A 230686-nucleotide genomic window follows, 5' to 3' on the forward strand; every position below is an offset into this window, starting at 1 on the left:
AGTCGATCGAGGAACTCGAGGCCGAGATGGGCCTGCCCACGGGCGCTCTGCAGACCACGGTCGAGGTCTACAACCGGCACGCCGAGGACAGCGTCGACCCGCTGCTGGGCAAGAAGCCGGAGTGGGTGAAGGCGATCGGCACTCCGCTGGCGGGTTACGACCTGCGCGGCATGACCGCCGGATTCACCCTCGGCGGCCTGCGCACCGACCTCGACTCCCGAGTACTGCACGTCTCCGGCGAACCGATCGCCGGACTGTACGCCGCGGGCCGCTGCACCTCCGGCATCTGCGCCGGCGGCTACGCCAGTGGCGCGTCCCTCGGCGACGGCAGCTTCTACGGCCGCCGCGCGGGACAGGCCGCAGCCACCGGCGAAGCCCCGCACTCCCCTGCGGCGAACTGAAAGGATCACCGGCATGCGATTCGGCATCGTCTTGTTCACCAGCGACCGCGGCATCACCCCCGCCGCGGCCGCGAAGGCCGTCGAGGACCGCGGCTTCGCGTCGTTCTTCGTGCCCGAGCACACCCACATCCCGGTGAAACGCGAAGCGGCACACCCGACGACCGGCGATGCCAGCCTGCCGGACGATCGCTACACCCGCACCCTCGACCCGTGGGTGGCGCTGGCCACGGCGGCCGCGGTGACCGAGCGCATCGAGCTGTCCACCGCCGTCGCGCTGCCCGTCGAGCACGACGTGATCACCCTCGCCAAGACCATCGCCACGCTGGACCACCTGTCCGGCGGGCGGGTCACCCTGGGCGCCGGATTCGGCTGGAACACCGACGAACTCACCGACCACGGGGTGCCGCCCGCCAAGCGGCGCACGGTGCTGCGGGAGTACCTCGAGGCCATGAACGCGCTGTGGACCGAGGACGAGGCCGCCTACGACGGGCAGTTCGTGAAGTTCGGGCCGAGCTGGGCGTGGCCCAAGCCGGCGCAGCAGCACGTCCCGGTGCTGATCGGCACGGCGGGCACCGAACAGGGTTTCCGCTGGATCGCGCAGTCCGCCGACGGCTGGATCACCACGCCCTACGAGAACGACCTGCTGCTGAGCCGCCTCGAGCTGCTGTCGAAGGTGTGGCAGGACGCCGGGCGCGGCGGGCAGCCCCGCGTCGTCGCCCTCGACGGCAAGCCCGACGCCGCGCGCCTGGCCGACTGGGCGGCGGCCGGGGTCACCGACGTGCTGTACGGCCTGCCGGACAAGCCGGAGGCCGACGTGCTCGCCTACCTGGACCGCCTGGCCGGGAAACTCGCCCCGCTCGGCCTGAACGCCTGAATCACTTTCTTCCCCTTCCTGTTTCGACCACCGGAGAGTGAGCCGACACCGTGCGCATAGCCCTGCTGTCCTACCGCAGCAAGACCCACTGTGGCGGACAGGGGGTCTATGTCCGGCACCTCAGCCGCGGCCTGGCCGAACTCGGACACCGGGTCGAGGTGTTCTCCGGGCAGCCGTACCCGGAGCACCTCGACCCGCGCGTGACGCTGACCGAGGTCCCCGGCCTGGATCTGTACCGGGAACCCGACCCCTTCCGCACGCCGCGGCCCGGCGAGATCCGCGACCGGATCGACCTGCTGGAGCTGGGCACCATGTGGACCGCCGGTTTCCCGGAGCCGCGCACGTTCAGCCTGCGCGCGGCGCGGCTGCTGCGCGCGCGGGCCGCCGATTTCGATGTGGTGCACGACAATCAGTGCCTCGGCTCCGGACTGCTCGACATCGCGGCCCGGCTGCCGCTGGTGGCGACCGTGCACCACCCGATCACCCGCGACCGCGCCCTCGACCTGGCCGCCGCGCCGTGGCGGCGCAAACCGTTCGTGCGCCGCTGGTACGGGTTCCTCGGGATGCAGCGGCGGGTGGCCCGGCAGATCCCGGATCTGATCACGGTGTCCGCGTCCTCGGCCGCCGACATCGTCGACGACTTCGGCGTGGCGGTGGAGCAGTTGCACGTGGTGCCGCTGGGCGTGGACACCGAGCTGTTCCGGCCGCGCGAGCGCCGGGTGCCCGGCCGCATCGTCGCGGTCGCCAGCGCGGACAAGCCGCTCAAGGGCATCGGGCACCTGCTGCAGGCCGTCGCGCGGCTGCGGCTCGCCCACGACATCGAGCTGCGGCTGGTGGCGAAGCTGGAACCGAACGGCCCCACCGAGAAGCTGATCGCCGAACTCGGCCTGTCCGACATCGTCAGCGCCACCGCGGGACTGTCCGACACCGAACTCGCCGAACTGCTCGCGTCGGCCGAGATCGCCTGCATCCCTTCGATGTACGAGGGTTTCTCGCTGCCCGCCGTGGAGGCGATGGCCAGCGGCACGCCGCTGGTCGCCAGCCGCGCGGGCGCGCTGCCCGAGGTGGTGGGCGACTGCGCCGAGCTGGTCGAGCCCGGCAATGTCGACGAGCTGACCCACACGATCGGCCGGCTGTTCGACTCGCGGCGGCGGCTGAGTGAGCTGGGCGCCGCCGGACGGCACCGCGCGGTCACCGTGTACAGCTGGGAAGCCGTTGCGGCACAGACGGTTTCCGTGTACGAACGGGCCATCGGCCGGCATCCGGCCGCCACACCGGCGCGGGACGGCGCGGGAATCCAGGCACCAGAGGAGGGCACATGCTGACCGTAGATTTCGACCGGCTGGGTATCGGTCCGGGCACCCGCGTCATCGACGTCGGCTGCGGTCAGGGACGGCACTCGTTCGAGGCGTACCGGCGCGGCGCGGACGTGGTGGCCTTCGACCAGAACGCGAACGACCTGGCCGACGTGAAGGTCATGTTCGGCGCGATGGCCGAGGCCGGCGAGGTGCCGTCCTACGCGAAAGCCGAAGCGGTGCAGGGCGACGCGCTCGCCCTGCCTTACGACAGCGAGGAGTTCGACGTCGTCGTCGCCTCGGAGATCCTCGAGCACATCCCGCAGGACGACCGGGTGATCGCCGAGCTGGTGCGGGTCCTCAAGCCCGGCGGGGCGCTGGCGGTCACGGTGCCGCGCTGGCTACCCGAGCGGATCTGCTGGCTGCTCTCCGACGAGTACCACGCCAACGAGGGCGGCCACGTGCGCATCTACCGCGCCGACGAGCTGCGCGGCAAGATCGCCGGGCAGGGTGTGCGATTCATCCACAGCGCGCACGCCCACGCGCTGCACTCCCCTTACTGGTGGCTCAAATGCCTGGTGGGCGTGGACAAGACCGACAGCCGGGTGGTCTCGGCCTATCACCGGCTGCTGGTGTGGGACATGATGAAACGGCCGTGGTTGACTCGATTCGCCGAGACCGCACTGGATCCGGTCATCGGCAAGAGCGTGGCGCTGTACTTCACCAAGCCGGCGGTGCGCAGTGCCTGACCTACCGGCGGTGCCCGGCGTGCTCACCGCCGCGCAGTGTCGGCGGACCGCCGAATCCATTGCGGCCCAACAGGAACCCGACGGCGCGCTGCCCTGGTTCGCGGGCGGGCACACCGACCCGTGGGATCACGTCGAGAGCGCGATGGCGCTCACCGCGGCCGGGCTGCTGACCGAGGCCCGCGCGGCCTACGCGTGGTCGGCGCGCACGCAGCGGGCCGACGGCTCCTGGCCCGCGCAGTTCCGCGCCGGCGTGGTCGAGAACCCGGACGCCGACACCAACTTCTGCGCCTACCTGGCCACCGGGGTCTGGCACTACTACTGCTGCACCGCGGACCGGGCGTTCGCCGCGTCGCTGTGGCCGGCCGTGCGGGCGGCCATCGGGTACGTGACGTCCATGCAGCAGGGCCGCAACGGCGAGATCGCTTGGCTGCGCAACGCTTCCGGCGGTGTCGCCGACGAGGCGCTGCTGACCGGCTGCGCCAGCATGTTCCACAGCATCCGCTGCGCCCTCGCCTTGGCCGAGCTGTTCGGCGAGCCGCAGCCGGACTGGGAGGTGGCGGCGCTGCGCCTCGGGCACGCCCTGCGCCACCATCCGGAGTCCTTCGCCGAGAAGGACCGCTACTCGATGGACTGGTACTACCCGGTGCTGTGCGGCGCGTTCGACGGCGCGGCCGGTGCGGACCGGATCGCCTCGCGCTGGGGCGATTTCGTGGTCGGGGACATCGGCATCCGCTGCGTCGCGGATCGGCCCTGGGTGACCGGCGCGGAGACCTGCGAGCTGGCATTGGCCTTGGACACCCTCGGCGACCACACCCGCGCCCGGCGCCTGCTGGCCGCCATGCAGCATCTGCGCGAGGACGACGGATCCTATTGGACCGGACTGGTTTTCGCCGACGGCAAACGCTGGCCCGAGGAACGCACCACCTGGACCGGCGCGGCCGTGATCCTCGCCGCCGACGCCCTCTCCCGCGCCACACCCGGCTCGGGCATCTTCCGGGACCTCGCCGCACCGATCGACATCACCACCGGTTGCGCCTGCGACTGCGTGGGCTCGCGGCCGTAGTCGAATCCACCACAGTCCTCGGCGTTCACCGCCAGCCGCCCTCCCGGCATGTCTTCCCCCGTCATCCCGGCAAAGGCATCACCGTCCCGGGAATACCGTGGGGCGACGCTGAGGGCGGGCTAGCCTTGCCCGCCGCAGCCCGCGGTGCGCTCCAGGATCCGCAGCGAGCCCGTCACCGACACCTCGCGGAAATTCCCGCTGTCCAAGGCTTTTCGGTAGATGTGGTACGGGGCCTGGCCGCCGTCGCGGGGATCGGGGAACACGTCGTGGATGGCGAGCGCGCCGCCCGCCGCCACCCAGAGCGCCCAGTTGTCGTAGTCGCGCTGGGCCGCCTCCTCGGTGTGGCCGCCGTCGATGAACAGCAGGCGGATCGGGGTGCGCCAGATGCGCGCCACCGTGGCCGAGGGACCGACGACGCCGACCACCGTGTCGGTGAGCCCGGCCCGCACGATGGCGCGGCGGAACTGGGCGACGGTGTCGAAGCGGCCCGTCTCGGGGTCCACGAGCGAGGTGTCGTGGTACTCCCAGCCCGGCTGGTGTTCCTCGGAGCCCTGGTGGTGGTCGACGGTGTACACGGTCGCGCCGGTGTCGCGGGCGGCCGCGCCCAGATAGATGGACGACTTGCCGCAATAGGTGCCGATTTCCACGATGACGCCGTCGCCGCCGTACCGCAGCGCCGCCTCGTACAGCGCCCGGCCCTCCTCCGGCGGCATGAAACCGGTAGTTTGCTCGGCGAGTTCGAACAATTCCCCGGCCGCCTCGGAAAGCGCGGAATCGGCACGAGTCATGAGGGACGCACCTTTCTGTCGTCGCGTGACACACCGCCGATGACAAAGACCGTGCGAGTTGCCCGTAAGAGGTGTCCATAGTAGCATCCAGACACGTGTCTGATTCTATGCCCGTGAGCCTGGAGGCGACCCGCCGCCGCCTCACCGAGAAGCAGGCCGACACCGTCGACCGGCTGACCCGGGCCGCCCTGGAGGTGCTGTCCCGCGAGGGCTTCGCCGGCCTGACCGTACGCATGGTCGCGTCCGCCGCCGGAGTCGGCACCGCGACCGCCTACACCTATTTCTCCTCCAAGGAACACCTTGTCGCCGAGGTCTTCTGGCGGCGCCTGGCCGCGACCGCCCCGGCCGAACCCGACGGCGATGCCGACAACGTCGCGCGCACGGTCGCGGTGCTGCGTCAGATCGCGATGCTGGTGGCCGACGAACCGGCGCTCGCCGGAGCGGTGACCAGCGCGCTGCTGGGCACCGACCCGGATGTCGCGCACCTGCGCGTGCGCATCGGTAGCGAGATCCGCCGACGCCTGGTCACCGCGCTCGGCGACGGGGCCGATCCCGAGATCGTGGAATCGCTGGAACTGCTCTACGCCGGGGCGCTGGTGCGCGCCGGGATGGGCTACGCCTCCTACGCCGAGATCGCCGACCGGCTGGAGCAGGCCGCGCTGCGGGTGCTGCGGCACTGAGCGCTTAGAGCACCGCTTCGATGGCCTCGACCACGGCCGCGTCCTTCGGCTCGGTGCGCGGCCGGAACCGGGCCACCACCTTGCCGTCGCGGTCGACGAGGAACTTCTCGAAGTTCCACTGGATGTCGCCGGCCTCGCCCTCGGCGTCGGCCGTCCGCACCAGCTCCTGATACAGCGGGTGCCGGTCGTCGCCGTTCACCTCGGACTTCGCGAGCAACGGGAAGTCCACGCCGTAGGTGGTCGAGCAGAACTCCTGGATCTCCTCGGCCGTGCCGGGCTCCTGGCCCATGAACTGATTGCACGGCACGCCGATCACGCTGAAGCCGCGCGGCCCGTAGGTCTGCTGCAACTCCACCAGACCGGTGTACTGCGGCGTCAGGCCGCACTTGGAGGCGACGTTCACGATCAGCAGCGCCTTGTCGCCGGCCAGTTCGCCGAGGGTGGTGGATTCGTCGGTCAGAGTGCGTACGGCAATGTCACGAATAGTCACACCGGCGATGATAGGGCGAACCCGCACCGGACCCCCGGGTGAAATCGTCGAGCGCGGATCGCTACGCGATAACCATGCGCCCGGATTCGAAAAATGAAACGGGTTCTACGATGTACGAACCGCTCTCGCGAGCCTGTTCGCGGGCGCTCGAGCGGCGCATTGATGATCTATCCGGCCACTCCAGTCGACCACCGGCGAGGTAGGCCGAGCCCGCGCATCAGGGTCCGCGTCTTCACCAATATTAGAACTTGTTCTACAGTGATCTCGGGCACGCTCTCCGGCACCGAGCGCGACCGCGACCTGCCGACTACTTCGAGGATGAGGTAAAGCACTATGACCGACTCTCCGCGCACCGCGGGTACCAGCGAAGCCGATTACGTCGTCGTGGGCGCCGGCAGCGCCGGTGCCATCGTCGCGGGCCGGCTGGCCGAGCACGGCGCCAGCGTGATCCTGCTGGAGGCGGGCCGCAAGGACAACACCCGGCTGGTCCGGGTGCCGGGCATGATCACGACGGTGCACACGGTTCCCCAGCTGAAGCACCAGGTCACCTGGAGTCAGTATTCGGTGCCGCAGAAGCACGCCAACGAACGCCGCATCCCGATGACCCGCGGCAAGGTGCTCGGCGGCTCCAGCTCGGTCAACGGCATGCTGTTCGTGCGCGGCAACAAGGCCAACTTCGACTCCTGGGCCGCCGAAGGCTGCGAGGGCTGGAGCTACCAGGACGTGCTGCCCGCCTACAAACGCCTGGAGAACTGGGAAGACGGCCCAAGCGACCTGCGGGGCGCCGGCGGACCCATCCAGGTCACCCGCCAGAAAGAACTCACCCCCATCGCCGAAGGCTTCCTCACCGCCGCCAGCGAAACCCTGGGCGTGCCGCAGATCGCCGACTACAACGGCGAATCCCAGGAAGGCATCAGCGTCTTCCAGCAAAGCGTCCGAAACGGCATCCGCTACAGCTCCGCACGCGGCTTCCTCACCGAACGACCCAACCCCAACCTCCAGGTCGTCACCGGCGCCCACGCCGCCCGCGTCGTCATCGAGAAGGGCCGCGCCACCGGCGTGGAGATCATCGAGAAACGCGGCCGCCGCCGCATCATCCGCGCCGCCAAGGAAGTCATCGTCTCCGGCGGCGTCATGGGCTCGGCCCACACCCTGCTGCTGTCGGGCATCGGCCCCGCCGGACACCTGCGCGACCACGGCATCGACGTCCACGCCGACCTCCCCGTCGGACAGAACCTGCACGACCACCTGTTCGTCCCGATGACCTTCATCTCGAAAAAGGCGCTGCACCGGGGCATTCCGTCGCACTTCGCGGCGGGGATGCTGCGCGAGACGCTGCGGCCGGGCAGTTCGTGGTTCGGGCGCACGGTGTTCGAATGCGTCGGGTTCGTGAAAACCTCGTTCGCCAAGGACATTCCGGATATGCAGATCCACACCCTGCCGTGGAGCTATCCGACGCCGAACCAGGACGAGGACAAGCTGCACATGGTCGACCGCCGGTCGGCGATCACCGTCTTCCCGACGCTGATCTACCCGAAGAGCCGCGGCGACCTGCGGCTGGCGTCGACCGATCCGCTGGAGCAGCCGCTCATCGATCCGGGCTACCTGTCCGATTCCGCCGACGCCGATTTCCTCGTCGAGGCCATCGGCATGATCCGCGACATCATGTCGTCGAAGACGATCGTGGGCGATGTGACCGAGGAGTTCTCGCCGGGCCCGGACTTCCGCGACGAGACCGCGCTGCGCCGGGAACTGCCCAACCGCATCCACTCCGTCTACCACCCCGTCGGCACCTGCCGCATGGGCGTCGACGAACGCGCCGTCGTCGACCCCCAGCTGCGCGTACGCGGCATCGAAGGACTCCGCGTCGCCGACGCCTCCATCATGCCCAGCATCACCGGCGGCAACACCAACGCACCCTCCTACATGATCGGCGAGAAGTGCGCCGAATTCATCACCGCCGGAATGTAATTCGCTGAAGCGGGAGCATTCCCGCCACGCGACCGCACCCGAACGCCCACCGACCGCCTCCACAGGCGTCCGGTGGGCGTCGTGCATCCGCAGCCCGCCCTCCGTCGCGATCCGATCGCACCCAGCGGCGATGAGGTCGGCACGCGGACACTCGCCCGTCCGCAGTTCCCCGGCCGGCACGCGGAGCGGTGCGAAACTTGGGCTCGTGGGCGAACCTTCGGCTCGGCGGGCGGCGGCGGGCACTCGCGTGGCGGGCGTGCGGAATCTCAAGCCCGGGTGGTTCGCCGCCGTGATGGCGACCGGGATCGTGTCGCGGGCGGTCACCGGGGCGGGGTGGGCGTGGGGCGGCGATGTGCTGTTGGTCATCGGGCTGGTGGCGTTCGCGGTGCTGACCGTGGCGACGCTGCTGCGGCTGGCCTTCTTCCCTGCCGAGGCCCTCGCCGACGCCCGCAATCCGGCCGTCGGGTTCACCTATCTGACCTTCGTCGCCGGGTCTGCGGTGCTCGCTGCGGGCCTGGCCAAGCACGATCGGGCGACACCCGCGCTGGTGCTGCTGGGGATCGCGGCCGCGGCGTGGCTGCTGCTGTGCTACGCGATCCCGGCGGCGCTGATGGTGCACCACGCGCCGGACGAGGCGGTCACCGGTGCGGACGGCACCTGGTTCCTGTGGGTGGTCGGCACGCAGTCGCTGGCCGTCGCCGCCACGCTGCTGCCGCAGCCGTGGGGCCACCGTTTCGCGGTGCCGGCGCTGCTGTGCTGGTCGGTGGGTGTCGTGCTGTATCTGGGTGTGGCGGCGCTGGTGCTGGGCACGCTGTTCGGCGGCGCGCTGACGGCGGCGAAACTCGTTCCGGCGTATTGGGTTTTCATGGGCGCGACCGCGATCAGCGTGCTGGCCGGGGCGCAGGTGCTGGAGGACGGGCCGGATCGGCTCGTCACCGAGGTGCGGCCCTTCGTCGCCGGTGCGGCGCTCGCGCTGTGGGCGTTCGGCAGCTGGCTGATCCCGCTGCTGCTGGCCGCCGGGGTGTGGCGGCACCTGGTGCGGCACTTCGCCGTGGCCTACGAGCCCGGCCTGTGGAGCATCGTGTTCCCGATCGGCATGTACGGCGTCGGCACCGCCGAACTCGGGCGCGTGCTCGGCGCGCACTGGATGGTCACCTTCGGGCACGCCGAGGCCTGGGTGGCGCTGGGCGCGTGGCTCGCCACCGCGGCCGCCCTCGTGGTCACTCTGCTCCGGCGACGGCGGCGACCAGCGGCCGAAACGTAACGGCGCGAACCGGAGTAGGAGCCCGCGACCGTCGGCCGGTCACCGTGGACCAGGTCGGCGCGCCCGCTATCGAGGCCCGGAATGAATCGGCACCGTTGCGTGTTGTGGAGGTTGCCGCTACCGTAGGCACTGTCGCAATCGTGTGGATGTAGGTAGACCCGGGCGGTCCCTCCCACAAGATTTCTTCACTCGCTCCGAGCCGAACCTCCGGCGCGCACCGCGCCACCTCTCGTATCCCGGCCGGGGATCTCCACCGCGGCTCCACACCGCGCTCACGGCGCTCGCCGCGATCACGATACATCCCTACCTTCAGGAGAAATACCATGAAAGACAAGACAATTCACAACACCGGCGGTGCCGCGGACGCGACCGCCGCCACACCGGTCACCGGCATCCTGGACATCGCCGACAACCACGCGTCGCTGCGCGTCGACGGCTACCTGGCCGGGCCGAACGACGCCCACGTGTCGCCGCGCCTGGTCCGCGAGTACGGGTTGCGCCGCGGCGACGCCGTCACCGGCGCGTGCGGGCCCAAGCGGGACGGCGTCAAGTTCGCGCCGCTGGTCCGCGTCGACACGGTCAACGGGCTGTCGCCGGAGCAGGCCCGGTCCCGGCCGCACTTCGCCGATCTCGTCCCCATCTATCCACAGGACCGGCTGCGGCTGGAGACCGAGCCGCACGAGATGACCACGCGCATCACGGATTTGGCGATGCCGATCGGGAAAGGCCAACGCGCCCTGGTGGTCGCGCCGCCCAAGGCCGGGAAAACCTCTGTGCTGCAAGCGATCGCGCACGGCATCGCCAAGAACCACCCCGAATGCCAGCTGATGCTGGTGCTGGTGGGCGAGCGCCCGGAGGAGGTCACCGACCTCGCCCGCGCGGTTCCCGCCGACATCGCCGCCGCCACCTTCGACCAGCCGCCGCGCGAGCACGTCGCGGTCGCCGAGCTGGCCATCGAGCACGCCAAGCGGCTGGTCGAGATGGGCCGCGACGTGGTGGTGCTGCTGGATTCGCTCACCCGCCTGGCCCGCGCCTACAACCTGGCCTCGCCGGCCTCCGGGCGCGTGCTGTCCGGCGGCGTGGACGCCGCCGCGCTCGCCCCGCCGAAGAAGTTCCTCGGCGCGGCCCGCAACATCGAGAACGGCGGGTCGCTCACCATCATCGCCAGCGCCCTGGTGGAAACCGGCTCGGTGGCCGACACCGTGATCTTCGAGGAGTACAAGGGCACCGGCAACGCCGAACTCAAGCTCGACCGCCGCACCGCCGAACGGCGCCTGCACCCCGCGGTCGACGTCACCCAGTCCAGCACCCGCAAGGACGACCTGCTGATGACGCCGGACGAGGCGGCCGCCGTGCGGTCGCTGCGCGCCACCCTGGCCGGCCGCGAACCGCAGCAGGCCCTCGAACTCCTGCTCACCGGCCTGCGCCAGACCGACACCAACGCCGAATTCCTCGCCGGCATCCGCGCCGCCGGTAGCTGACACCCGACCCGCCGAAGCGCCCGTATCCGCCGGAGCAGCCGCTGACGTGCGCGCCTGCCTCCCGGTCCCGGCGACCGAACGTTGCGCGGTATTAGCCGGGTCCCGACGCCGGGGTAGCCTGGTTTCCGGTTGGTGATCGTCGCGGGAAGGTCGCGCCGACCTTGCTCGACTGGGAGGTGCCCCCTTGCTGCTGCTGGCCTGTGGTGTGACCGGCGGACGGAGGCCCCGGTGACCCCGCGCGAAGAGATCCTGCGCCGCGTGCGCGACGGCCTGATGGCGCTGCCCGACGACGAGCGCACCGTCACGCTCTCGCGGCATCCGCGCCACGCCGCGGTCGTCTCCCCGGTGGATCGTGCCGCCGCGGTCGAACAGTTTCTCGAACAGGCGAAACACTATGGCGCCGAAGGCGAACGCCTCACCGAGCCGGAGCTCGCGGACCGGGTGAACCTGGCCCTGCGCGCGCACGGCATCACCTCGGTGCTGGCGCCCGACGGCCTGCCCGAGGAGTGGCTCGAGCACTGGTCCGCGCCGGACGAGCACCGCACGGTCGTCGAGCACAGCCAGCAGTCCGCCTCGGAACCGGTGGACGCGATCGTCACCACCTGCACCGGCGCGGTCGCCGACTCGGGCACGCTCGTTCTCGACGGCGGTCCCGGCCAGCTCCGCCGCACCCCCGCCCTGGTGCCGCCCTGCCACGTCTGCGTGGTGCGCGCCGAACAGATCGTGCCCACGCTGCCCGAGGTGCTCGACAAGCTGGACCCGCGCCACCCCATCACCTTCTACGGCGGCCCGTCCGGGGCGGCCGACCTCCGCGCGACCGGGGACAGCCCGCGCCGGCTGATCGTCTTCGTCGTCGAATAGCACCGCAAGCACTCGTTAAGTCCCCGCCAAGCCCGGGGCGGCATCGTCTGTCTCACCACCGGAGCTCACCGGTGCATCCCCGAGCCGGGGTTGGCACAGCGGACGTGACCCGTCTACGAGGGGTGGCGGGTCACGTCCGATGCGACCGCGTGCTCCTGCCGACCGGAGGGGGCGGCAGGAGCATGCGCGGCAGTTTCCGGGCGGCGCGTATCTCGCGACAGGCCGGGGCCGCGGTGGCCGTTGCGGCGTTGTGATCTTGGTCGGCGGCGCGTCCCGCGAACTCGAGGAATGATGGGTGATACACGCGAATGAGGTTGGGAGCGACGATGGAAACCGCAGTCGTCTTCGTGCTGGCCTGCCTGCTCTACTGGTGGGGAATGCTGTAGGCCGGTCGGCCGCCGTCCACGCGCTCCGCCCCGGTCGACGGCCGGGGCGGAGCGGTATTCACGGTGTTCGATTCGTCTCGGGACGGGGTCACGGTGTCGGGGCGACCGCCGCCGTCTCGTCGCTCGCGGCCGTATCCCCTTCGGCGGCAACGTCTTTCACATTGCGCATCAGGAACACCGCCACCACCGAGGCCGCCAGGGCGCTCAGCGCGCCGGCCGTGAAGGTGGCCGACATGGCCGAGCTGAAGGCGTGCCGGGCCAGGCCGATCAGGCCCTCGTCGCCGGTGCCGAGCGCGGCGGCGATGGATTCGCGCACCGCCGCGGGCGTCCACTCCGGCATCTCGTCGGTGTAGGTGCCGGCGAGGATCGCGCCCAGCACCGCGACGCCCATCGAGGCGCCCGCCTGCTGGATGGTGTCGTTCAGCGCGGAACCGACACCGGCGTGCTCGGCCGGGACCGTGCTCATCAGCGCGCCGATGGCCGCGGGCATCGCCAGTCCGGCGCCGGCGCCCAGCAGGGCCGTGGCCAGCGCGACGGGCCAGAAGCCGCTGTCCGCGTCGAGCACGGCCAGCGCGCCGAAGCCCGCCGCGACCACCACCAGCCCGGCCACGGTGACCACCTTCGCGCCGAACCGGCCCACCAGCGTGGCGCCCACTCCGTTGCAGGCCAGGATCGCGACCGCCATGGGTGTGAAGGCCAGCGCCGTGCGCATCGGCGTGTAACCGAGTACGAACTGCAGGTACTGGGTCAGCACCAGGACCAGGCCGCCGTTGGCGAAGGTCACCAGCACCAGCGAGAAACTCGACCCGGTGAAGGTGCGGTTGCGGAACAGGGCCAGCGGCACCATCGGCGAGTCGGTGGTGATCTCGCGAATCACGAAGCCGGTCAAGGCAATAGCGGCGACGGCGAAGGCGGTCAGCACGCCGGTGTCGCTCCAGCCGTCCTGCGGCACCGCGATGATCGCCCACACCAGCGCGACCATGCCCACCGTCGACAGCACCATGCCCGGGAAGTCGGGCCGCCGCCACGGCCCCTTCGACTCCGGCATCAGCACCAGGGCGGCGACGATCGCCAGGCCCGCGATCGGCACGTTCATCACGAAGACCGCACCCCACCAGAAGTGGTCGAGCAGCGCGCCGCCGACCACGGGACCGCCGACCATGCCCAGCGTGGCCACCGAACTCCACGCGGCGATCGCCTTGGGGCGCTCGCGATCGTCGAAGACGGTGATGAGGATCGACAGCGTGCTCGGCATGATCAGCACGCCGCCGAGGCCCATCACCACCCGGCCGGCGATCAGCAGTTCGGGCGTGCTCGCGTAGGCCGCCAGTAGCGAGGCGCCGCCGAACAGCACCAGGCCGAGGACCATCACCAGCCGCCGGCCGAACCGGTCGGACAGGCTGCCCGAGGTGAGCAGCAGCCCGGCGAACACCAGCAGGTAGGCGTCGATGATCCACTGGATCTGCTGGGCGCCGGCGTGCAGGTCGGTCGCGATGTCCGGGATCGCCACGGTCAGCACCATGTTGTCGATCACCAGCACCAGCGAGCTCAGGCACAGCACCACCAGGATCAGCCAGCGGCGCGGGTTGCGGGCGACCGCGTCCCCGGCGGTCGTTTCGAGCGTTTCCATCGTGAACCCTTTCGAGCAGATTCCGCACGGCGTGCGTAATGACGAACACTGTACGTCTCACCGCACAGTGTTCGCAACAGGTACGTCGTTCGCTTTTCCGAACACCGTTCGACACAGGCGCTATGCTGGACCGGGACGACGTTAGGAGCGGAGATGGCCACCGACACACGGCACGGCACGGCAGCGGAGGGGATCCCCTCGGTGTGGACTCGCCCGCAGCGGGCGCGGCGGGAGACGCCCGCGCTGAGCCGCGACCAGATCGTCGCCGAGGCGATCGCCCTGCTGGACACCGAGGGTTTCGAGGCCTTGAGCATGCGCAAGCTCGGCGCGCGGCTGGGCGCGGGCGCGACCTCGCTCTACACCCACGTGTCGAACAAGGAGGAGATCCTCGAGCTGGTGGTCGACGAGGTCTTCGGCGAGGTGCCCGCGCCCGGCGTCGGCGAACCGGCGCGCTGGCGCGAGACCCTGCTGACGTTCGGCCGCGACGTGCGCGCGGTGATGCTGCGCCACCCGTGGGTGGGCGTGGTGCTGAGCAGCGCGGGGCTGGCCTTCCTCGGGCCGCACCTGATGCACCTGACCGAGCAGGTGCTGGCCGTGCTGGAAGCGGCCGGTTTCGACGACGACACGGCCGACCGCGTCACCAACACGATCTTCACCTACATCCTCGGCGCCACCTCGACCGAAGCGGCGATGCTGGCCACCGTCGCCCGCAGCGGGCTCGACGAGCAGCAGTGGATGGAGCGGCTGCTGGTGGCGTACGAGTCGGCGGCGCAGCCGTATCCGCGCAACTACAAGCGCTACGTCGAACACCGCGGCCGCGACTCGGCCGGTTATCGAGAGAGCACGTTCGACGAGGAACTGAACCTCATCATGGACGGCGCCGAACAACGCCGCCGGGGCTGAATGGAGCCGAGCGCTGGACTCAGCGGCCGGTGGCCAGGTTCGCGCCGCCGTTGGCGTCCAGCACGACGCCGGTGATGAAACCGTTGGTCGCCACGGTGTGGATGGCCCGCGCGATGTCCTCGGGGCGGCCGACGCGGCCCACGGGAGTGGTGGCGGAGATGCCGTCGAACAGCACTCGGCGCTGATCCTCCGGAACCCGGTCCCACCACGGCGTGTCGATGACACCGGGCGATACGGCGTTGACCCGCAGCGGCGCCAGCTCCACCGCCAGCGGCGGCACCATGGCGTCGAGCGCCCCGTTGATAGCCGCGAGACCGGACGTGCCGGGGAAGGCCGCGCGCGAGGAACCGGCCGTCACCAGGGTGACGGAACCGGCCGGATCCAGGTGCGGGAGAGCGGCTTTCAGGATCCGGACCTGCGGCCAGAACTTGCCGTCGAAGCCGGCGGCCAATTCGTCGAGGCCGAGTTCGGCGAACGGGCCGCTGCCCGCCGAGCCGCTCACGGAGATCACCAGGTGGTCGATGGTCGCCGAGTGGGCGAAGAACTCGTCGACCGCGGCCTGGTCGGTGGCGTCGACCCGGGCGCCCGTGGTCTTCCCGCCGATGCGGGCCACGGCCGCGTCCAGCTTGTCCCGGTCGCGGCCCGTGACGACCACCTCGGCCCCGGCCGCGGCGAACAGTGCCGCGGTGGCCTCGCCGATGCCGGAGCTGCCGCCCATGACGACGACGTGCGGGACGGCGCTGCCGGAGCTGTGGGGAGCGGTCATTGTGCGCTTCTTTCTGCGAAGGTCTCGCGATGCTCTTGACGAGACTGACAGTCTCGACAACGAGCATAGCGCGTACCGTATTCCCACGCGGGTCGAGGCGAGAGAGGGGATCGGATGGCAGCGCGAGGGCGGGCCGAAGACGCACGCGCGGCCACCGCGCGCGGGGAGGCTGCGGGGCGGCCGCCGGAGACCCGCGCGCACACCGGCCGCCGCCGCAACGAGCAGGTGCACGCGGCGATCCTCGCGGCGGCCCTGGACCTGCTCGCCACCTCGGACGGGTCGCCGATCACCATCGACGCCATCGCCCGCGCGGCCGGGGTGGGCAAGCAGACCATCTATCGCTGGTGGCCGTCGAAGGGCGCGGTGCTGCTGGACGCACTGCTCGCCACCGCCGATCGCGTTGTCCCGCAGCCGGATACGGGGACGATGCGCGGCGACCTGCGCGCGGTCGTCACCGCCACCTTCGCCGGAGCGCAGGAGCCGTCCACCGCCGCCGCGCTGCGCACGCTGGTCCGGGAGTCGGCCCGCGACACGCACCTGGCCGACCTGCTCCGCGAATTCACCGCGGCCCGCCGAAAAGCGGTGCGCGACATCCTGGTTCGCGGCCGCGAGCGCGGCGAACTCGCCGCGGCCACCGACCCCGACCTGATCGTGGACCAGTTCTACGGCCTGTTCTGGTACCGCTTCCTGCTCGGCCACGCCCCCTTGGACCGCGCCACCGCCGAACAGCTGACGGACTCACTGCTGCGATAGGTCGGCGAACGAACAAGGCCCGCACCCGAATCGGTGCGGGCCTTGTCATCCGGGGAGACTCAGCGCTTGCCCTCGAGGCCCGCGCGCACGCCTTCCTCGATGCGCTTGCCGATCTCGGTGTCCACGTTCTTCCAGTACTCGAAGACGCGGCTCAGCACCGGTTCGCGCACGCCGCCGAGGACGTGGCCGACGACGTTGCTCACCAGGCGGTCGCGCTGGGCGTCGTCGAACACCTCGCGGACCAGGATGCCGGGCTGGGTGAAGTCGCCGTCCTCGGCGTGCTGGAGGTAACCGGCGCGCACCTGCTCCGGCTCGAAGGACCAGGCCGCCTCCTCCGGAGCGCGGGAGGCGTCCGCGTGCGGGCCGCCGAAGGAGTTGGGCGCGTAGACCGGAACCTCGGGCGCGTTGAAGTCGTACCGCATCGCGCCTTCCTTGGAGTAGCTGTCGACCTCGGCGGCGCGGGGCCGGTTCGGCGGCAGCTGCGCGTAGTTGGTGCCGATGCGGTACCGGTGCGCGTCGGCATAGGCGAACACGCGGCCCAGCAGCATCTTGTCCGGCGAGTAGCCGATGCCCGGCACGATCGCCGAGGGCTCGAACGCGGCCTGCTCGATCTCGACGAAGTAGTTGCGCGGGTTGCGGTTCAGCGTCCAGCGGCCCACCTCGATCAGCGGGTAGTCCTTCTTGGACCACACCTTGGTCAGATCGAACGGGTTGAAGCGGTAGCCCGCCGCCTCGTCGACCGGCATGACCTGCACGTACAGCGTCCAGCTCGGGTACTCGCCGCGCTCGATGGCCTCCCAGAGGTCCTGGCGGTGGTAGTCGGGGTCGGTGCCGGCCAGCCGGTCGGCCTCGGCCTGGGTCAGGAACTGCTGGCCCTGGTCGGTGCGGAAGTGGTACTTCACCCAGAACCGCTCACCGGCGGCGTTGATCCACTGGTAGGTGTGCGAGCCGTAGCCGTTCATGTGCCGGTAGGTCTTCGGGATGCCGCGGTCGCCCATCAGCCAGGTGACCTGGTGTGCGGTCTCGGGGCGCAGCGTCCAGAAGTCCCACTGCATGTTGTGGTCGCGAAGTCCGTTGCCCGGCAACCGCTTCTGCGAGCGGATGAAGTCGGGGAACTTGATCGGGTCCTTGATGAAGAAGACCGGCGTGTTGTTGCCGACGAGGTCGTAGTTGCCGTCCTCGGTGTAGAACTTCACCGCGAAACCGCGCGGGTCGCGCCAGGTGTCGGGGCTGCCCTGCTCACCGGCCACGGTGGAGAAGCGCGCCAGCGTCTCGGTGCGCGCGCCGGGCTGGAAGAGCTTGGCCTTGGTGAAGCGGCTGACGTCGTTGGTGACGACCAGCTCGCCGAACGCGCCCGCGCCCTTGGCGTGCACGATCCGCTCCGGCACCCGCTCGCGGTTGAACTGGGCGAGCTTCTCGATCAGGTAGTGGTCGTGCAGCAGGATGGGGCCCTGCGCGCCCGCGGTCAGCGACTCGTCGTCGCTGGGCACGGGGGTGCCGGTGTTGGTGGTGGTCGGCTTGGTCATGCGACGCCTCCTTGGCTGACGAGCAACCCCAGGACGGGCTGCCCGGGGTAACGGGATGGGATGGCGCGGTTATCGGGTGGGCGCGGAGCCGGTCCGGCAGGCCGGACACAGTCCCCAGTACACGACCTCGGCCTCGTCGATCACGAAACCGTGCGCGTCCGACGGGTCGAGGCAGGGTGCACCGCCCACGGCACAGTCCACGTCCACGACCGTGCCGCAACTCCTGCACACCAGGTGGTGGTGGTTGTCACCGGTGCGGGCCTCGTAGAGCGCCGCGGACCCGGCCGGCTCGATGCGCCGCAGCAGCCCCGAGTTCACGCAGGCGCGCAACACGTCGTAGACGGCCTGCGTGGACACCGAGCCGATGCGCTCGCGCACCGCGGCGGCCACTCGATCGGCGTCCGAATGCGGCTGCGCGGCCACCGCATCCAGCACCGCGACCCGCGGGGCGGTAACCCGCAGGCCGGCCGCGCGCAGTCGTTCGCGCGGATCGAAGTGTCCGGTGTGCATGACTTCAGTTTCCCGCTTTTCTGGAATAAGTCAAGAAAAGGCTTCCGCGACGCTCCGACCTGGTGGTGTTCGCCGCCAATGCACCCGGCGTCGGGTCCGGCGGGTTAGCCTGAGCCCATGGGGCGCATCCTCGGGTGGGTGACGGGTGTGGCGGTGCTCGCACTGGCGGCAAGTGGCGTAGCCGCGTCTCCGGCGCAGGCGGCGCCGGAACACGACGCGCGCTGCGCCGTGACGTCCGGGCGGGAGTTCGCGCGGGCGACGCCGGAGCAGGCCGGGCTGGACTCGGCACGACTCTCCGCCGCACTGGATTTCGCCGCTCAGCGAAACCGCTTGAACGTCAAGGTCTTCCGGCACAATTGTCTGATCGGCACCGGGCCCCGCAACGCCGAGACCGACGGGGTCGCGTGGAACGTGTGGAGCGTCACCAAGAGCGTGGTCTCGCTGGTCGCCGGAATCGCCTGGGACCGCGGCGAACTCGACCTCGCCGCGCCGATCGACCGGTACCTGCCGCCGGGGCTCGGCGACGCCGCGCATCGGTCGATCACCGTCGAGAACCTGCTGACCGAGACCTCGGGCCTGCACATCGGCTTGATCAACGAGGGCGTCACCGGCGTGGTGCCGGTCGATCCGAACAGCGCGGCGCAGGCGCTCGGGGTGCCGCTGGATCATCCGCCGGGCACCGAATTCGCTTACAGCCAGCGCAATGTCGACCTGCTCAGCTATGTGATCGAGCGGGCGGTGGGCGAGCCGCTGCAACAGTTCGCGCAGCGCGAGCTGTTCGACCCGCTGGGCATCCGACGCGAGGACTACTACTGGGCGCGCGATCGTTCCGGACACACCTACGGCTACGCCCATCTGCTGATCCCGCCCGACGACCTGGCCAAACTGGGCCTGCTGGCGAGCAACGACGGACGCTGGAACGGCACGCGGGTGGTGTCCGAGGACTACCTGCGGAAGGCGCGGCAGCCGTCGTCGGCCAATCCGTGCTACGGGTACCTGTTCTGGGTGGGCGCAGGATGCGTGGAGATGCCCGGGTTTCTGCCGCCCGACACCTACGAGATGTCCGGCCTCGCATTGCAGAACGTCTTCGTGATCCCCAGCCTGGACCTGACCGTGGTGTGGACCGGGGTGTTCGGCAACCACAGCAACCTCGGACCGGCCGGGGCACTACAGAATTCGGACGAACTGGCCCACGAGTTCTTCCGCCGGCTGTTCGCCGCGTTCGACGAGCCACCGGTGCCGGACCCCGGCCCCTACGTGGAGCCGCCGCCGCGCCTGGACCCGCGCGACTACTTCGACCCGAACATCACCCTGGCGATCTTCGGCCTCGGACCGCACGCCTACCCGGGCTGTAATGTGCTGTCCTGCTTGGACACTCCCCTGGCCGCGCCGTTCGCCGACAGTCCGCCGGGCTGCCTGATCCTCGCCTGCCTCGGGCCCGACCCCCGCACACCGGGCATCCGCACGCCCTGACCGCGCGGCTCAGCTCGCCGAGGGTGTCAGGGCGGGCACCCGCAGCTCGGCGCTGACCCGCGCGGCCGCGTGGTTCAGCCAGCTCTGGTAGTAGTCGAGGAACGCCGGACCCAGCGACCAGACGCCGCGTCGATGGCCGAGATACACGACCCGCCCCCGCGCGGGCCCGGCCGCCACCACGCCGACGAAATCGCCGTAACCCACATCGCTGATCAGCAGACACCCGCCCACCGGTGCCGCACCGGGTGCGAGAATGCCCTCCTCCCCCTCCGGAAACGTTCGCGCACAGGCGTTTCCCGCCGACCGCAGCATTCGTTCCCAGCTGATCCCGCAGTACGGCCCCGCACCCACCCCGACCTGGCGGAGAAACGCCCGGAACCCGGGGTCGAGCGTGCCGCCCATCCTCGCCTCGAGTTCCCTCAGCTTCTCCGGTCGCACCGGCCAGGTGAAGTAGGAGTGCAGCTGCCGCGCCGAGGGCGCCTCCGTGTCGAAAGCCCTCGGCACCAACGCATCTTGTTCGCGCAACCACCGCAGCCGCCCCCGCACCCACGCCAGTCGTGCCCGCAGTTCCTCGTCCATCGAACGATCATGACCATCGAACGCCCTTGAGCGCCAACGTCGTTCGATGCGACGAAGCGGAAAAACACCAGGTCGTCAGCGAAGTTACACAGCTTTCACCAACATTGAACATCCCCGAAACGGCTCAGCGCTGGCTCAGCAGCACCTCGGCGATCTGAATGGTGTTGAGGGCGGCGCCCTTTCGGAGGTTGTCGCCCGAGATGAACAGGGCCAGCCCGCGTCCCTCGGGAACGCCCTCGTCCCGGCGGATCCGGCCGACCAGGGACTCGTCGATACCGGCGGCCTGCAGCGGGGTGGGCACGTCGACCAGCTTGACGCCCGGTGCGGCGGCGAGGATCTCCTGGGCCCGCTCGACCGAGAGTGGTTGCGCGAACTCGGCATTCACCGACAGCGAGTGGCCGGTGAAGACCGGGACACGCACGCAGGTGCCGCTCACCGCCAGATCCGGCAGGCCGAGGATCTTGCGACTCTCGTTGCGCAGCTTCTGATCCTCGTCGGTCTCGCCCGAGCCGTCGTCGACCAGCGAGCCGGCCAGCGGCAGCACGTCGAACGCGATCGGCGCGACGTACTTGTTCGGCGCCGGGAATCGCACCGCGGACCCGTCGTGGGTCAGCTTCTCCATCTCCGGGGCGACCGCGCGCACCTGCCCGGCCAGTTCCTCCACACCGGCCAGCCCGCTGCCGGAGACCGCCTGGTAGCTCGAGACGATCAGGCGCCGCAGCCCGGCGGCGTCGTGCAGCGGCTTGAGCACCGGCATCGCGGCCATGGTGGTGCAGTTCGGGTTGGCGATGATGCCCTTGACCAGGTTGCGGGTCTGCTCCGGGTTCACCTCGCTGACGACCAGCGGGACCTCGGGGTCCTTGCGCCACGCCGACGAGTTGTCGATCACGGTCACGCCCGCGGCGGCGAACCGCGGCGCCTGCACCCGCGACATGGTGGCGCCGGCCGAGAACAGCGCGATGTCCAGCCCGCTCGGGTCGGCGGTCTCGGTGTCCTCGACGACGACCTCGCCGCCGCGCCACGGCAGCTTCTTGCCCGCCGACCGCGCGGAGGCGAAGAACCGCACCTCGTCGGCGGGAAAGTCGCGCTCCTCCAGCAGTTTTCGCATGACGGCGCCGACCTGTCCGGTCGCGCCGACGACGCCTACGCGCACGCCCATGCGATCAGCGCCCCGTGCCCGCGTGCACGACCGCGACCTCGTCGCCGCCCAGATCGAAGGCCTTGTGCAGCACCTGCACCGCCCGATCCAGCTCGGTGTCCTTGACCAGCACCGAGATTCGGATCTCCGAGGTGGAGATCAGGTCGATGTTGACCCCGTTCTCCGCCAGCGCCTCGCAGAAGGTGGCGGTGACGCCCGGGTGGCTCTTCATGCCCGCACCGACCAGCGACACCTTGCCGATGTGGTCGTCGAACAAAACCTGGGAGAACCCGATCTCGTTCTGCCGCTTGGTCAGGAACTCGACCGCCCGCGGGCCGTCGGTCTTCGGCAGCGTGAAGGTGATGTCGGTCTTGCCGGTCTCCACCTTGGAGATGTTCTGCAGCACCATGTCGATGTTGATCTCGGCGTCGGCGATGGCGCGGAAGACCTTGGCGGCGTAGCCGGGCTCGTCGGGCAGGCCCACCACGGTCACCTTGGCCTCGCTGCGGTCGTGTGCGACGCCGGTGAGAATTGCTTTCTCCAAGGGGATGTCCTCCATCCATCCGTAAACGTAGGTGCCCTTCTTGTCCGTGTACGAGGAACGCACATGCACGGGCACGTTGAAACTGCGCGCGTACTCGACACAGCGCAGCATGAGCACCTTGGAGCCACAGGCCGCCATCTCCAGCATCTCCTCGAAGGAGACCTGGTCCAGCTTCTGCGCATCCGGCACGATCCGCGGGTCGGCGGTGAAGATGCCGTCCACGTCGGTGTAGATCTCGCAGACGTCGGCCTCCAGGGCCGCCGCCAGCGCGACCGCGGTGGTGTCGGACCCGCCGCGGCCGAGGGTGGTGATGTTCTTGCTGTCCTGCGACACGCCCTGGAAGCCCGCGACCAGGACGATCACGCCCTCGTCGAGCGCCTCGCGCACCCGCGACGGCGTGACGTCGATGATCCGCGCGTTGCCGTGCGCGCCGGTGGTGATGACACCGGCCTGCGAACCGGTGAACGAGCGCGCCTCCGCGCCCAGCGAGTGGATGGCCATCGCCACCAGAGCGTTCGAGATCCGTTCACCCGAGGTCAGCAACATGTCCAGCTCACGAGCCGGCGGGGCGGGCGACACCTGCTGGGCGAGATCCAGCAATTCATCGGTGGTGTCGCCCATCGCGGAGCAGACGACCACCACGTCGTGGCCCTGCTTCTTCGTCTCCACGATCCGCTCAGCGACGCGCCGGATGCGCTCGGCTGATTCGAGCGAGGATCCTCCGTACTTCTGAACGACGAGAGCCACGAGGGGGTCCTCCAAGATCGACTAGCTGCGATTACCAGGAACCAAGAGTACCGATCCGTGACCAACGATTATCGATGCACCTCCAACGGGGGCAGTGTGGAAGGGGCCATCCGGGCATCGAACTTGGTGGTCAGCGGTGCCAGCAGCCAGTGATATCTGGTGTTGTGGAAAGCCGAAATTTCCCATTCTCCGTCCCGCCGGACCAACACGTAGATCTGCACCTTGGTGTTGCGTGCGGTGCGGCGCTGCTTGCCCTTCACCAACGCGCCCTTGCCGTGCACCAGCGCCACGTCCGGCGCGAGGAAACGGATCTGGGTGATCTCCCCGTCCAGGCGCGAGCCCTTCTGGAACCGCTCGAACAGCGGCATGTGGCAGGCCTCGATATCGGCCCGGCCCTTGTGATGGGTGCCGAGGAAGGTCACGTAGTCGGCATCGGGGGCGAACACGGCGGCGTAGGCCGCGGCGTCACCGGCGGCCCAGGCGGCGCTCGCGCGGTCGAGCACGGCACGGACGGCCAGTTCGTCGGCGTGACGGTCGGTCATCGGGAACTCCTTCGATCATCTGCTTTGTTCATCAACTGAATGAAGAAATAGTTGATTGAGTAAGATAGTGACCGAGCGGGCAGATAGTGTCAAGAGTCGGACGACGGAGAGGAGCGAGGCCGCGATGACGAGCACGCACGACCGGTCCGGGCGGGCGACCCCGCCGGACCGGACGGAGCTGGGAGAACGGCTCACCCTGGCCGCGCAGCGCAATGCCACGGACGCGGTGATGATGCACCAGGCCGTGGCCGACCGGCTCGGCCTGCACGTGACCGACCTGCGCTGCCTGAATCTGCTGCGCCTGGGCGGGCCCGCCACGCCCGGCGAACTGGCGGTCCGGACCGGGCTCACCACCGGCGCGGTCACCCGGATGATCGATCGGTTGCTGCGCGGCGGCTACGTCACCCGCGAGCACGACGCCCGGGACCGGCGCCGGGTCATCGTGACCGCCGACGACGACCGGATCGCCGAGATCGCCCCGCACTACGAGCTGCTGGCCCGCGAATTCGGCGAGATCATGCACGACTACTCGACCGAGCAGCTGGAACTGCTGCTGGATCTGTTCGACCGCCTGCACACCACGTCGCTGCGGGTCACCACGATGTTGCGGAGCAACGACGCCGGCTGAGGCCGCCGTCGGGCACGATGGAGGCATGAAGAGCACCGAGATCGAGGTGACCACGGGCCGTTCCGAAGTCGTCCACGACCTCACGCCGCAGTGCACGGCCTTCCTGCGCGAGGCCGCCGCGGGCGGCGACGGCCTGCTGCACGTCTTCGTCCCGCACGCCACCGCGGGCATCGCGCTGATCGAACTCGGCGCGGGCAGCGACGACGACCTGCTGGCCGCGCTGGGTGACCTGCTGCCCGCCGACGACCGCTGGCGGCACGCGCACGGCACGCGCGGGCACGGCCGGTCGCACGTCATGCCCGCGCTGATCGCGCCCTACGCCACCGTGCCCGTGCTGCGCGGCGAGCTGGCGCTGGGCACCTGGCAGTCGGTGGCGTTCGTCGACCTCAACGTCGACAACCCGAACCGCCGGGTGCGCCTCTCCTTCCTTGCCGACCCCAGTTGACCTGGGGCATCGGGCGTACGGGGCGCGTGGCGAAGCGCCGCTGAACGGCGTTGTCGCGGATCGGCTTTCGCATGGGGAACTGCCTTTCTGAAGGGTCGGCTGTCGGGGCTAGGCGCGGGTGAACCAGGTGATCTGCGCGCCGTTGCCGAACTCCCGGCGCTGCGTGGGCCGGAACAGCGCGGGGCGGAAGTCGCCGGCGAGCGCCGAGATGCCGGCGCCCGCGAGCACCGGGTAGCTCTTGATGATCAGCTCGTCGATCTCGTCTACGAGCACCCCGGCGAGCCGGCCGCCGCCGCAGAGCCAGATGTCCTGGCCCGCTTCGCCTTTGAGCCGACGCACCAGCTCGACCGGATCACCGGCGACCACCTCGACGTTCGGATCGTCGACGGGATCCAGCGTCGAGGACACCACGTACTGCTTCAAGTGCGCGTACGGGCTGGCCACCCCGATCGACATCGCCGGCTCGTAGGTGCCGCGGCCCATGATCACCGTGTCCCACTCCTTGTTCGGTTCGTCCACCGCCATCCCGAAGTGCGGGCGCAGGTGAGTGGGGACGACCTCCGGATAACGCTCGCTGGTCCAGGCCGTCATGTCCTCGGCCAGCGGATAGAAGTCGATCTCCCCGGCGGGACCGGCGATGTAGCCGTCCAGGGACACACCGACGTAGTAGACGAGCTTTCGCATCTCAGTACCGCCTTGCTTGTTGTACTCTGTCTGTAGTGATTTGAACTGTAGTACTACGGACGGAGTGGTGTCAACATGAGGACCAATCCCGAACGCCGGCAGACTCTGCTGGACGCGGCGATCGAGGTGCTGGCGCGCGACGGTGCGCGGGGGCTGACCTTCCGCGCCGTCGACAAGGAGGCCGCGGTGCCGGCGGGCACGGCGTCGAACTATTTCGCCAACCGGGACGACCTGCTCACCCAGGTCTGCGCCCGGTACTACGAGCGCTTGCAGCCCAGTGAGGCGACCATGGCGATGCTCACCGACGCGCCCAAGTCTCGGGCCACCATCACCGCACTGATGACCGAGGTGGTCGAGCGCGTCGCCGGTTTCCGCACCGGTTATCTGGCCCAGCTGGAACTGCGGCTGGAGGCGACCCGGCGGCCCGAACTGCGGGAGATCCTCACCGCGCGAGTGCGCGCCGACCTCGAACTCAATGTGCGCAACCATCTCGAGGGCGCCATGCCCGGCGACGCGACCACGGTGTATCTGCTGTATCTGAGCCTGAACTGGCTCATCCTCGAAAGCCTCACGCTGCCCGACATTTTCGGCCCCGAACAGCGGCGTGAACTGGTGCGGGCGGCCGTCGAGCGGGCGATTCCGGCCGACGCGGAATGAGCGCGCCGATTTGGCACTCGACCATCTTGTGATGCTTATCACTGCGGGACGATAATGCCGTCATGCAAGCGCATGTCGGTGATCAACTTCTGCTGCACAGCCGCGTCGTGGGCATGCCGGAACGCACCGGCGAAATCGTCGAGGTGCGCGGGGCCGACGGCAGCCCGCCGTTCGTGGTCCGGTTCGACGACGGGCACGAAAGCCTGATGTTCCCGGGTCCGGAGTGCGAGATCCGGCCGCACTCGTGACCGGTTTCCGCCACTGGCGCTAGTACGCCATTCCGGTCCGGGCCCGCCGCGGCCCCGCGACTTCTACAACCCGAAACACCGTGTCCCGGGCGGGCTGCCGCGCAGACCACCCGGTTGACGCGCGCTGTGGCCCCGGAGACAATCGGGCTCGAAGCATTGCGGGGGGTGGAGGGCACAACATGCGCACGAAGACCGACCACCGATTCGTCATCGACATCGATCCCGAACAAGTCATGGAAGCGCTGCTCGCGATCGATCGGATTCCGGAATGGTCACCGTCGCACAAGGATGTGCGCGTGGCGAGCTACGACGACTACGGACGTCCCAAGAAGGTATACGCCACGGTGACGCCGCTCGGCAATTCCGATCGGCAGGTTCTCGAATACGACTGCACCGATGACCGCGTCGCCTGGGAGGTCGTCGAGAGCGGGGCGGGCGGCGGCGGGCGCGGCTGGTTCGAACTCGACGTGACCGGGGAGGGCACCGAGGTCTGGTACCACTGTGAGCTGTCGCTGCCGATTCCCGTGCCGGGAATCCTGATGAAGCGCAGCATCGCTCGCGTCAACGAGGAAGCGGTGCAGAACCTCATCGAGTTCATCGAGAAATTCCGCTTCGAGAACTACGACGTCGGCTGAGCAGCACGCCGGGTACACCCGCGGCCTGGCACGATGTCGGCATGACCGGTGTGAAACGGCGGATTCAGGTCGTCTCCGAGAACGCCTCGGTGACGCAGCTGGAGCTGTTCTTCGATCTTGTCCTGGTATTCGCGTTCACCCAGGTGACCGATCTGGCGGCCCACGAGACGACGGCCGTGAACATGCTGCGGGCCGTGCTGGTGCTCGCGGTGATGTGGTGGGTGTGGATCGCCTACGCCTGGCTGGGCAATGTGGTGAAGGCCGACGAGGGCATCGCACGGGTCGCGATGTTCGCGGCGATGGGCGCCGCGCTGATCGTCGCGGAGGTGATTCCCGAGGCGTTCCACGACATGCCCGGCGGCTGGTACGGGCCGCTGGTGTTCGCGATCGGCTACCTGGTCATCCGGCTTGTGCACCTGGTGATGTTCTGGCTGGTCAGCGGCGAGGACGCGCAGCTGCGCGGGCAGGTCACCCGGTGGGCGGCCGGCTCGATCACGATCGGCACGACGCTGCTGATCGTCGCGGCGATGAATCACGGGACCGCGCAGATCTGGCTGTGGGTCGCCGCCATCGCCGGCGACATGCTGTGGACCTTCTTCGCCGGTAACCAGTGGCGGCTGAACTCGGCGAGCCACTTCGCCGAGCGGCACGGGCTGATCGTCATCGTGGCCCTCGGCGAGTCGATCGTCTCCATCGGCGTCGGCATGTCGGGGCTGCCGATCTCGTGGCCGATCGCCGTGGGATCGCTGCTGGCGCTGACGGTTTCGGGGCTGCTGTGGTGGGCCTACTTCGACGTGGCGGCGACCGTGGTGGAGCACGCGATGACCCACGCCCGCGGCGAGCGGCGCATCCGGATCGCGCGAAACTGCTACACCTACTGGCACTTTCCGATGATCGCGGGCATCATCGCGCTGTCGCTCGGGCTGAAGAAGGTGCTCAACTACCTCGGCGGCGCGCAGGGCCACACCCTGCACGACGCGCTGCACGGCATTCCGATGGTCGCGCTCTACGGCGGGGTGATGCTGTATCTGATCGCGCTGGTCGGGTTCAAGCAGTACGCCACCGGGCAGGTGTCCTGGGCGCGAGTGGTGACGGCGGTGGTGCTGGCGGCGCTGATCCCGGTCGCGACGCTGCTGCCGGCGATGGCCGCGCTGGGCCTGCTGTGCGGGGTGCTGGTGGTGCTGACCGGGTGGGAGCTGGTGCGTTTCGCGCAGCCGCGCGAGGAGATCCGGCACGGCGAGACCGCGCACTGAGCTACGGGTACACCGGCGGGCGAAACTGCTTGTGGTCCACCGTCTCCGGGACCTCGACGCCCGCGCGGACCGCCTCGCGCATCTGATTCACGTTCTCCCGCAGCACATCTCCGATCAGCTCGTCGGTGCGCGGGTCGGCGAGCGCCTGGAACACGATGCGGAAGCTGATGTCGGCGATGGTCCGGATGATCTCCTCGTGGAACGGCAGGTAGCGGACCCGGCCGATCTGCGGGTCGGTGCGGATCAGCTCGACGATCATGGCGTCGAGTTCGCCGCGGTTCTCCTCCAGCGCGGCGGCGATGTTGCGGGTGTAGTGCCCGGCCCGCAGCACCGTCGCGACCTCCTCGAGTACCGCCATCGTCACCGGGCGCTTGATCGTCTCGACGATGGTGCCGACGAAGCGATTCACCACCGCGGCGGTCACCCGGTCGCCGAAGACCCGGTCGGCGACGCGCGCGAGCCGGACCAGGATCACCACCACGCGCAGCAGCCGGAAACCGCGGAAGAACGGGCTGGTCACCGGGATCATGCCCAGCACCTCGTACCAGTACACGAACGGGAACGTCCAGGACCAGTCGGCGCGGCGCCAGCGCCAGGCGAACTCGACGGCGAAGATCGCGCAAATCGAATAGTCCACGATCACGAACGCGTGGTAGGCGCCCGGCGAGATCGGGAAGAAGGTCACCCAGGCGACCAGCACCACCGAGACCACCGCGAGCGCGAGCATCAGGAAATCCGTCCACAGCGCCGGCGGCTTGCGCGGGTAGTCCGGCGGCGACCCGGGGCGGTACTGCGACACAGCGATCCCTTCCACATCGAACGGTCCCGCCGAGCGTAATCGGTTCCCGCTACCGGCGGGCAGATCTCGCGGCGCGCCCGGGCCGCGCCGCCGTCGACGCGGGCCGGCTCACTTGCCGGCGCGGACGATCGCCTCCAGGTTCCGTTCGGCCAGCGCCGTGATGGTCAGCGACGGGTTCACCGTGCCGGTGCTGCCGGGGATCGCGGCGCCGTCCACCACGTAGAGCCCCGGGTGGCCGTGCACGCGGCCGTTGCCGTCGGTGGCGCGGCCGAGTACCGCGCCGCCCAGCGGGTGCGCGGTGAAGACGGCGTTGGCGTCGTAGCCGAGCGGGGTGACGTAGTCGAAGACGGCACCGGACCGCTCGGCGATGCGGTGGTCCACCGCGCGGCACGCCTCCACCACCTGCTCCTGCGCCTGCCGCGGCCAGGCCAGGGTGGCGGCGTTGCGGCCGGGGTCGAAGCCGATGCGCGCGCGGGTCGGATCGAGGACCATGCCGAGCGAGGCCAGCGCGCCGGTCTCCAGCGGAACGCCCGGGATGAACCAATTCTCCAGGGTCAGCGGCATTCCCGAGGAATCGAAGATGCGGCTGGCGCTGGGCACGCCCTGCCCGGTGCCGGCCAGGGTGTTGTCGACGCGGGCGAGCACCACGTCGCCGTTGGTGCCCCAGCCGTCGCCGATGTGCTCGTTGAGGTGCGGCAGCGCGCCGGTGGCCTGGGCGCGCACCAGCAGTTCGGTGGTGCCGATCGAGCCCGCGCCGAGGAAGAGCCGATCGCAGGTGAGGGTGCGGGTGCCCAGCACCGCGCCGGTCGGGGCCAGCTTGGTGACGGTGACGACGTAGCGGCCGCCGGGCTCCTGGGCGATGGTGTCGACGCGGTGGCCCGGGAAGACCGCCGACCTGCCGGTCTCCTGAGCGTATTTCAGGTAGTTCTGGTTGAGGTCGAACTTCGCGCCGTTGGAGTTGCCCAGGTTGCTGCGCGCGGCGGTCGCGGAAGGTCTTGTCGCACCGGCCAATTCGCCGCGCAGGATGTCCCAGGTGAAGATGGAGTCGTTGGCCTGCGGCTGGTAGCCGGCCAGCCGGGCCTGCTCGTCCCAGCGCCGGGAGTGGCTGAACGGGGACGCGGCGTACAGGTCCGGGGGCAGCGGGTCGAGCCGCAGCTGCTGCCGCACCCGCGGGTAGTACACCCGCTCCATCTCCTCGAAAGCGACTGTGCCGCCGAAGACCTCGTCGAACCAGCGCTTCTCGGGGGCGACCATCGCGCCGGTGAAGACCACCGAGCCGCCGCCCACGGCCGCCGCGCGCCACACGTCGATGCCGGAGAACTCGGTGACGTCCAGGACGCCGCCGAACGGCGAGCACCGCATCGGCACCTTGGTGACGCCGGTGAAGCTGCTGCGGTGCCAGAAACCGCGCCCGTCGGGCAGGTCGTCGCCGGTGAAGATCTCCCGCCACGGATCGTTGGGCCAGCGAGATCCGCGCTCCAGCACGGTATTCGCCACCCCGGCCTCGGCCAGGCGCAGTGCGGCGACCGCGGCCCCGAATCCGGAGCCGACGATGATCGCCGGGGAGTGCTCGGGCGGATCGGGCAGCGGCGCGAAGATCTCCGGCACCCAGCCGCGGAACAGCTCGTCCCAGACCGGGTCGGCCGCCGCCGGACCGGCCCCGTGCGCAGCCCCCGCCGCACCCAGCAACGCCGCCGTACCGGCGGCCTTCAGAAAGGCACGTCTGCGCACCCGAACTCCTTCATCATGCATGGCCGCGCGCGAGATTACCGGCAGACCTCAACGCGCTCAACAGAATCGGGAGTACGACTATCGAGGAAAAATAGCGTTTCGCTATAAAACCTGCTCAGCCCGGCGGGTGCGCCGGGCGGCCGCACCGGCATCACAATCCCCGCGCGGCCGACGCGACTCAGGCGCGCAGGCGCTCGCGACGGAGTTGCTCCACCTCGGGCAGCTCGAGCGGGGCCAGTTCGTCGACGCCGAGGGCGCGGCGGAGCAGGTAGTCGGCGAGTTCGGGGTTGCGGGCCAGGGCGGGGCCGTGCATGTAGGTGCCCATGACCGAGCCCTGGACCACGCCCTCGAGACCGTCGCCGACGCCGTTGCCGACGCCGCGCGTGACGCGGGCCAGACCGGATGCGTCGCTGCCGAGTTTCGTTCCGCCCCGGTGGTTCTCGAAGCCGGTGAGCGGCTGGGTCAGACCCGGGAGCAGCGGCGTGGTGGCCACCTCGCCGATGGCGCGCACGGCCTGCGGCGAGGTGGTGACGTCGAACAGGCCCACGCCGTCGACCCGTTCGCCGCTCGACGTCTCGTACCAGTGGCCGAGCACCTGGATCGCCGCGCAGATCGCCAGCACCGGAACGCCTTTCGCGGCGGCCTGCTGCAGGCCCGGGTAGCGCTGCAGGTGCCGGGTCGCCAGGCGCTGCGCCGAATCCTCCGCGCCACCCAGCAGATAGACATCCAGCGAGTCGGGAACCGGGTCGTTCAAGGTGATTTCGACGATCTCGGCGTCGTAGCCGCGCATCCGCAACCGCTGCCGCAGCACCACCGCGTTGCCGCCGTCGCCGTAGGTGCCCATCACGTCGGGCAGCACCAGCCCGATGCGCACGGTCGATTCGCTCATGCCCGGCCCTCCAGATCGCGGTTCAGGTCGCGGAACGCGGTGTAGTTGGCCAGCACCTCCACCTGGCCCGGCGGGCAGGAAGCGATGGCGCGCAAGGGATTCGGCACCGTGGTGTGTTCGACGCCGGCATAGGTCAGGCGCACCGCGAGGTCGGTGGCGCGCTCACCCGCGGCGACCACCTGGGTGCCCTCGAAGTGCTCGAAGCGCACGTCCCACAGCCACGACAGATCCTCGCCGTCGGGCACCTGGCCGTTGACCGCGATCACCAGACCCGTTGCGGCCGGGTCGATCATGGACAGCGCCTCCTGCCAGCCCGCCGGGTTCTTGGCCAGCAGCAGCCGCACGCTGTGCTCGCCGACCTGCACGCTGCGGTAACGCCCGGCAACCTCGCGGACGGTGCCGGTCGCCTCGGCGGCGGCCTCGGGGCGCACGCCCAGGGCGACCGCCGCCGCGACCGCCTGCGCCGCGTTGCCGCGGTTGGCGCGGCCCGGAAGGGCAAGGTGCAGCGGCAGTTTCACGCCGTCGGGGCCGTAGAGGTGTTCCTCGTCCACCCACCAGTCCGGCTCCGGGCGGTGGAAGTCGGCGCCGGTGCTGCGCCAGTGCGTGCCCTCCCACACGATCGGCTCGCCGCTGCGCGGGCAGCTGGTGGCGTCCACCGACCAGCCGCTGCCGGCGGCCACCCAGACGACGTTCGGGTGGTCGTAGGCGATCGAGGTGATCAGCACGTCGTCGCAGTTGGCGATCAGCACCGCGTCCGGGTGCCGGGCCATGCCCGCGCGCAGCTTGCGCTCGATCATGTTGATCTCGCCGACCCGGTCCAGCTGGTCGCGCGACAGGTTCAGCAGCACCACGGCGGCCGGGTTCAGGGCGTCGGCGACGTGCGGCAGATGCAGCTCGTCGACCTCGATGGCGGCCAGCGGCGCGGTCCGGTCGGTGCTCAGCGCGGACACGATGCCCGCGTCCATGTTGGCGCCGTCGGCCTGGGTCACGACCCGGCCCAGCGCGCCCAGGGCGGCCGCTGTCATCCGGGTGGTGGTCGATTTGCCGTTGGTTCCGGTCACCAGCACCGTGCGCCGGTCGCGACCCAGCCGGGTCATCAGCTTCGGGTCGATCAGCAGCGCGATCAGGCCGCCGATCATCGAACCCTTACCGCGCCCGGCCTTCTGCGAGGCCCACGAGGCGGCTGCCGCCGCGCGCAGCGCGAGCCGTCCACGCACCGAGATGTTTGCCACGCCGCGAGTTTATTGGTGGCGCGGGCGACGTGCGCGGGCGGAGTGGAGTGCGGTGCGCCGCTCGCCTAGGTACCGGTGTTGTACAGCAACTTCTCGTAGTTCTCCGGGGAGTAGCGCTGTTCGAGTTCCTCGACGGTCTCGGTGAGGTTGGTCTGCACCTCCTTGGCCAGGCGGGCCGCGCCGGGCAGGTCGTCCTGCGGCCAGCCCTCCGGCTTCCACAGGCTGCTGCGCAGGAAGGCCTTGGCGCAGTGGAAGAAGATCTGCTCGATGGCCACCTCCACCGCCAGCACCGGGCGGTGGCCCTTGACGATCATGTCGTCGAAGTAGGGCGCGTCGCGCACCAGCCGCGCGCGGCCGTTGATCCGCAGCGTCTCGTTGCGGCCGGGGATGAGGAAGATCACGCCCACGTGCGGGTTGGCGAGGATGTTGAGGTAGCCGTCGGCGCGCCGGTTGCCGGGGCGCTCCGGGATGGCCAGGGTCCGGTCGTCGAGGACCCGCACGAAGCCCGCCGGGTCGCCCTTCGGGGAGGCGTCGCAGTTGCCCTCGGCGTCGCTGGTCGCCAGGACCAGGAACGGCGAGGTGGCGATCCACTGCCGGTCGCGGGGATGCAGTGCGGGCCGGTCCTTGCCGGCGGCGCGGGGATGCGGTTCACCGAGCAGCTCACGCAGCTCGGCGGCGGTCGTGATCTCGCTCATCCTCCGATTGAACTGCCGATCACCCGGCGCGCCAAGGGTTTGTGAGCAATCAGATCGCGACGTCGAACAGGTTGGGCTGCCCGGCGGCGTAGCGGTCGGCGTCCTGGCGGCGCAGCGGCTCCAGTTCCGCGGCGCGGTACAGCGTGAACATCCGGCAGCGTTCGGCGTCGGAGCCCGCCACGTCCAGCAGCGCGTTGACCGCCGCGCGCGCCGCCTCGCACGCGCCCTCCATCGTCGCCAGGTCCACGTTGGTGCGCACGTAATCGCCTGCGAGGAAAAGGTTTTCCAGCGCGCCGTGCGGTTCCGGCCGGGCCGCCCAGGAGCCGGCGGTGTTGATCAGCAGCGGGTCGGCGTTGGTGTTGCGCCGCCGGGCGTCGTCCCAGGCGATGCCCGGATCCAGGAACCAGGAGTGCAGGTCCTCGTCGCGCAGGTCGTCGACGTCCCGCAGGTGCGCGCGCAGCTGCGCCCACACCTCGCGGGCGATCTCGTCGTGGGTGCATTCCTTGGCGGGCTTGCCGAACAGCACGCCCGGGGTGTTCCAGTCGGAGACGTCCACCGACAGGCAGTCCTGCACGGTCCCGTCGCCGCGATCGGAAAACCTTGTGCGCGACCAGAATTGGTTCTGCGCGATCGAGGTGAGCGACCACGGCGAATCGACGTAGGCGACGTGGCCGCGCGCGATCCGCGTCGGGCGCCGCAGGTACAGCTGGATGCCGGCCATCCAGTCCACCACCAACCGGTCCAGCGCCGCCAATTCCGGTCGCACGGCGAGGATTTCGGGTGTCCACAGCGAGCGCGCCACCTCGACCGGGACCGCCAGCACGAAGTGGTCCGCGGTCACGGTGGCGGCCGCGCCGGAGCCATCGACGGTGCGGGCGGCCGCGATCCGGCCGTCACGCACGTCGAGTCCGCGCAGTTCCGCGGTCTCGAAGCGCACGCCCAGCTCGCGCAGCCGGCGCACCCACGGGTCGATCCAGGCCTCGTTGGTCGGTCCGTCGAGCACCCGGTCCAGCGGTCCGTCGTTGCCGATCTCGCGCGGGTTGCCGAGGAACTGCTCGCCCATGGTGCCGATGGTGCGGGTGCTGGCCTGCTCGTCCTTCGCCGCCACCAGCAGCGTGGTGAGGGTGCGCGAGAGCAGCGCGCGGAACTCGCGGGAGCGCGCGGCGGCGCCGACGAAGTCGCGCCAGGGCAGGCGCTCCCACTGCCCGAGCCGCCGTGCGTCGCAACTGGTGTTGAACACCAGCAGGCGGTTGGCGAAGTAGAGGGCGTCGGTCGTCGGCATCCTCGCCGAGGTGGCGATCACCGAGCCGACGGTCTGGCGGAAGTCGTCGGGCGTGGCCCAGCCGCGCGCGCCGCCGCTGCGCATGGGGACGATGGTGTCGTCGCTGCCCTGCCGGGAGAAGCGCGCCTCGGCCGCCGGGACCAGGTTGTCCCACACGCCGTTGGCGTTGCCGGGGAACGGGATTCGCCGCATGGTGTCCGGAATGTGGTGGTAGAAGCCGGGAAAGAAGCGGAACCCGTGCTCGCCGGGCAGGTCCGGGCGGCCGTCGCGGCCCGAGCCCGCGACCGGGATGCTGCGGGCCTTGCCGCCCAGCGCGCGCCGCTCGTGCACGGTCACCTCGAAGCCGCGCTCGGCCAGCTCGTGCGCCGCGGTCAGCCCGGCCACGCCGCCGCCGAACACCGCGACCCGGCGGCCCGGGTCCGCGGTCGCCCGCGTCGGCCGCAGTGCCGCCGCACCCGCCGTCATCACCGCCGTCACAACCCCGGCCGCTCCGCGAAGCATCGTTCTCCGCGAAACGGTCCCCTGCCGTTCTGCCATCTACCGGACCTCCACGCCGCGGCTACTGTAAGCGCTCGCCGTCGGCGGAGGCGAAATTCGTCGCGAACGGAAGCGTTGCCGGTTACTTGCTGAGCACGGGTTCGGCCGTGACGGGGTCCACCCGCTCGGTGCGCGGTCCGGGGCGACGACCGCGCGCGGAGGTTGCGGCGGCCGCGCCGGCGATCACGACCACCGCACCCATCAGTGCCGGTGCGGTCGGTCGTTCGCCCAGGAAGGCCCACGACGCGCCGATCCCCACGATCGGAACCAGCAGCGTCAGCGGGGCGACCGCGCCCGCGGGGTAGCGGCCCATCAGATAGGTCCACAGGCCCGAACCCACCACGGTCGCCAGCACCGCCGTGTAAGCGAGTGCGACCAGCGCGGGCCACCCGCTCGCGGAGAACGACTCCGCCACCGAGCGCAGCCCGGCGGCCGGGCCCTCGACGACGGCCGACAGCGCGAACATCGGCACGGGCGGTATCACCGCCATCCACAACGCCAGGTGCAGCGGGTCCACCTGTGCGCCGCCGGCCGCGGCCAGCCGCGAACCGATATTGCCGAACGCCCAACCCAATCCGGCCGCCAAAGTCAGCAGCACCGGCAGCAGAGTGGCGTGCTGCGCGCGGTCCCAGCCGATCACCGCCATCCCCAGCACCGCGACGGCCAGTCCGGTGAGCTGCACCGGCCGCAGCCGTTCGCCCAGGAACAGCGCACCGAGCACCACCGTGAACGGAGCCGAGGACTGCAGGACCAGCGAGGCCAGCCCGGTCGGCATGCCCGCGCGCATGGCGGTGAACAGGAACGCGAACTGCGCGATGCCGAATCCGGCGCCGTACAGCAGCAGCCACCGCAGCGGCACCCGCGGACGCGGGATCAGGAAGACCACGGGGACCGCCAGCACCGCGAAGCGCAACGCGGCGAAGAAGAACGGCGGAAAGTGCTCGAGGCCCACATGCAGGGCGAGGAAGTTCAGCCCCCACAGCACGACGACGGCCAGGCCGAGCAGGCGATCACGGTAGTTCACGAGGCTAATGATGAGGTCCGCAAATAATAAGGACAAACGAATAATACTGCATTATTGATGTAGTAGAACTGAAGTATGTCGGATGGCGGTAGCGGCTCGTTCATGGGAATCGAACGGCTGCGGATCCTGCGCGAGCTGGCCGATCGCGGGACCGTGGCGGAGGTGTCGCGGGCGTTGTCGATGACGCCGTCGGCGGTCTCGCAGCAGTTGAAGGTGCTGACGCGGGAGGCCGGGGTGGCGCTGCTCGAACCCGACGGGCGGCGGGTGCGGCTGACCGCCGCGGGCCGGGCGCTGGTGGTGCGCGCCGATGACGTGCTGGCCGCCATGGACCGGGCGGTCGCGGAGATGGCGCTGTACCGGCGGTCGCCGCGCGGACAGGTGCGCGTGGCGCTGTTCCCGTCCGGCGCCGCGCTGCTGCTGCCGAAGGTGCTGGCGGCGCTGGCCGACAGCGGCGTCGAGGTGGTCGCCCGCGACGAGGACGTGCCGCCGACCGAGGTGCCGCGGCTGCTCGCCGACTACGACGTCGTGCTCACCCACCGCGACGAACGCGCGCCCTCGCTCGCCGGGCCGCGGGTCGAGGCCGAGGTGCTGATGCGCGAACCGATCGATGTGGTGGTGCCGCCCGGGCATCGGCTCGCCGGGCAGGGGGCGGTGGTGCCCGCCGAACTGGCCGAGGAGACCTGGTTCAGTGTGCGCGGCGGCTTCCCGGTCGACGACGTGCTGCGCTCGATCGCCACGATCACCGGCGTGCAGCCGCGAATCGCCCAGCGGCTCAACGACTTCATGGTCATCGAAGAGCTGGTGGCCGCCGGCTACGGGGTGGCGCTCATCCCGCGCTTCTCGGTCCGCCACCCGGAACTGGGCGTGCTGCGCCTGGCCGGCGTCCGCGCCGCCCGCCTCTACGAGGTGGTCACCCGCCCGCACGCCGAAGACCGCCCGGCGATAGCCGCCGTCCTCACCGCCTTCCGTTCCGCCGCCGCCCTCGTCACCTCCCCCGACGGCCCCCGCCACTGACGCCCCCACGTCACGCCCTACCACTGACGCCCCTCACGTCATCCCGGCATGTTTTCGGCCGGGATCTCCCGCTTACCTGAATGGATCCCGGCCAGAAGCGTGCCGGGATGACGTGGGGAGATGGCGAGGCGGCCCCCGACGTATCGGGGGCCGCCTCGAAATGCGTTGCGGGAACGGCCTACTGGCCCTGGTACCGGTCGTAGCTCGGGTAGGGGTCCTGGCCGGGGTACTGGGTCTGCGCGCCCGGGTATCCGGGCTGGGGGCCGGAGTACTGGGTGTGCGGGCCGGGGAACGGGGGCTGCGGGACGTGGTAGCCGAAATCGTCGGCGACCATCGCGGCCAGTTCCAGCAGGGCGGTGCGGGTCGGCTTGCCGACCAGCTCCAGGTCGATCTCCGCGCCCTCGGCCAGGTGGTCGTCGAACGGGACCACCTGGACCGCGCGGGTGCGGTCGAGGAACAGCTTGCGGAGCTGGTCCAGATCCACCGTGGAGGCGCCGCGGCGCGAGGCGTTGACCACCACCACGGTGCGCTCCACCAGCTTGCGGTAGCCGTGGTGCTCCAGCCAGTCCAGCGTGGCCGAGGCGCTGCGGGCGCCGTCGATGGCCGGCGAGGTCACCAGGATCAGCGAGCTGGCCAGGTCGAGCACGCCCTTCATGGCCGAGTGCATCAGGCCGGTGCCGCAGTCGGTCAGGATGATGTTGTAGAACTGCTGCAGGATGTTGATGGCGCGCCGGTAGTCGGCCTCGCTGAACGCCTCCGACACCGCCGGATCCTGTTCGCTGGCAAGCACTTCCAGCCGGCTCGGCGCCTGCGAGGTGTGCGCCCGCACATCCGAGTAGCGGCTGATGTGCTGGTCTTCCAGCAGGTTGCGGACCGTGGAGCGAGTCTGCCGCGGCACCCGGTGCGCGAGGGTGCCGAGGTCGGGGTTGGCGTCGATGGCGATCACCCGGTCGCCGCGCGAGGACGCGAACGTCGAGCCCAGACCGACCGTGGTGGTGGTCTTTCCGACGCCGCCCTTGAGCGACAGGATGGCGATCCGGTAGTCGCCGCGCACCGGCTGGTTCACCCGCTCGACGAGTTCGCGGTGCACCACGTCGGCCGGCGACTCACCGGGATTGATGGTGCCGCCGGTGACCTTGTGCACGGCCTTGCGCCAGCCGCTGCGCGGCGAGCGGCGGGCCCGCTTGAGCAGATTCAGCTCGTTCATCGACTGGCCGGGCGGGCCCGGCAGCTGCGGCGGCTGCTGGTAGCCCCCGGGCTGATGCTGCTGCACCGACGGCGGCGGGCCGCCCTGCCAGTTGTCCCGGATGGGCTGCTGCTGATACGACGGCTGCGGGGGCGCGGCCTGCGGGGGCAACGGCGGCGGGGCCCAGCTGAACTGCTCGCCGCCCCCCTGCGGTTCCGGCGACGGCTGCGGCGCGGGCGGCTGGTCCTCGTCGAAGACCCGGCGCACCATGCCGTCGGCGCCGATCTCCTGGCGCACCTCGCCGTACGGCGTCTCCTGGCGCACCTCGCCGTAGGACGGCGGGAAGGCGTTCTGCTCGCCCGGCGCGGACGAGAACTTCTCCGTCGCCTCGGCGGACGGGAACTGCCCTGTGGCAGGCGGGAATTGGCCTTGTTCGCCCGGCGGCGGGAAGTAGCCCTGCTCGCCGTGCGGCGGGAACTGGCCCTGCTCACCCGGGGGAGCGAACTGGCCCTGCTCCGGCGGCGGGAACTGGTTGAACCCACCCGGCTGCGGAAAGTGGCCCTGCTCACCGAAATTACCCGGCGGCGGGAACTGTCCCTGCTCGCCGAAACCGCCGGGCGGCGGGAATCGGCCCGGCTCACCGGGCGGGGCGAACTGCCCGGGCTCACCGGGCGGCGGGAATTGGCCCTGCTCACCGGGCGGCGCGAACGGCCCGCCGTGCTCCGGCGGCGGGAAACCACCGGACGGAAAACCTTGGTTCGGCGGATACGGGCTGCCCGGCGCGAACGGTCCGGGCTCGCCGCCGGGCTGCGGCGGCGAGAACGGCCCGAACTGCTCCTGGCCGAATTGCGGTGCGAAAGTGGTCTGCTCGATCGAGTCGGGCACCGGCGGGAAGATGCCCGCCGCCTGCTCGGGCTCGCTCGCGGCATCGGACTCGGCGGGCTCCGCGTCGGCAACGGGCGGTGCGTCGCCCTCGGCGCGGGCCGTGGCGTCGTCCGCCTGTTCGTCGTCGTGCGCCGGCTTCGAGTTCGGGTCGTCCTTCTCGGCGGCTACGTCCACGCCGTGGTTCTGCAACCAGGGTGGTGAGGTCGAGTTGTCGTCAGGTGTCACGTTTCCCCCATCTGCTCGGGCTTTTCGAGCAGAGAGCTCGGCGCTGAATGCACTCCCAAGCTAGCACGCTGGTCGGATGCTCGTGCCGTCGCGGACCTGCCCGTACTCCCGTCAGCGATAAGTTATCCACATGTGGAAAACTTCCCGGATTCGGGGTCGGTAACCCTCGTCCCGGACGGCGGTGAAAGGCCTTGGGCGCGCCCGTCTTCCGCACCGCCCCGGCGAGCGCGGGGCGGTGCGAACGGGCTCAGCGGCCGCGGTGTGCCCGGTTGACGGCCGAGACGACCGCGCGCAGCGAGGCGGTGGTGATGGACGTCGCGATGCCCACGCCCCACGACACCTGGTCGCCGACAGCGCATTCCACGTAGGCCGCCGCCTGCGCGTCGTCGCCGGCGGACATGGCGTGCTCGGAGTAGTCCAGCACCCGCACGTCGTAGCCGATGGTCGCCAGCGCGTCGACGAACGCCGCGAGCGGGCCGTTGCCCTCGCCGGAGATCTCCTGCTCGACGCCGTCCACCTTGACCACCGCGTCGATGTGGTCGGTCCCGCCGTCGGTCTCGGCCGCGGACACCTTCTGCCGCATGCGCTCCAGCGGCAGGATCGGGGTCAGGTACTCCTCGGCGAAGACGTCCCACATGGCCTTCGGCGAGACCTCGCCGCCCTCGCCGTCGGTGATCTTCTGGATCGCCTGGGAGAACTCGATCTGCAGCCGGCGCGGCAGGGCCAGGCCGTGGTCGGTCTTCATGATGTAGGCGACGCCGCCCTTGCCGGACTGCGAGTTCACCCGGATCACGGCCTCGTAGGTGCGGCCGACGTCCTTCGGGTCGATGGGCAGGTACGGGACCTCCCAGGTGAGGTCGTCGACGTCCGAGTCGGCGGCGTCGGCGGCCACCTTCATCGCGTCCAGGCCCTTGTTGATGGCGTCCTGGTGGCTGCCGGAGAAGGCGGTGTAGACCAGATCGCCGCCGTAGGGGTGGCGCTCGTGCACGGGCAGCTGGTTGCAGTATTCGACGGTGCGGCGGATCTCGTCGATGTCGGAGAAGTCGATCTGCGGGTCCACGCCGCGGGAGAACAGGTTCATCCCCAGCGTGACCAGGCACACGTTGCCGGTGCGCTCGCCGTTGCCGAACAGGCAGCCCTCGATGCGGTCCGCCCCGGCCAGATAGCCCAGCTCGGCGGCGGCCACCGCGGTGCCGCGGTCGTTGTGCGGATGCAGCGACAGCACGATCGAGTCGCGGCGGGCCAGGTTGCGGCTCATCCACTCGATCGAGTCGGCGTAGACGTTCGGGGTCGCCATCTCGACCGTCGCGGGCAGGTTGATGATCATCGGCTTGTCGGGGGTCGGCGCGATGATCTCCGAGACCGCGTCGCACACCTCGCGCGCGTAGTCCAGTTCGGTGCCGGTGTAGGACTCCGGGCTGTATTCGTAGCGCCAGTTGGTGTCGGGGTAGCGCTGCTCGATCTGCAGGCACAGCCGCGCGGCGTCGGTGGCGATCTTCTTCACCGCGTCGCGGTCGGCCCGGAAGACGACCCGGCGCTGCAGGATCGAGGTCGAGTTGTAGAAGTGGACGATCACGTTCGGCGCGCCCTGGCAGGCCAGGAAGGTGCGCTCGATCAGCTCCGGGCGGCACTGCGTCAACACCTGGATGGTGACGTCGTCCGGGACCGCGCCGTCCTCGATGATCTCGCGCACGAAGTCGAAATCGGTCTGGCTGGCCGACGGGAAGCCGACCTCGATCTCCTTGTAGCCCATCCGCACCAGCAGGTCGAACATGCGGCGCTTGCGGGCCGGGCTCATCGGGTCGATCAGCGCCTGGTTGCCGTCGCGCAAATCCACGGCACACCAGGCCGGGGCGCGGTCGACCACCTGGTCCGGCCAGGTGCGGTCGGGCAGTGTGACGGGTTCGACCTCCTCGGCGAACGGCCGGTACCGGAACGTCGGCATCGAGGAGTTCTTCTGCTTGTTCCACGCGGGCTGGTCGGCGGGCGCGGGCTTGGACGGCGCGGTGATGGTGCGCGATCCGGATACGAAGGCGTCAGCGGGTGACATGCGATTCTCCGTGAGTGTGGGTTTGGTGTGTCCCAAATGGCTTGGGTCGACCGGCACAGCTGAACCCCGCGACGGGAGCCGGTCCGTATCAGACCCCGTCGCGGCGGCCGAGGAGGAGTGCCCGCTGCATGATGCCCGCGAGTTTACAGGTGCGTGATCTGGCGGCGAAAGCGCGGCCCGGAAAACGCCGGATTCGTCCTACCTATAGCGTCGGCGGCGCAGCCACTCGTCCGCGCTCCGCGGGACGTCGATAGGGAAACCGGTTATGACTCTGCTCGAACTGCTGGCAATTTTCACCGCGGGCATCGCGGCGGGTTGCATCAACACCATCGTCGGCTCGGGCACCCTCATCACCTTCCCGGTCCTGCTGGCCCTCGGCTATCCCCCGGTCACCGCCAACGTCTCGAACACCATCGGCCTCGTCCCCGGCGGACTGAGCGGCGTGCTCGGCTACCGCCGCGAACTCACCGGCCAGCGCGATCGTCTGCTGCGCTTGGGCGCGGCGTCACTGCTCGGCGGGGCGATCGGTGCGGTTCTGCTGCTGCGCCTGCCCGCCGCGGCGTTCAAAGCGATTGTCCCCGTACTGATCATCGCGGCCCTGGTCCTGGTGGTCGTGCAGCCGCGCCTGGCCCGCTGGGTCCGGCAGCGCCGGGCGGCCGACGGGGCGACCCCCGAGCACGGCGGGCTGCTGCTCTGGCTGGCGGTGCTCGCCAGCGGCGTCTACGGCGGCTACTTCGGCGCGGCGCAGGGCGTCCTGCTGATCGGCCTGCTCGGCGTCTTCGTGCACGACGAGTTGCAGCGCCTGAACGCGGTGAAGAACTTCCTGGCGCTGCTGGTGAACGCGCTGTCGGCGCTGATCTTCGTCTGCGTCGCCGAGGTGGCGTGGCAGGTGGTCGCGCTGATCGCGGTCGGTTCGATCATCGGCGGCCAGCTGGGCGCGACGGTCGGCCGCCGGATGCCGCCGACCGTGCTGCGCGGCGTGATCGTGGTGGTCGGCATCGTCGCCGTCGTCCGCCTGCTGACCACCTGACGCCTACAGCACCCCGGTTTCCAGGAAGCCGGCCAGCCGCGCGCGGTACGGGGTGATGTCGATGCCCTGGTCGGCGAGCCAGTCGGCGGAGTAGTACTTGTCGATGTAGCGGTCGCCGGGGTCGCAGAGCAGCCCGACGACGCTGCCTTCGCGCCCGGCCTGCGCCATCTCGGACATGATGTGGAACGCCGCCCACAGACCCGTGCCGGTGGAGGCGCCGGCCTTGCGCCCGATCAGTTCCTCGAGCACCTGGATCGCCGCGATGGCGGCGGCGTCGGGGACGCGCATCATCCGGTCGATGGCGGTGCCGACGAAGCTGGGCTCCACGCGCTGGCGCCCGATGCCCTCGATGCGCGAGCAGATCTCCGTGGTCGCGGCGGGATCGTCGTCGCGCCAGCCGGGGAAGAACGCGGAGTTGTCCGGGTCGGCGACGCACAGCCCGGTGGCGCGGCCGGTGTAGCGGATGTAACGGGCGATCGTCGCGGAGGTGCCGCCGGTGCCCGCGGTGGCGACCACCCAGGCCGGATCGGGATGCCGCTCCTCGGCGAGTTGGTCGAAGATCGACTCGGCGATGTTGTTGTTGCCGCGCCAGTCGGTGGCCCGCTCGGCGAAGGTGAACTGGTCCATGTAGTGGCCGCCGGTCTCGTTCGCCAGCCGCGCCGCGACGTCGTAGACCTCGGTCGCGTTGTCGACGAAATGACAACGGCCACCGTGGAATTCGATCAGTCGCACTTTCTCGCGGCTGGTTCCGCGCGCCATCACCGCGATGAACGGCACGCCGATCAGCCGCGCGAAGTAGGCCTCGGAGACCGCCGTCGACCCGCTGGACGCCTCGATCACCGGCCGCTCGGGCCGGATCCAGCCGCTGCACAGCGCGTGCAGGAACAGCGAGCGGGCCAGCCGGTGTTTGAGCGAACCGGTCGGATGCGTCGACTCGTCCTTCAGATACAGGTCCACACCCGGCAGGACCGGCACCGGCACCCGCAGCAGATGGGTGTCCGACGAGCGGCGCATGTCGGCGCGCACCTTGGCGATCGCCTCGGTCAGCCAGCGGCGGTGGCCGGGGTCGTAGCGGTTGATGTCGAGCACGGCCGGCTCCGTGCCCGCGGGTGTCGCGGCGGCTGTCATGCGCACTCCTCGCCCTAGAGCCCGTTGAGGTAGAACTCGATATTTCCACAGGGGCGGCGTCCGATTGCGGAGGGGTTGCTCCACTCCCCGGAACGACACGCGGCCCGGAGGTTTCGAGGGGGCGCCGCCAGCGTGGTAAGACCGTAGTGCGGACGGTCTCACAGGAGGTCTTCATGCACGCACGGCTCTGTCTATCTTGCGACGCGACGCTCGATCACTGTCACGGCACGCTCATCGTGCATACCGACCGATCGGTGGAATGCACGGAACCCGGCTGCCACGACACCGACCATTCCCGGCACACCTTCGTCGTCGACTGCTTCGACGTGGCCGGCGGCTGCGGGTGCGCCCTGACGGAGACCGGCACCGGGCCACGTAGCCTGGCCGGGTGAGTTACGACCACGTACTGCTGCCCTCCGGCGTCGCCACCACACCCGACGAGGTCGACGCCTACCTGACGGCGCAGCGCGGTCTGCCCGAGGCGGCGGCCGTGGCCGAGATCGCGGCCGCGCTGAACGAGCGCAACGCCGCCCTGCCCGAGCCGGACGGCTTCCTCACCGAGCCACCCGCCGGTGGCGCGGAAACCGGTGCGGCACTGTACGTTTCGAGTCCCTACGACGCGATCGGTCACCTGCGCGGCCTGCTGTTCGAACTCGCGACGCCGCGGTCGTACGCCGTCTACGATCCCCAGCTGACCTGGCTGCTCGACCCCGCGGGCCACATCCCCGTTACCGTCACGCACGGCGGCGCGGGCGAATTCCCCTATCTCACCGAGCCGTTGATCCACGAGTGGATCCCCAACCTCACCGACCCCAACCCCTACCTGATCGTCGAGCGCGAGCCGCAGCGCTACATCCAGACCTTCCGCGACAGCACCGGCGGCTACACCCTCGAATACCGCGACGGCTCGCCCGACCGCCACTTCGGCACCCGAGTGCCCGACTCCCGGCACGTCGCCGACCTGATCTGGGACTGGGCCACCGGCGACCGCACCCGCCTCGACACCCTGGACTGGCAGCCGGTCGAGCTCTGACTACTGGTTCTCGGCGGCCAGCCGACCGGCGAGGGCGAGAAACGACACCCCGAACACCCGACGCAGCCAAGTAGTGACGGCGGGCCGATCTATCACGTGCGTCCGCACCGCGGCCGCGCCCGCACCGTAGGCGGCGAACACCACGAACGTGCACAGCATGAACACCCCGCTGAGGGTCAGCATGCGCGGCAGCGCGCGGGTCTCGTCCGAGCTCACGAACTGCGGCAGGAACGCGAAGAAGAAGATCGTCAGCTTGGGATTGAGCAGGTTCAGCAGCACCGCCGACACGATCACGCGCCACGGGGCGGGCGGCGGGCCCGGCCGCTGCTCCTCGACCACGAGGGTGCCCTTGTCGCGGAAGGTGTTCCACGCCATGTACAGCAGATAGGCGACGCCCAGGGACTTCAGCGTCTGGAAGGCGATCGCGCTGGTGTTCAGCAGGGCGGCGAGCCCGGTGATCGCGGCGACCAGGTGCGGAACGATGCCGAGCGTGCACCCGAACGCGGCCACCACGCTGGCGCGGGCGCCCCGGCTCAGGCCCGCGGCGAGGGTGTACAGCGCGCCCGTACCGGGCGTCGCGACGATGACCAGGGTGGTCAGCAGGAACTCCGGGCTCACCCGCGCGACTGTAATCGGGTGTGCTGCCGCGGCACAGCCCGATTCTCCGAAGCCCCCGGCCGCCTACAGTGCGCGGCGGCCGGAGAGCGCGCGGCCGAGGGTCAGCTCGTCGGCGAATTCCAGGTCGCCGCCCATGGGCAGGCCGGAGGCCAGGCGGGTGACCGACAGGCCCGGGAAGTCGCGCAGCATGCGGACCAGGTAGGTGGCCGTCGCCTCGCCCTCGGTGTTCGGGTCGGTCGCGATGATCACCTCGGTGACGTCGACGCCGTCGTCCTGATTGCCGATGCGCCCCAGCAGCTCTCGGATGCGCAGCTGGTCGGGGCCGATGCCGGACAAGGGATCCAGCGCGCCGCCGAGCACGTGGTAGCGGCCGCGGAACTCCCGGGTGCGCTCGATGGCCTGCACGTCCTTGGGCTCCTCGACCACGCAGATCAGGGTGCGGTCGCGGCGCGGGTCGGCGCAGATGCGGCACAGTTCGCCGTCGGACACGGTGCCGCACACCGCGCAGAACCGGACGCCGTCGCGCACCTTCTGCAGAGCGCCCTGCAACCGGTCGATTTCCGGCGGCTCGACCGACAGCAGGTGGAACGCGATGCGCTGGGCGCTCTTGGGACCGACGCCGGGCAGCTTGCCCAGCTCGTCGATCAGATCCTGAACCGGACCCTCGTACAACGCGGGTGCCCCGCGCTCAGAACGGCAGGCCGGGCATCGAACCCCCGCCGCCCAGTCCGCCCGCCAGGGGACCCAGCTTCTCGGCGGCGAGCTGCTGCGCGTTGGCCGTCGCCGCGTTGATCGCGCCCACCACCAGATCCTGCAGCGTGTCGACGTCCTCGGGGTCGACCACCTTGGGATCGATCGTCAGCGACTGGATCTCGCCGGTCGCCTTCACGGTGACCTTCACCAGGCCGCCGCCGGCCTCGCCCTCGACCTCGGCCTCCGCCAGTTCGGCCTGGGCGGCCATCACCGCCTGCTGCATCTGCTGAGCCTGCGCAAGCAATGCCTGCATGTCGACCTGTCCACCGGGCTCCACGGGTTGTCCTCTCTGCGGGAAGTGGTTGCCCTCCAGCGTAGTCACGATTGGGTCTACCCCCCTATCGACCCGTCGTCGGCGAACTACGATCGGTGGGTGGGGTCAGGGTCACAGGTGGAGGCGGGTTATGCGGGTAGGCCGTGAACCATTTCGACTATCTCTCACGCGGGCGATCGCGCCGGCCTGCCTGGCGGCGCTGCTCGCCGTGGCGCCGGTCGTGACGATGGCGCCCGCCGCGCACGCAGACACCGATTACGGCGGCGGTTGCGTGCTCTATCCCGAGAATCCACAGGCGACCATCGTGGCGCTGCGCGACATCTGCGATCCGCAGCAGCAGGACCAGATCTTCCTCGACGCGGCCCGGGGCAACGTTCCCATCGGCGTGACCAACGGCTGGGTGGCGCGTCCGCCGGTGGTGGAGGCCGCGGCGCCGCCGCTGTGGAGCGGCAAGATCTTCTACACCGGCCCGGACGGTGGAACGCTGACCAATCGCATCTTCGGCGGCGGCACCGAGGGCTTCCCGGCCAACGTCTACAGCGCGCCGTCGATCCTCGACGGCCAACCGGTCTGGGCGCTGGACTACGCCCCGTCCATCACCCCGCAGATCTGGGACGAGATCCGGGAGGTCACCCCGGGCGTCTGGTTCGGCTATTCGTGGTGGCGCGGGCACTTCCAGACGACACCGCTGCTGACCTTCGTACTGACCAATTGACTCTCCCCCCGCTGGAGGGTGTTCGCTGGGGCGCATGACAGCGACAGTCTCCATCGGGGAATTCGCCCGGCTGACGTACCTCAGCGTGAAGACGCTGCGGTACTACGACGAGATCGATCTGCTGGCGCCCGCGACCAGGGACCCGGCGTCGGGGTACCGCCGCTATTCGACCGATCAGGTCGACCGGGCGCACCTCATCCGCCGCCTGCGCGACCTGAACATGCCGCTGCCCGACATCCGGGCCGTGCTGTCCGCCCCCGACCGCGCCGCGCGCGACGCCGCCCTGCGCGCCCACCTGGAACGCATGGAAGCCGAACTGGCCCGCACCCGCGACGTGGTGGCCTCGCTGCGCGCTCTGCTGCTGCCGGGACGGCCGATCGAGGTCGAATATCGTTCCGTGCCCGCGTTCCTCGCGCTGACGTTCGCCGAACACGTTGCCCGGGAAGACATCTCGGACTGGTGCGAGATCACCTTCGGCCGCTTGTACGCCGCGCTGGCCGCGGCGGGCGTGCCGCCGGCCGGCCCGGGCGGAGCCACCTACTCCACCGAATTCTTCGAGGACGACAAGGGCGAGGTGGTCGCGTTCGTACCCGTCACCGCCGCCGACGGCGACCGGCTCGCGACCGCGAAAGACGTTGCGGTGCGGGAACTCCCGGCCCGCCGCTTCGCCGTCGCCGTGCACGCCGGGCCGTTCACCGATTTCGACCGCACCTACGGCGCGCTGGGCAGCCACGTCGCCGAGCACGACACCGCGCTCGCCGAGCCGATCCGCGAGGTGTACGTCGCCGGCCCGCCCGACGTCGCGGACCCCACCGAGTTCCGCACCGAAGTCTGCTGGCCCGTCGGCCGGCTGTGAAGAAAGGGATACCGATGCCACCCAGGCTCGCCAATATCGCCGTGGACTGCACGGACGCCGCCGCCCTCGCGCGGTTCTACGCCGACCTGCTCGAGCAGCCGCTCGACCCGGACGCCAACGAGAACTTCGCGACGGTCGGCCGCGAGACCATGACGCCGACGCTGATGTTCCTGCGGGTGCCGGACAAGAATCCGGGCAAGAACGTCGTGCATCTCGATCTGGTCGCGGCCGACCGGCGCGACCAGATCGAGCGGGCGATCGCCTTGGGCGCCAAGCACATCGCCGACTACGACGAGTACGGCATCAGCTGGTCCACCCTCGCCGACCCCGAAGGCAACCTCTTCGACATCGCCGCGGGCTGACCCCGGCTAGGACAGTTCGCCCTTCAGCTTCTCCAGCACCTCGGCCTGAATCTTCTTCAGGCCCAGGGGCGCGAAGATGCCCTCGAAGAATCCGGCGACGCCGCCGGCGCCCTTCCAGCTGGTCCGGACGGTGACCAGGGAGCCGGTGCCGGACGGCGTCACCGTCCAGGTCGTCACCAGCGTGGAGTTCGAATCCCGCTCGGTCACCATGGAATCGGAGACCGACACCACCGCGTGCACGTTGCGCGACCGCTTCTCGGTGGCCTGCAGCGTCCACTCGGCGACCGTGCCGGCGCCCTTGCCGCCCTCGAGCACCTTGTAGTCCCGGTAGTGCGACGAGAGGATGCGGGGGCGGACCGTCTCGTAGTCCGCGATCGCCTCGAGCGCGCGTTGCGAATCTGCCGGAACGACGATCGAACTGGAGGCGCTGACCTGTCCCACTGTGAGCTCCTTGTTTGAGTCGGCGGTGTGCACGATGCCTGCCGCCGGGCCATGGTACGCCGCCGAATTCCGCCCGGACACCCGAGCACACTCCATTAGACTGGCTAATTACCGCTGTGACCTGGCGCTTCGATGGCGCTCGAGCAGCGGTGCGGATACCCGAACGCCGTGCAACGACTGCGTGAAAATTCCGGGCAACAGGTACCCTCCCGGTGGCCTCTCACTTCGGGGAGATATAGCGTCAGGGTGTGGCAATGAGTCTGTTGGGGAAGGCCGGCCGCGCACCGGCCGCACACGAATCAGGTTTTGCCGCGCATCGGGCGGGGGTGGACCGCCTGCTGGCCAGCTACCGTGCCATCCCCCGGGATGCGAACGTGCGGCTGGCCAAGAAGACGTCGAACCTGTTCCGGGCGCGGGCCAAGAGCACCGCGCCCGGACTCGACGTATCCGGACTCACCAAGGTGATCGCGGTCGACCCGCAGGCCCGCACCGCGGACGTGGCCGGCATGACCACCTACGAGGACCTGGTCGCCGCGACGCTGCCGTACGGGCTGGCGCCGCTCGTGGTGCCGCAGCTGAAGACGATCACGCTCGGCGGCGCGGTCACCGGCCTGGGCATCGAGTCGACCTCGTTCCGCAACGGCCTCCCGCACGAGTCGGTGCTGGAGATCGACGTGCTGACCGGCGCGGGCGAGATCGTCACCGCGACCCCCGACGGCGAGCACGCCGAACTGTTCCGGGCCTTCCCGAACTCCTATGGCACCCTCGGCTATTCGACCCGGCTCAAGATCGAGCTGGAGCGGGTGCAGCCCTACGTGGCGCTGCGGCACGTGCGTTTCCACGATCTGCGCGAGCTGGAAACGGTGATGGCCCGGATCGTCACCGACCGCTCCTACGACGGCGAGCGGGTCGACTACCTCGACGGCGTCGTCTTCACCGCCGACGAGAGCTACCTGATCCTCGGCCGGCAGACCGACGAACCGGGCCCGGTCAGCGACTACACCGGGATGGACATCTTCTACCGCTCCATCCAGCACGACTCGCCGCAGCCGAAACGCGACCGCCTCACCATCCACGACTACCTGTGGCGCTGGGACACCGACTGGTTCTGGTGCTCGCGCGCGTTCGGCACGCAGAACCCCAGGATCCGCCGCTTCTGGCCCAAGCGGTACCGGCGCTCGAGTTTCTACTGGAAACTGATCGCGCTGGACCACAAATACGACATCGGCGACAAGCTCGAGGCCCGCAAGGGCAATCCCCCGCGCGAACGGGTCGTGCAGGACATCGAGGTGCCGATCGAACGCACCGCCGAGTTCATGACGTGGTTCCTCGCCGAGATCCCGATCGAGCCCGTCTGGCTGTGCCCGCTGCGCCTGCGCGACAACGGTTCCACCGCGGACCGGCCCTGGCCGCTGTACCCGCTGGAGCCCGGCCGCACCTACGTGAACGTCGGCTTCTGGTCTGCGGTGCCGACGGTGCCGGGACAGCAGGAGGGCGCCGCCAATCGCGCGATCGAGCGCAAAGTGTCCGAACTGGACGGTCACAAATCTCTGTACTCGGACGCGTATTACGACAAGGATGAATTCGCCGCGTTGTACGGCGGCGACGTCTATCCCGATGTGAAGAAACACTACGACCCTGATCATCGTTTACTGGATTTGTATTCGAAGGCGGTGCAACGCAAGTGACCACGTTCAAAGATCGTTCCGACGTCTTCGCGGAACTGGGAACCAAACTCAGCATCGCCGAGATCTTCGAGACCCTCGTCGAAGGGCCGGTGCCGATCCGGTTCACCGCCTACGACGGGTCGAGCTGCGGCCCGGAGGACTCGAAGTACCGGCTGGACATCCGCACTCCGCGCGGCATCAACTACATCGCCACGGCCCCGGGCGACCTCGGCATGGCCCGCGCCTACATCGCCGGCGACATGACCGCCGAGGGTGTCCACCCGGGCGACCCGTACGCGATCCTGAAGGCGATGAGCGACTTGAAGTTCCGGCGCCCGTCGGCGCTGGCGCTGGTCACCATCGCGCGCTCGCTGGGGTGGGACGCGCTCAAGCCGATCGCCCCGCCGCCGCAGGAGACGCTGCCGCGCTGGCGGCGCATCGCGCTGGAGGGCTTCCGGCACTCCAAAGGCCGTGACGCCGAGGCGATCCACCACCACTACGACGTCTCCAACGAGTTCTACGAGTACGTCCTGGGCCCGTCGATGACCTACACCTGCGCGGTGTACGGCGACGAGAACTGGACCCTCGAACAGGCTCAGGAGAACAAGTACCGCCTGGTGTTCGAGAAGCTGAACCTGAAGGCGGGCGACCGGCTGCTCGACATCGGCTGCGGCTGGGGCGGCATGGTGCGCTACGCGGCCAAGCGCGGCGTCAAGGTGATCGGCGCGACGCTGTCCAAGGAGCAGGCCGAGTGGGCGCAGAAGAAGATCGCCGAGGAGGGCCTGCAGGACCTGGCCGAGGTGCGCCACTCCGACTACCGTGACGTGCCCGAGTCGAATTTCGACGCGGTGTCCTCGATCGGTCTCACCGAACACATCGGCGTGGCCAATTACCCGTCGTATTTCGGCTACATCAAGAGCAAGCTGCGCGACGGCGGGCTGTTCCTCAACCACTGCATCACCCGGCCCGACAACACCCGCACCACCAAGGCCGGCGACTTCATCGACCGCTACGTGTTCCCCGACGGGGAGCTGATCGGTTCCGGCCGCATCATCTCCGACATCCAGAACGTCGGGCTGGAGGTCTTCCACGAGGAGAACCTGCGCCCGCACTACGCGCTCACCCTGCGCGAATGGTGCAAGAACCTGGTCGAGAACTGGGACTCCTGCGTCGCCGCCGCCGACGAGGGCACCGCCAAGGTCTGGGGCCTCTACATGGCCGGCTGCGTCCTCGGCTTCGAACGCAACGTCGTCCAGCTACACCAGGTCCTCGGTATGAAGCTGGGGCCCGACGCGGAATGGACGGCCCCCCTGCGCCCTTGGTGGAACGCCTGAAACACCCCGCATGACTTCACCTCCGTCAGAGCAGGGTGTCGAGGAACTTCCTCGGGATGGCGGGGGGTTCGGCGTGATCGGCGCCGATCAGCATGTCGTTGCGGAAGGTGCTCAGCAGGGACAGGACTCCCGGCCCGGCGTCCAATAGTGGCCGGGGCCAACCCAATTCGGCGCAGCGGGCGACGGCCGGGGTGAGGGTGGCGATGGCCTCGCCGGTCCAGCCCGCGGCGGACAGGCATTCGGCGAGCAGCAGGGCCGTGTCCAATTCCGCACGGGGACGGTGTTGTTCGGACATGCGCGCGTGCAGGGCGCGGGCGCGTTTCACGGCGGAGTCGTCGGTGCCGAGCGGGGCCAGGTCGTCGTTGCCGAAGGCGTCGACGCCGCCGCGGTAGTGGCGGGCGAGCAGGGCGCGGATGGCCGCGATCTCCTCCGCCTCGGCGGTCAGGGCGGCCGTACCGGTGCTGTGCCGGACCGGCCGGAGCGCGGATTCGGGCGACGGCGCGGCGGACTGCTCGACCGGCAGGTCCAGGCGGAACCGTTCGGCGCGGATGTGCGCGGCGAGCCGGGGCAGCTTGCGGTCGGCGGCGATGCGCGCGCCCTCGTCGAGCCGCGCGGCGGCGGTCTCGGCATCGCCGAGCACCGCCTTCACCCGGGCGCCCACCACGAAGGTCGTGATCAGGAAGTCGACCGGACCCACCCGGGCCACCAGCTGGTGGCTCTGATCCAGCAGCACCTCGGCCGCCGGCAGGTCACCGCGCCGGTAGGACACCTCGCCGAGCAGCGCCGCGGCCACCCGCACCGCGTGCGAACGCGGACCCGCGCGGTCCCGGGCGGTCTGCCAGGCCTGCTCGAAACACTCTGTCGCCGTGTCGATGTCGAGCTGCTCGTAGGCCGCGGCCCCCTTGCCCAGCAGCCCCAGCACGATGCCGAGCGGGTCCTTGGAGCGGGCGTGGTACTGCGCCGCCCGGTCCTGCACGGCGCGCGCGCCGTCGAAGTCGAACTCGCACAGGCGCACGAACGACACCAGGTTGGCCGCCGTCGACGCCGTCCACGCCGGGAGATCGTCGGCGAGCTTCAGGCAGTCCGAGATCCGGTCCAGCACACCGTCGGTGCGGTCGCGCGCCACCAGGTCGGCGGCCCCGAGAACCGCGGCCTCGCACCGCTGCCGCATCGCGTCGGCGTCGGTGGGCGAGCTGCGCGCCAGCATGCTCGACAGCCGCCCGAGCGCCGTGCGCGCCGCCCCGGACTGCTGCAGGTTGATGTTCGCCCGCGCCAGCGCCATCAGCAGCTTCGAACGCGAGGCCACCTGCTGCACCGGCAGTTTCGACACCGTGCCCAGCAGCGTGGCCAGCCGCGACGTGTCGATCAGATCCATGCCGCCGGTCTCCAGCAGGTCCAGCGCCAGCTTCAGGTCGGTGGCCGCCAGCGCGTGATCGACCGACCTGCGCACCAGCTGATGCTCGGCGTACCACCGGGAAGCCTTGCGGTGCAGTGATTTCGACTTCCCGGGGTGCACCCGTTCGAGCCGGTTGCGCAGCTGCTCGGCGAACAGCGGCTGGATCCGGAACCATTCGGGGTCGTGCTCGATGCGGCTGACGAACAGCTCCCGCTGCTGCGCCTGTTCCAGCAGCTGCTCGGCCTCGGCCTCACCGCTGAGCGCCGCCGCCAGCGAGCCGCTGACCCGCTCGGTCACCGACACCGACATCAGGAATTCGAGCATGCGCGGCTCGAGGGTGTCGAGCACGTTCTCCGACAGGTACTCCCGGATGGCCTGGTTGCCGCCGGACAGATGCGCGATGAGCTGCGCCGGGTCGACCGTGCGCGCGGGCTCGGCCGGGTCGGCCGGGCGCCCGCCCCGCAGCGACAGGCTGACCAGCTGGATCGCCGCCGGCCACCCGTCGGCGGCGCGGTGGATCTGCTCGACCTGCTCATCGGTGAGCTGGAAACCGTTGCGCTCCACCAGAATCCGCCGCGTCTCCGGCAGCGTCAGGCGCAGCTCCTCGCAGCCGATCTCGACCACCTCGTCGCGCACCCGCAGCCGGCTCAGCGGCAATCCGGTCTGTTCCCGCGTGGTCACCACGAACCGCAGGTGGTGACACGCGTTGTCCAGCAACGTATCCATCGCCCGGTGCGCCCCGGCGTCGGTGACCCGGTGCCAGTCCTCGACCACCACCGCGACCGGGCGCCCGGCGGCGTGGATCTCGTCGATCAGCGTGGAGATCGCGTAGGACACCGCCTCCCCGGACCGCTCCTCGAGCACCTGTTCCAGGCCGGCGCCCAGCTCCGGGCAGGCCCGGCGGATCGCCTGCACCAGGTGCGCCAGGAACCACACCTCGTTGTCGTCGTCGTGGTCGATGCCGAGCCAGGCCACGGCCGTGCCGCCGGCGGCCAGCTCGGCCCGCCACTGCGCCGCGACGGTGCTCTTGCCGAACCCGGCCGGACCGTGGATCACGGCCAGCCGCCGCCGGTCACCCGCCCGCAAAATGTCCAGCAGTCGCGGCCGCGGGATCGGCTGCCGCGCCGGGGTGGGCGGCCGGAACTTCGTCGCGGCCGTGGGCGGCATCGTGACCGGCATGCTCTGGGTCGAGGTGGGCACGGGCCGCGAGCTGTCGCGCGGGCCCAGCGTGGCGGGCGGTCGCAGCGTCGTCGAACCGCGGATGCCGGTCAGCGTCGATCGCGCGCGCAGCGACGGATGCGGCGACGGCCCGGACTCGCCGCGGTCCTCCGAATTCGGGCCGGGCTGCAGCAGCGCCATCTCGTCGGGCAGCTGCCCCTGGTCGTGCTGCACCGCGCGCAGCAGGTTGCCCAGTTCCAGCGCCGACTCCGGACGCTCGGCCGGATCGGCCGCCATGGCCCGCTCGATCACCGCGGCCAGTCCGGGCGGGATGTCCTGCTCGCGCAGATCGGGAATGGGCTGGGTGGTGATCCGCAGGAACTGCGCGACGATCTTCTCCCCCGACTGCCGCTCGAACGCCGCGTGCCCGGTGAGCAGCGCGAACAGGGTCGAGCCCAGGCCGTACACGTCCGAGCGCACCGTCGGCTCCTCGCCCTTGAGCACCTCGGGCGCGGTGAACGCGGGCGAGCCGGTGATCATGCTGGTCGAGGTGCGGAAGCCGCCGGGGATGCGGGCGATGCCGAAATCGGTGAGCTGCGGTTCGCCGTAGCGGCTGAGCAGCACGTTGGCCGGTTTCACGTCGCGGTGCAGGACGTCGACCCGGTGCGCGCTCTCGATCGCCCCGGCCAGTTTCACCCCGACCCGCAGCGAATCCGACCAGTCCAGCGGCCCGTGGTCGCGGATCAGTTGCTCCAGCGAGCCGTGCGTGGCGTAGGGCATCACGATGAACGGGAGGCCGCCGGCGGTCACGTCCACCTGCAGCACGTCGACGATGTTGGGGTGGCCGGACAGCCGGCCCATCGCGTGCTCCTCGCGCAGGAACCGCTCGCGGCTCTCCTCGTCGATCTCCGAGGACAGCACCTTCACCGCGACGATGCGGTCCAGGGCGCGCTGGGCACAGCGATAGACGACCCCGAAGCCGCCGCGGCCGATCTCCTCGGCGTCGAACAGCCCCATCGCCGCGAGCTCGTCGGCGATCCCGATCTGCGGGTAACGCTGGGTGTTCGATTCGGCGGGAGGATCGGTGCTGCGGACCTTGCCCGTGTGTGGGTTCATGCGACCACCTCGAACGTTCCGCTGCCTCCAACGTAGCGCGGACCACAGCCGTGCGGTGGCAATTCCGCCCGCGTGTACGACAGACCGACGGGTACCGGCGAAAGCCCTTCGCGGACAGGACGGCCCGGATCACGAAGCCGTGATCCGGGCCGTACCAGGGACTCGATCCGCTACTTACGCAGCGAGGCGGGCACCTCGAACCGCTTGCCGTACTTGGCGGCGAGCTCGTCCGCGCGGGCCACGAAGGCCTCCTGTCCACCCGGGTACCCGACGATGAACTGGTGCACACCACCGGTCCAGGCCGGGTAGCCGATGCCGAAGATCGAGCCGATGTTCGCGTCGGCCGTCGAGGTCAGCACGCCCTCGTCGAAACACTTCTGGGTCTCGATGGCCTCGATGAACAGCTGCCGGTCGATCAGATCCTGGAACGGAACCTTGTCCTCGGTGCTGGTCTTGAAGTGCTCGCGCAGACCCGGCCACAGGCCCTGGCGCTTGCCGTTCTCGTCGTACTCGTAGAAGCCCGCCTTCTCCAGGCGGCCCGGACGACCCTCGCCGACCATGTAGTCGATGACGTCCTGCGCCGGGTGCCGCTCGGTGCCCAGCCGCGTGTCGCCCGCCTTCGCGGCCTCCAGCGTCTCGGCGGCGATCTTCTGCATGAGCTTCATGTTCAGCTCGTCCGACAGCTGCAGCGGCGCCGCCGGGTAACCGGCCTGCAGACCCGACTGCTCGATGGTCTGCGGGTCGATGCCCTCCTTCAGCATGGCGATCGCCTCGTTGACGAAGGTGCCGATCACGCGCGAGGTGAAGAAACCGCGGCTGTCGTTGACCACGATCGGGGTCTTGCGGATCGCGAGGGTGTAGTCGAACACCCGGGCCAGCGCCTCGTCGGAGGTCTTCTCGCCGCGGATGATCTCCACCAGCGGCATCTTGTCGACCGGCGAGAAGAAGTGGATGCCGATGAAGTCGCTCTCCCGCTTCACGCCGGTCGCCAGGCCGGTGATCGGCAGCGTCGAGGTGTTGGAGCCGAGCAGCGCGTCGGGGGTGACGATGTCCTCGATCTCCTGGAACACCTTCTGCTTCAGCTCGGTGTTCTCGAAGACGGCCTCGATGACGAAGTCGACGCCGTCGAAGTCCTTCGCGTCGGCGGTCGGGTGGATGCGATCCAGCAGCGCCTTGGACTTCTCCTCGGTGGTGCGACCCTTCGAGAGGGCCTTCTGCTCGATCTTCTCCGAGTAGTTCTTGCCGCGCTCGGCCGCCTCCAGCGAGACGTCCTTCAGCACGACCTCGTACCCGGCCTTGGCCGAGACGTAGGCGATGCCCGCGCCCATCATGCCGGCGCCGAGCACGCCGACCTTCTTGATCTCGCGCTTCGGCACGTCCTTCGGCCGCGAACCACCGTTGTTGATGGTCTGCAGGTCGAAGAAGAACGCCTGGATCATGTTCTTCGCGACCGGCCCGGTGAGCAGGTTGACGAAGTAGCGCGACTCGATCAGCGACGCGTTGTCGAAATCGACCTGCGCGCCCTCGATGGCGGCGGACATGATGTTCTTCGGGGCCGGCATGTTGGCGCCCTTGAGCTGCTTGCGCAGGTTCGCGGGGAAGGCCGGGAGGTTCGCGGCCAGCGCCGGGCTGGACGGGGTGCCGCCGGGGATCTTGTAGCCCTTGACGTCCCAGGGCTGCACGCCCTTGTCGGGGTTGGCCTTGATCCACGCCTTCGCGGCCGGGACCAGCTCCTCGACCGAACCGACGACCTCGTCGACCAGGCCGATGCCCTTGGCCTTGTTGGCGTCGAACTCGTTGCCCTGCAGCAGGATCTGCAGCAGCGCGGTCTGCAGGCCGAACATCCGCACGGTGCGGGTGACACCGCCGCCGGCGGGCAGCAGGCCCAGCTTCACCTCGGGCAGGCCGATCTTCAGGCCCTTGACGTCGGCGGCGATGCGGTGGTGGGTGGCCAGCGCGATCTCCAGGCCGCCGCCGAGCGCGGCGCCGTTGATGGCGGCGACGACCGGCTTGCCCAGCTGCTCCAGGCGGCGCAGCGCGCCCTTGATGACGGTCAGCTCCTCCATGATGGCCGCGGCGTCGTCCGGCCCGGTCTGCATCATGTTCTTGAGGTCGCCGCCCGCGAAGAAGGTCTTCTTCGCCGAGGTGATGACGACGCCGGAGATGTCGTCCTTCTCGGCCTCGAGGCGGTCGACGGTGGCCTGCATCGAGCTCTTGTACAGCTCGTTCATCGTGTTGGCGCCCTGGTTGGGGTCGTCCATGGTCAACACGACGATGCCGTCGGCGTCCTTCTCCCAGGCGATCATGTTGTCGGTCATGTGTTTTCGTCTCTCCTGTGAGGTAGGGGCGTCAGACGCGCTCGATGATGGTGGCCACACCCATGCCGCCGCCGATGCACAGGGTCACCAGGGCGTAGCGGGCGTTGCGGCGCTCCAGCTCGTCGACCATGGTGCCGGTGATCATCGCGCCGGTGGCGCCCAGCGGGTGGCCCATGGCGATGGCGCCGCCGTTGACGTTCAGCTTCTCGTCCGGGATGTTCAGGTCCTTCTGGAACTTCAGGACCACCGAGGCGAAGGCCTCGTTCAGCTCGAACAGGTCGATGTCGTCGACGCTCAGGCCGGCCTTGGCCAGCGCCTTCTGCGCGGCCGGGGTGGGGCCGGTCAGCATGATGGTGGCGTCGGCGCCGCTGATGCCGGTGGCGACGATGCGGGCGCGCGGGGTCAGGCCCGAGGCCTTGCCGGCCTCCTCGTTGCCGATCAGCAGGATGGCCGCGCCGTCCACGATGCCGGAGCTGTTGCCGCCGTGGTGGACGTGGTTGATCTTCTCCACGAAGTGGTACTTCTGGGTCGCCACCGCGTCGAAGCCGCCCATCTCACCGACCACCGCGAACGACGGGTTGAGCTTGGCCAGGTCCTCCAGGGTGGTGCCGGGGCGCATGTGCTCGTCGCGCTCCAGCACGGGCAGGCCGTTGATGTCGCGCACCGGCACGACCGACTTGGCGAAGTAGCCGCCGTCCCACGCCGCCGCGGCGCGCTCCTGCGACCGCACCGCGTAGGCGTCGACGTCCTCGCGGCTGAAGCCCTCGATGGTGGCGATCAGGTCGGCCGAGACGCCCTGCGGGACGATGTAGTTCTGGTAGCTGGTCCACGGGTCCATGAACATGGCGCCGCCGTCGGAACCCATCGGCACGCGCGACATCGACTCGACGCCACCGGCGATGACCAGGTCCTCGAAGCCGGAGCGGACCTTCTGGGCGGCGAGGTTGACGGCCTCCAGGCCGGACGCACAGAAGCGGTTGATCTGGGTGCCGCCGACGGTGTCGGGCAGGCCGGCGGCCAGCACGGTGGTGCGGGCGATGTCGGCGCCCTGATCGCCCACGGGAGACACCACGCCGAGCACGACGTCGGAGATGCGGTCCTCGTCCAGATCCGGGAAGCGGGTGCGCAGTTCCTTGACCAGACCGGTCGTCAGATCGATCGGCTTGACCGAGTGCAGCGAGCCCTTCTTGTTCCGGCCACGCGGAGTGCGAATGGCCTCGTAGATGTAGGCCTCTGTGGTCATATCGGAGTGTTTCCTTCCTTAGGCTGCGCCGACACCGCAGTGCCCGATATCGCCGCAGGTAACCTCGCCGACCGGCCGTGGGGCCGACCGTCTGGACGCTGTACAAACGTCGGCCCGCAGCGGCCCACGCGTGCTCCGGTCGCCCGTACGCCCGGGCCAACCATAGAGCCTCGTAGCACCGCTGCTGACGACCACCCGTTCATAGTACAGCGGGATGCGAACTCCGGTTAACTTAAGGCCGTCCGGCGGGTGTCTGTCAAGCCTCCAGACGTGTGGCGCCCAGCTCACTCGCCAGCAACTCCAAGGCCACCTCATCGGGGTCGCGGCGGTCTCCCGGGGGTGCCGGGCGGGCCGACTCGGCGAGCATCTCCTGCTCCTCCTCCGGCGTCGACGCAGGTGGGACACCGTCATAACCTACCGACGAGTAGTCCCCCGGCCCCGGGTCGTCGGGGAGGTCCGGCCCGTCGGGCAGCGGAATGTCGTCGTCGGGGGGCGGCGGCGGGGTGCTGGATTCGGCGCTCGCCGGGCCGGATTCGCGGCCGCGCGCACCGGACGCGGAGCCGGTGGCCTCCGGGCTCGCGGCCCGCGACTGGCTCGGGCGGGTGTACCGGGGGGCCTCCGGCTGCGCGGGACGCTGCGCCGCACCGGTCTGCCCCGCGCCGGGCTGTCCCGCACCGGTCTGCCCCGCGCCGGGCTGTCCCGCCCCCGCGCGACGCGCCGGTGCCGCTCCCCTGCCCGGGCCGCTCTGCCCACGACCGCCGCCTGCCGGAGCGGATCCGGAATTCCCCGCGGGTGCCGCCCCGGAACCGACCTCCCACCGCACGGCGTAGGCGCGCCCCAGCACCGCCTGCACGGCGCCCTGTACGGCCTCCACGTACTTCGGGTTCGACAGCCGCTGCGCCAGCGGCGCGTGCTGATGCGCGAAGACGATGGTGTCCCCCTCCACCCGCGCCACCGCGGCCCCGGACAGCAGCGCGTGCACCGCGGCTCCGAACTCCCGCACCTTCCCCCGGATCTCCCCCCACTTCGCCTCGACCTCCCGCACCACATCCCCGCCGGGTGCGTCCGCCCCGGCCATCGCACCGGGAGCGGCTACCGGCTCGGACGCCTCGGCAGCGTCGGACGAATCGGGGCCGTCTGCCGGTCCGGGCGCATCGGCAGCGTGGGCCACCGAACCGGCCGCAGCCGCGACGTCGCGGCGGTCGGCCGACTCCGGCGCACCGGCTGCCTGCGGCAGGCCATCCGCGTCGGCGCCTGCTGGACCTGCGGGGAAATCATCTGCCGACCGCTCAGGCTCATGCGAAACATCCTGCGGCACAGCGCTTTCCGCCGGAACACCGGCGTCTCCATCCGCCGCGACCTCGGTATCCGAGTGGGCCACAGCAGCTTCGGTGCCCGCCCGGCCAGTCGAAATCGCATCGCTCGACGAGTCGTGCGGCACCGCGCCGGAGGTCTCGACCACTTCGGAACCATGCTGCGCGGACGGTTCGGCATCGACGGGGCCGGTGTCACCCGGCGCGGTCTCGCCACGGCCCGAGGAAACCCGCACGTCCGGTGAGTCTCCTTGTACCGCCGCAGTTTCCACCTCTTCGCCGGTCGGCGCTGCCGCCTTCTCAGCTTCCGTCGACCCCGCCTGCGGCGCACCGGAGGCCTCGGGTCCGTGCGGGGCCTGCGCCCGCTGGGCGGGGTGCGGGCGCTGTTCGGCGGCCACCCGGGCGACATCTCGCGTCTGCGACGACGACGCCTCCGGACTCACCGCCCCGGCCGAAGCCGCACCGTCGACCTCCCGCGAAAGCAGCTCTCCCGCCTCGGGATTCGACGGCGCGGATGCGGAGGGCACAGGCCGCGAAGCGGAGGGCTCCGCGCCCTCCACCGACTGCGTGGCCGGGACCACCGCGCTTTCCGCGGACCGCACGGCAGGAGCGGCTGCGCCTTCAGCGGAATGCGGGGCTTGGGCGACTGCGGCTTCCGCTGGGTTCGGCTCGGCGGCGGAGGGGGCAGGCTGCGAACGTGAGGGGTCCGCGCCCGCCACCGACTGCGCGGCCGGGACCACCGCGCTTTCCGCGGACCGCGCGGCAGGAGCGGCCGCGTCGTCCCCGGACCGCGCGGCGGGAGTGGCCGCGCCTTCCGCAGCTTGCCGCGCCGGGGGCGCTGCCGGTTCCGCCGGAGGCGGGCCGGAGGTCGGTGTGCGGGTGCCGGAGTCCGCGGCGGAATGGGTTGGCGGGCCGGTCTTCTCGGCTCGGATGGCGGCCAATGCCTCGGCGCCGCGGCGGCGGGAGCCACCGGCGGACGGGGGTGCGGGCGGTGTCTCGGGGCCGGCGGCCGGAGGAGTCGCGGGGCGGGCGGGTGCACCGGCGGCGGGGTTCGGGGCAGCGGGCAGGCTGCCGCTCGCCATGCCGCGCTCGAGGCGTTCCAGGCGCTGGAGGGTGGCGGATTCGGCGTCGGAGACGGCGGGCAGGAGCATGCGGGCGCAGACGACCTCGAGCAGGAGGCGGGGGGCGGTGGCGCCGCGCATCTCGCCGAGGCCCTCGTGCAGGAGTTCGGCGTAGCGGGTGAGGGTGGCGGGGCCGATGCGCTCGGCCTGGTCGCGCATGCGGTCCAGGACGTCGGCGGGGCCGGTGACGAGGTTGCGGTCCACGGCGTCGGGCACGGCGCGCAGCAGGATCAGGTCGCGCATGCGTTCCAGCAGGTCGGTGCCGAAGCGGCGCGGGTCGTGCCCGGCCTCGACCACCCGATCCACGGTGCCGAACAGCGCGGCGCCGTCGCCGGCGGCCAGCGCCGCCACCGCCTCGTCGATCAGGGCGATGTCGGTGACGCCCAGCAGCGCGAGCGCGCGCTGGTAGGTGACGCCCTCCGACCCGGCGCCCGCGAGCAACTGGTCCAGCACGCTCAGACTGTCGCGCGGGGAGCCGCCGCCGGCCCGGATCACCAGCGGGTAGACCGCCTCCTCGACCTGCACGCCCTCCTGCTCGCAGATCTTGCCGAGCAGGCCGCGCATGGTCGCGGGCGGCAGCAGCCGGAACGGGTAGTGGTGGGTGCGCGAGCGGATGGTGGGCAGCACCTTGTCCGGCTCGGTGGTGGCGAAGACGAAGATCAGGTGGGCGGGCGGCTCCTCGACGATCTTGAGCAGCGCGTTGAAGCCCGCGGTGGTGACCATGTGCGCCTCGTCGACGATGAACACCCGGTAGCGCGATTCGGCCGGCGCGTAGAAGGCGCGGTCGCGCAGCTCGCGAGTGTCGTCGACGCCGCCGTGGCTCGCGGCGTCCAGCTCGATGACATCCAGGTTGCCGGGCCCGCCGGGCGCCAGCGCCACACACGAGGAACACACCCCGCACGGGCGCGACGTCGGGCCCTCGACGCAGTTCAGCGAGCGGGCCAGGATGCGCGCCGAGGAGGTCTTGCCGCACCCGCGCGGGCCGGAGAACAGGTAGGCATGACTGATCCGCCCCGTGTCCAGTGCGGTGCTCAGCGGATCGGTGACGTGCTCCTGCCCAACCACCTCTGCGAATGTTGCCGGTCGGTACTTCCGGTACAGAGCCACGGCCCGAGGGTACCGGCGCGCACCGACACCGTTCATGGCAACCGGCCGGGCCGGACGCGGCCGCCGCGCAACCATTCCCGCGTCCGGTTGGAGCGCCGCGCAACAGACCGATAAGTCCGGCCACCCCGGAAAGAATTAGGAAATGCGACCAAAAACCACGTTACGCGGAACCGGTCCGGTACGCCGGCGAAAGTTCCGAACCGGCTCCCCGTTTGCCGGGCCAATTACTGACATAACGATCCAGTAACCCGGTTGGCATTCCAGGCAATCGAATGGCTAACGTGGGTTTCGGCAACTTCGGTAGCCAAACCTTCATCAGGTTGGTCGCCCCGGTCGGTCCCTCATCCCGACCGGGGCACAACTAAATCCGGGGAGGAATGTCGACCGTGCCGTCGTGCAACGACATCGCCAGCGCGCTGCTCTCACACACCGAATTCGCCGACGACCGGGCGGCCACCGCTCTGCTGAGCCGCGCGATCGGGCCCCAGGAGTTCGCCCTCGACCGCGACTCGTTACCGGTGGCGGCCGCCGCCGACCCGACCACGTCGGCCGCGATCCTGGAGCTGCTCGAACGCGGCCAGGTGCCGACCATGCCGGCCATCCGCACCCTGATCGCGCAGAACGAGATGCGCGCCGAGGCGGAACGAATCGAACGGCTGGGCAAGCGCGCCCAGCGCAGTATCGACGAATTCGGTCGCATTTTGGCAACGGCCACCCAGAAATATCGCGAAGAACACGGAATCGGGCCGACGCGCCGCGACATTCTGCTCACCGATCCGGTGTCGGCGCTGATTCGCGAGCGGGTCGGCGACATCGCGCCGAACGCGATCAAACACCTCTGGCTGATCGAGCGCGCACAGCGGGCGGGCTGGATCGCCTACAACGCCGCGCCGCGCTCGCTGTGCGCCGGCCGGCGTTTCCACGCCGCGCAATTCGGCAATCGGGTGTCGCTGCGGCCGGTGAACGTCATCGGCACCCTCGTCGCGGGCTTCCTGGACGGCTACGAGCGCGAACACGGCCGGCCGCCGCGCTGGTCGGTGCTGGCCCACGACGTGCGCGACGACCGCGGCCGCCGCGTCTTCAACGACACCGCCGACGCCCGTGCCCAGCAGCAGTGGCTGGTCACCGCCGAATGGCTCGCCGTCCGCGACGAGCTGCCGGTCCCGGGTCCGCGCGGGCTGCGCGCCCTGGCGCGCAAGGCCCGTAGACAATAGGGCGGTAGGCGCCGCGATTCGGGCGGTCCGGCCGCCGGGTCGCGACCCGCGCGGTGCGGGTTCGGTAATTTCCTTGCGACGCGCAAGCGCGCCGGAAGGAGTTGCCATGCCCCCGACGATCGACCCCGCGGCCACCGCCTGGCTGCTGGCCAGCACCGCCTTGGTGCTGCTCATGACGCCCGGACTGGCCATCTTCTACGGCGGGATGTTCCGGTCCACCGGCGTGCTCAACATGCTGATGATGAGCTTCATCGCCATCCCGCTGGTGACGGTGACGTGGCTGCTGGTCGGCTACGCGCTGGCCTTCGGCGACGATGCCGGCGGCGGGCTGATCGGCAACCTCACCCACGCCGGCATGGTCGGCATCGATCCGTCGACGGTGCACGGCTCGGTGCCGGAGCTGCTGTACGCGACCTTCCAGCTCACCTTCGCGATCCTGACCGCGGCCCTGGTCAGCGGCGCGATCGCGGATCGAGCGAAATTCTCCGCCTGGATCGCGTTCGTCCCGCTGTGGACGCTGCTGGTGTACGCGCCGGTCGCGCACTGGGTGTGGGGGCCGGACGGCTGGCTGGCCTCCTTCGGCGCGCTGGACTTCGCGGGCGGGCTGGTGGTCGAGATCGCCTCGGGCGCTTCGGCTCTCGCGCTGGCGCTGGTGCTCGGCCCGCGGGTCGGGTTCAAGGTGGACGCGATGCGCCCGCACAATCTGCCGTTCGTGCTGCTGGGCGCGGGCCTGCTGTGGTTCGGCTGGTTCGGTTTCAATGCCGGTTCGGCGCTGGCGGCCGACGGCGTCGCGGCCGCCGTCTTCCTGAACACGCTCGTCGCCGGCTGTCTCGGCATGCTGGGCTGGCTGCTGGTGGAGCAGCTGCGCGACGGCCGGCCGACCACCTTCGGCGCGGCCTCGGGCGTGGTGGCCGGTCTGGTGGCGATCACGCCGTCGTGCGGGTCGGTGAACACGCTCGGCGCGGTGGTCGTGGGTCTCGTCGCGGGCGTGGTGTGTTCGTACGCGGTGGCCTGGAAGTTCAAGGCCGGCTACGACGATTCGCTGGACGTGGTGGGCGTGCACTTCATGGGCGGCATCGTCGGCACGCTGCTCATCGGGCTGCTCGCCAACCAGGTGATGACCGGGGGCGCGCGCGGCCTGCTCTACGGCGGCGGGCTCGCCCAGCTGGGCAAGCAGGTCGTCGGCGTGCTGGTGGTCGCGCTGTGGGCGTTCGGCGTCTCCTTCGCGCTGGGCAAGCTGATCGACCGCACGATGGGCTTCCGGGTGAGCCGGGAGGACGAGGTGGCCGGGATCGACTTCGCCCTGCACGCCGAGACCGCCTACGCCGAGGGCGTGCACGGTCACGCACCCCGCGGCATCTTCGGTCACCAGAGCAACCAGCACCCCAAGCCCGACCAGGGCTGATCGCTCGGACGTGAGCGGGATCACGGCGTTCCGGTAGGGGCCGGGGCTTGCGGACCGTAGGGCTAACGACGTTACGCTAACGCCGTTACCTTACGGTCCGACCGAGGAGCGCCCATGCTGACCCGAATCGCTCGGCTCGTCACGCGGTACCCGAAACACGTGCTGCTGGCGGCACTCCTGCTCGCCGTGCTGTGCGCGGGCTTCGGCGCCTCGGTCACCGATCGGCTGAAGGGTGGCGGCTTCACGTCCGACAACGCCGAATCCTCGCAGGTCACCCGCCTGCTCGCGGACAACTTCGGCGGCGCGGAACCCAATCTGGTGCTGCTGGTCCACGCCGACCACGGCGTCGACGACCGGGCCGCCCGCGCGGTCGCCACCGACCTCACCGAGCGATTGCGGAGCCGCGGCGACGCGGTCGGCGTGCGGTCCTACTGGGACAGCCCGCCCCAGCTCGCCTCCGCGCTGCGCAGCACGGACGGCAAGAGCGCCCTGGTGCTCGCCTATCTGACCGGCGGCGACGACGCCGCGCAGAAGACCGCCGCGGCGGTGACCGCCGATCTCGGCGCCACGCCGGACGGCGTCACCGTCCGCGCGGGCGGTCTGGCGGCGCTGTACCACGAGGTGAACACCCAGGTCACCAAGGACCTCACGCTCGCCGAGGGGGTGGCGGTCCCGCTCACCGCGATCGTGCTGATGCTGGTGTTCGGCAGCGTGATCGCCGCCGCGCTGCCGCTGTTGATCGGTTTGTTCGCGATCGCCGGCACGCTCGCGATCCTGCGCGCGCTCACGTCGTTCTCCGACGTCTCGATCTACGCGCTGAACATGACCACGGCCCTGGGCCTGGCGCTCGCCATCGACTACAGCCTGTTCATCGTCAGCCGCTACCGCGAGGAGCTGGCGGGCGGGCGCGCCCACCGCGACGCCGCGATCCGCGCGGTGCAGACCGCCGGGCGCACGGTGCTGTACTCGACGCTCACGGTGGTGCTGGCGCTGGCCACGCTGGCCGTGTTCGACCTGTACTTCCTGCGCTCGGTCGCGTTCGCCGGGGTGGCCGTGGTGGCGGCCGCGGCGGCGGCATCGATCGTGGTCCTGCCCGCCGCGCTGGTGCTGCTCGGCGACCGCGTGAACGCCTGGGACCTGCGGGTGCCGCTGCGCCGCCTGCTGCGCCGCCCCGCACCCGTCGCACGCCCGCTGGAGCGGTCCGGCTGGTACCGCACGGTCACCTGGGTGATGCGGCGCGCCGTGCCGGTGACGGTGGTGCTCGCGGCGGTGCTGCTGGCGATCGGATCCCCGTTCCTGGGCGTGAGATTCGGCTATCCCGACGACCGGGTGCTGCCGCCGGGCGCGGAAACCCGGGCCGTCGGGGACGTGCTGCGCAGCGACTTCCCGGCCGTCAACGCGGGCTCCGGCACCACCGTCGTGCTGAACGGCTACCGCGGCGACGCGGCGGCGATCGGCGGTTACGCCACCGCGCTGTCGAAGGTGAACGGGGTGTCGGCGGTGCTGTCGAGTTCGGGCGTGTACGTCTCGGGCGCCCGGGTCGCGCCCACCCCGCCCGGCATGGCCAACGAGACCGGCGAATACCTCACCGTCACTTCGCGTTTCAATCCCTACTCCGAGGACGGCCAGGACCAGTTCCGGCAGTTGCGCGACGTCCCCGCGCCCGCGCCGGCGCTGTTCGGCGGCGGGGCGGCGATCAACGCCGACACCCTGCACGCGCTGGGCGCGCGGCTCCCGCTGGCCGTGGCGCTGATCGCGCTGTCCACGTTCGTGGTGCTGTTCCTGTTCACCGGCAGTGTGGTACTCCCGCTGAAAGCTCTGGTGCTGAACTCGCTTTCGCTCAGTGCGATGTTCGGGATGATGGTGTGGATCTTCCAGGAGGGCCACCTGTCCGGGCTGCTCGGCTTCACCCCGACCGGCTACCTGGTGGCCACGATGCCGATCCTGATGTTCTGCCTGGCGTTCGGGATGTCGATGGACTACGAGGTGTTCCTGCTGTCGCGGATCCGGGAGGCGTGGCTGGCGTCCGGCCGCACGGCCGCCGACAACGAACGCTCGGTGGCGGTCGGTGTCGCGCGCACCGGGCGCATCGTCACCGCGGCCGCCCTGCTGATGGCTATCGTGTTGGGCGCCATGGTTACCGCGAAGGTCTCGTTCATGCAGATGTTCGGCCTGGGACTGACCCTCACCGTCCTCGCCGACGCCACCGTCATCCGCGGCCTGCTGGTGCCCGCCCTGATGAAACTGATGGGCCGCGCCAACTGGTGGGCGCCCGCCCCGCTGGCCCGGCTGCACGAGCGGTTCGGTCTCGCGGAGGAGGCGCCCGAGCCGCGTGCCGCGGCGCCCGCACCCGAGCCGGCCCGGTCGTGATGTGCCCGCGCCGCCCGCGCTCGGCCCGCGGCACCGGCGACCGACTACGCGCGGAGATCCTCGAGGCCACCCGGGACCTGCTGGCGCGCACCGGGAATGCCGACGCGGTGTCGATCCGCGAGGTGAGCAGGCTGGTCGGGGTGAGCGCGCCGTCGATCTACCGGCACTTCGCCGACAAGGACGCGCTCATCGACGCGGCCGTGGCGCAGGTGTTCGAGAACCTGGACGCCGCGGTGGCGGCCGCCACCGATCCCGCACAGTCGCCGATCACCCGGATGCGCGAGCAGGGCATGGCCTACGTGCGTTTCGCGCTCCAGCATCCGGGCCAGTACCGGGTGGCCACCGCCGGCTCGTCCGGCGACGGCCCGCGCGCGGTCGACCAGGTGCTGGGCAGCGGTGCGTTCCAACGGTTCTCGGACACGGTCCGCGAGGCCATGGACGCCGGCACCATCGCGCCCGGCGACCCGCTGCCGGTGGTGCTGGAGCTGTGGGCGGCCGCGCACGGCATCGCCTCGCTGCTGATCGCCAAGCCCTACCTGCCGTGGGGCGACGCCGAGGCCATCGCCGACCGGGTGCTCGGCGCGGCCTGCGTCGGGCACGCGGTGCTCGACATCATGGGCGGCGAATTCCCCGAACCCGACGAGACCGCGCGCTGGCTCGCGGGGTTGCGGCAGCGCGACTAGCTGACGTCGGACGCGTCGGCCAGCCAGGTGTTGCACTTCTGGGTGCGGTTGTTGATGTAGCCGTGCTCGTACCAGGAGCCGTAATGCTGTTTGCTGCCATGGTCTCTGGTGTCGCCCTGGCCGTCGCCGCGGGAGTAGTTGTCCTGGATCGTGCGCTGCGCCTGGTCCACGCTCACCGTCCCGACGTGGTTCGACGAGCCGATGAACATCCCGCCGAAGCACTGCGCCTGCAACTCGGTGCGCCGCGAGAGTTCCAGTCCCTTGGCCGAAGTCGCGCCCGCGTCGTAGCGGTCGCGGTGCGCCTTGTCCAGGATGCCGGTGATCGCCTCGACGTGGTGGCCGTACTCGTGGGCGAAGACGGCCAGGTAGATCACCGAGTCGTCGCCGTAGTCCTCGATCTGGATGGTGTCCAGCGGCATGTAGATGGTGTGGTTGGTCGAGCAGTAGAACGCGGCGAAGCTGCCGCCGGAACTGCTGCACGGCGAACTGGCGTTGGCCGAGCGCGCCGGGACGGAGATGGTCGGGCTGGAGAACGGCAGGCCCGCCGCCTGCAGCACCGGCTTCCACATGTTGTCCAGGCAGGTGCGCGCCGCCTCGAAGAACGCCTGCGCCGCGGCCTGCACCGAGCCCCAGCGGGGATAGCCGCACTCGATGTTGATCAGTCCGGCGTCGGGGTCGCGGAACAGCGGGTTGTCGCCGGTCGCGTTGACCGGTTGCGGCCCTGCGGGTTTCGTCGACGTGGCGGTGCGGGTGGTGGTGGCCGAGCGGGAGGTGGTCGCGGCGCTCGTCGGTGCCGTGGTGGTGGTCGCCGCGGCCGAGGCGGTGGTGTAGCTCGGCGGCGCGTAGGTGTAGCTCGGGGTGTCGTAGGAGTACTTCGAGGGATGGCTGCCGGTGGCGCCGACGGTGGCGAACACGACCAGCGCGCCGACCACGCCGAAGACCAGCAGCACCGCGAAGATCACGCCGATCACGCCGCCGCCGCCCGAACGCGGCGGCGGATAGGGCCGGCCGTAATACCCCGGCGGCGGCAGCGGCGGACCGTACGGCGGACGCGGGCCGGCGGCGGGCGGCGGGCCGTACGGGGGACGCTGGCCGTAACCGGGCGGTCCGTATCCCGGGGGCGGACCGTAGCCGGGCGGCGGGCCGTAGCCGGGGGGCGGACCGTACGGCGGGCGGCCGGGCGGCGGCGAGCCGGGCGGCGGCGGGTATCCGGGAGGCTGGTTCATGGCCGCATCAACTCACCTGGTTCGCGGGGGCTTCGAAGGTGTTGCACTGTGAGGTCTGGTTCTTCTCGAAACCCGTGGTCCACCAGTCGCCCATGTGCTGGGCCGAACCGTGGTCGCGCATGTCGCCGGGGGCGTCGCCGCGGCCGTACGCGTCGTCGCGGGTGTTGCCGGTCTGGGTCGAGGTCAGCGAGCCGCCGCCCGCCGTGGCCGCGAGGAACATGCCGTCGAAGCAGTTGGCCTGCAACTCGACTCGGCGCGACAGCTCCAAACCCCGCGCGCTGCTGGTCCCGGCCTCGCGGCGTTGTTTGTTGGCCTCCAGCAGGATTCCGGACTGGGCCTGCACGTGGTGGCCGTACTCGTGGGCGAACACCGACAGGTAGATCTCCCAGTGGTCCTTGAACATGGCGGTCTGCAATTGGCTGATCGGCATGTAAATGGTCTGGTTCGCGCCGCAGTAGAAGGCCGCGAAGTTGCTGCTGCTGCCCGTGCACGGCGTGCTGATTCCCGCGGTGGAGGCGGTGACGCTGAGCTTGGGCGGCGTGAACGACAGCTTCGCCGCCGAAAGCACCGGCTGCCAGGCCTTTTCGAGACACCCGGCCGCGCTCTCGAAGAACTTGCGGGCGGCGTCGACCTGGGTGCTCCACGGCGCGTAGTCGCACCGGGCCGGGCTCAGCGGCGAACCCGGGTCCGCCACCAGCGGATTGGCGTCGGTGGCCGCGACGCCCGAACTCCCCGAACCGGATTTACCAGTGGTGGGAGCATAGGTGTAACTCGGCTGATCGCCGGAATGGGCGGCCACGTGCACGCCGGTGCGGATCGCGGTGCGCACCAGTCCGCTGGTCACGATCAGGATGAGAACGATCAGGAAGACGCCCCAGCCGCCCCCGCGCTTGCGCTGCGGCGGGCGGCCCGGCGGCCCGTACGGCGCGGGCGGCGGCATCGGCGGCCGATGGCCTGGAACAGGCGGCGGCGCAGCGTATCCCGGCGGCGGATAGCCCGGTGGCGGACCGTAATTCGGCGCGTATCCGGGCGGCGGCGGGTAGTGCGGTGGCGGCGGATAGCCAGGTCGGCCGTAGGGCGGCGGGACCGGCCGGCCGCCGGGCGGGACCGGCCCGTATCCGTAGGGTGGTTGACTCACTCCCCCGCTCCCCCTGGTTCTTCCCGGTACTCGACAGCCGCTGACGCAGGATAGCAAGCTGTCTAAGCTATGGCCCCATGCTGATCTTTCGGGGGGGCGCGCTGGGCGCTCTGTTGCTGGTTCTGGCGGGAGCTTTCGCCGCCGCGCCCGCGGCCCAGGCGCAGGAGCCGGCCGCCGGGGTGACGATCACCGCCGACATCAAACTGAGCGAGGAGGGTCTGCTCGAGGTCGCCGAGACCGTTCAGGTGCCGCCGGGCGGCGAGTTCCACATGGCGGTTCCGCTGCGGGTCGCGCTGAAGGACAAGGGGGAACGGCGTTTCAGCGTCTCCGACATCTCCGCCACCGGTTCCGGCACGGCGAAGGTCGAGGGCGACCGGTTCAGCATCGACGCCCGGCCGGGTGAGTCGTCCTACCGCTACATCGTGCACAACACGGTCAACGACGCGGCGGGCACGCAGATCTTCCGGTGGAGCGGGGTGCTCAACACCGAGGTCGCCTCGATCACCGCGTCGGTGATCAGCCCGAGCTATCAGATGGGCATCGTCGACTGCAAGATCGGCCCCGCTGGGAGCCCGCAGCCGTGCGCGGACGTGCGGGTGGAGCCGGACGGTGTGCTGACGCTCTACAAGGAGGGGCTGAAGAAGGGCGACCTGATCGACCTCACCCTCCAGATGCCGCCCGGCACCGTGCCCGCCAACGCCGACATCACCGGCGACGAGCCGAGCGCGTTCGCCGTCACCACGCCGGTGCTCGTCGCGTTCGGGGTGCTGCTGCTGGCGCTCGCCGCGGCCGGCGGGTACGTGGCGTGGGCGCGGCGGCAGGACGCGGCCGCGCTCGGCGGCCACGACACGCTGGACCCGGTGCAGCACAACGGGAATCAGGTGCAGTTCACCTCGCCGGAGGGCGTGCTGCCGGGCGAGGCGGGACTGCTGCTGGACGGGTCCGCCGATCCGAGCGACCTGGCCGCGACCGTCGTGGACCTGGCGGTGCGCCGCTATCTGTGGGTGACCCCGGTCAGCGATTCGGACTGGCGGATCAACCGCGTCAACCCGGCCGACGACCAACTGCGCGACTACGAGCAGGCCGTGTACCGGGCACTGCTACCCGAGGGCACCGACTCGGTGCTGGTCTCGGAGCTGCGCGGCGGGCGGATCGGCGGCGCGCCGGTGCGCGCGGCGCTGCGCGACGACGCTCTCGCGCGCGGCACCCTGATCGATCGCGAGCGCCGGGGCCCGGCCTTCTGGCTGGGCGTGGCGCTGGTGGCGGCGGGCGTGGTGACCACGATCGCGCTGGCGATCACCGGCGGGCACGCCCTGGTCGGCGTCGCCATCGCGCTCGGCGGCGGCGCCGCGCTGCTGCTGCCGCGCTATCTGCCCGCGCGCACCGCCGCGGGCCGCGAACTCGCCGGCCGGGTGCGCGCGCTGCAACGCGGACTGGACGCGCTCACCGCCGACCGCGTGCCGCCCGCCGACCGCGAACTGGTCTTCTCCCGCGCGCTGCCGTTCACCATCGTCGGCGGCCGCGCCGACAACTGGATCCGCACCTTCCGCGAGCTGAATCCCGCCGCCGACCGCCAGCCCGGCCTCTACTGGTTCGGCGGCCTCGACCGCGACACCGACCTGCACCGGTTCGCCGGGCACTTCCCGTACTTCATCACCGCGCTGGAAGGGTTGTTCGCCGCGAGCAGGTAGAGCGCGGCCGGCCTCGGCGCGTGGTCACGGGTTCAATTGTGCTGCTACGTATTTCGCTACGTCGGCGATCATGGCGTAGGGCGGGGTGGCGTCGCGGGCCGCGCGGTCGGTCATGACCGCGAGGACGAGCGGGGCGGCCGACGGGGGCCAGAGGACGGCGACGTCGTTGGCGCGCCCGTAGTCGCCGTGGCCGGTCTTGTTGGCGACGGTCCAGCCGGACGGCACTCCGGCGCGGATGGTGTAGGCGCCGGTGGTGCTGCGCTGCAACCAATCCCGCAGCAGGGCCCGCTTGTCCGCGGGCAGGGCGTCGCGCAGCACGAGCTGCTGGTAGACGCCCGCCAGGGCGCGCGGGGAGGTGGTGTCGCGCGGATCGCCGGGCGGGTCGCTGTTCAGCTCCGGCTCGTACCGGTCCATCCGCCCGACCGTGTCGCCGAGGCTGCGCAGGTAGCCGGTGAGCTGGGCGGGACCGCCGATGTCGCGCAGCAGCAGATTGCCGGCCGTGCCGTCGCTGAAACGGATCGCGGCGTCGCAGAGTTCGCGGATCGTCATGCCGGTGTCGACGCGGTCCTGCGCGATGGGGGAGATCGAGTTCACGTCCGCCCGGGTGAAGCGGACGACCGTGTCCAAGTAGGACAGCGCGCGCTGCTGCAGCACCGCCGCCGCGGCCGGCGCCTTGAACGTGGAGCAGAACGCGAACCGGTCCTCGGCGCGGTACGCCAGCGCGACGGCGGTCCCGGTGGCCAGCGCGTAAACACCCAGTCGCGCATCGTATTTCCGCTCGAGCCCGGCGAAGTACTCCTCGGCCGCCGCCGGGTCCACCCGCGTGCTCGACACCGGATCGGCGCGGGTCGGCGCGGTGGTGTGCGCGCCGGTTCCCGCGCACGCCGCCGCGGGCAACCCCAGCGCGCCCAGCAGCAGAGCGCGGCGGCCGACACCGGGACGCCCGGAACGCGGCGCTTTCCGTTCATCGGTCACCGCCGCACACTACCGGGCTCGCAGGCCGTCCAGCACGATGTCCATCGTGCGCCGGACGGCCTGCTCGTAGGACTCGTCGGGGCGGACGTAGATCTGCAACGTCATCAGTCGGGCCACGTCCTGCGCGTCCACGTCGGTGCGCAGTTCGCCGTCGACCTGGGCCTGCGCGGTGAGGCGGGCCACCTGCTCGGCGACGCCGGCGCGAATGCCGCTCAGCTGCGGGTCGGCCCGGATGTCGGCGTGCAGGGCCGGTTCGATCGCCGCGGCCGTCGCACCCAGGCGCAGCTCGGCGCATTCGCGCAGGAAGCGCCGCAGCGCCGGCCACGCCCCGGCCTCCTCGCGCGCGGCGGTGGCGGCGAGGTCGGCCAACGCCTGCAGATACGCCTGGGCCGCCGCCGAGATCAGCGCGCCGCGGTCCGGGAAGCGCCGGTACAGCGTGCCGACGCCGACCCCCGCCTGGTCGGCGATCTCCTTCATCGGCACGTCGACGCCCTGTTCCCGGAACACGATCTGGGCCGCCGCCAGGATCTGGTCGCGGTTGCTGCGCGCGTCCGCTCGCAGTTGATCGGCCATCGACGGCACCTCCCGAATTAGAACTGGACGAATTTCTTCCACTTAGTGTAGCGTGGCGATGTGGACGAAATTCGTCCGCTTAGTCTGAGTACTTCGCCGGAGGCGACATCATGAGCAAGAGCGTGCTGATTTCCGGAGCCGGGGTGGCCGGGTCGACGACGGCGTATTGGCTGGCGCGGAACGGTTTTCGCGTCACGGTCGTGGAGCGGGCCGCCGGTGAGCGGTCCAGCGGCAATCCCGTCGACGTGCGCGGTCCGGCCGTGGACGTGGTCGAGCGGATGGGGATCATGCCGCGGCTGCGCGAGGTCGCCTCGGCCGTGGACCGGCTCTCCTTCGTCGACGCGGCGGGCAAGCGGCGAGCCGGGTTGAGCCTGAAGACCTTTCAGGGTTCGGGCGGCGATCGTGAGGTGGAGGTGGCCCGCGCCGACCTGGCGGCCACCCTGCTGTCGGCGGCCCGCGACGAAGCCGAGATCCGCTGGGGCGACACCATCACCGCGCTGACCCCGACGGCAGACGGCGTCGACGTGCGCTTCGAGCACGCCGCGGACGCGCACTTCGACCTGGTGATCGGCGCCGACGGCGTGCACTCGACGGTGCGCCGACTGGCCTTCGGCCCGGAATCGCGCTTCGTCCGGCACCTGGGCATGTACGTGGCCACCCTGCCCGCGCACCGCGCGATCGGCGGCGAGCGCGAGGTCGTGATGCTGAACGCGCCGGGCCGGGCGTTCAGCGTCCACCCGAACCGGGGAAAGCCGTTGGCCGCCTTCATGTTCCGCCGGTCGGCCGCGCCCGGGTTCGACCATCGCGACACCGAGTCGCACAAGCGCCTGGTGATCGAGGCGTTCGCCGGGACGCTGGGCACGTTCGAGGACCACCTCGAGCAGGTGCGCGCCGCCGACGACCTGTTCTTCGACGCGGTCAGCCGGGTTGCCCTGCCGCGCTGGACCGTCGGCCGCATCACCCTGGCCGGTGACGCCGGCTCGAGCCTGTCCCTGTTCGGGGACGGCTCCACCCTCGCCATCGCCGGTGGACACACCCTCGCCACCGAATTGGCGGCCACTCCGCACGATCTTTCCGCCGCCCTGTACCGCTACGAGCAGCGGCACCGGAAGTTGGTGCGTCCCAAGCAACGCGGCTTCCTGGCGGCCTCTACCCTCATCGTCCCCGGCTCCCGCGCGGCCATCGCTCTGCGCAACACCGCCGCCCGCGCTCTCGGTCGCTGACCACGCCCGACCGCGCCCCGGCGGCGGACCGCGGGGGCGCGAGGACCGCCTATTCGGCGACGAGTCGGCGGATGACCATCGGCTCGGCCAGGATCGTCTCCAGCACACCGGCGACGTGCCGGAAGTGCGCGGTGGCGAAGTGTTCCGCGAGCGCGTCGGCGTCCCGCCACTCCTCCACCACCACCGCGTGGCCGGGGTCGTTCGGGTCGGCGAAGGGCTGGTAGGACAGGCAGCCGGATTCGCTCAGGGAGGGCTCGATCATGGCTTCCAGTGCGGTGCGCAGGCGGTCCTCCTGGCCGGTGGCTGCGCGCATCTCGGCGACGACGTGCAGGGTCATGGTGTTTCCTTCGGTGGTCGTTCGGGTTTCGGCGGTGCTCAGTGCGGGATCGGACCCTCGCCCGCGCCCGTGCCGCGCAATGCCGCTGCGATGGCGTCCAGGTCGGCGTCGGTCAGTTCCAGTGCGGCCGCGCCGATCCACCCGTCGACCTGGTCGGGGCGCCGGGCGCCGACGATCGCGCCGGTGACGCCGGGCCGGGTCAGGGTCCAGGCGATGGCCACGGACCCGACCGTGGTGTCGTGTGCCGCGGCGATCGGGCGCAGCGCGTCCACCAGCGCGAGGTTGCGCTCGAGGTCGGTGGTGAACTCCGGGAAGTCGCGGCGCCAGTCGTCCTTCGGCAGGTTCGCGACCCGCTCGGCCGAGAAGGTTCCGGTGAGCAGGCCGGAGTGCTGCGGCTGGTAGACGATGCCACCGGTGTGATGTGCCGCCGCCCAGGCCAATTCGTCGGCCGCGCCGCGCTTGATGAGGGAGAACTGCGGCTGGATCGCGTCCACGTGGGCGAGGGATTCGGCGATCTCCAGTTGCGGCACCGCGTGATTGGACAGGCCGATGGCGCGGACCTTGCCTTCCCGCATCAGGTCGGCCATGGTCTGCCAGTACTCCTCCAGCGGCGTGGGTGTCACGGCCGCCGCCGCGGCGGGGTCCGAGAAGTCCAGCGCCGCACCGGTGTCCGGCCAGTGCACCTGATACAGGTCGATGCGCTCCACGTTCAGCCGCCGCAGCGAAGCCTCGACCTCACGGCGGACGCTCGCCGCCGCCATCGTCCGGATGGGCGATGCGCCGCGGTCGTTCTCGTCCCACACCAGTCCGACTTTGGTGAAGAGGTAGGGCCGGTCGGCCTCCGGCAGGCCGGCCAGGGCCTTGGCGACCACCTCCTCGGAGTGGCCCAGGCCGTAGACGGCCGCGGTGTCGATCCAGTTCACGCCCGCCTCGACCGCGCGGCGGATGGTGGCGATCGATTCGGCGTCGTCCTGGCCGCCCCAGGCGTAGCGCCAGCCCGCGCCGCCGACGGCCCAGGCCCCGAATCCGAGGCGGCTGATGTGCATGTCGGTGCTGCCGAGCCGGCGGGTGGGAAGGGTTGTCATGGTGTGCTCCTCGGGTCTGTCGCGCCGTCCGTCGCGGCGCTGAGCACTACTTTCGTCCGGCGCGCGATGCGCCGACAGTGCGGCGGCTGCCTGGGCACCGCATGACCAGGAAGGGATTCGGCGGGCCCGGCGTTACCGATGACATGACCTTGGACCGTCGCGCCGAACTCGGTGAATTCCTGCGCTCGCGCCGGGCGCGGCTCAGCCCCGGGGAGGTGGGCCTGGTGGATCACGGTGCCCGCCGCCGGGTCCCGGGCCTGCGCCGCGAGGAACTGGCTCTGCTAGCGGGCGTCAGCGTGGATCACTATGTGCGCCTGGAGCAGGGACGCAGCCTGCAATTCTCGGAATCCGTGCTGGACGCGGTGGCGCGGGCGCTGCGACTGAATCCGGTGGAACGCGATCATCTCTACCGTCTGGCCCGCCCGTGGTCGGGCGACGAGCCGCCCGCCGCGCAGGAGGTGCGCCCCGGTTTGCGGCGGCTGCTCGACGCCGCCCACGACGTGCCCGCCTACATCGTGGGTCGCGGGGTCCGCGTGCTGGCGTGGAACCGCTTGGCGGCGGCCCTGATAGCCGACTTCGGCGCGCTCCCGCCCGCGCAGCGCGACTTCCTGCACCTGGTCTTCCTGGACGAGAGCGCGCGGGATCTCTACGAGGACTGGGACGACAAGGCCGCCGACACCGTCGCCTACCTACGCCTGGACGCGGCCCGCAATCCCGGTGACACCCACATCACCGCCCTGATCGACGAAATGAACTTGCGCAGTCCAGAATTCGCCGAACTCTGGCAGCGCCACGAGCTCAAGGACAAGACCCACGGCACCCACATCTACCGCCACCCCATCGTGGGCCGCCTCGAACTCGGCTACGAAACCTTCCGTCTCCCGGACGATCCCGACCAAGCCTTGGTAGCCCACCACGTGGAGCCCCACTCCCCCGCCGCCGACGCCCTGCAATTGCTGGCGACCTTGGCCGCCGAACAATCCCGGGCGCGCTGAACTGGCGAGTACTCAGCGGGCGGCGCGGATGCTGCGGCGCATGGCGGAGAGGGGGTCGGCGTAGAAGACGCTCAGGGCGGTGACCGCGGCGGCGTGCTCCTGGACGCGGCCGCCGAAACGGCTGATCCGGAGATCGGCCGGGGGCAGGGTGGTGCCCTGGGTGAAAGCGCGCACGACGTGGTCGATTCCGGGGCGGTAGCCCGTGAATGCCTGGCCGCCCAGCACCACTCGGTCCGGGTTGAACATGTCCCGCACCAGAGCGGCGGTGTGCCCGAGGATTTCGGCCCGCTCGATCAGCAGCTCGCGCGCCGGGACCGACCCGGACTCGGCGGCCCGGTACAGATCGGCGATCACCGGCCGCCGCGGGGCCTCGCGCTTGGGCACGATGCCCGCGCGCTCGGCCCGGCCCAGCAGCGCCGCCTCGCCGACCGTCGCCTCCAAGCAGCCGCGCCGGCCGCACTGGCATTCCACATCGGAGCCGGTGGGCAGGTGGGCGATGGACCCGGGGCCATTGGCGGGGGTGTGCACGCGATCGTGCAGCGTGACCGCGACACCCGCGGTCTCGCGGGCGTACACGTACAGGCTGGATCCGGGCCGCTGCTCCTCGCCGGGCGCCAGCAGCAGCTCCGCCGCGGCCATCGCCTCCACGTGCGCGGACACCGAAACCGGCAGGTCCAGAACGGAACTGAAGACCGCCGCCACCGGCGCGGCGCGCCAGGCCAGGCGCGGATGGTCGACGACCCCGGCGGCGGGATCGACCCGCCCGGCCAGCGCGACACCGGTCCACAGCGGACGGCGGCGCGGCAGCCGATCGAGGAAGGCCTTGGCGCTGCGGGCGATGATGGTGAGCGCGGCGTCCTGCCCGGCCTGCGGGGTGGCGATCTCCAGGCCGCCGAGGATGCGCCCGGACAGGTCGGCGGCGATGATGCGGGTCACCGTGGCGCCGATGTGCACGCCGAGCGTGGCGTAGGTGTCGGTGTCCACCTCGAACGGCACGCGGGGGCGGCCGACGGCGCCGGAGGCGGTGAGGTCGGCCCGCTCGCGCAGCAGCCCGACCGAAAGCAGCGCGGACACTTGGCGATTGACCGTCGCGATGCTCAAACCCGTTGCCTGCGCGGCGGTATCGCGGAAGATCGGACCGCGGGTGGCGGCGCGCAGCACGGCGGCCGCCGGGTTGTCGGCGATCCGCAGTTCCGGCGGGACCGCCGGTCGCGGGGCGGCTACCCGGGTGGCAGCCGAAGCCGGAGAGGACTGTCGCTCGAGGGTGGGGCTCGTCATGTCGGAATCCTTGTTGTGGTCCCGGCGCGGCCGGGACAGGTCGAACGTGATCAGCAACAAGGCAGCGAGAAGGGCCCGGCTCGGGATACGAGAGCGGCGGTTCTCAGCTGCGCGGCCGGGAGCAACACAGCTCCCGCTGCCGCGGCAGCCGCACACCGAGCGCGATGGTCATATACGTGACCCGCGTGGCATTCGGTCGGCTGGAGGACATGGCATCAAAGCTAACATCCCATGTATCGAGGATGCCAGACCAGGTGGTCTGCATCCATTTGGCTCAGCCTGATTCCAATCTCCTCCGCAGGTGGCCCGGGTGGCGTAATGGCATGAATCACCGTGATTCGAGCAGGACGCCGCGCTCCCGAGGCGGCGGATAACCCGCACCACCACTACCGCCCGGAAGCGTTCACCGAGGCCCGCCCGCACCCGCCGTTACAGTCGTTATCGCAGGTCAACGGCGGAAGGAGATGAGGTGACGCAGCAACCGGCACGCTCCCCGCGCCGCGCCGACCGCGCCCGCGGGGTGGCCGACGTGCTGCGCCAGCAGATCCACTCCGGCACCTTCGACCGCGCGCTGCCCGCCGAGGCCGACCTCGCGACCGAATTCGACGTCTCGCGCAACACCGTGCGCGACGCCCTCGCGCGGTTGAAGGACGAGGGCCTGATCGAACGCGCGCCCAAGGTGGGAACCCATGTGGCGCAACGCAAGTACGACCACGGCCTGGACGCGCTGCGCGGCCTGAAGGAGACGCTGCGCGAACACGGCGAGGTCCGCAACGAGGTGCGCGCCGCCCGGCGGCTCACCCCGCCGCCCGCGGTCGCGCGGCGGCTGCGGCTCGAGCCCGGCGAGCCGGCCGTCTATCTGGAGCGGCTGCGCTACCTGGGCGACCTGCCGCTGAGCCTGGACCTCACCTACCTCGTCCCCGACCTGGGCGACCGCATCCTGGCCCGCGACCTGGAGACCAACGACGTCTTCGCGCTGATCGAGGAACTCGACGGCCGCCCGCTGGGTTCGGCGGACCTGGTCCTGGAGGCCATCACCGCCGACTCCCATTCCGCGGCGACCCTGCAGGTGCCCGAGGGCAGCGCGCTGCTGCTGCTCGAACGACTCACCAGACTCGAGGACGGCCGGCCCGTCGACCTCGAGTACATCCGGCTGCGCGGTGACCGCATCACCATGCGCGGCAGCCTTGTCCGCCCGATCGACAGCCCCGATTGGAGGTTGACCTGAATGGCCCTGGTCAATCAGCGCGCCGATGTCCCCGTGACGATCGATGAATCGCTGTGCATCGAGGGATGCACGCTGTGTGTGGAGATCTGCCCGCTCGACTCGCTGGCGATCAATCCGGACAACGGCAAGGCGTTCATGCACGTCGACGAGTGCTGGTACTGCGGGCCCTGCGCGGCCCGCTGCCCCACCGGCGCGGTCACCGTGAACATGCCCTACCTGCTGCGCTGAGACGCGCACACCGCATTCTTCCGTTCGAGGAAAACCCATGAAGTATCGTCGTGCCCGTTTCGCCGCGGCGGCCGCCGTCGTGGCGCTCACCGCCGCCGGCTGCTCGCTCGAGCAGGCCGCGTCCGGCGACACCGTCAAGGTCGTCGTCGGTTATCAGTCGAAGACCATCAACACCGTCACCGCCGGAACGCTGCTGCGGGCGAAAGGCTTTCTGGAGCAGCGCCTGTCGAAGATCACCGCGGGCGGCGGGAAGAAGTATCAGGTGGAGTGGCAGGACTACGACACCGGCGCCCCGATCACCGCGCAGATGGTGGCGGAGAAGATCGATATCGGTTCGATGGGCGACTATCCGTTGCTCATCAACGGTTCCCGCACCCAGGCCAACGAGCGGTCCCGCACCGAATTCGTCTCGGTGACCGGGTACCAGCCGCGCGGATCGCTGAACATGATTGTGGTGCACCGGGATTCGCCGGTGCGGTCGCTGCACGAGCTGGCGGGCAGGAAGGTGTCGTCGAGCGTCGGTTCGGCCAGCGACGGCCTGCTGCGACAGGCGTTGAGCCGCGACGGGATCGATCCGAAAGCCGGCGTGGAGGTGCTGAACCAGCAGCCGCAGATCGGCGCGTCGGCGCTGGAATCCGGGCAGGTGCAGGCGCTGTCGCAGTTCGTGGCGTGGCCGGGTCTGCTGGTCTTCCAGGACAAGGCGAAGCTGCTGTTCGACGGCGCGGAGCTGAACGTGCCCACCTTCCACGGCGTCGTCGCCCGGCGCGACTACTCGAAGCAGCACCCGGAGGTGCTCGACGCCTTCCTGCAGGCACAGCTGGACGCCACGGACTTCCTGCACCAGCAGCCGCTGGCGGCGGCGAAACTGGTGGCCGACGGCTCCGGGCTGCCGCAGGAAGTGGTGTACCTCTACAACGGCCCCGGCGGAACGTCTTTCGACACACCGCTCAAGCCGCAGTTGATCCAGGCGTTCAAAGGCGATGTGCCGTACCTGAAGTCGATCGGCGACTTCGCCGACCTCGACATCGACGGGTTCGTGAACGACGCGCCGCTGCGCAAGGCGTTCGCCGACCGCGGCGTCGACTACACCGCGGCGGTAGGCAATTTCGCCAACCCCGCCCCCATCACCGGCACCGATCCGGTGGCCGGTCGCCCGGCGTCCGACCCGGCCCTCGCGAGTGAGCTGTGGCTCGACGGCCGGACCGCGACCCAGGCCGCCGCCGATCCCACCAGCCTCCTGCGCGCGGTGAAACAGGCTCGCGCACAAGGCGAGAAGGTGCGCGCCGCCTACGTCCCGGACGCCGAACTGGGCACGCGCTGGTACGCCGACAAGGCCCTGTGGGTCCGCTCCGGCGACACCTATCTGCCGTTCACCACCCCCGCCGGCGCGCAGCGCTACCTCGCGGCCCACCCCGGCAGCACCCAGCTGTCCTACGAACAAGCCGTCGGCGAGGTGCGGTCATGAGCGCCACGGCCGTCCGGCTCGAGGCTCCGACCGCGGTCGCGGTGGACCCGGTCGTGGCGCCCGCGCCCGGCGGGCGCGCGCGGTGGCGGGCTCGACTGGTGCGGGTGGCGTCGGTGGTGGCCGCCGTCGCGGTGTGGCAGCTGTTGACCGCCAACGATATTCGGCTGTGGGTCCGGTTCGACACGCTGCCGACGGTGACGCAGATCGTGGCCGCGCTGCAGCGGCAGCTGGGCACCGACACCTACTGGCTGGACCTGGGGCAGTCGCTGGTCCGCATTCTCAGCGGCTTCCTGCTGGCGGCCGTGCTGGGTGTGGGAACCGGTGTGGCGCTGGGGCGTTCGCAGGTGTTCGCGAACATCGTCGGCCCGCTGACCGAACTGGCCCGGCCGATCCCGGCCATCGCCGTCGTGCCGGTGGCGATCCTGCTGTTCCCCACCGACGAGGCCGGGATCGTGTTCATCACCTTCCTCGCGGCCGTCTTCCCCATCCTGGTCAGTACCCGGCACGCGGTGCGGGCGCTGCCGACGATCTGGGAGGAATCCATCCGCACCCAGGGCGGCACCCGCTGGGACGTGCTGGCGCGGGTGGTGCTGCCGGGCGCCCTGCCCGGCGTGTTCAGCGGATTGTCGGTCGGCATCGGCGTGGCGTGGATCTGCGTGGTGTCGGCCGAGATGATCTCGGGCCGGCTGGGTGTCGGCTACCGCACCTGGCAGGCGTACACCATCGTGGACTACCCGGCCGTATTCGTCGGCATCATCACCATCGGGGTGCTGGGCTTCGGCACCTCGGCCGCGGTGGAACTGCTCGGCCGGCGGTGCACCCGCTGGCTGCCCCGGGTCGCGGAGGGAACGAGATGAGCGGCGACACGGTCCGCGCGGACGCGGCGACGAGCCTGGCGCTGGAGCGCGCCGAATTGGGTTATGCCGGTGCGCCGGTCGTGCGGGACCTGAGCCTGGCGATCCGCGCGGGCGAGATTCTCGCCCTCACCGGTCCCTCCGGCTGCGGCAAGTCGACGGTGCTGCGCGCGCTGGCCGGGCTGCTGCCGCCGCTGTCCGGCCGCCTGCTCTCCGACGGCGCGGAGATCACCGGGCCGTCCCGCGACCGGGCGATGGTCTTCCAGGACGACGCCCTGCTGCCCTGGCGCACCGTCCGCTCCAATATCGAACTGGCCCTGAAGCTTCGGGGCGAGCCGCGGCCGGGCCGCCGTGCGCGGGCCGAACGCTGGATCGACGAGGTCGGCCTCACCGGCTTCGGCGACTATCTGCCCAAGAGCCTGTCCGGCGGCATGCGGCAGCGGGTGCAGCTGGCGCGCGGGCTGGCCGGCGCGCCGCGCGCGGTGCTGATGGACGAGCCGTTCGGCGCGCTCGACGCGCCGACCCGCGCGACCATGCAGCGCCTGCTCGTCGACACCTGGCAGGCCCATCCCGCGACGGTCGTCTTCGTCACCCACGACGTGGACGAGGCGCTGCTGCTCGGCGACCGCGTCGCCGTGCTCGGCCGCGCCACCCAGCCCCTGCGCGCGCTGTTCGACGTGCCCCGGCCGCGCGAGGCCGCCGTCGACCGATCGGCTGTGCGCGCCGAAATCCTTGCCGCCCTGGACTATTCGGGCGATTTCACCGCGTCCGCGCGCTGACCGGCGGCCGCCCGGTCCGCGCCGACCACTTCCTCCCGGAGCGTTGTGCTGATGAACATTCCCGACCTGTCCGAAACCACCCGCATCGACTGCGACGTGCTGGTCATCGGCGGCGGCACGGCCGGCACCATGGCCGCGCTGACCGCCGCCGAGCACGGCGCGAACGTGCTGCTGCTGGAGAAGGCGCACGTGCGGCACTCCGGCGCGCTGGCGATGGGCATGGACGGGGTCAACAACGCCGTCATTCCGGGCAAGGCCGAACCCGAGGACTACGTCGCCGAGATCACCCGCGCCAACGACGGAATCGTCAACCAGCGCACCGTGTATCAGACCGCCACCCGCGGTTTCGCGATGGTGCAGCGGCTGGAGCGCTACGGGGTGAAGTTCGAGAAGGACGCCTACGGCGAGTACGCGGTGCGCCGGGTGCACCGCTCCGGCTCGTACGTGCTGCCGATGCCTGAGGGCAAGGACGTCAAGAAGGCGCTGTATCGCGTGCTGCGGCAACGGAAGATGCGCGAGCGGATCCGGATCGAGAACCGGCTCATGCCGGTGCGGGTGCTCACCGACGGCGGCCGCGCGGTCGGCGCGGCCGCGTTGCACACGCGCACCGGCGAATTCGTCGCCGTGGGCGCGAAGGCGGTGATCCTCGCGACGGGGGCCTGCGGTCGGCTCGGGCTGCCGGCCTCCGGCTACCTCTACGGCACCTACGAGAATCCGACGAACGCGGGCGACGGCTACGCCATGGCCTACCACGCGGGCGCGGAACTGTCGGGTATCGAGTGCTTCCAGATCAATCCGCTGATCAAGGACTACAACGGTCCGGCCTGCGCCTATGTGGCCAACCCGTTCGGCGGGTACCAGGTGAACGCGCAGGGTGAGCGCTTCGTCGACTCCGACTACTGGTCGGGCCAGATGATGGCGGAGGTGAAGCGGGAGATCGAGTCCGCGCGCGGGCCGATCTACCTGAAGGTCTCGCACCTGCCGGACGAGACGCTGACCGCGCTCGAGGGCATCCTGCACACCACCGAGCGCCCCACCCGCGGCACCTTCCACGCCAATCGCGGGCACGACTACCGCACCCACGACATCGAGATGCACATCTCCGAAATCGGTTTGTGCAGCGGCCATTCCGCTTCCGGGGTGTGGGTGGACGAGCACGCGCGCACCACCGTTCCCGGCCTCTACGCGGCCGGCGACCTGGCCTGCGTGCCGCACAACTACATGATCGGCGCGTTCGTGTACGGCGACCTGGCCGGTGAGCACGCCGCCGCCACCCTCGCGGAAGTCGCCGCCCCGCAGGCACTTCCGGCCGACCAGCTCGCGGACGCGCACGAACTGATCTACCGCCCGCTGCGCCGCCCGGACGGGCCGCCGCAGCCCCAGGTGGAGTACAAGCTGCGCCGTTTCGTCAACGACTATGTGGCGCCGCCGAAGACCGCGACCAAGCTGTCGCTCGCGGTCGAGACGTTCGAGCGGATGCACGAGGACCTCGCGGAGATGGGCGCGACCACCCCGCACGAGCTGATGCGCTGCGCCGAGGTGAGTTTCATCCGCGACTGCGCCGAGATGGCGGCGCGCTCCTCGCTGACCCGCACCGAATCCCGCTGGGGCCTCTACCACGAGCGCGCCGACCTGCCGCAGCGCGACGACACGGACTGGCGCTACCACCTGAACCTGCGCAAGGGCGCGACGGGCATGGAGTTCCTGAAGCGTCCGGTGGCACCGTATTTCGTGCCGGTGCCGGAATTCGCCGCGGTGCCCTCCACCGGCGACGTCACGACGGTCGCCCAGCCGGCCGTGGTCACCGGCCCGCCGCAGGTGCACACGTCCGCGCCGCGGGTGACCCACCGTGAGGAATCCGCCGCGGCGGACGCGCAGGACGGGGCCGCGCCACGCATCGCCGAGCTGCTGGCGCTGGACGCCCCGACGGTGGCCGACCTGGTCTCCTATCTGGACGACCCGGAGCCGCGGGTGCGCGCCACCGCGCTGTCGGTGCTGACCGAGGAGACGCCCGACGGCTTCGCCGACCGGTTGATCGCCGCGCTCGGCGACCCGGACGCGGCGGTCCGCGCGGCGGCGGTCTCCGGCCTGCGCGAGCTGGTCGAAATCCTGCCCGCGGCAAACGGTTTGGCCGAGTTCGCGGACGCGTCCGATCCCCTCGTCCGCGCGGCGGTGGTGGATCTGCTGCGCGCCTTGCGATCCGGCGACCCGGAGCTGTTCGGCAAGGCCGTGGTCGACCCCGACCACCGGGTGCGGATCGAAGGGGTGCACGCCCTGGTGTCGCTGGACGACTGGACCGCGCTGACCACCGCGGCCCACGACGAGAATCGCGAGGTGCGGGTCGCCGCGGCGCGCGGCCTGGCCACCGTCGGCCGCGGCGGCGCGGACACCGTGCGGGCGCTCACCGGCGACCGCGATCCCCTGGTGCGCGCCGCCGCGCTGGCGGCATTGGCCGCCTTGGGCAGCGCCGAAGACACCGCGACTCTCACTGCGGCACTGAACGATTCGGCGTGGCAGGTGCGCGAGGGCGCGGCGCGCGGCTGGGCCGGACTCGACCCGGAGCAGGCGGCGGAGGCGCTGGCGCCCGCCCTGCGCGATCCGCATCCGGACGTCCGCAAGGCGGCCGTACTCACCCTCAGCACCTGGCCGCGCCACGCCCGAGCCCGGGACACCTTGCACGCGGCCCTGTCCGATTCCGACGCCGACGTCCGCGCGTATGCCCGACGTGCGCTGGATTGATCCGAAAATTGTGTGTCGAAGGTTTTGCCCGCGTCGACCCGGGTAGGCGTGCTCATGCCAGGAAATTGCCACAGTTTCTACTGCTCCACATGATCGACTGATCGAGAAGGAGAGGATTCACATGGCAAGATCCAAGAAAATCGCTGTGATCTCCGCGGCGGCCGCTGCCCTGGCTGCGCCGCTGCTGGCCTTCCAGCCCGCCTCGGCCGAACCGCTCGGCGGTTGGTGTCCGGGCGGCGACATGGGATTCCAGACCAATCCGCTGGGCATGAACACCGTGCCGGTGCAGGGCGCTTTCGGTGCCGACCTGCACGGCTGCGTGGGCACGCCGGCCGCCGACGTCACCCTGCAGGCCGACTTCAACGGCAACGGCAGCTGCAACGACGCCCTCGGCTTCCTCGACGGCGTGCTGCGCTGGGGCAACGGCGAAGTCAGCCGCATCGCCGGTCAGTGGCACGTGCCCGGCGGCAATCCCGCCGCGGCGGTGACCAACACCCTGAACATCACCGACGGACCCGGTGCGGGCGGCGAATTGCACGTCGACCAGGCCCCCGTGGACAGCCAGCCCTTGGTGAACGCGTGCATGAACGGCACGGCCACCAACGGCCGCATCCCGATCAACACCCTGCATTTCAACTGACCACACGAGCACACAGCCGCGCCCGCGATACCGTCGAGGTATCGCGGGCGCCGCGCGCGCGGCCCCGGGGCGTGTAGCGTTGGCGGCAAAGGAGAAAGGACAGCCGCCGACGTGACGACCGGCCCGGTCACCATCCACTATCCGACCGACGAAGCGATCCGCGATCTCACGCACTGGATGCTCGATCAGCATCGGGAATGGGATTCGGCGCCGATGTTCTTCGGTTTCGCCGCCGCTGCCGACGGCGAGACGACCGTCACCGCGGGCCCGCTGGAGAATGCCGAGACCGCCGCCTCGGCAATGCATCCGGTGCATTTGCGGGCGGCGCAGCTGAAACACAAGGGCATGCCGCTGTGGGGTTTCGGTCTGGTTTTCGAAGGTTATTGCGAGGAATTCACCCCGGAGGAAACCGCGTCCGGCGAGATGCGCCGGATCATGCTGGAAGGCCGCCTGCCCGACCGTCCCACCGCCGAGGAAATGGCGAACGCGGTCATCTACGACGCCCGCGGCAACGAGTGGGTCGCGCTCACCTACCGTTATCTCCCCGAACGGGGCGTCTCCGAATTGTTCACTCCCGCAGCCGATTTCACCAAGCCTCCGCTGGGGCTCGCCGGCTATCTCTGGTCGGCCGCGCTGCTGCTCGACCCCGCGAACCGGCTGCACGTCCTGGAAATGATCGCGGCCGACCAGGACGAGTAGACGCGCCCACGGTTGCGAATTCGGGTCAAGCGGCGTTAACGATCCGACGGTGGCAATAGATTTGCACTACGACAGCTACCGAAGGGAACTATCAATGAGCAAATCACTCACCGCCACCCGCCTCGCGGCCGCCGCCGCGACGGCCCTGGGGTGCGTCGCCGTCTTCGGTGTCGGCACCGCGAACGCCGCGCCCGAGGACTGCACCGTCACCCGCGACCTCGTCGGCGCGACCGCGACCTGCCACGACGTCGATTTCCCGCCGGGCCGCGAATACAGCCTGGTGGTCGAGTGCTTCGGAGTGGCCCCCGTGCCCTTCGCCTTCCCGCTGGTCCAGGTCGGCCCGTACCGCGGATCCTGGAGCGGTTCGTTCAGCCCGTCCGGCGGCGGCTCGGCGTCCTGCCTGGGCCCCATGAGCATCGGCACGGCGACCAACGCGTACGTGCGGGTCTATCGCGAGTGATCGGGCCGGGTCGTCCGGTCGACGATGTCCAAGGCGATGCGGGTCGCGGCGAGGTAGCTCTCCTCGTCGTCGAGTTCCAGGTCGCCCATCATCGACAGACTCCAGCTGATGGCGAGCAGCGCCTGGCGGGCGTGGAAGGTGGCCAGCGGGGTGCGGTCGGGGGCGGTGATCAGGTCGGCCAGCACCCGGAACTGGTAGCGCAGGCTGCTGCCGATGCCGAGGTCACGGAAGGCGGACTGGTTCTCGGCCCAGAACCGGATCATGTCCTTCCCCAGGCTGTGCAGGAGCGCGCCGTAGCGGGTGACGATCTCCGCCGCGCGCTCCCGGCCGGGCGGCGTGGACTCCGCCCACGCCACGATCTCGTCGACGCCGCCGCGCAGGTCCTCCGACAGGCTGACCACGATGTCTTCCTTGGTCCGGAAGTGGTAGTACAGCGCGGCTTTGGTGACTCCCAGGCGCTCGGCGATCTCCCGCAGCGAGGTCTTGTCGTACCCGCGCTCGGCGAACAGCTCCATGGCCGTGGCGCGGATCCGCTCCCGGGTGTCGCTGCGACGCCTGTCCATCGCATCCCTTCGCTCTGCTTGACGACCGGCAAGGAGAACTCTAGCGTGACCCTCGGGCCGATTACCTAGCCGGTCGGCAAGTCAATAGCGTGGGGAGTCGCGGCGCACGAGGGGTTCGCCGCGTCCTCCGCCGCTGACGCCGCGCGGGCGTCAGGCGGCGCGGATGTGCGACAGACCCCACTCGCGGGCCAGCAGCCGGTGGGAGGTGAGGCGGTCCTCGTGCTTGTGCGTCACCGAGGTGACGACGAGTTCGTTTGCGCCGGTGAGCTGTTGGAGCGCGGTCAGGCGCTGCGCGACGTGGGCGGGGGTCCCGACGAACTGGGTGGTGACGCGGTCGTGGACGAGGCGCTGCTGCTGTTCGGTCAGCGGCGCGGCGGTGTCGGGGTCCTGGTACTCGGCCGCGCCGGAACCGCTGCGGATGCTGTAGACCCAGTGCCCGAAGGTGGCGGCGAGGTGCTTGGCGGTCGACTCCTCCTCGGCGACCACCACATCCGCGGACACCACCAGGTACGGCTCGGGGTAGCGCGCCGACGGCCGGAACGAATCACGATAGGCCGCAACGGTTTCCAGGATCGTTCCCGGCGACACGTGGTAGTTCGCCGCGAACGGCAGGCCCAGCCGCCCGGCCAGCTGGGCGCTCTCGCCGCCGCTGGAGCCGAACAGCCACAGGTCGACGTCCGCGCCCTCGCCCGGAACCGCGTGCAGCGCAACGCCGCCCGCGGTCCGGTAGTCACCGGCCAGCAGCGCCCGGATCTGCTCGACCTGCTCGGTGTAGCCGACGGCCTGCGCGCCGGGCAGCAGCAGCGCCTCGAAGGAAGCCGCCAGCCGGGAGGTGTCGAGCTGCTGGCCCGGGGTGAACGGCGGCGGGATCACCACACCGTCGCGCACCCGGGTCGGGCGCGCGGGCGCCCGCACCGGCGGCACGCCCGCCGACCGCAGCTGCGCCACGCGGTGCGCCGAGCGGCCCAGACCGAGATCGAGCCGCCCCGGGTACAGCGCGTCGACGGTCCCGAACGACTCCACCACCGAGGCCGCGGTGTGGTGCCCGAGCTGCACGGCGGCCGAGCCCACCCGAATCGTGCTGGTGGCGGCCGCGACCAGGCCGATCAGCGTGGCGGTGGCGGAGCTGGCGACCTGCACGAAGTGGTGTTCGGCCAGCCAGAAGCGCCGGTATCCCCAGGCTTCGGCGTGCCGGGCCAGGTCCACGGTGTTGCGGAGGGCTTGCTGCGGCGTGGACCCGGCGCTGACCGGGGACAGGTCCAGCACCGATAGTGGGACGCTCGACTGGGTCATGACGCCCGGACTCCTTCGCTGTTCTCGTGGGGGTGGCGCAGACCGAGGTGGTCGCGCAATGTCGTGCCGGTGTACTCGGTGCGGAAACTGCCGAGCTCCTGGAGTTGCGGGACCACCTTGTCGACGAATTCGTCCAGCCCGCCCGGGGTGAGGTGGGGCACCAGGATGAAGCCGTCGGCGGCGTCGTGCTGCACGTAGCGGTCGATCTCGGCGGCCACCTCGCGCGGCGAGCCGACGAACTGCTGCCGCGCGGTCACCTCGATGATGAGCTCGCGAATGCTGAGGTTGCCGGCCTCCGCCCGCGCCCGCCACGCCTCGGCGACCGCGCGCGGGTCCTTGGCGTGCCGCACCCGGCCGCGGGTGATGTCGACGTTGTCCGCCGGTTCGATCTCCGGCAGCGGGCCGTCCGGGTCGTAGCCGGAAAGGTCACGGCCCCAGACCTGTTCGAGGAAGGCGATCGCTGTCTGCGGCCCGACCTGCTGGAGCCGGATGTGGCGGGCCCGCTCCTCGGCGTCGGCACGGCTGTCGCCGAGTACGAAGGTGGCGGCGGGCAGGATCTTCAGGTCGTCGCGGGCCCGGCCGTACTTCGCCAGCCTGCCCTTCACATCGGCGTAGAACCGCTGACCGTCCTCGAGTTCGCCGTGGCGGCTGAAGATGGCGTCGGCCTTGGCGGCGCCGAATTCGCGGCCCTCGTCGGAGTCGCCCGCCTGTATCTGCACGGGGTAGCCCTGCGGGCTGCGCGGCAGCACGAACCGTCCCTCGATGTCGAACTGCGTGCTGTCGACGCGCACGCTGGGCGCGGGGCGCGCGAAGACGCCGCGTTCACGGTCCACCACCAGCGCGTCCGCCGGCCAGCTGTCCCACAGCGCGCGGGTCGCGTCGACGACCTCGGCGGCGCGGACGTACCGCTCGGCGTGCGGCAGGTAGCCGCCGCGGCGGAAGTTCTCGCCGGTGAACGCGTCGGAGGAGGTGACGGCGTTCCACGCGGCGCGGCCGCCGGACAGGTGGTCGAGTGTCGCGAACTGCTTGGCCAGCTCGAACGGTTCGTTGAAGGTGGTGTTGATCGTTCCGGCCAGCCCGAGCCGGGTGGTGACTCCGGCCAGGGCGTTGAGCACGGTGAAGGTGTCGGGGCGGCCCACCACGTCCAAGTCGAAGATGCGGCCCCGGTGCTCGCGCAGCCGCAGGCCCTCGGCCAGGAAGAAGAAGTCGAACAGGCCGCGCTCGGCGGTGCGCGCCAGGTGCGTGAACGAGTCGAACTCGACCTGGCTGTGCGAGTCCGGGTCGCTCCAGACCGTGGTGTTGTTGACGCCGGGGAAATGGGCGGCCAGGTGAATCTGCTTGCGTACCTGTTGTTTCGCCATGTCGTCCTCAGGAGGTGGTCGCGTAGCGGTTGGCGGGGCGCGGCAGCCCGAGCCGTTCCCGCAGGGTCGGGGCGAGGCGGGGCAGTTGCGTGGCGAACGCGGCCAGGGCCAGCGGCCGCAACACGACCCCGTCGCCGGCGCATTCCGCGCGCACCCGCGTGAGCAACGCACGCAGCGTCGCGGGAGTTCCGGTGTGGCGCAGCGAGTTCGGCGGCGTAGTGGGTGTCCATGCCTCCAGTTGGGCGATATCGACCGCGGCCTGTTCCTCGGTCGCGGCGACGTGGACGTCGATATCCACCAGTACCCGAATTCGATCGGCGTCGCGCCCGGCCGCGACGGCGGCGGCGCGGAGCCGGCTGCGGGCCGCGGCGGCCGCCGCGAGATCCGGTGCGGCGATGCGGAGCAGGTCGGCGCGGTGGATCGCGACCCGGGTGCTGTGCGGGTCGGCGGCGCGCACCGCGATCAGCGGCTGGGCCTGCGGCGAGCGCGGCGTGATCGAGGGGCCCTTCACCGCGAAGTTGTCCCCGGCGAAGTCGATGTAGTGCAGTTTGTCGCGGTCGATGAAGCGGCCGGTGGCGCGGTCGCGAATCTCGGCGTCGTCCTCCCAGCTGTCCCACAGCCGGGTCACCACCTCGATCGCCTCGTCCGCCTCGTGCCAGAGCGCGGCCTCGTCCTGTTCTGCCTTGCGCCCGAACAACTTCGACTGCCCGCGCGACACCGCGACCTCCCAGCCGGCCCGGCCGTAGGTCGCGAAGTCCAGGCTGGCAACGGCTTTCGAGACGTGGAACGGCTCGGTGTGAGTGACCGGCGCCTGGGGAATCAGGCCGATGCGGCGGGTGGCCGCGGCGGCCCGCGCGGCGATGCCCACCGCCTCCAGCCGTCCCGTCGCGCCCTCGGATTGCAGCGCGAAGGAATCGGGCAGGAACGCGAAGTCGATCCCCGCGGCGTCGGCGGCCGCGATCGCCTCCACCCAGTAGTCGGCGGTGAAGATGTCTTCCGCGCGGGAGTCGGTGCGCCGCCACGACGCGGGGTGGATCCCGGTGCCGGACAACTCGACACCGATCAGCAACGGATTCGGCACGGTCATTCAGGCGGTCCTTTCGATGGATGCGGGCCCCGCGGCGGTCGTGCGCACGGTGCCCGGTATCGCGCCGAGCAGTTCGCGGGTGTACTCGTGGGCGGGTGCGGCGAAGAGCTTCGCGGTGGCGGCGGTTTCGACGATCTCGCCGGATCGCATGACCGCCACGCGATCGGCGATGCGGCGGACCACGGCCAGGTCGTGGGTGATGAACAGGTAGCTCAGGTCGAGTTCGCGCTGGAGTTCTTCCAGCAGGTCGAGGATCTGCGCCTGCACCGAGACGTCCAGCGCCGACACCGGTTCGTCGAGCACCACCAGATCCGGGCGCAGCGCCAGCGCGCGGGCGATCGCGACGCGCTGGCGCTGCCCGCCGGACAGCGAGCCGGGGCGGCGATTCAGGTAGTCGGCGGGCAGCGCCACCTGGTCGAGCAGTTCGGCGACGCGGGCACGGCGGTCGCCGATGCCGAACGCGCGCAACGGTTCCGCGACGGCCTGGCCGACGGTGAGCTTGGGATTCAGCGAGGCGTACGGGTTCTGGTAGACCACCTGGACGCGGCGGCGCAACTCGCGCAGCCGAGCGCCGCGCAGCGCGCCGATGTCCTGTCCGTCGAAGGTCACCGAGCCCGCGTCGGGTCGTTCCAGGCGCGCGACGAGGCGGGCCGTGGTGGTCTTGCCGGACCCGGATTCGCCGACCAGCGCCAGGGTTTCGCCGCGATCGACGTGCAGCGACACGTCGGCGACCGCGGTGAGCGTGGCGCCGGGACCGACGCGGAAGGTCCGGCGCAGGCCCGCGGCCGCCAGCAGCGGCGTGCTCGCCGCGGGCCGTTCCGGCCGGGTCGCGCTGTCCAGGGCGGGTACCGCGGCCAGCAGCCGCCGGGTGTAGTCGTGCTGCGGATCGGTCAATACCGCTGCGGTGGGCCCGGTTTCGACGATCTCGCCGTGGCGCATGACCGCGATCCGGTCGGCCCGGTCGGCCGCCACGCCCAGGTCGTGGGTGATCAGCAGCACCGCGGTGCCCGACTCGGCGGCGCGGCGGGCCAGGTGGTCGAGGATGTGGCGCTGGACGGTGACGTCGAGGGCGCTGGTCGGCTCGTCGGCGATCAACAGGTCGGGTCCGCAGGCCAGCGCCGCGCCGATGAGCACGCGCTGCCGCTGCCCGCCGGAGAGGTCCTGCGGATATTGCCGCGCCCGCAGTTCGGGGCGATCCAGCCCCGCTTCGGTGAGGATCCGCACGGCCTCCACCCACCCGGTCCGACGGGTGGCGCGGCCGTGGATGCGCAGGGCCTCGGCCACCTGATCGCCGATGCGCAGCACCGGGTTCAGCGAGGTGCCGGGATCCTGCGGCACCAAACCGATGCGCGCGCCGCGCAACCGGCGCAACCGGCGCGGAGTGGCGTCGTCGATGCGTTCGCCGTCGAAGTGGACGCGGCCGCCGGTGATCTCGCCGCCGTGCAGCAGACCGATGACCGCGTGCGCGAGAGTCGACTTGCCCGAACCGGATTCGCCGACCAGCGCCACGGTCTCCCCCGCCGCGACGGTCAGCGACGCGCCCGCCACGGCCGTCGTCGCCGCGTCTCCCGTGCCGTAGCGCACGCGCAGATCCTCGATGCGCAGCAGCGGCTCGGGCCGCCGGTCCACCGCCGCGCTCATCGGTCGCCGTCCCGGGCGAGAGTGCGGCCGAGGTGCTGGGCCGACAGCACCACCGCGACGATCACCAGGCCGGGCAGCGTCGTCATCCACCACGACGTGGCGAGGTAGTTGCGGCCCTCGGAGATGAGCGAGCCCCACTCCGGGGTGGGCGGCGTGGCACCGTAGCCGAGGAAGCTCAGCGAGGAGACCGCCAGCACGGCGACCCCGAATTCGACGGCCGCCAGCGCCGCGACGGGCGCGTAGGCGTTGCGCAGCACGTGCCGCACCAGCACGGCCGGCCACCGCACGCCGGACGCCAGGGCGGCCTCCACGTATTGGGCCCGCCGGACCCGCAGCACCTCGGTGCGCATCACCCGCGCGAACCGCGCGACCAGCGCGACGCCCACCGCGATCGCGACATTGCGGGTGCCGAAGCCGAGCACGGTGACCAGCGCCAGCGAGGTCAGCAGCTCCGGGATGGACAGCAGCACATCGACCACGCGCATCGTCACCGAGTCCACGACCCCGCCGACCGCCCCGGCGACCAGGCCGATCAGCGTGCCGCAGACCAGGCCGATGAGCACCGCGAAAACGGTGGCGGTCAACGACAATTCGGCCGCGTGCACCACGCGCGTGTACACGTCGCGCCCGAGGTTGTCGGTGCCGAACCAGTGCTCCGCGCTGGGCCCGCGCAGCTTCTGCGCCGGAACCCCGACCAGCGGGTCGCGCGCGGTGAACAGCGTCGGCGCCACCGCCCAGCCCAATACCAGCAGCAGCACCAGCCCGGCGAGCACCGCGAAGACGTTCTCGCGCAGGAACTTCAGCACGGCCGCCGGACCCGGCACCGCGATCCGAGGCGCGGCGAACCGTTCCACCACAGCGGATTCGGTCACTTCCGCACTCCTCTCCACAACTTGTCCACAGGCGTCCACACCTGCTCCACACGGTTACGCACGCGCCGGCTCCCGCACTCGAAAGGTCTGGGCCACACGGGGATCCAGCACCGGGTACACCAGGTCGACGGCCAGATTGACCAGGACGAAGGCCAGGGCCGTGAGCATGACGATGCCTTGCACCACGGGGATGTCCTGGTTCAACACGGCGGTCTGGGTGAGGCGGCCCAGGCCGGCTCGGGAGAAGACCGTTTCGACGATGACCGACCCGGCGAGCACCGTGCCGACCCACACGCCCGCGACCGTGAGCGCGGGGGCGACGGCGGGACGCAGGACGTGCCGCAGTTGCACCCACCACCGCGAGGCGCCCTTGGCGAGAGCGACTTCCACGAACGGTTGCCGCCAGGTCTGCGCGAGGCTGCTGTGGAGCACCTGCGCGATGACCGCGCCGACCGGGACGGCCAGGGTGACCGCGGGCAGCACCGTGCCTTGCAGCCCCGTGCCGCCGAACGCGGGCACCAGCCGCAGCCGGAACGAGAACAGTTGCAGCAGTAGCAATCCCACCCAGAAGGTCGGTGCGGAGGCGCCGATCGGCGGCAGGGCCGTCAACACCCCGCGCAGCCACCGGCGTTCGGTGTAGGTGGCCGCGAGCGCGAGCGCGGTGCCGAACACCAGGGCGAGGGCGAGCGCGAACGAGGCCAGCGCGAGCGTGGCGGGCAGCGCGTCGGCGAGTGCGCCGGTCACGGTCTGCCCGGTACTCAGCGAGCGGCCGAGATCGCCCCGCACGGCGTGGGTGAGCGCGGTCCAGTACTGCTGCCACACCGGCTGGTCCAGGCCGTATCGCGCGCGCATCTCCGCGATGGCCGCGGGATCGACCGGCGTGCCCGGCGTCGACCCGGCCGCCAGCTCGACCGGATCCCCGGGTAGCAGGTACAGCACGGCGAACGACACCGTGAAGGCCGCCCACAGCACCGCGACCGCTTGCAGCACACGCAGACTCACGTACCGGGTCATCGGGCCGCCACCCCGTCGTAGCGCCGCGCGCCCAGTTCGCGAGCCGGAACGCGTTCGCGCAGTGCGGGAGCCACCTCGGCCTGGAACAGTGCGAGGCTGTCGCGATGCTGCCGGGCGGTGAGCCCGTCGCCGTCGGCGGACAGGTGCACGACCTCGTGCCCGAACTGCTCGTGGTAGCGCAGCACCTTGTCCAGCACCTGCTGCGGGCTGCCGATCAACGCCGAGCTGCGCTCGACGAAGTCCTCCAGCGTCTCGAAAACGATGGGCAGGCCGTGTTTTCGGGCCGCCGCCTGCCGGGCCTCGAAGATCGGCCGGTACGCCCGCAGCGCGTCCTGCGAGTCGCGAGTCACGTGGAAACCGGCGGTGCCCGCGCCGACCAGCGCGTCCGCCGGGTCGTGGCCGTAGGCGGCCCAGCGTTCCCGATAGTGCCGCACCAGTTCGGCATACGGCTCGATCGGGTAGGTGACGTTGGCGGAGAACAGCGGATCGCCGTGGCGCGCGGCCAGTTCCACCGACTCCCGGCTGGTCGCGCTGCCGTGCCAGATCCGCAGGCGCGGCTGGAGCGGCCGGGGCAGCGCCTTGGCGTCGGTCAGCGACGGCCGGAATCGGCCCTGCCAGGTGACGCTCTCGCTCTCCCACAGCCGCCGGAACAGTTCGTAGCCTTCGCGATTGCGATCCCATTGGTCGTCGGGCGTGACGTGGAACAGTTTCGCCTGGGCCGCGCCGTTGCCCTTGCCGATGATCAGTTCCAGCCGGCCGCCGGACAAGTTGTCCAGCGTCGAGTAGTCCTCGAAGGCGCGCACGGGATCCAGCAGGCTCAGCGTGGTGACCCCGGTGAACAGCGCGATGCGTGACGTCACCGCCGCGATGTGGCTCAGCACCACCGGCGGCGCGGAGGAGAGGAACGGATCCTCGTGCCGCTCACCGACGGCGAACCCGTCGTACCCGAATTCCTCGGCCAGCAGCGCACTCTCGACCACCCGCCGCAAGCGCTGCGCGGGACTCTCCACCGCGCCCGTCACGGGATCCGGTTGGTGCGTGATCAGCGTCAGCAGCAGAAATCTCATACCGCGAACACCTCCTCGGTAGCTCTCGTCCGACGATCGGAATTCGCGTGGTCAGAGCACATGCGCCAGGAACTCTCGCGTGCGCGGGTGCGCCGGGTCGTCGAAGACCCGCGCCGGCGTCCCCTGCTCCACGATCTCCCCGGAGTCCATCAGCACCACGGTGTCGGCGATCTCCCGGGCGAAACCGATCTCGTGGGTGACGATGACCAGGGTCGCGCCGTCGCGGGCCAGCCCGCGGATCACCGCCAGGACCTCGCCGACCAGCTCCGGGTCCAGGGCCGAGGTGGGCTCGTCGAACAGCACCACCGCGGGCCGCAGCGCCAGCGCCCGCGCGATCGCCACCCGCTGCTGCTGCCCGCCCGACAGCCGCCGCGGATACTCCTCCGCCTTGTCGGCCAGGCCGACCCGCTCCAGCAGTCGTCGCGCCTCGGCCGTCACCTCGGCGCGCGAGCGGCGTTGCGCGGCAACAGGTCCCAGCACCACGTTTTCCAACACGGTGAGATGCGGGAACAGATTGAAGCTCTGGAAGACGAAGCCGATCCGCGAGCGCTGCCGCAGAATCTCGCGCTCGCTCAGCTCGTGCAGCTTGCCGCCCTTGCGGCGGTAGCCGACCAGTTCGCCGCCCACCCGGACGCTGCCGGCGTCCACCTTCTCCAGGTGGTTGATGGTGCGCAGCAGTGTCGACTTGCCGGACCCGGAGGGACCCACGATGACGGTCACCTCGCCCGGCCGCACCGCCAGATCTATCCCGCGCAGCACCTCGTTGGCGCCGAAATGCTTTCGCACGCCCCGCAATTCGACGGCGTACTCGCTGGTCGCGGTGGGCGCGCTCATCGGCGTTCCGCGGTGATCTCGGCGAGCTTGCCCCGCACCCGCTGCCAGGGCGTGGGCGGCAGCGCGCGCTGGCTGCCCTTGGCGAAGTGGCGCTCGATGTAGTACTGCGCGACGGTCAGCACGGTGGTGAGCACGATGTACCAGACGGTGGCCACCATCAGCAGCGGCACCACCCGGCCGGTCCGGCCGAAGATCACCTGCACCTGGTAGAACAGCTCCGCGATCGCCATCACCGACACGATCGAGGTGCCCTTGAACAGGCTGATCACCTCGTTGGCGGCATTGGGCAGGATGCCGCGCATGGCCTGCGGCGCGACGATGGTGAAGAACTGCCGCCGCCAGGGCAGGCCGAGCGATTTGGCCGCCTCCAGCTGTCCGGGATCCACCGAGATGATGCCGGCCCGGATGATCTCGGCCGAATACGCCGCCTGGTGCAGCGCGAGTCCGATGACGGCCGCGGTGAACCCGCTGAGCACGCCGTTGACATCGAAGGTGAGGAAGGCCGGGCCGAACGGGATGCCGATCGACATGCGCTTGTAGAGATAGGCGATGTTGAACCAGAACAGCAGCTGCACGATCAGCGGAATGGATCGGAAAGCCCACACGTAGACCCACGCGATCACTTGCAGCACAGGGATTTTCGACAGTCGCGCCACGGCCAGCCAGATCCCGAGCAGGAAGCCGAACAGGGTGCCCCAGAAGGTCAGCTCCACGGTCACCCGCACGGCCGCGAGAATCGAGCGCGCGGTGAAGTACCGGGTGAACGTCGGCCAGTCCCAGCCGGGGTTGGTGACCAGGCCGTGCACGAACTGCGCGACGACCACCAGCGCCGCCGCACCCACCAGCCACCGCCACGGATGCCGGGCGCGCGCGACGGGCAGCGCGCCCTCCTCGGCCGCCGGCACCACGCCGGACGACTCTGCGGCAGCCAGTGTGCTCATGGGATCGCGATCCTCCATCGGTCCTGGCTGTCGACGGTAAAGAAGCCTCGACCCGATGTCGCCCGTCGCGATCACCGTGAATGCAATTGTTGGCAAACGGTTTTCCCCGGCGGACCCGGGAAACCCGGCACGGCGGGCATCCTCTGTGTACAGTGCTGTTCGCAATACTCTAGTGTGAAACATCGTTGTTCTTGAATCCGCTAGGAGATCGATCATGAAAGACCTGACCGGCCGGAAATGCCTGATCACCGGTGCGGCCAGCGGCATCGGCCGGGCCACCGCCCGAGCCGCCGCGCGCGCGGGCGCGCAGCTGTTCCTGACCGATATCGCCGAGGCGGGACTCCACGAGACGGTGCGGCTGGTCGAGGCCGACGGCGGGCGGGTCGCGGCGGTGCAGCCGCTCGACGTCGCCGACTACGACGCCGTCACCGCGTGGGCCGAGCGGGTGCACGCCGAACACGGCAGCCTGGACGTCGTCATGAACATCGCCGGCATCGCCACCTGGGGCACCGTGGAGAATCTCGAGCACCGGCACTGGCGGTCGATCATCGATGTGAATCTGATGGGCCCGATTCACATCATCGAGAACTTCGTGCCGCCGATGGTGCGGGCCGGGCGCGGCGGGCACCTGGTCAACGTGTCCTCGGCCGCCGGGCTGCTCGCGCTGCCCTGGCACGCGGCCTACAGCGGCAGCAAGTTCGGGCTGCGGGGCATCTCGGAGGTGCTGCGGTTCGATCTCGAGCGGCACGGCATCGGGGTCAGCCTGGTCGTGCCGGGTGCGGTGCGGACGCCGCTGGTCGGCACCGTGCAGATCGTCGGGGTCCAGCGCGACGACCCCCGGGTGCGGAAGATGACCGGGCTGTTCGAGGGCCACGCGGTGACGCCGGAGAAGGTCGCCGACCGGATCCTCGCGGGTATCCGCCACAACCGGTACCTGGTGCACACCTCGTTCGACATCCGGATCGGGTACTGGTTCGCGCGGAAATTCGCGCTGCCCTACGAGATCGCCATGCGACTGGCGAACCGGCAGTTCAGCAGGCTGCTGCCGGAGCCGGAGCGGGCGGCCACGCCGCGGTGAGCCGCGCCGACCCGCCGGGTTCGCGAACCGAATGCCCCGCTTTTGCTTGCGCGGCTGCGGTATTCATGGCTCAATCCGAGTGGATGTGCCAGTCGTACCGAGCGGGGACCACCGATGATCACGAGGAATTCGCATCGCTGGACGCCGACCGGCGAGGCGGACATGGTGGAGCTGCAGGACCTGGTCTCGGGCCGGGCCGTGCAGCTGGTGCGGCCCGCCGAGGACGAACTGCCCGGCGAATTCCTCGCCGACACCGAGGAACTGGTGTTCCGCTGGGCGAATCTGGGCACCCACGCCCAGGCCGAGGCCGAACTGAACAGCCTGGACTGCACCGCGACGCTGCACGCCCTGAGCTGGATGTGCGCGCTGTGGGCGGTGGTCTGCGAGACGCGGCTGGGCAAGTCGGCCGGCGACATCCTGCGCGACCTGGACTATCGCGGCGGCTGGCGCAAAATCCGCACCGAGGAGGAGGCGCACCTGTGGAACGGCCTCACCCAGCGGGTGCGCCTGGGCGCCCTGGCCGCGCTGACCGAGGACCCGCGCGCCGTCGAGTCCTACTATCGCGCGTGCGGTGATCCGCCGGACATCGGCCCGACGCTGGTGCGGCACACACTGATTCACCTCGACGCCTTCAGTCAGGACATGGAACGGCACGACCTGCGGGCGCAGGGCCTGGCGCTCGCGGTGGTGTCGCACACCGACCCGCTACCCGGCCCGCGCCGCCGGTTGTGCTTCCGGCCGTCGCATCCGCTGTGACGTTCGACGCCGCGCTCCGGTCCCGTGATGCCTTGCCCCTCATCAAGTTCCAGGCATTACGGGAGCGAGCGAGCCGCGGCGACTACAGCGGCGCGAGGCCGACGACCACCCCGATCCAGTCGAGATTCACCCAGCCCCAACCGCGTTGGACCGGATCGCCCACCGGCACGGACGCGTCCTCGACCAACTCGCGCAGCAGGCGCGGCGCGCGCGGCAGGGTGAAGGTGACCTCGCCCGGGTCAATGGGCGACGCCATTGCGCACCTCCTCCTCCGGATGCAGGCGACGGAAGCGGCTGCCGTGGAAGACGAGTGGGTCGACCTCCGCGCGCGTCGCCAGCCGCCGCACCCGCAGGATCACCACGTGATGGTCGCCGGCCGGCACCTGCGTCTCGATCACGCCCTCGAGCCACGCCGACGCCCCGTCGACGAAGACCGAATGCCCCGCGCCGCGATGCAGTTCCAGATCCCGGAAGCGATCGCCGTTCTTCGAGCTGAGCGACCGGGCCGCGCCGTGCTGCTCGGTGCCCAGCAGGCTCAGGCCCAGATAGCTGGCCGCCGACAGGCGCGGCCAGGTGGTGGAGCTGTTCTGCACACAGAACGACACCAGCGGCGGATCCAGCGACACCGGCACGAACGTGCTCACCGCCAAACCGTATGGCACACCCCCGATTTCGGCGCAGACCGCGACAACTCCACTCGGGAACGCGGCGAAGGCGCGGCGTAAACCGGCACCGTCGGCGGGAATTTCGTGCAGTTCAGCCATAACTCACCAGCCCGGTCGCGGAGACAACGGGTCCACTACACCACCGCCACCCTGGGGAATGCGAGGGTTTCGATCGCCACGATCACAAGATGGCGGGTCCGGCCGGAACGTATCCTCGGCGCACCCCTACGGCCGAACGGAACCGATGCCTGCACACGCGAGCGACAACCCACGCGACTACACCGCCGAGATCGAGGCGCTCCAGAACGAACTGGAGACCCTGCGGTTCAGCATCGACGACGCGCACGCCCGCGACCACCGGGATACGCGCACCCGCAGCATCCTCAACGCGCGGGAGGTCCGTGCCCAGCAGCTCGTCGGTCGCATCCAGGAGTTGTCGCACGAGCGGGACGTGCGGCAGATCAAGGCCGAACTGGAGAAGCGGGTCGGCGACGTCGCGCTCCGGCAGGAGTTGACCACGACCCTCACCGAGATCCTGGACAAACGAATCAACGAACTCCGCGACGCCGCCCAGGACCCCGAGACGCTCGCGCACCAGCGGCTGGCACTGCGCGAGCGGACGTGGGAGATGCGCAAATCGCTGCTCGAACGCGAGCCCGCGGCGGTCCTCATCGGCGGCCTGCTCCTGATGATCATGGCCACCGGCCTGCTCGTCGGCATGTTCACGCACACCAGCACGCCGGAGATCATCTCCAGCGCGTTTCTGCTCATCCTCGGCTTCTTCTTCGGGCAGAGCACCAATCGCGGCGCGACGACCGCGGAGCGGAACGAATAGTGTTGCAGGACAATGGTTTCTGATATGGACCGAGCCCGTCCGGCACGGCTTCCGGACGGGCTCGGCGTCCCCCCGGCGGCGCTGCGCCGGGTCTTCCCACCTACTTCGGCGCCGGCGTGAACGGCTGGTTGATGGTGGTGAAGTACTGCGCGGCCGCCAGGATCGCCACCGGGGCGGTGACCAGCAGCTGACCCGCGAGGGTGCCCAACGCGCCGACGGCGACGATGCCGCCGAAGCAGCCGATCACGGCGGCGGGCAGGAACGCGCCGAACAGGCCGACGATCGCGGCGGCGGCCACGGTCGCGCCCGCGATGCCGCCCAGGACGCAGCCGATGGCACCGCCGGTGAGGCCGCCGACCAGGGTTCCGATGGTGGCGCCCGCGCTGATCGTGCTGGTCAGGCGGTTCCAGGCGGCCAGCTCACGGTCGTAGGGCGTCTTGAACGGGGCCTGGTCCTCGAACGGCAGCGCCACCGGCCGATAGGTGGCGTGGGCGAGGTCGAACTGCGGGGTCAGGGTCGCGGTGCGGTCCTGGATCCGCGCCGCGATCGGGAAGACGAAATCGTCCACCCGGAACGACAATTCGGTGCCCGCGACGGTGGTGCCGTCCGCCGCCTTGATCTTGAATACGCCGTTCTCCACATCCAGCGAGCCGGCGTCGGTCGAGATCACGGTCGCCGTCTCGGTGGTTCTGGCCTGGTAGTTCACCACCTCGTCGGGTTCCGGCGCCGCGTACGCCGTCCCGGTGGCAATGCCCGTTGCCGCGGTCACCAAAGTGGCGACAGCGGTGAATTTCCTCATCTTCACCAGCTTGTTCCTCATCATCAGGCTGCGGCGGATCCGCTGCAGTGGGATTCTTCGAGTGGCGGATTCGCCGGAAGGTCGCTGCGGGTCCGGTAAGCCGCGGCGACTGGGGCCAAGTCTCAGCGAGTTCCCAGGGTCCTGTCAGGTCTAAGAACCAGGCAGATTTCAACCGGTGACGCGGCGGGGGGTCACGGGCACCATCTGATACTGGGCTGACGACCGTTCGGCGCGGTCCGCGGTTCTGCGTTGTCGTCACTAGGGAGCAGCACGAATGTCCTTATCGTTCCACTGGTTTCTGCCGACCTACGGTGATTCCCGCAACCTGATCGCGGGCGGGCACGGCACCGCGATGGCCGGCGACCGCCCGGCGTCGCTGCGCTACCTGAACCAGATCGCCGGCGCCGCGGAGGAGAACGGGTTCGAGGCCGTTCTCACCCCGACCGGCCTGTGGTGCGAGGACGCCTGGCTGACGACGGCCATGCTGGTGGAGACCACGGAAACCCTGAAATTCCTGGTGGCGTTCCGGCCGGGCATCGTCAGTCCCACGCTGGCCGCGCAGATGTCGGGCACCTTCCAGCGGCATTCGCGCGGGCGGCTGCTGCTGAACGTGGTGACCGGCGGCGAACCGCACGAGCAGCGCGCCTTCGGCGACTTTCTGGACAAGGAACAGCGCTACCAGCGCACCGGCGAGTTCCTGCACGTGGTGCGGGAGCTGTGGCGCAACTACGAGCCGTTCAGCTTCGAGGGCGAGCACATTCGCGTGCAGGACGCGCTGCTGAACAACCATCCCGACCCGCTGCCGCCGATCTTCTTCGGCGGCTCCTCGGAGGCGGCCGGTCCGGTGGCGGCGCAGTACGCCGACACGTACCTGACCTGGGGCGAGCCGCTGTTCGCGGTGAGCAAGAAGCTGGAGTGGATCCGCCGGCTGGCCGTGGACCGCGGCCGCAAACTGGACTACGGCCTGCGCATCCACGTCATTTCTCGCGACACCTCCGAGCAGGCGTGGGCCGAGGCCGACCGGCTACTCGAGGCGGTCGACCCCGCCGAGATCGAACGGGTGCAGGCGAGTCTGGCCCGCAGCGAATCCGAGGGTCAGCGGCGGATGCTGGACCTGCACGGCGGTTCCACCGAGCGCCTGGAGATCGCGCCGAACCTGTGGGCGGGCGTCGGCCTGGTCCGCGGCGGCGCCGGCACGGCCCTGGTCGGCTCGCACGAGGAGGTCGCCGAGCGGCTGATCGAATACTCGCGCCTCGGCATCAACCACTTCATCCTCTCCGGCTACCCGCACGTCGAGGAGGCGTACTGGTTCGGCGAGGGCGTGCTCCCGATCCTGCAGCGCCGGGGGCTGTGGAAGCCGCCCGCTCAGCGCGAAACCCGGGTCACCGGAACGCCTTTCGCGTCCACGGCGGCGGCCAGCAGCAGTTAGGACGGTAGGCTGTCGCGCGAGAACGTGCGCGCGACAGCCACTTCGGCCTACTTCTTCGCGGCGGCCTTGGCCTGCTTCTTGAATTCCCTTACCTGGGAGAGGGATTCGGCGTCGGTGACGTCGGCGACCGAGCGGTGCGAGCCTTCCTCGCCGTATGCTCCGGCCGCCTCGCGCCAGCCGACGGGCTCGACGCCGCGTTGCTTGCCCAGCAGGGACAGGAAGATGCGGGCCTTCTGGTCGCCGAAACCCGGCAGGGCCTTGAGGCGCTTCAGCACCTCTCTGCCGTCGGGGTCGCCTTCGGTCCAGAGGTTCGCGGCCTTGCCGTCGTAGTGCTCCACGATGTAGCGGGCCAGCTCCTGCACGCGCCGCGCCATCGAGCGGCCGTAGCGGTGGATGGCGGGCGGCGTAGCGGCCAGCTCCTCGAACTCCTCCGGGTCGGCCTCGGCGATCCGGCGGATATCGAACCCGCCCATGCGGTCGGCGAGCTTCTGCGGTCCCCGGAACGCGTGCTCCATCGGGAACTGCTGATCGAGCAGCATGCCGGTCAGCAGCGCGAAGTCGTCGGTCGACAGCAGCTCGTCCGCCTGCGGTTCCTGCGCGAGACACAGTTTGCGGTTCGCCATCCCCCGATCATCGCACCCCCGCAGCCCGACACGGCGGCGAACCCACACCCGCCATCCCCGCGACCACGAATCCACACTTCTCGTCATCCCGGGATGAGCACTCACGGCACACGTCACGTTCGTACCGGCCCGTAGCTTTCTATCGCGCGTAGGGTGTCGACATGCCTGACACTATGGCTACATCCACAGTGGCAACGGTGCCGAGAGATAGAACGGCTGGACACATGGCGCCTACCCATAGCACCTCCCCCGGCCTGCGGCCCGACCGTTTCGATCGAGACGGACGGGAGCAGCTCATCGACGTCGGCGACGTGCGCGCGGCGCTGCCCGGCATCCGGCGGCTACGGCAGTGGGCGCACGACGCCCTGGCCGCGCGGCCCGGCGAGAGCGCGGTCGACATCGGGTCCGGCAACGGGTCGGAGGTGCTCGCCTTCGCCCAGGCGGTCGGGCCCACGGGCACCGCGGTCGGCGTGGAGCCCGATCCGGACCTGCTCGCCACCGCCGAGCGCCGGGCCGAATCCGCCGGATCCGCCGCCCGATTCGTGCCCGGCGACGCCTACAACCTGCCGCTCGGCAGCGACAGCTTCGACGTCGCGCTGTGCGAACGGGTGTTCCAGCACCTGACCAACCCGGCCCGCGCGGCCGGTGAGATCGCGCGCGTACTGCGCCCGGGCGGTCGCGTGGTGGTGATGGACAGCGACTGGGGCACCGCCCTGGTGCACCCCGGCGACCGCCACGTCGTGCACGAGGTGATCGAGACCCTGATCAGCAACACCACCGAGCCCTTCGCCGGCCGCCGCCTCCCCGGCCTCCTCACCGGCGCGGGCCTGGTGATCGACGACGTCGGCTCACACGCCTTGGTCCAGGACTCCACCGCCGGCGCAGGCGCCCTGGTAGGCCGAGTCTCCGCCATGGCAGTCGCCCGCGGCGCGATCACCGAACAACAACGCACCCAACTACTCACCGACCTCGACGCAGGCGCCCGAACCGGAGACATCCACCTCTCCGTAACCATCTTCGCCGTCCTAGCCCACAAGCCGGAATAGGCCGACGACCCGAGGCCCGTCCCGTGGCGCACCGCTAAAGGACCTTCCCTGGTACGCCACGGACGGCCCAGCCGCAAGAGCCCGCCCCGCGGAGGGTCCCCCACCCGCTAGCTAGCGATTCCAGCCTCCACGAGGAACTCGGCCATGGCGTGCCCCGTCCCAAAGCGCCACGGGAGCTTTGTCTTGGCGCACCACTGTGACCCACTATTCCGGCGAGCCACCATCCCCGTCGTTCCGGCGCCCTCGGCGCCGGAACGACGGGGTCACTGCTACTTCCCGAGGTACTTCTCCGTGGCCGCCAGGAGCACACACGTGGCCAGGCCGTTCATCGCCGCCTCCAGGTCCGCCAGGGACGGGAAGCTCGGGGCGATGCGAATGTTCTTGTCCTCCGGGTCTTTTCCGTACGGGAAGGCCGAACCCGCGGGGGTGAGGGCGATACCGGCCTCCTTGGCGAGCTTCACGACGCGGGCGGCGGTGCCCTCCAGGACGTCGAGGCTCACGAAGTAGCCGCCCTTGGGCTCGGTCCAGGACGCCACCTTGGAGGCGCCCAGCCGCTCCTCCAGAATGCGCAGCACCAGTTTGAATTTGGGCTCCAGCACGGCGCGGTGCTTCTGCATGTGCGTCCGCACGCCCTCGGCGTCGCCGAAGAAGCGGAGGTGGCGCAGCTGGTTGATCTTGTCGGGGCCGATGCTCTTCTTCGACAGGTGCTTCAGATACCAGTCCAGGTTGGCCGTCGACCCGCCGATGAAGCTGACCCCCGACCCGGCGAAGGTGATCTTCGACGTGGAGGCGAACACGAAGGGCCGGTTCGGGTTTCCGGCGGCCGCGGCCATGCCGAGCACGTCCAGCACCGGCGCGGCGGTGTCGGTCAGCGGGTGCACGGCGTAGGCGTTGTCCCAGAACAGCCGGAAGTCGGGCGCCGCGGCGGGCATCGAAACCAGTTCGCGGACAACGTCTTCGGAGAAGGTGACGCCGGTCGGGTTGGAGTAGTTGGGCACCGCCCACAGGCCCTTGATCTGCGGGTCGGCCGCCACCAGCTCGGCGATGGCGCGCACGTCCGGGCCGTCGTGGTGCATGGCGACGGGAATCATCTCGATGCCGAGGGATTCGGTGATCGCGAAGTGCCGGTCGTAACCGGGCGCGGGGCACACGAACTTGATCGGCTCGTCCGCCCAGCGGCGCGCGGAGTCGACCGTGCCGTGCAGCATCGCGTACACGATGACGTCGTGCATCAGCTCGAGGCTGGCGTTGTTGCCGGCCAGCAGGTTGTCCACCGGGATCCCGAGCAGCTCGCCGAAGATGGCGCGCAGCTCCGGAAGGCCGTGCAGCCCACCGTAATTGCGGCAGTCGGTGCCCGAGCCGTCGCGGAAGTCGCCGGGACCGGGCAGCGTGAGCAGTTCCGCGGAGAGGTCCAGTTGTTCCGGCGACGGCTTGCCTCGGGTGATGTCCAGCGTGAGCTTCTCGGTCTCGAGCTTCGCGTAGTTCGCGGTCTGCGTCTCGTGTTCGGACACGAGTTCCGCGTGGCTCATCAAACCGATCTGCGTTTGCCGGGGCATCCTGAGCAGCCTTTCAAGCAGCGAGGTACAGGGTTGCGGACCGAGTGCTTCTGGCGCCGGTCCAGCCGACCACGTTACCCGCCGCGGGCGCTGTGCTGCAGAGGAGTTTCGGATCTCCGGACAACCCCCGGCCCCGAGAAGATAAGGGGACCCCGCGCACCCGGCAGAGCCCGTTGACCCTTGCTGCCTTCCGGCCCTGGGGGAGTTCACAGGATGCGCGCCGCGCGGGATCCATCGGCAAGTGTAGCGACTGTGCGCCCCGACACCGAAACGGCCCCTCGGCACCGCTCTCACCAGGGCGGACGGTTCGCGCGCGGGCGGCGGGCCGGTGCCCCCACAACTGGGCCCACGACGTGAGTCGCCCGAATCGCTACGATCTGTGCGACATTTCGAGGGGGCTTCCGCGCCACGACCGGAGGATTTGACAGTGACAGGCACCAACCCACCGCACGACCGGGATCAGCCGGCGCAGAGCGGGCAATCCAGTGAAACGCAGTGGTGGTCGACGCCTATGTCGAGCCCGGAGAACCCGGTCACGGGCACGGATCCGACGGTGTACGGCGGCGGGCAGGGCCCGGTGACGGGCACCGACCCGACCGTGTACGGCGGCGGGCAGGGCCCGGTCACCGGCACCGACCCGACCGTGCTGGGCGCGGGCTTCGACAACTATCTCGGCGCGTCGCAGCCGCAGTATCCGCAGCAGAGCCAGCCGCAGTACCCGCAGCAGCAGGCGCAGCCGGGCTACCCCGCGCCGCCCTACGGCGGCGCGCCCTACGGACAGCAGCCGTATCGGCCGCCGTACCCGCCCAAGAAGTCCAGTGCCGCACCCTGGATCATCGGCGGCGTGGTCGGCCTGGTGGTGCTCGTGGGCGTCGTGATCGGCATCGTGGCGATCGCGGCCGACGACAAGGGCGGCGGCAGCGGCGGGCTGTCCGGCAACGACAAGAAGCCCGACGGCAACTACGCGATGACCAACATCACCGACGCGTGCACGCTGGTCGACCCCACGGTGCTGCGCAAGTGGGCGCCCACCCCGAGCGGCGCCAACGAGCACACCGAACGCCAGCCCGACAGCAGCTACGGCGGCGGCTCGCTGGAGTGCCGGGCCTCCTACACCGGGGCCGGCAAGTACGGCGACGACGGCTCGGATCTGGACTTCGAGGCCGATTTCCAGTCCAAGTACGGCACACCGTCGTTCAACAGCTGGAAGGACTACGACACCAAGACCACCGGCAGCGGCCGCACCTCGGGCACCATCGCCGGCCTGGGCCAGGACGCCTACTACTCGATCTACGAGCAGAGCTACTCCAGCTTCGTCACCATGGACTACACCTGCGCGGTGCTGGACTCCAACCTCTCCGCCAAGGTGAAGATCTCGATCGACTCCTCGTCCGCCACCAACAAGGAGGACGTGGGCACGGTCTGCAAAGAGCAGCTCAAGAAGGCCCTCACCGCCCTGCACAAGTGACCGCGAACGCGAAAGCCGCCGGTAGCTCACTACCGGCGGCTTTTCCGCGGAGGATGCGGGATTCGAACCCGCGAGGGCTGTTAACCCAACCCGCGTTCCAGGCGAGCGCCATAGGCCACTAGGCGAATCCTCCGCGGAGCAGCATACCGGCCTGGCAGCGCGTGTGTAAAAACGGGTTCCGCCGGTCGGGCTCGAGCTGGTCCGATGATCATCGAGTCCGGGTGGCGACGGGGGCGGGGACCCAGTGCGGGTTCCGTCCGGTGATCGCGACGATGCGGTCGATGAGCGAGGCGTCAGCGGGCACCTGGACCGGCGACCCCCACAGGGCGGGGACGGGGGCGCTGGGCACGAAGGCGGTGACGTGGTCGAGGCAGGCGCGCAGGATCGGCTCCGGCAGGCGGAACGGCCGGCCGAGCGCCGCGGCGAGATCCCAGCCGTGCACCACCATCTCGGTGCACGCGATCCGGCCCCACAGTTCGTTCGACAGCTCGAGGCCGCCGGCCGTCGTGGTGCCGATCCACGCGGCGGGGTTGTCCCACGCCGTCCCCAGGGCGCGCACCTGGGCAGCGACCGCGCGCAGGTCGTCGGTGGACGACAGGTCGGCGGGGCCGCCCGCGAGGCCGGTCGCGCCCCGCGCGGTCTCCGCGATGTGGTCGACCAGCCCGCGCACGGTGTATTCGACGCAGGGCGTGGGGTTGCAGAGCTGAAAGCCGGAGATGCCCTCGAGCAGGTCGCTCATGGTGTGGCAGGCCGGTTTCAGGTCGATCATGACGTTCTCCTCCTGGTTCGGCACGATCGGGGGCGCGAGGGCCCCGGGAAGGTAGACCGCCGAGCGGACGCGAATTCATCGGTAGCGGAGACGTATTCGCGCAGCGCGCCTGTTTCTGACGACCGCGGGCTCGAGGGCGCAGGGGAGCCTAGCTCGTGGGCGCCGGGAGCGCAGCGGACTCAGGACGCGGCGGCGCGCAGCGCGGCGACCGCTTCCGTCAGCGCACCGGCCAGGAGGGACGCGTAATCGTCGAGGTCGGGGACGGCGGCGGGGTCGGCGTGCACCGACACCGTCACCGTGTCGCCGAGGCCGTGGACGCCGTGAGTGAGATGCATGACCGCTCCCAAGGCCGGGAAGCCGCCCGTGAAGCGGACCGCACCGCCGCCGAGAACGAGGTCCGCCGGGCCGCGGTGCACGCTCGAGACCACGGTGTGGCCGGAGAGGGCGTCGGGGACGAGATCCATTGGGTACCCGGCGATGTCGCGGCGCAGCACGGCCGCGGGTAGCGCCTCGGTCACGCGGTCCCGCACCGCGAGCAGCGGATGCGCGGCGCGGGCACGACGCGCGGCGAGATCGGCGGCGATGCGCCGGGCGCGCCGGACCGGATCCGGTTCCGTGCCGTGCAGTGCGGTGCCGACGTCGCGATAGTTGTTGCGGGAACGCCGGTTCCGTTCCGGCCGCGCCATCGACACCTGTGCCCCGAGTTCGGCGGCCGGTGCGCCGCGCGACGCGAGATAGCGGGTCAGCGCCGCGCCGATCGCGGTCAGCACCACGACGGTGACGGTGCTGCCGGGTACCCGCAGATCGTCCCGGACCAGCATGCGCACCACATGTGCCGAGGGCGCCGGGAGCCGATTGAGCGGCGTGGGCGCAAAACTCGGCGCGGGCGGCGCCACTTCCCCGCGCTCGGTGAGTACCGCGAGTTCGCGCCGCGCCCGCTCGGCGGCAAGCCCCCGTATCACGGTGCGCGCCAGCCGGACCGGATAGGCCATCAGCGAGCCGACCTCTCCCGCAGTCTCTTTCACCCCGCCGAGCGCACGCGGGGCCGAATCTTTCACCCCGCCGAGCTTCACCCGACCGAGCTTCACCCCGCCGAGCGCACGCCGGGCCGACCCGCCCCGCACTCGATGCGCGGTGTCCCGCTCGGCAGCGGCCCGCGGCTTCGGCTCGACGCGCGAACTGTCCACAGCCGTCCCCAACCCGTCGCCGGGAGTGGCGATCTCGGTGAACAGGGCGCGGGCGACGGCGGCGGCGCGGCGGCCGTCCGCCAGCGCGTGGGACAACTGGAGCACCGCGACGAGCGCGGGTTCGTCGCCGCCGGGCGCGCCGGTCACGGACCGGAACAGGTGCAGACGCCACGGGCAGCGCGCGGCGTCCACCCCCTGGCCGAGTATTTCGCCCAGTGCCGCAACGACATTCGCCCACGCCCGAGCCGCGACCGGGTGCTCGACGATCGGCTCGCCGCCGAACTCGGCCGCCACCCACCGCGGGTAGCCGAAGCGCCGTTCCCGTACCCGCACCGACAGATCGGCGATGCCCGCGCTCCGCCGCGCCAACTCGGCCCGCAATTCGTCCGATGGGCGTCCGGCGTCGGTGAAGCAGTACAGCAGGAACAGGTCGTTGCGGGTGCGGCGGGACAGCCAGAACCGGGTCGCGTCCTCGGGCGTCAGCGCGTCCATGCCGCCGACCATATCCGCCGAACCCCTCGATCGGCTGCGACGGAAGTGCTACCGTCTGTAGTAGAAGATCAGTTCTCTCCCTGGGTGGGGTGACTGCCATGGCAGTACGAGAAGGTGCCCTCGGTCGCAGGATCGCCGCACAAGCCGATTCCGCCGATCAACGATATTCCGCGGCCGCGTTCGTCAAACGGTCCGTCAACAAGGTCTTTCCGACGCACTGGTCGTTCCTGCTCGGTGAGATCGCCCTGTACAGCTTCCTCATCCTGCTGCTGTCCGGGGTGTATCTGACCCTGTTCTTCGACCCGTCGATGACCGAGGTGATCTACGACGGCACGTACCAGCCGCTGCGCGGGGTCACCATGTCGCGCGCCTACGAATCCGCGCTCGAGATCTCCTTCGACGTGCGCGGCGGCCTGTTCGTGCGGCAGGTACACCATTGGGCCGCACTGCTTTTCGCCGCGTCGATGATCGTGCACCTGTGCCGGGTCTTCTTCACCGGCGCCTTCCGCCGGCCGCGCGAGGCCAACTGGGTGCTCGGCGCGATCCTGTTGATCATCGCGATGTTCGAGGGCTTCTTCGGCTACTCGCTGCCCGACGACCTGCTCTCGGGCACCGGCCTGCGCGCCGCCTTCGCGGGAATCACCATGGGAATACCGGTGATCGGCACCTGGACGCACTGGCTGATGTTCGGCGGCGACTTCCCCGGCGAGATCATCATCCCCCGGCTGTTCATCGCGCACGTGCTGCTGTTTCCCGGCATCATGCTGGCGCTGATCGCCGCGCACATCGCGCTGGTCTGGTATCAGAAGCACACGCAGTACCCGGGTCCGGCGCGCACCGAGAAGAACGTGGTCGGCACCCGCATCGTGCCGGTGTTCTCGCTGGACCAGGGTGCGTTCTTCATGTTCACCCTGGGCGTGCTCGCGCTCATGGGCGGCCTGCTGCAGATCAATCCGATCTGGAATTTGGGCCCCTACAACCCTTCTCAGGTGTCGGCGGGCACGCAGCCGGACTTCTACCTGATGTGGACCGACGGCTTCCTGCGCCTGTTCCCGGCCTGGGAGCTGTACCTGTTCGGGCACACCGTGCCGGGCGCGTTCTCGGTGGCGATCGTGATGCCGCTGATCTTCGGGGCGCTGATCGCCTACCCCTGGATCGAGAAGCGCCTCACCAAGGACTACGCGCACCACAACCTGCTGCAACGCCCGCGCGACGTCCCGGTGCGCACCGCGATCGGCGCCATGTCGCTGGCCTTCTACGTGGTGCTGACGCTGGCCTGCGTCAACGACATCATCGCGTTCCGCTTCGACATCTCGCTCAACGCGACCACGTGGTTCTTCCGCATCGCCCTGCTGCTGGCGCCGCCGCTGGCCTACTTCGCTGCCTACCGGCTGTGCCTGGCCCTGCAACGCGGCGACCGATCGGTGCTCGAGCACGGCATCGAGACCGGGGTGGTGCGGCGGCTGCCGCACGGCGAGTACATCGAGATCCACCAGCCGCTCGGCCCGGTCGACGAGCACGGCCACCCGGTGCCGCTGCCCTACCAGGGCGCGCCGGTGCCGAAGAAAATGAATCGGCTGGGCCTGTCCGGCAAACCCGGCAGCGGCAGCTTCTTCCGCGCCGACCCGAGCACCGAGATCGAGCAGCTGCGGGCCACCGAGCACGAGCAGGAGCGCGAGCAGCTCGCGGTGCTGCGGCGGCGTCAAGACGACGGGGACTGACCGCGCCGTCGCGAAGGCCCCGAGTCGTGTCGACCCGGGGCCCTGTTCTCCCTCGTTCGAGGACCGCCGATCAGGCGCGCCCGAACTCCCCCGCGCTCACCTCCGTGACGAAGTCCGCCCACGCGCCGGGAGTGAATGCCAACACCGGACCATGTCCGCGGTCCTTGGTGTCGCGAACTGCAACATTGCCGTCGGCGAGAAATGCGACCTCCACGCAGTTTCCGTCGGGGCCGCTGTACGTGCTCTTGCGCCACACGGCACCGGTCGAATCAATCTGCACGGCACTGCTCCTTTGCTGCATCGAGAACGAGATAACCCTGGCATCGTATTTCTGGTACCGAGATCCCACTTTTTCGCGGAATCCCGCGATGCGCCTGGCAGAAGCGCGCAACATTGCACTTTGCTTCTTCGATAGTGCGTGCCCACGTCGCGGGCACCGCGGGGGACCTGCCCCCGGAGTGCACATTAGCAGTACACGCAATGAGCGGATGTATTCTTTTCGTTTTCAATCGGGCGTATTTCACTTTTTCGCCGACGGGATCCGGATAGCCGAACAATTGCCCCGACCGTTCGACGGGAGCGGTACAAACCCGGCAATGGGAGACCGTTTGCGTACGCCCGTACAACCCCGGCCGACCCGATAATCACCGCGTCGACGAAACCGTGGATCATGGGCAGGTGGTCGAACGTGATCGAGACGAGGGCGGACGTGCCCGAAATGCCCGACCCCGAGACCGATTCGGGCGCCCACTGCCGCCCGGCAGCGTCGGCGTCGAACGCGTGCCCGACGATCTGGACCTGTCGCCGGAGCAGACGCTCGACTACGCGCAGCGGCTGCTGGACGACGGGCTCGCCTTCAACGCCCACGAGGTGCTGGAGGCGGCGTGGAAGAACGGACCGTTCGCGGAGCGGATGCTGTGGCAGGGCCTGGCCCAGTTCGCGGTGGGCCTCACCCACATCCAGCGCGGCAATCCCAAGGGCGCTCGCACCCTGCTCGAGCGCGCGGCGGGCCGTCTGGACGCCTTCGGACCGGCCCCCTATCGCATCGACAGCGCGGGTCTGGTGGCCCATGCCGAGAGTCTGCTGGCGGATCTGGCCGCCGGCCGCGCCATCGGCAACGACCGGTTGCGGCCGCGTCTACGGGGCTGAACACAACCTGCGCGCCACCCCTACGATGGACCGACGTGGCCACCGATGAGCAGGAACCGCCGCGCGGGCGGGCCGGGGCGGGGCGATTCGCGCCCAGCCCCTCCGGCGACCTGCATCTGGGGAACCTGCGCACGGCCCTGCTGGCGTGGCTGTTCGCCCGGTCGACCGGGCGCGCCTTCCGCTTGCGCGTGGAGGATCTGGACCGGGTGCGCCCCGGCGCCGCCGAGCGGCAGCTGGCCGACCTGGCCGCACTGGGCCTGGACTGGGACCCGCCGGTGTGGCGGCAATCCGAACGGCTGGACCGCCACCACGCGGCCATCGACACCCTCACCGCCGCCGGACTGACCTACGAATGCTATTGCACGCGAAGGGAAATCCAGCAGGCCGTGACCGCGCCGCACGGCCCGATGGGCGCGTACCCAGGCACCTGCCGCGACCTCACCGCCGCCGCACGCGCCGCCCGCCGGGCCGAGGGACGCCCCGCCGCGCTGCGATTGCGCTCGCGGACAACCGAATACGAGATCGTCGACGAAATCCACGGGGCTTACCGCGGTGTCGTGGACGATTTCGTGCTGCGCCGCGGCGACGGCACCCCCGCCTACAACCTCGCGGTCGTGGTCGACGACGCCGAACAGGGAATCGATCAGGTGGTGCGCGGCGACGACCTGCTGCCCTCCACCCCGCGCCAGGCCTACCTCGCCACCCTGCTCGGCCTCGCGGTGCCGCGCTACGCTCACGTCCCGCTGGTGCTCAATCGCGAGGGGAAACGACTGGCCAAACGCGACGGCGCGGTCACGCTGGCCGACCGCGTGGCGCTGGGCGACACGCCGGAACAGGTGGTCGCACTGCTGGCGAACTCGCTCGGCTACACCGGATCCACCCCGGGTGCGCTGCTGTCCGAATTCCGGAGCGCGACGCTGCCGCGCGAGCCGTGGACACTCGACCCTCGGAACATGGTGAAATTCAGCCGGAATCCGTAACCTACGCAGAAGCCCGAAGCCACAACCATTCACAAGGACATTTGATGACGAGCGGTGGGTACGACCCCAACCAGTATCCGCAAGGCGGACAACCGCAAGGCCAGCCGTATCCCCAGGGCGGTGGCCAGCAGTATCCGCAAGGCGGCCAGCAGTTCCCGGGTCAGGAGCCCTACGGGCAGCAGCAGCCGTACGGCCAGCAGTACCCGCAGGGCGGACAGCCACAGTACGGCCAGCAGTATCCCCAGGGCGGCCAGCCGCAGTACGGGCAGCAGGAGCCGTACCCGCAGCAGCCCTACGGCCAGCAGCCGTACGGGCAGCAGCCGCCTCCGGGCCAGCCGTACGGCCAGCAGCCCTACGGCCAGCCGCAGTACGGCGCGCCGGGCGGTGCGGTCCCGGGTGACCTGGGCATCCGATTCGGCGCCCGCGTGATCGACGGCCTGATCATCGGCATCCCGATCGCGATCATCTTCTTCTTCATCGGCAACAGCCTCGGCGTGCAGATCATCGAGGGCATCGTCGCCGCGCTGGTCTACGTCGGCTACTACGTCGCGCTGGAGTCCTCGCAGGGCGCCACGCTGGGTAAGAAGATCCTCGGCCTGCGGGTGATCGCGCCCGGCGGCGGCAATGTCGACGCCGCCACCTCCTTCAAGCGCAACGCCTGGTACCTGGCCGGGGTCATCCCGTGCCTGGGTTCGCTGATCGAGATCGGCCTGATCATCTACATCGCCGTGACGATCTCCCAGGACCCGAACAAGCAGGGCTGGCACGACAAGTTCGCCGGCGGCACCCAGGTCCTCAAGGGCTGACCGGACCGAAACGCCAAGGGGCGCACCCGATTCCGGGTGCGCCCCTTGTTCGTATCCGAAAGCCTCAGTTGGAGATCGCGATATTCACCACGACCCAGACGATCTGCAGCACGATGGCGGCCGCACCGACCCAGATGCCCGACAGGGCCAGGCCGCGCCCCTCGCCGCCGCGCTCCTTGATCTGGTTCAGCGCGATGATGCCCAGCACGATCCCGACGATCGCGCCGATACAGGTGCACAGGCCGAGCACGGAGGCGATCAGCGAACCGATCGCGAGGCCGTTGGTGCCCTGCGCCTGCTGCTGGGGATAACCGTAGGGCTGGTAGGCGCCGCCGGCCGGGTAACCGTAGGCGGGCTGGCCGTAGGGCTGTCCACCCGGCTGACCGTACTGCTGGGCCCCCTGCTGGCCGTACTGCTGCGCGCCCGGCTGGCCGTAGGGTTGCGCACCCGGCTGAGCGTAGGGCTGCGAAGGCTGGGACGGCTGCTGCGGATAGCTCGGGTACTGCTGCTGCGGCGGCGGGGTGGCCGGCGGCTGCGGCTGCTGGTGCGGGCTGGAGGAGTAGCCCGCGGGCGGTGCGGACGGAGGCGGCGGCACCGCCGCGTGGCCCCCGGACTCCGACGACACGCCCTCGCCGCCGTATTGCTTCCACCACTCGTCGGAATCGCCGGGATTCGTCATTGCCACAGCCTATTCCACTCGCGGGCCGGTATCGTCGTCACCTCGTGAGGGATACCAGCCACACCACAGAAACCGACGGGTCTGGACGCCCCGCCACCGCGCACGCGGCATTCGCGCAGGCGGCGGGGGGTCCGTTCACGCTGATCGTGACGTTGTTCACGACCACCCTGATCATCTCCAACATCTGCGCCACCAAGGGCGTGCAGTTCTTCACCGACCACCACGTGTCCGTGGGGCCGCTGGAGGTGCTGCCGATCACCACCGACGGCGCCTTCTTCCTGTTCCCACTGGCTTACGTCATCGGCGATGTGCTCAGTGAGGTATACGGCTTCCGGGCCATGCGCCGCACCGTCTACTACGGCTTCGCCATGCTGCTGCTGATGGTGCTGTGCTTCTGGATCGCCATCGGGCTGCCCGCGGCCGGCTTCTACGAGAACCAGGACGCCTTCCGGACGGTCGTCGGCACCACCCCGCAACTGGTCGCCGCCGGACTGGCCGGTTTCGTGGTGGGCCAGTTCCTCAATTCCGTGACGCTGGTGCTGATCAAGGAGCGCACCAAGGAGAAGCACCTGTGGGCCCGGCTGCTCGGCTCCACCGTCGCCGGCGAATTCGGTGACACCCTGGTGTTCTGCTCCATCGCCGCGACCGCGATCGGCATCGACTCCTGGGGCGCGTTCGTCAACTACGTGATCGTCGGCTTCCTGTGGAAGACGCTGGTCGAGGTCTTCATCCTGCCGATCAGCTACCGCTGCATCGCGGCATTGAAGAAGCGTGAGCCCACCTACCAGCCGCTGGACCGCCCGGCGATCTACAGCTGATCCGCCGCCGTCATCCCGGCATACATAACGTCATCCCATAACGCCATCCCGGCATGCTTTTGGCCGGGATCCATCCTCGTGCGCAGGTGGATCCCGGCCAAAAGCGTGCCGGGATGACGGGGGGCCTTGCAGGGCTGACGGGGGACGTGCCGGGATGACGGAGGGGCGCACGAATGGCGCTGTGGCCCTAAGGGTTCCGGATGCGGCCCTGCCAGCGGCCCAGCGCCTCCGCCTTGTACTCGGGGAAGTAGCCGCCGTCGATGCTGGCGCGGATGCGGTCCACCAGGCGGACGGTGAACCGTTCGTTGTGGATGGTGCACAGGGTGGCCGCCAGCATTTCCTTCGCCTTGAACAGGTGGTGCAGGTAGGCGCGGGTGTAGTGCGCGCAGGTGTAGCAGTCGCAGGTCTCGTCGATGGGGGTGAAGTCGCGGCGGAAGCGGCTGGTGTTGATGTTGAAGCGACCGGTGTCGGCGTAGACGGCGGCATTGCGGGCGACCCGCGACGGGTTGACGCAGTCGAAGGTGTCCGCGCCGTTCTCGACCGCGACGAAGAGGTCCTCGGGCTCGCTGATGCCCAGCAGATGCCGCGGCTTGTCCTCGGGCAGTTCGTCGCAGCACCAGCCGACGATGGTGCCGAGGTTCTGCTTCTCCAGCGCGCCGCCGATGCCGTAGCCGTCGAACGCGCTGCCGCCGGCGCCCCGCATCGCGTCCAGCTCGCGACATGCCTTGCGGCGCAGGTCCTCGTACTGCGCGCCCTGGATCACGGCGAACAGCGCCTGATAGGGCCGGTGGGTGCGGGCCGCGGTCAGCCGCTCGTGCTCGTCGAGGCAGCGCTGCGCCCACTCGTGCGTGCGCCGCAGCGACTTCTCTTGGTAGGCACGGGTATTGAGCAAGGTGGTCAGCTCGTCGAAGGCGAACATGACGTCGGCGCCGAGCCGGTGCTGGATGCCCATCGACACCTCCGGCGTGAACCGGTGCTTCGAGCCGTCGAGGTGGGAGCGGAAGGTGACCCCGTCGTCGTCGACGGTCGCCAGCCGCTCCTTGCCCTTCGCGATGACATCGTCGTTCTGTACACCGACGGCGTCCATCGCCAGCACCTTCTTGAATCCGACGCCCAGCGACATCACCTGGAATCCGCCGCTGTCGGTGAAGGTAGGGCCCGGCCAGTTCATGAACCGGCCGAGCCCGCCGGCCTCGTCCACGATGTCGGAGCCGGGCTGCAGGTAGAGGTGGTAAGCGTTGGCCAGCAGCGCCTGCGCCCCGAGTGCGGCCATGGCCTCCGGCAGCACCGCCTTCACCGTCGCCTTGGTGCCCACGGGGATGAAGGCGGGGGTCGCGATGGTGCCGTGCGGCGTCGCGATCACGCCGGTGCGCGCGTGCCGTCCCGGCACCCGGGTACCGACGGTGAACGAGAACGACGCGGGATCGGGCACGCAGTCATAGTGCCAGGAGGCCGCGCGGCGGCGCGGCCTGCCCACCCGGTCGGCCGATCAGTCGAGGCAGAACTCGTTGCCCTCGGGATCGGCCATCACGATGTGCCCGTAGCCGAGCGGGGGCGCGGGTTCGTGGCGTTCGAGCCGGGTCGCACCGAAACCGACGAGCCGGTCGGCCTCCTTCTCCAGCGCCGCCATCCGTTCGTCGCCGCGCAGTTCCGGGGCGGCGCGCACGTCCAGGTGCACGCGGTTCTTCGCCTGCTTGCCCTCCGGCACCCGCTGGAAGAACAGCTGCGGGCCGACGCCCTCGGGATCGACCAGGCCCGACGCGTCGTTGCGGCGCTCGGGCGGCACGCCCATCGCGTCCAGGGCCTGGTCCCAGGTCTCGAAGCCGGGCGGCGGCGCCTGCAGCCGGTAGCCCATCGCCTCGGCCCAGAACGCGGCCAGTGCGGCCGGATCGGCGCAATCGAAGGTGATCTGCACATTGCGTGCCATGTCAGTTCGTCTCCTGTCGGTGGTGGGTGTGCAGGTACAGGTCGCGCAGCAGGCACACCTCGGCCAGATGGTGGATCAGTTCGCGGTGGATGTGCATGACCAGCGTGGCCATCGAGTATTCGGCGTACTCCCCCTCGGCCTCCCCGCAGGGCCGCGCGAGGCCGTCCTCGCCGAGGGCTTCGACCCCGGCCAGCCAGGTCTCGTACTCCGTGTCGAGCTGGTCCAGCGCCGCGGCGGCCGTCGCCGCGTAGTCGAAGGAGTAGTAGTCGGTGGGCGGGCGGCCGAAGTGCGCGGCGTTGCGCATCGCGAGCACGCCGACGATCACGTGGCCGAGCCGCCAGGCGATCGTGGTGAACGGCGGCGGGTCGGGCGGCGGGAACGCGAAATCGATGGTCACCGCGCCGGATCCGCCCTGCACGGGCGCGGTGGCGGTGCCGCGCGGCCGCACGTTCCAGCAGTCGGGCACGGGCTCCCAGAAGTATTCGTCGTCGGTCAGGCCCGCCAGGCGCGGACGCAGCTGGTGCGACCAGTGCCAGGTGAGCTGTTCGCGGAGTAGGGGGTTCCAGGTCCGGTCGGTCATGGACCCAGCCTGCACCGAATAGCGGACAGGATCGTTCCGTGATTCGTGCGACGATGATCGCGTGACAGTCGAGGCGACCACCGAGCGCGTACTGCGACTGCTGGCCCTGTTGCAGCGCCGGCCGTCCTGGACCGCCACCGAATTGGCCGCCGAGCTGGGCGTCACCGACCGCTCGGTGCGCCGCGACGTGGAACGGCTACGCGCGCTGGGCTATCCGGTGCTGGCCACGGCCGGCGTCGGGGGCGGCTACCAGCTCGGCGCGGGAACGCGGCTGCCGCCGTTGCTGTTCGACGACGACGAGGCGATCGCGACCGCGGTGTCACTGCGCCTGGCGGCGGGTGGCACGGTCGCCGGGGCGGGCGAGGCGGCGCTGCGCGCGCTCGCGAAACTCGACCAGGTGATGCCGCCGCGACTGCGCGCCGAGGTCCGCGCGGTACACGGCGCGACCGAGACGCTGGCCGATCCGGGCGTGGAGATCGACGCGGACCTGCTGGTGAAGCTGGCACGGGCGCGCCGCGACGCGGTGCGGGTGCGGTTCCACTACACCCGGCCCGGCCGCGAGGCGCGCGAGCGCACGGTGGAGCCGGTGCGCATGGTCACCACCGGCCGACGCTGGTATCTGATGGCCTGGGACATCGACCGCGCGGACTGGCGTACCTTCCGCCTGGACCGGATCCGCGACCTGGAGACGACCACCTGGCGCTTCCGGCCCCGGGAGCATCCGGACCCGGTGGCCTACGTGCAGCAGGCCGTCGCCGAGTCGCCGTACCGCTACCTCGCCCGAATCCGCTTGCGCGCCAAGCCCGAACAGGTGCGGGAGCTGATCCCGCCGCAGGTCGGCCGGGTCGAGGACGACACCGACGGCTGGTGCGTGCTCGTCGTCGCGGGCGAGAGCCTGGATCAGCTCGCCGTGCGTACCGTGCGGCTCGGGTTCGAGGCGCAGGTCCTGGAACCGCCCGAACTGCGCACGGCCGCAGCCGAACTCGCCGATCGGCTGGCCGCGATGGTCGCGCCGGATCGAACCGGCTAGACGACGTCGACCGACTCCTCGTCGACCAGGTCCTGGTCGACCGCGGCACCGGCGAACTGGGCCTGGTACAGCTTGTAGTACGCGCCGCGGCGGGCCAGCAGCTCGTCGTGGGTGCCGTGCTCGACGATGTGGCCCTTCTCCATCACCACGATCGTGTCGGCGTCGCGAATCGTCGAGAGCCGGTGCGCGATGACGAAACTGGTGCGGTCGCGGCGCAGCGCGGCCATGGCCTGCTGCACCAGCAGTTCGGTGCGGGTGTCGACCGAGCTGGTGGCCTCGTCCAGGATCAGGATCGACGGCTTGGCCAGGAAGGCGCGGGCGATGGTGATGAGCTGCTTCTCGCCCGCGCTGACGCCCGAGCCCTCCTCATCGATCACCGTGTCGTAGCCCTCGGGCAGCGAGTGCACGAACCGGTCGACGTAGGCGGCGCGCGCGGCGGCCACGATCTCGTCCTCGCTCGCGGTGGTGTTGCCGTAGGCGATGTTCTCGCGGATGGTGCCGCCGAACAGCCAGGTGTCCTGCAACACCATGCCGATGCGCGAGCGCAGCCGGTCGCGGGAGATGCGGGTGATGTCGACGCCGTCGATGGTGATCGCGCCGGAATCCAGCTCGTAGAACCGCTCCAGCAGATTCACCAGCGTGGTCTTGCCCGCGCCGGTCGGCCCGACGATGGCGACCACGTGCCCCGGCTCGGCGACCAGCGACAGCTCCTCGATCACCGGCTTGTCCGGCTCGTAGCGGAACGACACCGCGTCGAACTCCACCCGGCCGCGCTCGACCGGGCGGGAATCCTCCTGCTCCGGATCCGGGACCTGCTCCTCGGCGTCCAGGATCTCGAAGATCCGCTCGGCCGAGGCGACCCCGGACTGCAACAGGTTGACCATCGAGCCGATCTGGGTGAGCGGCTGGCTGAACTGGCGCGAGTACTGGATGAACGCCTGCACCTCGCCGAGCGACAGCCCGCCCGAGGCCACCCGCAGCCCGCCGACCACCGCGATCAGCACGTAGTTCAGGTTTCCGATGAACATGATCACCGGCATGATCAGGCCCGAGATGAACTGCGCCCGGAAGCTGGACTCGTAGAGCTTGTCGTTGCGCTTGTCGAACTCCGCGCCGACCTCGCGCACCCGGCCGAAGGCGGTGACCACCTCGTGCCCGGTGAAGGCCTCCTCGACCTGTGCGTTCACCAGGCCGGTGTACTTCCACTGCGCGACGAAGTGCGGTTTGGAGCGCTTGGCGATCTGCGCGGTGACGATCACCGCCGCCGGCACCGTGAGCAGCGCGATCAGCGCCAGCAGCGGCGAAATCCAGAACATCATCACCAGGATGCCGAGCACCGACAGGACCGAGATGAGCAGCTGGCTCATCGTCTGGTTCAGGCTCTGGGCGATGTTGTCGACGTCGTTGGTGACGCGGGAGAGCAGATCGCCGCGCGGCGTGGTGTCGAAGTAGCTCAGCGGCAACCGGTGGATCTTGTCCTCGATATCGCTGCGCAGCCGCTTCACCGTGCGGTTGATCACCAGGTTGAGCAGGAACGCCTGCAACCAGGTGAAGACCGCGGCGCACAGGTACAGCACGAGCACCAGCAGCAGCACGTCGCCGACCGCGCCGAAATCGACTCCGGCGCCGGGGATCACGTGCATCCCGGCGAGCATGTCGGCCAGCCGGTCCTGCCCTTGGGCGCGCAGGCCCTCGATGGCCTGTTCCTTGCTCACCCCGGCCGGCAGCTGCTTGCCCACCACGCCGTCGAAGATCAGGTTGGTGGCCTTGCCGAGCAGCTGCGGGCCGAGCGTGTTCAGCACGACCGCGGTGACCGCGAGGACGAGGATCGCGATCAGGTACGCCCGTTCCGGAGCGAGCCTGCGCAGCAACCGTTTCAGCGAGGGACCGAACGACCTGGCCCGGGTGTCCGGCGCGCCCGGCGTGGGCATACCCGGCCTCATCGCACCTCCTCCGCGCTGAGCTGGGACTCCACGATCTCGCGGTATTCCGCGCAGTCGCGCAGTAGCCGGTCGTGTCTGCCGAGGCCGACCATCCGGCCGTCCTCCAGCACCACGATCTGGTCGGCGTCGCGCACGGTCGAGATGCGTTGCGCCACCGTGATCACCGCGGCCTCGGCCGTCTCCGGGCGCAGCGCCTCGCGCACCCGCGCATCGGTGGCGACGTCGAGCGCGGAGAAGCAGTCGTCGAACAGGTAGATCTTCGGCTTCTTCACCACCGCCCGGGCGATCGCCAGCCGCTGCCGCTGACCGCCGGACACGGTGGTACCGCCCTGCGCCACAGGCGTTTCCAGCCCCTGCGGCATCTCCCGCACGAAGTCGGCGGCCTGCGCGACCTCCAGGGCGTGCCACAGGTCGGCGTCGGTGGCGTCGGGGTTGCCGTAGCGCAGGTTCGAGGCGATGGTGCCGGAGAACAGGTACGCCTTCTGCGGCACCAGGCCGATCTGCGCGCGCAGCAGGTCCAGATCGATGTGGCGGACGTCGGTGCCGCCGACGTACACCGCGCCGTCGGTCACGTCGATCAGCCGGGGAATCAGATTGATCAGCGTGGTCTTGCCGGATCCGGTGGAGCCCACGACCGCGGTGGTCTGCCCGGGCTCGACCTGAAATCTTATGGCGCGCAGCACCGGTTCCTCGGCGCCCGGGAACTTGAACTCCGCGAAGGCCAGCTCCACCTTGCCCGGATCGGTCGCGAACGGCTGCGGCAGCGGCGGCGGCGTCACCGAGGACTCGGTGTTCAGCACCTCCGCGATGCGCTCGGCCGACACCGCCGCGCGCGGGGCCATCATGGCCAGGAACGAGGCCATCATGACCGCCATCAGGATCTGCATGATGTAGGAGAGCATCGCGGTCAGCGAGCCGATCTGCATCTCCCCCGAGTCGATGGCGTGCCCGCCGAACCAGATCACCGCGACGGTGGTGAGGTTGCTGATCAGCATCACGGTCGGGAACATCAGCGCCATCAGCCGACCGACGTACAGCGACGCCTCCGTCAGCTCGGTGTTGGCGACGCCGAAGCGCCACGTCTCCTGCCGCTCCCGGACGAACGCCCGCACCACGCGGATGCCCGTGATCTGTTCGCGCAGCACGCGATTCACCGCGTCGATGCGCTCCTGCATGCGGCGGAAGCCGGGCACCATGCGCGTGATGATCACGGCCATGGTGAGCGCCAGGGCCGGCACCGCGATCAGCAGCAGCCACGACAGGCCCAGGTCCTGGCGCACCGCCATGATGATGCCGCCGACGCACATGATCGGCGCCATCACCAGGATGGTCGCGCTCATCACGATCAGCAGCTGCACCTGCTGGACGTCGTTGGTGTTGCGGGTGATCAGCGAGGGCGCGCCGAAGACGCCGACCTCGCGGGCGGAGAACGTGCCGACCCGGTGCAGCAGCGCCGCGCGCACGTCGCGGCCCGCGCCCATCGCCGCCTGCGCGCCGAGATACACCGAGCAGGCCGAGGCGACGATCTGCACCCCGGTGACCAGCAGCATCCACAGGCCGGTGTTCCAGATGTAGCCGATATCGCCCTTGGTGACGCCGTTGTCGATGATGTCGGCGTTCAGGCTCGGCAGGTACAGCATCGCGATGACCGAGATCAACTGCAGCACCACGACCCCCGCCAGCTGGGTGCGGTAGGGGCTCATGAAGCTGCGCAGCAGTCGGATCAACATGATGCGTGCAGGCTACCGCCTCGGACCGACACCCGCCGCCACCATTTCCGGGGGACACGGTGGCCGATCGGTTGCTCGGCGGAACCCTCAGCCGGCGGGGCCGGGCCGCCGCGCCCAGGCGCCGGGATCGCTGGTCAGCTCGCCGACGAAGGGCGGCAGCTCACCGGCCGCGAGCTGGGCGATCGAGACCTGTTCCAGCACCGCGCGGATGTTGACCCGCAACGCGATCCACACGTGCTGCAACGCCTCGGCGGCGCCCGGGTAGCTGACGTCCTCGGGCCGCTGGCCGCGCACCGAGGCGAGCGGGCCCTCCACCGCGCGGATCACGTCGGCCACGCTGATCTCGGCGGCGGGGCGCGCCAGCCGATAGCCGCCGTCGGGGCCGCGGCGGCTGGTGACCAGCCCGGCGCGCCGCAGCTCGGCCGCGGTGGACTCGAGAATCTTGGGCGGGATCTGCTGCGCCGCGGACAGCGTGTCGGCCTTCACCGAATCCGCTTGCGCGCGAGCGATTTCCAGCAGAATCCGGACCGCGTAGTCGACCCTAGCGCTGATGTGCACGGCCGCTCCCCGCGCCGGGGCCGCCGACCGCGACCACGTCCCCGCCGCCCTGCTCGTAATGGGTGACCGGACCGGACATGTCCGGCGGGTGCGTGCCGCCCGCGACGCCCAGCACCCCGAACGCGGCATCCAGCAACACCCGTTCGATGAGTTCGTCCTCGGTGTCCGGGCTCAGCTCCTTGGACCACAGGGCGGCGCCGAGCACCTCGAGCGCCGCACTGGCCCGCAGCTTCTGTTCCGGTGTGGGGTCGGTCCCGGACAGCCAGTCGGACAACCGGCGGTGCATGTCGATCATGTCCGGGTACCGGTCGCCGATCGCGTTGATGATGGCGACCGTGTCGCGCACGCACATGGCGCCGGCGGTGCGGTGCCGCAGCAGCGCGTGCAACTGCCTGGTGAGCACCTCGCGCACGGTCTCGGGACCGTAGGGCACCTCGTCCAGACCGGCGACGACCGCGTTCAGGTCGTCGAAGATCGGCTCGATGATGGCAAGCAGCAGATCCTTCTTCGAGGCGTAGTGATAGTAGAGCGACGCTTTTGTGATTCCTACCGCATCCGCGACCTCGCGCAGGCTCGCGTGATCGAATCCCTTGCTCGAGAAAAGCCGGATCGCAGCGTCCCGGATCGCCTCTTTGGTGCCTCCACCTGCGGCTACGTTCCCGGAAGTGCTACGGGCTCTCATAGGATGATCCTCTCATCACGCTCCGGTCCTGCGGGCGAAGCCCCGAATATTGAGGTTGTTCCTCCGCTTACGGCTGGGTAGTCTACCTACCGCACGGTAGGCAAGGCGTCAGGTGGAGACGGTTCGCGTGCAGGGCGGCCGCGACAGCGTTGTCGATACGCCTGAACTCAGCACCCAACCCGGCTAGCGCTAGGAGAACCCCCTCGTGTCCGTATACCTCTACCGGTGGGGCAAATTCGCCTTCCGCCGGAAATGGATCGTATTGCCGGTCTGGCTCTTGATATTCCTCCTGCTCGGCGGGCTGGGGGTGACCCTGAAGAAGCAGAGCCAGGACGATTTCAACATGCCGAACCTGCCGTCGCAGCGGGCCACCGACATCCTGGAGGCCCAATTCCCCGGCGCCTCGGCGCAATTCAAGTTCGACGCGGTCACCGGCACCTACGTGATCGGCGCGCCCGCGGGCCAGAAGCTCACCGATTCGAACAACCACGCCGCGATCACCGCCCTGATCCAGCGCCTGCGCGACCTCGACATCGTCGACGCCGCCAAGTTCGACACCCCGCAGAGCCCCGCGGACCCGATCGCCACCACCTCCGCCATCGGCTGTCTCACCGGCGATCGCAACGACCCCGCGTTCATCTCGAAATGCGGTCTCGCGCCGCTGAACGTGCTGGGCGAGGGCAATGCCGACACGGTCGCCTACATCCAGGTGCCGTTCTCGATCAAGTCCTTCTCCGACATCACCGCGGCCGACCGCGAGGCCGCGTACAACGTGGCCACCGAGGCGCGCACCGTGGGGCTGACCGTCGAACTGAGCGGCAGCATCGCGCAGGAGGGCATGACCTCGAGCGGCAAGGCCGAGATGATCGGCTACGCGGTCGCTTTCATCGTGATGATGGTCGCCTTCGGGGCGCTCATCGCGGCCTTCGTGCCGATCCTCACCGGCATCGTCGGCGTCGGCTCGGCGTCCGCGCTGATCATGGCGGGCACCTCGGTGGTGAACATCCCGAACTTCACCATGATCCTGGCCTCGATGATCGGTATCGCGCTGTCGATCGACTACGCGCTGTTCATCGTCTCCCGCTACAAGAGCGAACTGACGGTACAGGATTCGCCGGAGGAGGCCGCCGGCATCGCGATCGGCACGGCCGGCTCCGCGGTCGTGTTCGCCGGCCTCACGGTGATCATCGCGCTGTGCGGGCTGAGCATCGTCGGCGTCAGCTTCCTGACCTGGATGGGCCTGGGCGGCGCGCTCGCGGCGGGCTTCGCCATCCTGGTCGCGCTGACCCTGCTGCCGGCGCTGATGGGCGCGTTCGGCCGGTTCCTGTTCAAGCCGAAGCTGCCCGTCGTCGCCAAGCACAACCCCGAGGACGACAGCTCGGTCACCAACGGCAAGCGGTTCGCCCGGCTGATCGGCAGGGCGCCGGCCGTGACCCTCGCGCTGAGCGTCGTGGTGCTCGGCCTGCTCGCCGCCCCGGCGGTGAACTTGAGCCTCGGCCTGCCCGGCGAGGACAGCCAGCCCAAGACCAGCACCATCCGCAAGGCCTACGACCTGCGCACCGAGGGCTTCGGCGAGGGCAGCAACGGCATCCTGACCGTGGTCGCCGACCTCACCGACGTGGCGCCGGCGCAGCGGCAGGCGGCGGTGACCGCGCTGCGCGACAAGCTGGCCGGCTACGAGGGCATGGACTTCGTCACCGCGCCGACGGCCAGCGCGTTCGGCCCGAACCAAGCGCCCGACTGGGAGCACAGCAACGGCGCCCGGCTGATGGCCGTCCCGCAGACGGGGCCGAACGACGAGGCCACGCAGGATCTGGTGAAGCACGCCCGCGAGGCCGAGTCCGACTTCAAGACGCGGTACGGCATGGAGTACGGCATCACCGGCACCACGGCCATCTACGCCGACGTGTCCAACGCCCTGCTCGGCAAGATCCTGCCGTACATGACGATCGTGGCGGTGGCGGCGTTCATCCTGCTGGTGCTGGTGTTCCGGTCGATCCTGGTGCCGCTGACCGCCGCGCTGGGCTTCCTGCTCTCGATGGCGGCCACCTTCGGCGCGACCGTGCTGGTGTTCCAGCAGGACAAGCTCGGCCTGATCGGTGAGCAGCACCCGATCATCAGCTTCCTGCCGATCGTGTTGATCGGCTTGGTGTTCGGGCTCGCGATGGACTACCAGGTCTTCCTGGTGACCCGCATGCGCGAGGAGTACGTGCACGGCAAGTCGCCGAAGGAGGCCATGATCGCCGGGTACCACCACGGCGCGCGGGTGGTGGCCTCGGCCGCGATCATCATGATCTCGGTGTTCGGCGGCTTCATCCTGGAATCCGACGTGACCGCGAAGTCGATGGGCTTCGCGCTGGCCGCGGGCGTGCTGTTCGACGCCTTCATCGTCCGGATGGTGCTGATCCCGTCGCTGCTGGTGCTCATGGGCAAGTGGGCCTGGTGGATGCCGAAGTGGCTGGACCGCATCCTGCCGAACGTCGACGTCGAGGGCACCAAGCTGCGTGAGCTGCAGCAGCGCGACCGCGACGCCGCGGCGGACAAGGAGCCCGTGCCGGTCGGCTGATCCGGCGCACCCGCTCGCTCGAACGTCGGCCCCCGCCTCCTCGCGAGGCGGGGGCCGACGGCGTTCCGGGCCCTACGCTTGATCTTGCAGCAACAACACAGCAGACTCGAACCCGATTGTTCTCCAGCTATCGCCCCGCATTCCTTCCGAACAAGCGAACAGCACGGCCTACAGACCGCAAGGAGACGCTCGTGTCCGTATATCTGTACCGGTGGGGAAGATTCGCGTTCCGCCGCAAGTGGATCGTCCTGCCCGTGTGGATCGTGCTGTTCCTCGTGATCGGCGGCCTCGGCGGTCAGCTCAGCAAACCCATGAGCAACGACTTCAACATCCCGAACCTGCCGTCGGAACGCGCCACGCACATCCTCGACGAGCACTTCCCGGGCATGTCGCAGGCGTTCCAGTTCGACGCCGTCACCGGCACCTACGTCGTCGCGGCGCCCGAGGGACAGAAGCTGACCGATCCGAACAACCACGCCGCGATCCAGCAGCTGCTCACCAAGCTGGGCACGCTCGGCATCGTCGATCACAACACGCCGCTCACCGACCCGATCGCCGCCACCGAACAGCTCGGTTGCCTGGCGCCCGAACGGGATTCGGGCGCATTCTCTTCCAAGTGCAGTGCCGCGCCGCTGAACGTGCTGAACAAGGAGAACCCGGATTCCGTTGCCATCGTGACGGTTCCGTTCACCATCAAGCAGTTCACCGACGTCACCGCCGACGATCGCAAGGCCGCCTACGACATCGCCGACGAGACCCGCGCCGCGGGCCTCACCGTCGAACTCGACGGCACCATCGCGATGGAGCAGCAGCAGCCCAGCGGCAAATCCGAGATGATCGGCATGGCGTTCGCGCTGATCGTGATGATCGTGGCGTTCGGGGCGATCGTCGCGGCGTTCGTGCCGATCATCACCGCGATCGTCGGGCTGGGCGTGACCATGTCGGTGATCATGCTGGGCACCTCGATCGTGGAGATACCCAGCTTCACCACCTTCCTCGCCTCGATGATCGGCATCGCGCTGTCCATCGACTACGCGCTGTTCATCGTGTCCCGCTACAAACACGAACTGGCCGTGCAGGATTCGCCCGAGTCGGCGGCGGGCACGGCGCTGGGCACCGCCGGGGCGGCGGTCGTGTTCGCGGGCGGGACGGTGATCATCGCGCTGGTCGGGCTCGCGATCGTGGGCATCCGCTTCCTGACCTTCATGGGTCTGGGCGGCGCGCTGGCGGCGGCGTTCGCGGTGCTCACCGCCGTCACGCTGATGCCGGCGCTGCTCGGTGCGTTCGGCCGGTTCCTGTTCAAGCCGAAGCTGCCCGTGGTCGCCCAGCACGATCCGGAGGACGACGACTCGGTCACCAACGGCATGCGAGCGGCGCGGCTGATCGGCAAGGCGCCGGCCCTCACACTGGTGCTCAGCATCGTCGTGCTGGCACTGGCCGCCGGGCCCGCCACCCACCTGCAGCTGGGCCTGCCCGGCGAGGACAGCATGCCCAAGGACACCACCATCCGGAAGGCCTACGACCTGCGCACCGAGGGCTTCGGCGAGGGCAGCAACGGCAAGCTGATGGTGGTCGCCGAACTCGGCAAGGTGGCCCCGGAGCAGCGGCCCGCCGCGGTGCAGGCCCTGCGCGACAAGCTCGCCGGCTATTCGGACATGGACTACGTCACCGAGCCGCAGCTCAGCCGGGACGGCGCGGGCGCGCTGCTCAACGCCGTGCCGAAGACCGGTCCGAACAATCAGGACACCAAGGATCTGGTGCGCGAGGCCCGCGACGCCGAGGCGGGACTGCGCGAGCAGTACGGCATCGAATACGGCATCACGGGGACCACGGCGATCTACGCCGACGTCGACCACGCGCTGCTCAGCAAGATCGTGCCGTATCTGGCGATCGTCGCCGGGGCCGCGTTCCTGCTGCTGATCGCGGTGTTCCGGTCGGTGCTGGTGCCGCTGACCGCCGCGCTGGGCTTCCTGCTCTCGATGGCGGCCACCTTCGGCGCGACCGTGCTGATCTTCCAGGACGGCGCGCTGGGGCTGGTCGACGAGCCCAGACCGATCGTGAGCTTCCTGCCGATCATGTTGATCGGCTTGGTGTTCGGGCTCGCGATGGACTACCAGGTGTTCCTGGTGACCCGCATGCGCGAGGAATTCGTGCACGGCCGGCCGCCCACCGAGGCGGTGATCCGGGGGTATCACCACGGGGCCCGGGTGGTCACCTCCGCCGCGATCATCATGATCTTCGTGTTCGGCTCGTTCATCCTGGAGTCCGACACCACCGCGAAGTCGATGGGCTTCGCACTGGCCGCGGGCGTGCTGTTCGACGCCTTCATCGTCCGGATGGTGCTCATCCCGTCACTGCTCATCCTGATGGGCAAGTGGGCGTGGTGGATCCCCGACTGGCTCAGCAAGATCGTGCCCGACATCGATGTCGAGGGCGCGCGGCTGCACGAGCTGAACCGGGAGCACGAGACGAAAGCCGGTGTGCCGGTGCGGTAACCGGCTCGCAGACGACGAAAGCCGCGGGCTCCGGTCGCAGTCGGAGCCCGCGGCTCTTTCGTGTCGTGGCGGGACGGCCGCTCAGCCGAGCTGCGGGGCGACCTCCGCGGCCACCAGCTCCAGATGGTCCAGATCCGAGAGGTCCAGGGTTTGCAGGTAGAGCCGGGTGATGCCGGTGGCCTCGCGGTAGCGGCCGATCTTGTCGACCACCTCCGCCGGGGTGCCGGCCAGGCCGTTGCGCTTCAACTCCTCGACCTCGCGGCCGATGGCGGCGGCACGGCGGGACACCTCGGCGTCGTCGCGGCCCACGCACAGCACCTGCGCGGCCGATCTGGTGATCTCGCCGGGATCGCGGCCGATCTCCCGGGCAGCCGCGGCCACCCGCTCGAATTGCGCTGTGGCCGTGGCGGGATCGGCGAACGGCAGGTTGAACTCACTGGCGAACCGCGCGGCGAGTTCCGGGGTGCGCTTCTTGCCCATGCCGCCGATGATCACCGGCGGGCCGGGCCGCTGCGCGGGCTTGGGGAGCGCCGGGGACCGCTCGAGCGCGTAGTGCTTGCCGAGGTAGTCGAAGGTCTCGCCCTCGACGGTCGCCCACAGGCCCGTGATCACCTCGAGCTGCTCGGAGTACCGGTCGAACCGCTCCGCGACGTCCGGCAGCGGAATGCCGTAGGCGCGGTGCTCGTCCTCGAACCAGCCCGCGCCGAAACCGAATTCGACGCGGCCGCCGGACATCCGGTCCACCTGCGCCACCGAGATCGCCAGCACCGACGGGTGCCGGAAGGTGGCCGCGGTGACCAGGGTGCCCAGCCGGATCCGGGAGGTCTCGCGCGCCAGCCCGGCCAGCGTGATCCAGGCGTCGGTGGGGCCCGGCAGGCCGGAGACGCCGCCCATCTTCAGGTAGTGGTCGGACCGGAAGAACGCGTCGAAGCCCGCGTCCTCGGTCGTCTTCGCGACGCGCAGGAGATCGTCGTAGGTCGCGCCCTGCTGGGGTTCGGTGAAGATCCGTAGGTCCACGCCCCCAACGTACCGATGATCATGGAGACGCGCCGAATTCACTATCGAACTCTTGTTCGAATAGGAGTACTGTAGCGGCATGCCTCTCGACCGCCACATCCAGTTCGCGCAGCTGTGGTTGGAGCAGGTGCGCGACCACCTCGCCACCGCCGCGGCCACCAGCACCGCCCTGTCCGCCGAGCAGTTGAACGTGATGTCCGGAAAAGTCACGGAGGGCCTGCGGGTCTTCAGCGAACTAGCGGGCAGCACCGAACGGTGAGCCGCCACGAAAAAGCCCCTCACCTGCGCAACAGGTGAGGGGCGAGAGCGGTGGCGGAGGGATTTGAACCCTCGGAGGGGGGTTACCCCTCACACGCTTTCGAGGCGTGCTCCTTAGGCCGCTCGGACACGCCACCGCCGGTGACTTTACCGGAACGACCCGCGAATCCCGAAATCGGTGTGCGCGGCCGCGGCCCGCGTCACGGCCGCTGGGAACGGAAGAACGCGTCCAGCGTTGCGGCGCACTCGGTTTCGAGGACCCCGCCGCGGACCTGCGGTCGGTGGTTGAGGCGGCGGTCACGCACGACGTCCCAGAGTGAGCCGACCGCGCCCGTCTTCGGTTCCCACGCGCCGAAGACCAGGCGCTCGACCCGCGCGGCCACCAGCGCCCCCGCGCACATCGTGCACGGCTCCAGCGTCACCGCCAGCGTGGCGCCCGCGAGCCGCCACCCGTCGCCGTGCACCTCGGCGGCCCGGCGCAGCGCCAGCACCTCGGCGTGCGCGGTGGGGTCGCCGAGCGCCTCGCGCGCATTGGCCGCGCGGGCCAGTTCACGACCCGAGGCGTCGAATACGACCGCCCCGACCGGCACGTCGCGCGGGTCGGCGGCGGCCGCCGCCGCCAGCGCCGCGCGCACCAATTCCTCGTCGGAGAGCATCACGAGCCGTCGCCCCGCGCGTCGCCGCAGCCGACCGCCCGCGTCCTGCCCGGTGCTCGCTCGGTATTCGGCACCGGTCAGCGCGGCAGCTTGTCCAGCACCGCCGACAGCTCGTTCTGGAAGCCCAGGCGCTGGGCGATCATGCCGAGCTGCTCGTCCGGGTACAGGTCTGTCTCGGCGAGGATCACGCTCAGGACCGGTTCCGGCAGGCCCAGGTCGGCGAGCACGCCGAGGTCGCCCTCTTCCCAGGGCTCGATGTCGTCGAGCTCGTCGGGGTCGATATCCGGAATCTCGATATTCAAAGTCTCGAGGACATCGGCGGCGATGTCGTAGTCGATCGCCGCCGTGGCGTCCGAGAGCAACAGCCGGCTGCCGGTCGGCGCGGGCCGCAAAACTATGAAGAATTCGTCGTCGACATCGAGCAGTCCGAACACCGCTCCGGTGCTGCGCAGTGCGCGCAGTTCGTGTTCGGCCGCCGCCAAACTGTTCAGTGCCGCGGGGGACAGCGGGCTGCATCGCCAGGTGCTTTCTTCGCGGACAACCGCCACTGCGAACCCTTCGACGTCTTCGTAATCATCCGACGTCGCCCTGTTCGTGCTCGAGCGCTGTGCTGCCATGGCCGCAACGGTAGTCCGCTTGGGCGGAAATGTTGAAGTCGTATGCCAATCTGATCGGATGACAGGCGACCGGAAATCAGCCGTATGCGTGTTGGGAACGGGATTGATCGGCGGATCGGTGCTGCGCGCCGCCGCGGCCGCGGGTTATGAAGCCTGGGGATACAACCGTTCGGAGGCCGGCGTGCGGGCCGCGCGCGCCGACGGATTCGATGTCGGCGGCGATATCGAAGCGGTGCTTTCGCGGGCCGCGGCGGCCGACGCGCTGCTCGTGATCGGCGTCCCGATGCCGGCCCTGCCGCCGATCCTGTCCGATGTGAAGCAGTTCGCGCCGGGCTGTCCGCTCACCGACGTGGTGAGCGTGAAGGCGCCCGTCGCGGCGACGGTGCGGCACCACGAGCTGAGCGAGCGCTACGTGGGCGGGCACCCGATGGCCGGAACCGCCGAATCCGGTTGGGCCGCTTCGTCTTCCGACCTGTTCGAGGGTGCCGCGTGGGCGATCGGCGTCGACGCCGGCACGCACGCCGACCCGTGGACCCGCGTCGCGCGGCTGGCGCTCGACTGCGGCGCCTACCTCGTGCCGGTGGTCGCGGCGGAGCACGACCGCGCCGTCGCGCGCATCTCGCACCTCCCGCACGTGCTGGCCGAGGCGCTGGCGGTGGCCGGTGCGGGCGGCGGCGACCTCGCGCTGGGCCTGGCGGCGGGCTCGTTCCGCGACGGCACCCGCGTCGCCGCCACCGCACCCGACCTCGTCCGCGCCATCTGCGAGCCGAACGCCACCGCGCTGCTCGACGCCCTCGACGACACGCTGCGCCTGCTCACCGCCGCCCGCGACACCCTGTCCGCCGACGGCACCCTCGGCGAACTCGTCGACGCCGGCTACAGCGAGCGCGACCGCTACGACACCCTCGAACGCTGGGAGATCACCGACATCCGCCCCGGCGACCACGATTGGCTCGAGCGCCTGCGCGAAGCGGGTCAGCGCGGCGGAGTCCTGCGCAAGCTCGACTGAGCGGCTCGCCTGCGGTCAGATGCGTTCCGCCAGGCCCGGGTAGTCGAGCACGAGACCGTCGGAATCCACGGTGACCGTGGCGCTCGAGACCGGCGAGAGCACGTGGATTCCGTCCGCGCCGCTGGAGTACGTCAGGCTCGCCTCCTGGACCAGCAGGTCCGGGAGGCGGACGTAGACGACGGGGACCTGCACGTCCTCGGCGGCCTGGGCGAGGCCGTAGCGGCGGATGGGCAGCGTGTTGAAGAACGGGCTCAGCACCACGTCGACATCCAGTGCGCCGCCGAAGGTGGAGCGCACGTGGGTACCGCCCGCGTCGATGAGCCAGTAGTTCTCCTCGTCGCGGGCGATCGAGGCGTGCCGCTCCCCCGCGGCCACCGTGCTGCGCAGCGACAGCCGCTTGGTCCGGCCGCTCTCGTCGGTGACCAGGTCGTAGGAGGCGCTGAAGGCCGGGTGCTCCTCGGACTCGCCGGCGATGATCCGGCCCGAGGCGCGGATCCGGTTGCCGGTGAGGATCACCCGCACCGACTCCATCCGCGCGGCGTTGTGCGAGCGCCACGTGAGCATCGCCGGCCAGCGCGACACCGCCGCCGCTTCCGCACGTGCGCCGCTCGCCTGGGCGGCCGCCGAATTGCCCTGGGCTGGATTGCTCACCTCTCTACCGTAAGTGACGTACCCGCCAACCCCCGCGCGCCGTGCGCCTCGCCCCGCGACGCGTGGCGCACGGGCACCATCGTCCGCGCGGTTCCACTTACACCAGCGACTCGCGCCAGGCCGTGTGGAGGGCGGCGAAGCGGCCGGTGGCGGCTATCAGGTCGACGGGGGTGCCGTCCTCGACTATGCGGCCGGATTCGAGGACCAGGACGCGGTCGGCGATGGCCACGGTCGAGAGGCGGTGGGCGATGATGACGGCGGTGCGGTCGCGCAGGACGGTTTCCAGGGCGTGCTGGACCTGGCGCTCGCCGGGGATGTCCAGGCTGGAGGTGGCCTCGTCGAGGACGATGACCGCCGGGTCGGCCAGGAACACCCGGGCGAAGGCGACCAGCTGCCGCTGGCCCGCCGACAACCGCCCGCCGCGTTTGCGCACGTCGGTGTCGAAGCCCTCCGGCAGCGACATCGCGAAGTCGTACAGCCCCACCGCGCGCGCCGCGGCGTGCACCTCGGCATCGGTGGCTGTCGGCTTCCCGAGCCGGATATTGTCCGCCACCGACCCGGAGAACAGGTACGACTCCTGCGTCACCATGGCGATATTGCGGCGCAGGTCGGCATCCGACACCGCGCGCAGATCGACGCCGTCGAGCCGGACCGCACCGCCGGACGGGTCGTAGAAACGCGCGATGAGTTTGGCCAGCGTCGATTTCCCCGCACCGGTGGCGCCGACGAGAGCGACCACCTGCCCGGCCGGAATTCGCAACGAGAATTCCGGTAGCACCGGCGTTTTCCCGAAATTTTCCGCCGTATCGGTGTCGTCCTGAGTTTTTCGTGCCGGATATTCGAAATGGACATCCTCGAGGGACAATTCGCCGCGCGCCCGGCCGAGCAGGTGCGGCGACCGCGGTTCGGCCACGGCCGGCCGCTCCTCCAGCACGCCCGAGATGCGTTCCAGCGCGGCCGCGGCGGATTGATAGGAGTTGAACACCTGGGCCAATTCGTCCAGTGGACCGTAGAACTGCCGCAGATACAGCAGGAACGCCGCCAGCACACCGATCTCGGCGTGCCCGTGGATGACTCGCCACGCGCCGACCAGCAGGATCACCACGGTGGTCCCGTTGCTGATCAACCGCACCAGGCCGATGTACGCGGCCATGCCGCGCAGAGCGCCGGCGTTCGCGGCCCGGTACTCGTCATCCTCCCCCGCCAGGATGGTCTGGTTGCGGTCCTCGCGCCGGAAGGCCTGCACCGCGCGGATCCCGCTCATGGTCTCGATGAAATGAACCACCACCTTGGCGATGGCGGTGCGCGTGCGCCGGTAGCCCGCGCGCTGCCGGCGCTGTGCCCAGCGGGTCACGTAGACCAGCGGCACGAACCCGGCCAGCACCACCAGCGCGAGCGGAATGTCCAGCCACACCAGGATCACCGCGATGGTCGCCACCGACAGCACCGCGCTCAGCGCGTCGTTGAGGGCGCGGTCGAGCAGGTCCTCCAGCGACTCCAGGTCGCTGGTCAGCCGGGCGACGATCTTGCCCGAGGTGTAGTTCTCGTGGAAGGACACCGACAGCCGCTGCACATGCGCGAACACCCGCATCCGCAGGTCGAACAGGACCTGCTGGCTCAGCCGCCCGGAGACGCGCACGAACAGGAACGTGGTGACGCCGCCGAGCAGCGCGCAGCCGACCACCCCGCCGATCGCGAACAGCAGCGGCCCCCAGTCGCCCGAAAGCGCCGGGCGCACACCGGCGTCGAGCCCGTGCGCGACGAACAGCGGCGTCGCCACCATGGCGGCGTTGTCCACCACGACCAGCGCCAGCGCCGCCAGCGCCCACAGCCGATACGGCCGCACCAGCGACCACAGCAGCCGCCGCTGCCGCGCCGCCAGCGCGAGATTCACCGCGTCGGTGGTCTCGTTCTCCTCCGCGGCCACGCCCCGCCACTCGGGTTCGGCGTCGGCCGCTCGTTCTTCTCTATCCGTTTGCGAGACAGCAGTTTCCGTCATCTCCGTCACTTCCCGCCCATGAGTTCGCGGTAGCGCGAACAGGTTTCGAGCAGCCGTTCGTGCGGACCGTCGGCGATGATCCGGCCGCCGTCCAGCACCGCGACCCGGTCGGCCCAGGCCGCCGTCGAGGGCCGGTGGGCGACCAGCAGCACGGTGGCGCCGTCGAGGGCCGCGTGCAGGCGGCCCTGGACCAGTTCCTCGGTGGCCACGTCCAGGGCCGAGAGCGGATCGTCCAGCACCACGATGTGGCCGTCGGCGTGCCGCTGCCGGTCCAGCACCGCGCGGGCCAGGGCCAGTCGCTGCCGCTGGCCGCCGGACAGGCTCAGGCCCTGCTCACCGATGCGGGTGCGCAACCCCCACGGCAGGTCGTCGACGAACTCGTCCGCGCACGCCACCTCCAGCGCGGCGCGCACCTGCGCGGCGGTCGCATCCGGATAGCCGAGGGTGATGTTCTCCCGCACGCTCGCCGAGAACAGCACCGGCTCCTCGAAGGCGACCGACACGATCGAGCGCAACTCCGCCAGGCGCAGCGCGCGAATGTCCACGCCGTCGATGGTGACCGCGCCCGCCGACACGTCGAACAGCCGCGGCACCAGCCCGAGCACGGCCGACTTGCCGCTGCCGGTCGCCCCGACGAGCGCGACCGTCTCCCCGGGCCGGATGTGCAGCGAAACGTCTTGCAGCAGATCGCGTTCGGCATCCGGGAAGCGGAAACGCACGCTCTCGAAACGCAATTCGCCGCGCAGCGGGCGCGGCGCGGGCACCGGGCGCGCGGGATCGGTGATGGTGACCGGGGTGTCGATGATCTCCCAGTACCGTTCCGCGGCCGTGCGGGCCTGGTTCAGCTCCGCCAGCAGGAACCCCATGCCCATGATCGGCCATTGCAGATAGGTGGCCAGCGTGATGCCCGCGACCAGGGTGCCCAGCGTCATCGTGTCGCGCGTGAGCAGGTAGGCGCCGATGGCGAGGGTGGCCGCGATGCTCAGCATCGACACCGTGTTCAGCGCCGTCCACAGCCGGGCGGCGAGCCGCACCTTGTGCATTTCCAGCCGCTGCAACTCCCGGGCCTGCCGCCGGAAGCGGCCGCCGAACCACAGCCCCCGGCCGAAGGCCTTCAGCACGCGAATGCCCTGGGCCGATTCCTCGACGGTGGTGGCCAGGTCGCCGGACTGGTCCTGGGCGCGCCGCGAGGCCCGCCCGTACTCCTGCTCGAACCGCAGCGCCAGCAACACCAGCGGCACCGCGACCAGCAGTTCGACCACGCCGATCTGCCAGGCGAACGCGAACAGGATCAGCACGCCGGCCGCCACGCTCATCGACAGCGCGACGAGCGAAGGCGCCACGAACGCGAAATACCGGCGCAGCGTCGACATGTCGGTGATGGCCCGCGAGGTCAGCTGCCCGGACTCCATGCCGTCGTGCACGCCGACGGACAGAATCTGCAAGCGCCGGAACAGCCGGGCCCGCAGCCCGACCTCCAGCTGCGCGGCCGGGCGGGCGATGATCCAGCGCCGCGACCACGAGGTGACCGTGCTGATCAGCGAGAGCACCGTCACCACCAGCACCGGCCACCAGACACCGGCGAAATCGCCGCGGGCGACCGGACCGTCGACGATGTGCGCGGTCAGCACCGGCACCAGCAGATCGCAGAGCATGCCGAGGCCCGGCAGCACGGCGCTGGCGTACAGCGCGCGCCGGAACGGCCGGATGTCGGGCCAGAGCCGCCGCAGCGGACCGGTGTGTGAAACCTCGGTGGCCGCAAACGTTTCGGTACTGTCGGCCTCCGTATCGGACGAGGCTCCCGCCAGCACGACGGACACAGCTATCCCCCTTCGTCGTTCGCACGGTTTTCCCGCCCCGCAACGGCGGGCGCCGCACAGCGCGCGCCGGGGTACGACTTTCCAGGTTGCCAAAGTCCGGCGGTGCCCCGCCACCGGTTTTCCGGCGGGGCCGAGTTCACCTACGAACGGCCGCTGTGCGCGGTTGTCAGAGCCAGGGCGGCAGGTCCGGCAGGTCGCCGGTGAGGTCGGTGCCGTCGGACCGGCCGATGAGCCAGGCCGCGAGGGCCGCCGCCGGGCCGCTGATCGCCGTCGTCGGCGCGGTGCCGACCGTCGCGGTGTAGCCGGTGTCGGTGGTGGTCACCGTGAAGCTCACCGGCGGATCGGTGTCGCGGTCCATGCCCTCGACCACCTCGGGCAGCAACCGGGCGACGAACTCGCCCGGCCAGTCGGCGGGACCGTAGCCGATGTTCAGATCCACGTGATGGATCTCGATCTCGCGCAGCCGCAACCACGGAATCGCGGTGGCGGGCAGTTCTTTTCCGGTGCGGGTGCGCACCGGGGTGGGCCACCGGTCGGCGGGCATGGCGCGGGCGAGGGCCAGCCAGCGGTCGGCGGACGCGCGCAGGTCGTCGATCTGCTCGGAAAGCGGTCGCTGCGCACCGATCTCGATATCGGAGTCCCGCAGGAATTGGTTGGCGTACTGCGGTGTCTCGATGCCGGTGCGCGCCCACAGCAGCAGGTTCACCAGGCCGTCCGCATTGCGCGACAGATGGGCGAGTACGTGCGCGCGCGTCCAGCCCGCGCACCGGGACGCGCCGGGCAGGTCGGCGTCGGTCAGGTCCGCCACCGCGCCGAGCAGTCGGGCGGTCGCGGTGTCGACGGTGCCGAGCAGGGTGAGATGCTCGCTCAGTTCCGTGGCATCGCTGGTCACGGATGTGAGACTACTCATCGCGGGCGCGCCGCGCTGCTCGATATCGCGCGCCGAGAGGCAACTGTTCAGGCGGCCGACAACCGGCCGTTGCCCGACCACGATAGGCAACAAAGGTGAGAAACAGCAGCAGTATCCGATCCGCAACCCTGGCCGCCGTCCTGTGCGCGACCCTCGCGACCGCCTGCTCCGGGGGCGGCTCCACGGCGGGCTTCAGGACCGGACCGGATCGGCCGCTGGTGATCTCAGCGGACGAGCTGCTCGCCCGCACCGGCGGCAGCGCGGCCGTCGCGGTGGCCGACCCGCCGCACGGCCGGATCGAGCATCGCCCCGACGGCAGCCTGCTCTACACCCCGGACGCGGGCTTCACCGGTTCGGACACGCTCTCGGTCACCACCACCGACGCGGTGCGCCTGTACACCACCGACATTCCCGAACTCGGCCGGTTCGGCGGAACCACGGTGCAGGGCAGCGGATTCGGCTCGGCCCTCGCGCCGGTACCGGGTAGCACCGACGAGTTCTACGGCCTCACCGATCGCGGCCCGAACGTCGACGGTCCGGCGAAGAACGAAAAGCTCACCCCGACACCGGATTTCGTGCCGAAGATCGGCCGCTTCAGGCTGACCGGCAACCGCGCGGAACTGGAGTCGACCATCGACTTGAAGAACCGCGCGGGCGTGCCGTTCAACGGCATGGTGGACACGGCCGCCTCCACCGGCGAGACCATCCGCGATCTCGACGGCCACCCGCTCGCACCCACCGATCACGGCCTGGATCCGGAGGGCCTGGTAGCACTGCCCGACGGAACCTTCTGGGTCTCCGACGAATACGGCCCGTTCCTGGTGCACTTCGACGCCGCGGGCACCGAGCTCGAACGGCTCGCACCGGGCAGCGGCCTGCCGAAGGAGCTGTCCCTGCGCACGCCGAACCAGGGCATGGAGGGGCTCACCGTCACGCCGGACGGCGGCACGCTGGTGGGCATCGTCCAAAGCGCTTTGCGGACACCGGGTGTCGCCTCCGCACGCGAGGTGCCGATGACCCGGATCGTCACGGTGGACCTGAATTCCAAGACGGTGCGCGAGTTCGTCTACCCGCTCGAGCCCCCGAAGAGCCAGCTGGCCGTCTCGGAGATCACCGCGCTCGGCGGCACCACCTTCCTGGTCGACGAGCGCGACAGCAAGCTCGCCCCGAAGTCGGACAAGAAGCTGTGGACCATCGATATCGCCGGTGCCACCGACGTCGGCCCGGACGCGGCCGTCCCGGGCGCGCACTACGACCCGAATTCGGGCCTGCTCATCGGTGACAAACCGCTGGAAACCTATGTCGGCGCGGTCTCCACCGCCGAGGGCGTCGCCGCGCTGCGCAAGGCCGGTATCACTCCGGTCGCCAAGAACTCGAATCTCGATCTGTCCGGCCTGGTCGCGGGCCTCGCGCCCGACGGCGGGTTCTTCGGCCACGACAAGATCGAGGGTGTCGCCACCACCGACGGCGGCAGGACGCTCTACATCGCCAACGACAGCGATTTCGGTCTGGCCGGCAGCACCGGCGACGCGCCGCCCTTCGGACTGAAACCGAAGACGCTGCCCAACGGCGCTCAGGACAGCGGCGAGATCCTCCGGATCGACACCGGCAAACTGCCCGCGCGCACGTCGACGGCCGAGGTGACCGTCACCGTCGGCTGATTCTCAGGATTTACCCACAGGAACCACAGGCGGCGGTGCCACCGTGGAGTCATGCACATAGTCATCGAATTCGTAGTCGGGGCGCTCGCGCTGACCATCCTGGCCGCTATGGCCGTGTCGGGTGCGGTCGCCTCGTCCGCGCCGCGGTCGCTGGTGGCCGTGCGGGCCCGCCGCCGCTGACCACCCGCTCGGCCACCCCGATCTGCACAGCCAGCGCTATCAGCCACAGCGACATCGACCCCACCTGGATGCGCTGAGCGATGCCGAGCGCGTAGTCGCCCGGCAGATTGTCGGCGATCAGCATCCAGGCGGTGGCCGCCGAGCCGAGCACCAGAATCCACAGTCCCGAATGCCGCAGGATCGGCCAGCGACGGTAGCGGAACGCGGCCACGCTGAACGCGATCATCGCCACGAAGATCGAGGTCACCGCGAGCGTGCTGGTCAGCGCGTGCACCTGGTGCAGCTGCGGGAACAGGCCGTTGTCGCAGTTGTGCGAGCACGGTTGGATCGGCCACTGCGCGTCGGCGATCGTCGAGGCGCCGAAGCAGCCCAGCGCCACCCACGCCACGGTCGACAGTCGTCGTCGCGAATACGCGAACAGCCCGCCGAGCGCGGCGGCCAGCGCGAGAGTGCCCGCGATCGTGTCCGCGGCGGAGAAGACCCAGCCGTACGGGCGGCCGTCGGCGTCCAGTTCGCTCAGGAACGAGTCGACCGGATTCAGCCCGATCGGCAGCACGAATTCGAGCACCCACGAGGAATAGCAGACGCCCGCGACCGCGATCGCCGCCGCGAGGCACCAGCGCAGAATCCGGCGACGTCGAGGCACCGGCGGCTCTCGGTCCAGCACCGCCGCCGCGACGCGCGAATGTTCGGTCTGCGCCATCGCCCTCGATTCTTCGGTTCGTCGGCCCCACTACGGACTGGTCGGATGGATGCCTCCGTTCCCCTTCCATCATGACCTATCGTCCCGACAGCGCCGCCTGCACGCGGTCGGCCGCGGTGGCCGCGGACTCGTGCTCCCACACCCGCACCACCAGCCAACCGGCGTCGAACAGCCGCGCGTCGGTGTCGCGATCGCGGGCCACGTTCCCGGCCGGCTTGTCGGCCCACCACTGCGCGTTGTTCTTCGGATAGGTGGCGTGCTCAGGACAGCAGTGCCAGAAGCAGCCGTCGACGTAGACGGCCACCTTGCGGCGCGGGAACACCAGGTCCGCGCGTCGGCGCAGGCCGCGCAGCGGTGGCCGGTCGACGAAGAACCGGCAGCCGCGCCGGTGCAGTTCCTTGCGCAGCGCGGTCTCGGGCGCGGTGCCCACGCGGCGCTGCCGGGACATGCGCGCGCTGGTGCGCGCGTCGGTCGGGGGCCGCTCGGTGGTCATCGACTCCGATCCTCGCGGTACTGCATCGAACTCTCCGTTTTGCTCAGGCCGCCTCTTGTGGGAAGCCTCCCATGCGCAGCAGATGGCTTTCCACGTCCGCCAGGAATCCGGGCGGGAAGCGCAGGCTGCCGCGGGCGGCGCGGCGGAGGAAGCCGGCGGTGGCGCGGGCGGACAGCAGGCGGGCGTCCTCCAGGAACCAGCGCAGGTCCTCGTACGGTTCGTGCACCGGCCAGGTGGAGACGGCCACCCGGTGGACGGTCCCGGCATGTCCCCACGCGGCGGCGGGCCAGCGGTGCGCGGGCAGCGGCAGTTCGTCGGGCACGGCATGAACCACCGGATCGGCCAGCCGGGCACCGGCCCACGCCGCCATCCGCACGCTGACCGCGTTGCCGACCAGCTTCCACCGATGGCCCTGCCGAATACCCGGGGCGGCCAGTGCGGGTTCGGTCCAACCCGGCGAAAAGCCTTGCAGCCGTTCGGCATCGGCGAGACCGGGCGTGACTATCTCGCCGGAGGGCAGCCGCACCGCGGGCGGGCTGGCGATGCCCAGGCCGGAGCCGCCCTTGAGCGTCGGCACGGCGTTCACCGCCCAGCCGAGCCCGCGCACGCCCTCGGTCCAGTAGAAACCGCACGGGTCGACGGCCGCGTCGCCGATGGTCCGCGGCCCGGCGTCGGTGCCGAACAGCACCGGCCGCGGGTCCTCGGTGCGCGAGGCCAGCATCAGCACCCGCTGCCGGCGCTGCGGCAGACCGAACGCGCGCGCGTCGACCACCCGATAGGCCCAGGTGTAGCCCAGTTCCTCCAGCGCGGCGGTGATATGGCGCATGGCCTGCCCGCGATCGAGTTGCAGCATGAACGGCACGTTCTCGATCAGCAGCCAGCGCGGCCCGCGCTTGCGCCGCACCAGCCGGAACACCTGGTCCACCAAACCCGAACGGGCGCCGGTGATTCCGGCGGTCCGGCCGGCCTGCGAGAGGTCCTGGCACGGGAATCCGGCGGCGACCAGGTCGGTGCCGGCGGGCAGCGCGCGCAAACGCGTCACGTCGCCGTGCAATTCGACGTCGGGGAAGCGCGCGGCGAGCACGGCCTGCGCGCCCGGCTCGATCTCGCACAGCAATTCGGTCTGCCAGCCGTGCACGCTCAGGCCGAGCTCCAGTCCGCCGATCCCGGCGAACAGCCCGACCATCCGCGCGCCCGTCACAGCTCTCCTCTCGCCTCCCGACCTGGGCAGGCGCCGCCACCGCCGTGCCGGGCCCGCGGGAGAACGTTACTCGAGTGCTTCCGGGCGGTCATCGATCAACACCCGTTCGGGGGGCCGCCCGGTCCGTTCCGCGAAGCTGCCGGGTGCGGACACTCGGCGAAATGTATTTGCCCGCTCCGGCTTCCGTGACGACCATGGCGGCATGACCTACCCGGCCGAATCCCTCCGGCACGGCCGCGTCCGCTTGCGCCGGGTGCGGCGCACGGACGAGGAGACGCTCCACCGCCTCATCAACGAGTCGCTCGAGCACCTGCGCCCGTGGATGGCCTGGGTGTCCGCTGCGGGCGAGCATCCGCGCGGCGCGGTCCGGGAATTCCTCGACCGGGCGAAGGAGAAGTGGCTGGCCGGAGACGCCTACTCCTATGTCGTCGTGGTCGACGGGGAGATCGTCGGGACGTGCTCGCTGGAGAACCGAATAGGGCCGGGCGGGTTGGAGATCGGCTATTGGCTGCATCCGGCGTTCACCGGTCGCGGGTATGCCACCGAAGCCGCCGCGGCGTTGATCACCGCGGCGTTCGCGCTTCCCGGCATCGAACGCGTTCAGATCTGGCACGATGCCGCCAACACGGCGAGCGGCGGGGTGCCCCGCCGCCTCGGCTTCACCGAGATCGCCCGGCTGTCGCCGCCCCGGGAACGGCAGCTGCCGGGTGAGGTGGGGGTGGATGTGGTGTGGGAGTTGCGCCGCTGAGTTCCGGTGCGGCACAGGGCCGGGCGCTGTGCGCCGATGAAAGCAAGATAGGTCGATCGACCGATTCGAGCGGGTTCATGAATCGGCCATCGTTGGCCGGTGAGACGCACTCTGCTCAGAGCATTGGCCACACTAGGTTGCACGATCGTCGCCCTACTGTGCAACCCGATCACCGCCCCGGCGCATCCCATGCCCGGCACCAAGATCCTTCTCGACGTGCGCGAAACCGCCATCGATGCCGAATTCGCCATCCCCGCCGCTGGTCTCGCCGAAGCCAGCGGCATCGATGTCGACTCCCGCACCAGGCTTTCGGCCGAGGACTCCGCCGGATTGGTGCGTTATCTGCTGGAGCACGTGCGTTTTGCTACGCCTGACGGCATACCGTGGACCGTCCGAATCGGCGAGATGCGCCTGGACCGCGGGACCCCAGCGGCGACGGGCGCCTACAAGGAACTCGTCGCCCACGCCGCACTGACCCCGCCCACGGGTGCCGACACCCGCCACTTCGTACTGGGCTACGACGCGGTCATCCACAAGATCCCCACCCACACCGCCCTGGTCGCGGTGCGTCAGGGTTGGCGTGTCGGAGCGGGCAGCGCTGCCCAGCAGGTCGATGCGGGCTATTCCGCTCGGCAGGACAACGCGGGCAACAACGCCCGAGAGAACAACCCCGGCAATGACGCCGGACAGACCGCTCCGGGCAGCGACGCCCGACAGATCACCATGGGCAACGAGGCCCGACAGGCCGACACCGGCAACGACGCCAGGCAAATCGGCATCATCCGCATGGACGCCGACTCCATGACCGTCCCCCCACTCTCGGTCAACCTCACCGACCCCACCGCCTGGCACGTCTTCACCGAAATGGTCACCCTCGGCGCCCACCACATCCTGCAGGGCACCGACCACCTACTGTTCCTCTTCACCCTCCTACTCCCCGCGGTACTCACCGCCCGCTCCGCCCGCTGGCACCCATCCCACAGCCCACGCCGCGCAGTACGCCACATCCTCACCGTCACAATCGCTTTCACCCTCGGCCACTCCACCGCCCTCATAGCCAGCGCCCTAACCCGCCTCAACCTCCCAGCCCGCCCCATCGAAACCCTCATAGCCGCAACAATCCTCATAGGCGCCACCCACGCCATCCGCCCCTTGTTCCCCGGCCGAGAACCCTCGGTCGCAGCCATCTTCGGCCTCATCCACGGCCTGGCCTTCGCCTTCACCCTCACCGAATTACAGCTCTCCACAACCCAACTAGCCCTCAGCCTCCTCGGCTTCAACCTCGGCATCGAAGCCGTCCAACTCCTACTGGTAGCCCTCGCCCTACCCCCCTTACTGGCGTTAGCTATCACCCGAGCCCAACCGCCCCTCCGAATCGGCGGCGCACTTCTGACAATCCTCGCCGCCCTAGCCTGGTCCGCAGACCGCCTCGGCTACCCCAACCCCATCGCCCGCACCGCAGACCAGGCAGGCAAACTGCTCCTCCCGCTCACCATCACCGCAACCATCCTCGCCGTCGTCATACTGCTCGCCCAAGCGCTGAAACAACGTTCACCGACCACAGCCACCCACAGACCCGAAACAAAGGAGACCGCCAACCCCGTCGAGCGGGTGCAGGCTTCCTGACACAACGCCGTGTTCATGTCCCGGGTGACACTGCCCGGCAGTGCCTTCGCTTGGTACAACGTCGCAACCAGGCAGACGGACGAGGGGTTAGCACACGCCGCGGACCAACTCGACCGCTTCCACCATCCCGTACCGCGCGACCAACCTCTCCAGTACACCTTCCACGGTTTCGGGCGGGTTCTTCCGGCGGCACACCAGGATTTCAACTGCCTGGAGCGCCAATTCGGGCGAGACAGCGACAGTATCGGCCGCGAACTGTGCGGGCTTCAGAATCTGTATATGGTCGGGGACCTGGGCGTGCGGGAAATCGCGCACATTGTCGGTCACGATCGCGCCGGCGCCGCCGACGACCGCTGCGGCCAGGACGTGCTCGTCGTCAGGATCGGGCAGCCCGAATGTGCCCTCGTGAGGTTCCCAGCCTTCCACGAGGGCATCGTCGAAAGCCGACTTCATCATGGCGATCAACCGTTCGGCGCGAGCAGCCGCGACCGCGGCGGCGGTCTCCTCGCGATCGACCAGCTTGCGGGCCTCGTGAAACGCCAGCTCCTCCAAAATCGTGTCGGACCACAGCGGCCGGTACAGTCCCTCGATCGCCAGCGACAGCAGGAAATCGCGTTGCAGACTCGGCCACAGCACGCACGTATCCAACACGACGGCGAACATGCCGGATTGCCTCAGCCCCTTGCGTTTCGGCGACGAGCAACCTGCCGCCGAACTTCCCGCAGCTGTTCCCGAATCGCCTCCGGGTCGTCTTCGGCGTCGATATCGACCTCGGAAGCGGTCAGGGCGTCGTACTGGCGCTGGCGACGTGACTCGCGGTATGCCAGAACGTCGGCGAGCAACAGCCGGTGACGAGTGCCGACACGTTCGGCAGCCAGCTCGCCCTTCTCGATGAGCCGTATCACCGTCGGGCGACTCACCCCGAGTACGTCCGCGGCCTGCTGCGACGTCAAAGTCATGCTCCGCGGCGCCACGGTCACGGCCCGGCCGGCCAACAGTGCCGCCACGACCTGCTTCAGCGCTTCGTGCACTTCCTGCGGAAGCTCGATCCGGTCGTGCTCATCGACACCCACCAGCGCATAACTCGGCCGCGCCCGGGTGCCGCGATTCCGATCGTGTGCGTCCAGAAAGCCGAGAACCGAAGCCAGGTGCTCACGGTCCTCCGCCGGAATGAAGGTCCGCTCCTCCAGCGCTGCGACAGTCATCTGGATCTCCTCCCGTTCGCCAATCGAACATTGCGAACGATGTTTCGAAACGTTCGAATAAGTGTCGCATCATGCCCCGCCCTGCGCAAGCCTGACCGTCCCAGGTCGGACAGGTGCTGCATAGACGTATGTCGAGGGTGACGCGAGACAGACCCGGTTCCATGGCGGGGGAAGTTTCTAGCCATTGCGAGGTCGTCGCAACGCGAACGAGTATGCTGGCCAACGGGCTTCGAACGATAGAAACCCCGCCACCGAAAGGTGACGGGGTTTCAGAAGCGCGCCCGGAGAGACTCGAACTCCCAACCTTCTGATCCGTAGTCAGATGCTCTATCCGTTGAGCTACGGGCGCAGGGTCTACTGGGGCTGTCGAACTGCGAGCAGTTGATGCCCAGTGACATCTTGTTCAGTTGTTACCCGGCGAACCGGGTGTGGCGGAGGCGAGAGGATTTGAACCTCCGGTCCCCGTGAAGGGACAACTCATTAGCAGTGAGTCCCATTCGGCCGCTCTGGCACGCCTCCTGGAGCCTTCTCGTTCGAGGGGCCCGGTCCTTTCGAACCGCCGAGACGCAAGAGTACAGAGGTACCGCTCAGGACGCAAAACGGGTGGTCAGGGGGGTGTTCAGCGGAGGTGGCTGTCGAACCAGTCGAAGATGCGGGTCTGGGCGGCGACGACGGTTTCGGCGTCGGAGTCGGTGTCGAAGCCGGGGTGGTCGGGGCGGTGGTGGAGGCCGGGGTAGCTGACGAGCAGGGTGGCGACGGGGGCTCGGGCGGCGGCGTCGCGTAGGCCCTCGATCTCGTGGGCGGGTGTGGCGGGGTCGTCGGCGCCGTAGAGGCCCAGCCACGGGGCCTGGAGGCGCGGGACGGCTCGGACCAAAGCGTCCGCTCCGGCGACGAGCGGGGCGGCGATGCCGGGCGCGGCGACGCTGACCGCCGCGCCGATCGGCCGGTTGGTCGCCACCAGGCAGGCGGCGGTGCCGGCCGTGTCGAAGCCGAGGACCCCGATACAGTCCTCGAACACGCCGCGCCCGACCAGCCAGTCGTAGCACGCGTCGAAGTCGGCGAACAGTTCGTCGCCGAAGACCGCGTCCCCGCCGCCGTTGCGATGGAACAGGTTGGGCGCCACCACGATCCAGCCCTCGTCGGACAGCGCCCGCATCAGCTCCAGCAACGAATCGGCGAACTCACGGGACTCGTGCAGGACGACGATCGCGCCGCGTGCGTGACCCTCCGGCTCGAGGACGGTGATCGGCACCCGGGCCGCCGCCTCCGGGCTCGGATCGGCGTCGGCCGCCACGCCGCCGGCGCGCAGCGTCGCGATGTCTCGATAAATGCCCGACATGGAACCAGGGTAGTTCGCCTTCATAAACTTCGGGAGAACTCGCATGTGAGGACCGCTCGCCCGAATATTTTCCGGCCGGGCCGACACCGCGACCGACCTCGTCCGGCAGGTTCTAGGGTAGTGGGGTGAGCGCTCGTATTCGTCCGGACCTCGAGTCCATCCCCGCCTACGCACCCGGCCGCAGCCGTCCCGGCGCGGTGAAACTGGCCAGCAACGAGAGCACCCCCGGCCCGCTGCCGACGGTTGCCAAGGCCATCGCGGAGGCGGCCGAACTCGCCAACCGGTACCCGGACAACATGGCCAGCGAACTTCGCGCGGCCGTCGCGGAATTCCACGGGGTGGACGTCGCGAACGTGGCGATCGGGTGCGGGAGCGTCGCGCTGTGCCAGGAGCTGGTGCAGATCACCTGCGCCGCGGCGACCGACGAGGTGCTGTTCGCGTGGCGCTCGTTCGAGGCGTATCCGATCGTGACCCAGGTCGGCAACGCGCGGGCCGTGCAGGTGCCGCTGACCGAGGAGTTCGCGCACGATCTCGACGCGATGGCCGCGGCCGTCACCGAGCACACCAAGTTGATCTTCGTCTGCAATCCCAACAATCCCACGGGTACCGCCTACGGGCGCGCGGACCTGGAGCGATTCCTCGACGCGGTGCCCGAGCACGTCCTGGTGGTGCTCGACGAGGCCTATTACGAGTACCTGCGGCTGCCCGACGACCATCCCAACGGCGTGGAGATGGGGCGTGGCCGGTCGAATGTGCTTGTGCTGCGTACCTTTTCGAAGGCGTACGGGCTGGCGGGGCTGCGGGTCGGTTACGCGGTCGGCGCCCCGGAGGTGATCACCGCGCTGCTCAAGGTGCATATCCCGTTCAGCGTGAATCGGCTGGCGCAGGCCGCCGCGATCGCGTCGCTCGAGGCCCGGGAGGAGTTGCTGGACCGTACCGAACACGTTGCGGCGGAACGGGATCGGATGCGGGCGGCGCTGTTGGACGCCGGGTACGTCGTGCCGCGGAGCGAGGCCAACTTCGTGTGGCTGCCGCTCGGCGAGCGCAGCGCGGAATTCGGCGAGGCGAGCGCGGAGGCCGGAATCATCGTGCGGCCCTACGGCGTCGACGGGGTGCGGGTGACGGCCGGTGACCCGCACGAGAACGATCTGTTCCTCGCGTTCGCTACCGCACCGGAGACCACCGCTCGATTCCTGGGCTGAGCGCGTCAGCGGATGCCGAGCCCCTTGGCGATCGTCGGCCAGGCCCGAGGCAGCTCGTCCGCCCAATAAGGCCAAGAGTGCGTCCCCGTCGGGTGCAGATTCACCTCGGCGGGAATTCGCATGCGGGAGAGGCGGTCGGCCAGCGCCATCGTGCAGGCGTTGGCCGCGGCCTCCAGGGGACCGCCGAAGAGGACCGAGGTGTTCGCGTCGGGATTGGACGCCGTGTCGTGCGCTCCCGGCAGCCCGCTGCCCGAGGACAGGTAGATCGTCTCGCCGCGCAGGCCTTCCGCGTTCACCATCACGTCGTGCGCGAGCCAGTCCGGGTCGTCCTGCTTGCCGAACATGTTGTCCGGATCGCCGCCGTAGGTGCGCACCACAGCGCGCGCCTGCGCTTGGCCGAGATCGGAACCCATGGCGTAGCAACCACTATGGGCGGCGACCGCGGAGTACAGCCGGGTATTGCGCATGACCAGCATCATCGCGGCCTCGGCGCCCATCGACACGCCCTCGACGGCGTTGCGGCCGTTGCCGTCGAACTTCTCGTCGAGTAGCGGCGGCAGTTCGCGGGTGAGGAAGGTTTCCCACTTGTTGGTGCCGAGGACGGGGTCCGTGCGCTGCCAGTCGGTGTAGTAGCCGGCCGGGCCGCCGAGGGTGAAGACCACGTTGACGGGTTTGTCGGCGAAGAACTGCAGGGCGCTGCCGCGTTCGATCCAGTTGTTGTAGTCGTTGCTCGCGCTGCGGCCGTCGAGCATGTAGAGAGTGGGGCGCGGGGCGCTGCGGTCGGCGGGGAGCAGGATCTGCACCGGCACCGTGCGGCCCATGGACGGCGACTTCACGTACACGGTCAGCAGCCGATCCGTGACGGACTCGATTCGATCGATGGACGGCGCGGCGGGCGGCGTGCTCTCGGCCCGCGGCTGCGGCCCGTCGGCCGAACCGGACTCGGCCGGCGGCTGATGCGCCGGTGGGTCGGCCACACCAGGAGCCGCCAAACCGCCCGCACCCAGCAGAAGTGCGGAACAGGCGATGGCAGCGCCGGACAGCCGACGCCGCACCCGGCGACGAACCATGGCGCCAATCCTGCCAGAGGACCGGGGCGACGGCTAAGCGCGCGATGAGGGAGTCGCGCGGAAAGTGACCCGCGACACAGGGGTTCGGGTTATCCTGCGGGGCTCAATCCGACGCGAGATCGCCGCCCCAACGCCGCTCGACCCCGGTGAATCGCCAGATCGCCACGGCCACCACCCACGTCAGCACGAACAGTCCGACGATGATGAACCCGAGCTGCCCGAGATCCAGATTGCCGATCCAGGCAACGATTCCCGACTCGACACCCAGCTTCTCCACGAAGATCGACACCAGTTCCTGGCCGCCGATCAGCAGCGCCACCGCGACCGACAGGCCGGTGACCACCAGGTTGTAGTAGATCTTGCGGACCGGCCGGGCGAAGGCCCAGTCGTAGGCGTAGCTCATGAACGAGCCGTCCAGCGAGTCGAGCAGGGACATGCCGGCCGAGAACAGCACGGGCAGGACCAGAATCGCGTACCAGGGCAGTCCGGTCGCGGCCGCGCCGCCCGCGATGACCAGCAGACCCACCTCGGTGACGGTGTCGAAACCCAGCCCGAACAGCAGTCCGACCGGGTACATGTGCACGGGCTTGCGCACCATCCGCACCGCGGGAGCCAGCACGCGGTTCAGGACGCCGCGCGAGTCGAGCGCCCGTTCCAGTCGCGCCTCGTCGAACTCGCCGCGGCGCATCCGCCGGAACACGCGCCAGATGCCGATCAGCGACGCCAGATTCAACAGTCCGATCAGAATCAGAAACGTTCCCGAGACGCTGGTTCCCCACAAACCCGTCCACTGCTGGAGCCCGGAATCGGAGTCCTCGAGGTTCCGCGCAATCGCCCGCATTCCCAACGCGATCAGCCCGACCAGTACGAACACCACCGACGAGTGCCCCAGCGAGAACCAGAACCCCACCGATTGCGAACGCGCCCGCCCGTTCTCGGCCACCAACTTCCGCGTGGTGTTGTCGATCGCCGCGATGTGATCGGCATCGAACGCGTGCCGCATCCCCAGCGTGTACGCCGTCACCCCCAGCCCCACCCCGAACACGGCCCCGTCGACGAGATGATGCTGCGGCACCACCACCAGCAACAACACACCCCACCCGACCACATGCAACCCGGCCACCGCGACCGCCATCCCCACCACACTGCGCACCGCGACACCCCGTTCCACAGATCACGAACTGCTCCACGGTACCGACCCCGCCTCGGACAGCGACCCGATCACCACCGATTTGGCCTCCCCACCCACCCCGCCAGTACTCTGAGGAGGCCCCGGCTCGCCCGGAGCAAGGTGGGTTGCCCGAGCGGCCTAAGGGAACGGTCTTGAAAACCGTCGTGGTTCACGCCACCGTGGGTTCAAATCCCACACCCACCGCAGGTGAAGCAAGGTGTTCGACGCTTGGTTCTCCCAACACTGATCGTGAGGGCCGCTAGCGCGGAAATGAGTCTCCGCGCAGATGCGGAGACTCATTGAATCCACGCGACGTTCAGCCAGCAGGTCCAACCCTACGTACCCAGTACGGCACCACGTGCGACTTATGACCCGCCGACACAAACCGCGACGCTGTACGCGCTTCTAACAGACTTCCATACGGACCCCACACACCATTGGGACAAGGACCACCATGCTCACCGCAGCTTCCCCCCAATGTCACAATGGCCCACTGCGTATACATTTCTCTCCATTCATCAATTTCCAATGAACACAGCCTCTCATCAGCTGATCATTCAAGGGATTCAGTAACTACGCCGAGGGTCGGGCTTCACATGCCCTGCCTCGATCAATGTCCGCAAAGCCGAATCCTTGCGCGGGCACTCGTCAGCTCTGCATCCCCGATGGCGCTGCATGATCTTGTGAGCCTCGTCAACGCTCAGTGGATGTTCAGGAGCCTCATGGGGCCACCCGTCCGGCCAGTACCGCACGCCCGCAGTGCGCCGATGATCCCGCTCAGCGCGCCACTCGGCCTGCACACGGTCCACGATCGCTTGGGCCGATGTCTCGTCCGGCTCAGCCTCCCTCCACCAGTCGAATCTGGCCATGTCACTCCTGCCGTAGTCGCATCATCTGGCTTAAGCCACCTCACCGTAGCACTGGCTTGAGCCAGCTTCAACACTGGCTTGGGCCAGTAGTAAGGTAGGGTCATGACACAACCACCGAGGACACCGCAAGGCAGCAATACAGCGAGTCGGCAAATCGCCGCCGCGCTCCGCACCGCCATCGAATCCGGCGAAATACAGCCCGGGGCCAAGCTCCCATCCGAGCGAGAACTTGCGGCCACGCATAAAGTCGCACGGAATACGGCCAGAGAAGCCATCCGCCAGTTGGCCGAATCCGGTCTGGTAACAGCGAAACACGGCCGTGGCGTTTTCGTCCGGAGCAAGCCGCGCTTGATGCGCTTCGGCCAAAGCCGCTATTCCAAGAAGCTCCGAGCCGAGACTGGTATTTCACCATTCCACGCAGAGGCTCAGGCACAGAAACGCACTCCGAACGCCGTCCTCACGGAAATCGGGCGGGTGGTCCCGCCGCCTCCCATCGCCGAACGTCTACATGTCGATCCTGACAGCGAGAGCGTGGTACGCCGAGAAAACTGGTACTTCGCCGACTCGGAACCGATGCAGATCGGCGTCACGTACATCCCGTGGGAGATCGCCAAGGACTCGGTACTGGCCGTCAGTGACGACCTCGGACCTGGCGACCTGTACGCACGGTTCGAGGACAAGGGACACCTCATCACCTACACGCGCGAAGAAGTCACCGCCAGAATGCCAACCCTCGAGGAAGCACGCGGTTTGATGCTTCCTGACGGCGTACCGGTCCTCGTGGTCCTGCATACTGGCTTGGACCAGAACCTTCACCCGTTCGAAGTCACGGAGTTCACCATGCGAGCCGACTACATGGGCCTCGACTACACGATGCGGGTCGACGACTGATGACCCCAGCCGTCCGTCCGCGTGAATCCACTGACCTCGCCGAACTCGCCAAAGTGCTCGTTCGCGTACACGCCAAGGACGGCTATCCAGTCGAAGGAGTCTCCAACCCCCAGGCTTGGCTCACACCATCGCAGGAACTCGCGGCCTGGACCGCCCTCATCGATGATCAGCCCATCGGCCACATCGCGCTCACCCAGGCCGGCGAAAACGACGACGCCGCCAACCTGTGGCACCAGACCACAGGACGCAGCCTCACCGAGCTAGCTCTCTTGGTCCGCCTATTCGTTCACCCCGACTACCGCGGCTCTGGTGCCGGAACCCTCCTCATGACCACCGCGTACGAATACGCCACAGCCCATGGCCTCGCGATAGCGTTCGACGTAATGCTCAAGGACCGCAACGCAATCCGCCTCTACGAGAAGATGGGATGCCAGCGAATCGGCACAGTCACCCACACCCACAGCGACAACCAGACCGAGCCCGCCGCTGTATACGTCGCACCGAGCCAGCCGGACTGATGTCTGAACGCTGACCGATACTGCGTCTCAGCAGCGTCAGCGTTCTCACTTCCGGTTTTCGACCACGCCTCACGGATGCCACGGCATACTCCCGAATTCAGCCATACAGTATGAAGGTCGCTGCTAGAGCGCCGCCGCGCAACCGCCGGCCTATGCAAGCTCCGGCAGGAGGGTCCGTCGGGCGCCTCAGCGCCGTTTTGGCGACATGGCGGAACGCCGACCATTCCTATCCGGGCACCTTCTTCAAGGACGAGGCAGTGCTGGGCACGACGACGCCAGCCGTACCCGGGCTTACCGCCCGCAAATTGATCCCCAAACGAGCTCGACCGCGGCCCGGTCAACCGGCCGTGATCACTCATGTCGAATATGTCGGCACATACCGATAGCGTCGTCGTGTGCCGAGACGAACCAACGCGTTTCAGACGCTCGTAGCGACTATCAGCGAGCACATCCGCGGCGAAGCTACCGTCACCGAGTCGAAAATGCTGCAAGACATCGACACTGGAACGGAACGAGAGGTAGACATCTGTATCGAGCATATGGTTGCGGGCCATCTGGTCAGAGTCTGTATCGAGTGTTCAAGCCACAACCGCCCTCGAGATGTCTCGTGGGTAGAACAGATGCACAGCAAACACCTCAGACTCCCAACCAACCTCCTGGTGCTGGCTTCTGAGTCCGGGTTCACGCCGGAAGCTCTCAAAAAGGCCCGGTATTGCAGAATTGAAACCGCGGTGCCCGAGAGCCTTCCACCCTCGTTCGGTACCGACATCGTGGGGAAAATTGACATCCTCGGCTTCGGAGCGATGGACCTCACGCCCGAACGTGTAAGATTCGGTGTGGAAGCTACGGCCGATCAGCCCGAAGAGGTTGTTGCCGCCCTGTCGGACAACGTCATTTTCAGCGCTGATGGCAAGCCGCTAGCGTTTGCCCAGTGGTACGCAAACGAGATCACTCGGCATCTGGATGTGACCACGTCTGACTCTTTACGGAACGCGCGAGGCGATGAGACTCACTTTTCCATCGTCGTGGAATATCCGCTGTTCCCCGATCCTATTACTGGGGAGAAAGTCGAAATTTTCCTCCAGAAAGAAGAGCCGACAGGGAACTACCTTCGCCGAATTACATTCGCGGAGATCAGCGGACCAGCTCGCGTACGAGTGGGCGAAATTCCGCTCACGCATGGAGAACTTCAGGGCACTGGATACTCAACAGGATCAGCAATTCTGAGCGATGGGGAACCGGTCTACGTAGTCGCAACTGAAACCACGCAAGGTGAACGACGACTGACATTTCGTCCGCCACCGACTAGTCACTGAGCGCCCAAACAGACATAGTGGCCTTTCCTGGCCCCTTGGCGCGTGACCTCGCTGCGCGATGACAAGTCGCCGACTCCAGGATCGAGTACCCAACTACCAACAAGCGTCGGAACGAGCTATACGGTCCACACTCCCACATGGCCCCGATGGTCTCGCTCCCGCCGAAAGAGTCACGGGCCCTTTGCGTGTCCGCTACGCGGCGCCTACGGCATCCCTGACCCGCCCGGCCTTAACTGTGGATGGCAAGCACCAGGGAGACGGAGGGGGCAGCCAGTTCAGCGAACTTCACGCGCGTCACTCGCCGAGCTGAGATCCTTACTCAGATTGACCTGAGCACTTTCCCGGGAGGAACGCAATGACCCCAGCCGTCTGGATTGCTTTGTACGGTGGCATTCTGTCGACCTTCCTGGCCGTGTTGCAATTTGCGAGCTGGAGTCGCGCTCGTCCAAAATTGAGCGTCGGTCTTTCATTCCTGTACGAGAGCAATGACGATTCCAAAGGCACTCCGGTAAGAGTCAGGCGAGGCGAAGATATATTTGACGATCACGTACTGTTGAAGTTCACAATTAGAAACTCAGGAAGTCAAGGCATACAAGTCGTGGCGATAGTTATTGAAGATACTAATACTTTTGTTTCTATTTCGGAAATAGTATCGAATCCGTTGGCAACTGTAGTTGAGCCTATGACTTCAATAGAAGTGACGGTGCAAAAGGAGTTTCTCGACATGTGCACCTCGCCAACATTCATTGGCATCGTGGACGGCTTAGGGAGGCGTCATTCAGTCCCGCGATCGCAGGCCGAAGAGGTCATCAAGAAATCTTGGTCAATGCCTACACGCGCACAACAGTACCGGCGCAGGGATAACCCCGAAGCACCACCAGTATGGGCATTTCAGTCTCAGGATAGTGCCCGCATGGCAAGTCGCCCTGTTGTCACCTCCCGTTTCCATACAAAGGCCCGTCCGATAACGTCCCGGAATGAAGGAGAGCTTGAATCAATGCCTCCAGCTCTCATCTTGACGCCGTCTCTTAACGAAGACACCAATGACGACAAAACTGACGATACTCAAGTATCAAAGGCGCCCTGATACCCTACCATTGGAAGAACGATGATCCGCAATCAAGACCCATGCACGCTTCTAGCAGTGTGGTGCGCCTGGACACCTCACCCGCTCCCTCCTCATCCCGTGCCACACATCCAGATCAACAGCGGTCAATTCGCACCTTCACCGGGCATCGGCCGACCTGCATAGGCGTTACGCTGAGCGCTTATTCCCCTGATTCCGAAACTGATGTTCTGCGCTGACCGCCTAATCCATAGTTGGTCCGCAGCATCGCCCACAATCACAAACGAAACCGACAACGGACGCGCGGGCCAGCCGCATACTGCCACTGACACCAACGAAGTCTGATCCAGACAAACACCGAGAACGGCAAGCTTGAAACCGCCGTGGTTCACGCCACCATGGGTTCAAATCCCACGCCCACCGTAGGTTAACTCAGTTTCGGCTCCACAACTGTGCGCGGTCTGCCAGGTTCCACCACGAAACGAACTGGGGGTCTTCGCTTTTCAGTTCCCAGCGCGCGGCGAGTGTGTCGAAGAACGTGTCGTCGCCGGTCTTGCCGCCCTTCAGCTCGCCGATGTAGACCAGTTGCTCGCCGCCTGCGGCCTCGAATGCGGTCACCGCTTCCGATGCCATCGGGTTGCCCCAGCCCGGGGGCCAGCACAGAAGCAGCACGTCATCTGATCGGAAGGACCGGGAGGTGAACTCGTTGAGGTCTCCGACGCTGTGCCATACATCCGACTGCCCGGTTGCGTGTAGGAACGAGGGGTTGTTCGTCGTGTCCGGCGGCTCCGAGTCGTAGGCCTCGACTCGCAGGCCGACACTGGCCAACTGGGCCGCCCAATACCCGCGGCCGGCACCCAGTTCCACCACCGTGTGCCCCTCACAAAGTCCCGCTACCCAACCGATCGTCTCGGGTGACGGAATCGCATACGCATAGGTCCCCTGTAGGACGGTCTGCGCGAACCCGAGGCGCGCACTGCCCTTCTGGCGGCCGCCGTTCACGACCCGCCGACCTTCGTCGTCGAACACGGAGGGCGCAACTACATCCCAGTACGGATTCCCACTGACCGACCTATCGCTGGTCAGGTAGTGCACGAACCGCAGATCGAATGCAGCGTCCGCCCGCTCGTCCCCGGTCCCCGGAAGCATCGGCGCAGCGTCCAAGTACTCCGCCACCTTCGGATACTCACCCCGCAGACGTTGCTCGTCCCCGAGAAGTGCGGCCAGTTCTTCACGGCGATCCGCCGTCAGCGCGAGCTCACCCACCCCCCAATCCTCCCCTGACAACTGAGTTCACGTTCGCTTCGACCAAGACCGCACCAGATGCGGGATGGCCCAGGCAAGCCCGCCGACATCCGGGAGTATGCAATTCGTTGGGTTACAGCCAACTATTTGCATACTCGTCGTGAGCTGGGGCAGGTGGCTGATCGTCGCATGAGTCGGTGAGGACCGGCGGATCGGCTGGGTATGGGAGCGGGAGCGTCTGGAGGGCGGCCGTCCTCTACTTGAAGTCGGCGATGTGGTCCGTGGCCCACTGGGCGAAAGTGCGGGCAGGACGACCTGTTACGGATTCGGAGGTGGGGCCTACTGGGGCGGGGGTGTCGCCGAGTTGGGACCAAAGGTCGAGCATGGGGCGGTAGAGGAATTCGGATGCTTGGGCGTAGGTGATGTGTTCGAGGTGTAGGGGTTCGCCGAGGGCGGTGGCGAGGATGTCGACCATTTGGCGGAGGGAGAGGGATTCAGGGCCGGTGAGGGGGTAGATGTGGCCCTCGTGGCCTGGCTCGGTGAGGGCGGTGATGGCTGCGTCGGCTATGTCGGCCTCGTGGATGGAGTTCTGGTGGACGTCCGGGAAAGGTAGGCGGACAACGCGTTCGGATTTGATCGACGGGGCCCACCAGCGCCAGTTGGTGGCGAAGGCGCCGGGGCGGAGGATGGTGAGGGGGAGGTCGGCGGATTGGAGGGGGCGTTCGGCGGCGAGGTGGCGGTCGCCGATGGGGTTGCCGGGCTCCGCTGCCGCGATCGACGACAAGAGGGTGATGCGTTGTATGCCAGCGGATTTCGCGGCGCGGGCGAAATTGTCGATGCCCTTCTCGGCGGCGTAGAGGAAGACTCGGTCGACGCCGTCCAAGGCGGCGTCGATGGCGGCGGGGTCGGTCAGGTCGAGGCCGATCACCTCCACCTCCGCCGGAAGGGACGTGTCGCCGGGTTGGGAGCTGGCCGCGCGCACGGATTCCCCTGCGGCGAGCAGCTTTTCGACGACGGTGCGGCCTACGCTGCCGCGGGCTCCGGTGACCAGGATGCTCATCGGTCTTCTCCTTCTGCGGTTTTCGGTCCTGCGAGGTGGGTGAGGATGCGGCGCAGTTGTTCTGCGTAGAGCTCCTCGAATTCCGGTGACTGCGCGTCTGTTTCGAACAGTTCGGCGACGACGCCGGGGAGCAGCGCGGGGGCCATGACCATGCCCTGCAATGCCAGGTGGAAGGCGGCCGGGTCCAGGTCGGCGGCGATCTCGCCGCGGCGCTGGCGGCGCTGGGTGTCGGCGATGTCGTCCGCCGCCGCGGAGGGCGGGGCCGGCGCGTCGTCGGAGAGGCCGCGCCACAGCAGCAGCCGGACGCCGCGCGGGTCGGCCAGCATCTGCCGCAGGTAGCGGACCACGAGTTCGCCGAGGGGCAGCTCCGGGTCGGCGAATTCGGCTTCGCGGTCGAGCCACTGCTGTTGCAGCGCTCGATACAGCCCCGCCTTGCCGCCGAAGTAATACGTGATCAGTTGCTTGTTGACGCCCGCGCGCGCGGCGATCTCGCTCACCCGCGCACCGGCGAAGCCGCGCGCGGAGAACTCGTCGAACGCGGCGTCGAGCAGGCAACGCTTGGTGCGGTCGGCGTCGCGGCGGCGAGCGGCTGGTTCGGGAGTCCGATGCACACCCACAGCCTAACGGCTAACTTTACAAATGGGCAATTGAGTTAGACATACGGGTGATAACCAGGGCAAAGCGGAGGGGGACAGGTCCGAACGGCGCAATCAATAGCGGCGAGAACCCCGCAGGAGCAGCCCGACGTGAGGGCGGCCGCCGACCCCAGCCGCCGGTTCAGCGGGTTTCGCGGGCGAAGTTCTCCTTGTCGACCAACTCGAAGACCTCGGCGATCACCGTGATCTGCTCGGGCGTGAGGAGATCGATGAAGTCGCGCCGGACCGCCTCCACGTGCCCGGGGGCCGCGGCTTGCAGGCGGTGCAGGCCCTCCTCGGTGAGGTGGGCTCGCACGCCGCGGCCGTCTTCCTCGGTGCTGGTGCGGCGCACCAGGCCCTGGGCTTCCATGCGGCGGATCTGGTGGGTGAGACGGCTTCTCGAGGAGAGGACGCCGTCGGCCAGGTCGCTCATGCGCAGCGAGTGGTCGGGGGCCTCCGACAGCAGGACGAGGATGCGGTATTCGGCGAGGCTGAGGTCGCTGTCGCGCTGGAGTTGCCGGTTGAGGTCGGCCATGAGGCGTTGGCCGCCGTCCATGTAGGCGCGCCAGGCGCGCTGCTGAGCCGAGCTGAGCCACCTCGGCTCCGGCGCCGTTCGACCGCTCGGTTCGAAAGCCATACGGACATTCTATTAGGCCCGGACAGCACCTCCGCGCCCGGTCAGCGCGCGGACGACAGCATCGCGCGGCTCAGGTCGGCGACGCCGCGGCAGCCCGAAAGACCCATCGCCGCATCGAGATCGGCGAGGAGCAGCCGCAGCGCGTGCCGCACCCCGTCCGCGCCGGCGAGGCCCAGGCCGTAGGCCCACGGCCGGCCGTAGAACACGGCCTTCGCGCCCAGCGACAGCGCGACCATGACGTCGGTGCCGGTGCGGATGCCGGAATCGAACAGCACGTCGGCGCGGTCGCCGACGGTCGCGACGACGGCCGGCAGGGCATCGAGCGCCGCGATGGAACCGTCGACCTGGCGGCCGCCGTGGTTGCTCACCACCACCGCGTCGGCGCCGGCGTCGACCAGTTGCCGGGCGTCGTCGGGGTGCAGTACGCCCTTCACCGCGATCGGCAGTTCGGTCCATTCGCGCAGCCGGGCGATGTCGGCGGGACGCAGGCCGTGATTGCCGAACAGCCCGACCCAGGTCAGCACCGCCATCCGCAGCGCCTCCTCGCTCTCCTCCGGCGGCGCGGCGAGCTTCGCGCGAAAGACGGGGTCCGACAGGTAGTTCGCGATGCCCTTGCCGTACAGGAACGGCAGGTGCGCCAGTTCGAGGTCGCGCGGGCGCCAGCCCAGACTCGGGGTGTCGGCGGTGACCACGATCGCCTGCGCGCCGGACTCGGCCGCGCGCTGCACGAACGAGCGGGCCAGGTCGTCGTCGGCGGGCCAGTACAGCTGGTACCACCAGGAACCGGCCGCCTTGCCCACCTCCTCGATGGGGGTCGACGCCGCCGTCGACAGCACCATGCCCACGCCCAGTTCGCGGGTCACCTCCGCGACGATCGTCTCGCCGCGCTCGTGCAGCAGTTCCAGCACGCCGACCGGCGCGGTCAGGATCGGCGCGGCCAGCCGGGTGCCCAGCACCTCCACCGACAGGTCGCGCACGCCCGGACCGCTGGCGCCGCGCCACATCCGCGGGACCAGCCGGTACCGGTCGAACGCGCTCTCGTTCGCCGCGGCCGTGCGCTCCGCCGACGCGCTGCCCGCCACGTACGCGAAAGCCTTGGGGTCCAGCACCTCCCGCGCCCGCTCGGCCAGGCCCGCCGCCGTCATCGGCAGGTCGGGAACGGCACCGGCGAGCCCGGCCAGATAGATCTCGTTCTGGAAGTCGGCGAAACTGCTCATTCCGGGAACGCTAGTAGGTGTTCGGGCAAAGGGTGCGTGAAGTGTCGCATCCCCCGCCGACGCCGGATGGCGTCGTAAGGTCGCGGGTATGTATGCCGTGACGCTCGATGGATTCGGTGGCCCCGAGGTGCTGGGTTGGGGCGAGGTGCCCGACCCGGCCGGTCCGGCGGCGGGTGAGGTGCTGATCGATGTGGTGGCCGCGGGGGTGAACCGCGCGGACCTGATGCAGCGGCAGGGGTTCTATCCGCCGCCGCCCGGGGCCAGCGAGATCGTCGGGCTCGAGGTGTCCGGGGTGGTCGCTCGGGTGGGCGAGGGTGTCATGGACTTCCGGCCGGGTGATCGGGTGTGCGCGCTGCTGTCCGGCGGCGGTTACGCCCAGCGGGTGGTGGTGGCCGCGACGCAGGTGCTGCCGGTGCCGGAGGGGCTGGATCTGGCTGCGGCGGCGGCACTTCCGGAAGTGGCGGCCACCGTCTGGTCGAATCTGGTGATGCGGGCGGGGCTGCACGCCGGGCAACTGCTGCTGATCCACGGCGGCGGCAGCGGCATCGGCACCCATGCCATCCAGGTGGCCGTGAGCCGCGGTGCGCGGGTGGCGGTGACGGCGGGTTCGCAGGGCAAGCTCGATCGCTGCAAGGAATTGGGCGCGAGCATTCTGATCAATTACCGCGACGAGGATTTCGTGGCGATCGTCGGCGAGGCGGGCGGCGCGGACGTCATTCTCGACAATATGGGCGCGGCCTATCTGAACCGCAATGTCGAGGCGCTCGCCGACGACGGGCAGCTGTGCGTCATCGGCATGCAGGGCGGGACGCGCGCCGAATTCGACATCTCGAAGCTGCTGCGCAAACGCGGCACCGTGCACGCCACGGGCCTGCGCGGCCGCCCCGCGACCGGACGGTCCGGCAAGGCCGAGATCATCGCCGAACTTCGCCGTCAGCTGTGGCCGCTGGTCGCCGACGGCACGGTCGCCCCGGTGGTCAGCGCCGAACTCCCCGCGACCCAGGCCGCCGAGGCACACCGCCTGCTGGACTCCCCGGAAACCGTCGGCAAGGTGATCCTGCGCATCGACGAGGTCTGAAAGCTCAGTCCAGCGTCGCCAGGGCGCGCCCCAGCTGGTCGATCTCGAATTTGGTTGTGTAGGGCGCCAACCCGATGGTCACCGCGCCGCCCTCGTCGTTGACGCCGAGGGCGTCGAGTAGCCGGCTGCCGCCGTGCACGCCGCTGAGGGTGCCGACGCGGTGGTCGGCCAGTTTCGCGGAGACCTTCTCCGACTGCATGCCCGCGATGGTGAAGCTCACCGTCGGGATGCGGGTGGAGGCGCGGCCGATCACCGTCAGATTGGGGACCCGGTCCAGCACCTCCATCAGGTGCTCGAACAGCTGATCGTGGTAGTCCTGCAGGGAGGTTATCGAGATCTCCAGCCGCTCCCGGCGGGTGCCGGTGGCCTGCTCGTCCAGTCCGGCCAGATAGTCGATGGAGGTGGTGAGCCCGGCCAGCAGCGCGTACTGGTGGTGACCGACCTCGAGCCGCTCCGCGCCCTTGGCGTAGGGATTCAGCGACATCGACGGAATCCGGTCCAGGAACGCGGGATCGCGGAACACCAGCGCGCCGATCTGCGGGCCGCCCCACGCGGGCGCGGACAGCGCCACCACGTCGGCGTTGAGTTCGTCGATGTCGATCAGCGCGTAGGGCGCGGCGCCGAAGCAGTCGGCCACGAGCAGGCCGCCGACCTCGTGCACGCGGTCCGCGGCGACCCGCACCGCGGGTGCGGAACCCACGATCGGGGAGGCCGCCGTCAAGGCGACCAGACGCGCGGTGGGCCCGATCAGTTCCTCGAACTGCCAGGCCGGCATCTCGCACGTCTCGATCTCCACCTCGGCCCAACGGACATGGGCGCCATAGCGGTTGGCGATGCGCAACCACGGCGCGACGTTGGCCTCGTCGTCCAGACGCGACAGCACGATCCCGGTGCCCAGCCCGAGCCGCGAACTGAGTGACTCGGCCAGCCAGGCCAGCAGCACCGCGCGGTCCGGACCCAGCACCACGCCCGCCGGGTCGGCGCCGACCAGATCGGCAACCGCCTCGCGAGCGGCCTCCAGAATGGCTCCGCTGCGCCGGGTGGCGCTGTAGCGATTACCGTGGGTGAACGCGGAGGTACGGAAACCTGTTGAGACGGCGCGCGATACCGAATCGGGGACGAGCATCCCCGCCTGCGGGTCGAGATGGATCCAGCCGTCGCCCAGGGACGGTATCAACCCCCGAACCCGCGCGACGTCGTAAGTCATGTGGGCCACTCTAAGGGCAGGGGGCTGGTCGGGGTAACCGTGTCGACGGCTACCGCCGAGCAGCGGCGGCGACCGGCTGGCAGATCACGCGACATGGCACACCGACTTTCGCAAACCGAACCACACACGAGGCGGACACGACCGCCACAGGATACTGACCGCCCCGGACGCCCATACCCGCAGTGCGTACCCACCCGCTTAGCGCGTCCCGCCGAGACAAGACATGATGGAGATCATGACGCAATCGGACGGAGCACCGGATTCCATCGTGGTGATCGGACCCGAAGGCAAACCGTTGGTCATCCCGGCGAGCGCGCAGGGCGAGGCGCCGTTCGCGGCCGAGGCCGGCGCGGAGGCCGAGGCCGACAGCAAGGACGAGTCGCTGGCCGACATGGTCGAACAGCCGGCGAAGGTCATGCGGATCGGCACCATGATCAAACAGCTGCTGGAGGAGGTGCGGGCCGCGCCGCTCGACGACGCCAGCCGCACCCGCCTCAAGGAGATCCACCAGACCTCGATCCGCGAACTCGAGCAGGGCCTGTCGCCGGAGCTGCGCGACGAGCTGGAGCGGCTGGCGCTGCCGTTCAGCGAGGGCTCCATCCCGTCGGACGCCGAGCTGCGCATCGCCCAGGCCCAGCTGGTCGGCTGGCTGGAGGGGCTGTTCCACGGCATCCAAACCGCGCTGTTCGCCCAGCAGATGGCCGCGCGTCAGCAGCTCGAGCAAATGCGGCACGCGCTGCCGCCGGGTGTGCAGGGCCAGGGCGAGCGCGGTCCGGGCGGGCACGCCACGGGCAGCGGCCAGTACCTCTGAGCACCGCTCGCCGCCGGCGGCCGTTCGCGGTTTGCGGCCCGCACGCAGCGGGCCGGATCGCGCACGGCTACAGTCGGTCACTGTGCCCGCAGCAGCTCCAGCCGAGCCGGCGACCGCCGAAGAGAGCCCGGCCGACGCCTCGGTACCGATAGTGTCCGATTCGCAGTCGTTCGGACGTGCGTTCAAGGATCTCCGCGACGGCTTCGCGCAGCGTGAACTATGGCTGTCGCTGGGCTGGCAGGACATCAAGCAGCGCTACCGCCGCTCGGTGCTGGGCCCGTTCTGGATCACCATCTCCACCGCGGTGCAGGCGGCCGCCATCGGCCTGCTGTACGCGACGCTGCTCGCCCAGCCGCTGCGCGAATACCTGCCGTACGTCACGGTCGGCATCATCGTGTGGAACGTGATCGAGGCCAGCATCATCGAGGGCGCGGACGTGTTCATCGCCAACGAGGGCCTGATCAAACAGCTGCCCTCCGCGTTGAGCGTGCACATCTACCGCATGGTGTGGCGGCAGTTCCTGTTCTTCGCGCACAACCTGGTCATCTACGCGGTGATGCTGGTCGGCTTCAGCGTGTGGCGCGACCTGAACTGGTCTGTGCTGCTGGTGTTCCCGGCGGTCGCGCTGTTGTTCCTCAACGCGATGTGGGTGTCGATCGTGTTCGGCATCTTCAGCACTCGCTACCGCGACATCGCGCCCATTCTCGGCAGCCTCACCCGCATGCTGTTCGTGCTGACCCCGGTCATGTGGTCGGCGAAGGTGCTGCACGCGCAGGGCGGCACGGTGAGCGAGCGGGCCCGGCTGGTCGAATTGATTCCGACGTTCCACTATCTCGAGATCGTGCGCGCCCCCGTGCTGGGCGACCCGATCGCGTTGCGCAGCTGGCTGGTGGTGCTCGCGTTCACCGTCGTCGGCTGGGTGGCGGCCGTGCTGGCCCTCAAGCAGTACCGATCCCGCGTTCCCTACTGGGTGTGAAGGCGACATGTCCGATGTGAGTATCGAAACCCGGAACGCCTGGGTGGAGTTTCCGATCTTCGACGCCAAATCCCGGTCGTTGAAGAAGGCGTTCCTCGGGAAGGCAGGCGGCTCGATCGGACGCAACAAGTCCGATGTGGTGGTCGTCGAGGCGCTGCGCGACATCACCGTCTCGTTCCAGGAGGGCGACCGGGTCGGCCTGGTCGGCCACAACGGGGCCGGGAAATCGACACTGCTGCGCCTGTTGTCGGGAATCTACGAGCCCACCCGGGGCAGCGCGCGCGTCACCGGGCGGGTGGCGCCGGTCTTCGATCTCGGCGTCGGCATGGACCCGGAGATCTCCGGCTACGAGAACATCATCATCCGCGGCCTGTTCCTCGGGCAGACCCGCAAGCAGATGATGGCGAAGGTCGACGAGATCGCGGAGTTCACCGAACTCGGCGAATATCTCAACATGCCGCTGCGCACCTATTCGACCGGTATGCGGGTGCGCCTGGCGATGGGCGTGGTGACCTCGATCGACCCTGAGATCCTGCTACTGGACGAGGGCATCGGCGCGGTCGACGCCGAATTCATGAAGAAGGCGCGAAATCGCCTGCGCGATCTCGTCGCTCGGTCCGGGATACTGGTATTTTGCAGCCATTCCAACGAATTCCTGGCGCAACTGTGCGACACCGCGATCTGGATCGATCACGGGCAGATGCGGATGCGCGGCGGAATCGAGGAAGTGGTGCGGGCCTACGAGGGGCCCGATGCCGGTGACCACGTCGCCCAAATTCTGCGCGAGCTGGAACGAGAACGGGAACTGGAGCGGAATCCCACATGAGTGAGCAGGCGGCCGCCGCGGAACCAGCGCGGTCCGAACCGGCACCGGGCGGGGACCGCATCGTCGCGGTGGTCGTCACCCACAAACGCCGCGAGTTGCTGGCCGAATCGCTGAAAGTCCTTGCCACCCAGACGCGTCCGGTCGACCACCTGATCGTGGTGGACAACGCCAACGAGCCCGAGGTGGGCGAGCTGGTGCGCGAGCAGCCGGTGGCGTCGACCTACCTGGGTTCCGAGCACAACCTCGGCGGCGCGGGCGGTTTCGCGCTCGGCATCCTGCACGCGCTGTCGCTCGGCGCGGACTGGGTGTGGCTGGCCGACGACGACGGGCGGCCCGAGGGCCCCGAAGTGCTGGCGACACTGGTGGATTGCGCGCAGCGGCACGGTCTCGCGGAGGTGTCGCCGGTGGTGGCCGACATCGATGATCCGAACCGGCTCGCCTTCCCCCTGCGGCGCGGCGTGGTGTGGCGGCGGCTGCGCTCCGAACTCGGCGACGAGGACTTCCTGCCCGGCATCGCCTCGCTGTTCAACGGCGCGCTGCTGTCCGCGCGGGCCGTGGACGTGATCGGCGTGCCGGATCTGCGGCTGTTCGTGCGCGGCGACGAGGTGGAGATCCACCGGCGGCTGGTGCGCTCGGGGCTGCCGTTCGGCACCTGTTTGCAGGCGGCGTACCTGCACCCCAACGGATCCGCCGAATTCAAGCCGATCCTGGGCGGGCGGATGCACACCCAGTATCCGGACGATCCGGTCAAGCGCTACTTCACCTATCGCAACCGCGGCTACCTCATGGCACAGCCCGGGATGCGCAAACTGCTGCCGCAGGAATGGGCCCGGTTCTCGTGGTTCTTCCTCGTGCAGCAGAAAGATCCGGCCGGTCTGAAAGAATGGCTGCGACTGCGACGCCTGGGGCGGCGCGAGCAGTTCCACAAACCCGGCTAGATCAGCGTTTTCGAGTATGGAGGTACGGCTGTGAGCAACCCCTACGGCGGGCAGCCACCGAACGGGCACCACCCCTGGCAGCAGAACGGGCAGCAGCCGTATCCCGGAGTTCCCCAGCCGCAGAACGGAGCCGGCGCGTACGGCGCGCCGCAACCGCACAGCACCTCCGCCCCGCAGCTCCCGCAACAACCGCACAGCGCCTCGTCGCCACAGCTGCCGCAGCCGGGTCACGGTGCGGCGCAGCCCAACAGCGCATCCTCGCCGCACCTCCAGCAGCCCGGATACGGTGCGCCACAGCCCAACAGCGCGTCCTCGCCGCACCTTCAGCAGCCCGGGTACGGTGCACCACAGCCCAACAGCGCTTACCCTCAGCCGGGATATGGTGCCGGGCAGCCGAACAGTGCTTCGTCGCCGCAGTTCCCGCAGCCGGGATACGGTGCGGCGCAACCGAACAACCTCGCCTCGCCGCAGCCCGGCGCTCCGCAGCAGTACGGCGGGTCGTATCCGCACCCCGGGTACGGTGCACCGCAGCAGCCGGGGTATCCGCCGCAGCCGTATGGTGCGCCCGCGGGTTACGGGGCTCCGGGGCAGCCGTTTCCGGCCAATCCCTATGGCGGGCAGCCGAATCCGTACGGTGCGGCCAATTACGGTGCGCCGCAGGGGCAGTACCCCGCGCCCGGCCAGCAGCCGTTCCAGCCCGAGCCGGGGCCGCCCGGGATCGTGGTCGACAGCTCGTATTTCCCGATGGCCTTCCTGCTCGCGCTGACCGGCCCGAAGATCCTGGTGAACGGGCAGCAGGTGCCTGGCGCGCGCTGGGGCGCCACGCACATTCCGATCGGCCCCGGCCAGCATCACGTCCGGGTCGCCACGCGCTGGATGTTCGACATGGGCCCGGCCGACGCCGTGGTGCCGGTGGCCGAGGGGATGAGCACGCGGGTCTACTACCGCTCCCCCGCGATCGCGTTCATCCGCGGGGCGATCGGGCCGGTGCCGCAGTCCACGCCCGGCATCGTGTTCATCTATGTGATGTGGGCGTTCGTCGCGCTGATCATCCTGCTCAACATCGTGCTGATCGCGGCGATGTAGACCGCACGGAAAATAGGTTGCGCCCCGCCCGGGGCGCCTGTCATCGTTGTACCCGTCCACCACGGACGCCACGTCGAAAGGGTCGAGGAGGTGAAAGCGTGAACGTCACTCATCGGATTGTCGCGGTCGGGCAGCGGCCGGTTCTCGGTAACCGCACCGCCGCATGCGCTTTCACCCTCTCCCCGATGCACTGAGCCCACGCCGGGCCCGGTGCCCGACGAAGGACGACTCTCCCTCATGGTCGATTACGACCGACTCATTCCCTACGGCTGGAATACGGCCGTTTCCGCCGCGTACTCACGGCTGCTCGACACCGGCTGGGTCCCGGCCCGCGTGATCCGCATGGATCGCAGCGAGTGCGACGTCGCGACACCCGAAGGGCTCGCGCGTGCGCGCTGCCCGCGGGCGGATACCAACGTCAACGGCCTGTGTACCGGCGATTGGATCGCATTGGACACCGAACTCACCGTGCGGCGCCTGTTTCCCCGGCGCACGGCCATCGTGCGCGCCGCGGTCTCCGGACGTTCGGAGGCCCAGGTACTGGCCGCGAACGTCGACACGGTGCTGGTGTGCTCGGCCGCCGACGGCGACGTCGACCTCGGCCGGATCGAGCGCATGCTGGCGCTGGCGTGGGAATCCGGCGCGCAGCCGGTGGTGGTGCTCACGAAAACCGATCTGGCCGTGGATGTTCCGCTCGACGCGGTGCGCGCGGTCGCGCCGGGAGCGACGACGCTGGCCGTCAGCGCCACGACGGGCCTCGGCATGGATGTGCTGACCGCCGTGCTGGACGGCACGGTCGCGCTGATCGGCCCGTCCGGTGCGGGCAAGTCGACGCTGGCCAATGCCCTGCTGGGCGCGGAAGTGTTCGCCACCAATGAGGTTCGCGCCGCGGACAAGCGCGGCCGGCACACCACCGTGCATCGCGAGCTGCGGCCGCTGCCCGGCGGCGGCACCCTCATCGACACGCCCGGACTGCGTTCGGTCGGCCTGTGGGATGCCGCGGCAGGGCTGGGCCGCACCTTCAGCGACATCGAAACCCTCGCCGCCGACTGCCGTTTCGGCGATTGCTCGCATCGCAACGAGCCCGGCTGCGCGGTGCGGGCCGCCCTCGAATCCGGTGCGCTCCCCCGCCGCCGCTTCGACAGCTATCTGAAGTTGCAGCGCGAGAACGAGTGGCTGGCCTCCCGCACCGACGCCCGGCTGCGAGCCGAGCGCGTGCGCGCCTGGAAGACCGTCGAGCGGTCGCAGCGCTGGGAGTACCGCAAGCGGAACTCGAACTAGCGCTCGGACGGTCGGCGCAGCCCCGCGCCGACCGTCTCGGCGTGCCCGGCACCGTGCGGAACGTCACAGTCGCTCACTATGCAACTAGTTGCATAGTGATAGGCGCTCGCTTAATCTCCGAATCGGGGGATCCCTTCCCCGGCAGTCGTCCACTCGAGATCATCGAGTCGGGGGCGCGACAGATTGGAGCAGGCGAATGACCGAAGCAGGCAGGCCGCTGGCGGGCCGGACCCTGATCATGTCGGGCGGCAGCCGCGGCATCGGGCTGGAGATCGCCAAGCGAGCCGCGGCCGACGGGGCCAACATCACCCTGATCGCGAAGACCGACCAGCCGCACCCGAAGTTGCCCGGCACCATCCACACGGCCGCCGCGGAGCTCGAGCAGGCCGGCGGCACCGTGCTGAAGTTCGTCGGCGACGTGCGCGACGACGAGGCCGTAGCCCAGGCCGTGCAGCAGACCATCGGGCGCTTCGGCGGCATCGACATCGTGGTCAACAACGCCTCGGCGATCGACCTGTCGCCGACCGAGACACTGTCGATGAAGAAGTACGACCTGATGCAGGACATCAACTGCCGCGGCAGTTTCCTGCTGTCCAAATTGAGCATTCCGGCGCTGAAGGAGTCCGCGCAGGCCGGTCGCAACCCGCACATCCTGACCCTGTCGCCGCCGCTGAACCTGGACCCCAAGTGGGCGGGCCAGTCACTGGGCTACACCATCGCGAAGTACGGAATGTCGCTCACCACTCTGGGTTTGGCCGAGGAGCTGCGCAAGTACGGCATCGGCGTGAACTCGCTGTGGCCGCGCACCACCATCGCCACGGCGGCGGTCAAGAACCTGCTCGGCGGCGAGGAGATGGTGCGGACCTCGCGCACCCCCGACATCTACGCCGACTCCGCGTACCTGGTCCTCACCTCGCCGGCCAAGGACACCACCGGCAACTTCTTCCTCGACGACGAAGTCCTTGCGGCACACGGGATCACCGATCTCGACAAGTACCGCGTGGTCCCGGGCGACGAGCCGCTGACCACCGACCTGTTCCTCTGAGCCGACGCCGCGGAGCGGCGCTACACCCCGGGAAATGGCCGCTCACACCGTTTTTGCGGCACAAGGCCCCTGTCCGATTCGTCGGTATATTGGATTTCGGGTCGGGCTGGAGAACGGAGTGAAGACGCATATGGGTGAGCGGTTGACAGCGGGACTCGGCATCGCCGCCGTGTTCGCGGGCGCGATGGGACTCCTGGCACCCGCGGCGGCGGCCCAGGAATTGGCCCCGGGTGTCTCGTGCGACGGGTTCACCTGCCGCAACGACACCGACGACACCTACCGGGTCGAGGGCGTCGCGTGGTGCTCGGACCACACGTCGATGCGGTTCACGAGGTACATCGCGCCGCGGGTCGAGGCCGCGCGCGTAAATGTCGACTGCGCACCGACGGTCGAGCCGGGGACGTGGGAGGACCAGCCCCCGCGCTTCGTGCCGGGCACTTGGAAGCATCAGCCGCCGACGATCGGTCCGGACGGCAAGATCGAGCATCACCCGCCGGTGTTCGAACCGGGCGGCTGGGAGCGGCAGCCGCCGGTCTTCCGGCCCGGCCGCACCCTCCCCAACCACGTGCTCAGCATCGAATACCGAAGCGCGGTGGTCGACAACAGCCCGCCGCCCCCGGCCTCCGGCTCGGCGGGGCGCTGAGCGCGGCGGCTCGGGCCGCCTGATTCCGGGCCGGCGGCATCCCTCGTCGCCGGCTCGGGCTCATGCTCGCGCGCGCTCGGCCGACGCCGCTATGCGGCGCAGCAGGTGACGCACGATCAGTCGATGGCCGCCGCTCCCGATGACCAGCGCCTGGTAGACGCGCCCGGCCCGGCCCGGAAAGACGGCGCGAGTTTCGGCGGTCAGGGTGGTACCGCCGGACGGGGCTTCCGACAGCGAGAAGACCAGCGAATACCGTGAGAAGGGGTGCTCGCCGCGCAGGGCCAGCCGACGCGGCGGGTCCGCCGCGTCGAGGACGAAACCCCTGGGTACGGTGCTGGGATCGGTCGGATCCGAGCACTGCGACCGCAGCAGCGCGGCCCAGGTGTGTTCCGGATCGGCGGTGATCGTTCTGGAATGCTGGTCGATATAGGGCAAACGCTCCATATAGAAGGAACGTACTAGTACATGGCGCCACCCCGCAAGCACGACACCGACGTGATCCTCGACGCGGCGCGCACGCTGGTGCTGCGCGACGGTCCCCGCGCGGCCAGCGTCGCCGCCATCGCCGCCGCGAGCGGTGCGCCCGTGGGGACGCTGTACCACCGGTTCGACAATCGCAACGGCGTGCTCGTCGCGACCTGGATCCGGGCATTGGAGCGGTTCCAGACCCGGGCGCTCGCGGCCGCCGAGCACCCGGACGCGCTGGAGGCGGCGGCCGGAATGGCCGTCGCCACCATCGAATTCGCGCGCGCCCTGCCCGACGACGCCAAACTGCTCCTGCACCTGCGGCCGGGCGACCTGCTCGACGGCGAGCCGGAGACCGAGTTACGAGAACGCCTGGCGCGCATGAACGCTCCGTTGATCGAGCACATGCGACGCCTGTCCCGCGACCTGTTCGGCGCCGACGACCCGCGCTCGATCGACCGCCTCACCCGCGCCGTCGTCGACCTACCCGGCGCCACCCTGCGCCGCCACGCCCGCCACGCCGACCTCCCCGACTGGCTGGAAACCGACGTCGCAGAAGCCGCCCGCACCCTGCTCGCGCCGAAGCCGAACGGTTAGGCACCCACCGGCCCGTTGCGTAGGAAATCCCCCGTCATCCCGGCATGCTTGTGGCCGGGATCCACCCCACGCGGCGAGATTCCGGCCAAAAGCATGCCGGAATGACGGGAGGGTCGGCCGACGCCAGAATGACGGGAGGCCGGCTCGCACCGGACGGCGGACGGCCGAATTCACAAGCCGTAGAGGCGCTCCCAGTTCTCTCGACTGGTGAGTTCGGGCATGGCGGCGCGGTAGCGGCGGGACAGGTCGGGGAGGTCGCGGCGCAGGCGGCGCAGGACGCGGACAGTGCGCAGCAGCAGGGCGCGGGCCTTGGCCTTGTCGCGCTTGCGGATTCGGACGCCGGACTGGGAGGCGTCGGTCACCACGACGTGCTCGAACAGGCCGACGTGCCACCAGTGCGCGTCCTCGCGGGTGACGGCCTTCAGGCCCGGTTGCACGCGGCCGGTCCACTGCTGGATGGCCCGCTTGATGAGCACCAGCACCGGGCGGCTCGGCTCGCCGCTCGCCCGGCGCACCTGGATGTCGGCATTGCGGATCGGCGCGGTGGCCGCGGGATGCTTGACCGTCTCCGCGTACTCGCCGCGGCTGGCCCGCGCGGCCGCCAAGGCTTCCTGACCGCCGTCCCGCAGCACCTCGGGCCCCTTCAGGAAATCCTCGATGCCCTGCAACGTCGTATGCGCCAGCCCGTACTGCATGCCGACGAGATATTCGGAGATCTCGCGGAACAGCCGGCGGGTCACGGCTTTCGGATCGAGGTCGGTGTGCAGCGCCGAGACGATGAGCGAATTGCGCGAGGAGAAGTAGCGCGCCCAGTCGTCGAAATCCTTCCAGTAGAAGTCGGCGTGCCACACCGCGGCATTCGGCAGCGTCACGGTGACGAACCCGTTCTCGCGGGCGCGCAGACCGTATTCGACGTCGTCCCACTGGAAGAAGATCGGGATCGGCAGCCCGATGCGCGCCACCACCTCGGCCGGGATGAGGCAGGTCCACCAGGCGTTGTAGCCGGCGTCGACGCGCCGTTCCTGGTTGCGCTTGAGCATGCTGGTGTTGCGCAGCGCCTTGGCCACCTTCTGGCCGTGCCGCAGGATCGGCAGATTCGTCTCCTCCGCACCGACATTCAGATAGTCGGGGTTGAGCAGGAACAGCATCTGCGCGCCGACCAGCGTCGGTTCCGCCGTCATGTTCGCGAAAGCGTTGAGCCGCAACACGGTTTCGGGCTCGCACAGGATGTCGTCGTCCATCAGGATGACGTCGGCGTGCTCGTTGGCCGCGGACACCTCGTAGAGTCCGCGCGTGAAGCCGCCCGCCCCACCGAGATTCGGCTGGCGCAGGTAGCGCAGCTTGTCGCCGAAGCGCGGCTTGGTCTCCTGGAACAGCGGCCGCTCCTCGACCAGATCGGTGCCCTGGTCCACCACATAGACCGCGTCGATGGCCGCCAGCACGGTCGGATCCGAGGCCAGCGCCGCCACCGTGTGCGCGCAGTCCTCGGCCCGGTTGAAGGTGCAGATCGCGATCGCCACGGGCCGCACGGTCTCCGGCGCGGCCGCCGACCACTCCAGCTCCTCGATCCCGAGTTCGCCTCCGACAGCATCGAACTCGAGCCACAGCGCGCCGCCGTCGACGTACTGGTCCAGGGTCGCCCGCAGCACCACGCGGCCGTCGGCGCGGACATCGGCGGTGTCGATGATGCGGCGGTGGCCCGCGATGTCGGAGGCCGCCAGGCGCACCCGCGCGCGGTCGCCGACGGTCAGCCGCATGGCGACCTCGATCTCGGTCACCGTGGTCCAGCGCTGCCAGTAGCTGGCGGCGAAGCGGCCGAAATAGGTGTTGGTGTGGGCGGTCGCGCCCTTCTCCAGGCGCAGCGACAGCCGCTCGCGCACGGCCTTGCCCTTGGTGACCGCGTACATCTCGGCGCTGATCTTCGGTGCGGGCGCGGCGAATACGCCGCGCTGCAGCAATAGCCGCCGCGGCGCCTGGTGGTCGCCCTGCAGCGCGGCGGGCGCGGGGTCGGCGAGAAGCCGGTCGTTCTCGGTTGCGGTCACGGCCTGCCCAGCCGACTGGTCCATATTGCAGTCCCTTTTTCGTGTTTCCCCGGTGCGAGCGGCAACATTATCTCCATCTCAGGCGTCGAGGGCGGATCGGGCCTTCTTCTCCCCGGTGAACACGAATTTGTCGTACGCCCAATACCGGAATACCACCGCGACGATCTGGCCGATCAATGTGCCGGAGATGTTGTCCGACAGCGGCGAAGACAGGTCCAGGACGTACCGCGAGAAACCGAGACAGCCCAGTTGCAGGCCGATGGCGACGACGTTGAACACCGCGTAGAGCAGGTATTCGCGCGCCGGGCTGCCGCCGCCCTTGTGCGCGAAGGTCCACCACTTGTTGCCGAAGTAGGTGACCACCGTGGCCACCACGATCGCGATGATCTTGGCGGGCAGCGGCGCGTGGTACAGCACGCCCTCGCCGCCCCAGAACACCAGCAGGTTGTAGGTGCCCGCGTCGACGAGGAAGCCGACGGCGCCGACCACGAGGAACGCCCCGCCCTGCCGCAGTGCGCCCAGCACCCTCGTGAGCAGGGTCGGGGCGGCCGGCGCGGTCGCGGTCTCACTGCTGGTCACCCCCGGACGGTACCGCATGCGGGTACCGCCCGGATCGCCCCTTTCGGGTGACACCGCGCCCACCGGGTATGTGACACAGTGAGGGTTACCGGGCGAGTTCGGGTGACTCCCCTGTACCCTCCCGGTGTTCCGTATTTCACCGTCCGATTTCACACATGAGGGACTGACGGGGTGGACCCCACCGAGCTTCGTATCGCCGCAGTGGTGCCCTGCCACAACGAGGAGGCCGCGGTGGCCAAGGTCGTCGCCGACCTCAAGGCCGCCGTGCCGGGCATCGTCGTCTACGTCTACGACAACCTGAGCACGGACGGCACCGCCGACCGTGCCCGTGCCGCCGGCGCCATCGTGCGCAGCGAACACACCAAGGGCAAGGGCAATGTCGTACGGCGTGCCTTCGCCGATATCGAGGCCGACATCTATCTGATGATCGACGGCGACGACACCTACGACGCCTCCGCGGCGCCGCTGATGATCAAGACCCTGCTGGACGGCCCGTACGACCACGTGCTGGGCGTGCGCAAGCAGAACGAGGGCGAGAACGCCTACCGCACCGGCCACGAGACCGGCAACAAGGTGCTCAACGGCGTGGTGGGCAAGGTGTTCGGCGAGAACGTCGAGGACATGCTCTCCGGCTACCGGGTCTTCTCCCGGCGCTTCGTGAAGAGCTTCCCGGCCGTGTCGCGCGAGTTCGAGATCGAGACCGAGCTGACCGTGCACTCGCTGCACCTGCGCGTGCCGCAGACCCAGGTGCCGGTCGGTTTCCGCGATCGCCCCGCCGGCAGCGAGAGCAAGCTGCGCACCTATCACGACGGTTTCAAGATCCTGGCGTTGATCGTGGGCCTGGCCCGGCACGAGCGGCCGGTCGCGTTCTACGGCCTGTTCGGCACCCTGGCCTGGGCTATCTCGGTCATCCTGATCACCCCGATAGTGATCGAGTTCTACGAGATCCACCAGGTGCCGCGCTTCCCGACGTTGTTCTTCGGTCTGACCCTGCTGCTGCTCGGCAGCCTGGCGTGGACCGCGGGCCTGATCCTCGACGGCATCCGCCGGTCCCGGCACGAGGCCGCGCGCCTGATGTACCTGCGGTACTCGGCGGTCGGCACGGAGGCCGGTGAGCGGGTCGGCGAGGGTCGGCGATGACGACCTCCACCGGGCAGCGGACCGCCGAGCGGCAGTCCGAGAACGGGCAGGAGAGCGCGGCGGAGACGGCGGAGACGCCCCCCAGACCAGCGCCGCTGCGCCGGGCGGGCAGCTGGGTGCAGCGCGGATTCGGTTCGGCCGCCGTGGTTTTCGTCGTCGTGGCCGGTATCTTCGGCGTGGCCTGGGCGACGGTCACGCCGCCGTTCTGGGGGCATGACGAGATCACCCAGTTCGGCCGGTCCTACCAGGTGGCGCACGGCGGCTTCCTGCCGCAGCGCATCGCCGACGACCGCGGCGTCGCGTACGGCGGCGACATCCCGCTGAGCATCGACGGCCTGATGAGCTACGCCTTCACCGACTACAACCGCCGCCCGGCCGAGCCGGAACCGATGGCCGCCGACCGCGTCTCCTACCGGCTGCTGGGCTCGGCGCCGGTGACCACCGAGGCCACCACGCCGGTCTGGTTCACCAATACCGCCGCCTACTCGCCGGTCCCGTATGTGCCCGCGGCCGTGGGCATTCGGCTGGCCCAGGCGCTGGACCTCGACGTGAGCGGGATGCTGCTGCTCACCCGCCTGGCCGGGCTGCTCGCCTACCTGGTGGTGGTCGGCGGCGCGCTGTGGGTGCTGCGCGGACTGCGGGTGCAGTGGCTGGCGTTCGCCGTCGCGGTGCTGCCGATCGCGCTGTTCCAGGCGGGCACGGTCACCGCCGACACGCTGACCAACGCGCTGGCCGTGCTGGTGTCCTGCCTGCTGGTCAAGGGTCTGTTCCTGGGGACGCGGCTGTCCCGGGCCGAGGTCGCGGTGACGCTCGCGGCCACCGTGGCGCTGCCGCTGTGCAAGCCGACCTACGTGCTGCTGGCCATGCTGACCGTGCTGATTCCCGCTCGGCAGTACGGCTTTTCGAGCTGGCGCCGCTGGATTCCGTGGGTGTGCGCGGCACTGGGCGCCGCGTTGTTCGCGACGTGGATGAAGATCGCCGCGCCGACCGGCGAGGGCATGGGCCTGATGCGGCCGCCCGCGCAATGGCATTCGGTGCGCCCGGGCGATCAGCTGAAGGAAATCCTGAGCCACCCGTTCGATTTCCTGGGCACCTTCGTCGACAGCATCTGGCTGCGGGACCAGCGCTGGTTCACGCAATTCTTCGGGGAACTCGGCTTCGCCTACATCGATGTGCCTGCGGTGTCGATCCTGGCCTGCCTGCTGGCCTTCGCGGTCGGGCTGGGCATCGCCGAGCGGATGACCGCGGACCGGCTGCGCACCTGGGTCGTGGCGCTGACCGTGCTGGCCAGCATCGCGATGATCTACGTGACGCTGTACATGTCGTTCACGCCCGTCGGCTACTACCTGATCGACGGTGTGCAGGGCCGCTATTTCGTGCCGCTGGCCATTGTCGCCTTCGCGGTGCTGCTGCGGTGGATGCCGTTGCGGCTGGGGAGTTCTCGTGGGGTCACCCCCACGCGCGGTCCGGCGATCGCCATCGTGACAGCCACCGTGGTCGCGCTGGCCGCCGCGGTCGCGAAGTACGACTTCCTGGTGTGGGGCTGACCCGCTAGAGCACCTTTTCCCCGGCGGCCGCGTACGCCTGTTCGGTGACGTCCTTCTGCGGGCGCCACCAGTCCTCGTGCTCGCGGTACCAGCGGACCGTATCGGCCAGGCCGGAACGGAAATCGGAGTAGCGCGGCCGCCAGCCGAGTTCGGTGCGGAGCAGTTCGGCGTCGATGGCGTAGCGCTGATCGTGGCCGGGCCGATCGGTGACGTGATCGAAATCGGTGGGCTCCCGGCCGAATTCGGCGAGGATCAATTGCACCACGGCCTTGTTGTCCAGCTCGCCGTTCGCGCCGATCAGATATGTCTGCCCGATCCGACCGCGCTCCAGAATCGCCCAGACCGCGCGATTGTGGTCGTGCACGTGGATCCAGTCCCGGATCTGGTGCCCGGCGCCGTACAACCGCGGCCGGACGCCGTCGATGAGATTGGTGATCTGGCGCGGAATGAACTTTTCCACGTGCTGGTACGGGCCGTAGTTGTTGCTGCAGTTGGAAATGGTGGCGCGCACCCCGAACGAGCGCACCCAGGCCCGCACCAGCATGTCGCTGGAGGCCTTGGTGGCCGAATACGGGCTGGACGGGTTGTAGGGGGTGTCCTCGCGGAAGGCCGGCGCGTCGGCGTCCAGGTCGCCGTACACCTCGTCGGTGGAGATGTGGTGGTAGCGCACGTCGTGCCGGCGCACCGCCTGCAACAGCGAATACGTGCCGACGATATTGGTCTGCACGAACGGCCACGGCTGCGCCAGCGAGTTGTCGTTGTGCGATTCGGCGGCGAAATGCACCACCGTGTCCACGCCGCCGACGAGCCGGTCGACCAGATCCGCGTCGGCGATATCGCCGTGCACGAACTCGATGCGCTCGGCGACCGGCGCCAGCGAGGCCCGGTTGCCCGCGTAGGTGAGCTTGTCGAGCACCACGACCCGGGCGTCGGGCCATTCGGCGAGGGTCTGGTGGACGAAGTTGGCGCCGATGAAACCGGCGCCCCCGGTTACGAGCAATCGCACGATCGTCCACACTATCGGCCCGCGGCCCGCGACAGCCACGGACGTGGCCGAGGTGCGGGATACATCCATTCGGGAGAGAATTGCGGACGGGCGCTCCGGCACCCCTCCGGGCAATTCGGACATCGGTCGATCGTTATTACGGGACGCGAATAACGCTTCGGTTACCCACATCACCGAAGTGCTGTGACCTTTGTCACAAACCGATCGTTACGGTTGTATTCGGCGGATCGGAATTCGGCACGAAAGCCGTGCTCACACTGTGTGTTTCCACAACCCCACGATCCACAAGGACCCGATGGTGAACAGAATTTGAATGAACGGTCACGACAGGTTCACCGCTCGTTAGCTGCGTTCCATTTCGATTCTCGTGTCCCCCCGAACCACTCTGTATCGAGGTTCCACAGAAATGCTGATGAGGAAATTCGCCGCGACGTCGGCCATGCTGATCGCCGCGATCGGCGTGACCGCGGGCACCGTCAACGCGGCACCGGCCGCCGATGAGGGCGCGGTCAACTTCAAGGCCACCACCACCGAGACCAACACCGTCATCTCGACGGACTCCGGCTCCCTGGTCAACGACAACGGCGTGTTCAAGATCAAGGCCGCCGACGGAACCACCCTGGCCGGCACCGACCTGTCGTTCCGCGTCGACGACTACGTCTTCCCGATCGCCGCCGACATCTCTGGCAACACCGCGACGCTGACCCCGCAGTTCGACCTGCAGCACGCCAGCTACCAGCCGGTCGCCCTGCCGTTCGAGGACCAGGCGCCCTGGAAGACCCCGTACGACCGCGAGCTGGCCGCCTTCACCCGCCTGAAGGACACCATCTCCACCGGCGCCACCATCGGCACCCTGGCCGGCCAGCTGCTGATCACGGCTCCGGTGGCGATCGCCGCGGCGGCGCAGTACTTCACCACCATCAACCAGCCGTTCGTTCCGCCGGCCAAGTAGTCCGGCCGGAACCGATCGGTTCCCTCAGCACCCCCGCCCTGCCATCATCGGGCGGGGGTGCTGTCGTCTCACGCCGTGCGCGCGACGCGCTCGGCCTCGATCCGGGCCCGCACGAACCGCGCCACCCGGCCGAGCGCGGACCGACTCTCCGGCAGGTTCGGCAGGATGCTCATGAAGGCGTGCACCTGCCCACGCCACAACTCCAGCGAGTTCGGCACCCCGGCGGCGGTGAGCCGCCGGGCCATGAGTTCGCAGTCGTAGCGCAGCAATTCGTCCTCGCCGACCATCAGCAGCGCGGGCGGCAGGCCGGCCAACGCGCCGTTGACGGGTGAGAGGTCGAAGCACTCGCCGTCGGTGCCGTAGCGCACCATCCCCTCCATCGCCGACAGCGGGATGTAGGCGTCGCGGGCGAGGTTCGGGTAGTCGCGCTTGGCCGCGCAATCCAGATCGAGGGCCGGCGAGAGACCGACCAGCCCGGCGGGCGCGGGCAGACCCGCCTCGATCGCCCGCAGCGCGGTGGCGAAGGTGAGGAAGCCGCCCGCCGAGTCCCCGGCGAACACGATGCGGGCCGGGTCGACCCCGTGCCGCAGCAGCCACCGGTACGCGGTCAGGCAGTCGGCCACCGAATCGGTGATGCGGTGGGCCGGCAACTGGCGATAGTCGACGTTCAGCACCGGCAGCCCGGTGCGGCGGGCCAGCGCCGCGGCGACCGGGCGGTGGGTGTCCAGGCCGCAGAGGAAGAAGCCGCCGCCGTGCAGATACATCACGACGCCGTCGCGCAGGGCCCGCCGGGCGCCGGCCGGTCGCAGGATCTCCATGCGGAAACCGCTGAGCCGCACCTGTTCTCGCTCCACCCCGGACGGCCCCGGGCGCAACCGGGCCAGCCCGTCCACGACCGCGCCGGCCAGCGGCATGGTCAGCGGGGTGATCGGATAGTGCCGCACGACGGGACGGATCACGCCGAGGCAGGCCAGCCGCAGCGCCCGCGACGGCAGGGAGCCCCCGTCCGGATTCACGACAACGCCTGGCTCGCTCGCGGTTTCGCCGATCGGAATCGCCACCATGGCGCACCTGCCTCACTCCGGGCGCGCCGCGCGGTCGGCCGCCGGGGGTCCGGCGAGCGAGCTGTCGGCGCTGACATCTCACTACACTGTCGCCCCGGCCGGTCGCGGCGGAACCGGCCGTGATCAATTCGCGGTCGACTCGGAACCTCACCGAGCCCCGGCGGGGCGGCAATGGCAGACTGCTGTGACATGCGCGGAATCATTCTGGCCGGTGGCACCGGGTCACGGCTGCATCCGATCACGCGCGGGGTGAGCAAACAGCTGGTCCCGGTGTACGACAAGCCGATGGTGTACTACCCGCTGTCGACGCTGATGCTGGCGGGTATCCGCGACATCCTGGTCATCACCACCCCCGAGGACGCCGACGCGTTCGTGCGGCTGCTCGGCGACGGCTCGCAGTTCGGGCTGTCGATCAGCTACGTGGTGCAGCCCGAGCCCGACGGCCTCGCGCGCGCGTTCGTGCTGGGCGCCGGTCACATCGGCACCGAGTCGGCGGCGCTGGTGCTGGGCGACAACATCTTTCACGGTCCGGGGCTGGGCACCCGGCTGCGCCGCTTCGACGGCCTCGACGGCGGCGCGGTCTTCGCCTACCGGGTGTCGGACCCGAGCGCGTACGGCGTCGTCGAATTCGCCCACGGTAAGGCGATTTCGATCGAGGAGAAGCCGAAGCTGCCGCGGTCCAACTACGCCATCCCGGGCCTGTACTTCTACGACAACGACGTGGTCGAGATCGCGCGCGGGCTGCGCCCGTCCGAGCGCGGCGAATACGAGATCACCGACATCAACCGCACCTACCTGGAACAGGGCCGCCTCGCGGTCGAGGTGCTGGCGCGCGGCACCGCCTGGCTCGACACCGGCACCTTCGACTCGCTGCTCGACGCCGCCAACTACGTCCGCACCATCGAGGAGCGGCAGGGGCTCAAGATCGGTGTGCCCGAGGAGGTCGCCTGGCGGCTGGGCTTCATCGACGACGAGCAGCTGTGCCGGCTGGCCGAACCGCTCGCCCGCTCCGGATACGGCAGCTACCTGCTCGAACTGCTCGAGCACGGCCGCGACTGGGAACAGGACGGCCTGGACCACGCCGGGGAGCAGGGCGGGAACGAGCACCGATGAGCATGCGCATCCGGGAACTGTCGGTGCCGGGCGCGTGGGAGTTCACCCCCACGCTGCGCGGTGACGAGCGCGGCGTGTTCGCCGAATCGTTCAAGGCCTCCGAATTCGAGAAGGCGGTCGGGCGCCCGTTCGAGCTGTTGCAGGTCAACACCTCCACCTCGGCGGCGGGGGTGCTGCGCGGCATCCACTACACCGAGGACCCGCCCGGCCAGGCCAAATACGTGACCTGCGTGCGCGGCGCGTTCCTCGACGTGGTGGTGGATCTGCGTCCGGGCTCGCCGACCTTCGCCACCTGGGACGCGGTGCTGCTCGACGACGTGGACCGGCGTTCGGTGTTCCTGTCCGAGGGCCTGGGCCACGCGCTGCTGTCGCTCGAGGACGACTCCACCGTCACCTACCTGTGCTCGCTCGAGTACACGCCCGAATTCGACCGGGATCTGGACGCTTTCGACCCGGACCTGGGTATCGGCTGGCCGACCGCGGGCCGCGACGGCAGGCCGCTGCGGTATGTGCGGTCGCCGAAAGACGCTGCGGCACCGCGGTTGCGCAGCCTGCGCTCCTAGTCCCGCTTCCCCCGAAACGCCGACCGCGGCGGGCGAAACATGTTCGCCCACCGCGGTTTCCGACTCCCGTACCGGATGCTCAGGCAGCCAGCTCCAGTTCCCGCTCCGCCTCGGTGACCGGCGCGGCGGCCGACCGCTTGGGCAGGAAGTGGGTCAGGGCGACCAGCGCGCCGGCGACGCAGACCACGCCCGCGAAGATCAGGCCGGGCCGGTAGCTGTCCAGCACCGCGCCGGGCGAGGTGTCGGTGTGCGCTCCGGAGGAGATGATCGCGGTGTTGACCGCCAGCACGATGGCCGCGCCGACCTGCATCGAGGTCTGCAGCACGCCGGCCGCCAGGCCCTGCTCCTCGTCCTCGATGCCGTTGGTGGCCTGAATGTTGATGGCGGGGAAGCCGATCCAGCCGATGCCGATCAGCAGCACCGCCGGCAGGATCACCGTCAGGTAGGACGGCGAGGTGTCCAGCCGCAGGAACAGCAGGTAGCCGATGCTCATTACGACCATGGTGACCGCGATGATCGGGCCGGTGCCGAACCGGTCGACGATCTTGTCGGAGAACACCGACGACAGCGCCACCAGCAGACCCACCGGCAGCAGGCCCATCGCCAGTTCCAGCGCCGACCAGCCCAGGGTGTCCTGCAGGAACAGGGTCACGATGAACTGCCAGCTGAAGTAGGACCCGGCCAGCGCGACGATGACAAGGCTGGCCCGCGCCAGCGACACCTTGCGCAGGATGCCGAGCCGGATCAGCGGGTGCCGGACCCGGTTCTCCACCGCGACGAACGCCACGAACAGCGCCACCACCGCGGCGAACGAGCCGACGGTCCGGGCCGAACCCCAGCCGGCCTCGGGGGCCGAGACGACGGTGAAGACCAGCAGCAGCATGGCGGCCGTGGAGAACAGCGCGCCCAGCAGGTCGTGCCCGCCCTCCTGGGCCGGCTTGTCCCGCGGGACCAGGAACGCGGCGGCGACCAGCGCGGCGATGGCGATCGGCACGGGCAGGAAGAAGGTCCAGCGCCAGCCGAGGCCGGTCATCAGGCCGCCGAACACCAGGCCCATGGAGTAGCCGCCCGCGCCGAACACGGTGTAGATGGACAGCGCCTTGTTGCGGGCCGGTCCCTCGGCGAAGTTGGTGGTGATGATGGACAGGCCGGTCGGCGCGGTGAACGCCGCGGCCAGGCCCTTGACGAAGCGGGTGAGGATCAGCAGTGCGGCCGAGCTGACCAGGCCGCCGGCCAGCGAGGCCAGCGCGAACACCGCCAGCGCGATCAGGAAGACCTTGCGCCGCCCGAGCAGGTCGGCGGTGCGCCCGCCCAGCAGCAGCAGGCCGCCGTAGCCGAGCACGTAACCGCTGACCAGCCACTGCAGGGTGGAGGTGCCCAGGCCCAGTTCGGTGCCGATGGACGGCAGTGCGACACCGATCATCGAGACGTCGAGCCCGTCGAGGAACAGCACGATGCACAGGGTGATCAGCATCCCCCACATGCGTGCCGGCCACCGGGTGGCCGCCGCGGGGGCGGCCGGAAGTGTTGCCGTGGAAGTCATGAGTGAGGACAGTACATGCGTGCGCATCTAATGTGCAAGCATTTAATGCGGTTGCATGATTGGACCGCGACCACTAGGATGGGCGCATGTCCAAGCCGTCGACAGCGTCCGTCGACCGGCCCGGCGCCCTCGAGCAGGCGGTACCAGCCGGACTGGTGAGCAAGTGGCGCGATCTGCTGGCCCAGCACGCCACCGTCTCCTGTGCGCTGGAGAAAGAGCTACAGAGCCGCCACCACATCGGGCTCAGCGAATTCGAGACCCTCGACCGGCTGGTCGACGCGCACTGCGAGACCTACCGCATGAGCGATCTGGCCGGGGACATCTACCTGAGCCAGAGCGCGCTCTCCCGCGCGGTGGCCCGGCTGGAGCGCGAGGGCCTGGTCAGCCGCAGCATGTGCACCGACGATCGGCGCGCCATCTTCGTCTGCCTGACCGACAAGGGCCGGGCGCTGCACGCCGCCGCCGCGCCCACCCACCGCGACGTACTCACCCAGACCCTGCGCTGAGGTCGCGGCGGGTTCAGAACGCGGCCAGCGCCTCGTCGATCGCCGCGCGGGCATCCACCGAGGCCGCCCGGATTCCGGCGAAAGCCGCACGGTAGCGGCCGATTTCGTGCTCCTTGTCGAGATACGTGGAGCCGGTGAAGTTTTCCACGTACACCACCGGCGGCTCGCTCAATTCGCCTGCGGCGTCGGGGAATTCGAGCATCATGAAGCGGCCGGTCTCCATGCCGTCGTGGTAGCCGCAGTCGTTGGGCACCACCCGCAGGTCGACGTTCGGGCGCTCGGACATGCGGCGCAGGTGGTCGAGCTGCCCGGCGTGCACCTCGGTGCCGCCGACCCGGTGCCACAGCAGCGCCTCGGTGAGCACCGCGACCAGCCGCACCGGCGACTGCGCGCGGGTGAGCACGGTCTGCCGCGCCGCGCGCAGCGCCACCCGGCGGTCCAGTTCGGTCGCCGGCATCTGCGGGCGGCCCGCGGCCAGCACCGCGCGGGCGTAGTCCTCGGTCTGCAACAGGCCCGGGACCAGCTCGTTCTCGAAGGTCGACAGCCGGTCGGCGGCCTCCTCGAGGCCGATGTAGACCTCGAATCCCTCGGGAATCACGTCGCCGTAGTCGGCCCACCAGCCGCGCGCCTTGGTCTCGCGGGCCAGCGCGGTCAGCGGTTCGACCAGGTCGGCGGGCGCGCCGTAGATCTTGCACATCGCCTCGACGTCGAGGCTGCGCAGCGAGGTCTGGCCGGTCTCGATGCGCCAGATCTTGGCCTCCGACCACTCCAGCCGCTGCGCCGCGACCCGAGTGGTCATGCGGGCACGGTTGCGCAGGTCGCGAAGCTGCCGCCCCAGCTGCCGCCTGGGCATCGTCGACCCGGTGATCCCGTGCGGTAAAGCCATGCTTTCCCCCTACCCGTCCCGTGCGCCGCGCGATCGGTCATCCCGGTCCGACGAACGGCGTAAAAGCGTCTCTGTGCGGCCCCGGCCGAAATTGGACACGCGATCGGATTGTTGCACAGCTCAACGACTCTCGGATACAGCCAATCGGCCCACAATTTCGGTGACGACCCCGAAAACCCCCTATGTCACAGCCACGACATCGTCATAGCTGCGACAAATAGCCTACTTTCGCCGGCGAAACCGCCAGAACTGCACGGCGCGAACATCTTCGGAGAGTTGATTGACCGGTTCGGCGACCTCCGACAGCGCGCGGAACAGGTCGTCGGCGAGGTCGTTGATGTGCTGCACCCGATCGGCCAGGCGCGACGCGTTCACCAGGAATTCCAGGGCCAGCCGCACCGAGGCCGCGACGGTCAGCGCCAGCGGGACCGCCACCAGCACCGCGAAGGCCAGCCCGAGCAGCGGCGAGACCCGCCACAGCAGCACGGTCAGCACGACCGGCAGGCCGCAGGCGAAGGCCAGGCCGAGCATGTACGCCAGCGGCAGCAGCGTGCGCGTCGCCGGGCGGCGGAACTGCACGTCCACCAGGGCACGCAGGGCCGACACCGCCCAGGCCCCGAAGGCGCCCGGGCTGCGGAACGGCTCGGCCGGCCGCTCCTCGGCCGGGTCCTCGTCGATATGACGCGTCAACCTTCGACCGGCGGACTCCTTCCAGGCGATGAATCGAGGCTCGGCCTCGTAGTTCTCCGCGGGATCCGGCGGCGGCCCGAGCGGCTCATCGGTCATGCGCCGATCCTCTCCCGCCCGCGCCGCGCGGGCAACGGGGGGATCACAAGCGTTCTGTTGGGAAACTTTCAGCCACAACAGATTCGATTCACAGGGTGGAACACGACCGTGGTGCTCGGCCCCGCACACGACGCCGCCGGGCCGCCACCGATAGCGATCCGGAATCAAAGGTTGATCTTGTGATGAATTCGACGGCGGGAAAGAAAGTTTCGCAAACGTGTAACGCGGTGTCCCACGTGGCCCGATACGTCCCATGAACACCAACGCAGGACCTAGTTTTACCCGGGGAATGGAGAAGACAGTGCGTACGACGTTTCCGACTTCCGTCTCGGCGGCTACCCTGGCCGCCAGCGCGCAGGACTACATCCAGCGCGGTTGGACGGTCGCCGAAACGGCCAACGGCATCTGCCTGATCACCGACGAGGATGTATCCGGCATCGAGGTGACCGGCGAACTCGCGGCGACCGTGCGCCGGTTCCTGCGGGCGAACAACCTCTCCGGTCCGGTGATCGAGATTCCGGGCGCCGAGCGCCGCGAGATCCACTTGGTCACCGGCGTCCGCAAGGCCGCCATGGCGCTGGAGGCGCTGCGCGAGGCCGGTGTCACCGTCTACACCGACGGGGCCGGCATCCCGCTGCCGCCGACCCAGCTGTCGGCCGCCGGTGCGGCCTGCTGGGGCGTGGCCCCCGGCGAGGCGCGCTGGCTGCCGCCGGTGGTCGCGATCGCCGCGGCGGTGCGGTCGGCCCGCTCGGGCCGCAAGGCGCAGCTCGCCCGCATCGCCAGCTAGCCGTCGGCCGGGCGCCCGCACGGCGCCGGCACAATTCGAAGACCGCACGGAAACCGCGAGAGCCCAAGGGTTCTCGCGGTTTCCGTCGATCCGGAGCGCGAGCGCCGGCGCGCCGGGTGATGATGGTGCTATGACGCGCGTCACGGAGGACTCCCGCACCCTGCTCCGCACCTGTCCGCTCTGCGAGGCGGTCTGCGGGCTCGAGATCACCCTCGACCCCGGGGATCGGGTGCTCGGGGTGCGCGGGGACCGCGAGGATCCGTTCAGCCACGGGTTCCTCTGCCCGAAGGGCGCCAGCCTCGGCCGTCTCGACGAGGACCCGGAGCGGCTCACCGAGCCGATGATCCGCGACCGCGCCACCGACAGCTGGCGCACGGCGTCCTGGGAGGAGGCGTTCGACCTGGTCGCCGAGCGGCTCCCGGCGCTGGTCGCCGCCCACGGCCGCCAGGCGGCGGCGCTGTACCTGGGCAATCCCACCGCGCACACCGTCGCGGGCGCGCTGTACCTGCCGCCGCTGATCCGGGCGCTCAGCACCCGCAACCTCTACTCCGCCAGCACCGCCGACCAGATGCCCAAGCACGTGGCCAGCGGCCTGATGTTCGGCGATCCGCTCGCCGTCCCGGTGCCCGACCTGGACCGCACCGACTACCTGCTGATGCTCGGCGCCAATCCGCTGGAGTCGAACGGTTCGCTGTGCACCGCGCCGGACTTCCCGGGCCGGTTGAAGGCGCTGCGCAAGCGCGGCGGCCGCCTCGTGGTGGTCGATCCGCGCCGCACCCGCACCGCGAAACTGGCCGACGAGCACCTGTTCGTCCGGCCGGGCAGCGACGCCTACCTGCTCTTCGCGATCGTGCACACGCTGTTCGCCGAGCAGCTGCTCACGATCCGGGCGTCGGTCGACGGGCTCGCCGAGGTGCGCACGGCCGCAACGGCTTTCCCGCCGGAGCGGGTCGCCGAGCGCACGGGCGTGCCGGCCGAGACGATCGTGCGGCTGGCGCGCGAGCTGGCCGCCGCGCCGACGGCGGCCGTCTATGCCCGCATCGGCACCTGCACCGCCGAATTCGGCTCGCTCACCCAGTGGCTGGTGGACGTGCTCAACGTTCTCACCGGCAACCTGGACCGCCCCGGCGGGGCCATGTTCGCCACCGCCGCGGCGCTGGGCATCGTCCGGACCCGGCCGTTCCGGCCCGGCCGCTGGACCAGCCGGGTCCGCGAGGCGCCGGAGATCATGGGCGAATTCCCGATCGCCACGCTCGCCGACGAGATCCGCACACCAGGCGAGGGGCAGGTGCGGGCGCTGGTGACGATCGCGGGCAACCCGGTGCTGTCCGCACCCAGCGGCGCGCGCCTGGGCGAGGCGCTGGCGGGCCTGGAGTTCATGGTCAGCGTGGACCGCTACCTCAACGAGACCACCCGGCACGCCGATGTGATCCTGCCGCCGCCGCGCACCCTGCAGTCGCCGCACTACGACTTCGCCCTGCTCAACTTCGCGGTGCGCAATTACGCGCGCTACTCACGCCCGCTGATCCCGCTGGGCGACCGGCCGTCGGAGGCGGAGATCCTGGCCCGGCTGGCCGTGGCGGCGGCGGGTCAGCAGCCCGAGCCCGACCGCGACCCGCTCGCCGCGGTCGACGAGCTGATCATCGCGGGCACCCTGCACAAGGCCGGGCTGCTGGACCGCCGCGCCGAACTGCTCGGCGAGAACACCACCGAGCAGCGCATCGACATGATGCTGCGGCTGGGCCCGTACGGCGAGTGGAATCCGGCGGCGCAGCCGGTGCCGCACGAGGGCGTCACCGGCGGGCTGAATCTGCGGGTGCTGCTGGATCATCCGCACGGCATCGACCTCGGACCGCTGCGCCCGCGGCTGCCCGAGGTGCTGCGCACCGCGTCGCAGCGGGTCGAGCTGGCGCCGCGGCCACTGCTCGACGACGTGGATCGGCTGCGTGCCCGGCTCGCCGACGACCCGCCGGAGATGGTGCTGATCGGGCGGCGGCAGCTGCGCTCCAACAACAGCTGGATGCACAACGTGCCGGCGCTGGTCGGCGGGTCCAACACCTGCACCCTGCACATCCACCCCGACGACGCCGAGCGCCTGGGCCTGGGCGCCGAGGCGGTGGTGAAGTCGGCGGCGGGCGTCCTCACCGTGCCGGTGGAGCCGACCGAGGAGATCATGCCGGGCGTGGTGAGCCTGCCGCACGGCTGGGGCCACGCCGACAGCGCCCAGTCGGTCGCCCGCGCGCACGCCGGTGTGAACGCCAACGCCCTGACCGACGACTCGATCGTCGACGCGCCGTCCGGGAACGCGGTGTTCAACGGGGTGCCGGTCACCCTGACCCCGGCCTGACCGGTCGGCACGTGCAAGGGGGATTTGCGCGCCGGCCCGGCGGCCAAGATCGGGCAAACGAAGCGAAAAGGACAACGCAATAGTGCGAATTGCCCTCGCGGGCAGCGGAATCAACGCGCACCGGACCGCTCGGCGCGCCAGTAGTGGTGCGGGCGACGCGATTTCGGGGCTTGCGGCACGCGCGGGCGCGGGCGCATTCTCGATTGTGGTTGTGATGTACGACACGAGCACGACCGGCCGGTAGCTCCGGAGGGGCACGGCGACGCGGCCGAGACCCGCCTCGGCAACGTGCCGGGAAACTCGTTCGGTCGCGCGGTGGCAACTGCTTCGGCGCGAGGGCCGAGACCCGAGCACTGGTCGCCGAAAACTGAATCCGCCGGTCCCGGTCTGCAACGGTGCTTCGTCGGGACCGGCGGATTCGCCTCAGCGCAGCTTGAAGATCACCAGCCGCTGCACCACGAAATTGATCACGGTGGCGGTGCCCTGCGCGACGAGGAACGCCAGCCAGATGCGCCACCACTCGTCGGGCAGCACGTGATAGAGGACCTGGTTGATGCCGACCTGGACCGCGAAGGTGAGCGCGTACAGCACCACCACGGCCGCGAAGCGGGACCGGCTCGGCGGGGCCTGGAACGTCCAGCGGCGATTGATCAGATACGCCGTCGTGGTGCCGGCGACGAAGCTCAGCGACTTCGCCACCGCCACCGGCAGTCCCACCACCTGCAGCAGCAGCGTGTACAGGCCGAAGTCGATGATCGCCGAGAAGCCACCCGACAGCGCGAACCGGACGATCTGGGTCTTCAGGTCGACACTCGTGCCGCCCGGCTCGTCGACCAGAGGCAGCTCGGGTGGCAGTGGAAGGTGGGGTTCCGCGGTCACGCGCACGAGCGTAGCCGGTCGGCCCGCTGTAGCCTCTATGCCGATGTCCACGAAAGCTCAGACCTCCACCGCCGCGGGTCCTGCGGAAAAAGCGGGCGACGGCGCTGCGTCACAGAATGACAGCACCGGGTCGACCGAAGGCTACGACCTGCCGACCCACACCCGCCGGCTGACCGGGTGGGGCCGCACCGCCCCCACCACCGCCGAGGTGCTCTCGACCGGCGATCCGGAGCTGATCGCGCGGGCGGTCGCCGCGGTCGCGCAGGACAACGAGGACAAGCCCGCCCATCTGCGCCGCGGCGTGATCGCGCGCGGGCTGGGCCGCTCCTACGGCGACAACGCCCAGAACGCCGGCGGCCTGGTCGTCGACATGACCGCGCTGAACAAGATCCATCGCATCGACCGCGACACCCACCTGGTGGACGTCGACGCCGGGGTGAATCTGGATCAGCTGATGAAGGCGGCGCTGCCGTTCGGCCTGTGGGTCCCGGTGCTGCCGGGTACCCGGCAGGTCACCGTCGGCGGTGCGATCGGCTCCGACATCCACGGCAAGAACCACCACAGCGCGGGCAGCTTCGGCAATCACGTGCGGTCGATGGAACTGCTCACCGCGGACGGCACGGTGCACCACATCACGCCCAAGCGGAACGCGAAACTGTTCTGGGCGACCGTCGGCGGCTGCGGGCTCACGGGCATCATCCTGCGCGCCACCATCGAGATGACGCCGACCGAGACCGCGTACTTCATCGCCGACGGCGACGTCACCGCGACGCTCGACGAGACCATCAGCTTCCACAGCGACGGTTCCGAGGAGCGCTACGAGTACAGCTCGGCTTGGTTCGACGCGATCAGCCCCGAACCCAAGCTGGGCCGGGCCGCGATCTCGCGCGGCAACCTCGCCAAACTCGACGAGCTGCCGAAGAAGCTGCGCAAGGACCCGCTGAAGTTCAACGGCAAGACCTTCCTCACCCTGCCCGACGTGTTCCCCAACGGCCTGGCCAACAAGTACACGTTCACGCCGATCGGCGAGCTCTGGTACCGCAAGTCCGGCAGTTACCGGGGCAAGGTGCAGAACCTGACGCAGTTCTATCACCCGCTCGACATGCTGGGTGAATGGAACCGCGGCTACGGTTCCAACGGCTTCCTGCAGTACCAGTTCGTGGTGCCGCCGGAGGCGGTCGAGGAATTCAAGAGCATCATCCGCGACATCCAGGGGTCCGGGTTCTACTCGTTCCTCAATGTTTTCAAGCTGTTCGGCCCGGGTAACCAGGCGCCGCTGAGCTTCCCGATGCCGGGCTGGAACATCTGCGTGGACTTCCCGATCAAGGCGGGGCTCAACGAGTTCGTCACCGAATTGGACCGGCGCGTCCTGGAATTCGGCGGGCGGCTCTACACCGGCAAGGACTCCCGGACCACCGCGGAGACCTTCCACAGGATGTATCCCAAGATCGACGAGTGGATCAAGGTCCGCCGAAGTGTCGATCCCACAGGCGTTTTCATGTCCGATATGGCGAGAAGGCTGGAGCTGCAGTGAGCGGTGAGTGCGTAAAATGATCAACGCGGTAGGCAACCCCCAGAACATTCTGCTGCTGGGCGGCACCTCCGAGATCGGCCTGGCGATCTGCGCGGAATACCTGAAGAAGGGTCCGGCGCGGATCGTGCTCGCGGCGCTGCCGAACGATCCGCTGCGCGCGGACTCGGTGGCGCAGCTGGAGGCGGCCGGCGCCTCGAAGGTCGAGGTGATCGACTTCGACGCGCTCGACACCGGCAGCCACCCGAAGGTGATCGAGCAGGCCTGGGCCGACGGTGACATCGACGTCGCGATCGTGGCGTTCGCGCTGGACGGCGACGCCGAGGAGCTGTGGCAGAACCAGCAGCAGGCCGTGCGGGTCGCCGAGGTCAACTACACCGCCTCGGTGTCGGTGGGCGTGCTGGTCGGCGAGAAGATGAAGGCGCAGGGCTACGGGCGGATCGTCGTCATGTCCTCGGTCGCGGGCGAGCGCGTCAAGCGCGCCAACTTCGTCTACGGCTCCACCAAGGCCGGCCTGGACGGCTTCTACCTCGGCCTGGGCGAGGCGCTGCGGCCCTACGGCCCGCGGGTGACCGTGATCCGGCCCGGTCAGGTGCGCACCAAGTTCTCGGCCCACGTCGACGAGGCCCCGCTGACGGTCAATAAGGAAGACGTTGCCGCCCTGGCGGTCGCGGGGTCCGAGAAGGGCAAGGAAATCGTCTGGGCGCCCGGCACTTTCCGCTGGGTGATGGTGGTCCTGCGCCACCTTCCCCGCTCCGTCTTCCGCATGCTGCCCATCTGAGCGGATCCGCGAGCCTCGACGGCCGACGGCGACCTGCCGTCGGCCGTCGTCGTTTCCCGGCACGGCATACGGTGCGCCCGGTTCGCCCGGCTCTGACTAGAGTGACGCACGGCTCGCGCTCAGTGCAGGCAACAGAGGAACCGGAGGCAGCGTGCGCGTACTTGTCCGGCAGGTCGGGGGCGGTCTTGGGGAGGCGGTGCTCGCGGCGGTGGTCGCGGGCGTGGTGGCCGCCGTCGGGTTGGTGGCGTTCGGCACGGTGCAGTGGCCGGCGTTCAACTCCTCCAACGTGACTCGGGCGCTCACCACGGTCGGGCAGGCGGGGGCCGTGCTGCTGCTGATCGCGGCGGTGGTGCTGCTCCGGCTGCACCGGTGGCCCGTGGTGGCGAAACTGCTGTCGTGGGTGGGCATTTCGGCGTTCGTGACGGTGACGCTGGGGATGCCGCTGGCGGCGACCAAGCTGTATCTGTTCGGAATCTCCGTCGACCAGGAGTTCCGCACCGAATACCTCACGCGCCTGACCGACAGCGCGGCGCTGCACGACATGACCTACATCGACCTGCCCCCGTACTACCCGGCCGGGTGGTTCTGGATCGGCGGCCGGGTGGCGAATCTGCTCGGGATGCCGGGCTGGGAGACGTTCAAGCCGTACGCGATCGCGGCCCTGGCGGTGGCCGCGGTGCTGGCACTCGTGCTGTGGTCCAAGCTGATTCGCGCGGACTGGGCCGTCGCCGTCGCGGCGGCGACCACCGCCGTCACCGTGGCGTTCGCCGCGCCCGAGGCCTACAGCGCGGTGCTGGTGGTGCTGTTCGCCCCGGCCATGCTGCTGGCCTGGGGGGCGCTGTACCGGCCCGCCACCGCGCCCGGCGGGGAATCGGCGGCGACGGCCGGTGGCTGGGGGGCGACGATCGGGGCCGGGCTGTTCCTCGGGATGTCGGCGATGTTCTACCAATTGTTCGCGGGTGTCGCGGTATTCACCGTGGTGCTGATGGCCGTGGTGGCCTGGGTGGCGCAGCTGTGGCAGCGGCGGGCCGATGCCGTGCACCGGCCGCGGGAGGTCGCGAACGGGCCCGGCGCGCTCGGGCTGGCGCGGCCGATCCTGGCCCGGCTCGTCGTGCTGGGCCTGATCACGGCGGTGCTGGCGTCGATCACATGGGGGCCGTGGCTGGCGAAGGCCGCGAGTTCGACGACGCCGCGGTCCGGCACGGCCCTGCACTACCTGCCGGAGTCGGGCTCGCGACTGTCGTTCCCGATGTTCGACTTCGGCGAGCCGCTGCTCGGCGCGCTGTGCCTGATCGGCACCGTCTGGCTGGTGCTGCGGGCGGCGAGTTCGCGGCGGGCGCAGGCGCTGGGGATCTCGGTGCTGGCGATCTATCTGTGGTCGCTGGGGTCGCTGATGGTGACCGCGGCGGGAACGACGGCGCTGGCGTTCCGGCTCGAGCCGATCCTGCAGACGCTGCTCGCCGCGGCGGGCACGTTCGGTTTCGTCGAGGGCGCGCGAGCGCTCTACCAGGCGATCAACGAGCCGCCGCGGTTCCGGCCGGCCGCCGCGGCGGTCGCGGTGCTCGGCGGGCTGGCCTTCGCCCAGTCCATCCCCAGCATCCTGAACGCCGAGATCACCACCGCCTACACCGACACCGACGGCAACGGTGAGCGCGCCGACCAGCGCAGCCCGTCCGCGGTCTCGCACTACCGCGACATCGACGCCGCGCTGCTCGCCCAGACCGGCCGGCCGCGCGACGAGTCGGTGGTTCTTACCGCCGACACCAGCTTCCTCGCCTACTACCCGTACTACGGGTTCCAGGGACTCACCTCGCACTACGCCAACCCGCTGGCCGATTTCGCCGGACGCGCGGCGGAGATCAAGCGCTGGAGCGGCCTGCACTCGCCCGCAGAACTGCGCGACGCGCTCGAGCACAGCCCGTGGCGGGCGCCCGACGCGTTCCTGTTCCGCAGCAGCGGCGACAAATACACGCTGCGACTGGCCGAGGACGTCTACCCGAACGATCCCAATGTGCGCCGGTACACGGTGTCGTTCCCCAAGACGCTGTTCGAGGACCCGCATTTCCAGGTCACGAACATCGGACCGTTCACCCTCGTCGTGCGGCACTGAGACGGCATCCGAGTGTGCACAACAGCCTAAAGCTGTGGATAAGACTGTGGAATTCCTCATTTTCTGTGGATAACTCCGGGGTCACCGAGCGCGGCCCCCGGAAACGGCGGTAGCGTGGGCCGCTGAGTTCATCCAGCATTTTTGAGGGAGTTCTACCTGTGTCACCCGGCGGGGAATCGGATCGCATCGACTCGACGCGATCGGAGGCAGCCGCGACCGTTGTCCTGGATCCGCCGGCCCACGCCGGCGGGACCGCGACGACCCGTGCCGCGGTACGCGAGACGCGCACCCGGCTCCGCGCCCGGCTCCGGGCTTCCCGCACCGACCTGCTGACCGGCACGGCCTACCTGGTCTTCGCCGTCGTCGTGCTGTCCGGGCAGTGGCGCGACACCGAGCACGGCTACCTGATCAAGAGCGGTCAGGACCAGTCCATGTGGGAGTGGTTCTTCGCGGTGACCGCGCATTCGGTCGCGCATCTGGAGAGCCCGCTGGGCACCACCCTGCAGAACTTCCCGGCCGGCGTGAACATGATGGCCAACACCGCCATGTTCGGTGTCGGCGTGCCGCTGACCCCCGTCACCATGCTGTTCGGTCCCACCACCACCTACGTGCTGGTGCTCACCGCCGGTCTGGCCGCGACCGCCTTCGCCTGGTACTGGCTGTTCTCCCGCGAACTGGTGAGTTCCCGGTTCGCCGCGGCCGTGGGCGGGGTGTTCTGCGGTTTCGCGCCGGCCATGATCTCGCACGCCAACGCGCACCCGAACTTCGTGCTGCTCGCGCTGCTGCCGGTGCTCGCGCTGGTGATGATCCGCAAGGCGCGGCGCGCGCTCGACGGTCCCCCGCTCACCCGCTCCCGGCGGCTGCGCGAGGCGGTGGTGCTGGGCCTGCTGGTGGCGTTGCAGATCGCGCTCGGCGAGGAGCCGCTGCTGATCTTCGCGCTCGCGTTCGGCCTCTTCGCGCTCGTCTACTACCTGCACGATCCGCGCGCCGGGTGGCGCGTGCTGCGCGGGGTCGCGCCGACGGTCGGGCTCGCGGCCCTGATCACTTTGGCGCTCACCGCGATTCCGCTGTGGTGGCAGTTCTTCGGGCCGCAGAGCTACCGGTCCATCGACCACGGCCCGACCGGCAACGACCTGAAGGCGCTGGTGCAGTTCCCGGCGGAGTCACTGGGCGGCATGTTCCTGCCCGGCCAGAACGTCGGCATCAATCCCACCGAGGACAACTCCTACTTCGGCTGGCCGCTGCTGGCGTTGCTGGCCGTGACGGTGGTGCTGCTGTGGCGGCGCGGGCCGCGCGTCGAGCGGTTCAACCACTACCGCGCCGCGCGCGCGGCCACGGCGGTGATCGCGGTGTTCACGGTGCTGTCGCTGGGTGTGATGGCGACGCTGGGCAAGCGGCCGCTCGGGGTGAGCCTGCCCTGGAAGTGGCTCGAGCGGGTGCCGCTGCTGAACACGGTGCTGGAGACCAGGTTCAGCATGGCCGCCATTCCCGCCATCGCCGTGATCCTGGCGCTGGGCACCGAACGCGCGATCGCCTACGCGCGCGCGTCGCTGAGCGATCCGCGGCCGCTGATCTGGTTCGGCGCGCTGACCCTGGTACTGGCGCCGCTGGTGCCGACCATCCTGCCGGTCACCGAGCGCACGCCCACCCCGGCGTTCTTCACCGACGGCACGGTCCGCGACTACGTCAGCGGCGGCTCGGTGGTCGTCGCGCCGCCGCCGTCCACCGTGGACGCCCGCGCGCTGCGCTGGCAGGTCGACTCCGGGCTGCGATTCCCGCTCGCCGGTGGCTATTTCGTGGGTCCGGCCGCGGACAAGAAGGGCCAGTACGGCCCCGACATCCGGCCGACCGCGCTGCTGATGGCGCAGGCGCAGCAGACCGACCGGGTCCCCGTCATCGACGACGCCACCCGCGAGCGCGCCCTGGCCGACCTGAACTACTGGAAGGCGGACGTGATCGTGCTGCCGCCCGTCGAGCACGGCCGGGCCATCCACGCCACGCTCGACCAGCTCCTCGGTTTCCCCGGCCGGTACGTCGACGGCGTGTGGGTCTGGGACGTGCGCGGGCTGGTGTGACGCGCGGCTAGCATCAGGCATCGTGCGCGCAGACTCCCCAGCGTTTTCCCCGGTCCGCCTGATCGCCCTCGTGTCGGGTGTGCTCGCCGCCCTGCTCGCGGTGCTCGCACCCCTGCTGCCGGTGCGGGAGGACCGCGCCACACTGGACTGGCCACAGCCGCAGTCGGTGAACGTGGACGCGCCGCTGGTCTCCTACGTGCCGCTGGATCTGCGCCTGAGCATTCCGTGCGCGGCGTTCCGCGACCTGCCGAGCGGCACCGTGGTCTCCACGGTGCCCGCCGACGCGCCCGGAGCGAGCGCGAAAGGCTTGCTGGCCAAGGTGATCGACACCGCGGGCGGCCGGACGCTCTCGGTGTTGCAGCGCGACATTCCGCTGCTGTCGGCGCCGATCGCGGAGATCGGCGGCTGCACCGCCCTGACCGTCGAGTCCACCGTGGGCTCCACCGACACCGAGTTCACGGGCGTCACCCGCGCCGACGGCACCCCGTTCCGGAACTCCGTGGCCGGTGACATCCGACCGCAGGTGGTCGGCGTCTTCACCGACCTGGACCGCGCACAGCTCGGCGACGCGCACCTGCACGCGAACATCGACTCGCGCTTCTCCTCCTCCCCGAGTCCGCTGAAGCTGGCCGCGATCGTCGCCGCGGTCGTGCTGACCGTCGTCGCGCTGATCTGCCTGCATCTGATCGACACCGCCGACGGCCGCCGACCCCGGCGCTTCCTGCCCGCGCACTGGTGGCGGTTCACGATCGCCGACGGGGTGGTGCTGGGCACGCTGCTGCTGTGGCACGTCATCGGCGCCAACACCTCCGACGACGGCTACATCCTGAACATGGCTCGGGCGTCCCGGCATTCGGGCTACATGGCCAACTACTACCGCTGGTTCGGGGTGGCCGAAGCGCCGTTCGGCTGGCCGTACGAGGTGCTGGCCTGGATGACCCGCATCAGCGACGCCAGCTGGTGGATGCGGCTGCCCGCGCTGGTCGCGGGGATCGTGTGCTGGCTGGTGATCAGCCGGGAGGTGCTGCCGCGCTTGGGCGCTCGGGTCCGCCGCGACAACATCGCGCGCTGGACGGCGGGCCTGGTCTTCCTGGTCGCGTGGCTGCCCTACGACAACGGCCTGCGCCCGGAGCCGCTGATCGCGCTGGGCGCGCTGCTGACCTGGTGCTCGATCGAGCGCGCCATCGCCACCGGGCGGCTGCTGCCCGCCGCGATCGCGGTGCTCATCGCCGCCTTCTCGCTGGCCGCCGGTCCGACGGGCCTGATCTGCCTGGCCGCGCTGATCGCGGGCTCGCGGCCGGTGCTGCAATTGATCATCAAGCGGGCGCGCGGGCGGATGGATTCCGACGACGCGACACCGGGCAAGCGCGCGGGGCGGGGGTCGTTCGGGTCGGCGGTGTTGCGGTACGGCGCGCTGCTGGCGCCGGGGGTCGCGGCCGGAACCCTGGTGCTGGTCGTGGTTTTCGCGGATCAGACGCTGGCCTCGGTGCTGGAGGCCACCCGGGTGCGCAAGATCATCGGGCCGAACGTGGCGTGGTTCGACGAGCGCACCCGCTGGGATTCGCTGCTGATGCTCTCGCCCGACGGGTCGCTGGCGCGGCGGTTCGGAATCCTCGGCATGCTGCTGTGCCTGGGTGTGTGCGTGCTGGTGATGCTGCGCAAGAGCGGCCGGATCCCGGGCACCTCGCGCGGGCCGTCGGCGCGGATTCTGGGCATCGTGTTCATGTCGCTGCTGCTGATGATGTTCACCCCCACCAAGTGGACCCACCACTTCGGCGTCTACGCGGGCCTGGCCGGTTCGCTCGCCGCGCTGACCGCGGTCGCGGTGGGCGTCAACGGGATTCGCGCGACGTACAACCGCTCGCTGTTCGCCGCGGCGATCTTCTTCCTGCTCGCCATCACCTTCACCGGCTCCAACGGCTGGTGGTACGTGTCCAGCTACGGCATCCCGTGGTGGGACAAGGCGCCGCTGCTGGCGGGCAAGGGCTTCTCGACGCTGTTCCTCGGCCTCGCGGTGCTGTGCCTGCTGCTGGCCGCGTGGCAGTACTACCGCGAGCCGTACCGAAAGGCGGGCGGCCGCAGGCGATTCGACAAGTTCGCGGTGCAGCCGCTGACCATCGCCGCCGCCGCGATGGTGCTGTTCGAACTCGCCTCGCTCGGCAAGGCGGCCGTCACCCAGTACCCCGCCTACTCGATCACCAAGGCGAATCTGCGTGCGCTGAGCGGCAGTTCGTGCTCGCTCGCCGACGACGTGCTGGTGGAGACGAACACCGCGGACTCGCTGTTGCAGCCCTACACGGGCGCCGCGGCCGACGGGCTGGCCGCCGAGAACGTCGGCTTCACCCCGAACGGCGTGGCCAAGGACCTGACCGCCGACGCCGAGGAGACCGTCGCCGGCGGCGCCAACTCCGTCGACACCAAGTCGGAGAACAAGACCACCAACACGACCCAGTCCGGCACCGGCGGCGGCAGCACCGAACAGGCCGGGATCAACGGCAGCACCGTGAAACTGCCGTTCGGGCTCGACCCCGCCCGCACCCCGGTGCTGGGCAGCTACACCACCGGCGACAAGCAGCAGGCGCACCTGACCTCGCAGTGGTACCGGCTCGACCTCGACGCCGCCCGCCAGGACCCCGTCTATCAACTGCTGACGGTCAGCGCCGCCGGTCGGATCAAGTCGGTGAACAAGGACGGCGTGGTCACCTACGGCCAGGACCTGCGCGTCGAATTCGCGCACCGCGCCGCGGACGGCACCGAACAGCCGCTGGGCTCGTTCCAGCCCTTGGACATCGGCGGCGCGCCCTCGTGGCGCAACATGCGGGTGCCGCTGGACCAGGTGCCCGACGGCACCAACGCGGTGCGCATCGTCGCGGTCGCCAACGATCTCACCCCGCGGCAGTGGCTGGCCGTCACCCCGCCCCGGCTGCCGAAGCTGGCCACGCTCGACACCGTGGTGGGCCGCCAGGATCCGGTGCTGGAGGACTGGCACGTCGGCCTGGCGTTCCCCTGCCAGCGGCCGTTCGACCACAAGGACGGCGTCGCCGAGGTGCCGCGCTGGCGCATCCTGCCCGACCGGGTCGGCTCCGACGCCTCCAACGCGTGGCAGGACGACATCGGCGGCGGCCCGCTCGGCTGGACCGGACTGTTGGCCGAGGCCCAGACCGTCCCCGGCTACCTGAACCACGACTGGGGCCGCGACTGGGGCTCGCTGGAACGGCTCACGCCGTACGTGCCGTCCGCGACACCGGCCGCCATCGGCGTCACCGTCGAAACACGCTCGGGCCGTGCGGAGGACGTGCCGATTCGCGCGCATTAGCCGAACGGTGTCCGGGCTGGTCGAGCGGTGGTGACGCACAGCCCGGCGGCGGGCCGAATTGGACGCATGCCTCGAGGATGGCCGTGAACACGGTCACTCTCAGCGTGGGCAGATAACATCACCAACCGTGCCCGACGCCGCAACTGCTGTCTTGACCAAACCGTCGCCCCCCACCCCGGTGGCGACACCCCGTGATTTCCGGACCGCGCGCCTGGTCGCGCTGATCGCCGGGCTGCTGGGCGCGCTGTTCGCGATCGCCACCCCGTTCCTGCCGGTGAACCAGACCACCTCCGCGGTGGACTGGCCGCAGCACGGGACGCTGGGCAGCGTGCAGGCGCCGCTGATGTCGCAGGTCCCCGTGGACCTGACCGCGAGCATCCCCTGCGCGCTGGTCGATCAGCTGCCCGCGCAGGGCGGCATGCTGCTGGCGACCGCGCCGCCGCAGGGCGACCGCGCCTCGCTGGAGGCGATGTTCGTGCGGGTGTCGGACACCTCGGTCGACGTGGTGGACCGCAACGCGGTGGTGGCCTCGGCGCAACGGTCCGAGCTGAGCGGTTGCTCGTCGATCGTGATCAGCTCCGACCACGACCGCACCTACGCCGCGTTCGAGGGCGCGACCCGGCAGGTCGAGCAGCCGGTCGCGGGCGGCGCGCCGGGCGCCACCGAACTGGTCACCGCGCCGATCGAGGGCACGCTCGGCGGCGACCTGCGGCCGCAGGTGGTCGGCGTGTTCACCGACCTGAAAGGCGCCGCGCCCGCGGGTCTCTCGTTCCACATGACCGTCGACTCGCGGTTCACCACCACGCCGACGATCACCAAGCTGGTGGCGATGCTCGCGGCCGTGCTGTGCACGCTGATCGCGCTGGGCGCGCTGGCCCGCCTCGACTCGGGCGACGGCCGCGGCCACCGCCGGATCCTGCCCGCGCACTGGCTGAAGCCGACCTGGGCCGACGGCGCCATCGGCGGCACCCTGCTGCTGTGGCACTTCGTCGGCGCCAACACCTCCGACGACGGCTACATCCTGAGCATGGTGCGGGTCGCCCCGCACGCCGGCTACCTGGCCAACTACTTCCGCTGGTACGGCGTGCCGGAGGCGCCGTTCGGCTGGTACTACTACGTGATCCAGGTGTTCGCGCAGATCTCCACGGCCAGCGTCTGGGTGCGAATTCCCGCGCTACTGTGCGGAATCCTGTGCTGGATGGTGATCAGCCGCGAGGTGGTGCCCCGGCTGGGCCGCGGCGTGCGCACCTCGAAGGTCGCGCTGTGGACCGGCGGTCTGGTCTTCCTGGCCTTCTGGCTGCCCTACGACAACGGGCTGCGCTCCGAGCCGATCGTCGCGCTGGGCGCGCTGCTGACCTGGGTGTCGATCGAGCGGGCCATCGCGACGTCGCGGCTGCTGCCCGCCGCGGTCGCGATTCTGGTCGCGGCGTTCACCCTCGCCGCGGCGCCGACCGGACTGATGTGTGTGGCCGCGCTGCTGGCCGGGATCCGGCCGCTGGTGTGGATCGTGGTGCGCCGCCGCCGCGAACTGGCCGCCGGCGCGGGGTCCGGCTGGGCCGCGAAGCGCTGGGCGTCGACGCTGGTGCTGCTGGCGCCGCTGGCCGCCGCGGGCTTCCTGGTGCTCACCGTGGTCTACAGCGACCAGACCTTCGCCGCGATCCAGGAGGCCAACCGGGTGCGGCAGCTCGCCGGCCCCAATCTGGCCTGGTACGAGGACTATCTGCGCTACTACTACCTGTTCGTCGAGACCGTGGACGGCTCGCTGGCCCGCCGGTTCGCCTTCCTGGTGATGCTGCTGTGCCTGTTCACCACGATGATGGTGCTGCTGCGCCGCCGCCGGGTGCCGGGCATCGCCAGCGGGCCGACGTGGCGGCTGATGGGCATCGTCTTCGGGACGATCTTCTTCATGATGTTCAACCCGACGAAGTGGACCCACCACTTCGGCGCGTACGCGGGCATCGCCGGCGCGCTGGGCGCGGTGACGGCGGTGGCGGTGTCGGCGACGGCGCTGCGGTCCCGCAAGAACCGCTCGATCTTCCTGGCCGCCTTGCTGTTCGCGCTGGCGCTGGCGTTCTCGGGCATCAACGGCTACTGGTACGTGTCGAGCTTCGGGGTGCCGTGGTTCGACAAGACGGTGTCGCTCAAGGGCATCGAGTCCAACACCATCATGCTGGTGCTGTTCGGCCTGGCGCTGGCGCTGGTGGGCTGGCAGTCGCTGCGCGAGGGCTACGCGAAACCCCCGGCGAGCGCGAAGTCCGCGCGCGGCAGGCGAATTCGCCGCTTCGCCGCCATTCCGCTCACCGTGGTCGCGGCGCTGATGGTGTTGTTCGAGGTGTTCTCGCTGGTGAAGGGCGCGGTGTCGCAGTACCCGGCGTACTCGCTGGCGCGCTCGAACATCGGGGCGGTCGGCGGCGCGACGTGCGGCCTGGCCAACGACATCCTGGTCGAGCAGAACGTCAACAGCGGCAATCTGCAGCCGATCGTCGACCCGGCGCACCCGCCGAAGGACGGCGACGCGCTCGCGGGCGGCGACCCGGTCGGCTTCTCCCCCAACGGAGTTCCGACCGATCTGAAGGCCGACACGGTCGAGGTGAAGCCGGGCACCGGCAACACCTCCACCCAGTCGGTGGGCGCGGTATTCGCCGAGGGCCAGAACGCCGGCACCGGCGGCGGCACCACCCAGCAGGCCGGCGTGAACGGCTCCACCGTGGCGCTGCCGTTCGGGCTCGACCCGGCGACCACCCCGGTGATGGGCAGCTACCAGGAGGGCGTGCAGCAGCCGGCCCACTTGACCTCGAGCTGGTACCAGCTGCCCGCGCGCTCGGACGACTCGCCGCTGGTGGTGATCTCGGCGGCCGGTCGCATCCTGTCGGTCGACGACACGGGCGCGGTCAAGTACGGCCAGTCGCTGACCGTGGAGTACGGCAAGAAGGAGGCCGACGGCTCGGTCACCAAGCTGGGCAGCTACCTGCCGCGCGACATCGGCCCGTTCCCGTCGTGGCGCAACCTGCGGGTGCCGCTGGACCAGATCTCGCCCGAGGCCGACACCATCCGCATCGTGGCCAACGACCCGATCCTGATCGGCGACCAGTGGCTGGCGTTCACCGCGCCGCGCGTGCCCAAGCTGCAGACGCTCAACGACGTCATCGGCACCGAGCAGCCGGTCCTGCTGGACTGGGCGGTGGGCCTGCAGTTCCCGTGCCAGCGGCCGTTCGACCACCGCGACGGCGTGGCCGAGGTGCCGAACTACCGCATCCTGCCGGACCGCCCGCTCGCGGTCAGCTCCACCGACACCTGGCAGGCCGAGGAATTCGGTGGGCCGCTGGGCTTCTCGCAGATGCTGGCCAAGTCGGTCACCATCCCGACCTACATGAAGAACAACTGGGCGCGGGACTGGGGTTCGCTGGAGCGCTACGACCAGTACTACAAGGCGGCCCCGGCCGAGGTGAGCACCGGCACCGCGACGTGGTCCGGGCTCTGGTCACCGGGACAGCTGCGGGTCTTCTGATTCCGGCGAGGGCCGGGCACGTCCGCACCGCGGTCGTGCCCGGCCCTTCTCGTTACTACCGGAGGTTTCGTGTTCGGAGTCGACGGTGGCGCGGGGCGGGTCGCCCCTCGCCGGTCACGGTTCTACGCGCCCCGTCCACTCGTAGACCGGCAGGCTGCCCTCGTTGGTGTCCTGCCAGCGCGGGGTCACCTTGAAGCGCTCGTACCCGCCTTGGAACTGCACCCGCAGTTCGACACCCGGGGGCGTGATCGGAACGATCCGCTGCGGCAGATCGGCCGGCCCACCTTGGAGCACGGCCTTCGGTGAGGTTCCCATAGCTGAAGGCTCTCACACCGGACGTACTCCACCGGCCGAATCCGCAAAAGACACCCCGGTCCTACAGCGGCAACAGGTGATGCTTGCGCGGGTTGCGCTGGAGCTTCTTGTCGCGCAACAGGTGCAGGGCCCGGCGGATCTCCAGCCGGGTGGTGGCCGGCTCGATAACCGCGTCGATGAAGCCGCGCTCGGCGGCCACCCACGGGTTGGCCATGGTGGCGTTGTAGAAGTCGATCATCTGCTGCCGGATCGCCGCGCGCTGGTCCTCGGGCGCGGCCTCGATCTGCTTGCGGCCGATCAGGCTGACCGCGCTCTCCGCGCCCATCACGGCGATGCGCGCGGTCGGCCAGGCCAGGTTCACGTCCGCACCCAGCTGTTTGGAGCCCATCACCGCGTAGCCGCCGCCGTAGGCCTTGCGGAGCACCACGGTCACCTTGGGCACCGTCGCCTCGACGAACGCGAACAGGAACCGGCCGCCCCGCTTGATGACGCCGATCTTCTCCTGCTCCACGCCGGGCAGGAAGCCGGGGGTGTCCACCACGAGCACCAGCGGGATGTCGAACGCGTCGCACAACCGCACGAAATGCGAGGCCTTGTCGGAGGCGCGGGCGTCGAGCGCACCGGCGGAGACCATCGGCTGGTTGGCGACCACGCCGACCGAGCGACCGTCCACGCGGGCGAAGCCGGTGACGATATTGAGCCCCGCCTGCCCGCCGACCTCGTGGAACTCGCCGTCGTCAAAGATGCGCAGCAGGATGTCGTGCACGTCGTAGGCGGCGTTGTCGGAGTCCGGGATGATGCCGTTGAGTTCCCGGTCGGTGTCGGTGATCTCGGGCTCCAGGCCCGGGTTCACCACCGGCGGCACCTCGTGGCAGCTGGTCGGCATGTAGCTCAGGTACTGCCGCACCCAGTCGAACGCGGCCCGCTCGTCCGGGGCGACGTGGTGGATGTTGCCGTACTCGGCCTGGCTCCGCGCGCCGCCCAGTTCCTCCAGGCTGACGTCCTCCCCGGTGACCTCGCGAATCACCTTCGGACCGGTGACGAACATGTACGCCGCTTCGGTGGCGACCACGACGTCGGTGTTGATCGGCTGGTACACCGCGCCGCCGGCGCAGCTGCCGAGAATCATCGAGATCTGCGGCACCATGCCCGACAGCGGCTCCACCCGCAGCGCGATGTTGGCGTACCAGGCCAGCGAGCTGACCGCCTCCTGCACGCGGGCGCCGCCGGAGTCCTGGATGCCGACCACGGGGCAGCCGACCTTGGCCGCAAACTCCATGACGGTGCACACCTTGCGGCCGAACATCTCGCCGACCGAACCGCCGTACACGGTCTGGTCGTGCGAGAACACCGCCACCGGGCGGCCCTCCACGAGCCCGTGCCCGATGACCACGCCGTCGCCGTACAGCGCGTCCTTGATGCTCGGATTGCGCACCAGCGCACCGATTTCCACGAAGGTGCCCGGATCGAGGAGCATGTTGATCCGGTCGCGTGCGCTCGGGATGCCCTTGCGCGCCCGCTTGGCCACCCCCGCCTCACCTGCCGGTTCCTGCGCGAGCTCGAGCTTCTTCCGCAGGTCGGCAAGCTTCTCGGCGGTCGTACTCACTAGATTCCTTTCGGGATCGCAGCCAATTTCTGCGTCAGGTCCGCACCGATGGTGGCGATGCGCGGCTCGTCGATGATCTGGAGGTGGTCGCCCGGGATGCGGACGATCTCCAGGTGGGGGAGGTAGTCGTCCCAGCCGCCGTTGGGCTGCCGTTCGGCGAAGCGGGGCTCCAGCTCGATCATGCCGTCGTGGTAGCGGTCGGCGAGGTAGAGCACCACGTCGCCGTCGTAGTGCGACGGCTGCGCCTTCTCGAGTTCCCGGCTGTCGAGCCAGGACGTGCGCTGGTGCTCGATCACGCCGCCGGGGATCTTCACGTCCGCGAACTTCAGCAGATCGGTGATGATCTTGTACTGCTCGGCGTCGGACGCGTCCGCGAGCTCCTGCAGCATCTCGTCGTCCAGCTCGCCCTCGATGCCGTAGGTCTTCTTCGCGAAGTCCTGGAAGCGCTCGATGCGGGCCCGCCGCCCGGCCGGGCTGCTGTCCTCCGGCTCGACGGGGAGCGCGAGATCGATCAGGCCGACGAGCCGGACGTCGTCGCCCTCGGCCCGCATCAGCTGCGCGACCTGGAGCGCGAAGACCGCGCCCAGCGACCAGCCGTAGAAGACGTAGGGCCCGCCCGGGTGCAGTTCGCGGATCTTCGGAACGTACTGGCGCGCACGCTCTTCCATCGATCCCTCGACCCGCTCGAAGCCGTACATCGGGGTGTCCTCGGGCAGCCGCTTCAGCAGCGGCTCGTACACCAGCGTGTTGCCGCCCGAGGGGTGGAACACGAAGACCGGCACGGCATCCGAGCCCTCGGTGCGCCCGCGCAGGGTCCGCACGAAGCCGTCGACGTCGCCGGAGTCGTCCTGGTGCTTGCGCACGATGTCGGCCAGCTGCTCGATGGTCTCGCAGTCGAGGACGTCGTCGATGTCGATCTCCGCGCCGACCCGCTCGGACAGGCGGGCCACCAGCTTCGCGGCGGTGTCCTCGTCCAGGATCGGCAGGGTGTCGAAGACGCCGCCCGGCGACTTGCCGGTGATGGTCGCCCAGGTCGCGTAGGTCAGCCGCTCGGCGGCGTCGCGCGGGGGCACGTTCTCCTCGGCGGATTTCGCGGCTCCGTCGCCGAACAGCGCCGCCTGCGCGGGGGCGGTCGATTCCTTTGCGGGGGCGGGCTTTTCGGCCGCGGTCTCGGCCAGCTTGTCCTTCACGACGGCGGCCGGGTCGGCCCCGGACTCCATGGCGGCGCGGGCCGCGGCGACGAAGTTGTCGTCGACGGTCAGCGAACCGCCCTCGGCGGCTTGCTGTTCGGCCATGGCGGCCACCTCGTCGCGATGCTCGATGGCGTAGCGCAGCACCTTGGACACCTCGTTGAGGCTGGCGTCGCGCACGGCCGACACCTGCAACTGCGGGATGTCGAACTCGTACTCCACCCGGTTCTTGATGCGCATCGCCATCAGCGAGTCCAGACCCAGCTCCATCAGCGGGATCTCCATCGGCAGGTCCTCGACGGCGTAGCCCATGGACTCGGCGACGATGATCGCCAGCCGCTGCTCCACGGTCTGGGAGCCGTGCGGATCCCACCTGTCGCCGACGGTCTCGGCGACCACCAGATCGGCTGCGCCACCGGCGTTCTCGGCCTCCGCACTATTACCGCCACCGTCCCCCGTCATTCCGGCATGCTTTTGGTCGGAATCGCTGTGGATCCCGGCCAAAGACGTGCCGGGATGACTGGTGGAGGACGCGCCGGGACGACTCGAGGCCGACCCACCCGTGACCACGGCCTCGAACAGCAACCGGAACGCGCCGTCCTGCTCGCCGTGCACCTGCACCGACGCGCCGCCGAGGTGCGGGGTGAGCGTGGTGGTCAGGTTCCCGGACGCGGGCAGCGGGGCATGCGCGACGGTCGCGCCGACCGCCACGTCCGAAAGCACCTGCGCGGCAGCGGCACTCACCAGGTCGGCGAGGTCGGTGACGGCCGCGGCGGACACCTCCCAGGCGTGCCGCCCGTCGGGCAGCGCGACGTGCGCGCCCGGCGCCCGCCCGGTGCCCGCACCCGAGGCGACGGTGATCTTCGGCCAGTACTCCTTGCGCAGGAACGCCGTTCGCGGAATGTCGGCGAACTCCCCGGCGGGCAGCAGCGACGGCAGATCGACCCGGTGCCCCTGCACATACAGCTGCGCCAGCGCCGCGATGATGCCAGCGGACTCGTCCTCCTTGCGCTTGAGCGTGGGGATGAGCGCCGCGTTGTGCACGCCGGCCGCGAACGTGGTGCCCAGGACCTGCATCAGCGCAACGGAATTCGGCGCCAGCTCCAGGTAGGTGGTGATGCCGGTCTCGACGGCCTGCCGCACGGCGTTGGTGAAGTACACCGGATGCCGCATGTTGGTGACCCAGTAGTCCACGTCGTGCACCGGTCCGGAGCCCGCGCGGTACACGGCGGCCTTGTGCACGGTCGAGTACAGGTCGGCGGTCAGCTTGGTGGGCTCGATGCCGGCCAGCTCGGCCGCCAGCTCGCCCAGCAGCGGATCCATCTGCGAGGTGTGCCCCGCGCCGCGGGTCTGGAGCACGCGGGCGAACTTGCCCTCCGCCTCGGCCCGCGCCACCACGGCGTGCACCTGGTCGGGCGGGCCGCCGATCACGGTGTTGGTGGGCGCGGCGTACACCGCGACCTCGAGGTCCGGGTAGTCGGCCAGCACCTTCTCGATGTCCTCGGCGCTGTACTCGACCAGCGCCATGTTGCGGACGTCGGCCTCGGTGAGCATCTGCTCGCCCTCGCCCATCAGCCGCGACCGGGCGCAGATCACCCGCACGGCGTCCTCGAGATTCATGCCGCCGGAGATGTAGGAGCCCGCGGCCTCGCCCTGCGAGTGGCCGACCACGCCCTCCGGCTCGGCGCCGTGCGCGCGCAGCAGCGCGGCCAGGCCGACCTGAATGGCGAAGACGCCGACCTGCGAGGTGCCCACGTCCCAGTCCTGGGCGTCGTCGAGGATCATCTCGGTGACCGAGTAGCCGGCCTCGTCCTGCACCAGCTCGTCGACCTCGTCGACGGTGCGGGCGAAGATCGAGTTCTCCAGGTAGAGCTGCTTGCCCATCTTGCGGTGGTGCGAACCGAAGCCCGACAGCACCCACATCGCGCCCTTGGCCGCGGGGGCGTCGGCGGTGAACACGCCCGGCCCCGGCTTGCCCTCGGCGATGGCGCGCAGGCCGGCGACGGCCTCCTCGTGCGTCTTCGCCAGCACCGCGCCGCGCGAGCGGCCGTGGTTGCGCTTGGCCAGCGACCGCGCCACCGACTCCAGCGAAGCGGCCTGTCCCGCTTCGGATTCCAGCCAGTCGGCCAGGTCGGCGGCGGCCCGGCGGCGCCGCGACGGCAGGTACGCCGACACCGGCAGGATCACCGGCAGCGGCTCGGTGCGCTCGGCGGTCCACTCGGGGGTCTCGGCGGCCGCGAGTCCGGCGCTCTCGGCGACGGTGGGCCCGGCGGCCTCGGCCACCGAATCAGCCTCGGCCGCATCGGCTTCCGCGAGCACCGCCGCGGCATCGGCGACGACGCCGGTGTCCTCGTGATCCAGATCGATGTCGGCCGCACCCGTCCGCGCCGCGGCGGGCACGTACTCCTGGATGACCACGTGCGCGTTGGTGCCGCCGAAGCCGAAGCCGGAGACGCCGACGGTGGCCGTGCCGCTGTAGCGCGGGAACTCGGCCGGCTCGTCGACGACCTTCAGATTGGCCTGCTCGAACGGGATGTACGGGTTGGGCCCGGCGAAGCCGATGTTCGGCGGAATCACGTTGTGCTGCAACGACATGATGATCTTGGCCAGACTGGCCGCACCGGCGCCCGACTCCAGATGCCCGAAGTTGGTCTTGACCGAGCCGAGCAGCGCGGGCTGGTCGGCCGCGCGGCCCCGGCCGATGACCCGCGCCAGCGCGTCCGCCTCGATCGGGTCGCCGAGCAGGGTGCCGGTGCCGTGCGCCTCGACGTAGTCGACGGCGGACGGCGGGATCCCGGCGTCGCGGTAGGCCCGGCGCAGCACGTCGGCCTGGGCGTCCGGATTCGGCGCCAGCAGGCCGTTGGAGCGGCCGTCGTTGTTCACCGCGGAACCCTTGATCACGGCCAGGATTCGGTCCCCGTCGCGCTCGGCGTCGGCGAGGCGCTTGAGCACCACCATGCCGCCGCCCTCGGAGCGGACCATGCCGTCGGCGTCGGCGGAGAACGCCTTGATGTGGCCGTCCTTGGCGACCGCGCCCGCGCCGTCGAAGCCGAGGGTCGCGAACGGCGCGAGGATCATGTTCACGCCGCCGGCCACCGCCACGTCGGCGTCGCCGCCGCGCAGCGCCTGCACGGCCTCGTGCACCGCGACCAGGGTCGAGGAGCACGCGCTGTCCACGGAGACCGACGGCCCGCGGAAGTCGTAGAAGTAGGACACCCGGTTGGGGATGATCGAGGAGACGCTGCCCGTGATGCCGTAGGCCGCGGCCGTCGCCGGGGTGTTCGCGTCGACCGGGGCGCCCGCCGCGATGGCGGCCAGGAACATGAAGTCGTTGCCCGACGAGCCGATGAACACGCCGACCGGCTGACCCTTCAGGTCGCTGGCGGGAATCCGGGCGTGTTCCAACGCCTCCCAGGTCAGTTCCATCACCAGCCGCTGCTGCGGGTCGACGCGCTCGACCTCGATCGGCGACATCGCGAAGAACTCGGCGTCGAAGCCCTTGACCACGTCCTGGTCGAGGTAGCCGCCGCGGGTGTTGGCCTGCGCCACCGCCTCGGCCAGCCGCGGCTCGGCGGTGAACTCCGACCACCGGCCCTCGGGCAGCTCGCGGATGCCGTCGCCGCGGTTGATCAGGAACTCCCACGTCGACTCCGGCGTGGTGCCCGCGCCCGGCAGCCGGGTCGACAGGCCCACGATCGCGATGTCGTGCGCCTCGCCCGGCTGGTAGCCGGCGGTATAGAAGGAATCGTCGGCCGACTCCGCGGGCTCCTCGGGCACGCCGCCGGCGGCGATCACCTCGGCCAGCGAGCCGATGGTCGGGTGCTGGTAGACGACGGTAGCGTTCAGCATCACGCCGGTGAGTTCCTCGATGTCCCCGCCGAGGGCCAGCGCGTCGCGCGAGGCGAGCCCGAACTCCTCCATCGGCCGGTCCACGGTGATCTGCTCGACCGGCTGCCCGGTGGCGTCGGCGACCCAGCGCCGCAACCACTCTCGCAGTTCGGCCACCGACATCTCGCTGCCCGGCGCGGCCGCCGCGGTGTCGTCGGTGGCCGCCTCGCTCGCGGGCGAAACGGCGTCGGTCGTCTGAGTGCCCTCGTTGTCAGCCATCAATTCCTCAAGCTACCTGGGTGCGGGTATCGGGTGGGCAAGGATCGACAGCCAGTATCGCAAGGTCGCCCGGTGCACCGGCGCGCGCCGGGACCGAGCGACCGAGGAGACCGTCGCTCACTCTTCCTCGGGAGCGTCCGGGAAGGCCTGCTGCGTGTGACCGCCGCGCAGCGTGCCCTCCAGATACTCGGCCCGGCAGGCGCGCCGGGCGATCTTGCCGCTCGAGGTGCGCGGGATCGAACCGGCCGGCACCAGCAGCACGTCGCGCACGGTCACGCCGTGCCGCTGGGAGATGGCCGCGCGCACCGCGTCGGCGATCGGCTGCGGATCGGCCTTGTGCGCGCCCGGGCCGCGCTCGGCCACGATCACCAGCTGCTCGGAGGCGTCGTCGGGGTCGTACTTCAGGCCCGAGTGGCTGTCGGACTGGAAGACCTCGGCCGGCAGCTGGTTGGCCGGCACCGAGAACGCCGCCACGAAGCCGGGGCGCAGCAGCTTGCTGGCCTCCTGCGCCGAATACTCCAGGTCCTGCGGGTAGTGGTTGCGGCCGTCGACGATCACCAGGTCCTTGACGCGGCCGGTGATGTACAGCTCGCCGTCGATGTAGACGCCGTAGTCGCCGGTGCGCATCCAGATGGCGTCGGCCGGGGTGCCCTCGGCCTTGCTGCCCTCCGGTAGGCGGTTGGCGAGGATGTTCTTGAAGGTCTTGCGGGTCTCGTCCTCGCGACCCCAGTACCCGATGCCGATGTTGTTGCCGTGCAACCAGATCTCGCCGACCCGGCCCTCCGGCTGCTCGCGCGCGCCGGCCGGGTCGTCCACCGATTCGGCGTCGACGATGGCCGCCCACTGCGACAGCGCGACGTAACCGCAACTGACCTGGGCGATGGCATTGGGCGCGTGCTGCTCGACCTTGACGATCCGGCCGGCGTTGAGCTCGTCGCGATCGACGTAGATGACCTTGGCCTCGTCCTCGGCCCGGGTCGCGGAGACGAACAGGGTCGCCTCGGCCATGCCGTAGCAGGGCTTGATCGCGGTCTTCGGCAGGCCGTAGGGAGCGAAGGCCTCGTTGAACTTCTTCATCGACGAGGTGGTGACCGGCTCGCTGCCGTTGATCAGGCCGATGACGTTGGACAGGTCCAGCGTCTCGCCGTTCTTGGGCAGGCCGCGCGCGGCCGCGTGCTCGAAGGCGAAGTTCGGTGCGGCGGCGAAGGTTCCGGCGCCGTCGGACACCGCGGCCAGCTCCTTGATCCAGCGGCTCGGCCGCCGGACGAACGCACTGGGCGACATGATGGTGATGAACTTGCCGCCGATGGCCGGCAGGATCACGCACAGCAGGCCCATGTCGTGGAACAGCGGCAGCCAGGTCACGCCGCGCGAGTTCCAGTCCAGGTTGATCGCGTTGATCATCTGCAGCAGGTTGGTGCCCACCGCGCGGTGGGTGATCTCGACGCCGGCCGGGGTGCGCGTCGATCCCGAGGTGTACTGCAGGTAGGCGATATTGTCCACGGTGATGTCGGGATAGGTCCAGGACTCACCGAGCGCGTCGGGCACCGCGTCCACGGCGATGACGCGCGGGCGCTGCGCGGCCGGCAGCGGGCGGAAGAACTGGCGCACGCCCGCGGCGGAGGAGCTCGCCGTGAGGATGGCCGAGGGCTTGCAGTCGCCGAGCACCGCGTGCAGCCGGTCGGTGTGGCCGGGCTCGTCCGGGTCGAACAGCGGGACCGCGATGGTGCCGGCGTAGATGGCAGCGAAGAACGACACCACGTAGTCCAGGCCCTGCGGCGCCAGGATCGCGACCCGGTCGCCGGGCTTCGTCACCTGCTGCAGGCGCGCGGCCACCGCGCGCAGCCGGATGCCGAATTCCTTCCAGGTCAGGTCCTGGTACTCGCCGTCGCGCTCACGGGAGTAGTCGATGTAGCGGTAGGCAAGCGTGTTCGCGTCGTTGCGGGTGTGCTTCTCGACGTAATCGACCAGGGTCCGGCCCTCGGGAATGCTGATATTCCCGGATTCGTCCAGGTAGTCGTCGAAAGTCTCGTCCGTCATTCCTTCTCCTCCGAGGCGCACGCAGCACGGCGCGATGGCCGCTGTTACCTGTGAGGCCCCGACTCTCTTACGCCCGCGGGCGCTCTGTGGTGCAAGAGCATGCCTGCAGCTTTTCCGGCGATCTGCGCGGTGACCGCCTATCGGCTAGATGTACTCAAACCAGGGACATGTTACAGAGCAGGTCCCGACGCGGTCCCCGGAGCGAGCGAACATGACTCGGTCACGCCTCCCGCAGTAACGGGATCACCGGCGCGAAGGCATCCATCTGGGTCGGAAACACTCCGACATAAGACATCGAGGTGAGTTTGCGCACGTTACGAATCTGCTCGGCTATCTCCTCGAATGTGCCGATCGCCACATAGGGCGATGTGAGAATGTCCTCGACCGAAAGCTGGACGTCCACCTCGAGATCAGGATGCAGGCCCTTCTCGATGGCCGACAACGCCATCTCGGCGGTACGTTCCCGGTCGTCGGTGATCACCACGGCGGTGATCGTCCAATTCAGCTCGATCTCGGCGAACCGGTCGCCGGCCGCCTGCTTGATCAGGTTCACCTTCTCGACGGTCTTGTCGAGGGTGATGCCCGAGAGCAGGCCCTTGCCGTTCTTGGTGGTCTGCGGAACCACCGAGATGATGTCGGCGTGCTTGGCGGCCAGGCGCAGCATCTTCGGGCCGCCGCCACCGGTGACCAGCGGCGGGCGCGGGCCCTGCCGCGGGCGCGGGGTGCCCTTGATGCCGCGCACCTGGTAGTGCTTGCCCTCGAAGTGGCACTCCTGGCCGCGGAGCAGCACGTCCAGGATGGTCAGCGTCTCGTCCAGCTTCTCCAGCCGCACGCCGGGCGACTCGTAGGGGATGCCGGCCGCCTCGAACTCGCTCTTGATCCAGCCGGCGCCCACGCCCAGTTCCAGCCGGCCCTTGGACAGCACGTCGATGGTGGCGGCGTCCTTGGCCAGCACCACCGGATGGCGGAAGCCGTTGGCCAGCACCGAGGTTCCGATCCGGATCCGTTCGGTTGCCACCGCCAGGGCGCCCAGCGCGGCGATCGGGCCGACCTGCGGGCCGAGGTGGTCGGGCACGGCGAAGGAGTCGTAGCCGTACTCCTCGGCCTGCTGCGCCAGCTTGACGAACTTGCGCGCCCCGCCCTCCTGCTGGTTGCCCTCGCCGGCGGCCGCGAACCGGAACTTGCGCGGCGGCGTACCCAGCGCAGTCACCTCGGCGGCGTCCGATGTACGGCTCGCCGTGGTGGCGGCTTCTGTCATTACCTCATGCTCCTGGCTGTCCGGAATGGCTGCGACGCCGGGCCGATCCGAGGGGAAGCGGCTCCGGCGTCGCGATCATCGCTGCACTTTACAGCGTGCCCTCGAAACCATGGGGTCCTCGGGGTTGACCCCTGTTAACAGTCACGAATGAGGCGGGTGCGGCGCGCCGTTGATCAGGTCCGTCGCCCAATTCGCGGTCCACTGCGTGGCGGTCGTTCCGCTGTCGTCGACCTGGAAGGTGTTGTACAGCGCGTGCACCGGGTTGCCGACGGCCCTGACCAGCGTGAGCACGCTCGGGATCATGTTGAACGGGTTCAGCGCCTGCTTGGGTGCGTCGCAGATCAGGTCGCCCGGCGCGCAGATGGTGTAGGTCTTGCCGGCGAGTTCGCCGAAGCCGCCCGGCCGCGACCCGGTCATCTTGATGCCCGGGACGTCGAGGCCCTTGAGCGCCACCTCCGCGCCCACCCCCGGCGGATTCGGCCCGACCTCGGTGGCCTGACCCGTGCCGAAATCGCGCCGGCCGTCGGCGATGAGCATCACGCCGAGCACCCGGTCGGCCGGCACCGGGCCCTTGCCCGCGCCGATCTGCGCGGCGATGTCGCCGCCGATGACCGCGCCCTGGGAGAAACCGGCGATCACATAACTGGTGAGCGGGCACTCCTTGGCCATCGACGACAGCTCGTCGAGGGCGCGCCGGGTGCCCTCGGAGCGGCTGTTGTTGTAGGACTGCTGGCCGTCCGGCGGGAGCGCGATCGGGTTGGAGAACTGCGCGACGTACGGGACGGTGAAGACGTCCAACCGGCTGTCGGGGAACTGCTCGCGCACCGGATTGCTGACATTGAGCATCAGCGAGGCCGGATTGGCGCTCGGATTGTGCGGGTCGTCGTTGCTGTTGGACTCCCACGTGCCCGGAATGGACAGCAACTGGACGTCCGGGCAGGTGGCCGGTTGGCTGGTCGGCGGCCCCGGCTTGGGCGGCGTGGGCTTGGGCAGCCGCAGCGGGCCGGCCAGCAGGTACCACAGCAGCAGCACCACGAGCACCAGCACGACGATCCCGGCCAGGAACAGCAGACAGCCGGGACGGCGGCGCCGGCCGCGACCGACGCCTCCCGGCGGACCCGAACGTCGCGCGCTCACTTGTTGCAGTAGGCCTGGTTCGCGGTGTCGATGTAGATCCGGCCCGCCTGTTCGACCGACATCTTCTGCGGGTCGAAGTTGGGATCGGAACCGGCCATCGCGTTCACGTACGTGGCGATCTGGTCATCGGGCAGACCGGAGGACTTGCCCTGGCAGACGAAGCTCGCCGTGGTCACCGCGATGTCGGGGGTGGGGTTCAGGCCGCGCTTCTTCAGCTCGTCGATCAGACCCTGGTCCTTGTCCGACAGTTCGGCGGTATTGCCCGAGGCCGCGGGCGGCTGCGCCGGCTCCGGCCGCTCGGCCGCGCTGGTGCTGGGCTCGGCCGAGGGCTGGGCGCTCTCCGCGGGCGGGACCTGCACCACCGACGGGATGGTGGGCCCGGCGGCGGCCGTGGTCGAGGTCTTCAGCGTGGGCGTGCTCGTCGCGGTCGAATCGTTGTCGCCGCAGGCAGCGAGCAGGCCGACGGCGGCGAGCGACACCACGACACCGGTTACCTTTCCACGGGTCCGAAGCATGAATTCGTTTCCTCGATCTGTCACAGCCAACAGGACGCGTCCAGGCTACTTGTATTTCGCTCCGCTGCGCTCCGCTGTTCGTGGCCCCCGAAGCTCGGTTCTTCCCTCCTCCGCTCCTCCGCTTCGCTCCCCCGCTCCGTCAGTCCAGAACCGAGCGGGGCCACGAACCCCATGGCGGCCGTCCGGTACTGGCATTTCAGGCCCGCGCTCCGCGGCACCGTGGTCAGACTCCGTGGATCTCGGGTTTGCCGTCGCGGACGACGACGAATCCGGTCTGGAAGTTCTGCTGGACGCCTCCCGGCACCGGGAATTCGTCGCTGATCGGGTAGCCGAGGCGGCCGTTCTCGAAGCCCTGGCGGCCCCACGCCTCCATGATCAGCCCGTTGCGCACGGCCCAGGCGCCCGACAGCGGGCTCCAATAGATATTGCCGCCCTCGAACGCGCTCACCCGGCCGAGGTCCTTCAGCGGCTGCTCTTCCGCGGCCGGGAAGCCCAGCGGGCTGTTCTCGAAACCCAGCTGCGCGTACTTGCCGAGGATCAGGCCCTGGACGCGATGCGCCCCGGTCTTCTCGCTGAAGTACATCGGGCCGTTCTCGAAGCCCTGCACCGCGCCGCGCTGGTTCGGGGTCGGCTGTTCGGGTCCGGTGGGGTAGCCGGCCGGGCCGCCCTCGAATCCCTGTGCGCCCCACTCCTGCAGCATCGCGCCGCGCACCACCTGGGCGCCGGTCTGCGGCGTCCAGTAGACCGAGCCGTTCTGGAAGGCCTGGAACCGGCCGCGCCCGTCGGGCAGCGCCCGGTCGTCGGTGGTCGGCAGGCCCAGCGGGCCGCCCGGCCCGGCCGCGGCCTGGTAGGTGCCGCCGATCATCCCGGCCACCGGGTGCGCCCCGGTCGACGACGACCAGAACACCCGGCCGCCCTTGAAGTCCTGCGCGGTCCCGCCGGGAACCTGGTACTCGGGGGTGACGCAGTCGCCGAGCCAGCCGCTGCCCTGCGCTACCGCGGCGATCGCTCCGCCGGGCGCGCAGTCGGCATTGCCGCCCTCGACACCCAGCGCGGCGGCCGCCTGCGGCCAGGACTGCCGCATCTCGAAATCCCAGTACGGCCAGGTGTGCGTGCCGGAGGCCCGGTAGCTCACCTGCACCGGGATCGACAGCTGGTTCAGCTTGCCGACGAAGTTCTGACTGGTCAGCCGGGACAGGATCTCGAGGCCCATGCCGGCGTAGTTGGTGCTGATCGCCGGGAGGTCGGGGTTCGGGTTGTCGAAGGCGCCGGTGGTGCCGCTGCCCGCCGACACGTACAGGCTGACGCCCTTCAGCTTGTCCGCCAGTGCGTACGGGTCGTGCGCGGCCCACTCCGGGTCGCCCGGCGGCCCCCACATGGCGGCGGCGTCGAAGCCGCCCGCGTCGCGCATGGCGAACATGATGGCCTGCGGCATGCCGAGCGTGGTGGTGGTGAGGAAGCCGGAGTAGGAGGCGGCGTGCCGCACCCAGCCCGGGTTGCGGCCGGCCAGGAACATGGCGGCCGTGCCGCCCATCGAAAGGCCTTCCACGCCACGCGAGTTCGTGGCCCGCCACTGGTTCTCCAGCAGCGGCGGCAGTTCCTTGGTGAGGAACGTCTCCCACTTGTAGTTCTTGCCGTTGTTCGGCTGCGCCCAGTCGGAGTAGAAGCTGGACTGGCCGCCGATCGGCAGCACCACGGTGACGTTCTTGTCGGCGTAGAAGTCGACCGCCTTGGCGTCCTTGGTCCAGCCGCTCTCGTCGTCGGTGGCGCGCAGGCCGTCGAGCATGTAGAGCAGCGGGAATCGGGCCTCCGGCCGGATGTTCCAGTCCCGCGCCAGCAGCAGCTGCACCTGCACCGGTGACCCCATCGAGGGCGAGTCGACCCACAGCGACACCCGCCGGTCGGTCAGCCACACGGCTTTCTGCACGCTGGCCCCGGCCACCGCCGCCGGGGCGGGCTCGGGCTGGGCGGTAGCGATCGCGGTGGAATAGCTTGCCGCCAACGGCAACACGGCGATGGCGGCGAACGCCCCCAGCCTCGCGCAGCTCAGCCGCGTCCGAGCGCGTCGCGCTCTCCGCCGCCGAAGATTTGCCACACCTGCCACAGGAGTGTTGTACCTCGCTGCGGGCGGGGAGCCGCGCACGACGCGCGGTAACCGGTCGACTTACCCCCGAAACGCGATGGGGCGCCGCGTGGTCGAAACCACGCGACGCCCCAGGGCGACGTGCGTACCGGTCAGCCGGCGTTCAGCGCGGCCAGGATGCCCGGGCGGGCCTTCCACAGCTCGTCCTCCCAGTACTTCCAGGAGTGCGTGCCGTTGGCCGGGAAATCGTAGGTGGCCGGGATGCCCAGCGAGTTCAGCCGGGACTGGAACGAGCGGCTGCTCACCATCGAGATCGCCTCGAGGGCCATCGCGTTGCCGGTGTTGAACAGGCCGACCGCCGAACCCGGGTTGTCGTGCGGGCCGGGCAGACCGCTGCCGGAGGAGATGAACATCGGCAGGCCGCGCAGCTGCGGAGCGAAGACCATCGGGTCCGAGCGCAGCCACTGCGGGCTCCACGGGGCCGCCATCGAGTCCACGTTGAAGCGGCCGGAGTCCAGCATCATGACGCGGATGGCCTCACGCATGCCGGGCGCGTTCCAGTTCAGCGGGCCGGAGAACGCGGCCGCGTACTTGAACTGGTCGCGGTGGAAGGCCGCCAGGCGCAACGCCGCCGGGCCGCTCATCGACAGGCCGCCGACGGCCCAGTTGTTGCGCGAGACGCCGTAGTCGGCGAGGAAGGTGGGCAGTTCCTGGGTGAGGAACGTCTCCCACTTGTAGGTGAACTTCTGGCCGTTGGTGTTGCTCGGGGCCTGCCAGTCCGCGTACCAGCTGGACTGGCCGCCGACCGGCATCACCAGGGTGACGTCGTCGTTGCCGAACTGCTGCTGCGCGTTGGTCTCGAAGGACCAGGCGTTGCGGTCGTCGCGGGCGCGCAGGCCGTCGAGCAGCAGCAGGGCCGCGTTGCCGCCGTTGCGGGCCCACTGCACCTGCACCTTGACCGGGCCCATGCTCGACGGGACCATCAGCTCTTCGTAGCCACCGGCCGGAGTGCGGTGCACCGGGGCCGCGATGGGGTTCGCCAGCGCGATCGTCGGGGTCGCGGCGGCCGCCGCGAGCGGGAGAGCCAGGGCCGCAGCGCCGACGGCGAGCAGCCGTGCGCGCCAACCGAACTGAGCATTTCGCCGTCCTGGCTGGACCGTCTCCGACGCGAGCGTCGAATCGGACGCCGGCGCGGCGGATCTGCCGAAACGCATGGATCTTGCTCTCTTTCTGCTGCTGTAGTCTGCGGTTGTAGCCGCGCCGCGAGAGCACATTGCTATCGACAGCGCGGGCTGCGCTCATCTCAGATCCCGACCTCCGACATGAACGACGGCGCTTCCACGAACTGGTCACACTTGCGCTCGCTGGACGATATTCGACCGGCCAACCGTTAGCAAGATGGAACGAACCGCGTGACCGAAATCCGCCCGTGCACCTTTCGTAATGGTGCGGAGACCCTATCGCGTCCGACCGGTGATTGTCGCGTCGATCGAAAAACGCCCTGCCGTCCCCGCTTTCGCGGTGCGGGCGAAAACCGGTCCGGCGGACGCGGCACATGCGTGGTTATCCGAGATTGGCGCTGAGATCGGGCAGCATCTTGTAGACCTCGTCGGTCCAGTAGTGCCAGAAGTGCACACCCACCGGGGTGTAGTCGAAAACCGCATTGGCGGTGCCGAGACTGTCCTGGAACGCCCGGGTGTTGGCCAGCGCGACCGCCTCCAGCACCTCGGCATTGGTGAGGTGATAGGCGTCGATGGGACTGCGCACCGCGTCGCGCGGCCCGGGCAGCCCGTTACCCGAGGAAATCCACAGCCGAGTGCCGTTCCGGCGCAACAGCGGAGCGAAGTAGGTGGGGTCGTTGCGCTGCCAGCGCGGATCCCACGGCGGCCCCCACATGGCGTCGATGTTGAATCCGCCGGCATCCAGCATGGCCGCGCGCAGCGCCTCCCGCATACCCGGGCCGGAAAGATTCAGATATCCGGAATAGGAAGCGGCGTAACGGAATTGGTCGGGATGGTAGGCGGCCAGGGCGAGCGCCGCGCTGCCACCCATGGACAGGCCGAAGACGCCGTTGCCGACCGGGTTGAAACCCAGCCGTTCGCGTAGCGCGGCGCGCAGATCGCGGGTGAGGAAGGTCTCCCAGGTATACGCCACGGTCTGCCCGTTGGTATTGCTCGGCGCCGCCCAGTCGCTGTAGAAGCTGGACTGTCCGCCGATCGGCATCACGACGTTGATGTTCCACTGCGAGAGCACCCGGGATATGTCGGTGTCGATCTCCCAGCCGGACAGATCGTTTCGCGCGCGCAGGCCGTCGAGCGCGTACACCACCCGCTCGGTATTGCCGTCCGCGGCGCGGAAGACGCGGTTCTTGATCATGCCCATGTCGGAATCGACCCAGAAATCGAAACCCGCGGGATCGTAGGAGGCGGCCGCGGGGCCGGGAACCGACGCGAGGGTCAGCGCCGCCGGAATCAGCACGGCCAGCGCCGTTCCCGCCACCCCGCGGGCGAGGCGCCGAATGCGCCCGCCCCGCCCGCGCCGTTCCCGGTCGTCCCCACCGGCAACTTCTCCGCACCACCGCACCGACCGCATCGAACCGACCTTTCGCCCGTGCGGTCACACCGACCGCAACCCGAGATGCATGACGATCGACAACCGCCGCCGAAGGCTTCTCGCGCTGCCCCGAAGGTTTCGGCGTTAATTCATCGACTCTTCTATCGGCAGGCATTCGGAACAGCCGCCCCGGAAACGCGTGGCGAGACCGAATCGTGACGGAAGCCGGTTATTTGCCGAGAAGGGTCGCTGTACTCGCTAACCGATGTTGGCCGAGAGGTCCGGAATCATCCGGTAGGCCTCGTCCTGCCAGTTGAACCAGTCGTGCACGCCGACCTCGGGGAACGAATAGACCACGTTCTGCGCGCCCAGCGACATCATCCGGACCTGGAAGGCGCGCGTATTGGCCAGCGCCAGCGCCTCCAGCGGCGCCCCGCGCACGATGTGGTCGGCGGCCGCGCCCGGCGGCAGCGCCCAGTCCTGCGGCGAGGGCACGCCGCTGCCGGCGGCGATCCACAGCCGGGTGCCGTTCGCGATCAGCTGCGGCGCGAAGACGAACGGGTCCATCCGCAGCCACTGCGGGCCCCACGGCGGCGCCATCGCGTCGACGTTGTAGCCGCCGGCGTCGATCATGGCCGCGCGGATCGCCTCGCGCATGCCGGGTGCGGAGATGTTGAGGTAGCCGGAGTAGGAGCCGGCGAAGCTGAACTGGTCGGGATGGTAGGCGGCCAGGGTCAGCGCCGCGCTGCCGCCCATCGAGAGACCGAACGCGCCGTTGCGGTCGGCCCGGAAGCCGAGCCGGTCGCGCAGCGCGCTGCGCAGCTGGGAGGTCAGGAAGGTCTCCCAGTCGTAGCGGTAGCTCTTGCCCGGGCCGTCGAGGAAGGTCTCGGTGGCGCCCGAACCGCTGGAGGAGCCGAATCCGGTCGGCCCGATGCCGAAGAACGAACTCGGCGCGTTCCAGTCGGCGTAGAAGCTGGACTGCCCGCCCACCGGCATCACGACGTTGATGTTCCAGTCGGTCAGGACCTGCGCGACATTGGTCTCGATCTCCCAGCCGTTGAGCGTCTGGGGCGCGCGCATGCCGTCGAGGGCGTAGACCACGCGGTCGGTGTTGCCGTCCTTGGCGCGGAAGATCCGCGACTTGATCGGGCCCATCACCGGCGAATCCACCCAGAAGTCGAAGCCCGACGGATCGAAGGCCGCCGCCGCGGTGGCGCCGCTGCCCACGACGGATACTCCCAGTGGGAGCGTCATCGCCAGCGCCATGCCCAACACCGAACGCTTCAGCCACGAGCGGCGCACTCCGCCGGGTCCGGGCTTCCTCCGCGCAAATCGCATCGAGTTCGACCTTTCACTCGAGAACGGAACGCGCTCGTACCCTCGCTACGCGCCCGGCCCTCATCTTCGGACAACACAGACAAAACCGTCGACGTACAGAGAACGTCGGTGTACTGCAGGTACTGCGTTACGAATCGAGTATCGGCGATCCGGTGTTGCGATAACGTGATTCAACTCGGAAATATGTCGAACAGTGACCCGCGACACACGGTAACTCTTCGCCGGATTCGGGCCGCCACAACCGGCCGACGGCAGCAAATATTCAGCGCCCGGCGCGAAACAGGGTGCGGGAACGCCGAAGCCCCGCGCGGCCGGGGCCGTCGCGGGGCTTCGGAATACTGCCTGGGTCAGCCGATATTGGCCGAGAGGTCGGGCAGCATGCGGGCGACCTCGGTCTCCCAGTAACGCCAGTTGTGCACGCCCACGGCCGGGAAGTCGTAAGTGACGTTGCCGGCGCCCAGGGTCATCATGCGCACCTGGAACGCCCGGGTGTTGGCCAGCGCCAACGCCTCCAGGCCCATCGCGTTGAGCGTGTTGAAGTTCGGGCCGTCCACCGGACCGGGCAGGCCGCTGCCGGCCGAGATCCACAGGCGGGTGTTGTTGGCCTTCAACCGCGGCGCGAACACGAACGGATCCATCCGCAGCCACTGCGGGCCCCACGGCGGCGCCATCGAATCGATGTTGTAGCCACCGGCATCGATCATCGCGACGCGCAGCGCCTCCCTCATACCGGGCGCCGAGACGTTGAGATAACCGGAGTAGGAACCGGCGAAGCTGAACTGGTCGGGGTGGTAGGCGGCCAGGGTCAGCGCCGCGCTGCCGCCCATCGACAGGCCGAACGCGCCGTTGCGAGTGGAGCTGAAGCCCAACCGGTCCCGCAGCGCGTTGCGCAGGTCGCGGGTCAGGAAGGTCTCCCAGTCGTAGCGGTAGCTCTTGCCCGGGCCGTCGGCCAGCACCTGGGTCGCGCCGGAGCCCGAGGCCGAACCCGACGACGAGCCGGAGATCGGCGGCAGGCCGAGGAACGAGCTGGGCGCGTTCCAGTCGGCGTAGAAGCTGGACTGCCCGCCCACCGGCATCACGACGTTGATGTTGGCCCGGGTGAGGTCGGCGGCGATGTTGGTCTCGATCTCCCAGCCGCTGATGTCCTGCCGGGCACGCATGCCGTCGAGGGCATAGACGACCCGGCTGGTGTTGCCGTCGGCGGCCCGGAAGACGCGGGTCTTGATCGGTCCCATCACCGGCGAATCGACCCAGAAGTCGATGCCCGACGGATCGAAGGCGGCCGACGCGGTGCCGGCGCCTGCCACCGACACCCCGAACGGCAGCAGCGTCGCCAACGCGACGCCGAGTACCGATCGCTTCGCCCAGCCGGCCCGTCGCGAGCCTTGCTGCAGCGACCGTCTCCGACGTCTTTCCTGCGCCCAACGCACAGTCACGCCTCGCATATTCTGTTCGGCCTTTCCCTTGTGCGGCCGGGCTCGGCCGCTTCTTGCGGATCCCCGTCGCAACGCATACCACGACGCGCCCCCGACGGACGTACTCATGGGAGCCTATCGCTTCGACACCACGCCAGCGTTACCAAATCGAGACGAAGTGACCGACAGCATTGTGTTATCGGTCCCTAATTGGGCACGACCGGGGGGATCGGGTCGACCAGGCCGCAGCGCTGGATCTCGTACTTGGGCACGCGGTCGATGCGGTACTTCGAGAAGTGCAGCGCCTGGATGATGTTGTGCTTGAAGCGGTCGACGGTCAGCGGGGCGCGGTAGGAGGCCAGCAGGTCCTGGGTCGCGGGGCAGGACAGTGCCGTGCGGGCTTGGATCACCCACTTCTCGTCCAGGAACCACGGCATCCACGGGTGCCGGTCCACCATGCCGGTGTCGACCACCACCCAGTCGGGGTAGAGGTTCTTGTCGTGGCCGATGCGGCCGTCGACCAGCCGATCGGTGTGCGCGGCCAGCGGGTAGGCCAGGCCCTCCTGATCGATGACGCGCACGTCCAGCGGGACGTTCATGCTGGTCATGCCGAGATTCAGGAAGTACACGGTGTGGCCGTAGCCGCCCTCGGGGATGGGCAGCGGCGGCGGGGCGACGTACCACATCATGAACGACGGCGAGTTGATCAGCAGCCCGCCGTCGGGGGTGTTCTCGATGGCCTCGACCATCGCGCGCATGCGCGGATAGTCCAGGTAGTCCTCGGACAGCACCGGGTGGTCGTGGCCGCTGTTGAGCACGTAGTAGATCCGCTCGTCCACGATGCCGGTGGCACTGAGCTGGCTGCCGGAGGTGTTGGCGACGGTGTCGGCCGCGAACATCGCCCAACCGATCGTGACGACCCAAGCCGCCAGCGGCAGCGCGAACGACCACCGGGCCAGGCCGCGCAGGCCTTGCGTGCGCAGCGCCGCGGCGGGCAGCCGGACCGGCAGCACCGCCACCGGCAGCAGCAGGATGAACAGCTGCGGCAGCAGCATCCGGCCGTGCATGAAGTCGCCGCCGACCCGAATGTTGAACGCCACCAGCAACAGTCCGCCGACGAGCAGCAGCGTGACCACCCCGGCGGGCGTGCGCAGGCGACGCTGCCACCGGCGCAGCCGGCCGTCGGACTCGTCGGCCGCCGCGGTGGCCGAGCGGCGTGAGCGCAGCAGCACGATCGCGATGACCAGCAGGACCGCCAGCGGCAGCCACAGGAAGTACGGGCCGACGAGGTCCCACAGATAGACGAAGCCCTGCCCCCACTTGGCGCCGCCGGCCTCCTTGGCGACCGCGGTGTTCGGATAGGGCAGCCCGTAGTAGCCCATCCGCCAGACCTGGTAGCCCAGCGGCACCGTGCCGCCGGCGACCACCAGCGCCGCCCGCAGCACGATCGGCCGCAGCCGCGACCGCGGCATCGGCGCGCAGAACACCAGCAGCAGAACCAGTCCGCCCAGCACGGTGATCTCCGGCCGCACCAGCCACGACAGGCCCGCCCAGAACGCCAGCCCGAGGTAGCTCGCGACACCCGGCGCGGCGGCGCGGCTCCAGCGCATCAGCAGGTACCACAGCACGCCGATCCAGAAGATGACCAGGCAGTTCTCCAGCCCGGAGGTCGCGTAGTCGCGAGCCGGGGGCACCGCCACATAGACCAGGGCGCCCGCAGGCAGCAGCAGCTGACCCGCGGTGCCGCCCCACAGCTTCGCCGACCCGAGCATGGCGAACACGACCGCCAGCACCGACAGCGACAGCGCCACGGCGAGCACCACGTACTCGAGCCGGGCCTGGGTGACCCAGCTGAAGAACCAGACGACGTAGGTCCACGCGGCGCTGGTGTTGGTCTCCACCCGCTCGCCCGCGTTGAACACCGGCCCGTTGCCGGCGAGCAGATTGCGCACGGTGCGCAGCACGATCAGTCCGTCGTCGGCGATCCAGCGGCGCTGCCAGGCGCCGGCCGCGAACAGGACCGCGGTGAGTGCTACCCCACCGACGAAGGTGGCTCGGGACAATCGCGCGAAGCGGGAGGCGCTCGCCTCCCGCTCTCCCTCGCCGACCGCCAGCGTGCTGGTCGGCGGTCCGTCTTCGCGCTCTTCTCCCTCTACCAGCCTCTCGTCAGGCGAGATAGACAGCGACACCTACCGCTCCGATCCAGGCGATGGCCAGGAACTGCAATATGCGGTCCCCCAGCGCGATCTCTTCGGGTTCACCGGCCTCGCCGCCATCGACGTCGACCGCGTAACGCAGGATTGCGATCGTAAACGGAATCATCGAGATCGCATACCACTGGGTGTCCTTGTGCTGCTGTTGCTGAAATGCCCACAGCCCGTAGAAGACGACGACCGCGGTCGCCGACAGGGTCCAGATGAAACGTAGGTAGGTGGGCGTGTAGTACTGCAGCGACTTGCGGATCTTCGCGCCCGTGTCGAGCGCGATCTTCAACTCGGCGTAGCGCTTTCCCGCCGCCATGAACAGCGAACCGAACGCCATGATCAGCAGGAACCATTGCGACAGTTCGATACTCGCCGCCGCGCCGCCCGCGACAGCGCGCAGCAGGAAGCCCGAGGACACGATGGAGATGTCGAGCACCGCCTGGTGCTTGAGCCCGAAGCAGTAGGCCAGCTGGATGGCGATGTAGACCGCCATCACCACGGCCAGGTGCCAGGACGCCGCGAACGAGATCGCGACCGATCCGACCAGCAGCACCACGGCCAGCAGGTAGGCGAGGTTGACCGGAACCACCCCGGCCGCGATGGGCCGGTACCGCTTGGTCGGGTGCGCCCGGTCGGCCTCCACGTCCTTCGCGTCGTTGATCAGGTAGATGCCCGAGGCCGCCAGGCAGAACACCACGAAGGCGATCCCGACGTGCCCCAGCACGGACACGCTCGAGACCGCGTCCTTGCCCGCCGCCAGCGGAGCCGCCAGCACCAGGACGTTCTTCACCCACTGGCGCGGCCGCATCGCCTTGACGAGGCCGCCGGCCAGGGTCTTCGGCGGCCCTTTGATGACGGCCTCGTCCAGGTCGACGCTGGTCGGCTCTTCACTCATATCAACGACGGTTCTTTCCTGTGCGGTCACGGGCTGTTCTCTTTTCGGCGGCGAGCACGGCGGCTGCGGAGGCGGCGCCCAGCGCGGACCCGGCGAGCACATCCGAGGGGTAATGCACCCCGAGCACGATCCGGGACAGCAGCATCGGCGGCACCAGCACCGCAGGCAAGGGTAGCCCGGTGAGTCGTCCGAGCAATACGGCCGCCGCCGTGGTGGAGGTGGCGTGCGACGACGGGAAGCTGAGTTTGCTCGGCGTCGACACGTTGACCTGCACCGACGGATCGTGCGGGCGGGGGCGGCGGACGACCCGCTTGATGATCACCGAGGCGGCGTGCGACCCGAACGCGCCGACCGCGACCCCGGCCCACTGCCGCCGGCGGCGCTTGTCGACCAGGGCTCCGGCGGCGCCGACGGCCATCCAGCCCAGCGCGTGCTCACCGAAGTGCGACATCCCCCGGGCGGCCTTGATCACGCCGGGATTGCGGCCGATCGTGCCCTGCACCAGATTGAGGATCTTGACCTCGGCGGGCGCGGGCGCGGGCTCGGGCACGACGTGCAGGTGCGGCGGCTCGGCCGAGTCCGGTACTGCCGCTGTCATTTCGCACTCCCGTCGATTCCGAACGCGTTCTCCCACGCCGCGGTGCTGGTCAGTCGCGGATGTGCGGCACGATACTGCTCGCGCAGCGCCGGGAAGCGACCGGCCAGCTCCCGGCGCAGCCGGATCGCCTCCTTGAACAGGCCCCAGGCCTGGCGCGGGTCGCGCTTGCGGTAGACCACGCCGCGCCCGTCGGCGGTGGTGACGGTGACGCCGTCGACCTGCGAGAGCAGGAACCAGCGGGCATCGAGAGTGGGGACGTTGAGCTGCGGGCGGTCGTGGTGCTCGGTCTTGGCCGGGCGCAGGTTGTGCACGATGCCCTTGCCGAGGCGGACGATCTTGGCGATCGGGTTGCCCGGCTCGCCCACCGCGCCGACATCCGCGCCGCTGGGCAGCGGCAGCTCGGTGGACGAGGGCAGCGTGACCGCGTCCGGGAAGTCCTTGCGCAGCCGGGCCACGTCGCCGAGCGCGCTCGGCAGCAGCTCGAACAGCCGGTCCGGTCCCGCCAGGAAGTCGCGGATCGCCTGGTTCTGGATGGCGACCGTCGAATACTCCAGGCACAGCAGGTGTTTCAGGGTCGCCTTGACCGTGTTGACGATCATCGGGCGGCCGTCGTTGCCCAGGTGCAGGGCCGCGACCACGAGCCGGTTGCGCAGGTGGAAGTACGCCTGCCAGTCGATGGCGTCGTCCTTGTCGCTCCACGCCATGTGCCACACCGCGGCGCCGGGCAGGGTGACCGTCGGGTAGCCGGCGGCGCGGGCGCGCAGGCCGTACTCGACGTCGTCCCACTTCAGGAACAGCGGCAGCGGCTGGCCGATCTCCTCGGCGACGACCCGCGGGATCACGCAGGTCCACCAGCCGTTGAAGTCGACGTCGATGCGCCGGTGCAGCAGCTTGGAGTTGTCGCGGTCGCGCAGCGGGTACTTGGAGAAGTCGTGGTCGTACTCGACGTTGGGGGCCGCGGTCCACATCCAGATGCCGCGGTCGACGACCTCGCCCATGGTGTGCAGGTGCGAGCGCTCCTGCAGGTTCAGCATCTGGCCGCCGACCAGCGTGGGCGTGCGGGCGAAGCGGGCGAAGGCGAGCGCGCGCAGGATGCAGTCCGGCTCGATCTCGATGTCGTCGTCCATGTAGACGATGTACTGGGCGTCGGTGGTCTTCAGCGCCTCGTACATGACCCGGCTGTAGCCGCCCGAGCCGCCCAGGTTGGGCTGGTCGTGGATGGCCAGCCGGTCCCCCAGCACGGCCGCGGCCTCGGCGAAGCCCGGCTCGTCGACCGCCTTGCGGTTGCCCTGGTCGGGGATGATGACGGCCTTGATCTTCGCCAGCACCAGCGGGTCCGAGCCCAGCGCCGCAAGGGTTTTCACGCAGTCGGTGGGCCGGTTGAAGGTGGGCATGCCGACCGCGATGCTGCCCTCGCCCGGCGCCTCCACCGGCGCGTACCAGCCGCCGCTGCGCAACTCGACCGCGGAATCGGTGGTGATGTCGAACCAGATCCAGCCGCCGTCCTCGAACGGGCCGAGGTCTACTTCGAATTCGAGAACGATCGAAGAGTCACCCCCCACCACATTCCCGGCACGCTTTTCGCCGGGACCACTGAACTCGTTGCCCTCCACATGGATTCGCGAACCGTCGGCCTTGGAGCGGTACACGTCCACGCGGCCGTGGCCGGACAGCTCGAGCCGCAGCACCACCGACTTCAGCACCGTCCAGCGCCGCCAGTAGCTGGCCGGCACCGCGTTGAAGTAGGTGCAGAACGACACCTCGGACTCGGCGCCGATCGACAGCGAGGTGCGCGTGGTGGCGTGTGCGCGCCGGGCGTTGGTCTCCGACTCCTCGAGGTAGAGGGTGCGCACGTCCAGCGGCTCGCCCGGGCGGGGCAGGATGATGCGCTGCAGCAGGGATTTCGCGCGGGTCTCGGTGGTTGTCGTCATCTCTTCCAGGGTGGTCGTCACTGCTCGGCCTCGTCCGCCAGCGGCGCACCGGACTCCAGGTGCGGGCGCAGCACGTTGTCGAACATGCTCAGCGCGCTGCCGATCGCCATGTGCATGTCGAGGTACTGGTAGGTGCCCAGGCGTCCGCCGAAAAGCACCTTCGCCGAAGCGGTTTCGGCCTTGGCGCGCTCGCGGTAGGCGAGCACCTTCTGCCGGTCCTCGGGGGTGTTGATCGGGTAGTACGGCTCGTCGCCGGTCTGCGCGAAACGCGAGAACTCGCGCTGGATCACGGTTTTGTCGTCCGGGTACCAGTCGCGCTCAGGGTGGAAGTGGCGCGGCTCGATGATGCGGGTGTAGGGGGCGTCCTCGTCGTTGTAGTTCATCACCGAGGTGCCCTGGAAGTCGCCGGTCGGCAGCACCTCGGTCTCGAAATCGATGGTGCGCCAGCCCAGTTCGCCCTCGGCGTAGTCGAAGTAGCGGTCCAGCGGGCCGGTGTAGACGACCGGGGCGTCCGGGTTCTGCGCGCGGATCTCCTCGCGCACCTCGAACCAGTCGGTGTTCAGCCGCACCTCGATGCGGTCGGATTCGGCCATCCGCGCCAGCCAGGCGGTGTAACCGTCCTTCGGCAGGCCCTCGTAGGTGTCGTTGAAGTAGCGGTTGTCGAAGTTGTAGCGCACCGGCAGCCGGGTGATGGTGCTGGCCGGGAGGTTCTTCGGGTCGGTCTGCCACTGCTTGGCGTTGTAGCCGCGGATGAACGCCTCGTAGAGGGGGCGGCCGATCAGCGAGATCGCCTTCTCCTCGAGGTTGGTCGCGTCCTTGGTCTCGAATTCCGCGGATTCCTTCGCGATCAGCGCGCGGGCCTCGTCGGGGGTGAAGTAGCGGCCGTAGAACTGCGAGATCAGGCCCAGGCCCATCGGGAACTGGTAGGCCTGACCGTTGTGCATGGCGAAGACGCGGTGCTGGTAACCGGTGAATTCGGTGAATTGATTGACGTAATCCCAGACCCGCTTGTTCGAGGTGTGGAACAGGTGGGCTCCGTATTTGTGTACCTCGATGCCGGTCTCCGGGTCGGCCTCGGAGTAGGCGTTGCCACCCAGATGGTGACGGCGTTCGACCACCAGCACCCGCTTGCCGAGCAGGTTGGCGGCACGTTCGGCAATAGTCAGCCCGTAGAAGCCGGAGCCGACGACGATGAGATCGAAGGGGGATGCGACGGTCACGGGTGCCCAGCGTAGCCGTCCCGCCCCACGACGTCTGCTCGCCGGTCTCCCCCCGTCGCCGACACCCCCGCAACCGCTGTTCACGCGGGTGGGCGGCCCCCGTTCGTCAGTAATACGGATACGGCGGCGGCACCGAATACCCGCCCGACCGGCGCGCGGCGATCCACCGCCCGGTCGAACTCGCCACCGCCAGGCACAGCGTGAGCAGTTCGATCACGAAGACGATCCCGACGAACACGAGCACCGGCACCACATCCGATTCCTCCATGCCACCGAGAAGAGCCGACCCGACCGCAAGCCCGGTAACACCGAGCAACGCCAACGTCGCCGCCAGGATCACCAGCACCCGCCCCGCCCGCCGCCGACAGAACAACAAGATCGCCCCCACCGCATAACACCCCCCGATGGTCCCCGTCCCCCCGACAACCGACCCCACCGCCACCGCAGACCCGATAT

At 69.7% G+C, this 230686-nt stretch carries 201 protein-coding genes, 5 tRNA genes, 1 other RNA gene and 1 pseudogene (2 of these 208 cut by a window edge); 93 read left to right on the forward strand and 115 right to left on the reverse strand.

The genetic code is table 11. The features are described from left to right. The 5 genes in view from IU476_RS17580 to IU476_RS17600 are tightly spaced (at most 50 nt apart) and all read left to right on the forward strand, a layout consistent with a single transcriptional unit that may run on beyond the window. Positions 1 to 401, forward strand: partial view of an FAD-dependent oxidoreductase gene (locus tag IU476_RS17580; RefSeq protein WP_195101436.1) — the end only. The gene continues 1096 nt to the left of window position 1, outside the view; 401 of the gene's 1497 nt are visible here — the last part of the coding sequence; the start codon falls outside the window, past its left edge; it ends in the stop codon at positions 399 to 401. A gap of 13 nt (positions 402 to 414) precedes the next feature. Beyond that, positions 415 to 1275, forward strand: coding sequence for a TIGR03619 family F420-dependent LLM class oxidoreductase (locus IU476_RS17585; RefSeq protein ID WP_195101438.1), 861 nt, complete (start codon positions 415 to 417; stop codon positions 1273 to 1275). A 50-nt stretch (positions 1276 to 1325) separates the two neighbouring features. Beyond that, positions 1326 to 2600, forward strand: coding sequence for a glycosyltransferase family 4 protein (locus tag IU476_RS17590; RefSeq protein WP_195101440.1), 1275 nt, complete (start codon positions 1326 to 1328; stop codon positions 2598 to 2600). Next, on the forward strand, positions 2594 to 3319 hold the full coding sequence (locus IU476_RS17595; protein ID WP_195101442.1) for a class I SAM-dependent methyltransferase: 726 nt from the start codon (positions 2594 to 2596) through the stop codon (positions 3317 to 3319). The genes IU476_RS17590 and IU476_RS17595 overlap by 7 nt, the downstream gene beginning before the upstream one ends. After that, positions 3312 to 4382, forward strand: coding sequence for a prenyltransferase (locus tag IU476_RS17600; RefSeq protein ID WP_195101445.1), 1071 nt, complete (start codon positions 3312 to 3314; stop codon positions 4380 to 4382). Before IU476_RS17595 ends, IU476_RS17600 begins: the two co-directional genes overlap by 8 nt. 119 nt (positions 4383 to 4501) lie before the next feature. Here IU476_RS17600 and IU476_RS17605 read toward each other — a convergent pair whose 3' ends face one another. Beyond that, entirely contained in the window at positions 4502 to 5170 is a 669-nt protein-coding gene (locus IU476_RS17605) for a class I SAM-dependent methyltransferase (RefSeq protein ID WP_195101447.1), read from the reverse strand. 113 nt (positions 5171 to 5283) lie between these two features. On the opposite strand from IU476_RS17605, the gene IU476_RS17610 reads away from it, so the two are divergent. Further along, positions 5284 to 5850, forward strand: coding sequence for a TetR/AcrR family transcriptional regulator (locus tag IU476_RS17610; RefSeq protein ID WP_195102022.1), 567 nt, complete (start codon positions 5284 to 5286; stop codon positions 5848 to 5850). A gap of 4 nt (positions 5851 to 5854) precedes the next feature. Here IU476_RS17610 and IU476_RS17615 read toward each other — a convergent pair whose 3' ends face one another. Continuing rightward, positions 5855 to 6340 (reverse strand): glutathione peroxidase, encoded by a 486-nt coding sequence (locus tag IU476_RS17615; RefSeq protein WP_195101449.1) that lies wholly within the window; start codon positions 6338 to 6340, stop codon positions 5855 to 5857. 333 nt (positions 6341 to 6673) lie between these two features. On the opposite strand from IU476_RS17615, the gene IU476_RS17620 reads away from it, so the two are divergent. From IU476_RS17620 to IU476_RS17635, 4 genes and pseudogenes are all read left to right on the forward strand, one after another. Then, the gene (locus IU476_RS17620; RefSeq protein WP_195101451.1) at positions 6674 to 8311 is read left to right on the forward strand and encodes a GMC family oxidoreductase; all 1638 of its coding nucleotides are present in this window, start codon (positions 6674 to 6676) and stop codon (positions 8309 to 8311) included. A 205-nt stretch (positions 8312 to 8516) separates the two neighbouring features. Next, positions 8517 to 9575 (forward strand): tellurite resistance/C4-dicarboxylate transporter family protein, encoded by a 1059-nt coding sequence (locus tag IU476_RS17625; protein WP_195101452.1) that lies wholly within the window; start codon positions 8517 to 8519, stop codon positions 9573 to 9575. A gap of 242 nt (positions 9576 to 9817) precedes the next feature. Next, positions 9818 to 11056 (forward strand): annotated as a pseudogene (locus IU476_RS17630) (transcription termination factor Rho, short form); the annotation flags it as partial. Positions 11057 to 11284: 228 nt separating this feature from the next. Continuing rightward, positions 11285 to 11917, forward strand: coding sequence for a LutC/YkgG family protein (locus tag IU476_RS17635; protein ID WP_195101453.1), 633 nt, complete (start codon positions 11285 to 11287; stop codon positions 11915 to 11917). Positions 11918 to 12391: 474 nt separating this feature from the next. On the opposite strand, the gene IU476_RS17640 is transcribed toward IU476_RS17635, so the two are convergent. Further along, positions 12392 to 13933 carry an MFS transporter gene (locus tag IU476_RS17640; protein WP_195101454.1) on the reverse strand — a complete coding sequence of 514 codons (1542 nt, stop codon included), beginning with the start codon at positions 13931 to 13933 and terminating at the stop codon, positions 12392 to 12394. A gap of 153 nt (positions 13934 to 14086) precedes the next feature. Here IU476_RS17640 and IU476_RS17645 point away from each other — a divergent pair, with 153 nt between their 5' ends. Next, positions 14087 to 14836 carry a TetR/AcrR family transcriptional regulator gene (locus tag IU476_RS17645; protein ID WP_195101455.1) on the forward strand — a complete coding sequence of 250 codons (750 nt, stop codon included), beginning with the start codon at positions 14087 to 14089 and terminating at the stop codon, positions 14834 to 14836. Positions 14837 to 14855: 19 nt separating this feature from the next. On the opposite strand, the gene IU476_RS17650 is transcribed toward IU476_RS17645, so the two are convergent. Further along, entirely contained in the window at positions 14856 to 15602 is a 747-nt protein-coding gene (locus IU476_RS17650; protein WP_228823814.1) for an SDR family oxidoreductase, read from the reverse strand. Between the two features lie 114 nt (positions 15603 to 15716). Between IU476_RS17650 and IU476_RS17655 the strand changes: the two genes are divergently transcribed. After that, the gene (locus IU476_RS17655; RefSeq protein ID WP_195101456.1) at positions 15717 to 16355 is read left to right on the forward strand and encodes a TetR/AcrR family transcriptional regulator; all 639 of its coding nucleotides are present in this window, start codon (positions 15717 to 15719) and stop codon (positions 16353 to 16355) included. 59 nt (positions 16356 to 16414) lie between these two features. Here IU476_RS17655 and IU476_RS17660 read toward each other — a convergent pair whose 3' ends face one another. Next, complete coding sequence (locus IU476_RS17660; protein WP_195101457.1) at positions 16415 to 17881, reverse strand: catalase; 1467 nt, start codon at positions 17879 to 17881, stop codon at positions 16415 to 16417. A gap of 69 nt (positions 17882 to 17950) precedes the next feature. Then, complete coding sequence (locus IU476_RS17665) at positions 17951 to 18391, reverse strand: Fur family transcriptional regulator (RefSeq protein ID WP_195101458.1); 441 nt, start codon at positions 18389 to 18391, stop codon at positions 17951 to 17953. A gap of 117 nt (positions 18392 to 18508) precedes the next feature. Between IU476_RS17665 and IU476_RS17670 the strand changes: the two genes are divergently transcribed. Beyond that, positions 18509 to 19864 (forward strand): serine hydrolase domain-containing protein, encoded by a 1356-nt coding sequence (locus IU476_RS17670; protein ID WP_195101459.1) that lies wholly within the window; start codon positions 18509 to 18511, stop codon positions 19862 to 19864. 9 nt (positions 19865 to 19873) lie between these two features. Here the strand turns inward: IU476_RS17670 and IU476_RS17675 are convergent, their stop codons facing one another. From IU476_RS17675 to IU476_RS17690, 4 genes are all read right to left on the reverse strand, one after another. Next, positions 19874 to 20443 carry an SMI1/KNR4 family protein gene (locus IU476_RS17675; RefSeq protein WP_195101460.1) on the reverse strand — a complete coding sequence of 190 codons (570 nt, stop codon included), beginning with the start codon at positions 20441 to 20443 and terminating at the stop codon, positions 19874 to 19876. A gap of 124 nt (positions 20444 to 20567) precedes the next feature. Beyond that, positions 20568 to 21602 carry an aspartate-semialdehyde dehydrogenase gene (locus IU476_RS17680; protein ID WP_195101461.1) on the reverse strand — a complete coding sequence of 345 codons (1035 nt, stop codon included), beginning with the start codon at positions 21600 to 21602 and terminating at the stop codon, positions 20568 to 20570. Positions 21603 to 21606: 4 nt separating this feature from the next. After that, positions 21607 to 22872, reverse strand: a complete 1266-nt coding sequence (locus IU476_RS17685) for an aspartate kinase (RefSeq protein ID WP_195101462.1) — start codon at positions 22870 to 22872, stop codon at positions 21607 to 21609. A gap of 68 nt (positions 22873 to 22940) precedes the next feature. Continuing rightward, positions 22941 to 23414: an SgcJ/EcaC family oxidoreductase gene (locus tag IU476_RS17690; RefSeq protein WP_195101463.1), complete on the reverse strand. Its 474-nt coding sequence runs from the start codon at positions 23412 to 23414 to the stop codon at positions 22941 to 22943. Between the two features lie 124 nt (positions 23415 to 23538). Here IU476_RS17690 and IU476_RS17695 point away from each other — a divergent pair, with 124 nt between their 5' ends. Next, the gene (locus IU476_RS17695; protein ID WP_228823815.1) at positions 23539 to 24042 is read left to right on the forward strand and encodes a MarR family winged helix-turn-helix transcriptional regulator; all 504 of its coding nucleotides are present in this window, start codon (positions 23539 to 23541) and stop codon (positions 24040 to 24042) included. Between the two features lie 25 nt (positions 24043 to 24067). After that, positions 24068 to 24487 (forward strand): secondary thiamine-phosphate synthase enzyme YjbQ, encoded by a 420-nt coding sequence (locus tag IU476_RS17700; RefSeq protein WP_195101464.1) that lies wholly within the window; start codon positions 24068 to 24070, stop codon positions 24485 to 24487. Positions 24488 to 24595: 108 nt separating this feature from the next. Here IU476_RS17700 and IU476_RS17705 read toward each other — a convergent pair whose 3' ends face one another. Further along, entirely contained in the window at positions 24596 to 25171 is a 576-nt protein-coding gene (locus IU476_RS17705; RefSeq protein ID WP_195101465.1) for a dihydrofolate reductase family protein, read from the reverse strand. A 75-nt stretch (positions 25172 to 25246) separates the two neighbouring features. On the opposite strand from IU476_RS17705, the gene IU476_RS17710 reads away from it, so the two are divergent. The 4 genes from IU476_RS17710 to IU476_RS17725 all read left to right on the forward strand — a co-directional run bounded on the left by IU476_RS17710 (position 25247) and on the right by IU476_RS17725 (position 27964). After that, positions 25247 to 25828: a TetR/AcrR family transcriptional regulator gene (locus IU476_RS17710; protein ID WP_195101466.1), complete on the forward strand. Its 582-nt coding sequence runs from the start codon at positions 25247 to 25249 to the stop codon at positions 25826 to 25828. Between the two features lie 62 nt (positions 25829 to 25890). After that, positions 25891 to 26076 (forward strand): DUF1918 domain-containing protein, encoded by a 186-nt coding sequence (locus tag IU476_RS17715; protein ID WP_195101467.1) that lies wholly within the window; start codon positions 25891 to 25893, stop codon positions 26074 to 26076. 179 nt (positions 26077 to 26255) lie between these two features. Beyond that, positions 26256 to 26711: an SRPBCC family protein gene (locus IU476_RS17720; RefSeq protein WP_195101468.1), complete on the forward strand. Its 456-nt coding sequence runs from the start codon at positions 26256 to 26258 to the stop codon at positions 26709 to 26711. A gap of 41 nt (positions 26712 to 26752) precedes the next feature. Continuing rightward, positions 26753 to 27964, forward strand: a complete 1212-nt coding sequence (locus tag IU476_RS17725) for a low temperature requirement protein A (RefSeq protein WP_195101469.1) — start codon at positions 26753 to 26755, stop codon at positions 27962 to 27964. Position 27965: 1 nt separating this feature from the next. Here IU476_RS17725 and IU476_RS17730 read toward each other — a convergent pair whose 3' ends face one another. The 7 genes from IU476_RS17730 to IU476_RS17760 all read right to left on the reverse strand — a co-directional run bounded on the left by IU476_RS17730 (position 27966) and on the right by IU476_RS17760 (position 36153). Further along, positions 27966 to 28763 carry an ion transporter gene (locus IU476_RS17730; protein WP_324194108.1) on the reverse strand — a complete coding sequence of 266 codons (798 nt, stop codon included), beginning with the start codon at positions 28761 to 28763 and terminating at the stop codon, positions 27966 to 27968. Positions 28764 to 28871: 108 nt separating this feature from the next. Beyond that, positions 28872 to 30494: a GMC oxidoreductase gene (locus tag IU476_RS17735; protein ID WP_195101472.1), complete on the reverse strand. Its 1623-nt coding sequence runs from the start codon at positions 30492 to 30494 to the stop codon at positions 28872 to 28874. A 178-nt stretch (positions 30495 to 30672) separates the two neighbouring features. Beyond that, positions 30673 to 31383, reverse strand: coding sequence for a type 1 glutamine amidotransferase (locus tag IU476_RS17740; RefSeq protein WP_195101474.1), 711 nt, complete (start codon positions 31381 to 31383; stop codon positions 30673 to 30675). Further along, on the reverse strand, positions 31380 to 32615 hold the full coding sequence (locus tag IU476_RS17745) for a Mur ligase family protein (RefSeq protein ID WP_195101476.1): 1236 nt from the start codon (positions 32613 to 32615) through the stop codon (positions 31380 to 31382). Before IU476_RS17745 ends, IU476_RS17740 begins: the two co-directional genes overlap by 4 nt. A 65-nt stretch (positions 32616 to 32680) precedes the next feature. Continuing rightward, complete coding sequence (locus IU476_RS17750; RefSeq protein ID WP_195101478.1) at positions 32681 to 33310, reverse strand: pyridoxamine 5'-phosphate oxidase family protein; 630 nt, start codon at positions 33308 to 33310, stop codon at positions 32681 to 32683. A gap of 49 nt (positions 33311 to 33359) precedes the next feature. Further along, on the reverse strand, positions 33360 to 35093 hold the full coding sequence (locus tag IU476_RS17755) for a hydroxysqualene dehydroxylase (protein ID WP_228823817.1): 1734 nt from the start codon (positions 35091 to 35093) through the stop codon (positions 33360 to 33362). A gap of 118 nt (positions 35094 to 35211) precedes the next feature. Beyond that, the gene (locus tag IU476_RS17760; RefSeq protein WP_195101482.1) at positions 35212 to 36153 is read right to left on the reverse strand and encodes an EamA family transporter; all 942 of its coding nucleotides are present in this window, start codon (positions 36151 to 36153) and stop codon (positions 35212 to 35214) included. A 102-nt stretch (positions 36154 to 36255) separates the two neighbouring features. Here IU476_RS17760 and IU476_RS17765 point away from each other — a divergent pair, with 102 nt between their 5' ends. Continuing rightward, a complete protein-coding gene (locus IU476_RS17765; protein WP_195101484.1) occupies positions 36256 to 37167 on the forward strand; it encodes a LysR family transcriptional regulator in 912 nt (303 codons plus the stop codon). Between the two features lie 178 nt (positions 37168 to 37345). Here IU476_RS17765 and IU476_RS17770 read toward each other — a convergent pair whose 3' ends face one another. Together IU476_RS17770 and leuA are read right to left on the reverse strand one after the other, a co-directional pair. Continuing rightward, positions 37346 to 39463 carry a nucleotide-binding protein gene (locus IU476_RS17770; protein WP_195101486.1) on the reverse strand — a complete coding sequence of 706 codons (2118 nt, stop codon included), beginning with the start codon at positions 39461 to 39463 and terminating at the stop codon, positions 37346 to 37348. 247 nt (positions 39464 to 39710) lie between these two features. After that, positions 39711 to 41513, reverse strand: coding sequence for a 2-isopropylmalate synthase (leuA, locus tag IU476_RS17775; RefSeq protein WP_195101488.1), 1803 nt, complete (start codon positions 41511 to 41513; stop codon positions 39711 to 39713). A 265-nt stretch (positions 41514 to 41778) separates the two neighbouring features. Here leuA and IU476_RS17780 point away from each other — a divergent pair, with 265 nt between their 5' ends. Then, positions 41779 to 42543, forward strand: a complete 765-nt coding sequence (locus IU476_RS17780; RefSeq protein ID WP_195101490.1) for a sulfite exporter TauE/SafE family protein — start codon at positions 41779 to 41781, stop codon at positions 42541 to 42543. Positions 42544 to 42546: 3 nt separating this feature from the next. Here IU476_RS17780 and IU476_RS17785 read toward each other — a convergent pair whose 3' ends face one another. Further along, positions 42547 to 43671: a PLP-dependent cysteine synthase family protein gene (locus IU476_RS17785; RefSeq protein WP_195101492.1), complete on the reverse strand. Its 1125-nt coding sequence runs from the start codon at positions 43669 to 43671 to the stop codon at positions 42547 to 42549. Between the two features lie 173 nt (positions 43672 to 43844). Between IU476_RS17785 and IU476_RS17790 the strand changes: the two genes are divergently transcribed. Then, positions 43845 to 44063 carry a hypothetical protein gene (locus tag IU476_RS17790; RefSeq protein WP_195101494.1) on the forward strand — a complete coding sequence of 73 codons (219 nt, stop codon included), beginning with the start codon at positions 43845 to 43847 and terminating at the stop codon, positions 44061 to 44063. Further along, positions 44060 to 44704 carry a hypothetical protein gene (locus tag IU476_RS17795; protein ID WP_195101496.1) on the forward strand — a complete coding sequence of 215 codons (645 nt, stop codon included), beginning with the start codon at positions 44060 to 44062 and terminating at the stop codon, positions 44702 to 44704. Before IU476_RS17790 ends, IU476_RS17795 begins: the two co-directional genes overlap by 4 nt. Here IU476_RS17795 and IU476_RS17800 read toward each other — a convergent pair whose 3' ends face one another. From IU476_RS17800 to IU476_RS17810, 3 genes are all read right to left on the reverse strand, one after another. After that, positions 44705 to 45322: a LysE family translocator gene (locus IU476_RS17800; protein ID WP_195101497.1), complete on the reverse strand. Its 618-nt coding sequence runs from the start codon at positions 45320 to 45322 to the stop codon at positions 44705 to 44707. Between the two features lie 63 nt (positions 45323 to 45385). Beyond that, positions 45386 to 45994: a recombination mediator RecR gene (recR, locus tag IU476_RS17805; RefSeq protein WP_195101498.1), complete on the reverse strand. Its 609-nt coding sequence runs from the start codon at positions 45992 to 45994 to the stop codon at positions 45386 to 45388. A 16-nt stretch (positions 45995 to 46010) separates the two neighbouring features. Next, a complete protein-coding gene (locus tag IU476_RS17810) occupies positions 46011 to 46352 on the reverse strand; it encodes a YbaB/EbfC family nucleoid-associated protein (protein ID WP_195102027.1) in 342 nt (113 codons plus the stop codon). Positions 46353 to 46479: 127 nt separating this feature from the next. Here IU476_RS17810 and IU476_RS17815 point away from each other — a divergent pair, with 127 nt between their 5' ends. The 3 genes from IU476_RS17815 to IU476_RS17825 are packed head-to-tail and all read left to right on the forward strand — an operon-like array spanning position 46480 to position 48282. Beyond that, positions 46480 to 47064, forward strand: coding sequence for a hypothetical protein (locus tag IU476_RS17815; RefSeq protein WP_195101499.1), 585 nt, complete (start codon positions 46480 to 46482; stop codon positions 47062 to 47064). 34 nt (positions 47065 to 47098) lie between these two features. Further along, positions 47099 to 47920, forward strand: a complete 822-nt coding sequence (locus IU476_RS17820; protein WP_195101500.1) for a MerR family transcriptional regulator — start codon at positions 47099 to 47101, stop codon at positions 47918 to 47920. 14 nt (positions 47921 to 47934) lie between these two features. Next, positions 47935 to 48282 carry a VOC family protein gene (locus tag IU476_RS17825; protein WP_195101503.1) on the forward strand — a complete coding sequence of 116 codons (348 nt, stop codon included), beginning with the start codon at positions 47935 to 47937 and terminating at the stop codon, positions 48280 to 48282. Between the two features lie 6 nt (positions 48283 to 48288). Here IU476_RS17825 and IU476_RS17830 read toward each other — a convergent pair whose 3' ends face one another. Beyond that, positions 48289 to 48723, reverse strand: a complete 435-nt coding sequence (locus tag IU476_RS17830) for an SRPBCC family protein (protein WP_195101505.1) — start codon at positions 48721 to 48723, stop codon at positions 48289 to 48291. A gap of 254 nt (positions 48724 to 48977) precedes the next feature. On the opposite strand from IU476_RS17830, the gene IU476_RS17835 reads away from it, so the two are divergent. Both IU476_RS17835 and IU476_RS17840 read left to right on the forward strand, forming a co-directional pair. Then, positions 48978 to 50411: an FAD-binding oxidoreductase gene (locus IU476_RS17835; RefSeq protein WP_195101507.1), complete on the forward strand. Its 1434-nt coding sequence runs from the start codon at positions 48978 to 48980 to the stop codon at positions 50409 to 50411. Further along, positions 50408 to 51724, forward strand: coding sequence for a class I SAM-dependent methyltransferase (locus IU476_RS17840; RefSeq protein WP_195101509.1), 1317 nt, complete (start codon positions 50408 to 50410; stop codon positions 51722 to 51724). The genes IU476_RS17835 and IU476_RS17840 overlap by 4 nt, the downstream gene beginning before the upstream one ends. Positions 51725 to 51749: 25 nt before the next feature. Here IU476_RS17840 and IU476_RS36820 read toward each other — a convergent pair whose 3' ends face one another. The 4 genes from IU476_RS36820 to IU476_RS37070 all read right to left on the reverse strand — a co-directional run bounded on the left by IU476_RS36820 (position 51750) and on the right by IU476_RS37070 (position 62454). Then, on the reverse strand, positions 51750 to 55394 hold the full coding sequence (locus tag IU476_RS36820; protein WP_195101510.1) for a serine/threonine-protein kinase: 3645 nt from the start codon (positions 55392 to 55394) through the stop codon (positions 51750 to 51752). Positions 55395 to 55564: 170 nt separating this feature from the next. Beyond that, a complete protein-coding gene (locus IU476_RS17850) occupies positions 55565 to 57712 on the reverse strand; it encodes a 3-hydroxyacyl-CoA dehydrogenase NAD-binding domain-containing protein (RefSeq protein WP_195101511.1) in 2148 nt (715 codons plus the stop codon). 31 nt (positions 57713 to 57743) lie between these two features. Further along, positions 57744 to 58955 (reverse strand): acetyl-CoA C-acetyltransferase, encoded by a 1212-nt coding sequence (locus tag IU476_RS17855; RefSeq protein WP_195101512.1) that lies wholly within the window; start codon positions 58953 to 58955, stop codon positions 57744 to 57746. A 256-nt stretch (positions 58956 to 59211) separates the two neighbouring features. Then, entirely contained in the window at positions 59212 to 62454 is a 3243-nt protein-coding gene (locus IU476_RS37070; protein ID WP_324194109.1) for a DNA polymerase III subunit gamma and tau, read from the reverse strand. A gap of 419 nt (positions 62455 to 62873) precedes the next feature. Here IU476_RS37070 and IU476_RS17865 point away from each other — a divergent pair, with 419 nt between their 5' ends. The 4 genes from IU476_RS17865 to IU476_RS17880 all read left to right on the forward strand — a co-directional run bounded on the left by IU476_RS17865 (position 62874) and on the right by IU476_RS17880 (position 68168). After that, on the forward strand, positions 62874 to 63710 hold the full coding sequence (locus IU476_RS17865; protein WP_228823819.1) for a hypothetical protein: 837 nt from the start codon (positions 62874 to 62876) through the stop codon (positions 63708 to 63710). A gap of 106 nt (positions 63711 to 63816) precedes the next feature. Beyond that, the gene (locus IU476_RS17870) at positions 63817 to 65115 is read left to right on the forward strand and encodes an ammonium transporter (protein ID WP_195101513.1); all 1299 of its coding nucleotides are present in this window, start codon (positions 63817 to 63819) and stop codon (positions 65113 to 65115) included. Between the two features lie 114 nt (positions 65116 to 65229). Further along, positions 65230 to 67485 (forward strand): MMPL family transporter, encoded by a 2256-nt coding sequence (locus IU476_RS17875; RefSeq protein ID WP_195101515.1) that lies wholly within the window; start codon positions 65230 to 65232, stop codon positions 67483 to 67485. Further along, complete coding sequence (locus tag IU476_RS17880; protein WP_228823908.1) at positions 67485 to 68168, forward strand: TetR/AcrR family transcriptional regulator; 684 nt, start codon at positions 67485 to 67487, stop codon at positions 68166 to 68168. The genes IU476_RS17875 and IU476_RS17880 overlap by 1 nt, the downstream gene beginning before the upstream one ends. Here IU476_RS17880 and IU476_RS17885 read toward each other — a convergent pair. Together IU476_RS17885 and IU476_RS17890 are read right to left on the reverse strand one after the other, a co-directional pair. Continuing rightward, positions 68165 to 69394: a neutral zinc metallopeptidase gene (locus tag IU476_RS17885; RefSeq protein WP_228823820.1), complete on the reverse strand. Its 1230-nt coding sequence runs from the start codon at positions 69392 to 69394 to the stop codon at positions 68165 to 68167. The genes IU476_RS17880 and IU476_RS17885 overlap by 4 nt on opposite strands. Positions 69395 to 69401: 7 nt before the next feature. Next, the gene (locus IU476_RS17890) at positions 69402 to 70334 is read right to left on the reverse strand and encodes a neutral zinc metallopeptidase (RefSeq protein ID WP_195101519.1); all 933 of its coding nucleotides are present in this window, start codon (positions 70332 to 70334) and stop codon (positions 69402 to 69404) included. A gap of 275 nt (positions 70335 to 70609) precedes the next feature. Between IU476_RS17890 and IU476_RS17895 the strand changes: the two genes are divergently transcribed. Then, on the forward strand, positions 70610 to 72223 hold the full coding sequence (locus tag IU476_RS17895) for a DUF2207 family protein (RefSeq protein ID WP_195101521.1): 1614 nt from the start codon (positions 70610 to 70612) through the stop codon (positions 72221 to 72223). A gap of 24 nt (positions 72224 to 72247) precedes the next feature. Here IU476_RS17895 and bla read toward each other — a convergent pair whose 3' ends face one another. Both bla and IU476_RS17905 read right to left on the reverse strand, forming a co-directional pair. After that, positions 72248 to 73198 (reverse strand): class A beta-lactamase, encoded by a 951-nt coding sequence (gene bla, locus IU476_RS17900; protein WP_438944027.1) that lies wholly within the window; start codon positions 73196 to 73198, stop codon positions 72248 to 72250. Between the two features lie 9 nt (positions 73199 to 73207). After that, entirely contained in the window at positions 73208 to 73771 is a 564-nt protein-coding gene (locus IU476_RS17905; protein WP_195101523.1) for a TetR/AcrR family transcriptional regulator, read from the reverse strand. Between the two features lie 110 nt (positions 73772 to 73881). Between IU476_RS17905 and IU476_RS17910 the strand changes: the two genes are divergently transcribed. Continuing rightward, positions 73882 to 74994: an FAD-dependent oxidoreductase gene (locus IU476_RS17910; RefSeq protein ID WP_195101526.1), complete on the forward strand. Its 1113-nt coding sequence runs from the start codon at positions 73882 to 73884 to the stop codon at positions 74992 to 74994. Positions 74995 to 75043: 49 nt separating this feature from the next. Here the strand turns inward: IU476_RS17910 and IU476_RS17915 are convergent, their stop codons facing one another. Next, complete coding sequence (locus IU476_RS17915; protein ID WP_195101527.1) at positions 75044 to 75331, reverse strand: putative quinol monooxygenase; 288 nt, start codon at positions 75329 to 75331, stop codon at positions 75044 to 75046. A gap of 38 nt (positions 75332 to 75369) precedes the next feature. Beyond that, entirely contained in the window at positions 75370 to 76416 is a 1047-nt protein-coding gene (locus IU476_RS17920; RefSeq protein ID WP_228823821.1) for an aldo/keto reductase, read from the reverse strand. Between the two features lie 143 nt (positions 76417 to 76559). Between IU476_RS17920 and IU476_RS17925 the strand changes: the two genes are divergently transcribed. Beyond that, positions 76560 to 77411 carry a helix-turn-helix transcriptional regulator gene (locus tag IU476_RS17925; RefSeq protein ID WP_195101528.1) on the forward strand — a complete coding sequence of 284 codons (852 nt, stop codon included), beginning with the start codon at positions 76560 to 76562 and terminating at the stop codon, positions 77409 to 77411. 12 nt (positions 77412 to 77423) lie between these two features. Here the strand turns inward: IU476_RS17925 and IU476_RS17930 are convergent, their stop codons facing one another. Beyond that, the gene (locus IU476_RS17930; RefSeq protein ID WP_195101529.1) at positions 77424 to 78689 is read right to left on the reverse strand and encodes an ROK family protein; all 1266 of its coding nucleotides are present in this window, start codon (positions 78687 to 78689) and stop codon (positions 77424 to 77426) included. A 469-nt stretch (positions 78690 to 79158) separates the two neighbouring features. On the opposite strand from IU476_RS17930, the gene IU476_RS17935 reads away from it, so the two are divergent. The 9 genes from IU476_RS17935 to IU476_RS17975 all read left to right on the forward strand — a co-directional run bounded on the left by IU476_RS17935 (position 79159) and on the right by IU476_RS17975 (position 87781). Further along, complete coding sequence (locus tag IU476_RS17935; RefSeq protein ID WP_195101530.1) at positions 79159 to 79917, forward strand: GntR family transcriptional regulator; 759 nt, start codon at positions 79159 to 79161, stop codon at positions 79915 to 79917. Further along, on the forward strand, positions 79918 to 80145 hold the full coding sequence (locus tag IU476_RS17940) for a 4Fe-4S dicluster domain-containing protein (protein ID WP_068016491.1): 228 nt from the start codon (positions 79918 to 79920) through the stop codon (positions 80143 to 80145). Positions 80146 to 80182: 37 nt separating this feature from the next. After that, positions 80183 to 81610, forward strand: coding sequence for an ABC transporter substrate-binding protein (locus IU476_RS17945; protein ID WP_195101531.1), 1428 nt, complete (start codon positions 80183 to 80185; stop codon positions 81608 to 81610). Then, on the forward strand, positions 81607 to 82467 hold the full coding sequence (locus IU476_RS17950; RefSeq protein WP_195101532.1) for an ABC transporter permease: 861 nt from the start codon (positions 81607 to 81609) through the stop codon (positions 82465 to 82467). Before IU476_RS17945 ends, IU476_RS17950 begins: the two co-directional genes overlap by 4 nt. Continuing rightward, the gene (locus IU476_RS17955) at positions 82464 to 83243 is read left to right on the forward strand and encodes an ABC transporter ATP-binding protein (RefSeq protein ID WP_195101534.1); all 780 of its coding nucleotides are present in this window, start codon (positions 82464 to 82466) and stop codon (positions 83241 to 83243) included. The genes IU476_RS17950 and IU476_RS17955 overlap by 4 nt, the downstream gene beginning before the upstream one ends. Positions 83244 to 83294: 51 nt before the next feature. Beyond that, positions 83295 to 85982 carry a fumarate reductase/succinate dehydrogenase flavoprotein subunit gene (locus IU476_RS17960; protein ID WP_195101535.1) on the forward strand — a complete coding sequence of 896 codons (2688 nt, stop codon included), beginning with the start codon at positions 83295 to 83297 and terminating at the stop codon, positions 85980 to 85982. Between the two features lie 121 nt (positions 85983 to 86103). Next, the gene (locus IU476_RS17965; RefSeq protein WP_195101536.1) at positions 86104 to 86622 is read left to right on the forward strand and encodes a hypothetical protein; all 519 of its coding nucleotides are present in this window, start codon (positions 86104 to 86106) and stop codon (positions 86620 to 86622) included. 111 nt (positions 86623 to 86733) lie between these two features. Further along, positions 86734 to 87321 carry a hypothetical protein gene (locus IU476_RS17970; RefSeq protein WP_195101537.1) on the forward strand — a complete coding sequence of 196 codons (588 nt, stop codon included), beginning with the start codon at positions 86734 to 86736 and terminating at the stop codon, positions 87319 to 87321. A gap of 94 nt (positions 87322 to 87415) precedes the next feature. Further along, complete coding sequence (locus IU476_RS17975; RefSeq protein ID WP_228823822.1) at positions 87416 to 87781, forward strand: hypothetical protein; 366 nt, start codon at positions 87416 to 87418, stop codon at positions 87779 to 87781. Here IU476_RS17975 and IU476_RS17980 read toward each other — a convergent pair. The 10 genes from IU476_RS17980 to IU476_RS18025 form a co-directional block, all read right to left on the reverse strand. After that, positions 87769 to 88344 (reverse strand): TetR/AcrR family transcriptional regulator, encoded by a 576-nt coding sequence (locus IU476_RS17980; protein ID WP_195101538.1) that lies wholly within the window; start codon positions 88342 to 88344, stop codon positions 87769 to 87771. The genes IU476_RS17975 and IU476_RS17980 overlap by 13 nt on opposite strands. Positions 88345 to 88494: 150 nt before the next feature. After that, positions 88495 to 89637 carry an LLM class flavin-dependent oxidoreductase gene (locus tag IU476_RS17985; protein ID WP_195101541.1) on the reverse strand — a complete coding sequence of 381 codons (1143 nt, stop codon included), beginning with the start codon at positions 89635 to 89637 and terminating at the stop codon, positions 88495 to 88497. Then, positions 89634 to 90998 carry an NtaA/DmoA family FMN-dependent monooxygenase gene (locus IU476_RS17990; protein ID WP_195101543.1) on the reverse strand — a complete coding sequence of 455 codons (1365 nt, stop codon included), beginning with the start codon at positions 90996 to 90998 and terminating at the stop codon, positions 89634 to 89636. Before IU476_RS17990 ends, IU476_RS17985 begins: the two co-directional genes overlap by 4 nt. A 7-nt stretch (positions 90999 to 91005) precedes the next feature. Next, the gene (locus tag IU476_RS17995; RefSeq protein WP_195101545.1) at positions 91006 to 92085 is read right to left on the reverse strand and encodes an LLM class flavin-dependent oxidoreductase; all 1080 of its coding nucleotides are present in this window, start codon (positions 92083 to 92085) and stop codon (positions 91006 to 91008) included. Further along, positions 92086 to 93726 (reverse strand): dipeptide ABC transporter ATP-binding protein, encoded by a 1641-nt coding sequence (locus IU476_RS18000; protein WP_195101547.1) that lies wholly within the window; start codon positions 93724 to 93726, stop codon positions 92086 to 92088. It abuts the gene before it with no gap. Continuing rightward, positions 93723 to 94550: an ABC transporter permease gene (locus tag IU476_RS18005; RefSeq protein ID WP_438944034.1), complete on the reverse strand. Its 828-nt coding sequence runs from the start codon at positions 94548 to 94550 to the stop codon at positions 93723 to 93725. The genes IU476_RS18000 and IU476_RS18005 overlap by 4 nt, the downstream gene beginning before the upstream one ends. A gap of 102 nt (positions 94551 to 94652) precedes the next feature. Continuing rightward, positions 94653 to 95612 carry an ABC transporter permease gene (locus IU476_RS18010; RefSeq protein WP_195101553.1) on the reverse strand — a complete coding sequence of 320 codons (960 nt, stop codon included), beginning with the start codon at positions 95610 to 95612 and terminating at the stop codon, positions 94653 to 94655. Then, on the reverse strand, positions 95609 to 96679 hold the full coding sequence (locus IU476_RS18015) for an LLM class flavin-dependent oxidoreductase (protein ID WP_195101556.1): 1071 nt from the start codon (positions 96677 to 96679) through the stop codon (positions 95609 to 95611). Before IU476_RS18015 ends, IU476_RS18010 begins: the two co-directional genes overlap by 4 nt. Before the next feature lie 51 nt (positions 96680 to 96730). Continuing rightward, positions 96731 to 97513: an amino acid ABC transporter ATP-binding protein gene (locus IU476_RS18020; RefSeq protein ID WP_195101558.1), complete on the reverse strand. Its 783-nt coding sequence runs from the start codon at positions 97511 to 97513 to the stop codon at positions 96731 to 96733. Beyond that, positions 97510 to 98454 (reverse strand): amino acid ABC transporter permease, encoded by a 945-nt coding sequence (locus tag IU476_RS18025; protein WP_195101560.1) that lies wholly within the window; start codon positions 98452 to 98454, stop codon positions 97510 to 97512. The genes IU476_RS18020 and IU476_RS18025 overlap by 4 nt, the downstream gene beginning before the upstream one ends. A 214-nt stretch (positions 98455 to 98668) precedes the next feature. On the opposite strand from IU476_RS18025, the gene IU476_RS18030 reads away from it, so the two are divergent. Continuing rightward, a complete protein-coding gene (locus IU476_RS18030; protein WP_195101563.1) occupies positions 98669 to 99532 on the forward strand; it encodes an SDR family oxidoreductase in 864 nt (287 codons plus the stop codon). A gap of 114 nt (positions 99533 to 99646) precedes the next feature. Further along, on the forward strand, positions 99647 to 100288 hold the full coding sequence (locus IU476_RS18035) for a hypothetical protein (protein WP_195101565.1): 642 nt from the start codon (positions 99647 to 99649) through the stop codon (positions 100286 to 100288). Between the two features lie 82 nt (positions 100289 to 100370). Here the strand turns inward: IU476_RS18035 and IU476_RS18040 are convergent, their stop codons facing one another. Beyond that, the gene (locus IU476_RS18040; RefSeq protein WP_195101567.1) at positions 100371 to 100544 is read right to left on the reverse strand and encodes a hypothetical protein; all 174 of its coding nucleotides are present in this window, start codon (positions 100542 to 100544) and stop codon (positions 100371 to 100373) included. Continuing rightward, positions 100528 to 101052 carry a flavin reductase family protein gene (locus tag IU476_RS18045; RefSeq protein ID WP_195101569.1) on the reverse strand — a complete coding sequence of 175 codons (525 nt, stop codon included), beginning with the start codon at positions 101050 to 101052 and terminating at the stop codon, positions 100528 to 100530. The genes IU476_RS18040 and IU476_RS18045 overlap by 17 nt, the downstream gene beginning before the upstream one ends. A 145-nt stretch (positions 101053 to 101197) precedes the next feature. Here IU476_RS18045 and IU476_RS18050 point away from each other — a divergent pair, with 145 nt between their 5' ends. Then, the gene (locus IU476_RS18050) at positions 101198 to 101788 is read left to right on the forward strand and encodes a hypothetical protein (protein WP_195101571.1); all 591 of its coding nucleotides are present in this window, start codon (positions 101198 to 101200) and stop codon (positions 101786 to 101788) included. Positions 101789 to 101888: 100 nt separating this feature from the next. On the opposite strand, the gene IU476_RS18055 is transcribed toward IU476_RS18050, so the two are convergent. After that, positions 101889 to 102587, reverse strand: coding sequence for a DUF8020 domain-containing protein (locus IU476_RS18055; protein WP_195101574.1), 699 nt, complete (start codon positions 102585 to 102587; stop codon positions 101889 to 101891). Positions 102588 to 102861: 274 nt separating this feature from the next. Here IU476_RS18055 and IU476_RS18060 point away from each other — a divergent pair, with 274 nt between their 5' ends. Beyond that, entirely contained in the window at positions 102862 to 104016 is a 1155-nt protein-coding gene (locus tag IU476_RS18060) for an LLM class flavin-dependent oxidoreductase (protein WP_195101576.1), read from the forward strand. Between the two features lie 47 nt (positions 104017 to 104063). Here IU476_RS18060 and IU476_RS18065 read toward each other — a convergent pair whose 3' ends face one another. Continuing rightward, positions 104064 to 104639, reverse strand: a complete 576-nt coding sequence (locus tag IU476_RS18065; protein WP_195101578.1) for an HhH-GPD-type base excision DNA repair protein — start codon at positions 104637 to 104639, stop codon at positions 104064 to 104066. Positions 104640 to 104863: 224 nt separating this feature from the next. Between IU476_RS18065 and IU476_RS18070 the strand changes: the two genes are divergently transcribed. After that, the gene (locus IU476_RS18070) at positions 104864 to 105685 is read left to right on the forward strand and encodes a methyltransferase domain-containing protein (protein WP_195101580.1); all 822 of its coding nucleotides are present in this window, start codon (positions 104864 to 104866) and stop codon (positions 105683 to 105685) included. A gap of 269 nt (positions 105686 to 105954) precedes the next feature. On the opposite strand, the gene IU476_RS18075 is transcribed toward IU476_RS18070, so the two are convergent. Both IU476_RS18075 and ffs read right to left on the reverse strand, forming a co-directional pair. Continuing rightward, positions 105955 to 107241: an aspartate aminotransferase type Ic gene (locus IU476_RS18075; RefSeq protein ID WP_195101582.1), complete on the reverse strand. Its 1287-nt coding sequence runs from the start codon at positions 107239 to 107241 to the stop codon at positions 105955 to 105957. A 141-nt stretch (positions 107242 to 107382) separates the two neighbouring features. Then, an RNA gene (ffs, locus tag IU476_RS18080) (signal recognition particle sRNA small type) lies at positions 107383 to 107477 on the reverse strand. A 191-nt stretch (positions 107478 to 107668) separates the two neighbouring features. On the opposite strand from ffs, the gene IU476_RS18085 reads away from it, so the two are divergent. Then, the gene (locus tag IU476_RS18085) at positions 107669 to 108709 is read left to right on the forward strand and encodes a hypothetical protein (protein WP_195101584.1); all 1041 of its coding nucleotides are present in this window, start codon (positions 107669 to 107671) and stop codon (positions 108707 to 108709) included. Positions 108710 to 108756: 47 nt separating this feature from the next. Here the strand turns inward: IU476_RS18085 and IU476_RS18090 are convergent. The 3 genes from IU476_RS18090 to IU476_RS18100 all read right to left on the reverse strand — a co-directional run bounded on the left by IU476_RS18090 (position 108757) and on the right by IU476_RS18100 (position 111157). Further along, positions 108757 to 108842 (reverse strand) — tRNA-Ser (locus IU476_RS18090). Between the two features lie 75 nt (positions 108843 to 108917). Further along, the gene (locus IU476_RS18095) at positions 108918 to 109478 is read right to left on the reverse strand and encodes a TIGR03086 family metal-binding protein (RefSeq protein ID WP_195101586.1); all 561 of its coding nucleotides are present in this window, start codon (positions 109476 to 109478) and stop codon (positions 108918 to 108920) included. Positions 109479 to 109657: 179 nt separating this feature from the next. Continuing rightward, entirely contained in the window at positions 109658 to 111157 is a 1500-nt protein-coding gene (locus IU476_RS18100; RefSeq protein WP_195101588.1) for a WS/DGAT/MGAT family O-acyltransferase, read from the reverse strand. Positions 111158 to 111255: 98 nt separating this feature from the next. Here IU476_RS18100 and qcrB point away from each other — a divergent pair, with 98 nt between their 5' ends. Then, entirely contained in the window at positions 111256 to 112878 is a 1623-nt protein-coding gene (gene qcrB / locus IU476_RS18105; RefSeq protein WP_195101590.1) for a cytochrome bc1 complex cytochrome b subunit, read from the forward strand. 70 nt (positions 112879 to 112948) lie between these two features. Here the strand turns inward: qcrB and IU476_RS18110 are convergent, their stop codons facing one another. Beyond that, positions 112949 to 113272 (reverse strand): DUF397 domain-containing protein, encoded by a 324-nt coding sequence (locus IU476_RS18110; protein ID WP_324194111.1) that lies wholly within the window; start codon positions 113270 to 113272, stop codon positions 112949 to 112951. A gap of 284 nt (positions 113273 to 113556) precedes the next feature. Between IU476_RS18110 and IU476_RS18115 the strand changes: the two genes are divergently transcribed. Genes IU476_RS18115 through IU476_RS18125 form a run of 3 tightly spaced genes read left to right on the forward strand, consistent with a single transcriptional unit; the run spans position 113557 to position 115813 of the window. Further along, the gene (locus IU476_RS18115) at positions 113557 to 114027 is read left to right on the forward strand and encodes a DUF309 domain-containing protein (protein WP_195101592.1); all 471 of its coding nucleotides are present in this window, start codon (positions 113557 to 113559) and stop codon (positions 114025 to 114027) included. Positions 114028 to 114062: 35 nt separating this feature from the next. Then, positions 114063 to 115007, forward strand: coding sequence for a tRNA glutamyl-Q(34) synthetase GluQRS (gene gluQRS, locus IU476_RS18120; RefSeq protein WP_195101594.1), 945 nt, complete (start codon positions 114063 to 114065; stop codon positions 115005 to 115007). A 44-nt stretch (positions 115008 to 115051) separates the two neighbouring features. After that, on the forward strand, positions 115052 to 115813 hold the full coding sequence (locus IU476_RS18125) for an RDD family protein (protein ID WP_195101596.1): 762 nt from the start codon (positions 115052 to 115054) through the stop codon (positions 115811 to 115813). A 64-nt stretch (positions 115814 to 115877) separates the two neighbouring features. Here the strand turns inward: IU476_RS18125 and IU476_RS18130 are convergent, their stop codons facing one another. Continuing rightward, complete coding sequence (locus IU476_RS18130; protein WP_195101598.1) at positions 115878 to 116492, reverse strand: DUF4190 domain-containing protein; 615 nt, start codon at positions 116490 to 116492, stop codon at positions 115878 to 115880. A gap of 44 nt (positions 116493 to 116536) precedes the next feature. Between IU476_RS18130 and IU476_RS18135 the strand changes: the two genes are divergently transcribed. Continuing rightward, complete coding sequence (locus tag IU476_RS18135; protein WP_195101600.1) at positions 116537 to 117310, forward strand: queuosine precursor transporter; 774 nt, start codon at positions 116537 to 116539, stop codon at positions 117308 to 117310. 187 nt (positions 117311 to 117497) lie between these two features. Here the strand turns inward: IU476_RS18135 and tgt are convergent, their stop codons facing one another. From tgt to IU476_RS18150, 3 genes are read right to left on the reverse strand one after another with little or no spacing between them, the layout of a single operon-like run. Further along, positions 117498 to 118742: a tRNA guanosine(34) transglycosylase Tgt gene (tgt, locus tag IU476_RS18140; RefSeq protein ID WP_195101603.1), complete on the reverse strand. Its 1245-nt coding sequence runs from the start codon at positions 118740 to 118742 to the stop codon at positions 117498 to 117500. A 57-nt stretch (positions 118743 to 118799) separates the two neighbouring features. Beyond that, complete coding sequence (locus IU476_RS18145; protein WP_195101605.1) at positions 118800 to 119237, reverse strand: VOC family protein; 438 nt, start codon at positions 119235 to 119237, stop codon at positions 118800 to 118802. A gap of 1 nt (position 119238) precedes the next feature. Beyond that, on the reverse strand, positions 119239 to 119817 hold the full coding sequence (locus IU476_RS18150) for a DinB family protein (protein WP_195101608.1): 579 nt from the start codon (positions 119815 to 119817) through the stop codon (positions 119239 to 119241). A gap of 61 nt (positions 119818 to 119878) precedes the next feature. On the opposite strand from IU476_RS18150, the gene IU476_RS18155 reads away from it, so the two are divergent. Continuing rightward, a complete protein-coding gene (locus tag IU476_RS18155; protein ID WP_195101610.1) occupies positions 119879 to 120847 on the forward strand; it encodes a helix-turn-helix transcriptional regulator in 969 nt (322 codons plus the stop codon). Here IU476_RS18155 and IU476_RS18160 read toward each other — a convergent pair. From IU476_RS18160 to IU476_RS18175, 4 genes are all read right to left on the reverse strand, one after another. Then, the gene (locus tag IU476_RS18160) at positions 120844 to 122790 is read right to left on the reverse strand and encodes an ABC transporter ATP-binding protein (protein WP_195101611.1); all 1947 of its coding nucleotides are present in this window, start codon (positions 122788 to 122790) and stop codon (positions 120844 to 120846) included. The genes IU476_RS18155 and IU476_RS18160 overlap by 4 nt on opposite strands. Next, positions 122787 to 124520 carry an ABC transporter ATP-binding protein gene (locus tag IU476_RS18165; RefSeq protein ID WP_195101613.1) on the reverse strand — a complete coding sequence of 578 codons (1734 nt, stop codon included), beginning with the start codon at positions 124518 to 124520 and terminating at the stop codon, positions 122787 to 122789. Before IU476_RS18165 ends, IU476_RS18160 begins: the two co-directional genes overlap by 4 nt. An 87-nt stretch (positions 124521 to 124607) precedes the next feature. After that, the gene (locus IU476_RS18170) at positions 124608 to 125078 is read right to left on the reverse strand and encodes an RrF2 family transcriptional regulator (protein ID WP_195101615.1); all 471 of its coding nucleotides are present in this window, start codon (positions 125076 to 125078) and stop codon (positions 124608 to 124610) included. Continuing rightward, positions 125062 to 125760, reverse strand: a complete 699-nt coding sequence (locus IU476_RS18175; RefSeq protein WP_195101617.1) for a TetR/AcrR family transcriptional regulator — start codon at positions 125758 to 125760, stop codon at positions 125062 to 125064. The genes IU476_RS18170 and IU476_RS18175 overlap by 17 nt, the downstream gene beginning before the upstream one ends. Positions 125761 to 125965: 205 nt before the next feature. Between IU476_RS18175 and IU476_RS18180 the strand changes: the two genes are divergently transcribed. Further along, positions 125966 to 128326 carry an MMPL family transporter gene (locus IU476_RS18180; protein WP_195101619.1) on the forward strand — a complete coding sequence of 787 codons (2361 nt, stop codon included), beginning with the start codon at positions 125966 to 125968 and terminating at the stop codon, positions 128324 to 128326. A gap of 191 nt (positions 128327 to 128517) precedes the next feature. After that, on the forward strand, positions 128518 to 130821 hold the full coding sequence (locus IU476_RS18185; RefSeq protein WP_195101621.1) for an MMPL family transporter: 2304 nt from the start codon (positions 128518 to 128520) through the stop codon (positions 130819 to 130821). Positions 130822 to 130902: 81 nt separating this feature from the next. On the opposite strand, the gene IU476_RS18190 is transcribed toward IU476_RS18185, so the two are convergent. Then, positions 130903 to 131838, reverse strand: a complete 936-nt coding sequence (locus IU476_RS18190; RefSeq protein WP_195101623.1) for an LLM class F420-dependent oxidoreductase — start codon at positions 131836 to 131838, stop codon at positions 130903 to 130905. A gap of 79 nt (positions 131839 to 131917) precedes the next feature. On the opposite strand from IU476_RS18190, the gene IU476_RS18195 reads away from it, so the two are divergent. Further along, a complete protein-coding gene (locus IU476_RS18195; protein ID WP_195101625.1) occupies positions 131918 to 132097 on the forward strand; it encodes a DUF6374 family protein in 180 nt (59 codons plus the stop codon). A gap of 48 nt (positions 132098 to 132145) precedes the next feature. On the opposite strand, the gene IU476_RS18200 is transcribed toward IU476_RS18195, so the two are convergent. The 3 genes from IU476_RS18200 to IU476_RS18210 form a co-directional block, all read right to left on the reverse strand. Continuing rightward, positions 132146 to 132233 (reverse strand) — tRNA-Ser (locus IU476_RS18200). 63 nt (positions 132234 to 132296) lie between these two features. After that, on the reverse strand, positions 132297 to 132752 hold the full coding sequence (locus IU476_RS18205) for a nucleoside deaminase (protein ID WP_195102041.1): 456 nt from the start codon (positions 132750 to 132752) through the stop codon (positions 132297 to 132299). 77 nt (positions 132753 to 132829) lie between these two features. Beyond that, positions 132830 to 133369 carry a tRNA adenosine deaminase-associated protein gene (locus tag IU476_RS18210; RefSeq protein ID WP_195101627.1) on the reverse strand — a complete coding sequence of 180 codons (540 nt, stop codon included), beginning with the start codon at positions 133367 to 133369 and terminating at the stop codon, positions 132830 to 132832. A gap of 58 nt (positions 133370 to 133427) precedes the next feature. Here IU476_RS18210 and IU476_RS18215 point away from each other — a divergent pair, with 58 nt between their 5' ends. Then, on the forward strand, positions 133428 to 134378 hold the full coding sequence (locus IU476_RS18215; protein WP_195101629.1) for a prephenate dehydrogenase: 951 nt from the start codon (positions 133428 to 133430) through the stop codon (positions 134376 to 134378). A 15-nt stretch (positions 134379 to 134393) separates the two neighbouring features. Here the strand turns inward: IU476_RS18215 and IU476_RS18220 are convergent, their stop codons facing one another. The 4 genes from IU476_RS18220 to IU476_RS18235 all read right to left on the reverse strand — a co-directional run bounded on the left by IU476_RS18220 (position 134394) and on the right by IU476_RS18235 (position 139740). Beyond that, complete coding sequence (locus IU476_RS18220; protein ID WP_195102042.1) at positions 134394 to 134942, reverse strand: putative glycolipid-binding domain-containing protein; 549 nt, start codon at positions 134940 to 134942, stop codon at positions 134394 to 134396. Positions 134943 to 135126: 184 nt separating this feature from the next. Then, positions 135127 to 137028, reverse strand: a complete 1902-nt coding sequence (locus IU476_RS18225; RefSeq protein ID WP_195101631.1) for an ABC transporter ATP-binding protein — start codon at positions 137026 to 137028, stop codon at positions 135127 to 135129. 5 nt (positions 137029 to 137033) lie between these two features. Then, the gene (locus IU476_RS18230; RefSeq protein ID WP_324194112.1) at positions 137034 to 138848 is read right to left on the reverse strand and encodes an ABC transporter ATP-binding protein; all 1815 of its coding nucleotides are present in this window, start codon (positions 138846 to 138848) and stop codon (positions 137034 to 137036) included. A gap of 166 nt (positions 138849 to 139014) precedes the next feature. After that, the gene (locus IU476_RS18235; protein WP_324194113.1) at positions 139015 to 139740 is read right to left on the reverse strand and encodes a maleylpyruvate isomerase family mycothiol-dependent enzyme; all 726 of its coding nucleotides are present in this window, start codon (positions 139738 to 139740) and stop codon (positions 139015 to 139017) included. A gap of 113 nt (positions 139741 to 139853) precedes the next feature. Between IU476_RS18235 and IU476_RS18240 the strand changes: the two genes are divergently transcribed. Continuing rightward, on the forward strand, positions 139854 to 141419 hold the full coding sequence (locus IU476_RS18240) for an esterase-like activity of phytase family protein (protein ID WP_324194114.1): 1566 nt from the start codon (positions 139854 to 139856) through the stop codon (positions 141417 to 141419). Positions 141420 to 141525: 106 nt separating this feature from the next. Here the strand turns inward: IU476_RS18240 and IU476_RS18245 are convergent, their stop codons facing one another. The 3 genes from IU476_RS18245 to IU476_RS18255 form a co-directional block, all read right to left on the reverse strand. Next, positions 141526 to 142302: a DUF998 domain-containing protein gene (locus IU476_RS18245; RefSeq protein WP_195101635.1), complete on the reverse strand. Its 777-nt coding sequence runs from the start codon at positions 142300 to 142302 to the stop codon at positions 141526 to 141528. A 76-nt stretch (positions 142303 to 142378) separates the two neighbouring features. After that, positions 142379 to 142795 carry a very short patch repair endonuclease gene (locus IU476_RS18250; RefSeq protein ID WP_195101638.1) on the reverse strand — a complete coding sequence of 139 codons (417 nt, stop codon included), beginning with the start codon at positions 142793 to 142795 and terminating at the stop codon, positions 142379 to 142381. 43 nt (positions 142796 to 142838) lie between these two features. Further along, positions 142839 to 143981: a DNA cytosine methyltransferase gene (locus IU476_RS18255; protein WP_195102047.1), complete on the reverse strand. Its 1143-nt coding sequence runs from the start codon at positions 143979 to 143981 to the stop codon at positions 142839 to 142841. 217 nt (positions 143982 to 144198) lie between these two features. Here IU476_RS18255 and IU476_RS18260 point away from each other — a divergent pair, with 217 nt between their 5' ends. Together IU476_RS18260 and IU476_RS18265 are read left to right on the forward strand one after the other, a co-directional pair. Continuing rightward, positions 144199 to 144744, forward strand: a complete 546-nt coding sequence (locus IU476_RS18260; protein WP_195101640.1) for a GNAT family N-acetyltransferase — start codon at positions 144199 to 144201, stop codon at positions 144742 to 144744. A gap of 189 nt (positions 144745 to 144933) precedes the next feature. Continuing rightward, the gene (locus tag IU476_RS18265; protein WP_195101643.1) at positions 144934 to 146370 is read left to right on the forward strand and encodes a HupE/UreJ family protein; all 1437 of its coding nucleotides are present in this window, start codon (positions 144934 to 144936) and stop codon (positions 146368 to 146370) included. Between the two features lie 87 nt (positions 146371 to 146457). On the opposite strand, the gene IU476_RS18270 is transcribed toward IU476_RS18265, so the two are convergent. The 5 genes from IU476_RS18270 to IU476_RS18290 all read right to left on the reverse strand — a co-directional run bounded on the left by IU476_RS18270 (position 146458) and on the right by IU476_RS18290 (position 148914). Beyond that, the gene (locus IU476_RS18270) at positions 146458 to 147033 is read right to left on the reverse strand and encodes a PIN domain-containing protein (RefSeq protein WP_195101644.1); all 576 of its coding nucleotides are present in this window, start codon (positions 147031 to 147033) and stop codon (positions 146458 to 146460) included. A gap of 11 nt (positions 147034 to 147044) precedes the next feature. Then, positions 147045 to 147575: a helix-turn-helix domain-containing protein gene (locus tag IU476_RS18275; RefSeq protein WP_195101645.1), complete on the reverse strand. Its 531-nt coding sequence runs from the start codon at positions 147573 to 147575 to the stop codon at positions 147045 to 147047. Between the two features lie 276 nt (positions 147576 to 147851). Next, positions 147852 to 147924: transfer RNA gene (locus tag IU476_RS18280), tRNA-Arg, on the reverse strand. A gap of 80 nt (positions 147925 to 148004) precedes the next feature. Further along, positions 148005 to 148094 (reverse strand) — tRNA-Ser (locus tag IU476_RS18285). A 100-nt stretch (positions 148095 to 148194) separates the two neighbouring features. Next, complete coding sequence (locus tag IU476_RS18290) at positions 148195 to 148914, reverse strand: dienelactone hydrolase family protein (RefSeq protein ID WP_195101646.1); 720 nt, start codon at positions 148912 to 148914, stop codon at positions 148195 to 148197. A 125-nt stretch (positions 148915 to 149039) separates the two neighbouring features. Between IU476_RS18290 and hisC the strand changes: the two genes are divergently transcribed. Next, positions 149040 to 150116 carry a histidinol-phosphate transaminase gene (gene hisC / locus IU476_RS18295; protein WP_195101647.1) on the forward strand — a complete coding sequence of 359 codons (1077 nt, stop codon included), beginning with the start codon at positions 149040 to 149042 and terminating at the stop codon, positions 150114 to 150116. A gap of 5 nt (positions 150117 to 150121) precedes the next feature. Here the strand turns inward: hisC and IU476_RS18300 are convergent, their stop codons facing one another. Both IU476_RS18300 and nicT read right to left on the reverse strand, forming a co-directional pair. After that, positions 150122 to 151186: an alpha/beta hydrolase gene (locus IU476_RS18300; protein WP_195101648.1), complete on the reverse strand. Its 1065-nt coding sequence runs from the start codon at positions 151184 to 151186 to the stop codon at positions 150122 to 150124. A 103-nt stretch (positions 151187 to 151289) separates the two neighbouring features. Then, positions 151290 to 152339, reverse strand: a complete 1050-nt coding sequence (gene nicT, locus IU476_RS18305) for a Nickel transporter NicT (RefSeq protein WP_500048428.1) — start codon at positions 152337 to 152339, stop codon at positions 151290 to 151292. Between the two features lie 137 nt (positions 152340 to 152476). On the opposite strand from nicT, the gene IU476_RS18310 reads away from it, so the two are divergent. From IU476_RS18310 to IU476_RS18330, 5 genes are all read left to right on the forward strand, one after another. After that, a tRNA-Ser gene (locus IU476_RS18310) sits at positions 152477 to 152561 on the forward strand. A 767-nt stretch (positions 152562 to 153328) separates the two neighbouring features. Beyond that, complete coding sequence (locus tag IU476_RS18315; RefSeq protein WP_195101649.1) at positions 153329 to 154117, forward strand: GntR family transcriptional regulator; 789 nt, start codon at positions 153329 to 153331, stop codon at positions 154115 to 154117. After that, on the forward strand, positions 154117 to 154635 hold the full coding sequence (locus IU476_RS18320; RefSeq protein ID WP_195101650.1) for a GNAT family N-acetyltransferase: 519 nt from the start codon (positions 154117 to 154119) through the stop codon (positions 154633 to 154635). The genes IU476_RS18315 and IU476_RS18320 overlap by 1 nt, the downstream gene beginning before the upstream one ends. 395 nt (positions 154636 to 155030) lie before the next feature. After that, positions 155031 to 155951: a hypothetical protein gene (locus IU476_RS18325; protein WP_195101651.1), complete on the forward strand. Its 921-nt coding sequence runs from the start codon at positions 155031 to 155033 to the stop codon at positions 155949 to 155951. Positions 155952 to 156306: 355 nt separating this feature from the next. After that, positions 156307 to 157038 carry a hypothetical protein gene (locus IU476_RS18330; RefSeq protein WP_195101652.1) on the forward strand — a complete coding sequence of 244 codons (732 nt, stop codon included), beginning with the start codon at positions 156307 to 156309 and terminating at the stop codon, positions 157036 to 157038. Between the two features lie 411 nt (positions 157039 to 157449). Here the strand turns inward: IU476_RS18330 and IU476_RS18335 are convergent, their stop codons facing one another. The 5 genes from IU476_RS18335 to IU476_RS18355 all read right to left on the reverse strand — a co-directional run bounded on the left by IU476_RS18335 (position 157450) and on the right by IU476_RS18355 (position 161811). Continuing rightward, positions 157450 to 158283 (reverse strand): hypothetical protein, encoded by an 834-nt coding sequence (locus tag IU476_RS18335; RefSeq protein ID WP_195101654.1) that lies wholly within the window; start codon positions 158281 to 158283, stop codon positions 157450 to 157452. Between the two features lie 235 nt (positions 158284 to 158518). Continuing rightward, entirely contained in the window at positions 158519 to 159322 is an 804-nt protein-coding gene (locus tag IU476_RS18340) for an SDR family oxidoreductase (RefSeq protein WP_195101656.1), read from the reverse strand. After that, complete coding sequence (locus tag IU476_RS18345) at positions 159319 to 159933, reverse strand: TetR/AcrR family transcriptional regulator (RefSeq protein ID WP_324194116.1); 615 nt, start codon at positions 159931 to 159933, stop codon at positions 159319 to 159321. The genes IU476_RS18340 and IU476_RS18345 overlap by 4 nt, the downstream gene beginning before the upstream one ends. A 166-nt stretch (positions 159934 to 160099) precedes the next feature. Further along, entirely contained in the window at positions 160100 to 160594 is a 495-nt protein-coding gene (locus IU476_RS18350; protein WP_195101660.1) for a MarR family winged helix-turn-helix transcriptional regulator, read from the reverse strand. A 41-nt stretch (positions 160595 to 160635) separates the two neighbouring features. Continuing rightward, a complete protein-coding gene (locus IU476_RS18355; RefSeq protein ID WP_195101661.1) occupies positions 160636 to 161811 on the reverse strand; it encodes an alpha-hydroxy-acid oxidizing protein in 1176 nt (391 codons plus the stop codon). Between the two features lie 88 nt (positions 161812 to 161899). On the opposite strand from IU476_RS18355, the gene IU476_RS18360 reads away from it, so the two are divergent. After that, positions 161900 to 162889, forward strand: a complete 990-nt coding sequence (locus tag IU476_RS18360; protein WP_195101662.1) for an NAD(P)H-quinone oxidoreductase — start codon at positions 161900 to 161902, stop codon at positions 162887 to 162889. Between the two features lie 4 nt (positions 162890 to 162893). Here the strand turns inward: IU476_RS18360 and IU476_RS18365 are convergent, their stop codons facing one another. Further along, positions 162894 to 164096 (reverse strand): cysteine desulfurase-like protein, encoded by a 1203-nt coding sequence (locus IU476_RS18365; RefSeq protein ID WP_195101663.1) that lies wholly within the window; start codon positions 164094 to 164096, stop codon positions 162894 to 162896. A 235-nt stretch (positions 164097 to 164331) separates the two neighbouring features. Here IU476_RS18365 and IU476_RS18370 point away from each other — a divergent pair, with 235 nt between their 5' ends. The 8 genes from IU476_RS18370 to IU476_RS18405 all read left to right on the forward strand — a co-directional run bounded on the left by IU476_RS18370 (position 164332) and on the right by IU476_RS18405 (position 171702). Beyond that, positions 164332 to 164907, forward strand: a complete 576-nt coding sequence (locus tag IU476_RS18370; RefSeq protein ID WP_195101664.1) for a bacterial proteasome activator family protein — start codon at positions 164332 to 164334, stop codon at positions 164905 to 164907. Positions 164908 to 164989: 82 nt separating this feature from the next. Then, entirely contained in the window at positions 164990 to 165883 is an 894-nt protein-coding gene (gene wzm / locus IU476_RS18375) for a galactan export ABC transporter permease subunit Wzm/RfbD (RefSeq protein ID WP_438944028.1), read from the forward strand. 7 nt (positions 165884 to 165890) lie between these two features. Further along, a complete protein-coding gene (gene wzt / locus IU476_RS18380; protein ID WP_195101665.1) occupies positions 165891 to 166709 on the forward strand; it encodes a galactan export ABC transporter ATP-binding subunit Wzt/RfbE in 819 nt (272 codons plus the stop codon). Further along, positions 166706 to 167647, forward strand: a complete 942-nt coding sequence (gene glfT1, locus IU476_RS18385; protein WP_195101666.1) for a galactofuranosyltransferase GlfT1 — start codon at positions 166706 to 166708, stop codon at positions 167645 to 167647. Before wzt ends, glfT1 begins: the two co-directional genes overlap by 4 nt. A 30-nt stretch (positions 167648 to 167677) precedes the next feature. Beyond that, complete coding sequence (locus tag IU476_RS18390; protein WP_195101668.1) at positions 167678 to 168733, forward strand: hypothetical protein; 1056 nt, start codon at positions 167678 to 167680, stop codon at positions 168731 to 168733. Between the two features lie 237 nt (positions 168734 to 168970). Beyond that, entirely contained in the window at positions 168971 to 170014 is a 1044-nt protein-coding gene (rsgA, locus tag IU476_RS18395; RefSeq protein ID WP_195101670.1) for a ribosome small subunit-dependent GTPase A, read from the forward strand. A 196-nt stretch (positions 170015 to 170210) separates the two neighbouring features. After that, positions 170211 to 171059, forward strand: a complete 849-nt coding sequence (locus tag IU476_RS18400; protein ID WP_195101672.1) for an SDR family oxidoreductase — start codon at positions 170211 to 170213, stop codon at positions 171057 to 171059. A gap of 118 nt (positions 171060 to 171177) precedes the next feature. Beyond that, entirely contained in the window at positions 171178 to 171702 is a 525-nt protein-coding gene (locus tag IU476_RS18405; RefSeq protein ID WP_195101674.1) for a hypothetical protein, read from the forward strand. 60 nt (positions 171703 to 171762) lie between these two features. Here IU476_RS18405 and IU476_RS18410 read toward each other — a convergent pair whose 3' ends face one another. Then, positions 171763 to 172146 (reverse strand): hypothetical protein, encoded by a 384-nt coding sequence (locus IU476_RS18410; RefSeq protein ID WP_195101676.1) that lies wholly within the window; start codon positions 172144 to 172146, stop codon positions 171763 to 171765. A 21-nt stretch (positions 172147 to 172167) separates the two neighbouring features. Between IU476_RS18410 and IU476_RS18415 the strand changes: the two genes are divergently transcribed. Further along, entirely contained in the window at positions 172168 to 172764 is a 597-nt protein-coding gene (locus IU476_RS18415; RefSeq protein WP_195101678.1) for a TetR/AcrR family transcriptional regulator, read from the forward strand. Between the two features lie 170 nt (positions 172765 to 172934). Here the strand turns inward: IU476_RS18415 and IU476_RS18420 are convergent, their stop codons facing one another. Both IU476_RS18420 and IU476_RS18425 read right to left on the reverse strand, forming a co-directional pair. Further along, entirely contained in the window at positions 172935 to 174830 is a 1896-nt protein-coding gene (locus IU476_RS18420) for a glycosyltransferase (protein WP_195101679.1), read from the reverse strand. A gap of 54 nt (positions 174831 to 174884) precedes the next feature. Continuing rightward, positions 174885 to 175385: a GtrA family protein gene (locus IU476_RS18425; protein WP_324194117.1), complete on the reverse strand. Its 501-nt coding sequence runs from the start codon at positions 175383 to 175385 to the stop codon at positions 174885 to 174887. Between the two features lie 171 nt (positions 175386 to 175556). On the opposite strand from IU476_RS18425, the gene IU476_RS18430 reads away from it, so the two are divergent. Both IU476_RS18430 and IU476_RS18435 read left to right on the forward strand, forming a co-directional pair. Continuing rightward, the gene (locus tag IU476_RS18430) at positions 175557 to 176525 is read left to right on the forward strand and encodes a glycosyltransferase (RefSeq protein ID WP_195101681.1); all 969 of its coding nucleotides are present in this window, start codon (positions 175557 to 175559) and stop codon (positions 176523 to 176525) included. Continuing rightward, positions 176522 to 178072 (forward strand): DUF2142 domain-containing protein, encoded by a 1551-nt coding sequence (locus IU476_RS18435; protein WP_195101682.1) that lies wholly within the window; start codon positions 176522 to 176524, stop codon positions 178070 to 178072. Before IU476_RS18430 ends, IU476_RS18435 begins: the two co-directional genes overlap by 4 nt. A gap of 4 nt (positions 178073 to 178076) precedes the next feature. On the opposite strand, the gene rfbB is transcribed toward IU476_RS18435, so the two are convergent. Then, positions 178077 to 179078, reverse strand: coding sequence for a dTDP-glucose 4,6-dehydratase (gene rfbB / locus IU476_RS18440; protein WP_195101683.1), 1002 nt, complete (start codon positions 179076 to 179078; stop codon positions 178077 to 178079). Between the two features lie 406 nt (positions 179079 to 179484). Here rfbB and IU476_RS18445 point away from each other — a divergent pair, with 406 nt between their 5' ends. Further along, positions 179485 to 180030: a DUF8020 domain-containing protein gene (locus IU476_RS18445; protein ID WP_195101685.1), complete on the forward strand. Its 546-nt coding sequence runs from the start codon at positions 179485 to 179487 to the stop codon at positions 180028 to 180030. Between the two features lie 68 nt (positions 180031 to 180098). Here the strand turns inward: IU476_RS18445 and IU476_RS18450 are convergent, their stop codons facing one another. Continuing rightward, entirely contained in the window at positions 180099 to 181094 is a 996-nt protein-coding gene (locus IU476_RS18450; RefSeq protein WP_195101687.1) for an alpha/beta hydrolase, read from the reverse strand. 189 nt (positions 181095 to 181283) lie between these two features. Between IU476_RS18450 and rfbA the strand changes: the two genes are divergently transcribed. Beyond that, on the forward strand, positions 181284 to 182207 hold the full coding sequence (gene rfbA, locus IU476_RS18455; RefSeq protein ID WP_195101689.1) for a glucose-1-phosphate thymidylyltransferase RfbA: 924 nt from the start codon (positions 181284 to 181286) through the stop codon (positions 182205 to 182207). A gap of 2 nt (positions 182208 to 182209) precedes the next feature. Then, on the forward strand, positions 182210 to 182770 hold the full coding sequence (locus IU476_RS18460; protein WP_195102054.1) for a dTDP-4-dehydrorhamnose 3,5-epimerase family protein: 561 nt from the start codon (positions 182210 to 182212) through the stop codon (positions 182768 to 182770). A 79-nt stretch (positions 182771 to 182849) separates the two neighbouring features. Here the strand turns inward: IU476_RS18460 and IU476_RS18465 are convergent, their stop codons facing one another. Continuing rightward, positions 182850 to 184313 (reverse strand): MFS transporter, encoded by a 1464-nt coding sequence (locus IU476_RS18465; RefSeq protein ID WP_195101690.1) that lies wholly within the window; start codon positions 184311 to 184313, stop codon positions 182850 to 182852. A gap of 86 nt (positions 184314 to 184399) precedes the next feature. On the opposite strand from IU476_RS18465, the gene IU476_RS18470 reads away from it, so the two are divergent. After that, positions 184400 to 184819 (forward strand): MarR family winged helix-turn-helix transcriptional regulator, encoded by a 420-nt coding sequence (locus tag IU476_RS18470; protein WP_195101691.1) that lies wholly within the window; start codon positions 184400 to 184402, stop codon positions 184817 to 184819. A gap of 13 nt (positions 184820 to 184832) precedes the next feature. On the opposite strand, the gene IU476_RS18475 is transcribed toward IU476_RS18470, so the two are convergent. Both IU476_RS18475 and IU476_RS18480 read right to left on the reverse strand, forming a co-directional pair. Continuing rightward, on the reverse strand, positions 184833 to 185705 hold the full coding sequence (locus IU476_RS18475) for a helix-turn-helix domain-containing protein (RefSeq protein ID WP_195101692.1): 873 nt from the start codon (positions 185703 to 185705) through the stop codon (positions 184833 to 184835). Positions 185706 to 185927: 222 nt separating this feature from the next. Then, positions 185928 to 186491, reverse strand: coding sequence for a DUF4282 domain-containing protein (locus tag IU476_RS18480; RefSeq protein WP_195101693.1), 564 nt, complete (start codon positions 186489 to 186491; stop codon positions 185928 to 185930). A 289-nt stretch (positions 186492 to 186780) separates the two neighbouring features. On the opposite strand from IU476_RS18480, the gene IU476_RS18485 reads away from it, so the two are divergent. Next, positions 186781 to 187278, forward strand: coding sequence for a hypothetical protein (locus IU476_RS18485; RefSeq protein ID WP_195101694.1), 498 nt, complete (start codon positions 186781 to 186783; stop codon positions 187276 to 187278). Between the two features lie 130 nt (positions 187279 to 187408). Then, a complete protein-coding gene (locus IU476_RS18490; protein WP_195101695.1) occupies positions 187409 to 189625 on the forward strand; it encodes a molybdopterin-dependent oxidoreductase in 2217 nt (738 codons plus the stop codon). 423 nt (positions 189626 to 190048) lie between these two features. Here the strand turns inward: IU476_RS18490 and IU476_RS18495 are convergent, their stop codons facing one another. Next, positions 190049 to 190510 carry a GtrA family protein gene (locus tag IU476_RS18495; protein ID WP_195101697.1) on the reverse strand — a complete coding sequence of 154 codons (462 nt, stop codon included), beginning with the start codon at positions 190508 to 190510 and terminating at the stop codon, positions 190049 to 190051. Positions 190511 to 190547: 37 nt separating this feature from the next. On the opposite strand from IU476_RS18495, the gene dprE1 reads away from it, so the two are divergent. From dprE1 to IU476_RS18525, 6 genes are all read left to right on the forward strand, one after another. Then, complete coding sequence (gene dprE1, locus IU476_RS18500; protein ID WP_228823825.1) at positions 190548 to 192038, forward strand: decaprenylphosphoryl-beta-D-ribose oxidase; 1491 nt, start codon at positions 190548 to 190550, stop codon at positions 192036 to 192038. Between the two features lie 16 nt (positions 192039 to 192054). Continuing rightward, positions 192055 to 192816 (forward strand): decaprenylphospho-beta-D-erythro-pentofuranosid-2-ulose 2-reductase, encoded by a 762-nt coding sequence (gene dprE2 / locus IU476_RS18505; protein ID WP_195101699.1) that lies wholly within the window; start codon positions 192055 to 192057, stop codon positions 192814 to 192816. A gap of 151 nt (positions 192817 to 192967) precedes the next feature. Further along, positions 192968 to 194926, forward strand: a complete 1959-nt coding sequence (locus tag IU476_RS18510; protein WP_195101701.1) for an arabinofuranosyltransferase — start codon at positions 192968 to 192970, stop codon at positions 194924 to 194926. A gap of 224 nt (positions 194927 to 195150) precedes the next feature. After that, positions 195151 to 197001, forward strand: a complete 1851-nt coding sequence (locus IU476_RS18515) for a putative glycosyltransferase family protein (RefSeq protein ID WP_228823922.1) — start codon at positions 195151 to 195153, stop codon at positions 196999 to 197001. 22 nt (positions 197002 to 197023) lie between these two features. Beyond that, entirely contained in the window at positions 197024 to 200317 is a 3294-nt protein-coding gene (locus IU476_RS18520; RefSeq protein ID WP_195101707.1) for an arabinosyltransferase domain-containing protein, read from the forward strand. Positions 200318 to 200444: 127 nt separating this feature from the next. Next, positions 200445 to 203825 carry an arabinosyltransferase domain-containing protein gene (locus IU476_RS18525; protein ID WP_195101713.1) on the forward strand — a complete coding sequence of 1127 codons (3381 nt, stop codon included), beginning with the start codon at positions 200445 to 200447 and terminating at the stop codon, positions 203823 to 203825. Positions 203826 to 203939: 114 nt separating this feature from the next. On the opposite strand, the gene IU476_RS18530 is transcribed toward IU476_RS18525, so the two are convergent. The 18 genes from IU476_RS18530 to IU476_RS18615 form a co-directional block, all read right to left on the reverse strand. Further along, positions 203940 to 204140 carry a DUF5988 family protein gene (locus IU476_RS18530; protein ID WP_195101714.1) on the reverse strand — a complete coding sequence of 67 codons (201 nt, stop codon included), beginning with the start codon at positions 204138 to 204140 and terminating at the stop codon, positions 203940 to 203942. A 61-nt stretch (positions 204141 to 204201) separates the two neighbouring features. Then, on the reverse strand, positions 204202 to 205746 hold the full coding sequence (locus IU476_RS18535; RefSeq protein WP_195101716.1) for an acyl-CoA carboxylase subunit beta: 1545 nt from the start codon (positions 205744 to 205746) through the stop codon (positions 204202 to 204204). Next, positions 205746 to 211043: a polyketide synthase Pks13 gene (gene pks13 / locus IU476_RS18540; protein WP_195101721.1), complete on the reverse strand. Its 5298-nt coding sequence runs from the start codon at positions 211041 to 211043 to the stop codon at positions 205746 to 205748. Before pks13 ends, IU476_RS18535 begins: the two co-directional genes overlap by 1 nt. Positions 211044 to 211160: 117 nt before the next feature. Then, positions 211161 to 213083 (reverse strand): long-chain-fatty-acid--AMP ligase FadD32, encoded by a 1923-nt coding sequence (gene fadD32, locus IU476_RS18545; protein ID WP_195101722.1) that lies wholly within the window; start codon positions 213081 to 213083, stop codon positions 211161 to 211163. Positions 213084 to 213303: 220 nt separating this feature from the next. Continuing rightward, positions 213304 to 214341, reverse strand: a complete 1038-nt coding sequence (locus IU476_RS18550) for an LLM class F420-dependent oxidoreductase (RefSeq protein WP_195101723.1) — start codon at positions 214339 to 214341, stop codon at positions 213304 to 213306. A 141-nt stretch (positions 214342 to 214482) separates the two neighbouring features. Continuing rightward, entirely contained in the window at positions 214483 to 215478 is a 996-nt protein-coding gene (locus IU476_RS18555; RefSeq protein WP_195101724.1) for a cutinase family protein, read from the reverse strand. Next, on the reverse strand, positions 215475 to 215993 hold the full coding sequence (locus IU476_RS18560; protein WP_195101725.1) for a DUF732 domain-containing protein: 519 nt from the start codon (positions 215991 to 215993) through the stop codon (positions 215475 to 215477). Before IU476_RS18560 ends, IU476_RS18555 begins: the two co-directional genes overlap by 4 nt. Before the next feature lie 223 nt (positions 215994 to 216216). Next, positions 216217 to 218097 carry an alpha/beta hydrolase-fold protein gene (locus IU476_RS18565; protein WP_195101727.1) on the reverse strand — a complete coding sequence of 627 codons (1881 nt, stop codon included), beginning with the start codon at positions 218095 to 218097 and terminating at the stop codon, positions 216217 to 216219. Positions 218098 to 218228: 131 nt separating this feature from the next. Beyond that, positions 218229 to 219290, reverse strand: coding sequence for an alpha/beta hydrolase (locus IU476_RS18570; RefSeq protein ID WP_195101729.1), 1062 nt, complete (start codon positions 219288 to 219290; stop codon positions 218229 to 218231). A 349-nt stretch (positions 219291 to 219639) separates the two neighbouring features. Beyond that, positions 219640 to 220668, reverse strand: a complete 1029-nt coding sequence (locus tag IU476_RS18575) for an alpha/beta hydrolase (protein ID WP_195101731.1) — start codon at positions 220666 to 220668, stop codon at positions 219640 to 219642. A gap of 219 nt (positions 220669 to 220887) precedes the next feature. Further along, entirely contained in the window at positions 220888 to 221967 is a 1080-nt protein-coding gene (locus IU476_RS18580) for an alpha/beta hydrolase (RefSeq protein ID WP_267466492.1), read from the reverse strand. Positions 221968 to 222314: 347 nt separating this feature from the next. Next, complete coding sequence (locus IU476_RS18585) at positions 222315 to 223361, reverse strand: alpha/beta hydrolase (RefSeq protein WP_438944035.1); 1047 nt, start codon at positions 223359 to 223361, stop codon at positions 222315 to 222317. A 227-nt stretch (positions 223362 to 223588) separates the two neighbouring features. After that, positions 223589 to 225496: an arabinofuranosyltransferase AftB family protein gene (locus tag IU476_RS18590; RefSeq protein ID WP_324194133.1), complete on the reverse strand. Its 1908-nt coding sequence runs from the start codon at positions 225494 to 225496 to the stop codon at positions 223589 to 223591. Between the two features lie 52 nt (positions 225497 to 225548). After that, complete coding sequence (locus IU476_RS18595) at positions 225549 to 226481, reverse strand: decaprenyl-phosphate phosphoribosyltransferase (protein WP_195101737.1); 933 nt, start codon at positions 226479 to 226481, stop codon at positions 225549 to 225551. Position 226482: 1 nt separating this feature from the next. After that, positions 226483 to 227079, reverse strand: coding sequence for a phosphatase PAP2 family protein (locus IU476_RS18600; protein ID WP_195101738.1), 597 nt, complete (start codon positions 227077 to 227079; stop codon positions 226483 to 226485). Then, positions 227076 to 229010, reverse strand: coding sequence for a glycosyltransferase (locus IU476_RS18605; protein WP_195101740.1), 1935 nt, complete (start codon positions 229008 to 229010; stop codon positions 227076 to 227078). The genes IU476_RS18600 and IU476_RS18605 overlap by 4 nt, the downstream gene beginning before the upstream one ends. A gap of 17 nt (positions 229011 to 229027) precedes the next feature. Next, positions 229028 to 230230, reverse strand: coding sequence for a UDP-galactopyranose mutase (gene glf / locus IU476_RS18610; RefSeq protein WP_195101743.1), 1203 nt, complete (start codon positions 230228 to 230230; stop codon positions 229028 to 229030). Positions 230231 to 230336: 106 nt separating this feature from the next. Next, positions 230337 to 230686, reverse strand: the 3' portion of a protein-coding gene (locus IU476_RS18615) for a hypothetical protein (RefSeq protein WP_195101745.1). It continues 241 nt past the right edge of the window; the window shows 350 of its 591 coding nt (coding positions 242-591); its start codon lies off the right edge, out of view; it ends in the stop codon at positions 230337 to 230339.

Source organism: Nocardia blacklockiae (assembly GCF_015477355.1).
Lineage (GTDB): Bacteria > Actinomycetota > Actinomycetes > Mycobacteriales > Mycobacteriaceae > Nocardia > Nocardia blacklockiae.

Bases quoted from the DNA above. Each gene is read 5' to 3' on its own strand.
- IU476_RS17585 (WP_195101438.1), top strand. From the start codon at position 415: ATGCGATTCGGCATCGTCTTGTTCACCAGCGACCGCGGCATCACCCCC.
- IU476_RS17595 (WP_195101442.1), top strand. From the start codon at position 2,594: ATGCTGACCGTAGATTTCGACCGGCTGGGTATCGGTCCGGGCACCCGC.
- IU476_RS17605 (WP_195101447.1), bottom strand. From the start codon at position 5,170: ATGACTCGTGCCGATTCCGCGCTTTCCGAGGCGGCCGGGGAATTGTTC.
- IU476_RS17620 (WP_195101451.1), top strand. From the start codon at position 6,674: ATGACCGACTCTCCGCGCACCGCGGGTACCAGCGAAGCCGATTACGTC.
- IU476_RS17640 (WP_195101454.1), bottom strand. From the start codon at position 13,933: ATGGAAACGCTCGAAACGACCGCCGGGGACGCGGTCGCCCGCAACCCG.
- IU476_RS17645 (WP_195101455.1), top strand. From the start codon at position 14,087: ATGGCCACCGACACACGGCACGGCACGGCAGCGGAGGGGATCCCCTCG.
- IU476_RS17650 (WP_228823814.1), bottom strand. From the start codon at position 15,602: ATGACCGCTCCCCACAGCTCCGGCAGCGCCGTCCCGCACGTCGTCGTC.
- IU476_RS17655 (WP_195101456.1), top strand. From the start codon at position 15,717: ATGGCAGCGCGAGGGCGGGCCGAAGACGCACGCGCGGCCACCGCGCGC.
- IU476_RS17660 (WP_195101457.1), bottom strand. From the start codon at position 17,881: ATGACCAAGCCGACCACCACCAACACCGGCACCCCCGTGCCCAGCGAC.
- IU476_RS17665 (WP_195101458.1), bottom strand. From the start codon at position 18,391: ATGCACACCGGACACTTCGATCCGCGCGAACGACTGCGCGCGGCCGGC.
- IU476_RS17670 (WP_195101459.1), top strand. From the start codon at position 18,509: ATGGGGCGCATCCTCGGGTGGGTGACGGGTGTGGCGGTGCTCGCACTG.
- IU476_RS17675 (WP_195101460.1), bottom strand. From the start codon at position 20,443: ATGGACGAGGAACTGCGGGCACGACTGGCGTGGGTGCGGGGGCGGCTG.
- IU476_RS17680 (WP_195101461.1), bottom strand. From the start codon at position 21,602: ATGGGCGTGCGCGTAGGCGTCGTCGGCGCGACCGGACAGGTCGGCGCC.
- IU476_RS17690 (WP_195101463.1), bottom strand. From the start codon at position 23,414: ATGACCGACCGTCACGCCGACGAACTGGCCGTCCGTGCCGTGCTCGAC.
- IU476_RS17695 (WP_228823815.1), top strand. From the start codon at position 23,539: ATGACGAGCACGCACGACCGGTCCGGGCGGGCGACCCCGCCGGACCGG.
- IU476_RS17700 (WP_195101464.1), top strand. From the start codon at position 24,068: ATGAAGAGCACCGAGATCGAGGTGACCACGGGCCGTTCCGAAGTCGTC.
- IU476_RS17705 (WP_195101465.1), bottom strand. From the start codon at position 25,171: ATGCGAAAGCTCGTCTACTACGTCGGTGTGTCCCTGGACGGCTACATC.
- IU476_RS17710 (WP_195101466.1), top strand. From the start codon at position 25,247: ATGAGGACCAATCCCGAACGCCGGCAGACTCTGCTGGACGCGGCGATC.
- IU476_RS17715 (WP_195101467.1), top strand. From the start codon at position 25,891: ATGCAAGCGCATGTCGGTGATCAACTTCTGCTGCACAGCCGCGTCGTG.
- IU476_RS17720 (WP_195101468.1), top strand. From the start codon at position 26,256: ATGCGCACGAAGACCGACCACCGATTCGTCATCGACATCGATCCCGAA.
- IU476_RS17725 (WP_195101469.1), top strand. From the start codon at position 26,753: ATGACCGGTGTGAAACGGCGGATTCAGGTCGTCTCCGAGAACGCCTCG.
- IU476_RS17740 (WP_195101474.1), bottom strand. From the start codon at position 31,383: ATGAGCGAATCGACCGTGCGCATCGGGCTGGTGCTGCCCGACGTGATG.
- IU476_RS17750 (WP_195101478.1), bottom strand. From the start codon at position 33,310: ATGAGCGAGATCACGACCGCCGCCGAGCTGCGTGAGCTGCTCGGTGAA.
- IU476_RS17755 (WP_228823817.1), bottom strand. From the start codon at position 35,093: ATGCTTCGCGGAGCGGCCGGGGTTGTGACGGCGGTGATGACGGCGGGT.
- IU476_RS17765 (WP_195101484.1), top strand. From the start codon at position 36,256: ATGGGAATCGAACGGCTGCGGATCCTGCGCGAGCTGGCCGATCGCGGG.
- leuA (WP_195101488.1), bottom strand. From the start codon at position 41,513: ATGTCACCCGCTGACGCCTTCGTATCCGGATCGCGCACCATCACCGCG.
- IU476_RS17780 (WP_195101490.1), top strand. From the start codon at position 41,779: ATGACTCTGCTCGAACTGCTGGCAATTTTCACCGCGGGCATCGCGGCG.
- IU476_RS17785 (WP_195101492.1), bottom strand. From the start codon at position 43,671: ATGACAGCCGCCGCGACACCCGCGGGCACGGAGCCGGCCGTGCTCGAC.
- IU476_RS17790 (WP_195101494.1), top strand. From the start codon at position 43,845: ATGCACGCACGGCTCTGTCTATCTTGCGACGCGACGCTCGATCACTGT.
- IU476_RS17815 (WP_195101499.1), top strand. From the start codon at position 46,480: ATGCGGGTAGGCCGTGAACCATTTCGACTATCTCTCACGCGGGCGATC.
- IU476_RS17820 (WP_195101500.1), top strand. From the start codon at position 47,099: ATGACAGCGACAGTCTCCATCGGGGAATTCGCCCGGCTGACGTACCTC.
- IU476_RS17825 (WP_195101503.1), top strand. From the start codon at position 47,935: ATGCCACCCAGGCTCGCCAATATCGCCGTGGACTGCACGGACGCCGCC.
- IU476_RS17835 (WP_195101507.1), top strand. From the start codon at position 48,978: ATGAGTCTGTTGGGGAAGGCCGGCCGCGCACCGGCCGCACACGAATCA.
- IU476_RS36820 (WP_195101510.1), bottom strand. From the start codon at position 55,394: ATGAACCCACACACGGGCAAGGTCCGCAGCACCGATCCTCCCGCCGAA.
- IU476_RS17850 (WP_195101511.1), bottom strand. From the start codon at position 57,712: ATGACCGACAACATGATCGCCTGGGAGAAGGACGCCGACGGCATCGTC.
- IU476_RS17855 (WP_195101512.1), bottom strand. From the start codon at position 58,955: ATGACCACAGAGGCCTACATCTACGAGGCCATTCGCACTCCGCGTGGC.
- IU476_RS17865 (WP_228823819.1), top strand. From the start codon at position 62,874: ATGTCGACCGTGCCGTCGTGCAACGACATCGCCAGCGCGCTGCTCTCA.
- IU476_RS17870 (WP_195101513.1), top strand. From the start codon at position 63,817: ATGCCCCCGACGATCGACCCCGCGGCCACCGCCTGGCTGCTGGCCAGC.
- IU476_RS17875 (WP_195101515.1), top strand. From the start codon at position 65,230: ATGCTGACCCGAATCGCTCGGCTCGTCACGCGGTACCCGAAACACGTG.
- IU476_RS17880 (WP_228823908.1), top strand. From the start codon at position 67,485: ATGTGCCCGCGCCGCCCGCGCTCGGCCCGCGGCACCGGCGACCGACTA.
- IU476_RS17885 (WP_228823820.1), bottom strand. From the start codon at position 69,394: ATGAACCAGCCTCCCGGATACCCGCCGCCGCCCGGCTCGCCGCCGCCC.
- IU476_RS17890 (WP_195101519.1), bottom strand. From the start codon at position 70,334: ATGCCGCCGCCCGCGCCGTACGGGCCGCCGGGCCGCCCGCCGCAGCGC.
- IU476_RS17895 (WP_195101521.1), top strand. From the start codon at position 70,610: ATGCTGATCTTTCGGGGGGGCGCGCTGGGCGCTCTGTTGCTGGTTCTG.
- IU476_RS17905 (WP_195101523.1), bottom strand. From the start codon at position 73,771: ATGGCCGATCAACTGCGAGCGGACGCGCGCAGCAACCGCGACCAGATC.
- IU476_RS17910 (WP_195101526.1), top strand. From the start codon at position 73,882: ATGAGCAAGAGCGTGCTGATTTCCGGAGCCGGGGTGGCCGGGTCGACG.
- IU476_RS17915 (WP_195101527.1), bottom strand. From the start codon at position 75,331: ATGACCCTGCACGTCGTCGCCGAGATGCGCGCAGCCACCGGCCAGGAG.
- IU476_RS17920 (WP_228823821.1), bottom strand. From the start codon at position 76,416: ATGACAACCCTTCCCACCCGCCGGCTCGGCAGCACCGACATGCACATC.
- IU476_RS17925 (WP_195101528.1), top strand. From the start codon at position 76,560: ATGACCTTGGACCGTCGCGCCGAACTCGGTGAATTCCTGCGCTCGCGC.
- IU476_RS17930 (WP_195101529.1), bottom strand. From the start codon at position 78,689: ATGACGAGCCCCACCCTCGAGCGACAGTCCTCTCCGGCTTCGGCTGCC.
- IU476_RS17940 (WP_068016491.1), top strand. From the start codon at position 79,918: ATGGCCCTGGTCAATCAGCGCGCCGATGTCCCCGTGACGATCGATGAA.
- IU476_RS17945 (WP_195101531.1), top strand. From the start codon at position 80,183: ATGAAGTATCGTCGTGCCCGTTTCGCCGCGGCGGCCGCCGTCGTGGCG.
- IU476_RS17950 (WP_195101532.1), top strand. From the start codon at position 81,607: ATGAGCGCCACGGCCGTCCGGCTCGAGGCTCCGACCGCGGTCGCGGTG.
- IU476_RS17955 (WP_195101534.1), top strand. From the start codon at position 82,464: ATGAGCGGCGACACGGTCCGCGCGGACGCGGCGACGAGCCTGGCGCTG.
- IU476_RS17960 (WP_195101535.1), top strand. From the start codon at position 83,295: ATGAACATTCCCGACCTGTCCGAAACCACCCGCATCGACTGCGACGTG.
- IU476_RS17965 (WP_195101536.1), top strand. From the start codon at position 86,104: ATGGCAAGATCCAAGAAAATCGCTGTGATCTCCGCGGCGGCCGCTGCC.
- IU476_RS17975 (WP_228823822.1), top strand. From the start codon at position 87,416: ATGAGCAAATCACTCACCGCCACCCGCCTCGCGGCCGCCGCCGCGACG.
- IU476_RS17980 (WP_195101538.1), bottom strand. From the start codon at position 88,344: ATGGACAGGCGTCGCAGCGACACCCGGGAGCGGATCCGCGCCACGGCC.
- IU476_RS17985 (WP_195101541.1), bottom strand. From the start codon at position 89,637: ATGACCCAGTCGAGCGTCCCACTATCGGTGCTGGACCTGTCCCCGGTC.
- IU476_RS17990 (WP_195101543.1), bottom strand. From the start codon at position 90,998: ATGGCGAAACAACAGGTACGCAAGCAGATTCACCTGGCCGCCCATTTC.
- IU476_RS17995 (WP_195101545.1), bottom strand. From the start codon at position 92,085: ATGACCGTGCCGAATCCGTTGCTGATCGGTGTCGAGTTGTCCGGCACC.
- IU476_RS18000 (WP_195101547.1), bottom strand. From the start codon at position 93,726: ATGAGCGCGGCGGTGGACCGGCGGCCCGAGCCGCTGCTGCGCATCGAG.
- IU476_RS18010 (WP_195101553.1), bottom strand. From the start codon at position 95,612: ATGACCCGGTACGTGAGTCTGCGTGTGCTGCAAGCGGTCGCGGTGCTG.
- IU476_RS18015 (WP_195101556.1), bottom strand. From the start codon at position 96,679: ATGAGATTTCTGCTGCTGACGCTGATCACGCACCAACCGGATCCCGTG.
- IU476_RS18020 (WP_195101558.1), bottom strand. From the start codon at position 97,513: ATGAGCGCGCCCACCGCGACCAGCGAGTACGCCGTCGAATTGCGGGGC.
- IU476_RS18025 (WP_195101560.1), bottom strand. From the start codon at position 98,454: ATGAGCACACTGGCTGCCGCAGAGTCGTCCGGCGTGGTGCCGGCGGCC.
- IU476_RS18030 (WP_195101563.1), top strand. From the start codon at position 98,669: ATGAAAGACCTGACCGGCCGGAAATGCCTGATCACCGGTGCGGCCAGC.
- IU476_RS18035 (WP_195101565.1), top strand. From the start codon at position 99,647: ATGATCACGAGGAATTCGCATCGCTGGACGCCGACCGGCGAGGCGGAC.
- IU476_RS18040 (WP_195101567.1), bottom strand. From the start codon at position 100,544: ATGGCGTCGCCCATTGACCCGGGCGAGGTCACCTTCACCCTGCCGCGC.
- IU476_RS18045 (WP_195101569.1), bottom strand. From the start codon at position 101,052: ATGGCTGAACTGCACGAAATTCCCGCCGACGGTGCCGGTTTACGCCGC.
- IU476_RS18050 (WP_195101571.1), top strand. From the start codon at position 101,198: ATGCCTGCACACGCGAGCGACAACCCACGCGACTACACCGCCGAGATC.
- IU476_RS18055 (WP_195101574.1), bottom strand. From the start codon at position 102,587: ATGAGGAAATTCACCGCTGTCGCCACTTTGGTGACCGCGGCAACGGGC.
- IU476_RS18060 (WP_195101576.1), top strand. From the start codon at position 102,862: ATGTCCTTATCGTTCCACTGGTTTCTGCCGACCTACGGTGATTCCCGC.
- IU476_RS18065 (WP_195101578.1), bottom strand. From the start codon at position 104,639: ATGGCGAACCGCAAACTGTGTCTCGCGCAGGAACCGCAGGCGGACGAG.
- IU476_RS18070 (WP_195101580.1), top strand. From the start codon at position 104,864: ATGGCGCCTACCCATAGCACCTCCCCCGGCCTGCGGCCCGACCGTTTC.
- IU476_RS18075 (WP_195101582.1), bottom strand. From the start codon at position 107,241: ATGCCCCGGCAAACGCAGATCGGTTTGATGAGCCACGCGGAACTCGTG.
- IU476_RS18095 (WP_195101586.1), bottom strand. From the start codon at position 109,478: ATGATCGACCTGAAACCGGCCTGCCACACCATGAGCGACCTGCTCGAG.
- IU476_RS18100 (WP_195101588.1), bottom strand. From the start codon at position 111,157: ATGGACGCGCTGACGCCCGAGGACGCGACCCGGTTCTGGCTGTCCCGC.
- qcrB (WP_195101590.1), top strand. From the start codon at position 111,256: ATGGCAGTACGAGAAGGTGCCCTCGGTCGCAGGATCGCCGCACAAGCC.
- IU476_RS18110 (WP_324194111.1), bottom strand. From the start codon at position 113,272: ATGTTGCGCGCTTCTGCCAGGCGCATCGCGGGATTCCGCGAAAAAGTG.
- IU476_RS18125 (WP_195101596.1), top strand. From the start codon at position 115,052: ATGACGAGCGGTGGGTACGACCCCAACCAGTATCCGCAAGGCGGACAA.
- IU476_RS18130 (WP_195101598.1), bottom strand. From the start codon at position 116,492: ATGACGAATCCCGGCGATTCCGACGAGTGGTGGAAGCAATACGGCGGC.
- IU476_RS18145 (WP_195101605.1), bottom strand. From the start codon at position 119,237: ATGGCACGCAATGTGCAGATCACCTTCGATTGCGCCGATCCGGCCGCA.
- IU476_RS18150 (WP_195101608.1), bottom strand. From the start codon at position 119,817: ATGACCGACCGGACCTGGAACCCCCTACTCCGCGAACAGCTCACCTGG.
- IU476_RS18160 (WP_195101611.1), bottom strand. From the start codon at position 122,790: ATGAGGCCGGGTATGCCCACGCCGGGCGCGCCGGACACCCGGGCCAGG.
- IU476_RS18165 (WP_195101613.1), bottom strand. From the start codon at position 124,520: ATGTTGATCCGACTGCTGCGCAGCTTCATGAGCCCCTACCGCACCCAG.
- IU476_RS18175 (WP_195101617.1), bottom strand. From the start codon at position 125,760: ATGAGAGCCCGTAGCACTTCCGGGAACGTAGCCGCAGGTGGAGGCACC.
- IU476_RS18195 (WP_195101625.1), top strand. From the start codon at position 131,918: ATGCCTCTCGACCGCCACATCCAGTTCGCGCAGCTGTGGTTGGAGCAG.
- IU476_RS18205 (WP_195102041.1), bottom strand. From the start codon at position 132,752: ATGCTCTCCGACGAGGAATTGGTGCGCGCGGCGCTGGCGGCGGCGGCC.
- IU476_RS18210 (WP_195101627.1), bottom strand. From the start codon at position 133,369: ATGGCAGCACAGCGCTCGAGCACGAACAGGGCGACGTCGGATGATTAC.
- IU476_RS18215 (WP_195101629.1), top strand. From the start codon at position 133,428: ATGACAGGCGACCGGAAATCAGCCGTATGCGTGTTGGGAACGGGATTG.
- IU476_RS18220 (WP_195102042.1), bottom strand. From the start codon at position 134,942: ATGCTCACGTGGCGCTCGCACAACGCCGCGCGGATGGAGTCGGTGCGG.
- IU476_RS18225 (WP_195101631.1), bottom strand. From the start codon at position 137,028: ATGACGGAAACTGCTGTCTCGCAAACGGATAGAGAAGAACGAGCGGCC.
- IU476_RS18245 (WP_195101635.1), bottom strand. From the start codon at position 142,302: ATGGCGCAGACCGAACATTCGCGCGTCGCGGCGGCGGTGCTGGACCGA.
- IU476_RS18250 (WP_195101638.1), bottom strand. From the start codon at position 142,795: ATGACCACCGAGCGGCCCCCGACCGACGCGCGCACCAGCGCGCGCATG.
- IU476_RS18255 (WP_195102047.1), bottom strand. From the start codon at position 143,981: ATGGTCGGGCTGTTCGCCGGGATCGGCGGACTGGAGCTCGGCCTGAGC.
- IU476_RS18260 (WP_195101640.1), top strand. From the start codon at position 144,199: ATGACCTACCCGGCCGAATCCCTCCGGCACGGCCGCGTCCGCTTGCGC.
- IU476_RS18265 (WP_195101643.1), top strand. From the start codon at position 144,934: ATGCCCGGCACCAAGATCCTTCTCGACGTGCGCGAAACCGCCATCGAT.
- IU476_RS18270 (WP_195101644.1), bottom strand. From the start codon at position 147,033: ATGTTCGCCGTCGTGTTGGATACGTGCGTGCTGTGGCCGAGTCTGCAA.
- IU476_RS18275 (WP_195101645.1), bottom strand. From the start codon at position 147,575: ATGACTGTCGCAGCGCTGGAGGAGCGGACCTTCATTCCGGCGGAGGAC.
- IU476_RS18290 (WP_195101646.1), bottom strand. From the start codon at position 148,914: ATGTCGGGCATTTATCGAGACATCGCGACGCTGCGCGCCGGCGGCGTG.
- IU476_RS18300 (WP_195101648.1), bottom strand. From the start codon at position 151,186: ATGGTTCGTCGCCGGGTGCGGCGTCGGCTGTCCGGCGCTGCCATCGCC.
- IU476_RS18315 (WP_195101649.1), top strand. From the start codon at position 153,329: ATGACACAACCACCGAGGACACCGCAAGGCAGCAATACAGCGAGTCGG.
- IU476_RS18320 (WP_195101650.1), top strand. From the start codon at position 154,117: ATGACCCCAGCCGTCCGTCCGCGTGAATCCACTGACCTCGCCGAACTC.
- IU476_RS18330 (WP_195101652.1), top strand. From the start codon at position 156,307: ATGACCCCAGCCGTCTGGATTGCTTTGTACGGTGGCATTCTGTCGACC.
- IU476_RS18340 (WP_195101656.1), bottom strand. From the start codon at position 159,322: ATGAGCATCCTGGTCACCGGAGCCCGCGGCAGCGTAGGCCGCACCGTC.
- IU476_RS18350 (WP_195101660.1), bottom strand. From the start codon at position 160,594: ATGGCTTTCGAACCGAGCGGTCGAACGGCGCCGGAGCCGAGGTGGCTC.
- IU476_RS18355 (WP_195101661.1), bottom strand. From the start codon at position 161,811: ATGAGCAGTTTCGCCGACTTCCAGAACGAGATCTATCTGGCCGGGCTC.
- IU476_RS18360 (WP_195101662.1), top strand. From the start codon at position 161,900: ATGTATGCCGTGACGCTCGATGGATTCGGTGGCCCCGAGGTGCTGGGT.
- IU476_RS18365 (WP_195101663.1), bottom strand. From the start codon at position 164,096: ATGACTTACGACGTCGCGCGGGTTCGGGGGTTGATACCGTCCCTGGGC.
- IU476_RS18370 (WP_195101664.1), top strand. From the start codon at position 164,332: ATGACGCAATCGGACGGAGCACCGGATTCCATCGTGGTGATCGGACCC.
- wzt (WP_195101665.1), top strand. From the start codon at position 165,891: ATGTCCGATGTGAGTATCGAAACCCGGAACGCCTGGGTGGAGTTTCCG.
- glfT1 (WP_195101666.1), top strand. From the start codon at position 166,706: ATGAGTGAGCAGGCGGCCGCCGCGGAACCAGCGCGGTCCGAACCGGCA.
- rsgA (WP_195101670.1), top strand. From the start codon at position 168,971: ATGGTCGATTACGACCGACTCATTCCCTACGGCTGGAATACGGCCGTT.
- IU476_RS18400 (WP_195101672.1), top strand. From the start codon at position 170,211: ATGACCGAAGCAGGCAGGCCGCTGGCGGGCCGGACCCTGATCATGTCG.
- IU476_RS18410 (WP_195101676.1), bottom strand. From the start codon at position 172,146: ATGGAGCGTTTGCCCTATATCGACCAGCATTCCAGAACGATCACCGCC.
- IU476_RS18415 (WP_195101678.1), top strand. From the start codon at position 172,168: ATGGCGCCACCCCGCAAGCACGACACCGACGTGATCCTCGACGCGGCG.
- IU476_RS18420 (WP_195101679.1), bottom strand. From the start codon at position 174,830: ATGGACCAGTCGGCTGGGCAGGCCGTGACCGCAACCGAGAACGACCGG.
- IU476_RS18435 (WP_195101682.1), top strand. From the start codon at position 176,522: ATGACGACCTCCACCGGGCAGCGGACCGCCGAGCGGCAGTCCGAGAAC.
- IU476_RS18445 (WP_195101685.1), top strand. From the start codon at position 179,485: ATGCTGATGAGGAAATTCGCCGCGACGTCGGCCATGCTGATCGCCGCG.
- IU476_RS18450 (WP_195101687.1), bottom strand. From the start codon at position 181,094: ATGGTGGCGATTCCGATCGGCGAAACCGCGAGCGAGCCAGGCGTTGTC.
- rfbA (WP_195101689.1), top strand. From the start codon at position 181,284: ATGCGCGGAATCATTCTGGCCGGTGGCACCGGGTCACGGCTGCATCCG.
- IU476_RS18460 (WP_195102054.1), top strand. From the start codon at position 182,210: ATGCGCATCCGGGAACTGTCGGTGCCGGGCGCGTGGGAGTTCACCCCC.
- IU476_RS18465 (WP_195101690.1), bottom strand. From the start codon at position 184,313: ATGACTTCCACGGCAACACTTCCGGCCGCCCCCGCGGCGGCCACCCGG.
- IU476_RS18470 (WP_195101691.1), top strand. From the start codon at position 184,400: ATGTCCAAGCCGTCGACAGCGTCCGTCGACCGGCCCGGCGCCCTCGAG.
- IU476_RS18475 (WP_195101692.1), bottom strand. From the start codon at position 185,705: ATGGCTTTACCGCACGGGATCACCGGGTCGACGATGCCCAGGCGGCAG.
- IU476_RS18480 (WP_195101693.1), bottom strand. From the start codon at position 186,491: ATGACCGATGAGCCGCTCGGGCCGCCGCCGGATCCCGCGGAGAACTAC.
- IU476_RS18485 (WP_195101694.1), top strand. From the start codon at position 186,781: ATGGAGAAGACAGTGCGTACGACGTTTCCGACTTCCGTCTCGGCGGCT.
- IU476_RS18490 (WP_195101695.1), top strand. From the start codon at position 187,409: ATGACGCGCGTCACGGAGGACTCCCGCACCCTGCTCCGCACCTGTCCG.
- dprE1 (WP_228823825.1), top strand. From the start codon at position 190,548: ATGTCCACGAAAGCTCAGACCTCCACCGCCGCGGGTCCTGCGGAAAAA.
- dprE2 (WP_195101699.1), top strand. From the start codon at position 192,055: ATGATCAACGCGGTAGGCAACCCCCAGAACATTCTGCTGCTGGGCGGC.
- IU476_RS18530 (WP_195101714.1), bottom strand. From the start codon at position 204,140: ATGGGAACCTCACCGAAGGCCGTGCTCCAAGGTGGGCCGGCCGATCTG.
- pks13 (WP_195101721.1), bottom strand. From the start codon at position 211,043: ATGGCTGACAACGAGGGCACTCAGACGACCGACGCCGTTTCGCCCGCG.
- fadD32 (WP_195101722.1), bottom strand. From the start codon at position 213,083: ATGACGGACGAGACTTTCGACGACTACCTGGACGAATCCGGGAATATC.
- IU476_RS18550 (WP_195101723.1), bottom strand. From the start codon at position 214,341: ATGACAGAAGCCGCCACCACGGCGAGCCGTACATCGGACGCCGCCGAG.
- IU476_RS18560 (WP_195101725.1), bottom strand. From the start codon at position 215,993: ATGCTTCGGACCCGTGGAAAGGTAACCGGTGTCGTGGTGTCGCTCGCC.
- IU476_RS18570 (WP_195101729.1), bottom strand. From the start codon at position 219,290: ATGCGTTTCGGCAGATCCGCCGCGCCGGCGTCCGATTCGACGCTCGCG.
- IU476_RS18575 (WP_195101731.1), bottom strand. From the start codon at position 220,668: ATGCGGTCGGTGCGGTGGTGCGGAGAAGTTGCCGGTGGGGACGACCGG.
- IU476_RS18580 (WP_267466492.1), bottom strand. From the start codon at position 221,967: ATGCGATTTGCGCGGAGGAAGCCCGGACCCGGCGGAGTGCGCCGCTCG.
- IU476_RS18595 (WP_195101737.1), bottom strand. From the start codon at position 226,481: ATGAGTGAAGAGCCGACCAGCGTCGACCTGGACGAGGCCGTCATCAAA.
- IU476_RS18600 (WP_195101738.1), bottom strand. From the start codon at position 227,079: ATGACAGCGGCAGTACCGGACTCGGCCGAGCCGCCGCACCTGCACGTC.
- IU476_RS18605 (WP_195101740.1), bottom strand. From the start codon at position 229,010: ATGACGACAACCACCGAGACCCGCGCGAAATCCCTGCTGCAGCGCATC.